General features: G+C 63.5%; 162 protein-coding genes. 90 read left to right on the forward strand and 72 right to left on the reverse strand.

The genetic code is table 11. The features are described from left to right. Positions 1-356: 356 nt before the first annotated feature. Positions 357-821 (reverse strand): hydrogenase maturation protease, encoded by a 465-nt coding sequence (locus HPY44_17730; GenBank protein NSW57846.1) that lies wholly within the window; start codon positions 819-821, stop codon positions 357-359. A gap of 153 nt (positions 822-974) precedes the next feature. On the opposite strand from HPY44_17730, the gene HPY44_17735 reads away from it, so the two are divergent. Next, complete coding sequence (locus HPY44_17735; protein NSW57847.1) at positions 975-5,306, forward strand: hypothetical protein; 4,332 nt, start codon at positions 975-977, stop codon at positions 5,304-5,306. 3 nt (positions 5,307-5,309) lie between these two features. On the opposite strand, the gene HPY44_17740 is transcribed toward HPY44_17735, so the two are convergent. Beyond that, a complete protein-coding gene (locus HPY44_17740; protein NSW57848.1) occupies positions 5,310-6,302 on the reverse strand; it encodes a Gfo/Idh/MocA family oxidoreductase in 993 nt (330 codons plus the stop codon). A 272-nt stretch (positions 6,303-6,574) separates the two neighbouring features. Between HPY44_17740 and HPY44_17745 the strand changes: the two genes are divergently transcribed. From HPY44_17745 to HPY44_17765, 5 genes are read left to right on the forward strand one after another with little or no spacing between them, the layout of a single operon-like run. Next, positions 6,575-7,384 carry a sugar phosphate isomerase/epimerase gene (locus tag HPY44_17745; protein NSW57849.1) on the forward strand — a complete coding sequence of 270 codons (810 nt, stop codon included), beginning with the start codon at positions 6,575-6,577 and terminating at the stop codon, positions 7,382-7,384. Positions 7,385-7,436: 52 nt separating this feature from the next. After that, positions 7,437-10,190, forward strand: a complete 2,754-nt coding sequence (locus HPY44_17750) for a family 10 glycosylhydrolase (GenBank protein NSW57850.1) — start codon at positions 7,437-7,439, stop codon at positions 10,188-10,190. A gap of 18 nt (positions 10,191-10,208) precedes the next feature. Further along, positions 10,209-12,959 (forward strand): beta-galactosidase, encoded by a 2,751-nt coding sequence (locus tag HPY44_17755; GenBank protein ID NSW57851.1) that lies wholly within the window; start codon positions 10,209-10,211, stop codon positions 12,957-12,959. A 59-nt stretch (positions 12,960-13,018) separates the two neighbouring features. Further along, positions 13,019-13,942, forward strand: a complete 924-nt coding sequence (locus tag HPY44_17760; protein ID NSW57852.1) for an endonuclease/exonuclease/phosphatase family protein — start codon at positions 13,019-13,021, stop codon at positions 13,940-13,942. Between the two features lies 1 nt (position 13,943). Then, the gene (locus HPY44_17765; GenBank protein ID NSW57853.1) at positions 13,944-14,948 is read left to right on the forward strand and encodes an endonuclease/exonuclease/phosphatase family protein; all 1,005 of its coding nucleotides are present in this window, start codon (positions 13,944-13,946) and stop codon (positions 14,946-14,948) included. A gap of 6 nt (positions 14,949-14,954) precedes the next feature. Here HPY44_17765 and HPY44_17770 read toward each other — a convergent pair whose 3' ends face one another. The 4 genes from HPY44_17770 to HPY44_17785 all read right to left on the reverse strand — a co-directional run bounded on the left by HPY44_17770 (position 14,955) and on the right by HPY44_17785 (position 18,113). After that, positions 14,955-15,197, reverse strand: coding sequence for a hypothetical protein (locus HPY44_17770; protein ID NSW57854.1), 243 nt, complete (start codon positions 15,195-15,197; stop codon positions 14,955-14,957). A 36-nt stretch (positions 15,198-15,233) separates the two neighbouring features. After that, on the reverse strand, positions 15,234-15,467 hold the full coding sequence (locus HPY44_17775) for a hypothetical protein (GenBank protein ID NSW57855.1): 234 nt from the start codon (positions 15,465-15,467) through the stop codon (positions 15,234-15,236). Positions 15,468-15,486: 19 nt separating this feature from the next. Then, positions 15,487-16,011, reverse strand: a complete 525-nt coding sequence (locus HPY44_17780; protein ID NSW57856.1) for a GNAT family N-acetyltransferase — start codon at positions 16,009-16,011, stop codon at positions 15,487-15,489. A 137-nt stretch (positions 16,012-16,148) separates the two neighbouring features. Beyond that, positions 16,149-18,113, reverse strand: a complete 1,965-nt coding sequence (locus HPY44_17785; GenBank protein ID NSW57857.1) for a hypothetical protein — start codon at positions 18,111-18,113, stop codon at positions 16,149-16,151. A 430-nt stretch (positions 18,114-18,543) separates the two neighbouring features. Between HPY44_17785 and HPY44_17790 the strand changes: the two genes are divergently transcribed. After that, positions 18,544-18,708, forward strand: coding sequence for a hypothetical protein (locus HPY44_17790; GenBank protein NSW57858.1), 165 nt, complete (start codon positions 18,544-18,546; stop codon positions 18,706-18,708). A gap of 12 nt (positions 18,709-18,720) precedes the next feature. Here the strand turns inward: HPY44_17790 and HPY44_17795 are convergent, their stop codons facing one another. The 3 genes from HPY44_17795 to HPY44_17805 all read right to left on the reverse strand — a co-directional run bounded on the left by HPY44_17795 (position 18,721) and on the right by HPY44_17805 (position 23,288). Beyond that, positions 18,721-21,162: a LamG domain-containing protein gene (locus tag HPY44_17795; protein NSW57859.1), complete on the reverse strand. Its 2,442-nt coding sequence runs from the start codon at positions 21,160-21,162 to the stop codon at positions 18,721-18,723. After that, positions 21,153-22,031, reverse strand: a complete 879-nt coding sequence (locus tag HPY44_17800) for a phosphatase PAP2 family protein (GenBank protein NSW57860.1) — start codon at positions 22,029-22,031, stop codon at positions 21,153-21,155. The genes HPY44_17795 and HPY44_17800 overlap by 10 nt, the downstream gene beginning before the upstream one ends. Positions 22,032-22,151: 120 nt before the next feature. Continuing rightward, positions 22,152-23,288, reverse strand: a complete 1,137-nt coding sequence (locus HPY44_17805; GenBank protein NSW57861.1) for a citrate synthase — start codon at positions 23,286-23,288, stop codon at positions 22,152-22,154. 729 nt (positions 23,289-24,017) lie between these two features. On the opposite strand from HPY44_17805, the gene HPY44_17810 reads away from it, so the two are divergent. The 15 genes from HPY44_17810 to HPY44_17880 all read left to right on the forward strand — a co-directional run bounded on the left by HPY44_17810 (position 24,018) and on the right by HPY44_17880 (position 44,914). Beyond that, the gene (locus tag HPY44_17810) at positions 24,018-25,790 is read left to right on the forward strand and encodes an iron hydrogenase small subunit (GenBank protein ID NSW57862.1); all 1,773 of its coding nucleotides are present in this window, start codon (positions 24,018-24,020) and stop codon (positions 25,788-25,790) included. Then, positions 25,790-26,326 carry an NADH-quinone oxidoreductase subunit NuoE gene (gene nuoE / locus HPY44_17815; protein NSW57863.1) on the forward strand — a complete coding sequence of 179 codons (537 nt, stop codon included), beginning with the start codon at positions 25,790-25,792 and terminating at the stop codon, positions 26,324-26,326. Before HPY44_17810 ends, nuoE begins: the two co-directional genes overlap by 1 nt. Positions 26,327-26,444: 118 nt before the next feature. Further along, positions 26,445-26,849, forward strand: coding sequence for a response regulator (locus HPY44_17820; GenBank protein NSW57864.1), 405 nt, complete (start codon positions 26,445-26,447; stop codon positions 26,847-26,849). Positions 26,850-26,859: 10 nt separating this feature from the next. Continuing rightward, a complete protein-coding gene (nuoF, locus tag HPY44_17825; GenBank protein NSW57865.1) occupies positions 26,860-28,758 on the forward strand; it encodes an NADH-quinone oxidoreductase subunit NuoF in 1,899 nt (632 codons plus the stop codon). Positions 28,759-28,806: 48 nt separating this feature from the next. Next, positions 28,807-29,844: a hydroxyacid dehydrogenase gene (locus HPY44_17830; protein ID NSW57866.1), complete on the forward strand. Its 1,038-nt coding sequence runs from the start codon at positions 28,807-28,809 to the stop codon at positions 29,842-29,844. A 113-nt stretch (positions 29,845-29,957) separates the two neighbouring features. Beyond that, the gene (locus tag HPY44_17835) at positions 29,958-31,562 is read left to right on the forward strand and encodes a response regulator (GenBank protein ID NSW57867.1); all 1,605 of its coding nucleotides are present in this window, start codon (positions 29,958-29,960) and stop codon (positions 31,560-31,562) included. A gap of 14 nt (positions 31,563-31,576) precedes the next feature. Next, entirely contained in the window at positions 31,577-32,593 is a 1,017-nt protein-coding gene (gene hydE, locus HPY44_17840; GenBank protein ID NSW57868.1) for a [FeFe] hydrogenase H-cluster radical SAM maturase HydE, read from the forward strand. Positions 32,594-32,682: 89 nt separating this feature from the next. After that, complete coding sequence (locus HPY44_17845) at positions 32,683-33,978, forward strand: Gfo/Idh/MocA family oxidoreductase (GenBank protein ID NSW57869.1); 1,296 nt, start codon at positions 32,683-32,685, stop codon at positions 33,976-33,978. Positions 33,979-34,081: 103 nt separating this feature from the next. After that, positions 34,082-35,461 carry an aspartate ammonia-lyase gene (locus HPY44_17850; GenBank protein NSW57870.1) on the forward strand — a complete coding sequence of 460 codons (1,380 nt, stop codon included), beginning with the start codon at positions 34,082-34,084 and terminating at the stop codon, positions 35,459-35,461. 19 nt (positions 35,462-35,480) lie between these two features. Further along, positions 35,481-36,704: a [FeFe] hydrogenase H-cluster maturation GTPase HydF gene (hydF, locus tag HPY44_17855; GenBank protein ID NSW57871.1), complete on the forward strand. Its 1,224-nt coding sequence runs from the start codon at positions 35,481-35,483 to the stop codon at positions 36,702-36,704. A gap of 107 nt (positions 36,705-36,811) precedes the next feature. Then, positions 36,812-39,574, forward strand: a complete 2,763-nt coding sequence (locus tag HPY44_17860; GenBank protein NSW57872.1) for a DUF4091 domain-containing protein — start codon at positions 36,812-36,814, stop codon at positions 39,572-39,574. Between the two features lie 86 nt (positions 39,575-39,660). Beyond that, entirely contained in the window at positions 39,661-40,533 is an 873-nt protein-coding gene (locus HPY44_17865) for a hypothetical protein (GenBank protein NSW57873.1), read from the forward strand. Continuing rightward, on the forward strand, positions 40,530-41,222 hold the full coding sequence (locus HPY44_17870; protein NSW57874.1) for a ubiquinone/menaquinone biosynthesis methyltransferase: 693 nt from the start codon (positions 40,530-40,532) through the stop codon (positions 41,220-41,222). The genes HPY44_17865 and HPY44_17870 overlap by 4 nt, the downstream gene beginning before the upstream one ends. 82 nt (positions 41,223-41,304) lie before the next feature. Further along, a complete protein-coding gene (locus tag HPY44_17875) occupies positions 41,305-42,267 on the forward strand; it encodes a Gfo/Idh/MocA family oxidoreductase (protein NSW57875.1) in 963 nt (320 codons plus the stop codon). A 13-nt stretch (positions 42,268-42,280) separates the two neighbouring features. Next, complete coding sequence (locus HPY44_17880; protein NSW57876.1) at positions 42,281-44,914, forward strand: alginate lyase family protein; 2,634 nt, start codon at positions 42,281-42,283, stop codon at positions 44,912-44,914. A 61-nt stretch (positions 44,915-44,975) separates the two neighbouring features. On the opposite strand, the gene HPY44_17885 is transcribed toward HPY44_17880, so the two are convergent. Next, positions 44,976-46,277, reverse strand: coding sequence for an alpha-L-fucosidase (locus HPY44_17885; GenBank protein NSW57877.1), 1,302 nt, complete (start codon positions 46,275-46,277; stop codon positions 44,976-44,978). Positions 46,278-46,436: 159 nt separating this feature from the next. On the opposite strand from HPY44_17885, the gene HPY44_17890 reads away from it, so the two are divergent. Then, positions 46,437-47,450 (forward strand): epoxyqueuosine reductase, encoded by a 1,014-nt coding sequence (locus tag HPY44_17890; protein ID NSW57878.1) that lies wholly within the window; start codon positions 46,437-46,439, stop codon positions 47,448-47,450. A 2-nt stretch (positions 47,451-47,452) separates the two neighbouring features. After that, positions 47,453-48,481, forward strand: a complete 1,029-nt coding sequence (locus HPY44_17895; protein NSW57879.1) for a hypothetical protein — start codon at positions 47,453-47,455, stop codon at positions 48,479-48,481. An 8-nt stretch (positions 48,482-48,489) separates the two neighbouring features. On the opposite strand, the gene HPY44_17900 is transcribed toward HPY44_17895, so the two are convergent. Together HPY44_17900 and HPY44_17905 are read right to left on the reverse strand one after the other, a co-directional pair. Then, positions 48,490-49,362, reverse strand: a complete 873-nt coding sequence (locus HPY44_17900) for a hypothetical protein (GenBank protein NSW57880.1) — start codon at positions 49,360-49,362, stop codon at positions 48,490-48,492. 1 nt (position 49,363) lies between these two features. Next, on the reverse strand, positions 49,364-50,407 hold the full coding sequence (locus tag HPY44_17905) for a stage II sporulation protein M (protein ID NSW57881.1): 1,044 nt from the start codon (positions 50,405-50,407) through the stop codon (positions 49,364-49,366). A 51-nt stretch (positions 50,408-50,458) separates the two neighbouring features. On the opposite strand from HPY44_17905, the gene HPY44_17910 reads away from it, so the two are divergent. From HPY44_17910 to HPY44_17925, 4 genes are all read left to right on the forward strand, one after another. Further along, complete coding sequence (locus HPY44_17910; protein NSW57882.1) at positions 50,459-51,265, forward strand: RDD family protein; 807 nt, start codon at positions 50,459-50,461, stop codon at positions 51,263-51,265. A 64-nt stretch (positions 51,266-51,329) separates the two neighbouring features. Further along, positions 51,330-53,669 carry a DUF4962 domain-containing protein gene (locus HPY44_17915; protein ID NSW57883.1) on the forward strand — a complete coding sequence of 780 codons (2,340 nt, stop codon included), beginning with the start codon at positions 51,330-51,332 and terminating at the stop codon, positions 53,667-53,669. Continuing rightward, entirely contained in the window at positions 53,666-56,143 is a 2,478-nt protein-coding gene (locus tag HPY44_17920; GenBank protein NSW57884.1) for a hypothetical protein, read from the forward strand. Before HPY44_17915 ends, HPY44_17920 begins: the two co-directional genes overlap by 4 nt. A gap of 43 nt (positions 56,144-56,186) precedes the next feature. Next, positions 56,187-57,803 (forward strand): polysaccharide deacetylase family protein, encoded by a 1,617-nt coding sequence (locus tag HPY44_17925; protein NSW57885.1) that lies wholly within the window; start codon positions 56,187-56,189, stop codon positions 57,801-57,803. 9 nt (positions 57,804-57,812) lie between these two features. On the opposite strand, the gene HPY44_17930 is transcribed toward HPY44_17925, so the two are convergent. Both HPY44_17930 and HPY44_17935 read right to left on the reverse strand, forming a co-directional pair. Continuing rightward, the gene (locus HPY44_17930) at positions 57,813-60,518 is read right to left on the reverse strand and encodes a VCBS repeat-containing protein (protein NSW57886.1); all 2,706 of its coding nucleotides are present in this window, start codon (positions 60,516-60,518) and stop codon (positions 57,813-57,815) included. 63 nt (positions 60,519-60,581) lie between these two features. After that, the gene (locus HPY44_17935; GenBank protein ID NSW57887.1) at positions 60,582-61,355 is read right to left on the reverse strand and encodes a hypothetical protein; all 774 of its coding nucleotides are present in this window, start codon (positions 61,353-61,355) and stop codon (positions 60,582-60,584) included. A gap of 208 nt (positions 61,356-61,563) precedes the next feature. On the opposite strand from HPY44_17935, the gene HPY44_17940 reads away from it, so the two are divergent. From HPY44_17940 to HPY44_17950, 3 genes are read left to right on the forward strand one after another with little or no spacing between them, the layout of a single operon-like run. Further along, the gene (locus HPY44_17940; GenBank protein ID NSW57888.1) at positions 61,564-63,831 is read left to right on the forward strand and encodes a hypothetical protein; all 2,268 of its coding nucleotides are present in this window, start codon (positions 61,564-61,566) and stop codon (positions 63,829-63,831) included. Positions 63,832-63,869: 38 nt separating this feature from the next. Next, on the forward strand, positions 63,870-66,275 hold the full coding sequence (locus HPY44_17945) for a DUF5060 domain-containing protein (protein ID NSW57889.1): 2,406 nt from the start codon (positions 63,870-63,872) through the stop codon (positions 66,273-66,275). A 40-nt stretch (positions 66,276-66,315) separates the two neighbouring features. Then, positions 66,316-67,107, forward strand: a complete 792-nt coding sequence (locus tag HPY44_17950) for a metallophosphoesterase (GenBank protein ID NSW57890.1) — start codon at positions 66,316-66,318, stop codon at positions 67,105-67,107. 65 nt (positions 67,108-67,172) lie between these two features. On the opposite strand, the gene HPY44_17955 is transcribed toward HPY44_17950, so the two are convergent. Then, positions 67,173-67,952: a sugar phosphate isomerase/epimerase gene (locus tag HPY44_17955; protein ID NSW57891.1), complete on the reverse strand. Its 780-nt coding sequence runs from the start codon at positions 67,950-67,952 to the stop codon at positions 67,173-67,175. 29 nt (positions 67,953-67,981) lie between these two features. Here HPY44_17955 and HPY44_17960 point away from each other — a divergent pair, with 29 nt between their 5' ends. The 12 genes from HPY44_17960 to HPY44_18015 all read left to right on the forward strand — a co-directional run bounded on the left by HPY44_17960 (position 67,982) and on the right by HPY44_18015 (position 87,474). After that, complete coding sequence (locus tag HPY44_17960; protein NSW57892.1) at positions 67,982-68,461, forward strand: hypothetical protein; 480 nt, start codon at positions 67,982-67,984, stop codon at positions 68,459-68,461. 35 nt (positions 68,462-68,496) lie between these two features. After that, positions 68,497-70,209, forward strand: a complete 1,713-nt coding sequence (locus HPY44_17965; protein NSW57893.1) for a beta-galactosidase — start codon at positions 68,497-68,499, stop codon at positions 70,207-70,209. 48 nt (positions 70,210-70,257) lie between these two features. After that, a complete protein-coding gene (locus HPY44_17970) occupies positions 70,258-71,025 on the forward strand; it encodes an NAD(P)-dependent oxidoreductase (protein NSW57894.1) in 768 nt (255 codons plus the stop codon). A gap of 62 nt (positions 71,026-71,087) precedes the next feature. Continuing rightward, positions 71,088-73,031 carry a hypothetical protein gene (locus HPY44_17975; GenBank protein NSW57895.1) on the forward strand — a complete coding sequence of 648 codons (1,944 nt, stop codon included), beginning with the start codon at positions 71,088-71,090 and terminating at the stop codon, positions 73,029-73,031. Positions 73,032-73,130: 99 nt separating this feature from the next. After that, a complete protein-coding gene (locus HPY44_17980) occupies positions 73,131-75,266 on the forward strand; it encodes a hypothetical protein (protein NSW57896.1) in 2,136 nt (711 codons plus the stop codon). Positions 75,267-75,364: 98 nt separating this feature from the next. Continuing rightward, entirely contained in the window at positions 75,365-76,618 is a 1,254-nt protein-coding gene (locus HPY44_17985) for a hypothetical protein (GenBank protein NSW57897.1), read from the forward strand. A 77-nt stretch (positions 76,619-76,695) separates the two neighbouring features. Then, complete coding sequence (locus HPY44_17990; protein NSW57898.1) at positions 76,696-79,293, forward strand: FAD-binding protein; 2,598 nt, start codon at positions 76,696-76,698, stop codon at positions 79,291-79,293. A 23-nt stretch (positions 79,294-79,316) separates the two neighbouring features. Continuing rightward, positions 79,317-80,666, forward strand: a complete 1,350-nt coding sequence (locus HPY44_17995; protein ID NSW57899.1) for a (Fe-S)-binding protein — start codon at positions 79,317-79,319, stop codon at positions 80,664-80,666. 129 nt (positions 80,667-80,795) lie between these two features. Beyond that, complete coding sequence (locus tag HPY44_18000) at positions 80,796-81,236, forward strand: hypothetical protein (protein ID NSW57900.1); 441 nt, start codon at positions 80,796-80,798, stop codon at positions 81,234-81,236. Next, entirely contained in the window at positions 81,194-81,469 is a 276-nt protein-coding gene (locus tag HPY44_18005) for a tetratricopeptide repeat protein (protein ID NSW57901.1), read from the forward strand. The genes HPY44_18000 and HPY44_18005 overlap by 43 nt, the downstream gene beginning before the upstream one ends. A 231-nt stretch (positions 81,470-81,700) precedes the next feature. Next, positions 81,701-86,350: a carbohydrate binding domain-containing protein gene (locus HPY44_18010; protein NSW57902.1), complete on the forward strand. Its 4,650-nt coding sequence runs from the start codon at positions 81,701-81,703 to the stop codon at positions 86,348-86,350. A gap of 89 nt (positions 86,351-86,439) precedes the next feature. Further along, positions 86,440-87,474 carry a Gfo/Idh/MocA family oxidoreductase gene (locus tag HPY44_18015; GenBank protein ID NSW57903.1) on the forward strand — a complete coding sequence of 345 codons (1,035 nt, stop codon included), beginning with the start codon at positions 86,440-86,442 and terminating at the stop codon, positions 87,472-87,474. Positions 87,475-87,570: 96 nt separating this feature from the next. On the opposite strand, the gene HPY44_18020 is transcribed toward HPY44_18015, so the two are convergent. Both HPY44_18020 and HPY44_18025 read right to left on the reverse strand, forming a co-directional pair. Then, positions 87,571-88,413 carry a sugar phosphate isomerase/epimerase gene (locus HPY44_18020; protein NSW57904.1) on the reverse strand — a complete coding sequence of 281 codons (843 nt, stop codon included), beginning with the start codon at positions 88,411-88,413 and terminating at the stop codon, positions 87,571-87,573. A 73-nt stretch (positions 88,414-88,486) separates the two neighbouring features. After that, on the reverse strand, positions 88,487-89,773 hold the full coding sequence (locus HPY44_18025) for a glucose-1-phosphate adenylyltransferase (protein NSW57905.1): 1,287 nt from the start codon (positions 89,771-89,773) through the stop codon (positions 88,487-88,489). A gap of 116 nt (positions 89,774-89,889) precedes the next feature. Between HPY44_18025 and HPY44_18030 the strand changes: the two genes are divergently transcribed. Further along, entirely contained in the window at positions 89,890-90,690 is an 801-nt protein-coding gene (locus HPY44_18030) for an amidohydrolase family protein (protein ID NSW57906.1), read from the forward strand. Position 90,691: 1 nt separating this feature from the next. Beyond that, positions 90,692-91,471, forward strand: a complete 780-nt coding sequence (locus tag HPY44_18035) for an amidohydrolase (GenBank protein ID NSW57907.1) — start codon at positions 90,692-90,694, stop codon at positions 91,469-91,471. A gap of 157 nt (positions 91,472-91,628) precedes the next feature. Here the strand turns inward: HPY44_18035 and HPY44_18040 are convergent, their stop codons facing one another. The 5 genes from HPY44_18040 to HPY44_18060 form a co-directional block, all read right to left on the reverse strand. Next, positions 91,629-93,074, reverse strand: coding sequence for an alpha-N-arabinofuranosidase (locus tag HPY44_18040; protein ID NSW57908.1), 1,446 nt, complete (start codon positions 93,072-93,074; stop codon positions 91,629-91,631). A 77-nt stretch (positions 93,075-93,151) separates the two neighbouring features. Beyond that, positions 93,152-93,847: a DNA/RNA nuclease SfsA gene (sfsA, locus tag HPY44_18045; GenBank protein ID NSW57909.1), complete on the reverse strand. Its 696-nt coding sequence runs from the start codon at positions 93,845-93,847 to the stop codon at positions 93,152-93,154. Between the two features lie 20 nt (positions 93,848-93,867). Continuing rightward, positions 93,868-94,914 carry a carbohydrate kinase gene (locus tag HPY44_18050; protein NSW57910.1) on the reverse strand — a complete coding sequence of 349 codons (1,047 nt, stop codon included), beginning with the start codon at positions 94,912-94,914 and terminating at the stop codon, positions 93,868-93,870. Then, positions 94,911-95,885, reverse strand: coding sequence for a hypothetical protein (locus HPY44_18055; protein NSW57911.1), 975 nt, complete (start codon positions 95,883-95,885; stop codon positions 94,911-94,913). The genes HPY44_18050 and HPY44_18055 overlap by 4 nt, the downstream gene beginning before the upstream one ends. Before the next feature lie 107 nt (positions 95,886-95,992). Continuing rightward, positions 95,993-96,820, reverse strand: a complete 828-nt coding sequence (locus HPY44_18060) for an HAD family hydrolase (GenBank protein NSW57912.1) — start codon at positions 96,818-96,820, stop codon at positions 95,993-95,995. Between the two features lie 318 nt (positions 96,821-97,138). Between HPY44_18060 and HPY44_18065 the strand changes: the two genes are divergently transcribed. Together HPY44_18065 and HPY44_18070 are read left to right on the forward strand one after the other, a co-directional pair. Further along, a complete protein-coding gene (locus HPY44_18065) occupies positions 97,139-98,668 on the forward strand; it encodes an AMP-binding protein (GenBank protein ID NSW57913.1) in 1,530 nt (509 codons plus the stop codon). A gap of 42 nt (positions 98,669-98,710) precedes the next feature. After that, the gene (locus tag HPY44_18070) at positions 98,711-100,957 is read left to right on the forward strand and encodes a heparinase II/III-family protein (GenBank protein NSW57914.1); all 2,247 of its coding nucleotides are present in this window, start codon (positions 98,711-98,713) and stop codon (positions 100,955-100,957) included. Positions 100,958-100,966: 9 nt separating this feature from the next. Here HPY44_18070 and HPY44_18075 read toward each other — a convergent pair whose 3' ends face one another. Continuing rightward, the gene (locus tag HPY44_18075) at positions 100,967-101,401 is read right to left on the reverse strand and encodes a hypothetical protein (protein NSW57915.1); all 435 of its coding nucleotides are present in this window, start codon (positions 101,399-101,401) and stop codon (positions 100,967-100,969) included. A gap of 96 nt (positions 101,402-101,497) precedes the next feature. Next, positions 101,498-104,785, reverse strand: coding sequence for a hypothetical protein (locus HPY44_18080; GenBank protein NSW57916.1), 3,288 nt, complete (start codon positions 104,783-104,785; stop codon positions 101,498-101,500). A 308-nt stretch (positions 104,786-105,093) separates the two neighbouring features. On the opposite strand from HPY44_18080, the gene HPY44_18085 reads away from it, so the two are divergent. Next, positions 105,094-106,032 (forward strand): diguanylate cyclase, encoded by a 939-nt coding sequence (locus tag HPY44_18085; GenBank protein ID NSW57917.1) that lies wholly within the window; start codon positions 105,094-105,096, stop codon positions 106,030-106,032. A gap of 12 nt (positions 106,033-106,044) precedes the next feature. Here HPY44_18085 and HPY44_18090 read toward each other — a convergent pair whose 3' ends face one another. Next, positions 106,045-107,553 (reverse strand): L-fuculokinase, encoded by a 1,509-nt coding sequence (locus HPY44_18090; protein ID NSW57918.1) that lies wholly within the window; start codon positions 107,551-107,553, stop codon positions 106,045-106,047. A 144-nt stretch (positions 107,554-107,697) separates the two neighbouring features. Here HPY44_18090 and HPY44_18095 point away from each other — a divergent pair, with 144 nt between their 5' ends. From HPY44_18095 to HPY44_18110, 4 genes are read left to right on the forward strand one after another with little or no spacing between them, the layout of a single operon-like run. After that, a complete protein-coding gene (locus HPY44_18095; GenBank protein ID NSW57919.1) occupies positions 107,698-108,531 on the forward strand; it encodes an amidohydrolase family protein in 834 nt (277 codons plus the stop codon). 20 nt (positions 108,532-108,551) lie between these two features. Further along, on the forward strand, positions 108,552-109,274 hold the full coding sequence (locus HPY44_18100) for a hypothetical protein (protein ID NSW57920.1): 723 nt from the start codon (positions 108,552-108,554) through the stop codon (positions 109,272-109,274). Next, positions 109,271-111,355 carry a hypothetical protein gene (locus tag HPY44_18105; protein NSW57921.1) on the forward strand — a complete coding sequence of 695 codons (2,085 nt, stop codon included), beginning with the start codon at positions 109,271-109,273 and terminating at the stop codon, positions 111,353-111,355. Before HPY44_18100 ends, HPY44_18105 begins: the two co-directional genes overlap by 4 nt. Before the next feature lie 51 nt (positions 111,356-111,406). Continuing rightward, positions 111,407-112,951 (forward strand): response regulator, encoded by a 1,545-nt coding sequence (locus tag HPY44_18110; protein NSW57922.1) that lies wholly within the window; start codon positions 111,407-111,409, stop codon positions 112,949-112,951. 9 nt (positions 112,952-112,960) lie between these two features. On the opposite strand, the gene HPY44_18115 is transcribed toward HPY44_18110, so the two are convergent. Continuing rightward, positions 112,961-113,602 carry a hypothetical protein gene (locus HPY44_18115; protein ID NSW57923.1) on the reverse strand — a complete coding sequence of 214 codons (642 nt, stop codon included), beginning with the start codon at positions 113,600-113,602 and terminating at the stop codon, positions 112,961-112,963. A gap of 574 nt (positions 113,603-114,176) precedes the next feature. Here HPY44_18115 and HPY44_18120 point away from each other — a divergent pair. The 3 genes from HPY44_18120 (at position 114,177) to HPY44_18130 (ending at position 116,535) form a co-directional block, all read left to right on the forward strand. Then, positions 114,177-114,614: a universal stress protein gene (locus HPY44_18120; GenBank protein ID NSW57924.1), complete on the forward strand. Its 438-nt coding sequence runs from the start codon at positions 114,177-114,179 to the stop codon at positions 114,612-114,614. 22 nt (positions 114,615-114,636) lie between these two features. Continuing rightward, positions 114,637-115,680, forward strand: a complete 1,044-nt coding sequence (locus HPY44_18125) for a phosphotransferase (GenBank protein ID NSW57925.1) — start codon at positions 114,637-114,639, stop codon at positions 115,678-115,680. Between the two features lie 153 nt (positions 115,681-115,833). Further along, positions 115,834-116,535 carry an HAD family hydrolase gene (locus tag HPY44_18130; protein ID NSW57926.1) on the forward strand — a complete coding sequence of 234 codons (702 nt, stop codon included), beginning with the start codon at positions 115,834-115,836 and terminating at the stop codon, positions 116,533-116,535. A 164-nt stretch (positions 116,536-116,699) separates the two neighbouring features. Here HPY44_18130 and HPY44_18135 read toward each other — a convergent pair whose 3' ends face one another. The 3 genes from HPY44_18135 to HPY44_18145 are packed head-to-tail and all read right to left on the reverse strand — an operon-like array spanning position 116,700 to position 120,511. Further along, positions 116,700-117,815, reverse strand: a complete 1,116-nt coding sequence (locus tag HPY44_18135; GenBank protein ID NSW57927.1) for a site-specific DNA-methyltransferase — start codon at positions 117,813-117,815, stop codon at positions 116,700-116,702. Next, positions 117,812-118,516, reverse strand: coding sequence for a hypothetical protein (locus HPY44_18140; protein ID NSW57928.1), 705 nt, complete (start codon positions 118,514-118,516; stop codon positions 117,812-117,814). Before HPY44_18140 ends, HPY44_18135 begins: the two co-directional genes overlap by 4 nt. A 21-nt stretch (positions 118,517-118,537) precedes the next feature. Further along, complete coding sequence (locus HPY44_18145) at positions 118,538-120,511, reverse strand: hypothetical protein (GenBank protein ID NSW57929.1); 1,974 nt, start codon at positions 120,509-120,511, stop codon at positions 118,538-118,540. 233 nt (positions 120,512-120,744) lie between these two features. Between HPY44_18145 and HPY44_18150 the strand changes: the two genes are divergently transcribed. The 5 genes from HPY44_18150 (at position 120,745) to HPY44_18170 (ending at position 126,231) form a co-directional block, all read left to right on the forward strand. Continuing rightward, positions 120,745-121,173: an Hsp20/alpha crystallin family protein gene (locus tag HPY44_18150; GenBank protein NSW57930.1), complete on the forward strand. Its 429-nt coding sequence runs from the start codon at positions 120,745-120,747 to the stop codon at positions 121,171-121,173. A 58-nt stretch (positions 121,174-121,231) separates the two neighbouring features. Further along, positions 121,232-123,571 carry an endopeptidase La gene (gene lon, locus HPY44_18155; GenBank protein NSW57931.1) on the forward strand — a complete coding sequence of 780 codons (2,340 nt, stop codon included), beginning with the start codon at positions 121,232-121,234 and terminating at the stop codon, positions 123,569-123,571. Positions 123,572-123,681: 110 nt separating this feature from the next. Continuing rightward, positions 123,682-124,383 (forward strand): PEP-CTERM sorting domain-containing protein, encoded by a 702-nt coding sequence (locus HPY44_18160; GenBank protein NSW57932.1) that lies wholly within the window; start codon positions 123,682-123,684, stop codon positions 124,381-124,383. A 144-nt stretch (positions 124,384-124,527) separates the two neighbouring features. Further along, the gene (locus HPY44_18165) at positions 124,528-125,001 is read left to right on the forward strand and encodes a hypothetical protein (protein ID NSW57933.1); all 474 of its coding nucleotides are present in this window, start codon (positions 124,528-124,530) and stop codon (positions 124,999-125,001) included. Positions 125,002-125,211: 210 nt separating this feature from the next. Next, positions 125,212-126,231, forward strand: coding sequence for a Gfo/Idh/MocA family oxidoreductase (locus HPY44_18170; protein NSW57934.1), 1,020 nt, complete (start codon positions 125,212-125,214; stop codon positions 126,229-126,231). Between the two features lie 110 nt (positions 126,232-126,341). Here the strand turns inward: HPY44_18170 and HPY44_18175 are convergent, their stop codons facing one another. Both HPY44_18175 and HPY44_18180 read right to left on the reverse strand, forming a co-directional pair. Continuing rightward, positions 126,342-127,577, reverse strand: a complete 1,236-nt coding sequence (locus tag HPY44_18175; GenBank protein NSW57935.1) for a 6-phosphofructokinase — start codon at positions 127,575-127,577, stop codon at positions 126,342-126,344. A gap of 266 nt (positions 127,578-127,843) precedes the next feature. Then, on the reverse strand, positions 127,844-129,004 hold the full coding sequence (locus HPY44_18180; protein ID NSW57936.1) for a M20/M25/M40 family metallo-hydrolase: 1,161 nt from the start codon (positions 129,002-129,004) through the stop codon (positions 127,844-127,846). Positions 129,005-129,112: 108 nt separating this feature from the next. Here HPY44_18180 and HPY44_18185 point away from each other — a divergent pair, with 108 nt between their 5' ends. The 9 genes from HPY44_18185 (at position 129,113) to HPY44_18225 (ending at position 139,629) form a co-directional block, all read left to right on the forward strand. Continuing rightward, positions 129,113-130,891 (forward strand): hypothetical protein, encoded by a 1,779-nt coding sequence (locus HPY44_18185; GenBank protein ID NSW57937.1) that lies wholly within the window; start codon positions 129,113-129,115, stop codon positions 130,889-130,891. A gap of 104 nt (positions 130,892-130,995) precedes the next feature. Beyond that, on the forward strand, positions 130,996-131,715 hold the full coding sequence (locus tag HPY44_18190) for a ThuA domain-containing protein (protein NSW57938.1): 720 nt from the start codon (positions 130,996-130,998) through the stop codon (positions 131,713-131,715). Between the two features lie 48 nt (positions 131,716-131,763). Next, a complete protein-coding gene (locus HPY44_18195) occupies positions 131,764-132,597 on the forward strand; it encodes a hypothetical protein (GenBank protein NSW57939.1) in 834 nt (277 codons plus the stop codon). Positions 132,598-132,799: 202 nt separating this feature from the next. Then, a complete protein-coding gene (locus tag HPY44_18200) occupies positions 132,800-134,575 on the forward strand; it encodes a hypothetical protein (protein NSW57940.1) in 1,776 nt (591 codons plus the stop codon). 54 nt (positions 134,576-134,629) lie between these two features. Next, on the forward strand, positions 134,630-135,844 hold the full coding sequence (locus HPY44_18205) for a hypothetical protein (GenBank protein NSW57941.1): 1,215 nt from the start codon (positions 134,630-134,632) through the stop codon (positions 135,842-135,844). Positions 135,845-135,950: 106 nt separating this feature from the next. Further along, positions 135,951-136,829, forward strand: a complete 879-nt coding sequence (locus HPY44_18210; GenBank protein ID NSW57942.1) for a sugar phosphate isomerase/epimerase — start codon at positions 135,951-135,953, stop codon at positions 136,827-136,829. Between the two features lie 183 nt (positions 136,830-137,012). Beyond that, entirely contained in the window at positions 137,013-138,071 is a 1,059-nt protein-coding gene (locus tag HPY44_18215) for a L,D-transpeptidase family protein (protein ID NSW57943.1), read from the forward strand. 19 nt (positions 138,072-138,090) lie between these two features. Then, positions 138,091-138,492 (forward strand): holo-ACP synthase, encoded by a 402-nt coding sequence (locus HPY44_18220; protein ID NSW57944.1) that lies wholly within the window; start codon positions 138,091-138,093, stop codon positions 138,490-138,492. A 60-nt stretch (positions 138,493-138,552) separates the two neighbouring features. Continuing rightward, positions 138,553-139,629, forward strand: coding sequence for a YjgP/YjgQ family permease (locus HPY44_18225; GenBank protein NSW57945.1), 1,077 nt, complete (start codon positions 138,553-138,555; stop codon positions 139,627-139,629). An 11-nt stretch (positions 139,630-139,640) separates the two neighbouring features. On the opposite strand, the gene HPY44_18230 is transcribed toward HPY44_18225, so the two are convergent. From HPY44_18230 to HPY44_18245, 4 genes are all read right to left on the reverse strand, one after another. After that, positions 139,641-140,564, reverse strand: a complete 924-nt coding sequence (locus tag HPY44_18230) for a carbohydrate kinase family protein (protein ID NSW57946.1) — start codon at positions 140,562-140,564, stop codon at positions 139,641-139,643. A gap of 67 nt (positions 140,565-140,631) precedes the next feature. After that, positions 140,632-142,020 carry a hypothetical protein gene (locus tag HPY44_18235; GenBank protein NSW57947.1) on the reverse strand — a complete coding sequence of 463 codons (1,389 nt, stop codon included), beginning with the start codon at positions 142,018-142,020 and terminating at the stop codon, positions 140,632-140,634. Between the two features lie 84 nt (positions 142,021-142,104). Continuing rightward, on the reverse strand, positions 142,105-142,908 hold the full coding sequence (locus tag HPY44_18240; GenBank protein ID NSW57948.1) for an HAD family phosphatase: 804 nt from the start codon (positions 142,906-142,908) through the stop codon (positions 142,105-142,107). Between the two features lie 147 nt (positions 142,909-143,055). Then, on the reverse strand, positions 143,056-144,084 hold the full coding sequence (locus HPY44_18245) for an MtaA/CmuA family methyltransferase (protein ID NSW57949.1): 1,029 nt from the start codon (positions 144,082-144,084) through the stop codon (positions 143,056-143,058). A 175-nt stretch (positions 144,085-144,259) separates the two neighbouring features. Here HPY44_18245 and HPY44_18250 point away from each other — a divergent pair, with 175 nt between their 5' ends. The 3 genes from HPY44_18250 to HPY44_18260 all read left to right on the forward strand — a co-directional run bounded on the left by HPY44_18250 (position 144,260) and on the right by HPY44_18260 (position 149,750). Continuing rightward, entirely contained in the window at positions 144,260-146,185 is a 1,926-nt protein-coding gene (locus tag HPY44_18250; protein ID NSW57950.1) for a hypothetical protein, read from the forward strand. Between the two features lie 504 nt (positions 146,186-146,689). Further along, positions 146,690-148,819, forward strand: a complete 2,130-nt coding sequence (locus HPY44_18255) for a polysaccharide biosynthesis tyrosine autokinase (protein NSW57951.1) — start codon at positions 146,690-146,692, stop codon at positions 148,817-148,819. Positions 148,820-148,919: 100 nt separating this feature from the next. Further along, a complete protein-coding gene (locus HPY44_18260; GenBank protein ID NSW57952.1) occupies positions 148,920-149,750 on the forward strand; it encodes a hypothetical protein in 831 nt (276 codons plus the stop codon). Between the two features lie 57 nt (positions 149,751-149,807). Here HPY44_18260 and HPY44_18265 read toward each other — a convergent pair whose 3' ends face one another. Then, positions 149,808-151,907 (reverse strand): DUF3160 domain-containing protein, encoded by a 2,100-nt coding sequence (locus HPY44_18265; GenBank protein NSW57953.1) that lies wholly within the window; start codon positions 151,905-151,907, stop codon positions 149,808-149,810. A 202-nt stretch (positions 151,908-152,109) separates the two neighbouring features. Here HPY44_18265 and HPY44_18270 point away from each other — a divergent pair, with 202 nt between their 5' ends. Continuing rightward, positions 152,110-154,320: a hypothetical protein gene (locus HPY44_18270; GenBank protein NSW57954.1), complete on the forward strand. Its 2,211-nt coding sequence runs from the start codon at positions 152,110-152,112 to the stop codon at positions 154,318-154,320. Positions 154,321-154,409: 89 nt separating this feature from the next. On the opposite strand, the gene HPY44_18275 is transcribed toward HPY44_18270, so the two are convergent. After that, positions 154,410-156,797 carry a hypothetical protein gene (locus HPY44_18275; GenBank protein NSW57955.1) on the reverse strand — a complete coding sequence of 796 codons (2,388 nt, stop codon included), beginning with the start codon at positions 156,795-156,797 and terminating at the stop codon, positions 154,410-154,412. Between the two features lie 41 nt (positions 156,798-156,838). Next, entirely contained in the window at positions 156,839-159,115 is a 2,277-nt protein-coding gene (locus tag HPY44_18280) for a HEAT repeat domain-containing protein (GenBank protein ID NSW57956.1), read from the reverse strand. Between the two features lie 238 nt (positions 159,116-159,353). On the opposite strand from HPY44_18280, the gene HPY44_18285 reads away from it, so the two are divergent. Continuing rightward, on the forward strand, positions 159,354-160,166 hold the full coding sequence (locus HPY44_18285; protein ID NSW57957.1) for a hypothetical protein: 813 nt from the start codon (positions 159,354-159,356) through the stop codon (positions 160,164-160,166). 15 nt (positions 160,167-160,181) lie between these two features. Here HPY44_18285 and HPY44_18290 read toward each other — a convergent pair whose 3' ends face one another. After that, entirely contained in the window at positions 160,182-160,928 is a 747-nt protein-coding gene (locus HPY44_18290; GenBank protein ID NSW57958.1) for a protein-L-isoaspartate(D-aspartate) O-methyltransferase, read from the reverse strand. Between the two features lie 861 nt (positions 160,929-161,789). Between HPY44_18290 and HPY44_18295 the strand changes: the two genes are divergently transcribed. Then, entirely contained in the window at positions 161,790-163,034 is a 1,245-nt protein-coding gene (locus HPY44_18295; protein NSW57959.1) for a DegT/DnrJ/EryC1/StrS family aminotransferase, read from the forward strand. Positions 163,035-163,392: 358 nt separating this feature from the next. Here HPY44_18295 and HPY44_18300 read toward each other — a convergent pair whose 3' ends face one another. From HPY44_18300 to HPY44_18320, 5 genes are all read right to left on the reverse strand, one after another. Continuing rightward, positions 163,393-165,579, reverse strand: coding sequence for a hypothetical protein (locus HPY44_18300; protein NSW57960.1), 2,187 nt, complete (start codon positions 165,577-165,579; stop codon positions 163,393-163,395). 158 nt (positions 165,580-165,737) lie between these two features. Next, positions 165,738-167,528 (reverse strand): MBL fold metallo-hydrolase, encoded by a 1,791-nt coding sequence (locus HPY44_18305; GenBank protein ID NSW57961.1) that lies wholly within the window; start codon positions 167,526-167,528, stop codon positions 165,738-165,740. 26 nt (positions 167,529-167,554) lie between these two features. Continuing rightward, positions 167,555-168,826, reverse strand: coding sequence for a DUF5596 domain-containing protein (locus tag HPY44_18310; GenBank protein ID NSW57962.1), 1,272 nt, complete (start codon positions 168,824-168,826; stop codon positions 167,555-167,557). A gap of 93 nt (positions 168,827-168,919) precedes the next feature. Further along, the gene (locus HPY44_18315; protein NSW57963.1) at positions 168,920-169,978 is read right to left on the reverse strand and encodes a hypothetical protein; all 1,059 of its coding nucleotides are present in this window, start codon (positions 169,976-169,978) and stop codon (positions 168,920-168,922) included. A gap of 63 nt (positions 169,979-170,041) precedes the next feature. Continuing rightward, a complete protein-coding gene (locus HPY44_18320) occupies positions 170,042-171,565 on the reverse strand; it encodes a DUF1846 domain-containing protein (GenBank protein ID NSW57964.1) in 1,524 nt (507 codons plus the stop codon). A gap of 230 nt (positions 171,566-171,795) precedes the next feature. On the opposite strand from HPY44_18320, the gene HPY44_18325 reads away from it, so the two are divergent. The 7 genes from HPY44_18325 to ugpC all read left to right on the forward strand — a co-directional run bounded on the left by HPY44_18325 (position 171,796) and on the right by ugpC (position 183,231). Further along, positions 171,796-172,860: a substrate-binding domain-containing protein gene (locus HPY44_18325; GenBank protein NSW57965.1), complete on the forward strand. Its 1,065-nt coding sequence runs from the start codon at positions 171,796-171,798 to the stop codon at positions 172,858-172,860. Continuing rightward, the gene (locus HPY44_18330; GenBank protein ID NSW57966.1) at positions 172,845-174,392 is read left to right on the forward strand and encodes a sugar ABC transporter ATP-binding protein; all 1,548 of its coding nucleotides are present in this window, start codon (positions 172,845-172,847) and stop codon (positions 174,390-174,392) included. Before HPY44_18325 ends, HPY44_18330 begins: the two co-directional genes overlap by 16 nt. A 41-nt stretch (positions 174,393-174,433) precedes the next feature. Beyond that, positions 174,434-175,405, forward strand: coding sequence for an ABC transporter permease (locus HPY44_18335; GenBank protein ID NSW57967.1), 972 nt, complete (start codon positions 174,434-174,436; stop codon positions 175,403-175,405). A gap of 253 nt (positions 175,406-175,658) precedes the next feature. Next, complete coding sequence (locus HPY44_18340) at positions 175,659-177,638, forward strand: family 10 glycosylhydrolase (GenBank protein NSW57968.1); 1,980 nt, start codon at positions 175,659-175,661, stop codon at positions 177,636-177,638. Between the two features lie 33 nt (positions 177,639-177,671). Further along, entirely contained in the window at positions 177,672-180,461 is a 2,790-nt protein-coding gene (locus tag HPY44_18345) for a hypothetical protein (protein NSW57969.1), read from the forward strand. A 96-nt stretch (positions 180,462-180,557) separates the two neighbouring features. Then, complete coding sequence (locus HPY44_18350; protein ID NSW57970.1) at positions 180,558-181,523, forward strand: Gfo/Idh/MocA family oxidoreductase; 966 nt, start codon at positions 180,558-180,560, stop codon at positions 181,521-181,523. A 583-nt stretch (positions 181,524-182,106) separates the two neighbouring features. Then, positions 182,107-183,231, forward strand: coding sequence for a sn-glycerol-3-phosphate ABC transporter ATP-binding protein UgpC (gene ugpC, locus HPY44_18355; protein ID NSW57971.1), 1,125 nt, complete (start codon positions 182,107-182,109; stop codon positions 183,229-183,231). A gap of 94 nt (positions 183,232-183,325) precedes the next feature. On the opposite strand, the gene HPY44_18360 is transcribed toward ugpC, so the two are convergent. From HPY44_18360 to HPY44_18385, 6 genes are all read right to left on the reverse strand, one after another. Then, positions 183,326-185,578: a dynamin family protein gene (locus HPY44_18360; GenBank protein ID NSW57972.1), complete on the reverse strand. Its 2,253-nt coding sequence runs from the start codon at positions 185,576-185,578 to the stop codon at positions 183,326-183,328. Next, positions 185,575-186,525, reverse strand: coding sequence for a twin-arginine translocase subunit TatC (gene tatC, locus HPY44_18365; GenBank protein ID NSW57973.1), 951 nt, complete (start codon positions 186,523-186,525; stop codon positions 185,575-185,577). Before tatC ends, HPY44_18360 begins: the two co-directional genes overlap by 4 nt. Before the next feature lie 9 nt (positions 186,526-186,534). After that, on the reverse strand, positions 186,535-187,518 hold the full coding sequence (locus HPY44_18370; protein ID NSW57974.1) for a GNAT family N-acetyltransferase: 984 nt from the start codon (positions 187,516-187,518) through the stop codon (positions 186,535-186,537). Between the two features lie 95 nt (positions 187,519-187,613). Continuing rightward, the gene (locus HPY44_18375; GenBank protein NSW57975.1) at positions 187,614-187,847 is read right to left on the reverse strand and encodes a TM2 domain-containing protein; all 234 of its coding nucleotides are present in this window, start codon (positions 187,845-187,847) and stop codon (positions 187,614-187,616) included. Between the two features lie 305 nt (positions 187,848-188,152). Further along, entirely contained in the window at positions 188,153-189,193 is a 1,041-nt protein-coding gene (locus HPY44_18380; GenBank protein ID NSW57976.1) for a Gfo/Idh/MocA family oxidoreductase, read from the reverse strand. Positions 189,194-189,229: 36 nt separating this feature from the next. After that, on the reverse strand, positions 189,230-191,125 hold the full coding sequence (locus HPY44_18385) for a DUF2920 family protein (protein ID NSW57977.1): 1,896 nt from the start codon (positions 191,123-191,125) through the stop codon (positions 189,230-189,232). A 115-nt stretch (positions 191,126-191,240) separates the two neighbouring features. On the opposite strand from HPY44_18385, the gene HPY44_18390 reads away from it, so the two are divergent. Both HPY44_18390 and HPY44_18395 read left to right on the forward strand, forming a co-directional pair. Further along, a complete protein-coding gene (locus HPY44_18390; GenBank protein ID NSW57978.1) occupies positions 191,241-192,029 on the forward strand; it encodes a M55 family metallopeptidase in 789 nt (262 codons plus the stop codon). A 124-nt stretch (positions 192,030-192,153) separates the two neighbouring features. After that, entirely contained in the window at positions 192,154-193,665 is a 1,512-nt protein-coding gene (locus HPY44_18395; protein NSW57979.1) for a sulfatase-like hydrolase/transferase, read from the forward strand. Positions 193,666-193,798: 133 nt separating this feature from the next. Here the strand turns inward: HPY44_18395 and HPY44_18400 are convergent, their stop codons facing one another. The 15 genes from HPY44_18400 to HPY44_18470 all read right to left on the reverse strand — a co-directional run bounded on the left by HPY44_18400 (position 193,799) and on the right by HPY44_18470 (position 209,188). Then, a complete protein-coding gene (locus HPY44_18400) occupies positions 193,799-195,136 on the reverse strand; it encodes a sulfatase (GenBank protein ID NSW57980.1) in 1,338 nt (445 codons plus the stop codon). A 93-nt stretch (positions 195,137-195,229) separates the two neighbouring features. Then, entirely contained in the window at positions 195,230-196,123 is an 894-nt protein-coding gene (locus tag HPY44_18405; GenBank protein ID NSW57981.1) for a hypothetical protein, read from the reverse strand. 190 nt (positions 196,124-196,313) lie between these two features. After that, a complete protein-coding gene (locus HPY44_18410) occupies positions 196,314-196,961 on the reverse strand; it encodes a DUF1559 domain-containing protein (protein NSW57982.1) in 648 nt (215 codons plus the stop codon). Between the two features lie 25 nt (positions 196,962-196,986). After that, positions 196,987-197,994: a Gfo/Idh/MocA family oxidoreductase gene (locus HPY44_18415; GenBank protein NSW57983.1), complete on the reverse strand. Its 1,008-nt coding sequence runs from the start codon at positions 197,992-197,994 to the stop codon at positions 196,987-196,989. Between the two features lie 52 nt (positions 197,995-198,046). Continuing rightward, positions 198,047-199,039 carry a Gfo/Idh/MocA family oxidoreductase gene (locus HPY44_18420; protein ID NSW57984.1) on the reverse strand — a complete coding sequence of 331 codons (993 nt, stop codon included), beginning with the start codon at positions 199,037-199,039 and terminating at the stop codon, positions 198,047-198,049. Positions 199,040-199,597: 558 nt separating this feature from the next. Then, complete coding sequence (gene mgtE / locus HPY44_18425) at positions 199,598-200,998, reverse strand: magnesium transporter (protein ID NSW57985.1); 1,401 nt, start codon at positions 200,996-200,998, stop codon at positions 199,598-199,600. A 558-nt stretch (positions 200,999-201,556) separates the two neighbouring features. Continuing rightward, a complete protein-coding gene (locus HPY44_18430; GenBank protein ID NSW57986.1) occupies positions 201,557-202,066 on the reverse strand; it encodes a nitroreductase family protein in 510 nt (169 codons plus the stop codon). Between the two features lie 2 nt (positions 202,067-202,068). Then, positions 202,069-202,776 carry a HEAT repeat domain-containing protein gene (locus HPY44_18435; GenBank protein ID NSW57987.1) on the reverse strand — a complete coding sequence of 236 codons (708 nt, stop codon included), beginning with the start codon at positions 202,774-202,776 and terminating at the stop codon, positions 202,069-202,071. A gap of 20 nt (positions 202,777-202,796) precedes the next feature. Next, complete coding sequence (locus tag HPY44_18440; protein NSW57988.1) at positions 202,797-203,186, reverse strand: VOC family protein; 390 nt, start codon at positions 203,184-203,186, stop codon at positions 202,797-202,799. A gap of 2 nt (positions 203,187-203,188) precedes the next feature. Further along, complete coding sequence (locus HPY44_18445; GenBank protein NSW57989.1) at positions 203,189-203,956, reverse strand: 1-acyl-sn-glycerol-3-phosphate acyltransferase; 768 nt, start codon at positions 203,954-203,956, stop codon at positions 203,189-203,191. Between the two features lie 4 nt (positions 203,957-203,960). Continuing rightward, the gene (locus HPY44_18450) at positions 203,961-204,644 is read right to left on the reverse strand and encodes a (d)CMP kinase (protein NSW57990.1); all 684 of its coding nucleotides are present in this window, start codon (positions 204,642-204,644) and stop codon (positions 203,961-203,963) included. Beyond that, positions 204,641-205,942: a 3-phosphoshikimate 1-carboxyvinyltransferase gene (aroA, locus tag HPY44_18455; GenBank protein ID NSW57991.1), complete on the reverse strand. Its 1,302-nt coding sequence runs from the start codon at positions 205,940-205,942 to the stop codon at positions 204,641-204,643. The genes HPY44_18450 and aroA overlap by 4 nt, the downstream gene beginning before the upstream one ends. A gap of 5 nt (positions 205,943-205,947) precedes the next feature. Continuing rightward, positions 205,948-206,796, reverse strand: coding sequence for a prephenate dehydrogenase (locus HPY44_18460; protein NSW57992.1), 849 nt, complete (start codon positions 206,794-206,796; stop codon positions 205,948-205,950). A gap of 131 nt (positions 206,797-206,927) precedes the next feature. After that, complete coding sequence (aroF, locus tag HPY44_18465) at positions 206,928-207,950, reverse strand: 3-deoxy-7-phosphoheptulonate synthase (protein NSW57993.1); 1,023 nt, start codon at positions 207,948-207,950, stop codon at positions 206,928-206,930. Between the two features lie 128 nt (positions 207,951-208,078). After that, the gene (locus HPY44_18470; protein NSW57994.1) at positions 208,079-209,188 is read right to left on the reverse strand and encodes a histidinol-phosphate transaminase; all 1,110 of its coding nucleotides are present in this window, start codon (positions 209,186-209,188) and stop codon (positions 208,079-208,081) included. A 209-nt stretch (positions 209,189-209,397) separates the two neighbouring features. On the opposite strand from HPY44_18470, the gene HPY44_18475 reads away from it, so the two are divergent. Beyond that, complete coding sequence (locus tag HPY44_18475; protein ID NSW57995.1) at positions 209,398-211,974, forward strand: DEAD/DEAH box helicase; 2,577 nt, start codon at positions 209,398-209,400, stop codon at positions 211,972-211,974. Between the two features lie 26 nt (positions 211,975-212,000). On the opposite strand, the gene HPY44_18480 is transcribed toward HPY44_18475, so the two are convergent. The 3 genes from HPY44_18480 to trpS form a co-directional block, all read right to left on the reverse strand. Further along, positions 212,001-213,479, reverse strand: a complete 1,479-nt coding sequence (locus tag HPY44_18480) for a hypothetical protein (protein ID NSW57996.1) — start codon at positions 213,477-213,479, stop codon at positions 212,001-212,003. A gap of 125 nt (positions 213,480-213,604) precedes the next feature. Beyond that, positions 213,605-214,288 (reverse strand): hypothetical protein, encoded by a 684-nt coding sequence (locus HPY44_18485; GenBank protein NSW57997.1) that lies wholly within the window; start codon positions 214,286-214,288, stop codon positions 213,605-213,607. Between the two features lie 443 nt (positions 214,289-214,731). Then, positions 214,732-215,697 (reverse strand): tryptophan--tRNA ligase, encoded by a 966-nt coding sequence (gene trpS / locus HPY44_18490; protein ID NSW57998.1) that lies wholly within the window; start codon positions 215,695-215,697, stop codon positions 214,732-214,734. 1,004 nt (positions 215,698-216,701) lie between these two features. On the opposite strand from trpS, the gene HPY44_18495 reads away from it, so the two are divergent. The 4 genes from HPY44_18495 to HPY44_18510 are packed head-to-tail and all read left to right on the forward strand — an operon-like array spanning position 216,702 to position 223,341. Further along, positions 216,702-217,850 (forward strand): exo-alpha-sialidase, encoded by a 1,149-nt coding sequence (locus HPY44_18495; protein ID NSW57999.1) that lies wholly within the window; start codon positions 216,702-216,704, stop codon positions 217,848-217,850. Positions 217,851-217,870: 20 nt separating this feature from the next. Continuing rightward, the gene (locus HPY44_18500) at positions 217,871-220,072 is read left to right on the forward strand and encodes a hypothetical protein (protein ID NSW58000.1); all 2,202 of its coding nucleotides are present in this window, start codon (positions 217,871-217,873) and stop codon (positions 220,070-220,072) included. Between the two features lie 18 nt (positions 220,073-220,090). Further along, positions 220,091-221,701, forward strand: coding sequence for a family 10 glycosylhydrolase (locus HPY44_18505; GenBank protein ID NSW58001.1), 1,611 nt, complete (start codon positions 220,091-220,093; stop codon positions 221,699-221,701). 26 nt (positions 221,702-221,727) lie between these two features. Beyond that, entirely contained in the window at positions 221,728-223,341 is a 1,614-nt protein-coding gene (locus tag HPY44_18510) for a family 10 glycosylhydrolase (protein NSW58002.1), read from the forward strand. A 95-nt stretch (positions 223,342-223,436) separates the two neighbouring features. Here HPY44_18510 and HPY44_18515 read toward each other — a convergent pair whose 3' ends face one another. From HPY44_18515 to HPY44_18525, 3 genes are all read right to left on the reverse strand, one after another. Continuing rightward, complete coding sequence (locus HPY44_18515; GenBank protein NSW58003.1) at positions 223,437-223,781, reverse strand: hypothetical protein; 345 nt, start codon at positions 223,779-223,781, stop codon at positions 223,437-223,439. A 56-nt stretch (positions 223,782-223,837) separates the two neighbouring features. Continuing rightward, positions 223,838-226,216 (reverse strand): hypothetical protein, encoded by a 2,379-nt coding sequence (locus HPY44_18520; GenBank protein NSW58004.1) that lies wholly within the window; start codon positions 226,214-226,216, stop codon positions 223,838-223,840. A 191-nt stretch (positions 226,217-226,407) separates the two neighbouring features. Then, positions 226,408-227,214, reverse strand: coding sequence for a polyphosphate kinase 2 family protein (locus tag HPY44_18525; protein NSW58005.1), 807 nt, complete (start codon positions 227,212-227,214; stop codon positions 226,408-226,410). Positions 227,215-227,330: 116 nt separating this feature from the next. Here HPY44_18525 and HPY44_18530 point away from each other — a divergent pair, with 116 nt between their 5' ends. Then, entirely contained in the window at positions 227,331-228,101 is a 771-nt protein-coding gene (locus HPY44_18530) for a TIM barrel protein (GenBank protein ID NSW58006.1), read from the forward strand. Positions 228,102-229,337: 1,236 nt separating this feature from the next. On the opposite strand, the gene HPY44_18535 is transcribed toward HPY44_18530, so the two are convergent. Then, entirely contained in the window at positions 229,338-230,417 is a 1,080-nt protein-coding gene (locus tag HPY44_18535) for a hypothetical protein (protein NSW58007.1), read from the reverse strand. Between the last annotated feature and the right edge of the window lie 269 nt (positions 230,418-230,686).

Here is a 230,686-nt window from a genome sequence, read left to right on the forward strand (position 1 = left end):
GCGAAGGTCGAGCGTCCTGCTCGACAGGCCGTTGGTCGTTCGGCCCCGGGTTGGTGCCCCGGGTTGAAACCCGGGTTGTGCCCCGCGCTGAAGCACGGGGCTAGAGGCCTGCGGCCGGGCGTCCTGAGGGACGCGAAGGTCGAGCGTCCTGCTCGACAGGCCGTTGGTCGTTCGCCGTTGCCGTCCAGCCCCGCAGGGGCGTAAGCCCTTTGCCACCAGCGTGAGCTGGTGGAACCAGGTATCCCCCTTTGATTTTCCAGGAGCCCCCGAAGGGGGTGGCATTGGACTGCCCGGGAACGGCCGGCGCGGTACAAGCTCGCACCCCTGAAACGGCGTAGGGCTGGTGGACGGTCCGCTTACGCGAGACGCGCGATGATCTCGCGGACCCGGGCAGTTGCCTCCCGAACAGCCTGCCCGACCGGCAGAGACAAGCCCGTTCCCGGCAGGTCTTCCGCCGGCTGCACCAGCACAAACCACAGGTCCGGCAGGGGAAATGCCAGGGCACCCACGTCTAGTAGATCGGCGAGGGTCCCCGGCAGGTCCGTTGCGGATGCGGCGGCGTCCTCAAGTTCGGCGGCCTTCAAAACAGTGACCGTGCCGGGCTCCGCGCCAGTAGCCGCCGCGGTGATGATAATCGCCGCATCCAGGCCGCGGAGGTCCGCAAGCAGGCCGATCCCGGCGGACCGTGCTTCGGAAGTCTGGACATGCGGCGGCAGGCCCTCGCCTACCAGCGCGCGTAGGGCCACTAAGCCCACGCCCTGGTCGCGGCGGTATTCATTGCCTACTCCGAAAAGCCCAATTTGCGGTGCACCGTCGGTCAATGTCGTCAACTCCGTCCGTAAGATTTGTGGTCCATACGGTATTCACCGTTTCCGCTCCGTTGGCCTCTGCGCAAAGGACTCCCGTGGAGTTCCGGAGAACCTGAGTGGAACAATATTGTCAGGGGCCATCGCGGCCCGGGATGGTGAACAGGCATGAAATGGATGATTCTCGCGCTCATCGCTGGGTGCGTATTCGCGCAGGAGGGTGAGAAGGTGGGCAAGCGACCTTACGAACTGGACTGGGCAGGGCGGATGGAGGACGACAACCCGCCGCTGGTGGATTTCGAGGACATGACCGGCTGGCGCGTGGAGACGGAGAACGCCGAAGCCACCTTCATCCGCACCCGCGAGGAGCAGATCTGGGGTGACTACGTTGCGAAACTCACGTACCGGGCAACTGGCAATGCCCCGACCGTGCGCATGCTGCCGCCCACGCCGATAGCCATCGCAGAGAGCTTCGATGCGGTGACCATGTGGATCTACGGGAACAACTGGGCGTGGGAGTCCGACACCAGTACCCCAAGGGTGAATGTGTTCGTGGATTTCGAGGACAGTGCCGGGAACCCCATCCGGGTGCACCTCATCACGGTGCGCTGGCGCGAGTGGTTCCTGTGCCACAAGCGCCTGACGCCCGAACAGATTCAGCAGGTGAAGGCCGGGGCGAAGTTCGTAGGCTTCACGGTGACCGGCGGAAGCAACAAGGCGGACCGGTTCATCTACCTGGATAACCTGGCGGTGTTCACCGAGAAGTTCGAGCGCCTGAGCTTCGCGCCGCGTGCGAAGCGGGGAATCGACCTGTTCCCCGGGCAGGATCCGGGTGTGAATACGGGGCCGGGAAAGCTGCCTTTCCCGACCCGCCCCCAGACGATTCTGCCTTCGAACCTGACTGAACAGTTTACGACCAGCGTGCGACGGGACGGCGAGGCCTTTGTGTTCGAGTACGCGGGCGATGACGGCCGGCTCATCTACCGCCTGCAGCCCGAGACCGGGACGTGGAGCGATGTCACCGCGCGGTGGAACGGCGGCGCGGTCATACAGCCCTGCGTTGAAGGCGGCGCGCGCTTGAGCGTCGATGGGAAGGCTGTGCTGCCCGGATCCCGCCAGCACCTGGAAACCCGGCTGGACGGAGATAAGGTGGTGTCCCGCTGGCGCTATACGGAAGGAGATGTCTCGGCGGAGATTGAGTACACCTATCGCCTGTGGAACAAGTCGATGGTGATCGATACTGTTGCGCGCGGGGGGAATGTGGCTGAAGTGCGCTACGGCTACGCGCTGGGCCTGGACAATGCGCGGCTGGTGACCAACCCCTTCTACACCTGCGATGCGGGAAGGCCGGCGGTGGTGGTGTCCGGTACAGTGGATGATCCGCTGTTCGTGACTGGAAACACTGACTGGTATTTGTCCAATGCTTCGACGCCTTTCAGCGAGAACAGCCTGAAGGATGGGAAGGTAGTCTACAACGGAGGAACGCGGTACATCGCGAAGACCAACGGGGAGCGCAATGACTGTTACGAGCGGTTCTTCGTAACCGTTTCGCCGCGTTACGAAGAGATGCTGCCCACGGTGGACAACCCGGTCTCGCCCTGGAAGCATATCACCGGCACCCGGCTCTGGCGCGCCCACGGGGCAGGCAATCGGGACAGCGACAAAGCGTACTGGCGGAGGGTACACCGTTACGGGATGACCGAGGTGGTGGTGACTGACCACGAGACCATGTGGCGCGACGGCGGCGAAAGCTTCACATTCCGCACCAAGGCCGCGCCGGGCAAGGGCGGCGATCAGGGCGCATATGAGTACGCCCGGGTCATGCAGGACGAACTCGGGTTTGTCTACGGGCCTTACAACAACTTCACGGATTTCGCCCCGGTGAACGAGTATTGGAGCACGGACATCGTGGGGCGCACTCCGGACAATCAGCTTCAGCACGCCTGGGCGAGGTGTTACGCACCCAAACCGGCGCGGGCGGTGGAGTACTGCGAACTGCTGTCGCCGATCAATGATGATAAGTACGAGTTCAGCACCGCGTACTGTGACGTGCACACGGCCGTCACTCCCTGGAGCCGCACGGACTACGACTACCGCGTTCCTGGGGCGGGCACCTTCGGCGCGGTCTTCTACAGCTACGGCGAGATCATGTTGCTACAGAAAGCGGCCTGGGACGGCCCCGTCTATTCCGAGGGCAACAACCACTTCCTCTACTGCGGCCTGACCGACGGCAATTATGGACAGGACCAGCGGTATACTCAGACCAACAAGCCTTGGCTGGTGGACTTCGACCTGCGCAAGCTGCACGACCTGTGCTGCAACTTCGGTATGGGTAACCCGGAGATGTTCTATGGGCGCGACGAATCTCCGGGGATCACCAGAGAAGAGCGCGATGCTTGGGTGGACCGGTTCCTTGCGGCAACCGTAGCCTTCGGACACCCGGGGTTCCTCACCTTCGAGGGGGGATATCACAACGCCCTGCGCAGTTATTACATGCTCCAGCAGCTGCACAGCCGCTACTGCCTGGCCAGTGCGGAGGAGATCCGCTATGCGGACGCTGGTGGCAATCTACTGGACACCACCCGCGCCGTGGCGTCGGGCGCTTTCGAGCGTTCGCAGATCGTGACGCGGTACTCGGACGGCACGGTGACGGCGGTCAACGGGAGCCGCACCGAGCGTATGAAGGTGACGGCGTATGGCCGCGATCTAGACCTGCCGCCCGCCGGGTATGTGGGCTGGACGAGTGATGGGCAGATCGAGGTGCGCAGCGAAGACCCACGTGGGCACCGGTGCGACTACGCGGTCACCCCCGCTTACCTGTATGTCGACGGACGGGGGAAGTTCATGCGCTTCGAGAAGGCCGGCGGCAACGGCATCGGCATCTGCCGGGTCCTTGGGGAAGGCAAATACGAGCTGATCCCCTACGAGGGCGCCGAGTGCGGGTTCGCCGTGGATGGGGTGAGAGCCACCGCGCTGGGCTACGAGCGGAATGAGATTGGTCCGGCCGAAGTGCGCAAGTCCCGAGGGCTGACGTACGTCATGCCGGTAGAGGGAGCCTTTAGCTATATCCTCGAAACCGGGGCGGCGGGCGGCGAAGAACTGGTGTGCCGGAGGGACGAGGTGGTGCCCGGCGAGACCGTGACCGTGCAGGGCGTGCAGGCCCACGAGCTGCGAATCCCGGTGGACGCGAAAATCGGTGCCCGCATCTGGCGGGAGTTCGAGGGCAAATGGATTGACTTCACCGTGGTTCCACTGGCTGAGAGTGAACTTGTGCTGGACGGGAACACTCTCAACCTGCGCCTGCGGAGCAATCTGCCGTCGGCGCGGGTGGTGACCGCGACGCTGGGCGAGATTTCCAGGACCGTGGAACTCGCGCCCGGGGAGTGGCAGACGGTTTCGTTCGACCTGGGGGAGCCGGAAGGCGAGAGTGCAGAGATCGTCCAGATTCGCCTGAGTGCGGGCGAGCTTGCCCAGACGATCGAGGCCGGCATGACCGTGGGTCTTGGGACGGTGAAGGTCGCCGACCTCCCTGAACGCTGGCGTGTGGGAATGGCGCTGCGGGGGCAGCCCGAGACCGGGGAGTTCGGCGAGACCCGGGCCAGCGTCAGCTGGGGCACCCGGACGGCAGGGCAGGAGAACCGGGCCGGTCACCTCATGCACCCGCCCTATGTAGGCGGCGTTGGATACGTCTTCGTGGAGTATGAGCCAGTGCAGTTGCCGGTTGCTCCCGCCTCGGCGTTCCGGGCGTATGTCTGCAAGGGTGATGGGAGCGACCCGGGCGACGGGATCCTGTACAAGCTGGCAGTCATCGATGAGGCAGGCGTAGAGACGGTGGCAGCGCAGCAGGTGCACACCCAGCACGCGTGGTTGCCCTTCGAAGCGGACCTCTCCCGTTGGGCCGGGCAGAGGGTGCGCCTGAAGCTCATCGCCGACGTGGGTGATGGCGATGACTCCTCGGGTGACTGGGCCGGATGGGCTGATCCGGTGATCGAGACGCTAAAGCCCCTCCTGACTCGGCGGCTGGAAGCAGACATCGACCTGTATCGGCGCGAGCCCGGTCCGTATCCGGTGTCCGGCCTGACGGTGGAAGACCTGCGGGCAGCCAGGCGCGGGTGGTTGCGGTATGACGGCATGGGCCTTTCGGGCACAGGCGACCAGTACGGGAGCTTCGCGGTGTTGAATGGGGTGGAGCTCGGGAATATGGCACCGGCCGGGGGACAGGAGACCCGGAATATCTGGGCCGAGAACGTGGCGGTACCATTGACTCCCGAGGCCATCGCGACACTGGGGTTCCGCAACAGGTTCGAGCTGCGCAATCCGGGCCGCGATTACTTCAAGGTGCGGCGGTTCTGGATTGAGCTGGAGCTCGCCGACGGCCGAAAGTGTTCCTCGCAAATCTCCACGGCCACCTTCACTCAGCCACCTGGATGGCCGTATGCCGAGGGCATCGGGGTGCCCCACGGTCAGAATATCGCGCAGGACATCTGGTTCGCGCGGTAGGCGTCAACGATCGGCTGCGCACATCTCCAGGAGCGTCTCCTGGACCGCGAGATCGTGTCCCGGCGCGAAATCCGGCTCCTTCCGGCCGCGGATGCAGTCGGCGAATTCGCGCAGGTCCCGGATATGCCTGGGCAGAGGGTTGATTGGTGCGCTCTGCCAGCCCTGTCGATACTGCTCCCAGGGCTGGTCGAGATGCAGCATGACCTCGGGCGGCTCCATGGGCTGGATCACCACCGTCCCCGTGGTGCCGTAGACTTCGAAACTGCGGTTCTGGAGGGCTCCTGACTCCATGGCGCAGGTCTCGATGGTGGCGAAGGCGCGGTCGTATTCCAGGACGGCGAGGGCGTTATCAGTGTATCTGCGAGAGGGGTCATGGTGGCGGCCGAAAAAACCTGTAGCGGTTCCCGGACGGCCCAGGAGCGCCAGGATCAGGTCCAGGTAGTGGCAACCCAGTTCAAACAACATTCCCCCGGGGAGCGTGCCCACCTGGGGCATGTGGTGCTCGTAGCCGGCGCGCTCCCACGAAATGCGGCCACGAATGGACACGATGTCGCCCAGCGCCCCGGCGTCATGAAGGCGGCGGATCAATTCGAAGCCCGCGTTGTAGCGCATGATGTAGCCCATCTGGATGCGCAAGTGGCGCTCGGAGGCCATGCGGTGCAGTTCCACGAAGGGTTCCAGCGCCAGCCCGGCGGGCTTTTCCAGCAGCACGTGCTTGCGGTGCTCGACGGCCGCAAGAGCGAGATTCAGGTTCTCCGGCACCTGCCCGTCCACGATGACGCCGTCTATACGGTCGGCGCTCAGAGCCTCTTCGAGGGAATTGTAGATTACCAGGTTCCGGTGGTAGTCGGCCCATTCGGTGCAACGTCGGCGGGCAAGCTGGCTGTCGGCGTCCCAGACGCCAACGAGTTCGACCTCGTCAACCATCGCCGCGGCTCGTGCGTTGCCGTGGGAATGTGCATGCGACAGGCCCAGCATGATCAGACGTACCGGCATCGAGCAGGTCCCCTTCCGTTTGCCCGACAGGAGGCGGCTACGCTTGCAAGTATGCGCTCTTGGAAGGCGCAATTCCTCCCTCGGCGTCATGACTTGTGGTCAAACTTTCTACCACCTGCGGCGGCGGCAGGCTATAATGACGGGCGCAGACACGCCGGCCCATGGGTAGCCTTCGGGCGAGCTGACCCGCTATCCGTGAGCCCTCCTGCACTTGCTTCGTATCAGTCGCAGAGCGCTGCCGTCACCGGCGCCAACCCGGAGGTCCTCTGCCAATGGATATGTCCCGAGTGTCAACTTGCAGTTACCCACTGCGGGAACGCAGCCTGGATGACGCTATCCGTATTCTCACCGATTGCGGGTTTACAAACATCGATCTGTGGGGCCGGTCTCCCCATTTCTCCATCAACCCGCAGGAAGTGAAGCCCAAAGACATCGAGGCCACGGCGGCAAAGTATGGGGCGAAGATCGCGAATCTGGGCACCTATCCCGGACGGGATTTCGCCAACGCCGACCGACAGGCCCGGCACACCGAGATGATGGGCATGACCCGAACCATCGACCTCGCTGCGCGTTTCGGCGCCCGGTCGATCCGCGTCCTGCCCGGTGAGAGCGATGCGCGGGACCTGGTGAAGCATCTGGTCAGGCCGTTCCGGCAGTCAGCGGTGTACGCGGCGTCCAAGGGCATCTTTCTGGGGATGGAAAACCACGCGGGCAGCATCGCGGGGGACCCCGATCTGTGCAGGCGGCTGTGCGTGGATGTGGACAGCCGCTTCTTCGGCGTCCTGTATGAGCCCTGCAATCTGCTGCACGGCAGAGTGGATTACCGCGAGGCCTTCGAAACGTTCAAGGACCACATCGTCCATGTGCATATCAAGGATGGTCGATGGGTCGGCGACAAGTTCGAGCGCTGCCACCTGGGCGACGGCGATGTGGATGTGGCCTGGATTGTGGAAGCGATGGAGGGCATCGGCTACACCGGCTATTACGCGCTGGAGTACGAACTGACGGATATCGAGCCCATCGAGACGGGCTTGCCGAAGTGGCGGGAGTATTTCCTCAAGGCTACCGCACACATCGGTTGAGTTGTTTCGCACTGCACGAACACACGTCGGCCGGACAAGAGGAGGAGTTCCCATGCGAACCATGGTGCTGGTGGTGGCTGCCGTGACTTGTGCGTCTGGGTTCCCCGCGACCGTATTGACTATTGACGATTTCGAATATGCCGACGTTGCTGCGGCAAGGGCAGCGTGGGTACAGGCGGAACGATCAGAGCCTGTTGAGCTGATGGCCCGCGACACCGAAGATGGCGGCAGGACGGCGCTGAAGATGCCCTGTAACTTCACCCTGCCGCAGTACGCCGAAAGCAGCAACAACCCGCGGGCGGTGTACGACCGCAAGGTCAATCTTGACCTCACCAACTACGGCTCTATCGTGTTCGACTTCTACTGCGAAGACCCGGCACCGATCCGCAACTGCACCCTCTACTTCCACTCGGCCGCAGGCTGGTACGGCCGGGGGTTCACTCCGGCGAAGGGCTGGAGTCGGGTGGTGCTCGGGAAAGCCGAATTCAGCACCGAAGACGAGCCGGGTGGCTGGGCAAGTGTGGACACCATTCGCATCTGCGCCTGGCAGGGGAAAGCCGCAGATACGTTCTGCGCCATCGACAATCTCCATGCGCGGACCGAAGACATCGCGCTTGTGGGAGGCGGTGCGCGAGGCCCCGAGGGAGGGACGGCGCAGCAGTGTGTGGAGGACTGGGGTGCCTGGCTGTCGACAATGGGGGTTCCGTACGGGTCATACACGGAGGAGGATGTGGCTGCGGGAGTGCTGAGCACCCAGAAACTGGCGGTGTTCCCATACAACCCGGGGATGAGCGACGAGACAGTCGAAGCGGTCGAGAAGTACGTGGCGGCGGGTGGGAAAGTGGTCATGGTCTACAGCATCCACCAGCAGTTTGCGGCGCTACTGGGAGTTGGGCCGTTGACCTACATGCGGAGGGAACGCGAAGGCCAGTTCGCGGACATCGTCTTCGATCAGGAAGCGCTGGAGGGAGTCCCGGCCACCGTCGCACAGGACTCGTGGAACGTGAATGTGCCCACGCTCGGACCCGGCGTGAAGACGGTCGGCTGGTGGCAGGACCGGGACGGGGTGAAGGGAGAGCCGGCGGTTGTGGTGGGTGAGAACGGCGCGTACATCGGCCATATTCTCACCAGCGCGGACAACGAGAACAAGCGTCTGCTGGTGCTGGCGCTCGTGGGGCATTTCGTGCCGGATGCCTGGAAGGAGGCTGCAGCGAAGGCCCTCACTATCGCAGGCACTATCGGGCCCTTCAGGGACCGCGGGGCCCTCGAAGAGTACCTGCGCACCATGGCCGACAAGGTGAAGGCTACCGCCGAGATCCGCCGGTTGCTTGGCGTCGCTGACCAGGAGAAGCAGGCGGCTGCCGAGGCACTCGCGGCAGAAGAGTACCCGGAAGTGCTGCACCGGGCGGCGGCCATGAGAACCGCGCTTTCGGCGGCCTATCAGCATGCCCACGTCTCGCGGGATGGTGAGTTCCGGGCGGTGTGGAACCATTCGGGCACCGGCGACTGTGGCAGTTGGGACGAGGCCATGCGCCTGCTGTCCGAGGCAAACTTCAATGCGGTTGTGCCGAACATGTGGTGGGCCGGTCTTGCACATTACGACAGTGAGTACCTGCCACATTCGAAGACCTTCGAGGAGAAGGGCGATCAGATCGCCCAGGCCGTGGAAGCCGGAAAGAAGTATGGAATTGAGGTCCACCCTTGGAAAGTAAACTGGAACCTGTCAAACGCTCCGAAGGAGTTTGTGGACAAGCTGCGGCAGGAAGGGCGCTTGCAGGCTCGTGCCAATGGCGAAGAGCGCGCGTGGCTGTGCCCATCGCACCCGGACAACTTCAAGCTCGAACTGGACACCATGCTGGAAGTGGTACGCAAGTATGATGTGGACGGCGTGCATTTCGACTACATCCGATATCCAGACGGCGATAGCTGCTACTGTGACGGCTGCCGGGAGCGATTCGAGGCGCAGATCGGCCAGAAGGTCGCAGACTGGCCCGCGGACTGCGTGAGCGGGAAGCTCCGCGAGGAATGGCGACAATTCCGCCGCGACCAGATCACCCGGTTGGTGCGCGCCACTGCCGAACAGGCACGGCAGATCAAGCCACATATACAGATCTCGGCTGCGGTCTTCGGCAGCTACCCGGAGATCCGGAACTCCATCGGACAGGACTGGGTGCTGTGGTGCCGCGAGGGCTGGCTCGACTTCGTCTGCCCCATGAACTACACCGAGAGCGACACGTACTTCGAGAATATCGTCAAGCGGCAGGTGGGTTATGTGGGCGGCGTGGTGCCCCTGTACACGGGAATCGGGCACTGGCGCATCCCTGATGACCAGGCCATTGGCCAGATGGCGATGTCGCGTGAACTGGGTGCCGACGGGTTTATCCTCTTCAACATGGGAGAGACCCTGGCGCGAAAAGGGCTGCCTGCCTTCGGGACTGCCATCACCAGCGAGAAGGCCGTGCGTCCCCACAATGCTCCAATCGTCCGTTTCTCATCGCCCGCGGATGATGAATCCCAGATCGTAGAGTTCGGCGGCGACTCAGCGCAGATCACCGCGCGGGTGCAATCGATGGGTCCGCACCGGGTAGCGCCCCAGTCGATGAGCGGCAGGTTCGTGATGGAGACCATGGGCGGCGAAGCGATCAGGGAACTAGGCGACCTGCCGGCAGTGGGCGATCAGGTGACCCTGACCGTGACCCGCATCGATGAGCCGTTCCGTATTGCGGTCAAAGGCGAGTTCACCCTTGCGGACGGGACGAAGCAACCCTTCATTCGCCGCAGCCGGCCGTACCAGTTCGCGCAGTGAGAGCGGCGGAGCCGCCGGATGGGACCGTCAGCCATCGATCACGAGTCGGGGCCCGATGACCCCTCCGGGGGACCACCGGGCACCCATGAGACCAGAGGACTGGACGTCGCCATGACCAAGATGAGCTGGAACGCAATGCTCTCCGTGCTCGGAGTGGTGCTCATGTCCGGGACGATGTCCTTTGGCATGACCGCAGAGGTGAAGGATCATGCGGGTTCGCCGATGATCCACATTGACGGGCAGCCCGTCAGCCCGCTGATGTTCTTCGGCTGGGCGGACGGTTCCGGGCCCCACGTGGAGCGCATCGGCACCGAATGGCGAGAATACCACTACACCTTCATCGCTCCGGAGACCACGAAAGGGGATTCGGGCATCCATTTCCGCGTGGGCGGCGACGGCCCGGGGACGGTCTGGGTCGACAACATCAAGCTGTATCCCGGTGAGAAGGTGGACGAGCCGACCGTGAATCTCGTCCGGCAGGGGGACTGGGAGGGCGCCCGCGAGGAGATCAGCAAAGACTGGACCCTGTTCCAAGCCCAGTATGCCGGTGCAAAGGCCGTGTGGACACTGGACCCGGCCACGAAGGTCAGCGGCGAGCAGAGCCTGCGCATCGACATTGAGCATGCCGGCGAAAACACCATGCACCTGCACTTCTACCAGACCCGGCACAGCGTCCAGGAAGGCCAGAAGTACACGTACTCGCTGTGGATGAAGGCGGACCGTCCACGCACAGTGGACTTTATGGCTCTGCACATTGGGGAGCCGTGGACAATCTACGGCGGCGTGAGCTCTGTCTACCAGAACCAGGTCGCGCTTGCGCGGGAAGCCGGAGTGCGCACGTACTCTTTCGGCATTCCCATGCCCTGGCCCAAGCCGGGCGAGGATTACAATTTCGCCGGGGTGGACCGCGCGATCCAGGCGACCCTCGCGGTTGACCCGGACGGTCTGCTCCTGCCGCGTTTCGGAATGGCGCCTCCGGCCTGGTGGCTGGACGAGCACCCGGACGCGCGAATGCTCTTTGACGACGGGAGGACCGAGGGTTTCTCGGTGGCCTCCCAGGAATGGCTCGCGGATGCGCTGGTGCACCTGCGGGCGCTGGTGAATCACTGCGAAGAGAAGTTCGGAAGGAACATGCTGGGTTACCACCCGTGCGGGCAGCACACGGGGGAGTGGTTCTATGAGCGCTCCTGGGAGCCGCGCCTGAGCGACTTCTCGCCGGCGATGAAGCGGGGGTTCGCTCGGTGGCTGGAGCGCAAGTATGGTGATGTGCAGGCGCTGGCTCAGGCTTGGAACAGGCCTGGCCTCACCTTCGATCACGTGACCGTCCCCACCCCGGAGGAGCAGCTTTCCACCAGTTACGGCCTGCTGCGCGACCCGGTGAAGGAGCGGGCGGTTGTCGACTGGTTCGAGTACAAGCAGGTGGCTATGGCGGAACCGCTCACCGAGATGTCCCGGGTCATCAAGGAAGCCACCGGCCGCAGGAAACTGGTCTGCCTCTTCTACGGGTACATCTTCGACATGCACGGACTGCCGCTGGGGCCGCAGGGCAGTGGGCATCTGGCCATGCGCCGGCTCATCGACTGTCCGGATGTGGACATCCTGTGCTCGCCCATCTCGTACCTGGACCGTGAGCAAGGGGGCGCGGGATGCTTCATGTGCGCGGTGGACAGCGTCCGGATCGGCGGCAAGCTCTGGCTCAACGAGGACGACACTCGCACGTACCTGACGCCGCCTGATTCCGGATTCGGGAGAGTGGATAACGCACCGGGCACGTACTGGGTCCTGGAGCGGAACTTTGGGCAACTGTGGCCGCGCCGGCTGGCTACCTGGTACATGGACCTGGGCAATGCGGGGTGGTTCAATGGTGCGGACATCTGGGATCACATTGCTCCGATGCAGCGCCTGTACCAGGAGCGCATAGACGAGCCCGCACAGTGGGCGCCGGAGATCGCGCTGATCGTGGACGAGGAAAGCCCATGCTACACGAAGTGTGACCGGGCGCTCCACAGCCCGCTGGTGTACCAGATGCGCTCCCAGTTCTACCGGATCGGCGCGCCTTTCGGCGTCTACCTGCTCAGCGATCTGGTTTCCGGGCGCGTTCCGCCGGCAAAGGTTTATTTCTTCGCGAACTGCTTCCAGATGGACGACGCTGAACGGGCCGCAGTGAAGCGCGCGACCACTGGGCGCGGCGCGGTGTACTTCTACGGCGGCGGAGCGATCAACGAGGACGTGTCCGCGGCGAACATGAGCGATCTGACGGGGCTGGGAATGGCTCAGATCGCTCCCACCTCCGGTCGTGTGAAGCCCGCGAATACCCAGTGGCTTGGACTGACCCGAGAGCCGGGCGATTTCGGAACGGAGGCGGTGTTGAGTCCCTGCTGGGTGGTGAATCCAGACGGTGCGGTGACTCTTGGCACCTACGTGAACGGACAAACCGCTGCTGCCGTGAAGGAAGGCCCGGAGGGTCTGCGCGGATACATCGGGGCGGTGCATTGTCCGGCGGCGATTCTGCGCGGTCTGGCGCGAAGGTGCGGCGTGCACATCTACAGTGACCAGGATGACGTGATTCTGACCGATGGGAAGTTTCTGTCCATCACGGCGAGTTCCCCGGGCGCGAAAACCGTGCGGCTGCCTGAGCCGAAGCGGGTTATGTCGGCCTTTGACGGCGCGGAACTCTGGCACGCCGCGGAAGCACTGGACCTCGACCTGCAACTGGGCGAGACCCGCAGTTACATCCTGCTGCCCGTCGGTGAGCAGGGGGCACAATGATCCGGGGACGGGGGCGGTCTGCGCTGCCGGGAGTCCTCTCGTGGGCCTGCGCGGCTGCAATGGCAGCGACCTGGGGGGTGCGCGAGTTTATCGGCGAAAGGCACCCGGCGGGCTGCCTGATTGCGCTTGCGCCCCAGTGGGTGTGGTGCGTTACGCCGCTGGCCCTGTTGGTCTGGACCGGATTCGCGCGACAGTTCGGTCTCCTGGCGCTGAACGCAGGAGTGCTTGTGTTCGCCGCGGTTGTCCTGGGCGGGTTCGCGGTGGCCACCGGCAGTCCACATTCCGACGCACAGCGCTCCTTTCCCCTGCGGGTTGTCACCTGGAATGTCCTGGGGCACCGGACCCACAAGAACCCCGGCGCTATCATCTCGGAGCTCAATGCAGTCTGCCCGGATGTGATCTGCCTGCAGGAGTCGGGTTTCGGCTCATTTCACCGGTACGGTGAAGGCTGGCACCGTGCGGGACGGAACGACTTGAGGGTGATGAGCCGCTTCCCGCTGGCTGAAATCCCACTGGATGGCGGGGAGTGCGAGGGCGTGGCGGCGTACTTGCTTCAGACCCCTGTCGGGCCTTTGGTGCTCATGAACGTGCACTTCCGCGTGACCGCCGCAGGCTCCCAGGAGCTGATCCCGGACGCCGGGGAATTTTCGCGGTACCTTCTCGATTCCAGCCGTTTGCGCGCGGCTCATGTGCGGCATGTGCTTTCCCACCTTCCTTCCGATCTTCCCGTGGTGGTCTGCGGCGACATGAATCTTCCGCCCACTTCGGCAACGTACCGCATGCTGAGCCAGCGCCTGACGGACGCCTTCGCGGCCACACGGTTCGGCTTCGGGCTGACGTATCTCGCGAAGGGCCGAGTGCCTGCGTGGCGGATCGATTACGTCTGGTGCGGCAATGGCGTGCGCCCGGTGTGGGCGCGCACCAGCAGCTCCGGGCCTTCCGACCACCGGCCGGTGGTCGCCGACTTGCTGGTGGGGGGCTGATATGGCTGCTGAAGCCGGTGCCCGTGCAAAGAGGCCGCGAAATGCGTGGCGCCTGGTCTGCGACATTGGATCGGCATTGCCGGGGGCTCTCTGGCTGGTGCATCGGGCATCGCCATCCGGCATAACGGGCACCGCTGTCGCTCTGGCGCCACAATGGCTCTGGATAGCGCTCTTGCTGCTGTTCCTCGCGCTTGCAGCGCGCTCCCGCGATGTCGTGAGCGTTCTGTTGGCAGTCCTCGTGGCATCCCCTGCATCAATGTCCCTCGCTGGGTTCTCATCTGGGGCGGGACGTTTCACCGCCAGCAGGACGGATGATGTGGTGCTCCGGGTGGTTACCTGGAACGTGCACAACCAGTATGAGAGGGTCGCGCAGATCGCCAGGCAGCTGGAGACACTCGATGCCGACGTGATCTGCCTGCAGGAGGCGTCAGACAAGGCCTTCGACGGTCTGTTCCCGGGCATGCGCGAGCTCCACAGCACTTCGCTGAAGCTCTATGTGCGGGGAGTATTGCGGCCGTGGCGGGGGGCCTGCGACGCCGACCCGTTGTTCCAGCGGTGGCTTCCGGTGGTCGTGCATGTGAAAGGCGTGCGCCTGCGACTGCTCCCCGTCCACTTCCATAGTCGTGTGGGCGGGTACCGGCTGATGATGGACCACTCGCGCCTGGGCGAGTACCTCGCGGGGATGCGGTGGACGAATTCGCGGCAGATTGAGACGATCGCCCGGGTCTCCCAGGGGCCTGAGCCGGTGTTGGTCTGCGGCGATCTCAATACGCCGCCTTTGTCGCCCGCGCTGGATGTCCTGAGGGTTGGGCTCACGGATGCCTTCGCACACGCGGGTTTCGGGCTGGGATTGACCTACCTGTTGCAGGGGAAGCTCCCGGCGTGGCGGATCGACTACATCTGGTGCGGCGGGGGAGTGAGACCCCTGCGGTGCTTCACGGGCCGTTCGGGGCCTTCGGATCACCGGCTGGTGATCGCGGACATTGCTGTGACCAGGGCACGTTAGCCACGGTCAGCGCTGCATCCTGCGCAACTGGTCCACGATCCAAAGGAACAGGAAGGCGCCGCCGACCGCCACGGCGACCTGGACCACCAGGCTGTTGCCCAGAGGGTAGCCGAGAATTTGATAGATCATACCGCCCACCGCGGAACCGGACATTCCCAGCAGCAGGTAGTTCACCCATTCCCGCCGGAAATTGCGTTTCTGGATGGCGGCCAGGATATAGCCCGCGATCGCACCTACAACGACCCACATGAGAATCCCCGACACTGCGAACACCCCTTGAGGTACCTACCTGGAGCGGAGCATGTCCAGAAGCCAGGCTGCTCCGATGATAGCCACGGAGAGCACCAGCAGAATCCAGAAGAGCTTCAAGAGTAACCCCAGGAGCACCATGGTGATGATGCCTATGATGACGTAGGTGAAGAATCCGCCTCTGAAATCACGGCCCAGGAATATGCTGACGACCCAACCCACGACAGCCCCGAGAACGATCCAGCCGACGACATTCGCGACGAAATCCATTGTGCTGACCTCCAATGCGTCACGCCGGATCGGCCGGATCCGGGTAACTCTGCACCTGGGCGATCATGACGTACTGACCCACGCCCTGAGACCGGTTGATGACCGTTTCCACGGGTCTGAATCCGTAGCGCCGATACAGCTTCTGTCCGCGCGGGTTGTCGAGATGCACATGCAGGCCGATCCGTTCAATGCCGCGCTCGTGGGCGATGGTCATCAGGCGCGCGAGAAGGCGGCTGCCGATGCGGTGCTCCTGGCGATCAGGCCTGATGCAGATGCCAAACCACCATTCGCCGCCGGGCGGCCTGCGAATATACGCGTATCCATCCATTCGCTCTCCGTCCGGCGTCTCCTCCACAGCCAGCAGGGCGATGAGGTCCGGGCATTCCGCGTCGGCGGCCAGTCTGCAGGCATGCTCATCATCCAGCGGGTGTGGGTAGAAGAACCAGGTGTCCCGGGGCGTGAGGCTGGCGTAGAACTCCTTGATGATCGGGGCATCCGTGAGCTTGAGGGGGCGGATGTTGATACTCGGGATGGGTTCGGGCAAGGTTCTCACACCCTTCTCATGTTTTTGGCGGACGGCGGCGGCAAACGATCGGCGGCCGGCACCACACCACGCCCAGCCTGGTGGGTGGAGGACTGGGCTAGCCTCGCAGGAAACAGCGGCACCCCTGCAGACGCCGCCTATGTCCAAAAGAAATACTGTGGCTTGCGGGTGAACATCGCAAGGAGCGACCAGAAGCCGCCCACCGCGAATTCGCCCAGCGTAAGCCCGAGAAACAGCGGCAGGCCCCGGCGATAGGCCTTGGGGCCGAGATAGCGCATCACCAGCAGCTTGATGCCCCAGCCCAGCAGCAGCGGGAGCCAGATGAGGCCCGTGGTCCAGTCCGCGGCAATCGCGTAGCCGATGGGGTGGAACTGCCACCAGACGAACCGGCAGCGCATGGCCATGAGCAGTGATGCGAAGCCGAACCCCATGGCGATGCCCACCAGTCCCGGCCAGTTGGGGGGAGCCTGGGCACCCATAAACTGTCCCACGAGCTGCCAGCCGCCGGGAGAAAGGCGCTTCACGGGTTCACCCATTTGCTCGACGCCCTCGCGGAAGCACAGGTGAAGCAGGGCCCATACCGCGGCGTAGCAGCCGAGAGTTGTTGCGGCGGCGATAGCCCCGGTGACTCGCTGGGGGCTTGCGCCCAGCATCTCCCCGATTTTCATGCCCTCAAGCTGGTGGGGCATGGGTACGCCGGTGTATGCGCGATTGAAACCGAACAACAGCCCCCAGGCGGACATGGTGCGCACCGGCATGCGGCTGGGGCTGATGAAAGTCATGAGAATGTGGTCCGGCCCGGCGAAATGGAAGCCATGGGTGGGCGCCCCGGCTTCGGCGCGGACTTTGGTAATCGCGGTATTGATCACGAGATATAGCAGCAGATAGACCACGCCGATGTACATGGGCATGCCGATGCTGGAAGCGAACAGCGTGGTCAGCACCAGCCCACCGGCGATGACCGCGAAGGCCATCCGGTACTCCACCACCTGCGCTCCGTCGATCTCGGTGCGCCGATCTCCGGTGATCTGGGGCCCGTGCCAGACCGATCGCCAGACCGCCGCGAGATGTTTGCGTCCAGCCCACAGGCCGAAAGCTACCACCGCGAGATAGCTCCCGATCCCCTGCTCGAGCATGAATGGGATGACGCTGCGGCCCGTGGACTGCCAGGGGTACGGGGACGGGTAGCCTGCTGCCGAGCAGATGAAGCGCTCGAACCGGAACAGCAGGAGAAAGAACCAGGTGGAGAAGGTCAGGTCCGAAGGTAGGAGGTAGGCGATACCGATCACGAAGGGGTAGAAGGCGATGCCCGTGGTGGTGAGGGGGCCGTTCCAGCGGGGTGAGAATTGTAGCCAGTTGACCTTCACCTTCAGCAGCGGGATTACCGGGAAATACATGCTCAGGCCGTTGATGATGTCGATTGCCCCCGAGTTCGCGAACCCCAGCCAGAGCAGATTGTTTCGCCAGATGCTTCGCGGTCCGGGGTTGGTCATCTCCAGTGGCATGATGACAAGGGGGAAACTGAGCTTCTTGTGCTGTGTCCACTGCCTGCGGATGATGACGTTCACACCCAGGCACATGAGCTGCGTCAGGGCAATGAAGGTGGCCCAAAGAAGGCCAGGAGCAAGCCACGGACGGTAGTTCTCGGCAAGATAGAGCGACGAATCGCCCTCGTAGAAGTTGCGCACTGCCACCGGGTCGCCCACCACCGCGTGGGTGGGAAGGTAGGGGATGAGATCGGTGGCCCAGCGGTTGGCATCTGTGGCGTAGCGAAAGGGGTGGGACAGGGATGGAATAAGGATCGCCATGAACTGGTCGCCCACTATGCCGCTGGAGGCGCCGATCATCACGTAGATGATGAGCATCTCCATGCGGCTGAAGCAAAGGCGAGGCGAGACCAGGTGCAGGACTGAGTTGACGGCGATCAGCGCCGCGAGGAGTATTACGGCGTGGAAGAAAACCGATAGATAGGTGGGACGGCCGCCGTATACGTTTTCCATGCCCGCCACCCACAGGCTCACCAGAGGGACGAGAACGAGCCCGAGCACGATTGAGCGGGTGCGGATGTTCTCGGCAGGCTGGGTTGGCGGCGACACGCTCAAGCGACACCTCCGGGCAACACTGGGAGCCAGGGGCACGGAACACGGACGTCCAATCATACCCCGCTGCGGGTGGCTGATGCAACGATCTGTGGCGGCAGGCCAGGACCATCGGTTCCCTGGGAGACGTGCTGGCTGAGACCGAATTCGCGTTCAGCATGCCCTTCGCCCTGAGCCCTTGCCTCGCAGCCCGCTTCGCGGGCTGTGAGCCAAAAGGCCCACCCGTGAGATGCCAACACGCCATCAACTCGCTCGGCCAGCTGAGCCCATACCAGACAGGGAAAATGCCTGACCCCGGCAGGACCGCACACCCTCGAGCCGGCGGGCAGACGGTCAGAGCGGATGAACGCGGCAGGTACCAGCACTTTCAGTCCGGCGGAGGTCATGCCGATCCATACCTGAAGTGCACACGACCCTCATGGGAGCGCGGTCGGTGGAAGAAGTCGAGAAGAATGTGGCGGCGGTAGAATCGGGGCCGCTGCCGGCTGAGATTCACGCACGACGGGGTGAGATCACCGCGACGGTGCCCATCCGGCTCATGGACGAACCCTTCGGGTGGGAATTTGGGGGATTCAGGGGCCCGGGCATCGCGCGGTAGCCCGCCCTCTGGCTATTCGAGTTCGAGCAGCAGGATGCCCCACTGGTCCACTCGCGGGATCACAATGCGCGTTCGCCCGGGGAGTGGATCGACGACCGCAGCCTCCGGTTCATGCCCGGGCGCGTGGAAACTAGCCGAGTGTATCTGTGCGCCTCCCAGGAACGAGTTGCGCAGAGCTACGGACAGGTATCTCAACGGCGCGACCGCGCCCGAGCCGGGCATGCGGTTGCGATTGAGAATGTGGCAGGCAATGCGCCGGTCGGTGCCCCCGGCGGGTGCGCGCAGAAGGCAGTAGATTTCCTGCGGCCCCCAGAGCTCGACGGGTGACACCTGAAGCAGGAGACGGTCCGACACCTGGTGGTCGAGCAAGACCGGGACCGCATTGCGCGCTGCTTCGAGTGCCCTCGTGTCGGCTTCGGGGAGAGCGTCCGGGTCGCAGGCGAGGACGACCAAGTCCACGGTCTGGAGTTCTTCGGGCGTCAGGTGCTGCTCGAAGCACGATCTTCCCGAAGGAAACAGGCGGAAAGGCACCTGAGACGCCAGCAACCGCGAGACAATCCGCTGGGTGCGATGCCTGTCATAGCGGTCTGTGTCGATGACCACGCCCACAGTGGCTACCGTCTCGAAGCCGTCAAGGAGCGCCGCATTCCCCCGCACGAAGCTGTACAGGTCGCCGTAGTCCTCCAGTTTCCCGAAATGCCGATCTTTCCCTGGTCCCATCCAGATGTCCCAGGGCACGAGAGTGAAGTGCCCCAGGGCGTAGGTGGCTGCGATCTCGGCGCGAGTGTCCAGGACGTTGTGGGGAAAGGGCGAGACAACCTGCCATGTCGCGAGGGCATCGGCCGCCCGGGCGCAGATGGCCAAGTCGGGCAGGGCTTCGGACCATGTCTCCCCGATCAGGAAGTCGAATTCATCCGCCAGGAAGTTGGTTTGCTGTGACGGGGTTTGCAGATTGGAGTTCGCCGACAGCGGCACCCGGCGTCCCGCGTGAGCGTCCATCTGCTCTCGCAGCCAGAGGAAAAACGAGCGCACCGATTTCCGCTGGAAGTCCTCGAAGAGCGGTGTCCCGGGCAGTTCACGACGGCGGGCCTTGTAGTCGGCGGCCGTGGAAATGCCCTGCTCGCGCAGGTGGGCGCGATAGTCGTAACCTTCGAGGGACTCGGCGCCGATCTCCCGGCGCTTGTCAATTGGCACCGTCCCCAGGTATTCGCGGAAGGCTTCCATGCAGCGGTCGCACATGCACCCGCCGCCCCAACTGTGGGCGCTGACGATGAGGGCCCAATCGTCGAACTGCATCCAATCAACGCCGGCATCCAGTGTCTTGCGGGCGGCGGCCAGGACGGCCTCCCGGTATGCGGGCTGGTTGTTGCATCCCCATTTCACCGGGTTCTTCGGGTCGAACGTCGTCATCCACGGCGCCACGAGCTTTGTTCCGTCCAGGTCGACGCAGTAGGCCGACAGGTCGTCGGTGCGGGGGATGGAGTTGATCGCTCCCTGCACCGTCCTGCCTTCGGCGCGCAGCTTCTGGACATAGGAGCCATCGTTTGTGTAGACCCAGACGACCCGGTTCGCGCCGAAGGAGCGGATCACATCGGGCGCTTCCGGGCGATTCCAGCGGGTGGAGAAGAACACATCAGAGCGGTGGATGTCGGGCGCTTGCGGGCGGATCTGGCGAATCGCGCAATCGAAGACGGTGCGCGTCCGGGGGCGATCCTGCGCGTGCATGGCAGTCACCTGCTCCGGGGAGAGCGCCGTGTTGAAGATCCGCACATTGTCCATGAGGCCCTTGAAGGGGCGGATGCCGTCGAGGTTACCGATGTCTACTCGCGCCCCCATGGCGTCGGGTTCGGGCGGCGACTCCCAGGTTGCCACTGACATGGGGCTTTCCCCGGGCCGAGCGAGATACATCACTGATTTGCCTGCATCGAAGTCGGTGGAGACCGCGACAAAGGACCACTCATTGGACGGCACGGGAGCGGATTCTGGGGGCATGGGCAGGAAGTAGTCCTTGCCCTCACGCTTGAGCTTGAAAGTGATCCTGCCGCCGCTGAACCACAGGTCCCAGGCTGCCGAGAAGAGCAGCCGGGCGGGGCCTTCGGTTTGAACCGGCAAGAACCACGTGCTGATGGTAAAGTTGCGCAGGGCGGCGAGGTTCGGATGCTCATACACAATAGCGCCGCCTGCCTTGTCGGTTCCGGATCCTCCCGATCGTGAGCTTGCCTCGAAGGAGATCCCCATCCCGCGCACTCCCGGAGCGAACACGGGGCCTTCGCCCGGCACATACTCCTTCAGTTCGCCCTCACCCCCGAGAGCTCCGCTGTTGCGCAGGTCGCCGTTGAGAGCGAACTCCACCAGGGGCGCAGGCACGGCCTGTTCAGCGAGTGTGAACGCGAACACAAGCAACACAGTGGTGAATCCCGCCCTGTGCAGCACTGTTTTCCGTGTCAACCGCATTGCGCATCCCCTTCATTGGGGCGAGGTGGGCTGTCTGCTGTGGCAGGGCGCCATCCCCGTGCGTGTACCCAGGCCAAGATAATCTGCCCCACGAGCAACCCGATGAGCAGACCTCCGGCGACATCACCGGGGAAATGTTTGGCCGCCGCCAGCCGCTGGACCATGGCGATGGCCGGGAACACGAACAGCCAGGAAAGCGACGATGGCCGGCCCAGCATGCCCCACAGAACCAGGACCAGGGCGGCAGTCACCAGCACGTCGCCGGAGGGAAATGAGTGCCACTCGCTCGCGTCCAGCTGAACGGCCAGGGTCGGGCGTGGCTCATCCATGGCGGTGGGCCTGGGTCTGCGGACAGCCGCTTTCAAACCGGTTGTGATGAGAGTGGCGAGGACGAAGGTCAACAGGAGCCAGCGGCACACGGTGAGATATCGTGCGCGGCTGGCTCCGGTAGAGCGGATCAGACTGGCGCAGAGACATGCTATGAGAAAGAAACCGGGCAGGCCGATCAGGGCGATCATTGCATCCTTGCCGTCAGGGGACAGAACCGCCCACACGAGATAGGCGGTAGCGGAGAGGGTTGCGGCGACGATCCCGAGCAGGCGTACGGCCCACCGCGAACAGACGACGCCGCCCAGCAAAGCTGCCAGGAGCACGGGCCCCTGCACCCCTCCAGCCCCGGTGTAGCCCAGGGTCATCTGGAACTGAGGCAAGGGGGGTACCTGTCGGTTCGCCAGGCACCAGCGGCCCACGGGCTCATCAACAAACAGCATGAGCAGCGCCACGGCGGCCGCGCCGAGAAGCCAGGGGGCAAGGGCAGCGATGGTTTGGAGTGCGGACTGTCCGGGATGATTTGGAGGTCTCGGTGTCATGGTGGTGACATTCACCCACAGACGCCGCCCGACCTGCCCATGCCCGCAAGCAAGTCGGGCTGGAGCATCCATGTGCGCCAGCCCGAGCGATTGCGCGATAACGGCTGATGGCCTGTTGCCTCAGCGCTCCTCTATGGGTGTGACCTGCAGGTCCACCGGGCCCGAGTAGTGGCTGAGGGGGCGGATAAGCTTGTTATTGGACCACTGCTCGAGAACGTGGGCCGTCCAGCCGACCATGCGAGCAATGGCGAAGATGCAGGTATACAGGTCGTTGTCGATACCCAGCATATGATAGACGGATGCCGAGTAGAAGTCCACGTTGGGGCAAAGGCCCTTCTCCTCGAACACCACCTGTTCCACGGCTTCGGAGATCTCAGCCCACTGAGGCTGTCCCACGTGGTCACCCAGTTCCCGGCACCAGCGGCGCAGCACGGCGGCTCTCGGGTCCTCCACCTTGTAGACGCGGTGGCCGAAGCCCATGATCCGCTCCTTGCGTTCGAGTTTCCCGAGCACCCATTCGCGAGCGTTCTCCGGCTTCCCGATCTCGCGCAGCATGCTCATAACGCGCATGTTCGCGCCACCGTGCAGAGGACCGCGCAGTGCGCCGATTGCGGCGGTGATTGCCGAGAACATGTCGGACAATGTGGCGGCGGTGACTCGGGCTGCGAATGTTGAGGCGTTGAAGCCATGTTCCGCATGGAGGGTCAGGCAGTTGTCGAAAATGCGGACCTCAAGGTCTTCGGGATACTCTCCGCGAATACCGTGAAGGAAGTTGCCCGCGTGGGACAGGCCCGGGTCCGACGGCACGGGTTCCAGACCTCTGCGGTAGCGTTGGTAGGCCGCCACGATGCTCGGGGCCTTGGCAGTGAGGGTCAGGGCGAGCTCGAAATTGGTCTCGGCGCTATGACTTTCGGCGCGGGGGTCGTACAGGCCGAGCGCGGACACAGCGGTGCGCAGTACGGACATGGGCGCGGCGTGGTGCGGAAAGTGGCCCAGGAGCTCGAGCATGGGAAGGGTGAGCGCACTCTCCGCCACGAGCTTGTCTCGCAGCTCATCCAGCTCAGAGGCTGTGGGCAGAGCGCCATGCCAGAGCAGATGGGCGACCTCCTCGAAGCAGCAGTTTTCGGCAAGATCCTGGACCCGATACCCCCGGTAGATCAGGTTCCCTGCCTGCCCGTCGATATGGCAGATGGCGGAATTGGCCACGACGACGTTCGCAAGCCCCTCGCGGACCTCGGTTCCTCCTTGGTCGGTCATGCTCTCTGACACCCGCTTTCTGGCAGGCGCGCTGGTCGGCGCCCGGATATCCGACAGACTGGTTGCACGCATGATAATCGTGCACTTGACAGCAGAAAAAAGCACACCCTCCCGGCATTTGCACGGGGGGGTGAGACTGTTCGCGCATGTTCATTATACTTTGGCGGCGCCTGGGTGACAAGGTAGGGCGTGGGGTGCGGCAGGAGCAACGGGCCTATGGGATGCGTGCCGGCTCAGGCAGAATTCCCATTCAGCGTGCCCTTCGCCCTGCGCCGTTGCCCCACAGCCCGCGGAGCGAGGGACAGTCTGTAGCCTCAGGCGGAAGCAGCCGGATTGCCGCCGCGCGAGACAGCGGGACAGGTACCGAACAGGGCGCGCGGATGGTCTCGGCAGGTCGAGATGCGCTCGGGACGGCGATAGATGGCGCGCAGGTGGCTGCAGCGATGAAATGCACTTCGTGGGTGCTGTCTGATCTATCGGGGCTCCGCCTGACTTCTGGGGGAATGGGCTGCGCCCGGGCAAGCGGGCCAATGGGAGCGCGGAAAAAAGGGGGCGCAGGCATTGACAGGTGGGAGGGTTTGTGTCAATATTCGGGTGTCCTAACAGCGCAGGTCAGAAGTGACGCGAGCACAGGCTGGCTCGCTGAAAAGCGGCCAGCCATAATCGTGTGCCGGGACCAGATTGCGCAATATTTCACAAAGTCGCTATGCAAATGCAAGGTGAACGCTGATGGCGGATGTCACACTGACGATTGACGGCGTGACGGTGACGGTGCCGGAAGGCGCGACGATCATGGAGGCGGCGGACAAAGCCGGCATCCACATTCCGCGTCTGTGCTACCACCCTGAGCTGTCCATCGCGGGAGCTTGCCGGGTGTGCATCGTGGAAGTCGAGGGTATGCGGAACCTTCCCGCCTCGTGCTCTTACCCGGCTGCCGAGGGTATGGTCGTGCGGTCGCACAGCCCGGAAGTTCTCAGGCTGCGAAGGGATATTGTCGAGCTCCTCGTCGATAACCACCCGATGGACTGCAACACGTGCGAGCGCGACGGCAACTGCGAACTGCAGCGCCTTGCGAACGCGATGGGTATCCGCGAGCGCCTGTTCGCGGGAGATCGCAAACGCTACGCGAAGGACCTGACCGGGCCTTCGATTACCCGCGACCCGGAAAAATGCATCCTGTGTGGACGCTGCGTGCGCATGTGCGGGGAAATCCAGGAAGTCGCCGCCCTCGGGCAGGTCAACCGCGGATTCGATACGGTGGTCATGCCCGCCCACGACGCGCCGGCTGTGGACACGGTCTGCACCGGGTGTGGACAGTGCATCAACGTCTGCCCGACCGCGGCATTCCTTGAAGCGGATGCGACCAGCGAGCTGATGGCTGCCATCGAGGACCCGGATAAGATCGTAGTGGCCCAGATGGCACCCTCGGTGCGCGCGGCGATCGGCGAGTGCTTCGGTCTTGAGCCCGGCAAAGCCTGGGAGGGTGAGTGCTTCGCGGCAATGCGCCGGATGGGCATTGACGTGGTTTTCGACACCCAGTTCGCGGCAGACCTCACGATCATGGAGGAGGCCGCGGAGTTCGTGGAGCGTTTCAAGTCCGGGCACCTGCCGAACATCACCTCGTGCTGTCCGACGTGGGTGAAGTACTGCGAGCAGTTCCACCCGGACATGATGCAGTACCTGTCCTCGGCCAAGTCACCCATGAGCATGCAAGGCGCGGTTACCAAGACCTATTGGGCCGAGAAGATGGGCATCGATCCCCACCGGATCTTCTCGGTGGCCTTCATGTGCTGCACGTGCAAGAAATTCGAGGCAGAGCGTCCCGAGCTGTTCGTGGACGGTATGCCCGCTGTGGACAAGGTCTGTACTACTCGCGAGTTCGGCTGGCTCATGAAGCATATGGGCATTGACTTCCTGAACCTGCAGCCGGAAGAGCCGGATAACCCGATCGGGTCGTCCTCCGGCGCGGGCGTTATTTTCGGTGCCACCGGCGGCGTGACGGAAGCCGCCCTGCGCACAGCTTACTGGATGCTCTTTGATGAAGAATTGCCGGACGACGGCATCGATTTCTACGAGACCCGCGGTATTGACGGCGTACGCGAGGCGTGGCTTGATCTGAAAGGCAACAAGGTTCACATCGCCATCGCCAGCGGGCTTGGCAGCGCGAACAAGCTGCTGGATCGGCTCCGGGCCGGCGAGGAGTTCCATTGGATCGAGATCATGGGTTGCCCGGGCGGTTGCATCGGCGGCGGCGGACAGCCATACGCGGGCGCCAATGCCATCCCGTTGGACAAAGAGTTACTCAAGAAGCGGGCGAGCGCCCTGTACAATCTGGATGCCGAGCGGACCATCCGAAAGTCCCATCTCAATCCGGACATCCAGAAGCTCTATGCGGAATACCTCGGCAAACCGATGAGTGAGAAGGCTCACCATCTGCTTCACACGCATTACCACGCGCGGCTGCCCGTGGGCATCCGGCCGCAGGAGGCGCAGCACGAATAATGCGGTACCAACGCCAGATACTTGACACGCCTCAATGGTGGAAGGAACTGGATGAATACATTGAGGAACAGAAGCGGCGGAATCCGGGTCACGTCCAGAGCGGTCTGATCCAGGTCCTGCACCATGTGCAGAACAAGTTCGGCTACGTTCCCGAGAAGGCGATCAACCACGTTGCCCAGGCTTTGGGCGTCCCTTCGGTGTACGTTGAGGGCGTCGCCAGCTTCTACTCCTACTTCTCCCTGGAGCCCAAAGGCAACTACAGCATCAGCGTGTGTCTGGGGACCGCCTGCTACGTTCAGGGCAGCCAGGCAGTCCTGGACGAGTTCTGCCGGTTGCTCGATGTGAAGCCGGGAGGGACCACCGCGGACGGCTTGTTCACGCTCGCAGAGGCCCGCTGTCTGGGGGCCTGCGGTCAGGCGCCGGTTGTCATGGTGAATGAGCGCGTCCACGCCCGCGTGAAGCCGGAGGACGTTGCCGATATCATCGCGTACTATAACGCCGAGGCGCAGGCAAGCGCCGAGACGGTGGAAGCCTGAAGCCGATGCGAGACCTGTCCGGCTGAGCAGCGAAGATCAGCCAGGCGGCCGGCGGGAGCTCCGACTTCCGTCGCAGGTTACCGGCAAGGGATAGCCCGCTACCCGGAGAGAGAGAACAATGAGCGACCAGGCCAAGAAAATACTGATTGTTGACGACGACGTGGACTTCATCCAGGCCAACAAGGTGGCGCTGGAGTCCATGGGATTCGAGGTCATTACAGCCACGGACTCCAAGCAGGGCGTAGAGCTGGCCGAGCGGGAGAAACCCGACCTGATCACGCTGGACCTTATGATGGAGAAGATGTACTCGGGCTTTTCGGTGCTCGAGACCCTCCAGGCACATGAGGCGATTGCCGGCATCCCCATCATTATGATCTCGGCGGTTACCACCGAGACCGGATTCCGCGTGGATACGGACGGCGAGAAGCCCGAGTGGCTGGATGTGGTGGAGTTCGTACACAAACCGATCGACCCGGTCGATCTCGCCAAGAAAGTCGCAAGCATTCTAGAAGGAAAGAGTTGAGCACAGCGCTATGTCAGTGCTTGAAGGTCTGAACAAGCTGGTTGAGAAAGCCAAGCCTGTGGTCAAGCAGGTCCCTGACAAACCGCAGGTGCTCTTTGGCGTGGCCACGTGCGCTCTCGCCGCAGGCGCTCAGGACACGGAAAACGCAATGCTGGCGGCCCTCGAGGAAGCGGGCTTGACCGGCAAGGTGGACGTCGGCCACGTGGGTTGCGTCGGCGGCTGCTACCTGGAACCGCTGGTTGAGATCCGTGAGCCCGGGAAGGCGCCGCGGATGTACGTCAAAGTCGACGCGAAGATGGCGGCGGAAATCGTCAAGCGTGATCTCGTGGGCGGAGAGCCGATCACAGAGTGGCTCCTTGCCGGCGGCACGGCAGCCGAGCCGGTTGCACAGGACGACACACCTGAGATCATCAATCGGTTCACCCGCGAGTGGAGCCACCTGGACTATTTCCGGCGCCAGTTGCGCATCACGCTGCGCAATGTCGGAAGAGTGGATCCGGAATCTCTGGACGACTACCTCGCCGTGAGCGGGTACCAGGCTCTGGCCAAGGTCCTCGACGGAATGACCCCTGAGGACGTGATCGCGACCCTCAAGACCTCCGGTCTGCGTGGTCGCGGCGGCGCCGGATTTCCAACGGGTATGAAGTGGGATTTGACCCGCAAGGCCAAAGGTGATGAGAAGTTTTTCATCTGCAACGCTGATGAGGGCGACCCCGGCGCTTTCATGGATCGCAGCACCCTCGAGGGCGACCCGCACTCAGTCCTGGAAGCCATGATCATCGGTGGCTACGCAATCGGCGCGAGGCAGGGGTACATCTACGTGCGCGCCGAGTACCCGCTGGCAATCCGACGCCTCGAGATCGCCATCGACGCCGCGCGCAAGGCGGGTCTGCTGGGTGAGAACATCCTGGGTTCCGGCCACAGTTTCGACATTGAGTTGCGCCTTGGCGCCGGAGCGTTCGTGTGCGGTGAGGAGACCGCGCTTATAGCCTCCATCGAGGGCAAGCGCGGTATGCCCCGGCCTCGGCCCCCGTACCCCGCGGAAAGCGGCCTGTGGGGCAAGCCGACCTGCATCAACAATGTGGAGACGCTTGCCAGCATACCGGCGATTATCCTGCTGGGTGGTGAATGGTATGCGTCGGTAGGCACCGAGAAGTCCAAAGGCACCAAGGTCTTCGCACTGGCCGGGAACGTGCAGAACACCGGCCTCGTCGAGGTGCCCATGGGTATCAGCCTCCGCGAGGTCATCTTCGACATCGGCGGCGGGATTCCCGGTGGCCGCGAGTTCAAGGCTGCCCAAACCGGTGGACCGTCCGGCGGCTGTCTGCCGGCGTCCTCGCTGGACACACCTATCGACTACGACTCGTTGCGCGAGGCCGGCTCGATCATGGGTTCCGGTGGTCTCATCGTCATGGATGACAGGAACTGCATGGTGGACATCGCCAAGTTCTTCCTGACCTTCACCCGGGACGAAAGCTGCGGCAAGTGCACCCCGTGTCGCGAGGGCACCAAGCGCATGCTGGATATTCTCGAACGGATCACCAACGGCGAGGGTGAGGAGAGGGACTTCGAGCGCCTGAAGCGCCTGTCCGACGTGTGCAGCCGTGGGGCCCTGTGCGGGCTGGGGCAGACTGCGCCGAACCCGGTGAGCAGCACACTGAGGCACTTCCGCGACGAGTACGAAGCCCACATCAAGGACCGGACCTGTCCGGCTCATGTCTGCCAGGCGCTTGTCCAGTACACGATTGACGTCGAGAAATGCATCGGCTGCGGTCTTTGCCGCCGGGCATGCCCGGTGCAGTGCATCAGTGGTGAGCCGAGGAAGCCGCACTTCATCGACCAGGACCGCTGCATCCGGTGTGGCGCCTGCTTCCAGGCCTGCAAGTTCGATGCTGTCGTGAGGGGATAGAAACGCTGATGGCTGAACTTCGGGAGCCCGGCGAGTGAGGTGGGAGGAATGACCACCAAAGCGAAGGAGCGCGGGCTGGAGGTAGTCTTCTGCGAGAGTGAAGGCCATGAGAGAGGCTATCTGGACGCGTGCGAGACGTGCTCCGGCTGGGACATACGGTACGTCGAGGAGACTGTGAACGAGCTGCCGGATGAAGTGCGCGAGGCGGTGTCGGTCCTGTCGTGCTTCATCCGGTCGCGCGTCGATCGGGAGTTCATTGAGACCTGCCCAAACCTGAAGCTGGTGGCGACACGGTCCGCGGGCTATGACCACATCGACCTGAAGGCCTGCGGCGAACGCGGCATTACAGTCTGTAATGTCCCGCAGTACGGCGAGAACACGGTAGCGGAACACACCCTGGGCCTCATTCTCGCGCTTTCAAGGCATGTCTATGAGGGCGTGGACAGGGTCAAACGGGGAAGCCTGGGGCTGGATGGACTGCTCGGGTTCGACCTTCATGGCAAGACTCTGGGCGTCATCGGCGCAGGTCGTATCGGCCTGCGGGTCGCGCGGTTCGGTGTCGCCCTGAATATGCGCGTGCTTGCGTACGACGTGCGGCCCAATGACCTGTTGGCGGAAGTCGTGGGATTTGAGTACCGGGAGCTGGACGAACTGCTGAGCGAGTCAGACGTGGTCAGCGTGCACGTGCCGCTCATGCCGGCGACGCACCACCTGCTCAACGCCGAGCGTCTGGCACTGATGAAGCCCACCGCGGTGCTTGTGAATACGTCGCGCGGAGGCATCATCGACAGCCGCGCGTTGCTGGACGCACTGAACCAGGAGCGCCTTGCGGCCGCGGCTTTGGACGTCCTCGAGAACGAGGATGTCATCACGGAGGACCGTGTCCTGACCCGAGACCTGTCGTTGGAAAAGCTCCGGCTTGCGGTTGAATCCTACCAGCTCATCCACCACCCACGAGTGTTGGTGACACCGCACATGGCTTTCTACAGCCAGGAGGCGCTGCAGCGGATCTTGACCACCACTGTCGAGAACATCGCCGGGTTCGCCGCGGGCTCACCTGTGAATGTGGTGGCGCCACCTGCCTGAGAGTGTGCGGAACGGCACGGCCGGGCAGAGGCTGTCTGTTGTCGCAGATCGTACCAGCGGTTTGTTATCGAAGCACGGGACCGTTGCCACGCAAACTCTGGAGCAGAGTGACGATGAGAGCGCCGATCGATGGCGCAATTAGCCAAGAGATGCTGAGGGCGCGCTACGGTGCGACTGCATCGGAATCACGCCCTCATGAGCCGGGCTTCCACCACATACTCGTGGTTGACGATGAGGCGGGAATCCGCGACGGCAGCAAGCGCATCCTCACCGCCGAAGGCCACGTGGTCCTGCTTGCAGCGTCGGGCGAAGAGGGACTGAAGATCCTAGAAGCCAACCCGGATACCGATGTGGCCCTGGTTGACCTGAACATGCCCGGCATAGACGGGCTGGAGTTCCTCAGCCGGGCCGCCGAGGTCGCCCCTGAAACAATCTGCGTTGTGGTTGCCGAGTATGCCTCTTTGGATACCGCCATCGAGAGCACGAAGCGCGGTGCCTACGACATCCTCACCAAACCCTTCACCTCTGACCAGCTTGTGCGCGCCGTCAATAAGGCTCTCGCGGGCGCTCACCTGCTCCGCGAGCGCAATCGTGTGCAGGAGCAGAAAGACCTGCGCATGCTTGAGGTGGCCACGGAGCAGTCACGCCTGCGCACGATCATCAACTGCATGAATGACGGGGTGATCGTGTGCAACGCCGAGCGCAAGCTGGTCCTCTATAATCCGGCGGCGCTACGGGTGCTCACGAATGTCGATCCGGGGCAGTGCGTGCTGGAGCTGTCCGACGCTATCCGTCACGAAGAACTGGTGAGCATGATCAACCAGGCGTCGGCTGACCATAACCGCCTGTCACGCGAGATCGAGCTCCAGAACGGCAACTCGAGTCACTGGCTGCTGGCGGACGTTGCCCCCGTCGCGGACGAGCGGTCGGGGCAGTTCATGGGCACCGTGACGGTATTGCGGGACATCACGGAGATCAAGAAGGTCGAGGAACTCAAGGCCCAGTTCGTCAACATGGTGGCGCACGAATTGCGGGCTCCTCTGTCGGCGGTGAGTGGCTACCTGTCGGTCATGCTCGAGGGCATGGTCGCCGATCCGGCCAAGCAGCGCGAGATGCTGAGCCGCTCCAACGAGCGCATCAAAGCCCTTCTTGATCTGGTGACTGACCTGCTGCATGTGTCCCGCATGGAAGCGGGCACGGTGAGCCGGACTATCACCGGCCAACAGATCCCGGAACTGCTGCGCGATGTCGCGGCTCTCATGCAGCCCCTGGCCGATGAGAGGAAGGTAACGATCTCCGTCAGCGCTCCGAAGGAACTGCCGCGGGTTGAGGCCGACCGCGAAGAGCTCATACGCCTGTTCAACAATCTGGTCAGCAACGCGATCAAGTACAACCGCGAGGGCGGTGCCGTTATTCTCCAGGCTGCGCAGGACGGGCCTTACGTTCGGGTCTCGGTTCAGGATACCGGTATCGGCATCAGCAAGGAAGGCCTGGAACGGTTGTTCACCGAGTTCTTCCGCGAGAAGCGGCCGGAGACGGCGTACGTCACCGGCACGGGTCTCGGTCTGAGTATCGTCAAGCGCGTGGTAGACTTCTACCACGGGAAGATCAAAGCGACCTCGGAGCTCGGACAGGGCTCCACCTTTACCGTCTGGCTCCCCTTCAAATTCGAACCGGAGCACGCCTCACTCGACGGGTCAACAGGAGAGGCCCCGTGACCCCTGCTTTGGAAATGCCCGATCTGATGAGTTCTGAGCTGACACCCGCCGACCTCGTCCCTCTGATCAGGGCGCGGGGCGAGCAGGCCGAGGCGCTTCATGACCGCGCTGACCAATTGCGCCGGGAGACAGTGGGCGACGCGGTTCACCTTCGCGGGATCATCGAGTTCTCCAGCTACTGCCGCTGCCACTGCAAGTACTGCGGTCTGCGCGCGGACAATGCAGCCGCAGGGCGCTACCGACTCACCCCCGATGAAGTCCTTGAGGCCTCCCAGGTGGTCTGTGCCATGGGGTTCGGCACGGTTGTGCTCCAATCGGGCGAGGACCCGTGGTGGACCGCGGAGCGTCTCGCAGAGGTGATCGTGCGCATCAAGCGGGACACCGGGCTGGCCATCACGCTTTCCGTGGGCGAACGGGACGAGGAGGACTACCGCATCTGGCGTGAGGCGGGCGCGGACCGCTATCTCCTGCGCCATGAGACCGCAGACCCCGAGCTTTACGCGCGGCTGCATCCAGGCGCAAGCTTCGAAGCCCGGGTGCATTGCATGCATATGCTGCGCGATCTGGGCTACCAGGTGGGCGCGGGAAGCATCGTCGGTCTGCCAGGGCAGAGCTGGGAAGCGCTGGGTCTCGACCTGCTTTTCATGCGAGACATGCAGTTCCACATGGGCAGCGTGGGCCCACTCGTGCCTCATCCCGGCACGCCGTTGGGGGAGGAACCTGTGGGAGACACTCAGACGGTGCTGAACATGATGGCCCTGCTACGGCTGATGATCCCGGACATCATGCTCCCTTCAACGACCTCGCTGGAGACCGCGCTGGAAGGTGGAAGACTGTGGGGCCTGCGCTGCGGGGCGAATGTGATCATGCCCAACCTGACACCACGGTCGGTTGCGGCGAAGTACGAGATCTACCCGGGGAAGAAAGCTCCCTGGATCACGCTGGAAGATGAAGTCGGCCGCGCCATGGCGCTCATCCGCAAGGCCGGCCGTGTTGTGGGAACGGGTCCCGGCCACAGTCCCCGTGCGTAAACTGCGGATGGTGTACTGGCGGAAACAGTCCACAGCCTCCAGCTGAATCGACGCGATACCCCAATCAAGGCCTGGAGAAGACCTGAATCATGAGCAAGCAGCCCGTCACCGCTGTGATCATCGGCGCCGGACACCGGTCGATGCTGTACGCCTCCTATGCCCTGCGCCATCCCGATGAGATGAAAATCGTGGCGGTGGCCGAGCCCGACGAAGTCCGTCGGCGGAAGGCCGCGGAGGCCCACGGAATCCCACCTGAGCGCTGCTTCCTGACCGCGGAGGAACTCGCCGCACAGCCGCGCATGGCCGATGCGGCAATCAATGGCACCATGGACCTGCATCATGTACCGACGACCCTGCCACTGCTGGAGGCGGGCTACCACGTGCTCCTTGAGAAGCCGATCTGCCCGAATGCTGCGGAATTGATGCAGCTTCTGCGCGCCACACAGGAGACCGGCCTGCATCTCATGATCGGGCACGTCCTGCGATACGCGCCCTTCTACGTGCAGCTCAAGCAACGGGTGCTCGAGGGCGCCGTCGGCCGGATCATCAGCATGCAGACCGTGGAGAACGTGAGCTACCATCATATGGCCACTGCCTTCGTGCGTGGGAAGTGGAACCGGCGGGACACCTCCAACCCCATGCTCCTGGCCAAGTGCTGCCACGATCTAGACCTGATCTGCTGGTATATGAGCGGGGTGGATCCGTGTACGGTTGCGAGCCTGGGGGGCCGTAGTTTCTTCCGCGAAGAGTGCGCTCCCGAGGGGGCCACGGACCGGTGCCTCAACGGTTGTCCGCTGGAGGAAAACTGCACTTACTCGGCAGAGACCATGTACCTGGAACAGCGCTTCTGGCCCACCTACGCCTGGGAGGGCATCGAGCACGTGGACAATCCCAGCGACGAGTATAAGGCCGAGTCGCTGAAAACCACGAACCCCTACGGGCGCTGCGTCTGGCGCTGCGACAATGACGTTGTGGACCATCAGGGCGTGCTGATCCAGTTCGGCGACGGCTGTGTCGCATCCCACAGCCTGAACACCGGCACCGCCCGGCCTTGCCGCTCGATACACATCCTGGGAACCGAGGGCGAGCTCCAGGGCGTCATGGAAGAAGGAAAGTTCGTGATCCGCAGGCCAGACACCCGGCCCGGTCACGAGTTTTCTGAGGAGAGTGTGGACCTGGCGGTCTCCGGCGCCATGCACGGTGGGGGCGACCTGCGGCTGGTGAGCGATTTCGTGCGGGTTGTGCAGGGCGAAGAACCGTCGATCTCATGCACGAATGTGATGGACTCTGTGAACGGCCATCTGGTGGCTTTCGCAGCGGACATTTCAATGCTTGAGCAGCGCATGGTCGCGATCCAGGAGTTGCGGGAATCGACCGTTGCATGACAGATAACCGAGCTATATAATCACGTCAACTGAGCGCCGACCGCGAAGGTGGTGAGTTGTCGTGTCGGAGGAGACAAGGACGGAGCGAGATTTGCTGGGCGAGATGGAGATCCCGGCAGACGCTTACTACGGCATTCACGCGGCGCGTGCGCTTGAGAACTTTCCGTTGCTGGGACAGCCGGTGCACCCTGCGCTGATTGAGTGCCTGGCGCTCACCAAGAAGGCCTGCGCTCTTGCTAACATGCGGGCCGGAGTACTGGAAGAGCGAATTGGCCAGGCCATCTGCGCGGCCTGTGATGAGATTGTCGCTGGTAAGTTGCACGACCAGTTCATCGTCGATGCGCTCCAGGGGGGCGCCGGCACATCCAGCAACATGAACGCCAACGAGGTCATCGCGAACCGCGCGATCGAACTGCTCGGCGGCACCAAGGGCGATTACTCCCTCGTTCACCCCAACGACCACGTGAATCTGTCGCAGTCCACGAACGACGTCTTCCCCACGGCTGTGAAGGTCGCGGCGATCAAGCTGCTACGACCGTTGAGCCAGGCGATGAGCGACCTCCAGGGGGCGCTGCAGCAGAAGGAGAGGCAGTTCGCGGCGATTGTAAAGCTGGGCCGCACGGAGATGCAGGATGCGGTGCCTGTGACAGTGGGGCAGGAGTTTGCGGCATGGGCTCAGGCCATCCAGCGAGACTGGTGGCGGCTTTACAAGGTGGAGGAGCGCCTGCGCCAGGTGAACCTGGGGGGGACAGCGATCGGGACCGGGCTGAACGCGCCCCTACGGTATGTTTACTCCGCGGTCGATTATCTGCGCGACTTCACCGGCTTCGGACTTGCGCGGGCCGAGAACCTCATAGACTGCACCCAGAACTGTGACGTATTTGTGGAAGTCTCAGGGCTGCTCAAGGCTGCCGCGGTGGATCTTGCCAAGATCGCGGCAGACCTGCGCCTGCTGTCCTCCGGGCCGAAAGGCGGGTTCGGGGAATTCCGGCTGCCTCCCCGGCAGGCGGGCTCGTCCATCATGCCCGGAAAAATCAACCCGGTGATCACCGAAGCGGTGACGCAGGCCGCTTACCAGGTGGTTGCAAACGACAGCGCAATCACTCTGGCGGCGCAGGCCGGGCAACTGGAACTGAACGCATTCATCCCGCTGATCGCCCACAACCTGTTCCAGTCGCTGGACCTTCTCACTCGTGCGGCGCTGATGCTCAAGGACAAGTGCATTCTGGGCATCGAGGTGGACGAGGAGCATTGCCGTGAGCTGCTGGAGCGCAGCGCGGCGCTGGCCACTGCGATGGCGCCTTACATCGGCTACGACGAGGCCTCGCGTGTCGCGAAGACGGCGTTGGCAGAGAACCTGACCGTGCCGGAGGTCCTTCTGCGCGAGGGCCTTGTCACAGAAGAGAAACTCGCTGACATGCTGCGGCCCGAACAGCTGACAACACCGGGCATCGCCGGAGACAAGAGACGACGGGAAACGTAGGTGACCTGACGTGACCAGTATGAACCAAACGCCCAGCAGCGAGCGGCTGCACATCGCCATCTTCGGGCGGCGGAATGCAGGGAAGTCCAGCCTGATCAACGCGCTGACCCGGCAGGAAGCAGCCATTGTCTCCGCTGTCCCGGGGACTACCACAGACCCGGTGCGAAAGTCCATGGAGATCCTGCCCATCGGGCCGGTTGTCATCGTGGACACCGCGGGGATCGACGATGTGGGAGAACTTGGCGAGAAGCGCATCCGGATGACCATGCGCATTCTCGACCAGACTAATCTGGCGCTGCTGGTGCTGGATCAGGAGCAGTCTATCGACGGCTACGAGGAGGAACTCCTCGAGCATTTCCGAAAACGCGAGACGGACGTGATTGCGGTCGCAAACAAGATCGACTCGAATCCCGACTACTCCCGGGCGAAAGAGTGGGCCAAGTCCCGCGGCGTCCCCTTCGCGGCCGTGAGCGCGATGACAGGTGAAGGCATTGAGGACCTCAAGCGCCTCATGGCCGATGTGGCGCCTGAGAACTTCTTTCAGCCTGCGATCATCGGCGATCTGCTCAATCCGGGCGACATCGCGATCCTGGTTATTCCGGTGGACAAGGCCGCGCCCAAAGGCCGCCTGATCCTGCCGCAGGTCATGACACTGCGCGACGCCATTGACCATGACGCCTACGCCATGGTGGTCAAAGAGCGGGAACTGCGGGATGCTATCGGGAGCCTGAACAAGAAGCCGAAAATCGTGGTGACGGATTCGCAGGCGGTCCTGAAGGCTTCGGCCGACACCCCGCGCGACATCCCCTTCACCACCTTCAGCATCCTGTTCGCGCGCTACAAAGGAGACCTGGAGATGCTCGCGAAGGGTGCGAAAGCGCTGCGCAAGATCAAGCCCGGCGCGAAGGTACTTATCGCCGAGGGCTGCACGCACCATCCGGTGCCCGACGACATTGGGCAGGTGCAGATTCCGCGCTGGCTGCGGCAATATGCGGGTGGCGAGATCCAGTTCGACTATGTTTCCGGGGGCGATTTCCCCGCGAACCTTGCCGAATATGACCTCGTGGTGCATTGCGGGGCGTGCATGCTGAACCGCCAGGAGATGTTGGCGCGCCTGGGACGGGCCGAAGAATTGGGTATCCCGATCATCAACTACGGTGTGTTCCTCTGCTTCGTGCACGGTGTATTGGAACGGGCCCTGGAGCCGTTCCCCCTGGCAAGATTGGCCTTCGAAGAAGACTGACCGAGGCGCCGCGCTATCTCCGATATCCCTCCCTGCCGCCGCGGCATGGAGGGATATCGCCGTTCTGGGTGGAAACTTCCGATGCAGATCACTCACATGAGGTGAGCATGATGCAATGGCTTTGCCTGGCGGCTACACTCGTGGCATCGGTAGCCCTGGCCGCGCTTCAGAACGGGGACTTCGAACAGGGGCTCGCAGGGTGGTCCACCAATCACACCTGGTACGAGCAGCCCAAAGGCGCCGGGATGAGCGCTATTGATGTGGTGGATGGTGAAGGGCGCGGCGGCAGCAAGGCCCTTCGAATCACCGGGAAGGGGAACCGCGGGATCGCCATGCAGGTCTTCCCAGCCCGCCCGGGACGCTACCGGATCGCGGGCTGGATCCGCACCGAGAACCTGGGGGATGCAAGCGCCCAGATTCTCGCAGAGTGGATGGACAAGGAAAACAAGTGGATGAGCGGCTCGCCCGCCGGCGCTGTGACCGGCACCACCGACTGGCAGTGGATCGAGGCCACGGTGGACGCTCCGGCGGGCACACGTTCTGTGCATTTCGACCTCCTGGTGGGTGCCCCGAACTCGGGCACAGCCTGGTTCGATGACGTGGTCTTCGAGCGCGTGAAGTCCGGCTTCCCACCGCCGAACCCGCCGAACATCAAGGCGGATACGCCCGCGGGAGGGGATGGCTGCCTGCGCGTGACGTGGGACCCCGCGACATTGGGGCAGGGCGTGACCACGGTGCACGTTTTCTGCGAGGAAGACGGGTTCGGTGACGCGGGAACGGCAGTCCCCCGGGCTGCGTTTGATGCCGAAGCAGGCGAAGGCCTTATCCACTCTCTCGACAATGGCGTCCGGTACGAACTTGCCGCGACCTGCATGAATGGCGACGGTGACACGTCGCCAATGGGACCGCGTGTCACTGCGACCCCCGCCGATCTTCAGGCTCCCCGCCCGGGTTGGCTCCAGGTGATTGCGACAGTTGCCGGCAGGGCGAGAATCCGCTGGTGGCCGCACACACTTGAGTTCGATCTTGCGCGGCTGCACGTGATGGCCCGCGCGGATGCGACATCGGCGCCTGTGGGCCTGGAGGTGCGGGAGTTGGCGGACGTGCTGGCGCTGGACCGGCCCTTCTACTGCACAGAGCCCTGGGTGGAGCTGGAGGTCGCGTTTCCTGAAGGTGCGCGCGAGGTCGGCGTGTCCTGCGAGGATACCAGCGGCAATCGCGGGGAAGCAGTGTGGGCGGCTCCCTCTGCTCCCGCGAATCTCGCCGCTCAAGCTCCCTGCGCGCTGTGGACTGCGCCGGCCACGGAGCAACTGCCGGTGGATGCGCCGGCGCCTGCCGAGGGTGAGACCGGGTTCGACCTGCTCCTCATGCGCGGCCAGGCCAAGGGTTTCCAGGTGATGCTCAGACCTGAGCAGGCGCTCGAGGGCGTTCGGGTGGAGTTTGAGCCGCTCATGCAGGTGGGCGGCGACGGTGCGATCGATCCGCGCTGGCTGGCATGGCATTTCGTGGACTATGTGAAGATCGACATCAACTCCCGCGCGACGCCGCGCGAAGAATTGGTCTGGCCCGGTCCCGCTGAATACCCCGACGAGCTCGCCGATGACCTGGTCCGCGACTTGCAGCCGGGACGGCTGCAGCCGATCTATGTCCGGGTGACCGCGCCGCGGGGCGCCGCTCCGGGACAGTACCGGGGCAGGGGTTACGTGCGATCGGTACAGGGCAGCCGCGAGTTCGAGATCAGGATTGAAGTGTCGCCGGTTGAGCTTGCGGACAAGCCCAGACTTCAGTTCGTATACTGGGATTCATGGGACGATCCCTGCCGACAGTTCGGTGTCGAGCCGTATGCGGCGGACGGCTGGCGGGTGCTGGCCCGCCACGCTCAGCTCATGAAGGCACATCACCAGAATGTTTTCGTGGCCGCCTGGAGCCGGGTCCAGTCTTACCGCCTTGCAGACGGCCGGCTGGTGCATGACTTCCGGCTGTTCGATCGTTACCTGCGGACCCTCATGGAGAATGGCGTCGACCGGCGCATCTGCCTGAGCCACATGGGAAGCCGCACAACGGGCGAGTGGCAATGCCCGACCATGGGCTCCCATGGCCACGTGGTCACGGACCTGGCCAAAGGCGAGCAATTCCAGATGGACGTCATCGACCTGCTCCCGGCGCTCGAAAAGCACATCGAGGAAATCGGGCTCCTGGACCGGTTCACGGTTCACGTGGCCGACGAGCCTATCCCGGTGAACCTGGACAGCTACCGCGAGCTGTCGGCGCGAGTGAAGGCGGCGGCTCCCAGGCTGCCGCGGATAGATGCGGTGCATGTGCCGAACCTGGAAGGAGCGCTGGAGGTCTGGGTGCCGCAGCTCAACTACTTCGAGCAGTGGCTGGACCAGTACAAGGCGGCCCAGGCGGCGGGGAATGAGGTCTGGTTCTACGTGGCTTGGGTACCGCAGGGCAAACACCCCAACCGGATGATCGACAGTCATGCCATCAAGTCGCGGGTGCTTCACTGGCTCAATGCCATGTATGACACCGACGGCTACCTGCATTGGGCGCTGAACCGCTGGTCGATACCGCTGTCGTCGCTGGAGTCGCCCGGCGATCAATACATCTGCTGGCCGAGTCGCCTGTTCGTCTCGGATAGCTCCCTGCGTTATGAGGCAGAGCGCGAGGGCCTTGAGGACTGCGAGTTGATGTTCATGCTGATCGATGAACTGATGAAAGGCGGTCTCACCCGCGAGCAGGCGCTGGCGCAGGTGGTCGAGCTGGCAAGCCCCGGGGTGCGCGGGTTCCAGGACTACTCCCGCCAATGGGCGGACCTTGAGATGGCGCGCAAGGCGATGCTGGATCGTCTGGCCGGGGCTGGTCAGTGAAAAGTGGCCGGGACGCGTGGACGGATGGCGGCCGGATTTCAGCGACGAGAGCAGCAGCGGTTCTTGTGCTACCGCTGGTGGTGGCGATGAGCCTGCTGTCCGGATGCCAACCGCGCGGGACACCCCCGGCACCCGGGCTCGACCGGGTGCTTGACCCCGTGCCCGCGCGGGCTGTGCCTGACAGCGCCATGCGCTGGCTGGATGTCGCGGGCGCGCCCTATGGGGAAGCCTTCCGAACTCCGCGATTTTATGAGCCCACAGACCGCAGGTATGTGCGGGTGGAATGGGCTTCGCAGGCGGACACGTTCCGGGGCAGGATCGTCATGCGCGGTCTGAAGCCCAACTTCGCATACCAACTCAAGCTCATGGGACGGGCAGGCGTCATGCCCGGAGACCCGACGCCCGAGGCCCTTGCGAGCAGACGGCTCGGGGAACTGGGACGATGGTGGTCAGCCGTCGACGACTCGAATGTGGCCGACTGCAAACTGGAAGCGCGCCTGAGAGCCGGAGCAGATGTCCGCGGGTACCTTCTCTTCGATTTCCTGGTGACCGATCGCAACGGCGACTGTGTCCGCGAATTTGCTCTGGATAGCAGCTACCACGTGCTGTGGCGGTCGGATCAGCGGACGCGAGGTCGCACTGATTCGCCCTACCACGAGGTGCGGGTGGACCGGGGGCACTACGGGTACGCTTCGAGTGACACGCCTGCCCCGGAAACCGTCCGAGTGTTCGCTGAGAGGGAAGGGCAGCGCCCCAGGCCCGGCAACATCATCCTGCCACCCGGGGAGTACCCTGTGCTCATCAACATCACCGAAGAGAGCTTCCACGCGAACCAGAAGGTGCGGGTGCAGGACGGTGGTTTCTGGGCCCAGGTGCTGGAGGGCCCGGTGGATTTTGTCATCTCGCGCGCTGTACGGGAGCCGCAGACTTCAGCCGGTCGGAAGCCGAGTGCACCATGAGTAAGGCCGTGCAGCGGATGTTCGGGCAGATCCCGGCAACTTACGAGCTGACCAATACCGCGATGACGCTGGGGTTGGACCGAACCTGGCGCCGGGCAGCGGCGCGAATAGCGGTGGCCCACGGTGGAAGCAGCTGGCTGGACGTGTGCTGCGGAACCGGAGACATGACTTTGGAGCTGCGGCGCCAGGGCGGAAACGGCCCGGTCATCATCGGCGCAGATTTCGCGCTGCCCATGCTCCAACGGGGTAGACAACGTGCCGCCGGTCCAGGAACGGCGTTCGTCGCCGCAGACGCCACGCGCCTGCCCTTTGCGAAGGACCAATTCGACCTCGTGACGGTCTCCTTCGCGTCACGGAACCTGAACACCGGGCGGGAAGCGTTCAGGGCCGCCTGGAGTGAGATGGCCCGCGTGCTAAAGCCCGGCGGGGCGCTGGTGATTGTGGAGACCAGCCAGCCACCGAACCGGTTTGTGCGATGGGCCTATCACACCTTCGTGCGTCTCACAGTTCCCGCTCTCGGTCGGCTTATTTCCGGTTCGCGTGAGGCGTATGCGTATCTCGCCCACACGATTCCCCGGTTTCTCGGCGCCGATGAGTTCGCTGCAGTGCTGGGGGATTGCGGATTCTCAGACGTCACTTTCCACCGTATGACCTTTGGTGCGGTGGCCGTCCTCGTTGCGGTCAAGTAAGCCCCGGGCCACTGGGCGGAACCTCAGGAGTTGATGGCGCGTGTCGGACCAGACTGGACGTGTGGACAAAGTTCGCGTCGTGATGGTCGGTGCCGGGAGCATGGCCAATGCGGTGCACTACCCGTCACTGTCATCCTTCGAGGACGTTGAGATTGCCGCTGTATGCGACCTGAACCCGGAGCGGCTGGAGCAGACGGCGGAGAAGTGGGGCATCGCCGGGCGCTACCAGGACTATCGGAAGATGGTAGAGGAAGTCGCTCCTGACGCTGTTTACGCCATCGGACAGCCCGAGTACATGTTCGAAGTGTGGACGTGGTGCCTGCGGCAGGGGCTGAACCTGTACATCGAAAAGCCCATGGGGATCACGATCCACCAGGCGCGGGCCCTGGCGACGCTGGCCGAGCAGAATGGCTGCATCACCCAGGTGAGCTTCCAGCGCCGGACCTGCCCCATGGTAGTGCAGCTGCGCGACGAGTGCCTGAAGCGCGGCCCCATCACCCACGCGGTCTGCGAGTTCTACAAATGCGCGCCGGACCCGTATCTTGCGGCGAGGGATCACATGATGGATGACGGCGTCCATGCGATCGACACGCTGCGCTGGATGTGCGGCGGTGAGGTGACCGGCGTCCAGTCCGTCACCCGCCGGGTACTCACCCCGGACATCAACTTCATCGTCGCCACGCTCCGGTTTGACAATGGTGCGACCGGTGTGATGATCAACAGCTGGACCAGCGGCCGACGGATTTTCCGCGTCCAGATGCATGCCCCGGGCATCTGCGCTGAGGCGGAGCATGAGGGCAAGGGGTTCTTGTATGCGGACGGTGACACCACCGGCGTCACCTACGATACCCGCGAGGTATCGGGGAGCGATGAGTTGTTTGTCTATGGAGGCTTCCAGGCGAAGAACCGGGAGTTCATTGACTGCCTCAAAGAAAAACGCCAGCCGGGTTCGCACTTCGCCGATGCCGTGAAGACCATGGAAGTGGCCGAGATGATCCTGGCGCAAACGCTGACTGCCGAGTGGGACGAATCCCGGCGTGCCTGAGAGGGGACTGGATATGCTTAGGGCGGTCTGGATGCTGCTGTTGACCGCTGCCTGCGGGGCCTTCGCTCAAGACACCGCAAGTCTCACCATCGCGGACATGGATGCTACACCCGGCCAGTGGCGGAGCAAGTTCACCGGCCACAAAATGGTGGAGGTGGAGCGCGATGGCGCGGAGACGGGGGCATTGCAGCTGGACTTCGACCTGACTGCCGCCCCCCACTACGACTGGGTGCGCGCCGTGGTCTCACCCGGTGTCAAGCTGGAGCCGTACACCCACCTGAGCGTGCGGGTGTGGTCCGATGGCTGCGGGGCCCACGTTGCCCCGATGCTGATTCGCTCGGTGCCCGCGTCCGAGGGGAACCGGTCGGGAGAGGACGTCTACCCGGCGCAGAATCGGGCCATTGTGCTGGCACACCAGGGCTGGAAGCAGTTCAGCATCCCCCTGGGGGCGTTCACGACTGATGGCAAGCTGCCGGACGAGGTGCACCAGTTCAACTTCGCACTGTCGGGCGCCCGAACGCAGGTGAAGGGGCGACTCATGCTTGACGACTTGAGGCTGACGATGCAGCCGGAGGGAGAGATGCTTGAGGAATCGGTGGACTATCCGCCGGCGGATATTGCGATCAAAGATGAGGCGGAGTTTTTTGGGTTGATGGACCTCGACCGGCCGGGACTCGAAGCCGTGCGCGATGCCGTTGCGCGGCAGGATTGGGCGGCTGCGAAGGAGGCATGGGCCGCGCACCTTCAAACACGGACGACGCCGGTCTGGACGTGGTCGCGCAAAGACAAGGCGCGGATTCTGGAGGCATACGAGGCCCGGTTCGGTGGGACGGCGCAGTTCGCTCCCCGCGCCGATCGCGTGCTGGCGCGAGATTTCGACTGGCTCGGGGTCCGCAAGCAGCTTGAGAAGGATGTGGAATGGCTGCAGGGGCCGACGGAATGGACCCACGTGCTCAGCCGACACGGCTACTGGAAGGATCTGGGGTGCGCATACTGGGCAACGGGGGACGAGAAGTACGCGGAAGACTGGGTGTACATGCTCAAGGACTGGATCGCCGACAACCCCGTCCCGCGGATCCTCACCAATTCGCGGGGGACGCGGGGGACCGTGTGGCGCACGCTGGAGACCGGAATCCGCGGGGACTGCTGGTTTGACATGATGGAGCTGTTCATGGATGCGCCGGCCTTCGACGCGGAAGCCCGGTACCTGATGACGCGCTCTCTCGTGGAACATGCCCGGCATCTGCACCGGTACACGGTGGCTCTGCGGATGGGCAACTGGCAGGTGGTGGAGTGCACCGGGCTGGCTGCAATCGGGATCATGCTCCCAGAGTTCCGGGAAGCAGACGGATGGCGCCGGCGTGCCTTTGAGTATCTGGCGTTGCATATGGAGAAGGACGTCTATCCCGACGGAGCACACTCCGAGCTGACGCCGGGATACCATGGCTGGGTGTTAGAACGGTTCCTGAAGGCCGCGCTGCTATGCGAGGCCAACGGGTACGAAGTGCCCGGGTTGCTGGAGCGCCACGAGCGGATGTTCGAGTTCCTCATGCACGTCAGCCGGCCGGACCGCCGCTACTGGGCGCTGGGAGACGCGGGGTCAGGCGGGGGGATCGAGAACATGATGGGCCTTGGTGCACTCCTGTACGGACGCCAGGACATGCGGTTCTTGGGCAGCAAGGATATCCAGGCGGGCTGGCTGTGGCTTTTCCCGCAGGAGCAGCTGGACCAGTATGCGACCATCGAAGCACGGGAGCCCGAGTTCACCTCGGCCATGCTTCCGTATGCGAAGTACTGCGTCATGCGCACTGGTTGGGAGCGCGAAGACCGCGCGCTGTTGTTCGACTGTGCGCCCTGGGGCGGGGGACACAGCCACCAGGACCGGCTCCAGGTCCTCTTGTATGCAGGACGCGACCTGCTCATCGACCCCGGCATCTACAGCTACGATCAGCCCCTGTCGGGCAGTTACTTCCGCAAGGGAGTGGCGCACAACATCCTTACCATTGACGGAAAAGAGCAGATACAGGCGGATCCGGAGTTGCTGTCCTGGCAAGTGACGCACGAATTCGACCTCGCGGCCGGCAGGATTGAGCGGGACGGTCTGTCGCACCAGCGGACGGTGGTGTTCGTGAAGCCCGACTTCTGGCTTGTAGTCGATCACGTCGGTGGTGAGGGCGCACATGACCTGGTCCGCCAGTTCCACCTGCCGAAGGGCGATGTTGAGACATCTGAGCGCGGGTTCCGCACGAGCTTCCCGGACCATAATGTGTGGGTCGCCAGTAACAGCGGCGCGCTTGAGATGACCGAGGGATGGATCCCTAATTCGGGTTCCACCGCCGAGACGGCTCCGGTGGCCGTTTTCCGAGATCAAGCCACGCTCCCGGCCACCCTCGGCACGGTGATCGTGCCCTTCACCGAGGCATCCGAGCTGCCGAAAGTGGAGTGGGTGCGACTGGAAGAGGGAGCCCTCGCGGTTACGCTCGCCTGGCCGGACGGGCAGAAGGACACGGTCGCAGTGGCGCAGGATCCGGGCGAGATGCACATCGGGGAACACAGCGGGCAGGGCCGGGCCATTTGCGTGCGGACTGGACCACGAAGCACGGCGGCAGCGGTGCTGGACGGGCTGAACGTGGCTGGACCCAGATGACGAAAACACGCCGGCGCGGATTGTCGCCTGCCCGCGCCGGCGTGATGATCAGGAACTCGCGCTACTTCAGGAACAGCTCGACCACGGGGATGGTCACTGGCGGCTTGGTGATGGGCAGGTCCAGTGTCAGGGTGTCGCCCGCGCCGCCCTCGATGCTTGCCTGGTGCTCGTGGGGCGTGTGGAAGAACACCTCGGACGCGTCGTTCAACAGTTGCGCGTAGGCCACACGCTCCCTGTATGCGCCGTCCAGGTGAAGCTGCTTGATGGGCCAGTTGAGGATGTGGACGTACAGCCGGTTGGTCTGCGGGTTGTAGGTGAGGCGGCAGTCGTTGGGCGTCTTGAACTCGGCGGGCGCCTGGGTGCAGCCGTAGATCGCCCGGCCGTGACGCTTCATCCACTCTCCCATTCCGGCCAGTCTGTCCAGCGCGCGGTAGTCGAACTCGCCGCGACCGGTAGGCCCCACGTTGAGCAGCAGGTTGCCGCCCTTGCTCACCGTGTCGATGAGCATGGTGAGAAGCTGCTCCACGCTCTTCCAAGTGGCTTCGTCTCGGTGGTAGCCCCAGGAACCTGAGAACGTCTGGCAGGTCTCCCAGATTACCTTCTGTCCGTTGACGCGAACCCAGTCGCGGACCAGAAACTGCTCAGGGGTCTTGTAGTCCCAGCCGCCCTCGACGTCGTGCAGGTCGAGGCGGTCATTGACCAGAATCTTCGGCTGCAGTTCGCGCACCATTGCCAGAAGCTTCTCGCTCTGCCAGTCATCGCGGCCCTTGCCCACGCGGGTTTCGTTGGACGGGTAGCTGAAGTCAAAGAACAGCAAGTCCACTTGCCCGAACCGAGTGAGTAGTTCGCGAGTCTGGGCATGCAGGTACTCGGCATACTTCCTCTGGTCCCGGGTCTCGTTGAGCTTCTGGCGATCCGGGTGGTTGCGCATGGAGTGCAGGTCGTCGATGACAAAATGCGGGTGGTGCCAGTCGATGACCGAGTGGTAGAAACCGACCCTCAGACCGGCCCCACGGTAGGCCTCAACCATGGGCGCGATCAGGTCCTTGCCGTAGGGTGTGTTGGTGACCTTGTAGTCGGTCTGGTCGGTATCCCAGAGGCAGAAACCGTCGTGGTGTTTGGTGGTGACCACGAAGTACTTCATCCCTGCGTTGCTCGTGACCTTGGCCCAGAGTTCGGGGTCGTACAGGTCCGGGTCGAACCGCTCGAAGTATTTCTGATATGCTTCGTCGGGAATCTGCTCACGCTGCTTGACCCATTCATGGCGGGCCGGCAATGCGTACAGGCCCCAGTGGATGAATAGACCGAAACGGTCGTGAGTGAACCAGCTGCTGTCACCGACAGCCGGGCGTACGTCTGACATGGGAGTCCTCCCTGTTTGGCGATGCCTCCAACGGAGTTGGCCTCGGCTATGACCGGGCACACTGGATGTGTTTCGCCGGAGGGGGACGGGTGCCCTCCAGCGAATAGACTTCACAATCGCCCACCGGCCGCTGCCGGAACGGAAGGAGACGAGACGCCCTTGTCATCGATCACAGCTGCTGAAGTCAAGGCCTACGCCCGGGAGTTGGGCGCTGATGTGGTCGGCATCGCGTCTGCCGAACGCTGGGAAGGCGCGCCGATTCAGATGGACCCGCGGCAGATCATGCCTGAAGCGAAGTCGGTCATCGCCATGGCCTTCCGGGTCATGCGCGGGAGCCTGCGCGGGATTGAGGAAGGCACATTTTTCAGCAACTACTCGTCCATGGGATATGGCGGGCTGACCTACCTGTACATGCCCCTGGTGGTCATCAATCTCGCAAAGGCCATTGAAGACCACGGCTACGAGGCCATACCCTACGGCCACCAGAGCGACTGGCGGGCTGTGGATGGCAACGGCTTTCTGCGCGAGGGCTACAGCCGCGCCGTGGAGCCAGGTCGTGCGGAGCCCGATGTCATGGTCCACCTGCGTATCGCCGCCTATCTGGCGGGTCTGGGCGAGATTGGTTACAGCAAGGTGTTCCTGACCCCCGAGTTCGGCCCGCGCCAGCGCATCGGTATTGTTGTCACCGAGGCCGAACTGGAGCCAGACCCGATCTACGACGGGCCGCCGCTGTGCAACCGATGCATGGCGTGCGTGCGGGACTGTCCGGGGCAGGCGATCAGCGCCACGGAGACTGTGAAGGTGAATCTCGCCGGGCACGAGGTGGAGTGGGCGAAGCTGGACTGTGAGGCCTGTGACATCGCCTTCCGCGGGGGCAAGGTGGTGGATGAGGAAGGCATGGAAGGCGACTACACCGAGCCGATGTACGGCAAGCAGATCACCCGCAGTCAGTACACGCCTTTCTACCGCAAGCCGCGGAACCTGTACAACACAGGTCAGGCAATCTGCGGTGGCAGGGGCTGTATGCGCGCCTGCATGATCAGCCTGGAGTCCCGCGATGTGCTGAAGAACAAGTTCGAGAAGCCCTTCCGGCGGCGCAAGCCCTGGACGGTGGACTGGTCCCAGGAGCCGGTGCGCGGGGAGACCGGCCCTTCACACAAGGAAGCCGACTGAACGTGCGTTTCGCCATTGGATACCAACTGAGTGAAGAAGATGAAGAGCCGTTTCTTGACCTGGTCCGCGACTACCGGGAGCACATTGCGGAAGTCTACTTCCCCTGGGCGGACATGCCCTCGGGAAGAGCCCCTCTGACCACCCGACGGGGCTACACGGACTGGACCGCGCAGGGCCGGCTTGAGGACGACCTGCGGGCTCTGCGCGAGTTGGGCTTGAAGCTGGACATCCTCTTCAATGCAAATTGCTACGGACGCCACGCCGCCAGCACTTACCTGGAGAACCAGGTGGGATCGGTGCTCCAGCATCTCGAAGACATCGTGGGCGGGGTGGATACCGTCACCACGACATCGCTCACAGTGGCGCGAACGGTGAAGCAGTACTTTCCCCGGGTGGATGTTCGCGCGTCCGTGAACATGCGAATCGGCACGATCAAGGGGATGCAGTATCTCGCGGACCTGTTCGATAGCTTCCAGGTTCAGCGGGACTACAACCGGGACCTCGAGTACTTGCGGGAACTCAAGGACTGGGCTGATTCAGTGGGAAAGCGGCTGCACCTGCTGGCCAACAGCGGCTGCATGGCCTTCTGCTCAGGCCAGGTTTTCCACGACAACATGGTGGCGCATGAGGCAGAGATCGATGAGACCCGCAATATCGAGGGCTGGAACCCCCATGCCTGCTGGAACTACCTGCGGATCCGCGAACACTGGGTATCGATCCTGCAGAACACCTGGATTCGCCCTGAGGACCTGCACCACTACGAGGGCCTGTTCGACCAAGTGAAGCTGGCCACAAGAATGCACTCGCGACCGCGAATGGTGGTTCGCGCGTATGCGACCCGGAGGTTCCGGGGCAACCTGCTGGACCTGTTCGAACCGGGTTTCGCCCCGGCGCTTGCGCCGTATATCATCGACAATGAACGGTTCCCGGACGACTGGTTTGAGAGGACTTCCACCTGCTCGCGGCAGTGCCACAAGTGCGGGTACTGTGAGTCTGTTCTGGAACAAGTGCTGGTGAAGATGGAGGCCTGACCAGGCCGTCAGGCCTCGTAGCACGTCTGCACCCAGTCCCGCAATGTCCCCGGAAAGCGTGCGTGAGCAAGGCGCTCCTCGCCTTGCTGGTTCCCCCAGGAGTAGTAGATCACCGTCTCCCCCCGCCATTCCACGAAGTCGATGTCCGAGTTATTTATGTCCTCGCCCGGATCAGCGCGCAGGATGGGATTGGCCGGACAGTCCTGCCAGTGAAGCAGGTCCTGGGAGCGCGTGAGCCACGTCTCAAACCACCAGTCAGCCGTCGGCCGCTCCAGGTACCACATGTAGTAGAAACCGTCGATCCAGCGGATGCTCGGGCACGCTGTGTACCTGTCGGTTCCGTAGACTGCCCGGTCCACGGGGAGTTTGGTCCAGGTGCGCAGGTCGGCGGATGTGGCGAATTTGATGGTGAATGCGGGCCAGTGAGGGTCGTTGGTCTCGTAGGCCATCACGTATCGGTCAGCATCACGACAGACGGAGCAGTTGAAAAGAAGTTCGCCCTCGCCACGGATCGCGACCGACCGGCGCCAGGTCTTCAGGTCCGAGGACTCGAACAGGTGTATGTCGTCCTGCACCAGGCCGTCCTTCTCACCCAGGGTTGCATAGACGAAGACTCGGTCGTCAGCCACTAGGGGCACGCCGAAGGTGAACCCTTCGCCGAACTCGGCGAGGACTTCTCCGGTCTGGAACTCGGCGGCATCCTGGACATCCCGGGTTCCGTCGGCCAGCCGGCGGATGCGCAGGTAGTGGAGTCCTCCGCGGCTGTTGTCCGGAGTGCGCGGACGCACAGACTCGAAGATCAGCAGCTCACCCTTGTACTCAAAGGGCGAGACTTCGACCAGATGCATCTGCACCGTCCCCAGCTTTTCGATGCTTGGCATCTCATGCGGCCTCCGTAACAGTGCGGCCGTCGGCCTTGCCTGCCGGTTCCTTGCCCCACAGGCGGTCTCCAAAGAGCAGGTAGATCCAAAAACACGTGCCCACCAGGAGCCCGAAGGCGATTCTCGGCGAGTCGCTTGCGAAAAGCCCGGCATTCTGAGGGCTGATCATACCCTCGATGATGCCCGCGACCAGGAACATGGGCACGGTCCCAATGATCAGCCGGACCGCATCCTGGGCGGCGATCCGCAAAGCATCCCGTCGCGGGCGATCGCCCGGGTCCACCAGCGCGTGGCCGATAAGCAGACCGGCGGCGCCCGCGATAAGAATGGCGGACAACTCGGCTACGCCGTGAGGCGCGATCACTGAGACAAACAGCAGCAACTGATCCTCGTTGGCCGCTACACCCAGGAGAGCGCCTACCATGAAGCCGTTGGCGATGAGCACATAGAGGGTCCCCAGTCCGAAAAGCATCCCGAAGGCGAAGGCTTTCAGAGCCACCTGGATGTTGTTGCTGAACAATAGGCCGGAGAACTCAGCCCCGCCAAGCTGTGCCGCTGTGTCGGCGAAGTAGCTTCCGGCGGGTTCTCCTTTTTCCGCAAACTGCTGCCACGTGTGAACGGCGCCTTCGCTCACGAATGCCGGCGCCCAGGATGGGTCGGCCAGCACGGCGATGCATGCGATGAGCGCCGCTCCCACGGTGATAGCACCCGAAGCCAGCAGATAGGCGCCGCGCCGGCGGAAGGTGCGGGGTATCTCGGCCGCGAATAGTCTCCCGATGCCCAGTTGCCGACGACTGCGGCCCGTGTAGATCCGTGCGTACGCCCGCGCGCAGAGCTGGTTCAGATACTGGACACGCTCCGGGTCCGCCTCTGTAGCTCTTGCCTCGGAAAGTTGGGCGGCAAGCCGGCGATACAGCAGGCCGAGTTCGCGCAATTGCGAGTCCTCTAAGGACGACAGGCCACGGTGGTCTGCCTGCTCAAGCAGAGCGGCCAGCCGGCGTTGATCGGCGCGGTCGCGATCCTGGGTGCTGTCCGCGGGCAGCATGAGAGAAGAACCATACTCCAGGCAGGTGCGGGGCCAAGCCCCGGAAGCGATATGCAGTCTGACCAGGTGACGCTGGAGACGCCGGAACGGGTGGAGCTTGAGTTCGAACTGGCCGGCATCGGATCCAGATTCCTCGCGGCCGTCATCGATTCCTTGCTCCAGTTTCTGATACTCGTCGCCCTCGCACTGGCTCTTGGTGCGTCGCGGTGGGTTTTCACCGGCAACCTGGACAGTATCGGGCTATCGGCGCTGCTGGTCTTCATGTCCTCGATGTTGGTGGTCGTGATCTACTACGTGGCCTTCGAAATGGCCTGGGCCGGCCAGTCTCCCGGCAAGCGTCTTGCGGGCCTGGTGGTCGTGACCGATCAAGGCGGGCCACTGAGCTTCACTCAGTCCCTGGTGCGCAATATCCTGCGCCTGGTGGACATACTCCCGATTCTGTATATGACGGGTTTCTTTTCGATCCTGGTCACACGCCAGTGCAAACGTCTTGGCGATATGGCGGCGGGCACGCTGGTCATCAAAGTGCGCACCTTCGAACCGGCTGGCGACGAGAGCGCTGATGAGCCTGCCCCAGATGCGCCCCGGTACTCCCACCCGGTGGGCCTCGTAGCCCGGGCAATGCCCGGAGTGGCCTCGCTCAGCCCCCGCGAGCGCGAGACAGTGGTGCGTTTCACGCAGCGGCGTTTTGAGCTGGATGAAGCGAGTCGTCGCGATGTGGCCGAGCGGATCGCGGAGGGCCTGCGCCAGAAGTTCCCGGCGCTCTCGATACAGGAAGTGCCGGACGCGGAAGTGTTCATCCAGATCGTGTATGATGCGTGGATGGCCTCGCAGCGAGCCGCCGGGCCGCCCCAGTGACAGACACCGGAACGGTGAAAACGCCCGCACGGCCCCCCTCACGAAGAACCCGGAGGACAGCTCGATGAAGCAGCACCGCGATGCCCACCCGCATCTTGACCCGCGGCAGCCCAGGGATGGGAGCCGTCCGCTTACCAATCCGCCGGTGTTCGCCTGGAAGCCCGTCGAGGGGGTTGCTTCTTACGGTCTCGTCGTGGCCCGGGATGCGGGTCTGAGCGACGTCGTGCTGGAGACAACCGGGCTCCGCAACCCCATGTACCTGCCCTTCCGGGCTTTCGAGCCGGGAATGCATTACTGGACCTGGACGGCGGAGGGCCTGGAGCCGGAGGTCTTCAGCTTCGAGATGCCGCAGGATGCCGCCACCGTCGTCGTTCCGCCGGCGGAGACCTGGCTCGGCCGCCTGGGAGACGACCATCCGAGACTCTATGTGTCCCGGCAAGAACTGGCCGACCTCCGCGAGTCCCGCAATGGCGTGAGGGCGAAGGCCTGGGCGGAGCTTCAGTCTGCTGCCGACCGGTTACTGTCGGAGCCCCACGAGATAGAGGAACCGCCCTACCTGCCGGACCGAACCCGCGATTACCAGGCGTTCTTCCGTGCCTGGGCCCCGGTCATGTGGAATTCGCGGCGGTTCGTGAAAGGCGCGGAGTTACTGGCCTTCGCGTGGTTGGCCAGTGGGGATGAGCGCTATGGTCGGGCCGCCTGCGAGCGAATGGCCTCGATCTCGCGATGGGATCCGGATGGCTCCAGCCACATCAGCCACAACGATGAGGCGCACATGTCGGTAATCTGGAATGGCACGAAGGCCTGCGACTGGGCCTGGGAACTGTTCACGGCGGAGGAGCGCGCTGTGGTCGTCGAGCAGTTCCGCAGGCGCGGCGAGATCACCTACGAGCACATGCACGGCCGGGGCTGCTACGGCGTCACGCGATTCGATTCCCACGCAGGCCGTGAGATCGTGTTCCTGGCGCTCCTGGGGATGGTCTTTCATGAACATATCCCGCAGGCCGTGGAATGGCTCGACTGGCTCCGGCCGGTACTCTGCGGAATCTGGCCCGTCTGGGCTGGAGATGACGGTGCGTGGGCAGAGGGGCCGTCCTATGGGCTTGCGTATGTTTCCATCATGACCATGTTCGCCACCGCACTGAAGCAGGGCGTCGGTGTGGACCTGTACCAGCGCCCCTTCTGGAAAGGCCATGCGCGGTGGCGCGAGTGGTGCTGGCCGCCGTACGCGGAGTGGATCGGCTTCGGCGATCACACCGAACGCTGGCGGGGCAACTGGCTGTCCAACGCCCGGCTGGTAAACCTCATCCAGCTGCAGACAGGCACGTCTGAGTTCGGCCATTACGTGGAAAGCCTGCGAGCCACGGCGGAGAAACTTGAGACGCCCGATGACCGAAAGACGCCGGAGATATCAGCACAGGAGTATCTCCTGGGCGGACTTTTGGCGCCGGATTCGGCCACCACTCAGGACCGGATGCTCCGGGTCTTCCCCGGCGCCGGCTGGGCGGCGATCCGCACCGATCTACGCGACCCCGAGCGCGATGTCGCATTCATCTTCCGCTCTTCGCCCTTCGGTGCGATCAGTCACTCCCATGCCGCGAACAATGACTTCATCCTGCACGCGGGCGGCAAGGTGCTCGCGATGCCCAGCGGGTACTACGACGGCTACGGGTCCAACCACCACGCCCACTGGGTTTGGCACACAAAATCCCACAATTGCGTTACCCTGTCGGACGCCGGGCAGATCATGCGGTCCCACCGTTCCCGCGGCACGATTGCCAACGCCTTTGAGGATGACAGACTGGCGTACCTCGCAGGCATTGCCGATGAAAGCTACGCTGACCGAGCCACTTGCTGCCGGCGTCACGTGGTCTTCCTGAAGGAAGCGCTGGCGTTCGTGATGATCGACGAGTTCGTGGCCGTGCCCGGGATCGTCTCGGCGCTGCAGTGGAACATCCACTCATGGGCGCGGTTCGACGTGGATGAGAACACTCGTCGCTTCAGGCTGGAGCGCGAAGGAAGCAGCCTAGAAGGGACGTTCATGGTCCACCGCAACAGTTTCTTCTCGCTCATGGAGGGCTGGGATCCGCCACCAACTCGAGACAAGCCCAGCGACCAGTGGCTGCCACAGCATCACCTGCGCTTCACGCTTTCCGGCCCTTACGAGCGCGCGGTGCTGGGGACCGTACTGTGTGCGGGGTTGCCGGACCGCGATCCGAGTCCGGTGGAGACCGCGTTGGAGGATGGAGTGGAGACAGCGGAGGTTTCCGGCGCGCGCATCGAGTTGTGCGGCAGGAGCGGGAAGGAACCTGCAGATGAGCAAGCCCCCGTTGTGGCGCGAGTCACGCTGGCGGGTCTGTGTTACTCGGTCACTGAAAGCGGGATCTTGGTGAACCCCGCATGATCTCAGGTTCGCCGCCGGGTGCCTGGAGCCGTGCTGGTACGGGCTCACGCCGCCTTTGGTTCGCGGCGGTCTGCCTGTTCTTCGCAGCCTACGGTCTGTCGCTGTTCGGGCCGGTCGTGCTGGGAAACCGTGCCCTCTTCTGGCACGATGTGAGCATCGCTTACCTTCCGCTGCGCACTTCGGCGGCCGAGGCCATCGCTGCAGGTCACCTGCCGCTGTGGGAATCCCGTCTGGGCAATGGTTTTCCTGTGCTCGCGGAGGGTCAGGCCGGCGTGTTCTACCCACCGCATCTCCTGGGGTACACGGGTCTGCCGCAATATCAGGTCTATGCGATACTGGTCTGGCTGCACTGTGTCCTGGGCGCGGCTCTCATGGCGCTCTTCTGCCGCGAACTGGGCATGCGGCTCATGCCATGCCTGCTCGCGGGGCTCACCTACGGCTGGTCAGGCTTCTTCATCACCCACGTCATGCACATTACCATGCTGGAAGCCGCGGCGTGGATCCCTGCCATGCTGCTTTGCCTGGAGAAGTGGCTGAGCAATCCCCGAACGCACGGTTGGCTGGTCGGAGCCGCGGCGGCCCTCGCGCTCCAGGAACTGGCCGCGATGCCGCAGATCTTCTTCTACTCGCTCCTCAGCGCCATGCTGTATCTGCTGGTTGGCGCTGCAGGCAGAGCGCCGGCGGATGAGGACATTCGGCGCCCCGCATGGGTTGGGCGTGTTACCATGGCGGCCGTCGCGGTGGCACTGGGGGCGGTGCTCCTTGCCGCTGTGCAAGTGGTGCCGACCAAGTCGCTCGTGGGCGCATCTGACCGCGAAACAGTGACTGCGGAAAAGCTGCGGGAACTGGCCCTCCTGCCGCGCAACCTGGCCTATTTCGTACACCCCTATCTCCTGGGTTCGTATGCGGAGGGCAACTACTTCGGCCGTGACCACCACTACGAGGTCTGCGGTTTCACGGGAACGGCGGCCCTTCTGTTCGCCATCCTTGGCGGGGTGGTGGGCAGAGGCCGCGCGCGGGTATTCGCACTGTGCATCATCCCCCTGTCTTTGTTTCTCGCGCTGGCGAAACAGAACCCTCTGTACGAGTTCCTGGTAAATGTGCCCGGCTTCAACTGGTTCCGCGGAGCCGGGCGGTATGTCCTCTTGACGGGCGTCGGGGTGTCGCTGCTTGCTGCCTACGGCGTACAGGCGCTGGGGACAGTCCGGCGCGCACCGGCTCTTTTGGCATGGATTGGCCTGCTGGGGCTGTGCCTGTGGGCAGTGAGCTGGGCAGGGCTGCGCCTGGGCGGAAGTCTCATCTTGCCGCGCATGGAGAGGGTCGTGGGCGGCCAGGACACGACGCCTCTGGAGGCCCGAGAGGAAGCGCGGGAGAAGTATGAGTTCCTCATCGAGCGTGTTTCTCCCGCTGACCCAATCATGCTGCTGGTGCTGTTGTTACTGGGGCTGCCTGCCGCCCTGTGCGTTGCCCACCGGCTTCGGCCTTTTGACATACGGACGGTCGGGGAAGCCGCGGTTGCGCTTGCACTGGTTCAGCTTTTCATCTTCGCCCGGGACTACAATCCGTCCATTGAGCCCAGTTACTACACGCGGGCGCCGAGTCTGTCCGGGCAGATTGACAGGCAGGCGGGCCACTGCCTGTTCATTCACGATCAGAATCGCATCACCAACTCGGTAACACCGAAAACCAACCAGGGCTGGGCAGGGGGGGATCTGAGCAGATACTGGAACGAGCGCGAGTTCTTGCGCCCCAATCGCCAGGTGCTCTACGACCAGCGGTCTGCCAATGTGTTCTATGCACTCGTGCCCGCCCGATACTGGGACATCGACCGCCTGCTCAATGCCACGCTGGACGGACGAATTGATAGGGCCAGCGGACTGAAGGTGGCGCGGCCTACCGAAGTCCTGCGCGCGATGGGTGTCTCCGTGGTCTGCACAGCGGACCCCGATGCGCTCTCCAATCTGCCCGTGATCAGGCGGTACCCAACGTGGGTTGCCCGCCGTAATCCCGGCGCGATGCCGCTGGCCTGGTTCGCCGATCGACCGGTTATCTGCCCCGACAGGGAGTCCGCATTGCGGTACATGGCGTCCGCGGATTTCGGAGTTTGCGCACCTGCGGTTGAGATGGAGTCGGGCGCGGTCCTGCCACTCGATCAGGCCGTGCACAGGGGGAAGGTCATCTCGGCCACCAATGATTTCGGGAATGTGCGGGTGTGGTGCCAGACTCGCGAACCGTCCTTCCTTGTGGTGCGGGAGATGTGGGACAGCCATTTTCAGTGCCTGATCGACGGCCAGGAGACGCCGATCCTGCGCGCGAACTATCTATACAGGGGCGTGGTAGTGCCGCCGGGAGAGCACGAGGTGGAGTTCAGGTATGTGGCCGGAGATCTGCAAATCGGAGCAGCGATCAGCGGCATCGCGGCCGCCCTCGCAGTGTTCCTGCTGCTCGTGTCGGGCAGACGCAAAAGGCAGTGAACAGTTGACGACATTCGTATAGTCTGGTTATATAGGGGTACCGATGAACGGTCCCGTGCTCGTCGCAGACAGCCAGGAGACACAGCCGTTAGCCGGTCGCGGATCTGCACCGGCTCGTGTCGCGGCATGGGTACTCGTGATTGCTGCCTGCAGTGTCCTTGCACTGTACCTGCAGCCGGGCACGGCCTCAGTGAACGGCCTGCGCGTTCCGGTGGGCAGGGACTGGACGGCAGCGGACTGCGCACGTTTCGCAAACCTGCGCACCGACTGTGGTGCGCTCCTCGATGTTACGGGGCGGCTCATCTCTCCCGAGGGTGGCTACCGCATCCGTGTCTGGCGTGGTGACAGGGAGATCGCGCTCACGTCGCACATCAGGCCGGGGGAGAAGCTTCGCATCGAGCCTGCCCGCGATCTTGTCGAGCCCGTCGCGGATAGGATCGAGTACATTCCCGCCACTTGCATCCTGGCGGACGGGTCAACTGTCGACGGTTCCGTTGCTGCCAGCCCTGTCAGCGCTATCCGGCGCGAGCGCCGGGGAGCGCTGAGTGGGAAGCTGGTAAGCCGCGAACAGGCCGCCAAATGGGCAGTCATGGAGATCGGCAGCCGGCGCCCGCCGCACCGCACTCTGGCACTGACCTTCGATGACGGCCCCGATGACGCCTGGACGCTGAAAATCATGGATGCCCTTGAGGAGCGTGGTGCCCGGGGCACCTTCTTCTGCATGGGCCACGCGGTCAAGGTCTATCCGGAAGTGCACCGCCAGACCGTGGCGCGAGGGCACGAGACGGGCACCCACAGCTGGCTGCATGCGGATTACAACAAGCTCTCCGACGCGGCGATTCGCGCAGATATCCGTAAGTGCCTGGAGACGATGAAGGCGGCCGGCGCGAAAAGCGTGCGATGGTGCCGGCCTCCGTACGGCAACCACTCGCCGCGGGTGGACAAGGTGATCGCGGAATTCGGCCTGCGCATTGCGATGTGGGACGTGGACACCAACGACTGGCAACTGCCGGGCGCAGACAAGATCGTGTCCCGCATACTCAGGGGCGCGAAAGACGGCGGCATCATCTTGATGCATGATGGGCCCCGCAACAGGGAGCAGACGCTGGCGGCTGTGAAGCGCGTGGTGCCCCTGCTGCAGGCGCAGGGGTATCGTCTGGTGACTCTTTCCGAAGCCAAAGGACTTGTGCCGGTGTTTACGGGCGAGGTGCGAATGCGCATCGGTGACCGGGAGTTCGTGCTGAAGCCGCTGCCCGCCGACACCATCCTTGAAGTGGGCGCCGAGCGGCTGTCGTTGGCATGCGTACCATTGCGGGTCGGTGACGATTACCTGGTCCCGGCGCGGGAAGTGGGGACTGCCCTGGGCGCACAGGTGGCCTACGACAAGAAAAGCGAGACGGTTACCCTCCAAGTATTCGGCCGGTCCGGCGAGTTCAGGCTCGATTCCCTGCATGCCGAGATCGACGGTGCGCCCATTGAGTTGGACGTGCCCGCCGTTCTCTATGAAGGCCGGGCGATGGTTCCGGTCGGCGTGCTGAAGCGTTTCATCCCCATCGGCTGCAAGTACGACGAGAGCAGGCACGTGCTGAGTATCGCGATCCTGCAGAGTGCGGCTAATGAACTGATACAGGCCGTCGCTGCGCCCGTCGTTGCCGGCTAAGCATGCGTATCAGCGGAAGCGGACCCGGACTTCCCGAACGCGCGGCGTCGCCACCGAGTTGGTAGCGCCCAGCGCTAGCCGGTACTGGATCCATCGAGCCGCCCCGGGCAGATCTATGCCGTCCCCGTTGTCGAGATACCCGTCTGTTCCCCCAGCCCCAACCCAGCGCGCGCTCGGTAAGGCCTCGAGAGAACCCGCGCACCGGAGCTGTGCACGCACCCAGGTCTTCAGCGGGATATCGGCATCCCATTCGATGGTGACACGCCGCGTTTCGTCGTCCAGTTCCCTGGGCTCGGAGATGTAGTGTTCCTCCGGGCCGCGGTCGGAGATGCTGCCCACCGGGAGACGGACCATGCCGTGCGGACCGTTGCTTGGCACCTGGGTGACCCGGTCCGGCCTGAAGCCTTCCGGGCCGTTCCACCAGATCGCCGAGTGCCCGACGTGGTCATTGTTCACCTTGTGGTAAGCCACTGCCAAGTCGATTCGGCCATCTTCGTCGAAGTCCGCCGCGACGCAACCGGATGCCGAATGCATGAAAATGCGCTTGCGGTCTTCGGCGTCGAAATGCCCGCCCGGTTGCCCCCAGTAGATGAAGGAGTCTACGTCTCGGGTGCGGCCCTCGTGGTAGTTGGAGACGAACAGATCGAGAATGCCGTCCCCATTGAAGTCTGCCAGTTGCAGGGCGTTGACTCCGTACGCCGGAAGTTCAGTGCGGTTCTCCTCGCGGATGCCCTGGGGACCGTTCCAGTAGACGTACACGAATGAGTCATGGGGCCCGGTCGGGCTCGGTGCGTGCCCCCCGACTACCAGGTCCAGCCAGCCGTTACCGGTAAGATCCGCCGCCTGGGCACAAGACGCGTGACGGGCGCAAATCATCTGGCGGCGCGATATGTCGAAGCCCTCGGGACCGCCCCAGAGGATGAAGCTCCGGTCGGCGTTGATGTGAGGCACGAACAAATCCAGCCAGCCATCATTGTTGAGGTCGGCCAGCAGGATCCACCGGGTCTCGCTGTACGTTACCCCGTCGATCCTCATCTCCAACCGCTGCGGGTTGTGGACGTCGAAGCCATCGGGGCCGCCGTAGTAAACCAGGAGTTCGGGGTTCTGGAATCCGCCGAAGACCAGGTCCAGATACCCGTCGCGGTTGATGTCTCCGCAGACTACACCGTGCGCGCGCACCGTCGGGAAAACCACGTCGGGCTCGTACCGGTAACCTTCCGCGCGCCCCTTGAAGAGGAAGGAGCCCGGGTCCAGGTGCACGGCGTTCTCCGAGCAGTTCGCAGTGACGATGTCCACCAGGTTCCTGTCGAAAATGTCCACGCAAAGGGCGTCCACGCAGTCTCGCCCCTTGAGATGGATGCGCCGCTCAGGCGCGAAACCCTCGGGGCCACCGGTGTAGATGACCGGGTCGATGTCACCCCCACTGCGTCTGGCGCGGTGGTTGACGAAGACCAGCTCGGGCCGGTCCGCGCCCCGGAAGTGGCCGATGAGCGCCCGACGGACGTTGTGACTCAGCAGGCGGACGGGCGCCGGATCGATCCCCTCGGGCGTGCCCCTGAAAACCAGCGAGGGAACAGAGAATGTAACTTCGTCGCGCTCGGTTGCGATGACTACCGCGGCGCAAGGACTGTCATCCAGATGCCCCACCGCGACGTCGCAGGCCATTGATGTGGCCAGCGGCGTGCGCCTGTCCTCCGAGAACCCCTCGGCACTCCCCCAGTAGCACCACGAGCACTCCGTTCCTGAACAGTCGTCCCGGGCGGCGAGCACCAGGTCCGGGTAGCCATCGCTGTTCACGTCGCCAATCGCTGCGCTGAGGCAGGACCGGCATAGCAGCACGATTGGCTCTCCGAACCCTCGGCCCCGGACCGGGACCAGGAGTACGCGGTCGGCGAGGGGGACGAACAGGTGTGGCAGTCCGTCCAGTTCGAGAATGCTCGGGACGGCCTGCGTGGCAGTGACGTGGTCCTCCGGTTCCGACGGGGTCTCGGACGCCGCTTCCTGCGCAGCCCTGTCGGCAACAGGCACTGTTGAGATTGCATCGGGGCGGAGACCCTCGGGCCCACCCCAGGCTACCCTCGGCGGCCCGATCGATGAGAAAAGATAGAGGTCGCAGTAGCCGTCGTCATCCAGGTCGGCGGCGCAGATTTGGTCAGCCTTGATGTCCAGGTCGGTGTGCACTTCGCGCTCGAACCCAAAATGGCCCTGGTTGAAGACCCGCAGGCGCCCCGTTGTGATAATCGCCAGGTCCATGCGCCCGTCGCCATTGAAGTCTCCGGCTGCGATGGACGAGGCGGTCGGTGCGGGCAGACTGACACATCGTTGCCGGCTGAGACCGTCCGGGCCCCCGTAGTAGATTAGAGCGTTCAGGTCGGTGCGCGTGCCGTTATAGCGCATCGCCAGGGCGAGGTCATCATAGCCGTCGCCGTTGAGATCGGCGACCACCCCCGAAATCGCCCCGTCCGATGGAAGCTCAGTGAGTTCAGGCCGGCCAAAGGGGTCAGAGTAGATGTAGATCGGCGGGCGCTCCCAGTGGTTCTGGCTATTGCAGACTAGAACATCGGCGAAGCCATTTCGGTTGAGGTCGAACTGGTGGATGCGCTGGAGAACACCGGCCCGCGAAACATACAGGTTCTGCCCGGCGTTCCCCATCCGTCCGCGCGAGAAGCCCTCGAAGCCCCGGGTGATCCACAGGTGGTTCCGGTCATCCGGCATGTGGCTGTTCCTCCGACATGCAATCGGTGAGAGATACACAATCCAGCCCCGAGCGTCGCGTTATCAGCCTGTGACCGCCGATGGCTGCAGGAGAAGCTCGGCCCAATCAGACGGCGCGTATCCCGCCTGCTCAAGAAGAAGGTGATGGTAGGTGAAATCCCCAAACTCATGGGCCCGGTGGGTATCGGTGGCGATGGAGACCGTCACTCCGGCCTCCCGGCAGAGACGCAGCATAACCCGGTCGCAGTCTTGCACCTGGTAGTGGCAGTTGAGTTCCAGGGCGATGCCGTGCTCGTGCGCTGTGCAAACAAGCCACTCGATCAAGGAGTGGGGCACCTCGCGTTTCTTCTGCGCCCACTCCCGGAAGGGGTGGGCAAGGGAGTGGACACCAATTCCGCAGAGCGCAAGGGTCCGGACCATGAACTCTTCCGCCACTTTGCTGTCGGACAGGTCGCCGCTGAGCGCCCGGATACCGTGGACCGCGCCAACGATGATATCGAGGCGCGGCAGGAGGTCAGGATCGAACACCACGGTGCCGTCCGCAAACACGTCAAGCTCCACACCAATGAGCATGTTCCCGCGACGCCCGGTTTCGAGCCACTCCACATATGCCGCGCACTGGTCCAGTCCCTGCCGGTAATGGGCGTCGAAGATCTCCCGGGCGTCGTCGCCCCAGAAAGCCCATGCCTTACCGGGCGGGTAGAAAATGTGGGCGCTGTGATCTGTGATGGCGAAACAGACGTCGGAGGTTGTCGCGATTTCCTGGTACATTCGAAGGCTGACGTCTTCGGCACATGCGGATAGCTCGGTGTGGCAGTGCGTGTCGAACAGCTGCATCGGCGAGTCCTCTTCAGGGCGCTTTTCCCGGCGGGTGCGGGTGCTTCGGTCTGCCCGGACCACAGTTTACACCATAGAAACTTGGGGTCAACTGCGGGCCTCTCGCGACCGCATGGGCAAAGCCCCCGACAGACTGGACCGCCGGGAGGCAATGCGAGCCCTCGTAGCGAAATGATTGCGAATACGATTTGAGAGAGGACGGACTCACATGCGGGCCTTCTGCGCAATTTGCGTGCTCATCACCGGAATCGCCGCCGCCCAGGGAGAGCGGCTGCTCCCCTGGCAGTCTTGGATTGAGCAGGCTAAGGTGGCCGAAACCAGGGAGCTCGACACGCTTTTCGATCTGCCCTGGCGAAGCTCCGGAGGCAAGGAGGGGGTCCTGTCGCTCTCGGACGAGAAGGGGCCCTGGGGCGGTCCGTGCTGGCGGTTCGATGTGACGATCGACCACAAGAACGCCGGCCAGTATCCCATGGGCTGGCCATCCTTCGAAACAATACCCTCGCCGCCACTGGACTTCTCGGGGTATGACGCCCTCCAATACTGGATCCGCTGTGACACCAGTCCGGACCGCAGAGGAAGCATCCGCTTCATCCTCTGGACCGATGGGGCCCTGCGAATTAACACACCGCTTCCACCGCTCAAGCCGGGGAACTGGACGCTGGTGACCCACCGCATCCGCGACCTGCCGAGCATCAATGCCGTGGATCGACTGCATTTCTTCCTGTGCGAGGACGAGTACAAGCATGGGGAACAGCTGTCCTTCACGGTCGGCGGATTCCGATTGTGCAATCTGGAGAAAGAACGGAGCCGGCTGGCAGATGGTGAGGCCGCGATGGGCCTTTGGCTGGGGGAGCGCGCCGACACCGGGGAGCAGGCGGTGATCCAGGACCGAGGCGCTGAGGCGGTACCGGCCCTGTTGGTCTTCGAGACCGGCGACGCTGCATCTCTCAAGCCGGATGACGAACTGGCGATCCGGTTCCACGAGGTGTTCAGCGGCCAAGAGACGGAGCAGCGGATGCCGCTAGGTGACAGCGTCCCCCCGGGTCAGGTCTCGAGATTCACGCGTGCCCTCCCCACAGCCGATCTCGCGCCCGGGTACTATCTGGTGGTCGCCGATGTCAGGCGCGGGGGGAATTCGCTGCTGGGTGGACGAGTGGGTTCGGATGACCTGTATATCCGCAAGCCCGATGAGAGTATGACTTACACCGTCCTGTCCATTCGTTCGGGAATGGTGCAGTGGGTGCGCGACCTGCTGCATGGGGACATCATGTGCAGGACACGGATTGCGCTGCCGCATGTCTATGACCCGCTCAACCCCGACACCTACCCGGAGTTCATCCAGCTTTTCGCGCACTCCACGGGCAAGCATACCGAGGGCAATGAGGCCGGAGATACGGGGCTGGTGCTCGCGGCGGAAGCTTTCCGGAAGTCCGGCGACATGGTGCGCTGCCGGTATGTCGAGGGGCTGCTTGAGGACAGCTTCCGCAGCATGATCGACAACATGCAGGCGCCTGGCGGCGGGACGATCACCTGGGTCAACCAACTTGCCGATGACGGGATCGGCAAAGGCGGTCGCAGTAACGCCTTTGGGGCGTACGATTCGAACCAGATCGGCGAGTGGCTTCGCCCCCTGGCGTACGGGATCATCTATTACAGCCGCATCCCGGGTCGCGAGGAATACGCGCGGGAATTGAGCCGCGCTTGCCGCAAGGCCGCCGACTTCCTCATCGCCCACTCGCTACAGGATTCCGACGGGATTCCTCACGTCATGCGCCATTTACATCTGCAGGAAGCCGCGGACGGCACTGTCCGGCAGGTTGTCTATCACCAGGAGGGGCGGCAGTGCGACGTTTACCTCGGTCGCGCGCTGGCCGGACTCTCGTACTACGCCTACGCCATGCAGCTTCTAGGGGAGAGGGTGCCGGACAAGTGGTGGGAGGTCATGGACAACACCGTCCGCTGGTGCGACAGGAAGATGAAGCCCAACGGTTGGTTCGACTGGCAGTGCGAGGACGTGGTCGAAGGCGGCTGTCACACTTTTCTTGGCAATATCTACGTCGGGGAGGGCATGTTCGGCTGTTATCTCGCTACCCGGTACGCCGGAAGAAACGAGGAAGCGGACAGGGCTGCCGCGGCTACGAAGAAAGCCTACCGGTATGTTACGGACGACTGCTGGATCCGGGGACGCAAATTCGCGTACCCGCTGGAGTTCTGGGTCGGGCCCTATGTGTACTGGCTGTTCACGGAATACCTGGACACAGTGGGGCCCGACGAGCGTTTCCAGGACTGGCTCTCCGAACTTGACCGCCGCTGGTCCGTCGATAGAGGCTGGCGCGATTTTCTCGACCGCGCACCAGAAGGCGGATGCGGCCGTACCACAACCAACGGCATGCTGGAAGTGTCAATTCTCGGGTATCTCGGGATCAAGCAGATGGATGAGACCGGCGAGCCGCTGCATTGGGTGGTTGAGCCTTGAGTCTGCTCGCCTTACTCCCGAGACCAGGAGGTCGTTCAATGGGTTTCCCGCGCATCCTTGCGCTCTGCACCCTGCTGTTCGTCACCACCGCGACAGTGGCACTTACCGGACCTGAGCCGGTGGTCTTCGGCTTTGAGGACGAGAGCTCGCCCCTCAATGAGAAGTGGCTGCCCAGCGTGCTGGACCCGGCGACGAAGTCAGTCAGCTTCTCGGCCGAGATGGCGCGCGGCGGTACTCAGAGCCTGCGTGTCGAGGGTAAACTGCCGGAGGGCTTCGGCGTCTCATACACGCCCTGGCGCGACTGGACAGGGTACACGAAGCTGTCCTTTGACCTGTGGATACCCCCCAGCGTTCCTGCCGGGGAAGAGGCCTTCGACTGCTGGGCGTACCTGAAGGACGCCAGCTACTACTGGTATCAGACCCCGATCTATGCGGATGCGGCGAGCCTCAAGCGCGTGCGGCAGCCGGCCCGCGGACAGTGGGCCCACTACGAACTGGACATTTCGCAGACATCCTCGATCTGGAAGCCGGGCGGGCATAAGCGATCCTGGCGTCACGCGACTCGTAACCCCCGGGAGTTCGGCCTGCGCTTCTTTGGCAAGAGTTCGTGGGAAGGCGCCGTGTTCATCGACAACGTGACGCTCAGCGGAGAAGACCGGATTCTTGGCCCCATAAAAGAGCGAGCGGGGGCGAAACGCGGCTGGATCGAGCCCGTCGCCAACGCGAAGTCGGTGCCGAAGTATGAGAAGTTCGAGTTGACTTTTGATGTGGCGGAAACCTACGAGAATCCCTTCGACCCCGATATTGTGGATGTGGAGGGGCATTTCATCTCGCCCTCAGGCAACACGGTCAGGGTTCCGGGCTTCTACTACCAGCACTACGAGCGCGCCCGCACGGACGAGGGCTTTGAGCGGTTGACGCCCGTTGGCGATTCTTGCTGGAAGGTCCGATTTGCGCCCAAGGAGATCGGCGAGTATACCTACTGGGTCACCGTCACCGATGCCGAGGGCGTCCTGGCTTCGCGTCCCAGCACCTTCTTAGCTACTGCTCCTTTGCATCCGGAAGGGTACGTCCGGGTGAGTCGCAGCGACCCGAAGTACTTTGAGTTCGAGAACGGCGACTGGTTCTGGCCCGTCGGCATCAACATGCGTGATGGGGGAGACGATGCCTCCAACCAGGCGGGGACGTACGACTTCGACCGGTACTTCAAGCGCTTCCACGAAGAGGGCCTGAATTTCGTTCGAACATGGATGTGCGCGTGGTGGGGAGGCATCGAGTGGGGCGACGAATACCACTCGCGTTTCGGTGACGTGGGCTGGTACAACCTTTACAATGCCTGGCGCCTCGATTACTGCGTGGACCTCGCCAGCCAGTATGACCTGTTCCTGGAGATCACCTTTAACAGCCACGGGCAGGTGCGCCGCGACAAGTTCGATCAGGAGTGGCTTTACAGCCCCTGGAATGTGCGCAATGGTGGCAGCGTCGCCAGCCCCGCTATGTTCTTCACCGATGAGCGAGTGAAACGCGCCTTCCGCAATCGATACCGGTACATCGTGGCCCGGTGGGGATACAGCCGGAACATCATGGCCTGGGACCTGTGGAATGAAGTTGATCTCGTGGAGAACTACGACCCGGAGACTGTCTCCAGATGGCATCAGGAGATGGCCGGATATCTTAAGGCCATTGACCCATGGAAACACATTGTGGTCACTCACATCTGCCTTTTCTGGGCTTATGGGAACGAAATGTGGCGCCTGCCGCAGATCGAGTTCGTCCAGTCCGACGCCTACTGGGACCAGAAAAAGGACGGCCGCATGGACAGCGGCATGTTCGCGTCATATTCCGGTAAGGTTGATGCCAAGCAAGACAATGCACCGCTTTTCAACAAACCCTTCGTGTTCATCGAGTATGGCCCGCAGACCACTTCGGTGGTCGCGGGGCAGGTCAGCCCGCAACTGTGGCGCCACCGTTTCAGGGTGGGCATGTGGACGTCGGCAGTCCTGCCAACGGCCGCTTCGCCCATGTTCTGGTATCACAAGGAGTGGGATGAATACGGGCTGCACCAGTTCCAGCAGCCGCTGAGGAAGCTGTTTGCGGACATGGATCGCAGGGGCCGCGACTTCCGCATGAAGCCCGTTCTCATCGACCGGGGAGACCGCCTGCGCGGGATCGGGATGAGCGATGACCGCGAGGGGTTTTTCTATGTCCACGACCCGGAACGCGTCGGTATTGAAGACCGAGCGTCGATCACGGAAAAATCGGAAGGCGCGACGTTGATGGTGTTCGGAGTCTCGCCGGGGACGTACAAGGTCGAGTTCCTGGATTCCTTGAGCGCCGAGGTGGTGGGCAATACGCAAGTCGTTGTGGAGGAGGATCGCAAGCGCCTGCAGTGCGACCTGCCCCCGATTGCCGACGACTTGCTGGTGAAGTTGACGAAGCAGTGATGCGCCAGCTCAACCATTCATGAAGGCGGGAGACCACCCTGTGGCGCGAGAGTTTGACCTGAGCAGCGTTGAGCCCCCACCCGATGCGGACCTGTGCTTCGCCCATATCTGCGACACGCACGTGACCGATGAGGCTTCTGCACGGATACTGGCCGAAACAACCGAAGCCATCAGCACACTGGGGCCGGATTTCGTGGTTTTCGGTGGGGACCTGGCCAACCATGGGGATGCCAATTCTTACCGGCATCTGCGCGCCGCCATCGGTCACCTGCAGTGCCCGGCGTACCACGTGATCGGCAACCACGATTTCCTTGGCTCCAAGGCGCTTTTCGCCGGGTGTCTGGGCCCGCTGAATACGGCCTTCGACCACGCAGGCTACCACGCGATCATCCTGGACAGCACCGGTCCGTCGACACTCACCTGGGAAGGGCTTTTCACCGGAGATGCGGTGATGTGGCTCGAAGAGCACCTCGCGGGTGTGCCCCTGTCGCGGCCACTCCTGCTGTTTACCCACCACGGGATCTGGTCGCCGGGCGAACATGCACCCCGGCGAAACTTGCTGTGGGATGTACTCAACTGGAAGCCGGTTCATCGGGCGCTTGAGGGGCGCAACCTGGTCCTGGCCTGCGCGGGACACGCCCACGAGAACCACGAGGCGCGCAGGGGCGACACGACGTTCCTGTGGACCGCCGCACTGAGCACCAATCGCGCAAACCACGGGGACGAGCCCCCGGGATTTCGCATGGTCTGGCTGCGGGAACGACAGGTCCACTCGTGCTGGGTCCCGTGGTTGGAAACTAACGGGACGGGCCGCTGTGGCCCGTCCCTGTAAGAAGTCGGGTTTTGGCAGCCTCACACCAGCCCATGACTCTCGCTGATGTCCGGCTGAGGCTCCGGTTACAGTCCGATGGACTTGAGGTACTCGAAGCTGATGCGGCACGCCTCTGCCGGCGCAAGTTCGCTCCGGTCCTGCTCGTAAGTGATCCATGCCGGATCGTACTTGAGCGCGGCGGCCAGGGCGGCCTTGAGGTCCACCGTGCCGCGCCCGAGTTCCGTGAATTGGTAGGGCCCAGGGGCAACCGTGCCGCCGGGGGTGTAGGGGCCATCCTTGAAGTGGTAGTAGCCGACGCGGTCTGAATATCGGTCGATGAAATCCTCGGGGCGCTCGCCGCCAACTGTGACCCAATAGACGTCCACATTGAGCTTGACAACGGCCGGGTCGGTGAGTTCGCACAGGCGATGAATACCCTTGACGCCGCCGTGGGGCTCGAACTCCCAGGCGTGATTGTGGTAGCAGAAGACCAGCCCATTATCCCTGCAGCGCGCACCCCAGGCGTTGAACACGTCCGCCGACTTCTCGTACGGTTCGATGCCCTCGCCCGGGGCAACACCGGAGCAGATGGTGTACTTCACTCCGACTGCCTGCAGGAAGTCGATGGCCTTGGACTGCCAGTCCGGATCCGCAACCGATGCGTAGCCTGAATGCACGCCAGAGCAGGCGATCCCGTTGTCGGCAAAGGCCTGCTTGACCGCGTCCCAGTCCGCGTCGATGAAGTTGGAGCCGATCTCGGCGCCGGCGTATCCGATGGCGGCGAGCTCGCTGAGAACCCCGCCGAGGTCCTCATTCTGGCGGCCACCATAGACGATGAGTTGTGCTGAGATCCCGGGCAATGCCATTTCCGAAAGCCTCCTGGAGCGCCCGTCAAATGAAGGCGCATGATGGTTGGCAGACCCTTCGACGTGCGCAGGCAGAGACCTCCTTCTCGCGCGACGTGGAGGTCAATGTGCACGCGGCAGAGAACAATCACACACGCCAGACCAACGGTCTTCATGAGGTGATGTCACCCGTGCCAACCCGCCCCGAAGATTGCGTGAATTACGCGCTCAATATTCAGATGTGCCCGTGCACCAATGACTCCTGCGCAAACCGCGGCATCTGCTGCGAGTGCATTCAGGCCCACGTGAGCAGCGGCTCTGCGCCCAACTGCATGCGCGGGACGAAGCGCGACCCGGCCACCATGGGCCTGCGCGCACAGGCCGCGCAGACCTGTGCAAGCAACCAGGCCCGGAACCTCGAGTTCTGCGTCTGCTCCTGGGAGCCGTGCCAGCGCAAGGGTGTCTGCTGCAACTGCATCCGCAATCACTTTACCACCGACGGTAGCGGCCGGGTGGCCTGCGTGAAGTAGCGGGCGCCCCGGACCTCCTCAGAGATGGTCGAGAAATGATCCGATTGGTGATTCTCGCGTGGGCACTGCTCGCAAGCTGCGTGCACGCTCAGGCCCGGTCCGGCGTGGCTCCACTGCAGGCAGGTGTGGTCTACTTCCTGCCCGAGACGCCGGATGAGAGCATCGCCCAGCTCGAAGCCATCCAGGCGGACGGCTTCAACATGATCAAGATCGCCTCGTGGGTCTGGACGGTCCCGCAGGGTGGAACGCCCCTGCGCGCGGTTGTTGACAGGACCCTGGACTGGTGCGATGCCCACGGCATGGCGGTCTGGCTGCTGCACAATATCCAGTGGGGATCGCCGGGTGAAGGCGGCGATGTGGAGAAAGCGCTCACCGATCCGGTCGCGGACAGCCGCCGGTCACTGGAGCCCTGGCTCGCGGCCCTCAAGGGGCATCGCTGCGTCTGCGGTGTGCTGCTGGGTAACGAGGTCTCGCCTGGCGGTCCCGAGCTGTTCGACAAGCACCCCGCCTACCTGGCTGCCTTCCAGGAATGGCTGAAAAACCAGCACGGCAATGTGCACGCCCTGAACCGGCGCTGGGGTACGGACTTCGCCGACTTCGGTGATGTGCGCGTTCCGGGGGACATTGGCCGGGGAGAGATCGATGTCATTCGCTTCAATCGCCGGCAGTTCGCCCGCTTCTACGACGCCATCGCCCGGGAGCTGGTGCGTCCCGCGCTGCCCGATGCGCTCTGCGGTTCCAAGGGTGGGGCCTCTCCCTACATTCTCTCACAGATGCCTTCGTACACCGTTGCGAGTTGGGACGACCTTCTCGCCAACTGGCCGCTGTGGAAGACAAAGCTCATCGTGGACACCTGCAAGTTGCCGGTGTTCAACAGCGAGCTGCACCTCTACCACGATTCTTACGGCTTCGGGCCCAGCGTGGCGCTGTCGCGTTACCGGTACCTGACCAGCGCGATCCTGGGTGAGTGGATGACCGCCAGTTTCGCCTGGGGCGCGTGGAGCAAGCCCGAGATCCGCGCAGTCCACGAGGCGACACCGGGGATCCTTGCCGACCTGCGCGCCCTGGAGGATTTCATCCGTCCCTTCAATCTGCAGCCGCCTGCGTTCCACGTGCTGGTGACGGAGCAGAACGAGGATGGGGTGGGGGGAACTCCGCCGCTGGAACTGGCCTATGCCCACTCGGCGGCGACCGGGCTACCGTGGCGATTCGTGGCCGACATCGGCCTGCGAGGGCTCGATTCGCCGGCTCTCGTGATCGGCAGCGAGTGGCTGACACAGCGCACGGCGCACGAGTTGGCTGAAATGAGCGCCGCGACGCGCCTGGTTTTCGTCGGGGACATCCCCGCGACCGACGAGTACGGGGAGCCGCTGCCCGGGGACTGCCTGGCCCATCTGCGGCGTGCGGGCGCGATTGTCCCGGATTGGTCGCGTCTTCGCGACGTCCTGAACTGCCCGGAGTTGCCAGAAGAGTACCGCGAGATCGTGGATGTGCCCTACCTGTGGTGGTCGCCCGAGCGCGGTCACCATCAGCTGCCAATCCGTTACCCCAAGCTTGAGGCGCGGCGCGTAGAGACGGCGGACGGCGCGCGGATAGTGGTGATCAACCACACGCGTGAGGCGGTTACGGCCCTGGTGCCTTTCATTGAGGCCGGGCAATCGGTTGCAGATGCTCTGACCCATGCTCCTGTGCCCGAGGGTCCGCTGGAATGGCCGGCGCTTGCCGTGCGGTTCCTGCATGTGCGTTGAAGGCCAGAGGCGGAAAGCGTCGCGCAATCGTTGCGCGTTCATGAGGGAGTGGCTCTCCTGAAGATCTTGTTGCTCGGGGCGTCCGGGTATCTTGGCGGCATTGTGGCAGATAGGCTATCATCCACCCACGACCTGACGCTTGCGGACTTGGTCCCTCCGCAACGCCGGGACGCAGGTCCATTCGTGGACCTGGACATCACCCATCTTGACCAGCTGAGGTCCGCCTGCGCAGGGCAGGACGCGGTCATCAACATGGTCGCGCTGGTGCGTGGCAGGCAGGAGCGGCCGCTGGCGGATTTCGCCGACGTCATGGTCAAGGGAACGTGGAACGTGGCAGAAGCCTGTGCGCTGGAGGGCGTGCGCAGGCTTGTGAACATTTCGAGCATCGCCGCGCAGGGCTCTGTGCCCACCATGGACAGGCCCTCGCGAGAAAGCGATGCCCCGCATTTCCGCCCGGGCGACCTCTTCTACTGCCTGTCCAAGCATCTTGGGGAACAGATTGGTCTCGCCTACCATCAGGCCTGCGGCTTGTCGGTAATCCACCTGCGGCCGGGAGTCATCGCCGGCGACGGGAACAATCCGGGCCCGAATCCAGCCGATGCAGGTCCCAGGCCCTGGTTCGTCTATGTGGACCCGCGCGACGTTGCTCAGGCGGTGGACCTGTCTCTTTCCGCTGACGTCGCGTTCGGGACCTACAACATCGTTGCGGGCAGAAGCGACGCGCTCTTTGACTGGTCGACGGCTGCCCGTGAACTCGGCTATCGCCCGGAGCACAACTGGCCGGAGATCCCCGAGATCTGGGCTCCTGCTCCCTGACCGCAATGCCCGCGGCCTTCATCGGCACGGGCGCATCGAACTCCACTCGATGGGAACTGTCCATGACGAAGCGCGCCGTCATTCTTGGTCTGGTGATCTCCGCGGCAATCGCCGTGGTAACCCCGTACAGCGACCTGGTCATGCAGGGAACCTGGGTGGGCCTGACCGCCTTCCCGATTAGCTCCTTCTTCTTCCTGCTCATTCTCGTACTCGGTTTGAACGTGCTGCTGCGTGCCCTGAAGGTCGGTCTCACGCAAGCGGAGCTTCTGGTGGTCTATGCCATGGCGCTGGTTGCGGCCGGCATCCCGTCCTTCGGGCTGATCGGCCTGCTGATCCCGTACATGGCAGGGCCCTTCTATTTCGCCAGCCCCGAGAACAAGTGGGAAGAGCGTCTCTGGCCCCATTTGCCTGACTGGCTGCATCCGGAACCGGGCGTGGCCGTGACCGGGCTGTACGAGGGGCTGCGGCCTGGCGTTCCGATCCCCTGGCAGCAGTGGCTGGTTCCGCTGGCATCGTGGGCGGTGCTGGTCCTTGCGGTCTACGCGGTTTTTTTCTGCCTGTCGGCGTTGCTCCGGCAGCGCTGGGTGGATGATGAAAAACTGGTGTTCCCGCTCATCCAGCTTCCGGTGGAGATGTGTCGGTATGAGCCACAGGACAAACTGGTGCCAGGGTTCTTCCGAAGCCCAATCATGTGGTGGTTCTTCGCGATTCCCTTTGTGATCCACGCCATCAATGGCCTGCACCACTACTACCCCACCATGCCGGGGATCAACGTCCATCGCATCGCCCTTGACGTCTACCTGAAGGACCGGCCGTGGAGCGCTATGTCGCCCCTGTGGCTAAGGTTCCTGTTCAGCATCATCGGGCTGGCGTATCTCCTCCCGGCCGAGCTGTCCTTCAGCCTGTGGTTCTTCATGCTCTTCTTCCTGATCCAGCAGGTGATCGGCTCGGCACTGGGAGCGCCGATGCCTTCGGTGCAGGCTTACCCGGTGCGCCAGTTTGTTGCACACCAGATGGCCGGCGGGATACTCACTTCCTTCGTGCTGGGAGCAGTTGCGGCGCGGCCCCGGATCGAGGAGATCTGGTCGGCGGTGATCGGGCGGACTCCGCGTCAGCAGCATGGGCAGGCAGATGGCCGGGCCGAAGCGCTGCCATACCCGGTGGCCTTCTGGGGAGCAGTGGGCGGGCTCGCGGTGATCTGCCTTTGGGGGTCGGTTGCAGGGGCCGGTGTGCCGAAGACCCTGGTGATGTTCGTCCTGTTCCTGATGATGCACATCGTCGCGGTGCGCCTGGTGTGCGAAGGCGGAATGCTCTATGTACAGCATCCCCTGCGGCCGCTGAACATTATGCTGGCAGCAGTCGGCACTCGCGGGCTCGGCGCTGGTCCGATCGCCATTCTGTCTCTATTCGACCACCTGTTCATGCTGGATAATCGCAGCCCGCTCATGCCGGGAATCATGCAGGGCCTTCGCATTGCCGACGATGGCGGCATCCGGCGCCGGTCGCTCTTTGGAGCGATGGCCAGCGCCGTGCTGGTGGCGATGGTGATCTCCTGCGTGGTGTACCTGAGCCTGATGTACGTGCATGGAGGCACGAAGCTCAACACCTGGTTCACTACCTATTACACGAAGAATCTGTACTCCACGTGGACGACGCATCTCATCGCGGACGGGGAGCCCTCGACCCCCATCGCTTTCCTGACCATGGCTGCCGGGGCGGCGAGCATGGGGTTCATCTCTTTCATGCACCGCACCTATCTCTGGTGGCCGCTACATCCAATCGGCTACCTCATGGGCGCCTCGTGGCCGATGATCAACTTCTGGTTCCCGGTGCTTCTCGGCTGGCTTATCAAGTGCACCGTCCTGCGTTTCGGCGGCCACAAGGTTTACAAACGCATGCTGCCGGGGTTCCTCGGTCTGATTTTCGGGGAGTTCGCAAGCGCCGGCGTGTGGCTGGTGATCGACCTGATCACCGGCGTGCGCGGGCACCAGATATTCTCGTTCTGACGAAGTGCTTCCCATTGCCGCTTGGCACAGTCAGGGTATAATCTGGTCGCATACTTGTCCGTTCCCTGATTGCAGTAGGGGAGAAAGCAGGGCTGAGCAATGGTGGATGCCAACGAGGCCGCGGTCAGCCGGAACCAGATGGTGGCTGCGCTCAACGATATGGGCGAGTATATCGCGGCCGGTTACATGAAAAGCCAAGGCGCGCCGCCTGTCATTCGATTCGCGGAGGCGGTGGCCAATCACCTTGCGCATGTTCCTCTGCCCGAATACGGGGGCGAGAGTTTCTATCCGTGCTCCGCAAGTATCTGGACGGCCGGGAACGCCGTCGACTGGCACTACTCCTCCTGCCTGTGCTACAACGACGCGCGTCTCGAAGAACGCTTGCATGCTACCGATGATCCCGATGCCCGGGCAGCACTCAATGCTGTCAGGCAAGAGTTGCAGGACTATCCACGTGTGGGGGGCTACACCCACAGCATCCCCAACTACCGACGGATCCTGTTGGAAGGACTCGCGTCCTACTCCGATCGCATCCAGCGCAGCCTGGACATCGGGCTCGCGCGCGGCGAACAGGAGCGCATCGACTTCTGCCGGGCCATGCAGATCGTCTGGGAAGGTATCCGCACCTTTCACGCGAGAGTGCTGGCGCACCTGGAGCAGTCCGACTGCGCAGATGGTGCGGGTGCGGCCGCCCGCGACCGTCTCATCGCTGCGCTGCGCAATGTGCCGATGCAGCCCGCCCGCAGCTTCTACGAAGGGCTTGTGAGCGTCAATTTCATCCTGCATATCGACGGCCCGGATGATCTCGGCCGTTTCGACCAGGACCTCGCCCCTCTGTTCGAGGCCGACCGGGACGCCGGGCTCGTCAGTGATGAGGAAGCAGTGGAGTGGATCCGCCGCATCTGGCGGAACATCGATGACACCGGGGCCTGGAACGTGGCCCTGGGCGGCCTGCTTGAGGACGGGACCTCAGGGATCAGCCACCTGACGCACCTCTGCGTACGGGCAGCCGTGGGTATGCGCAGGCCTAACCTGGCACTGCGACTGCACAGGGGTGCTCCGCAGTCCATTTGGGACGAAGCGCTGGACTGCATTCGCGGCGGCAGCGGCATCCCGGCGCTGTACAACGAGGAAGCGTACATAAAGGCCATCCGGGAAGCGCGGCTGGGGGTCAGCGAGGCGGATCTGCCCGACTTCGCTTTCGGAGGCTGCACGGAACTGATGGTCCACGGCAAGAGCAACGTGGGGTCGCTGGAGGGCGACATCAACCTGCCACTGCTGCTGGTGGACACGCTGCGCTCCAGCCTGTGCGGCTGCTCAAGCTTCGAGGAGTTCATGGGAGCCTGGGAGCGAGACGTCGTCGCCCATATCCGCTGGGCCACGACTCACTGGAATCTCAACCAGGAGACCAAGGCCCGCTGGCAGCCTCAGGTCATGCGCAGCCTGCTCATCGACGACTGCATCGACAATGGGCGGGAGTACAACGAAGGTGGGGCGCGCTACAACTGGGCCGTCGTGAACGTCATGGGCCTGGCGAACCTTGTGGATTCTCTCGCAGCTGTCCGGCAGGTTGTTTTTGGCGAATCCGCGGTGACGGCAGAGGAGCTGCTCGAAGCTCTGGAAGCAGACTTCAGGGGACACGAGGCACTGCGCGCTCGTCTGCAGGCCTGCCCCAAGTTCGGGAACGGCGATCCCTCGGTGAACGATCTTGCTGAGCGCGTGTCCGAGTTCGTCTTCCGGGAACTGCGGCGTCAGGCCCCCTGGCGTGGAGGACGGTTCGTCCCTGCGTGCCTGATGTTCACCACCTATGCGTATTTCGGCAAACCGGTGGCAGCAACGCCGGATGGCAGGCTGGCCGGTGAGCCGATCGCTGATTCCGCCGGCGCTTACCAGGGCCGCGACAGATCGGGCCCGACCTGTCTGCTCAGTTCCGTCTCCCGCGTCCGCCACGACCTCGCGCCAGGCACGCTGGTTGTGAATGCCAGATTCTCGCGTCGATACTTCGACAATCCTGACCAGCGGCGCAAGCTTCAGGAACTGATCCAGACCTATTTCGAACTGGGCGGAATGCAGTTGCAGGTCAATGTGGTTGACCAGGCCGTCCTGCAGGATGCCTACGCGCACCCCGAACGCCACGGCGATCTCATCATCCGCGTCGGAGGCTACTCGGAGTACTGGACCAGACTGGACGACGACCTGCGCCGTGCGATCCTGGAGCGCATTGAACATGAGTAGGGTTGCATCGTCGGCGGGCAGCCACTCGTGCCAAGAACCTCGGCGACGTGCTATAATGGTGGAGCTCGACTGAACCGCAGGAATCCGGAGGGATCCAGGTGCGACAGCTCGCCGCGGTAGCCCTCGTGTCCGTCGCTGCTCTTTGTGCGCTGCCGGTTTGGGCGCAACTCAGTCCAAAAGTACCCGTGGTCGTCTGTCCTCGCGTGGAACAGGCGCCCGTGCTGGACGGCCGGCTTGAGCCCGCCGAATGGGCGGCCGCCGGGTGTCTGTCTGACTTCATGGTTCTCGGGGCCACGTCGCTGCCGCGACTGCCCACCCGCGTTTTTGTCATGCACACCAGCGGATCGCTCTACGTGGGGGCTCAATTGTACGACGATGCGCCCGGCTCTCTGGTGGCCAATGTCACCGAGCGTGACGGCCAAGTCTATGAGGATGACTGCCTCGAGGTGTATGTGGACACCGAGGGCACCCGAACGAACTACGCCCAGCTTGCCGTGAACTCCCTGGGGACCCGGTTCGACGCGTTCAACCGCGACGCTGCTGAGAACTTTGAGTGGAGTGTGTTTGCGGCGGTCAACAATGACGGCTGGACGGTGGAGATCGAGCTTCCCTTCGACCAGGGAATCCCCCCATTGGAGGGTGAGCGCTGGAATCTCGGGGTCTGCCGCAACTCCGCGAGGACCGGGGAACTGAGCACCTGGGGGCGGCACCAGCGGGGTTTCCACGAGCCCGACGCCTTCGGCGAAATGATCTTTGTCTCGCCTTTGCTCACCGCACGAGTGGATGATCTGGGCGACCGGGCCTGGGGCGACAACCTGGCGCTGGCCACCATTGAGAATATCGCCGACCGTCAGGTGGACGCCAAACTCCACGTGGTGGTCATGGGCACCGATCGGCGAAGCCATTACGCCGGCGTCATCAAGAAGACGCTCCCGCCGCGTGGGCGCGAGCAGGTGTATGTACCCTACAAGATCCAGCGTTGTGGCCCCGCCTGGATGGCGCTGTCGTTGACCGACGACCGCGGCAAGACAGCGTGGCGCACGGGAGCGCTCCCGATTGAGCTGCCGGACCTGAGCGACGCGCTGGATGCCGCGGCTCATCACATCGCTCAGGCCTGGAAGTCCTGGGCGCTCCTGGCGCCCTCCGAGACCCGCGAAGCGATGCGCGAGAAGATCGGCAATCTTCAGAATCAGTGGCAGTACCTGGATGGTCAGGCAACAACGGCATCGCAGCCTGACGACCCACGCCTTCATGCTATGGCCATGGAGGCTCAGCGCCTGCGCGATCAGGCTTCTGAGCTAAGTGAACAGGTGCGCGCTCTCGCGCTGGTGGCTTCGCGCCCGGGGAACTGATCCGGCTTCATCGTGTGCACTGTATGGGCGATTCCCACCCCGGGCGGGGTGGGAATCGCTTTGTCGGGTGACAGGCAATGGCAGCAAGAGCGGCAATCACAACAGGTCCAGTCCGTCGCCTGCGCCGGAGTCTGGAGCGCGCCCTGGGGCGCGACGCGGTGCTCTGGCGCGAGGCGGATCTGTGTCTGTACTCGTATGATTCCACGCTCGCCCGGGGACAGCCGGACCTCGTTGCGCTTCCCGAGGATACCCGGCAGCTGTCCGATGCGGTGAAGGCCGCCGCCGATTTGGGCATCCCCATTGTCGCCCGTGGAGCAGGCACCTGTCTGTCTGGTGGGCCGGTGCCCACCCACGGCGGACTGGTTCTCGCGCTCAATCGGATGGACAGACTTCTCGACCTGGACGTCCGCGGTCGAATGGCGCGGGTACAGGCCGGCATGGTGAACGCCGAGCTTCAGCGTCTCATCGCCCCGCACGGCCTCTTCTTCGCTCCCGATCCGGCGAGCCAGTTGGCTTCCACAATCGGCGGCAATGTGGCAGAGAATGCGGGAGGTCCCCACTGTCTGAAGTACGGGGTCACCGCGAACCATGTATCCGCTGCGACCGTTGTGCTTGCGGACGGGGAAATCGTGGAGATGGGTGGGCGCGCGGCCGCAGGCGACAAGTATGACCTGCTGGGAGTGCTGTTGGGCAGCGAAGGCACCCTGGGAATTGTGGCCGAGGTCAGCTGTCGCCTCAGCGTCCAACCCCAGGCGCTGACCACAATGCTGGCGGCATTTGGTGCTGTTCAGCCTGCGATCCAGACAGTGACCGACATCGTCGCAGCCGGCCTGCTCCCGGCGACCCTCGAGATGATGGACCGGCCGCTGATCGAATCCGTCCAGGCGGCATTTGACGCAGGTTACCCAGGGGGCGCCGCCGCAGTCTTGATCATCGAAGTCGACGGTCTGGCAGTCTCGATGGACAGGCAGGCCCGCGCAGTGGAGGAAATCTGCCGCAGCCACGGGGCGCTCTCCTTTGAGCGGGCCCAGTCCGAGGCCGATCGTCAGCGCCTGTGGAAGGGTCGCAAGGGCGCCATGGCGTCCCTGGTCAACATCCGCCCCAACACGATCTGCACCGACGTCGTCGTTCCCCGGTCGGCTCTGCCCGACATGCTGGAGGCCGTCGTCGCTCTCGGCGAGGCCCGGGGCATGACCATCGGGAGCCTTTTTCATGCCGGCGACGGCAACTTGCACCCCCAGGTGTTGTTCGACGCCCGGGATCCGGCGCAGGTTGAGGCGGCCCACGAGGTGGATGCGGAGATCGTTGCCCTGGCCATCGAGCGCGGAGGAGTGTTGTCTGGGGAACATGGGATTGGCTGCTGCAAGCGCCCCTGGATGGAAATGATGTTCTCGGAGACTGACCTGCGGGTGCAGTGGGTCATCAAGGACGCCTTCGACCCTGCCGGTCTGCTCAACCCGGGCAAAGTCCTTCCCGATCGCCTGATCGTGTGCGACGCCGTTCACGCAGGTTCACGGGGCCCGCAGGTGCGCGAACATTGCCCGGCGGACGCGAGCGAAGCGCTGGCGCCCCGCGACCCCGAAGAAGCCGCGGAAGTGTTGGGGGAGCTGGGACGTTTTGGGAGCGCTGCCTGGATTTGCGGAAGCGGCCGGCTCCAATGCCCTGTCCAGGGCGCGACGGCCGTCAGCACCCGTATGCTCAACAAGATCACGCTCTTCGACCAGGAGAACCTCACCGTCACCGTGCAGGCAGGAATGCGCTGGGATGACCTGCAGAGACATCTGTCAGAGACGGGGCAGTTCGTCCCCCTCAGGCCGGCCTGCCCAGAGCGTACTGTGGGAGGCGTCGTGGCGCGTGATGCGTACAGCGCCCAGCGGTTCGTCTACGGGTCGGTGCCCGATGTGCTTCTCGGCGCCAGTGTTGCACTTCCCACCGGCGATCTCGTGAAAGCCGGCAGCCGATGTGTGAAGAACGTTTCCGGCTATGCTGTGCATCGGCTTCTCGTGGGGTCATGGGGGACGCTGGGTCTCATCACCGACGTGACTCTTCGCACGCGCCCCGTGCCAGAAGTGGTCCGGTGCCTGATGTTCGGTGGGGGAGGGGCGCAGCTGGGCCGAATCGCGGGCGAGCTACTGCATAGTCTCCTCACTGAACGGCTGCAGCCGGCCTCGATGCATGTAGCCCCGGGAAACGTCCTCGGACCAAACTGGCAGGACACCGACGGTGTGATTCTTCTGGGGCTTGAGGGGCTGTCGGAGGAAGTTGCCTTTCTTGAGAGCGAGGCTGTGAGACACGCAGGCAGGCTGGGGCTGAAGCACACAGACACCGTCTGCGAGGATGCTGCGCTGGATCTCTATGCCAGGCTGTCTGCGGCCGCCGAGACTGGCTTCTCGGTTACCGGCGCACCGCAGAGCCTGTACTCATTCCGGGACTCGGCCGATGCCGACTGTGCGATTGTGCTCGACGTTGCCGCAGGCGCGCTGTCCATGAACCCCTCAGGGAATCCTGCGGAACTGCGCCCGGTTCTGGAAGCTCAGTGCGCCAGCGAGGGGCTCACTGTGACACAACAGCCGCCGTTCTTCCGCAGTCCGGGAGCCGAAGGTGCATTGGCAACCATATGCCGTCGCATCAAGACGGCTGTAGATCCCGGCGGCGTCCTGCCAACACTCATATGACCTTCGATCGGTGCGATCGACCCATGTCCGACCTGGACCGCCAATTCATCGCCGACGAACTGCTTCGCTGCAGCCGCTGCGGGTACTGCATGTCCGTGTGCCCGACTTTCGCGGTGAAGCGGGATGAGCGTGCGGTCGCCCGGGGCCGAAACGAACTGGTGCGCCGGGCACTCGCCGGCGGGGCACGGGAACTCGCCGAACTGCGCGGTCCTCTCAACGATTGCTTGCTGTGCGGGGCCTGCAGGACTGCGTGTTTCGGCTGCGTGGAGACCGCTGATGTGATGGCGCGCGCGCGGTCGATTTGGCAGGACGAGCGCGGTCTGCCGCTGGCGCAGCGTGTGGTCTTTCGCAATGTGCTGGCTGATCCGCCGCTGATGCGGCACCTGATGCGCCTGGTATCTCTCGGCTACGGGGTGGGGCTGCGGGAACTGGCGTCGCACCTGCCCGGCCTGCACTCAATACTGCCCAGTCTCGACAACGCCTGCCAGATGGTGCCCGAGATGCCTCGGCGGTTCCTCCGGGACTGCCTGCCCGAACTTGGTTTCGTCCCCGGAAGCGGCCCGCTGGGTGATGTGTGGACGCTGGCTGGAGCCTGGGACGATGGTCCGAAGATTCTGTACTTTCTGGGGTGCGGGGCCGACTACCAACTGCCCCGCCAGGGGGAGGCCGCGATACGCCTGCTCCAAAGGTTTTCGTCCTGTGTCCTCGTGGCCGCCAATCGCTGCTGTGGCCTGCCGCCCTACGCGTACGGTGATTTCGATGGCTCGGCGCAACTTGCACAGGCGAACGTCCGGACGATCTCGGCCGCCGGAGCTGATCTCGTGGTGTCCGAGTGCGCCAGTTGCAGCGGCTTCATGCGCAAGTGGCCCGATCTCCTGGCGGGAACGGATGCGGAACAGACATCACACCAGCTTCTTTCAGTCACCTGCGACCTGACCCGCTTCCTCGCGGAACAGGACTGGGGCGAGATGGAGAGCTTGCTGGAAGGCGGTTCGGTGACTTTCCACGACCCGTGTCACCTTTCGCGTGGGCAGGGCGTGGTTGAGGAGCCTCGGATCCTCCTGCGCGAGGTGGCCCGCATGGACTTCCGCGAACTGCCCGAAGCGGACTGGTGTTGCGGCGGCGCGGGTACCTATGCGGTAACCCATCCGCAGACGTCAGACCGGATACTCGACCGCAAGGTGCGCAACATTCAGTCAACTGGGGCGGGTCTGGTCTGTACTGCCTGCCCGGCCTGCGTTGCGCAACTCAGACGCGGGGTGTCACGTGACCGGTCCGGACCCAGGGTGCAGCACATTGCAGAGACGCTGTGTGATGCGCTGAACATCCCTTTGACCTCTTGGCAGAAACAGAAGGAAAAGCCTGACGGGTAGCGAAATGCGCACAGAGACGTCCGCTTCGGACGCGCCGCGCGACATTGGGAGGTAGCTCGATGAGCACGCGTACGCTTCTTGTTTGTCTGTCGATCCTTGCGATTGTGCTGGTCATGTCGGTGGCGGGGTGTGGGAAGAAGGGCGGCGGAGAGGCGGCCGGCGGAGCCGGTGGGCCGGAAGCCGCAGGCGGTCCCGCCGGACCTGGCGGCCCCGCCGGTCCCGGAGCTGGTGGTCCACCCGCTGGTGGCCCCGCTGGTCCCGGTGCTGGTGGTCCACCCGCTGGCGGCCCCGCCGGTCCCGGAGCTGGTGGTCCTCCTGCTGGCGGCCCCGCCGGTCCCGGAGCTGGTGGTCCACCCGCTGGCGGCCCCGCTGGTCCCGGCGCTGGTGGTCCACCTGGAGGCGGCCCTGGCGGTCCTGGCGGCCCTCCCGGAGGCGGTCCCAGCGCAGGTGGCCCGGGTGGACCTGACGCGGGTGGACCCGATGCAGGTTCGGCCGGAAAGGAGCCCAAGGAGGTCGAGAAACCCAAGATGGATCCCGCCGAAGTATCCGCCAAACTCGCGGAAGCGATGAAGGCGAAGAAGGCTGGAGACATTGACGGCGCGCTGAAGCTCACCACAGAAGTCCTTCGCGCACATCCTGAGAACGTGGAAGCGAACTGGATCACCGCCTGGCTGCTCGCAGACAAAGACGATACGGCTCTTGCCATCGGTCAGTTCGAGCGCGTGATGAAACTCGGGCTCGACGGGGAGAAGGCCAAGCAGGCCGCCGCAGCGCTCAAGCGGCTCAAAGCACGCCAGGGCTAAGCGTCACAGACCATTCCCGGACGGGCGTCCACCCACAGCGGGCGCCCGTCCCATGCTGCCTGGATGCGCGCCGGCATGCCAGATCGGGCACCCCGCCTACGGACGCCTTCAGCCCCCGCCTTTCATGAACCTCGGGAGCTGGGATTGCCGAGCTCGGCGCGAACCGCTCCCGGAGGTGCATAGGGCTCTTGAGCGGAAGCTCTCCCTACACCACAGTCTCGGAGGATTGCCATGCGCGCCGTGACGCTCTGCCTGTTTGCAGCGCTATTCGTGATCGCAGGAGCAGCCGCTCAAGAGTTGCTCGCCAATCCCGGCTTCGAATCCGGTCCTGCGGACGGCCTGCCAGAGGGGTGGGTCCGGTATGGCGGGACCGTGCCGGAGAGCCGGGTGGAAGTGAGCTCCGAAGCCCGGTCCGGCCAGCGATGCGTGCGGATCATCGATACGGGGCCCAACGAGCGAGATGGCCGGTGGGCGGCCGGTGTAAGCCAGACCGTACCGGTTGAGCAGGGGAAGGCCTACCGGGCGTCGGTCTGGGCGCGCTGTCTCGCGCGGAATCACCCGGAAGCGATGACCCTTCAGCTTACCTTCATGCCCAGCCGGACGGTATTCTACATCCGGTTGGTCCCCGAAGTCGGCGGAGATTGGGTGCGCTTCACCACCATTGGCGAACCCGCTGCTGGGGATACCCATGTCACACTGTACCTGTACTCCATGCACTTCTGGACCTGCGACTATCTCGTGGATGATGTCTCGCTGACAGTGCTGGATGCAGAACAGGTCGGTCAGCGCTATCCCCTGGCGAAGCATGGGGGCTACGGGATCGAGGCGGTGCGGGATCTGAACCTGCGCACGCCGCTTGTTTCGGGCGGCAAAGCGGCAGCCATCATCTGCATCCCGCCGGGCGAAGACTGGGCAGCAGTGGGTGCGCGTCTCGTGGACGGGATCGAGCGCAGGACCGGCGCGCGTCTGCCCCTGACAACCGATGGAAGGGCGCTTCTGGACAGTGACCAGACGATCATCGCCATCGGCGATATGAACACCAACTTCGTCACCGAGCGCCTTCACTGGAACCGCTATCTGGTCGCCGACAGGCGTTCTCTCGCTGCGGGGCAGTGGGTTGTGCGGACGGTGCACGAGCCGTTCAACTTTCGCAAAGGCGTGAACGTTGTCACCGTCGAAGCGTGCGACATCGAGGGTGCCCGTCTTGGGGTGGACGCTCTCCTGTCGCTGATCCCCGAGGGGCCACAGTGCGCCCTCGATTCCCCTGTGCTCGTGAACACGGCCTATGGACCGTCCTCCCAAGAGGCCCGGCAGAAGCTCCTCGAGACACCACTGGCCCAGGACGGCTGGATGCAGTTCTGCACAATGGTTGAGATGTACCGTGATCGCGGGGACCCGGTGTACGCGGAGAAGGCCATTCAGCTTCTCATGCTTCTGTGGGAACGGTACCAGCGGCAACCGGACTATTCCGTCACCTGGCCCGAGGAGACCGGCAGCCAGCGCATCGGCGTGGCCTGGGACGTGCTGGAAGAGTGCCCGCTGATGACCGAAGATCAGCGTCTCAAGGGTTCCCTGGCAGTGCTCACGGTCTGCTATGAGCTCACGCGGCATGTCTCGGGTTGGGGACGGCAGTCCACCAATGACACGATCACCTGGAACCATACCACTTTCCCGATCCTCGGCATCTACTTCGCCGCTCGACATTTCCAGCGCTGGTACGGCAATGTGGACGGGAAGATCGACTTCATGATGGCCGAGGTGCACGGCTGCTTCCGGGGCCAGAAAAACTGCTGGAAGCCGCAGTGTGACGCCGACAGCTACCTGACCATCGTGCCGCGACACCTGATGGACTATATGCTCGCCGAGAACGACTACCAGTGGTTCGCGGACGGTCACTGCCGTGAGTTCGCCGAGTACCTCACGGCGGTGAGCGACAATCGCGGCATCCAGGCGGGCTTCGGGGATTCCAGCTACACCGATACTCCCGGCTTTGAGCTGGCCGGGTTGCCCATGGCCCTGTGGTATTACAAGGATGGCCGGTACCTGTGGCGACTGCAGCAGATCACGAATGGCGCCTGGGTCAGCCCGTACGACCCGTCAGTGAAGCCGCGCACCTGGTACTCCATGGCCGGTCTCACGGTGACCCCTCTGCCTGATGATGTGTACGAGTTCACGCGCACGCGCTCGTACTACGGTGAACCAGTCACGCCGCCAAACGTGCCACTGGAACAGGCCTTCGACAAGATCACTTTTCGCGAAAACCTGGACCCAACCGGAGAGTTCCTTCTCCTGGACGGCTACTCCCGTGGCAAGCACCTGCATTACGACGGCAACTCGATCATCAAGTTCAGCGCTGACGGGGAGGATTGGCTGATCGATGGCGACTACCTGGTGCGTAACACCACCGAGCACAATATGGTCAGCGTGGTCCGCGACGGCCGATGCGCTGAGTTGATCCCTCCTTGCGCAGGGAAGGACCGCGCCGTCAGTCTCGGGACGGCCGCCTTCACGAGCACTTTCGTCCGCGGTTACAACGGCTGCGACTGGAAGCGCGACATCTTCTGGGCCAGGGGCGAGTTCTTCCTGGTAGTGGACCACTGCAAAGCTCTGGTTGACGGCGACTTCGGCTTCGAGACGGTCTGGAAGACCCTGGACCGCGGCGAACAGACGCTTGAGGAGGGCCGGGTCTTCGCAACGGTCATCCCGAACATGGGCGGAGTTGGCACTCGCGGCCTGGTGCGTGTGCCGGGCGAGTCAGGACAGCCTGGAAGCGCGGTGCGCTTTGCCGACAGGCAGTCACGGTTGGATTTCGCCGTAGACCTGCCGGCCGATAGATACAGAGTGGAACTGGTGGCGCGAGGCCTGGACACGGGCACCGACAGCCTCTGGGTCAAGGCGGACGCCGGTGAGCAGGTCGCGTTCCACACCCCGATCGACGACTTCGGGCCCTGCAGTTCCGGCCCGAGCAAGGAAGGCGACCTGCCCTCCATCGATCTCACCGGCGACGGGCCCCACATGATCAGTATTACCTTGCGCGAGAACGCCGGTGTCCTGATGGACCGCATGGTGTTCCGGGACGAAGACGGCAACATCGTAGCGAACGTGGAGGCCGAGTCTCCGCCGCCAGTCCCGGAGGGTCTGCAAGAAAGGCTGCCCGACTCGCGCTTCTTCATCAAGGGCGACGGGGAAGCGAAGGCGGCGGTGACCACTCGCGTAAGCAATGTCGGGCTGATGATCCGAAAGCTCCACCAGAAATTCGGCGGGCAGCTTGGCGCCGGCGAAGGTCGCAGCAGCATCAGCCTCTTCTACAATGACACAACGAAAGCGCCGAAACAGTATGACCTGCGGCGCATCGGGCAACGCAGCGCTCTCATCACACGAGAAGGCAAGCCGCTGGGGGTCTTCAGCGCGGCCCCGGATGAGCTTGCACTGCCGTGGCTGGTCACGGACGCAGCATGCATCGCGGTCCTGGGGTCGGAACTGTACGTTGTCGATGCGACGCACCTGGCGATGATGGACGTGCGGACCGACAGTCCTGTATCGTTCCGGCTCAACCTCGACCAGGGGTTCGGCCTCGTTCACGCAGACCGAGACACCACGGTGCGTCTGCCCATGGGCGAAGAGTACCAGCTTCCGCGCGGCGATGTGGACTTCGATGTCACTCAGCTTGGCGACGCCGGCGCTCTGCGTGCATTGAAAGAGATTCCCGCGGCAGTGGCGGCACGGGTTGCCCCTCAGCCGGCGCCCGTGTCCACTGCGCTCCAGATACCTGCCCTGGCTCAGCCCTGGAAAGTGGGGCCGCTAGAGCAGGATGGCGCTCCCGCGCCTGTGATGAAGCTGCGCGCGGCGGACCTCGACGCGGACGGGAACGATGAGCTTCTGGCCCTCATCGGCAGATCGGTCTTCTGCCTGGATCGGTCCGGTGCGACCCGCTGGAGCTTCGAGACTGGAGGGACCCTCCGGGCTATTGCGGCGGCCAACATTGCTGGAGATGCGCGGCCCGAGGTGCTCGTTGGGGGAGACGATGAGACGCTGTATGTCCTCGACACAGAGGGCGCCGAGTTGGCCCGGAAGGCGATCACATCTCCCCTCCGCGTTGGGACCAGCAGCGTGCGGCAGCCCCAGGTGGCAAGCATCTGCGCGGGCGACGTGGACGAGGACGGCCAAATGGACGTATTCGTCGGCACCCGCAACGGGAATATACTGCGCCTGACGGATGACCTGCAGGACGTCTGGGCCTTCAACCAGGTAGAGCACGGGACCCGAGAGATGATCCTGCTGGATATTGATCCAGCGCCGGGAACCGAGGTGCTCGCGGAGAACAAGTACGGCGCGGTAGAAATCCTCACCGCCGCCGGTAAGCCCCTCGCGGGCGTGTACTCGGAGCTCGGCGACGTGGAGATGGCAGTGGGCGATCTTGACGGCGACGGCAAACTGGAGATCGCCAATGGATCTTCGACCGGCGCGTTCACGTGCAGCACCCACGCCGGCTCCACTCTCTTTGAGTTCCCGAACTACGGCTACGGGGCCATGGACGTGCTGATTACCCCACTGGGCGAGGACCCGTCGCCCCGGGTGGTAATCGCCAGCGAAACCGGGTATGTCTACGCCCTGGACCGGTCCGGTTCAGTGATTTGCCAGGTGAATCTCGGCGCGCCGGTGTTGTGCGTTTCCAGGACGGACGCCGTACCGGGAGCCCAGCTCATCGCCGGGTGCAAGGATGGTTCTGTCCACGCGCTTGACGGCAACCTGCGCGTGGTGGCATGCGGCAATCTCGGCGCACCTGTGGAGCACATAGCAACGCTTGATGGTCAGGCGGATAGGGCCCTGGTCGTCATCGGTGGCGGCGCAACTGTGGCGGCCATTGCCGGCGCCGAGTGACATCCAACAACGCAGGAAAAGGGCGCAAGCCGTGATCAAGGCGCGCCTGAAACGAGGGCAGGCGCACATATGACAGCACGGAGGACGGGATGGGTAGCTACGGTTTCGGAGTCATCGGGTGCGGTGTTATCTGCGACACCCACATCAAGGCGATCAAGGAACTCGACAATGCCCACCTTGTGGCGGTTTGCGACACAAGGCAAGACGCGGCGCAGGCCAAGGCCAGGAAATGGGGATGCGCGTGGTACACGGACCTCGACCAGCTGCTGGCGCGGGATGACATCCATGTGGTGAACGTGGTTGTCCCGAGCGGGCTGCACGCGCGTCTGGGCATTCAGGCAGCGGAGGCCGGCAAGCACGTTATCTGCACCAAACCGATCGACATCACTCTCGAGGCCATCGACGCGCTCATCGCCGCAGGGGAGCGCAATGGCGTGCTGATCGGCGCGACCCACCAGTGCCGGGACTACCGCATCTACCGGCGCGTCAAGCAGGCGGTTGACGACGGGCTTCTCGGGCGGCTTCTCTATGGGAACGTCCGGGTGCCATGGTACCGCAGCGATGAGTACTACTCGGACGGCTGGCACGGAACGCGGGCTCTGGACGGCGGCGGCGCACTGATGAACCAATCGATCCACTACATCGACCTGCTTCTGTGGATGATGGGCGAGGTCGAGGCGGTCTGCGGGTTCGCGGGAACGCTGGACCATCAGATCGAGGTCGAAGACTGCGCAACTGCGGCGCTGCTCTTCCGCGGCGGTAGCCAGGGGATGGTTCAGGGCACCACCTGCACCTACCGTGGATATGAGGCACGTCTCGGGCTCCACGGCACCCGGGGCAACGTGGTGATCGTCGGAGATGAACTTCAGTTGTGGGATGTGGAGGGCGACGAAATCGTCCACAATCCCTCGGCCGGCCACACAGGGGGAGCGGCGGACCCTAAGATGGGCATGGTGGGGGAGTCAGTCGCGGCCCATGCCAGGCAGATCGGCGATCTGCTGCGCGCCATTGAGGAGGGCAGGCAACCCGAACTGAACGCGCGCGAGGCCAGACGAGCGGTTGAGGTCATTCTCGCGATCTACAAAGCCAGTGAGAGCCGCAGCTACGTGACACTGCCGCTGTAGCCCGCAGGGCGTCACGGTTGCACAGCAGCCACGCAGAAACGGGGCCACCCGTCTCCAGGTGGCCCCGCACTATGGTTCAGCCTCCGACCGCGGTGCTCAGCTCCAGATGCACTTCAGCAGCAGATCGCGCCCGGCCAGAATGTCCTTCTCGCGTTCGTCGCCGGCCTCACGCTCGATAACGATCGGGCCCTTGAAGCGCATGTCCTTGAGCGCCTGGACGAACTCGGGAATGTTCACCTGTCCCTGTCCGAGCGGGACCTCGCAGCCCAGCTGGCCCTCCTGAGTGGGCCAGACGCCATCTTTAGCATGGCAGGATATCACGTGGTTGCCGATGCGCCGGAAGGCCTCCACGGGCTTGTCCTTACCGTAGAGAATCAGGTTGGCGGGGTCGAAGTTGATGTAGACATTGTTGCGGCCCAGGGATTCCAGGAACGCGGCCAAAAGGTCAGCCTGCTCCTGGCCCGTCTCGAGGCCAATGAACATGCGCTTCTCAGCGCACCAGTCCGCGCATTGTGCTATCGCATCGTACATCTGCTTGTAGATCGGGTCCGTGGTGTCATGGGGAAGGAACCCCATGTGCACAAGGACCCCCGGTTGCCTGCACTTGGACGCGAACTCGATGGACGCGCGCATGATTTCCATGCGTTCGGCCAGCTTCTCGGGGAAGACGAAGCCGACGGTCGCCGCGACGTCGTCCATGCTCGCATAGCTTTCTCCGGGGAAGCCCACGAAGAATCCCACCGACTCGACCCCGGTCTCGCACATGCCGGCCAGGATTTTCTCGGCGTTCTCATCGGTGTAGAAGTCCGGCGGGACGACCCCCATCTGTGTGCAACGGAACCCCCATTCGCCAATCTTCTTGAGCGACTCGAACGGGTCTTCGATACCCGTGGAGTGGATGAACACACCGATCTCCAGCGGCCTGATCATCAGTCTCACGTCCCTTCCCATTGTTCAGAATGTCACGCATATTTCGACGCGGTGCGGCTCGGTCCCTCTTGCGGAACTGAGGTCAGATCACAGTGCCGGGCTGCATTACGCCCGAACGCGGGATGATTACGATGCCTTCGCGCACGCAGTAGTCGTCGCCGTCTCGCTCCCAGACACCCGCACGGTTGAGTATCTCGCAACCATCGCCGATACGCGCGTTCTTGTCGATGATGGCGTTACGTACCTTGACGTTCCTCCCCAGGCCTATAGGTGGCAGGCCCTGCGCCTTGTGGCGTCCGTAATGCTCCGGGGTCTCGTAGAAGTCCGCTCCCATCATCACGACATTATCCAGCTCGCAGCCTTCCCGCACGATGCTCCGCAGACCAATGACGCAGCGCCTCAAACGGGACTGCTCGATCACCGTTCCGTCGCCGATGATGACCCTCGTCGCATCGCACCGGTTCAGTTTGCAGGGCGGCAGGTACCGCGGGTGCGTCCAGATTGGCCGGTCTTCGTCGAACATGTCGAAGGGCGGGACCGGATCCGTGAGCGCGAGATTCGCCTTGAAGAAGGCGGGAATCGTCCCAATGTCTTCCCAGTACCCGTCGAAGGGGAAGGCAAAGACACGGGATCCCTCGCGTTGGATTGCGTCGGGGATGATCTGCTTGCCGAAATCGTCCGCATCGCTCTCTTCCAGCGCCCGCAGGAGAACCTCGGCGTTGAACACGTAGATTCCCATGGAGGCCAGATGGGTCCGCGCGCCGGCCTCCAGGCCGACGGCGTGGAAGTCCTCAGGCGAAATGGCCATAGTGTCCAGGGCTTCATCCGTATCCGGTTTCTCGAAAAAGCTCACGATGCGGTAATCGGGGCCGACCTTGAGGACACCCAGCGCGCCGGCGTCCTCGCGGAGTACCGGGATTGTGGCGATCGTGATCTCTGCGCAGCAGTCGCGGTGATGCGCGATCATGCGCATGAGGTCCATCCGGTAAAGCTGATCGCCCGACAGGATCACGCAGAGTTCTGCGCCTTCGAGATTGAGGTGGCGCAGATTCTGTCTCACGGCATCGGCGGTGCCCTGGTACCAGTCCGGGTTCTCGGCCGTCTGCTCGGCCGCGAGTATTTCCACGAACCCGCCGCCGAAGTCGTCGAACTTATAGGTGTGCATAATATGCCGGTGCAGGGACGCGGTGTTGAACTGGGTCAGAACGTGCACGCGGTTCAGGCCGGAGTTGAGGCAATTGCTGACGGGGATGTCAATCAGGCGGTACTTGCCCGCCAGAGGGACTGCTGGTTTGGCGCGGTCGCGGGTTAGCGGGTGCAGCCGGGTACCGCGCCCGCCGCCGAGAATGATGCAGTTGATCTGTCCCATCTGCGGCCTCCCTTCGTATCCGGCCCGATCATCTTCCACATCGCGATACCGCACACCTGCCGCGTGCAGGTAACCCCGGCGTGTTGGCGAAACCTCCACCGTGTGGTACGAGGTATATGCAACTTCCAGCGACAGGTGACACAATGCGTATCGATGCCCACGCACACATCGAACCGCCCGGCAGGAGCGAGCTAAACGGTGACCCCTGGGGGCGCGACAGGCTTCTGATCGACGCTGCTGATGCCCTGGAGATTGACTGGCTCTGCTGCTCGTGCCTTGCCCCGCGGCGGCCATCTTCGCCCGAGGATTTCATCGCTTGCAATACCCATCTACAGCACGCGATCGAGGCCTTCCCCGGGCGCATTCTCGGCTACGCCTACGTCAACCCCGGCTACCAACGCGAGGCGGTGGCGGAGATCGAGCGTTGTGTCCGGGAGTTCGGGTTCATCGGGGCCAAGCTCTACAACGAATACAAGTTCACCGACCCGGTGGTCAGGCCGGTCATCGAAAAATGCATTGAGCTGGATGTCTTGATCCTGCACCATGCCGGACACACCTGGTGGCCCCTGCCCGGGCAGCCCAACATCTCGGACGCCGGGGACTTTGCCCGAGTGGTGGCTGAGTACCCGGAACTCAAGCTGATCTGCGGCCATATCGCCGGCGGGGGGGACTGGGAGTGGACGATCAAAGCACTGCGCGAAGAGCCGCGGCTGTTCGCAGACACCAGCGGCAGTGTGGTTGATGAAGGCATGATCGAGAAGGCAGTGGCCCTCCTGGGCGCGGATCGGCTGCTGTTCGCGTGCGACATGAGCATGACGGCCGGCGTGGGGAAGATCCTCGGCGCGGACATCACCGAGGAGCAACGAGACGCCATCTTCAGCGGGAATATGCGCCGCCTACTGGGTGGGAAGATCTGAGATGCTCTTTGATATCAACGCCTATTTGGGAACCTTCGCGCTCCGCGAACTGCGACACAATGACGTCCCCGGGCTCTCTGCTCTCATGCAACGCAAAGGAATTCACAGGGCGCTGGTCAGTGCTGCCGAAGCGATTACATGGAAGGATTGCCATTCCGCGAACCGCCTGCTGTCTGAACGGCTGACGGGAACGGACGGCAACATCCTGCCCTGCGCGGTGATCAATCCCGCCTACGCGGGCTGGCGCCGAGACCTGGAGGAAGCAGCCAGCGGGATGGGGATGCGGGCAGTCAAGCTCTATCCCCACTGGCACGGCTACTCGCTCGGGGACCAGTGCGCAGACGAAATGGTTCGCGCCGCGACTGACCTTGGTCTGCCTGTGCTCATCCCGGTGAGGGCCGTGGACCGCCGCCAGTTGGGATGGCTCTTTGACGTTCCCGACATCCCGCTGACCGATATCGCGACGCTTGCAGCCAGGCATCCTGATGCGCGGTTCGTGGTCCTCAATGGCCTGGGATTCACCGGCTCTCCGCTGGCGTCGCGCGAAGGTGAGCGCCCGGACAATTGCTGGATCGAAATCTCGCGGCTCCCGCTGTTCATCTCGCGCGAACTGCCCGTATTGCTGGAGACCCTTGGGGCCGGCCGGCTCCTGTTCGGAACGGGAATGCCCTTCAAGTATCCTGACCCTGTCTTGCTGAAGATGGAAAAGCTCGGCGCCTCCCAGAGCGAAACGCGCGCGATCTGCGGAGAGAACGCCGCAGCACTTCTTGGCCTGACATAGTGGAGACTCCCGGGGCACCAGTGAAGGGGAGCAAAACAGCCGGATGCAACGAGCAGGCCAGGGCCCGGGGGGATAGGCCTGGCCTGCCGTGCTTCCATGCGCGGGATAGGGGCCCGGCATGGGATTGATTGAATGGTAAGCCACTCAGCCGGACCTGTCAACCCAACGCGAACTCGATTATCGTCTGTGACTTCGGAGGGAAGGTGAAACCCAGCGGATTGGTCGCCTCGCGGCGCTCCGATACCAGCGCCACCTCGTTGGGCGCGTTGAAGTCATTGTGGGCGTCGGCGCTGTCGGCGCTGAGGGTGCGCACAATCACCTCATTGCCCATCTGTGGCCCAATCAGCGCGATTCCCGTGCCGATCTCCGCAGTGGGGTGCATGTTCACCACGCTCAGAATCGCCCTGTTCGTGGTCGGGTCCAGGGTCGCCACGGCGTCCAGATAGGGGATGGTCTGGCCTGGGACCCGGTCCCAGGTGAATCCCTCCACTTCGGTCCAGCAGTCGATCAGCACTGACCCGGCAACATTGGACGCCACCCAGAGCGGCCAGTAGATGCTCTGCAGGAACATGCCCTCGGGCCCCGCTTCAATAGCCGGGATGACGTTGACGGTCTGCGCCAGATTCGCCATTTTCACCGTGCCGCAGTGCCGCTGCATCATGTGGATGAACACCGCATCGGCCAGGGCGTCGCGCAGTGTGTAACGCATGGTATGGCTGCCGGTGTGGTAGTTCACGTTCCACTCGTCGATACTCACCCAGATGGGTCGCTGCATGTTGCGGTCACGGCGGACGGCGTCGATGCAGCCCTCCACGTACTTGAGGTACCGCTCGAATTCATACGCGCCGGCGAGGGTGGTCAGGTATGGCTCGCTTTCGTGCGGTCCCCAGTAGTAGTGAAGGGCGGTGTAGTCGATGAACTCCGCAGTGCGCTCCAGCACTTCCAGGTCCCAGCGCATCGCGGGCGCATTGCCCGTGCCCCCGCAGGCCACCAGCCGGATGTCTGAGTCCATCCGCTTGATGACCTTCGCCCAGTCGCGCGCCTGCCACGCGTAGTCCTCGGCGGTCTTGTGGCCGATCTGAAAGTCTCCCCACAGTTCATTGCCCAGGCCCCAGTACTTTACACTGTGTGGCGCCTCCGCACCATTGGCCCGGCGCATGTCCGAGTACTGCGTCCCCTGCTCCACGTTGCAGTACTCGACCCAGGCGATGGCCTCGTCCATAGTGCCGTTGCCCATGTTCAGGCAGATGTAAGGCTCGCAGTTGACGGCACGGCAGTAGCGGATGAACTCGTCGGTGCCGAACGTGTTGGGCTCAATCGTGTTCCAGGCCAGCTCGGGTCGGGCATTGCGATGCGGGCCGACGCCATCTTGCCAATGGTAGCCGGAAGCAAAGTTCCCGCCCGGCCAGCGCAGGATGCCCGGCTTGAGTTCTCGGATCGCTTCCATCACATCGCGCCGGAACCCGTTTTCATCGGCCAGACGCGAGCCCGGGTCGTAGATGCCTCCATAGATGCAGCGGCCAAGATGCTCGATGAATTGCCCATAGATGTGGGGGTGAATCTCGCCCAGCCTGCGGTCGACGTTGATGACGATGCGGGCCATATTGACCTCCGGGTCTGTCCGGATGCGTGTATAGATGAGATTGCGCTGGGGGAGATGAAAGGACCTTCCTGCCAGGGCTACAGATCGAGATCAACCGGCACGCGCTGTACTGGCTCGACCGTCTCAGGAGTGACGAGGCACCGGATCGCCAGCACCTGGACACCCGCTTTGGCTGCGGCACGGAGCATCGCGGCGAATTCCGGATCAGTATCGCGGTTCGGCGCGAAGACCCGCGTGTCTTCGCGCTGGATCATGAAGGCCACGGCGGTAGAGTACCCGGCCCGCTGGGCGACCACCAGCTCTTCGAGATGCCGTGCACCGCGTTTCGTGGGAGCGTCGGGAAACCGGGCCACATCGCCGATCCGCAAGGTGCAGGACTTGGTCTCCACCAGCCAGGCTCCTGTATCGCAGGCAAGTTCGAGGTCCAGGCGGCTTGCTCCCACGGTGACTTCCCGCCTGACGTGGGAGCACGCCCCGAGTTCGGGGGCAAGGCCGGCCACGAGCGCCTCCATGAACAGGTCGGGTGGAAGTCGGCTATCGAGGCAGACCAGGCTTTCACCGTGGCGTACAAGCACGACATCGTGGGTGGTGACCCGGCCCTGTCCTTCAGATGGGCGGACCCAGAGTTCCGCACCCTCATGCAGCAGCTCCTGCATGCGCCCAGGGTTGGGCATGTGGCAGTAGACGCGGGTCCCCTCGAGTTCCGCCCAGGTGGCGAAGCGGTTCGGACGGGTTATGAACCGGGCGGCAAGCAGAGGCTGGCGAAGGAGCATTGTGGACCACCGAGACGGGATCAGATGCCCTCGAACAGTCGCGCGTGATCCTGAAACCGACGCAGAACTTCAGATCGCGTGGTGGTCCCGGTGGTGCCAATCTGCTGTACCGTGAGTGATGCCACGCAGTTCCCCACAATTGCGGCTTCGCGCGGGGAGGCGCCCGCGCACATCGCAAGCACGATGCCGGATGTGCAACTGTCACCAGCGCCCACGATGTCGACAGGCGGTGGGGAGACGATTCCAGGCACGTGCGTCACACCGTCTCCGTCGAAGACTACAATGCCCTCGGGCCCCGCGGTCACAAAGACGGGGCGGTGGTTGCGTGCGGCCAGTTCGGTCCCATATCTGCGCGCGTCTTCGGCACTCAGTTCGGCTTCGGTCCCGGTGAACCCGCAGGATCTCGCCGCCTCGATCTTGTTTGGCTTGATCATCACATCGCGGAAGAGTCCGATATTGGCGCGCGAATCCGCCAGGAAATGCACCTGCGGGTTGTCGCGTGCGATCTGGGCAATCGCTTCCCGGACGCGATCAGTGACGACGCCGAGGTCGCGCTGCTCCACTTGGTCGGCGATGATCACGGCCTGCACCCGGGGGAGCAGGGACCGGAGACATTCCAGGATGGCATCTTCTAGGTCAGGGGGAGTGGGCCGGCGGTTCTTGACGTCCAGCCGGTTCAATTCGCGCTCCATCCCGGACTTGTCTCGCAGCATCGGCTTGGTGTAGGTCGGAGTGAATTGGTCGGGGCGACGCAGAAGGGCGGTCATGTTCACTCCGGTGCGCGCCAGTCCCTGGCGCAGGTCGAAGCCTTCACCGTCGTCTCCCGTGAAGCCGACCGCGAAAACCTCTCCCGCTTCCAGGGCGGTGAGGTTGTTGGTGACGGTACCCGCCGCGCCGGGGCTGAGCCTGCGGGCAACCACCTGGTAGGCGTCGAGACCGGTCTCCACGGAGACCTCGGTCAGGGAGTCGTCAAGTACGAGGTACTTGTCCAGGAAGAAATCGCCGAGGACAGCGATGGACGCACCAGGAAACCCGGCCAGAAGCTCTTCCATCCGCTGCGAAGTCAACCTTGACCCTCCAGGCGCGCCACCACCCGCCGGTACAGACTCGGGAACGTGACGCGGTGGTCGCCCCTGAAATAGAAGCTCTCGCCGCCGTCCTGCACGGTGCGCACGAGAATTGTCTTCCAGGGACGGTAGTAGTAGTGCGGGTTGGACTTCTCGGGAGCCGCGCCGGGGTTCTCACCGAGGTCTAACAGGTCGAAGACGGCGGTAGTGAAGTGCGCGATCTCGCGCCCCTCCTGGAAGGCCACATTTCGCGCCATGCTCAGGGCCTTCAGGTACACTTCGGGGCCCATGACCGCGGTGCCGAAGTTGAGCATCACGCCGCCCTCGAGACGCGTGATGGTGTCCGTCACAGTGAGGAAATCCCGGTAGCTCGCCAGCCCCGTCAGTGCACCGTTGAAGTTCGGGTGCTCGTGGATGATGTCGCTGCCAATGCCGACGTGCACGGTGACCGGGACACCAAGCTCATACGCGGCGGCGAAGATGCTCACATCCCGGTGGGGGAAGTCGCGCTCCACGATCATCTTGCCCACGGCTTCGCCGAAACCCAGCCCCGCCTGGGCACCTTGGTTCACCGCATCGTTGATCCACCCTGTTTCCTGCCAGAGGCCGAACTCCCCGGTGCGGATGTACCGGGCAACGCTCTCGGTGGTCGCCCCGATGAGTGCGAACTCAAAATCGTGGATCGCGCACGCGCCATTGACGCCGATGTGGGTGATGATGCCCCGACGCAGCAGGTCGATGATGAACCGCGAGTTTCCCTGCCGGATCACGTGCGCCCCCATCATCAGGAGGATTTCGCCGTTGCGCTGCCGGGCATCGACAATGCGCTGCGCGAGACTGTCCAGTTGTGGGTGGGCATAGTCGGGCAGGTCCGCATCCAGTTCCATGATGGCGGACAGGTCCAGATCATGCTCACGCTCGGCAAGCGGTTTGACGATGAGGCGGCTGCGATCGAACTGGGCATACGGCATGTGCGGGTGATCGCCTTTCCGTTGGGGCCCATCGGGGGTCTTGACATGCCCCGCATGGCGTGCTTTCCCAATGTCTCGCTTCGGTCTGTGGCGCAGGGAACCCGATCTTATTCCTCGGCGAATAGGTAGGCAAACAACCGCTTGTATTCCCGGAAGTCGGGCACGATGATATCCGCGCCGTACTCAATGAGCCGGTTACGCTTCCATTCATCAATGCCGGCACGGTTCTTTTCATCCACTGCCAGACCCACGGCAATGCCGCCCACCTTCTTGGTCTCCTCGATCTCCACAAAGCCGTCGCCGAAGCCCGCGAATTCGCTGCCCTTGAGATTGTGATCGGTGATGATCTTCTCGATGATCATGGCCTTGGAGTAATTCTTGTAATCATCAATGGCGCCGTAGATGTTTTCGCCGAAGTACGGGTGGAGGCCGAGGGATTGCGACTCATCCAGCACATACGGCCGGTCGGTCCCACTGGCGAGATACAAGGTGACGCCTCGTCCGTGCAGGTATTCCACCATCTCAAGCGCCCCAGCCACCGCCATCTCCTCCCGGGTGTAGCGCCCCTCCTTGAGGCCTTCGACCCGGTCCTTGATGCGTTCCCAGAGAAGCTGGAGGTAGTCCCACTTGTACTCCAACGGATCCTTGGCCTGACCACCGCGCTTCGTGACATGCTCGGCAAACTCCATCATCTGGTAGATGGTCTGCTTGCCCGTGAGGCGCGTAACAAACTCGTGGACGATCTCATGCAACTGCTCGCGGGTCTCGCCGGTGTCGAGATCGGCCAGGATGTCGACCATCATGGGGATCATTACTTCCTGCCAGCCCTCGCGGATCAGAGAGATGGTCCCATCGAAGTCGAAGAGCGCAAAGCGGATCTGGCCGCGCTCGATGTCCTCATTGATGATCTCGATGTACTCGGCGCCCTCGAGCATCCGTCCACGCGGGAACTGCCTGTACTCCATTCTGTTGCTCCTTTTCGTGCGTCAACGTAGTCTCCAGCCAGGACAGCCGAGCTCTCCGGCCGGGAATCGTAAGCCATTATACACGAAAGCTAAGACACGGACAGCGCGCGAAAGTTTGGGCGAGTGCGTTCCTCGAAAACCGGTGAGTTCGGTCGAGCCGGGGCAGTGACAGATGATGCGCAGATGTCTGCAAGACTGAAACGCACCCAGTCTGGGCACGAAGGGATTGATGGACCATCGCTGGAACTGTTCAACTCTACAGTCTGAACTTTCCTGGCGGGTGATTGCATGTACGAGTCCCCCCTGCGCAGCATCGCCGACTACTGGAGCAACTCGGTATGCAAGTTCCCCTCTGCCCCGGCGGCGATTTCGGAAGGCGAGACCCTCAGCTATGCCGAGATGGATGATCGCATCGCCCGTGTTGCCGGGTTTATGCGCGACGAACTTGGGGTCTCCAAAGGCGACCGGATCGCCATTGCGCTGCCGAACTGCCTGGAGTGCCTCATCGCCTACTGGGGGGCACTGAGGCTCGGGGCCATCGCCGCGCCGGTGAACATCCGCCTGCGGGACGAAGAGATCGCCTTCGTGATCCGAAACCTGGAGCCCCGGGTGGCAATTGTCCACGAGGACACTCCGACACCGGTCTTCGAGGCGATCGGGGCGTGCGGAGCCGTGCAGGCGACCGTTGGCGTGGGCGACTGCACTTGCGACGTGCCCTTCGTCGACATGATGTCGCGGGGCACCCCGACTGCGGCCAGCGTCGACATCGAGCCATCGGACATCGCTGTGGTCCTGCATACATCGGGCACCACCGGCGAGCCCAAGGGCGCGATCATGACCCACGAGACGCTTCACTTCAATGTGAAGAACGCCATCTTCGCCCACTCCTTCCGGCATGAGGACGTGCACCTTCTGGTGATCCCTTTCTTCGCGCCCACGGCCTCGTACAGTCTGCTGGCCAGCGCCGCATACCTGGGAAGCGCCATCTGCATCGCGCCCCGGCCGGACGTCGGCGACATCGTGCAACTGATCGAGACCCATCGCTGCACCACCTTCATCGGTGTGCCCACCCTGTTTCACCTGTTCGTCAATGACCCGCGCGCAGCTCGGGCCAACCTGGATTCCCTGCGGCTCATCGCCTATTCCGGCTCCCCCATGCCGGTGCGCACCATTGGCCAGCTGCGCAACCGCTTCCCGGGCATTGCGCTCCACAACTTCTTCGGCCTGACCGAGACGATCTCAATCACCCATGTATTGCCCAGCATCAACGCCGCCGACCGCCCCGATTCCATCGGCAAGCCGCTGCCCGAGATTGATGCGCGGATCATCGACGAAGCCGGGAACGACGTGCCGCGCGGGGAGATCGGCGAGCTGTGCTTCCGGCGCGGGAATATCATCCCGGGCTACTGGAACCGTCCCGGCCTGCTGGAGGAGGCCGTGGTGGACGGCTGGTTCCGCACCGGTGATTTCGCGCGCGTGGACGAAGACGGGTTCTTTTATGTGCACGGCCGGAAGAAAGACATGATCATTGTCGCCGGTCAGAACGTCTACGCCCTTGAGGTGGAAAAGATCATCTACACCCACCCGGGGGTGCGCGACGCGGCGGTCATCGGCATTCCCGCAACCGGAGTGCGCGCGGCTCTTGGCGAACTGGTGAAGGCGGTCGTGGTTCCACAACCGGGGGAGCAGTTGACCGAGCTTGATATCAAACGCCACTGCGCCCAGCATCTGGCGAGTTACAAGGTCCCGCAGGTCGTTGAGTTCCGGGACGAGTTGCCCCGGAATGCCGCGGGAAAAGTGCTCAAGCGGGACCTGTAGCGCCGGATCTTCCGGACAAGACCCCATCGGTGGATGTCATCCATGTGTGTCGCCCGTTGCACCGCGATCCTCGTAATGCTCTGCGCCGGAGCCGCCCTTGGAGCGGGTTCGGTGCCTGGCGTGAGTGTGCGCTTCCTGGACGGCAAGCTGTACGAGATACCCACCGGTAAAGCCGAAACGCTTGTGCAGGATGACCTGTACCCGGATTATCCATTCCACACTCCTCTCCCCGCCGTGCCACTCGACCAGCTGCGCAGTTTCCTTGGTGCCGGCGGTCCAAGGCTTGCCCTGTCCGCCGCCCAGCTATCGGAGATACACGCCAGGGCTGCGAATGATAAGGCTGTGAAGGCATCGCTCGATGCCCTGGTCGCACAGGCCGAGAAGTTTCTGGACGGCGCGGTTCCACGCTACCACCCTTCGCCTTTCCACTGGATTCAGGCACCCCCGGAGGAGTCACGTCAGGCCGAGGAGCAGGCAGCGCGGCTCTCGATGATGCGCCGCTCCTGCGCCCTCGCATTCGCGCTCACAGGCGAGGAACGATTCGCGAGACGGGCGTGGGAAGCGTTTCAGGCCAATGTCGAGCATTTCTACACCTACGGCGTGTTCCGCATGCCTTTCTCCTGGCAGTCGCCGTGGGACTCGGGCTATGAACTCTATGACGCTGCTGCTGCCTATGACCTGATCGCGCACTGGGAAGCGCTCACTCCGCTGGACCATGCGCTGGTGTTCACGTACCTGCGCCGCCTGGGAATGCGGGTGGCGTACGCGGTGGAGCTGTCGCCTGTCATCGGCAGCCAGCAGGCGATGTGGACCTGCAATCTCGGCTGCCTCGCATATTACGCGCCGGGTATTCCGGAATCGGCATCCTGGCGGGAACTCGTGGACGAGCGCATCGAGTCGGTGATGGCGGATTTCATGACCGATGGAGGCCACATCGAGTGCGATCCGTCGGCCCATTCCCTGGCGCTTGAGCACTTGCTGCGCTATGCGCGTGTGCGGGCGGCCAGCGGCGACCCCGACTTCATCTCCCGGCCCTGGGGGGCAGGTCAAGTCACACTCGAGCGCTGCGTGGACTGGCTCGCCAAAATCGCCACTCCGCTTGGCGAAACCCCCGCGGTTGGAGACTCGCCCTGTCGGCCACTGTCGCTGGCGCACGGATACCTGGACGGCATTCGCATGTTCCGCCGAGCAGACTGGCTCACGGCAGGTCGCATCAGCACGACGGATGCCGCCGTTCCGGAGCTGCTCCCCAACGACCTTGCTCCGGCGAAGCCGCAGTTCACCTCGCTTTGCCTACCCGATACAGGCTTCGCAGTCCTGCGCGACGGCTGGGGCACTGACGATGGCTATCTGCTGCTGGACTACGGGCGTCACGGCGGTCCTTTCGGGCATTTCGACAGGTTGGGGTTCACCCTGTACGCGAATGGTCAGCCCTGGGTGCTGGACGCCGGTCCCGCGCCCCACCCGTCCGTTCACGCCGAGCTGCACCAGTCCTGGCATCGTCAGACCCGGGCGCATAACACGGTGATGATTGACGACGCCAGCCAGTCAGCAGCGGACGGCAAGTTCGTTGTCTGGCAGACCCACCCGGCCTTCGACCTTGTGGCCGCAGAGCACGAGGGCTACCCGGACGCGATCCACCGCCGCACTGTCTTCCACCCACGGAACGGGTATTTTCTGGTTTTCGATGAAATCGTCAATTGTGGGGACAGCCGGCGTGAACTCCAGTGGTTGGCGCATGTCAACGGTACGCGGGAGTCAGGTACGGTAGGGCGGATCGTGTTCTGGCGGGACGACCGGCAGGGGCTGGCGCTTGTCCCTCCGCGCGAAGGCGGGCTGCGCGGCGTGAAGATCGATCAAGGCCTTTGCACTGGTTGCGATGGCGTGCTGGCCAATATCCAGCCCGGCGCGGACAGCGGCAGCTGGACGCCCGGATCGCCAGGCTGGGGATACATCCCCTTCATCGGGCTGCGCAAGAGCGTAGCACCGCGCTCAGTTCAGACTTTCTGCGTGGCCCTGGTGCCTTTCACGGGCAAGGAGCCCGATGTCACGGTGGAGTCTTTCGAGGGCAAACTGGCCTACGGTGTGCGGGTGATCATTGGCGATACCGTGGATTTGCTGGTGATCCGCAAGCGTGGCATCGAGCCGGGCACCATGTCCCGCGATCTGCCGGTGGCAACCAACGCCCGTTATGCGTTCGTGCGGGAGCAGGCAGGAAAGACCACGGTCATGGAGTGGGTAGACGGTGACAGTCTGTGGATCGAGTCCGACCTGCGAACCGGGCGGTGACCACGCCCTTCACTCGTTGTAGAACGCCCAGCCCCTTTCACTCCAGACTTTCGAGCCCCCATAGCCGCTCTCCGGGTAGACGCGATCAGACCGGTACACCAGAGTGCAGAAGAAGCTGTACCCGTGGGGGTAGAGATCTCCCGGCAGCTTGAGTCTCAGCTCGAAGTCCTTACCGCCGGCTTCCGGTGTGTAAACCCAGTCCTGCGTGGCGACTTCGGGTTTCGGCGGCAGATCCTCGATGAAGCCCGGCTGCAATTCCTCGAGCTTGTCCGGGTATCTGCCCCGCTCCGCCTGGTACTTCTCCAGCGCTTCGACAATCGGCGCAGCGGCATCCACCAGGCGGTGCAGTGTCGTCTGGCTTCTTTCCCATGCGCCCGTGAGGGCGTGGGTGCGCCATACAATTGCGCCCACGATGATGGTGTCGACGATCAGGATGATCGCCACGATGATGTAAAGCGGCCGGCGATCCAGTTTCGGTCGCCGCGGATTGTCTGCTGAGGCGATGTCGGTACTCCTCCCCTTGTGGGCAGTTGCTCGTGTTTACTCCTCGACGTATTCCACCCAGGCGCGCACCCCGAGTTCGCGCGTCTGCTGGGCGCCGCTGGGCTGCTCCACACGAATCTCCGCGGTTCCCGCGGCTGGTGTGCCCAGGGCGCCCGATACGGTCACCGGCGTGGCGCTCTCCGACGTCTTCAGTGTCGCCTGACCACTGGCCGGAATCAGCAGCCACTCGGCCTCGGCGAGGCTGGCGTCTGCCTGCAATGTCGTCTCAACCATGCGAAACACCGGCGCAGGTGTGCGCGTGTCAGTGATCCTGCGCAACGCCTTGAGGCCGTCTATCAACACCGTGCAGGTCTTACCGCCTGGGATCGCATTGAAGTAGAAGGTGAGCGACGACACGGTGTCGTACTGGATGGGTTCGGGGCTTGGCACTTCCGGCCGTTCGAGCAACACGAACCGCCAGCCGGTGAAGTTGATGTCGATGTAGTAATCCTGCGCCCAGTGGCCCGTGCCCCCGCGCGGCTGGATCTTGAGTTTGGCGCCCGATGAATCCCCGTGAATCCACACGCCGAGGGCCACGTGCTCGCGCAGGTCCAAGGGTGGGTCGAAACGCTTGCCCACCGCCGACCAGCCGCCATCATCCGTGCGCGTGCTGGTGGCGGTATACCGGGCGCAGTGCTGGCCAACTCGGGCCCCCTCGGAGACCAGTTCCAGCTGCTGCGTCACGCCGGAGCTTGTGTTGCCCGCGAGATTCGTGCCCGCCGTGTGCTGGGCAAGGCCTCCCGCGCCTTTGGCGAGATAGGCCGTGATGTCCTCGAAGTCCTCGAGCATCCAGGCGTTCTCGTCCGCGTACTCGGGCCCGGGGGCGACCTGCCTCCCCGCCCGGACCTCCAGGCCGAGAACAGGCTTGCCCAGCGTTGGGTCCACCTGCACCGTTACCGTCTGCTCCGGCGAACCTGGCAGAATCACGACTTCCTTGCCGTAGTTGACCCGGCGGAAAGTGGGGTTGGTCGCGTCGCCCGTCAGGCGGTACTCTTTGCCGGGGATCTTGAAATCCTCCCGCAATGCCGGGTGCAGCGTGCCCTTGATTCGCAAGTCCTCATAGGCCCGAATGATCCGGATGTACTCGTCCATCCGGGGATTGTCGCGGATCGTCTGCGGATTAGTCTGGATGCTGAAGGAGCAGTTGAAGCCCAGCGCTTTCTGGCAGACATACTCGATCTGGTCCGGAGTCACCTGTTGGCCGTAGATGTAGTACCATCCGAGGTCCAACGGGAGATAGTTGTTCGAATACCATTCGAAGCGGGGGAGGCGTTCGTCGAGATACCACTTCAGGTCTCCGTGGCCGTCGGCCGATGCGTACCGGGCAAGCATGTGCCATGACCACGGCGACACGCTGCTGGCCTGCAGAAGCATGTCATCGCGGCCCAGGGCATCCCAGTACGCCTTGTGCAGCAGTGCATTGTAGCGCCAGTGCGGTCCCTTGAGGCGCTCGGAGCCGTCAAAGTAGAGCATGTCCGCGCCGCAACCATTCGCCACCGCCGCCAGGTTCCGCGCTACCTCCTGAGTGAGCCCCTTATCGGGATCATGCAGGAAGTACCCGTACCCACGCATCATGTGGGAGATGCGGCTGCCCTTCGCGTGCGCGGCGGCGGTAGTCCCGTACATCCCCCGTCGGCAGTCCTTGAAGCCGTAAGGCTCCTCGAGAGAGGTCGAGCCGTAGAAGATCAACTCATCACCAATGCGCACCACCGCCGAATCGCCCAGGTATCCGCCTTCGATGGCCGGGAACTTCGTTGGTGGTGTTGGGGTGGGGATGAAGGTCGCCTTCTCATCGACCGCTTCAGCGAGAGCCGTGAACTCGTCCATCACCAGGCGGTCGTCGGGCACTGGGGTAAGATAAGGGTCGTTATTCGAGATCGCGGCGGCCAGGAAGTGCAGACCGCAGCGGAAACCCGCAGCGTGGAAGCGGTCCACCGCATCCCTCAGGTCGTCCAGCCCCCTCGGGAAGCGCTTGCGGTTGATCGGGTAGTGCCCCAGGCTCTCGGACCAGCTCTCCTGCCCGATGAGGATGGTGCTGAACCCGCACTTGCGCGCGAAATCGATCACCATGTCCACGTCGTCGAGCCCCATCGAAGTGATGAACAGGTACGAGCGGTTGATGTCGTCGGATTCTTTGTTCCACACACCGCCGAAATGAGGGCTGGGCAGACCGGCGGCGAGTTCCACTTCCACCAGACCCCTCGCCAGTTCGTCCGATGGGCAGACCATCAACGCGACACCGGCGTCCTCAGTGCCGTATTCGGCCACGCAGTCGGCGGAAAGCACCGTGGCCGGGAGCGAGAAATACTGCTCCAGCGGGTCGTCCATGCTCGCGAGAACCCTGTCGTCGCCGTGGGGTTCGGGCTGGCCGTCCAGTTCAGCCAAGGCGCGGATGTCATCCACGAGGCACTCGACCTCGCTCTGGCGGGGGAGACCGTTGAAGTAGATATTGCACTGGGTGATGTGGGTATAGTCGATAGGCTCGCCTTCGGGGCGCGGCAGTTCCACGTATTTCCAGCCGGTGAAGTCGATGGTCACGTAGTAGTCGCGCCAGTGTTTGCCGTCGGTAAGCTGGATCTTCAGCGCCTGCCCCTTGCCGTCGCCCTTGATCCATGCTCCGATGCCCGCGTGTCCACTGATGTCGAGGGGGCTCGGGAAGGTCTTGTACCAGCACGTCCAGCCGATCTGATCGGTAGGGTTGCGGCCGACAAACCTGCCGGCGCCGGGGCCGACCTTCGCCTCAGTGACATACTCCGACTGGGCGCTGGCGCCCGGGGAAGCCGATCCGCCACGCCGCATGCTGGGGTCGGCGGCGATGCCGGCGCGAACCGACGGACTCGTAGGTATGACGCCGATGGTCGTCCGCTCGCCGCGCAGCGCGTTGAGCGTATGGGCGACGGTGCCTTCCCTGGGCACAAACAAGCGGCACAGGACGATGGCCTTCATCGGCGCCGCTGTCTGCAGGTCCGCCAGTTTCAGCAGCACGTGACCGCGACCGCGCGAGACCCGGAATGTGCATGAGCCGCCGTCACGTGCAAAGCGGACGTGAAGCATGTCACCGTCAAGCCTGATGCTCTCGGGAGGGAACACGGTGTTGCCTGCGGTCAGCTCGAATGCGGGGAGTGTCGACTTGCAGAGGTCCTCTCCCGTGGCATGGGCAACAAGCGATTCCGTCCGCCCATCAGCGCTAAGTCTCCAGGTGAACGCTTCGGTCTCGAAAGTCACCTGAGCCATGCAAGGCGCCAGGACCAGAAGAAGACAAACTGCGATCATGCGAGCAGCCATGTTGGCCTCCCGGAACATCCGATTGTCCTGCCCACTGGGGCGGACGGTCCGCACGGAAAGGCGATTTCGCCGGCTTGGCGCGCGTAACCTGCCGTCCGGCACTGCCGCCGACGCTTGGCACAGATCGGTGGTCCAGACGGGCCTCAAGATGACGGGCGCATGGTCGAAGTAGTAGATGCTGCACCCGTCGGCGGTCCCTGCCCATCCCCACCATGCTCTCGGGTGGGACGGCGGCCTCGCGGGCATTGTGGGCACGATGCTTGACGCTCTGGGCCCCGCGCGGGATCTATCACACTCCTGGAGCCCCAATGAGAATACTTGTCGCAGAGCAGGATCCGCTGGCTCTGGGCGCGATGCAGAGATGCCTGCACAGTTGCGGGCACGAACCGGTCGCCTTCGCGGACGGCAAGGCGGCCCTTGCCTGCTTGCGGGGAGACGATGCCCCCCGCATCGCGCTTCTGGGCTGGCAACTGCCGGGGCTCACGGGTCCGGAGGTTTGCCGGCGCCTGCGTGCGGATGCGGATGCCGGTTACGTTTACGTGATCCTTTTGACGGAGCGGGGAAGCAAGGAACAGCTTGTGCGAGGGCTTCAGGCAGGGGCCGACGACTATCTGAGCAAGCCCTTCGACCCTTCGGAACTTGAGGCGCGAATCCAGGCCGGGGCGCGCATCGTCGAGCTTGAGGCCCGGCACATCCAGGCCCAGAGCCTCCTGCGCCTTCAGGCCACGCGCGACGGGCTGACCGGTCTGTGGAACCGCAACAGTATTCTGGGGATACTTGATTGCGAGGTCGTCCAACGCACCGACGATGGCACCGATCTCTGCGCGATCATGTGCGACATCGATCACTTCAAGCGCGTCAATGACACCCTGGGACACATGGCGGGGGATGACGTCCTGCGCCATGTGGCTGCGCGGATTGCCTCGTCGTTGCGCAGTTGCGACAGTGTCGGGCGTTTCGGAGGCGAGGAGTTCCTTTGCGTCTTGCCGGGATGCGGCCGTGACCACGGGATAGCGGTTGCCGAGCGCATGCGCCGGCACGTGGCTGCTTGCCCCATCGTTCTGGAACGCTCCGCCATCGAGGTCACCCTGAGCTGCGGGCTTGCAGACTTGCGTGGCCTCGGGCTCCAGGATCCACGCGCCCTGCTTGCCGCGGCAGACGATGCCCTCTACCGGGCGAAAAGCGACGGCCGAGACCGCGTGGTCGCCGCGGTCCCGGCCTGGATGGAACTGCGCAGGACGGGTTAGGCTCGTGTTGCGCTAGCCTGAATAGAACCCCTGGAGTGCCGGCGGAACCGAGCGGTACGTCGCGTAAAGGTCCTGGTATGCGGGAGAGTCCGGACCGGGCTCAACGGTGCGCTCGCCCACGTCCATGGCAGCCTGAGCTTCCGCGGCGTTTGCGAACACTCCCGCACCCACGAAGGCGAACATGGCGGCCCCCAGTGCTGTGGCTTCCTGCTGCTCAGTGGTGATTACCGGCAAACCGGTCACATCGGCGCGGATCTGATTCCACAGTGCGTTCTTCGAACCACCCCCGACCACTCGTACGGACGCGGGCTGGAAGCCTGTTGCTTCGGCAAGGGTCTCCAGCGCATGGCGCATCTGGAAGGAGAGCCCCTCCAGGGCAGCTCGGTACACGTGGCCACGGCGGGTGTCAAGCTCAAGCCCCAGAACAGTGCCCCGAGTGCCGAACTTGCGCGTGGGGCCGGTGCTGGGAACGAAGCTCGGAACAAGCGTGACGCCCCCCGCTCCCGGAGAAAGCTGCTGCGCCTCGCCGATCATCACTCCGTAGGCGTCGGAACGCTGGGCAACGTCCCCGTAGAGCAGGTCCCGGAGCCATTCAAGCACTCCCGAACCCATCATGAGAAGTTGGGGGTTCCACAGGCCGGGCTCGGCATCGCATTCGTAGATGAGACCCTCTTCAAAGCCAAACCGCGTGGGCTCGAAGCGGTTGTGGCGCAGCATCAGGATCTCCCAGGTTCCGCTGCTGAGGATCGCCTCGCCGGGCTTGCCGCCGCAGCCTACTGCAGCGAACTGGGTGTCATGCCCCGCAGCAACAACCGGTGTGCCCACGGGAAGCCCACTGGCGGCTGAGCCCGCGGCGTGCACGGCTCCGATGACTTCGCCGGGCTCGACCCAGCGCGGGAAGAACCCTGCGTCCAGACCGGCCAACGCGAGCATCTTCGCGGACCAGTCACGCTTGGCCATGTCCATGCACATCATGGTCCCCGCTGCGGTGGGGTCTATGGACTTCTCTCCGCAGAGCAGGTGGCTGAGCAGGCCCGCGAACATCATGAAGCAGTCCGCGGTTTCCAGAGCATCGGGCTGGTTTTCACGCAACCAGATGAGCCGCAAGAGACTGTCGAAGGGGATCACCTGGTAGCCGGTTTCCGCAAATGCCTCCCACGGCGACATCCGGTCTCCGAAGGTCTCCGCAAGGGGCTCGGTGCGGGAGTCCTGCCAGCAAATGACCGGATATGTGAGAGAGCCGTCTGCTCGCACCGGAGCGCCGTCGGCGCCGCAGGTGTCCAGCGTCACCGCCACGATCTCATCGCTCGGAATCTGGGCCACGACCTCCTTGCAGGCGTCGCACAGGCGCGCGAAGACCGCCTCCAGGTCCCAGATAATCCAACCTTCGGGACAGCCAGGCTGGGGCGTAGATGAACTCGGGCGGCTTGCGGATGCGACGATCCTGCCCTCCGGGTCCACCGCGATGACCGTGGCATTTGTGGAACCGCAGTCCATGACGATGGCGACCTGTCTTGCCATTCGGGAAATCCCCCTTGCGTGCGAATGAGGTTTTGTGTCACAAGCGCCGCCGGCCAGAGGGCGGCGAGGATGACGCTGAGTTGTGGCAGGCATTCTCCGCAGCTGCGACGAACTCCTTCCATCAAATGCGCCACGGAGGCTGCTATGGGATACATCGACGCCCACTCGCACATCTGGGACCAGGACTTCGACCGGTACCCGATTCTGCCCGACTACGACCCCGCTGCAATTCGCCCGATCACCTTCACCCCCCAGGAGTTGTTCGCCCACTGCAAGCCGTGCGGGGTCGATCGCGTGGTGCTCATCCAGATGAGCTACTACGGATTCGATAATTCCTACATGCTGGACGCTATCGCCCGCTGGCCCGAGACCTTCCGGGGAGTGGCGGTGATCGATCACAGTCAGGCCGATGTGGCCGAGGAGATGGCGCGTCTGCGCGAAGGCGGCGTGCGGGGTTTCCGGGTGCAGCCCGGCGGTGCGGACCCTGCCGACTGGCTCGAGGATGGCGAGTGGCGGCGATTCCTGGGCATCGCCGGAGAACTGGATATGGCAGTATGCCCGCTCATCGATCCCGAGTACCTGCCCGCGGTGGGCAGGGCCGCCCACGCCTTCCCGGATACGACTTTCGTTATCGATCACCTGGGGCGGGTGGGATGCGGGCGCCCCATCGAGCCCCGGGACGTCGCCGCCCTGTGCGATCTGGGCTATTGCCCTAACTGCAATGTCAAGGTCTCTGCGTTCTACGCCCTGGGAAAAGGCGAGCCGCCATATGCCGACCTGGTGCCATTGATACGTCAGGTCTACGACGCTTTTGGTGCAGCGCGGCTCATGTGGGCCACGGACTGCCCGTACCAGGTGATGAGGTCCTCCTATGAGGACAGCCTGGCGCTGGTGCGGGATGGTCTCGATTTTCTGAGCGACGAGGACCGGGCGATGATACTCGAGGGCACAGCCGCCCGAGTGTTCTTCGGCATCTGACCACCGGTTGGAGGTGGATCATGTTACGCACTGTGTTGTGTGCCCTGCTGATCGCAGGCATCGGTGTCTGCGTCGCCGACGACTCGCTGCTGCGCCTGCGGCATTCGTGCTATCTGGTGCTGGTCCCTGATGAAACCGCGACTCTGCGCGCCGACTTCAACTGCATCCCCCATGGGACCTATCCCGACTGGTTGGAGTACACGCTCTATGACCGGTCGGGAGATGAAGTCGCGTGGGGGCAGGTCCCCCCTGGCGCGCAGGCAGTGCTGGATGTGAGGGTGAAGACCCCGGGACTGCATGTGCTGGAGCTTACGTCGGGCTGGAATCTGGCCACCTGCGCGCTCTCGGGCCCCCCGTGGGCTTTCGTGGTCTCAAGCCGCCTGCCCCTGCAAACGGTGGGCGAGGTGCCCCGGCTGTACTTCCACGTACCCGCAGGGCTCCGGTCCTTTGGACTGTTCGCCCAATCGTCTGTGACCCGCGAGGGCATTCGGGTCGAGGTCCTCGCCCCCGACGGTCGGGTGACGAAAGTCCTGGACGGCGACGCGGACCGGCTGGAGAAGCTGGATGTGGATGTCCCTGCTGGGCAGGATGGGGCGGAATGGTCGGTGCGCGTCACCGCCCCGCAGACGCCCGGCATGAACCTGGACGACTGTCTCCTGTATCTGGGAGACAGCTTGCCTCCGTTCCTGGCCCCAACTGCCGAGGCGGTCCGGTCGGTGGCCTTGAGGGGTGACTGGCAATGAGCATATCCGGTACCGGCTTCGGGATTGTGTTACTGGTGTCGATCTGCTGCGTCACCGGCTTCGCCCAGGATGAGTGGTCTAGCGAGCCGCCCATCACCTATGTGCTCGACTATGGGAATGCCCACCTGGGCAACGCGCAATGGATGGAGGATGTGAGGAACGCGCCGCCGACGCTCCTGCACCTGGGCAAGGATGTGCCGATGACCCACAACTGGGGACCGATTGCGGCACTGGGTGGTGAGAATCAGGCATACGGCAAGGGTGAGAGCATCCGCCGCCTCTCTCCGGATGAGGTGGCCGCACGCATCGCCGACCTCACCCGGATGGTTGCCGATCTGCACGATGCCGGGGTCTCGCTGGTGATGCCGTACGTCTGCTCAAACACCGTCGCTGGTCACCCCGATACCAGGGCAGGACTTTGGGAGTTCTACGATCACTGGGATGAGTATGCATCTTTCGGGCTCGGGCCCCGGCCGGAGCGGGATGTAGCCGACTGGCTGCAGCGCGACCCGCAGGGCAACCCGGTGCGCTTCTATGCCTACACGGGAGACTTCTACCCCCCATACGAGCCCAACCATCGCGAAGCGGCTTGTGTGAACAACCCAGCCTGGCAGGCGTGGCTGTCGGCAGTGGTGCGGCTTGTTGCGAGGTGCGGTTACGACGGCTGCTTTGTGGACAACAGCGGCTCGCAGCGATGCTACTGCGCCTTCTGCCAGGAAGGCTTCCGAGAGTTCCTTAGCGCGCGTTACCGGCCTGAGGAGCTTGAGCGCCTGTTCGGGTTCAAGGGCGCCGACGAGATCCATCTTTCGGTAGAGCGCCAGGGGCTGCTCTGGGCCGAAACCCATCGTTTCTGGCTGGAGAGCCTGCGCAGACATCAGGTGCGCATCAGACAGGCTGGAGACAGTGTCAAGCCAGGGTTCAGAACCTTCCCCAATGGAGGACACCAGCGTCCGGAAGCAGTGAAGCTGGCGTTTCGCGATAGCGACTACGTCATGTTTGAGAAGTCCCTGGGGGACTACGGGACACATCCGGGACGGGCGCGATTCAAGATCGTCGGTGACATTGCCGTAAACAAGTACAACGACAACATTTACGAGTATTGCCTTACCCGTGCGGTACGCACGCGGGTAAAGCCGATCATCCTCACACGGGCCGGTTACCCGCGACGGGACCCGGAGCTGGAGCTGAATGACGCGACGGCCCGCCTGGGGATGGCAGAAGCGGCTGCGTTCGGTTCGGGCGGCGGGTTCCTGATACGGCCGGACTACAAGCTCTTCGGACCCGCGCTCAATGAGTACCGAGCCTTTTTCGAGACGCATGGGGACCTTTACACGGGCCTCAGGCCCATCGCGGACGTGGGGATCGCGCTCCTGCCGGAACAGGCGCTGTACCTGAACAAGACTAACGCAGCTCTCGTGGAGAGGCTGACGCGCTCGCTTGTGGACGATCATGTCTTGTTTGAGTACCTGCTTGAGGAGGACCTGGCCACCCCGCGGCTGTCCCGGTACCGGGCGGTCATCCTGCCTGGGGCCCAGGTGCTGTCCATCCCGCAGCTTGAAGCCCTGGAGCAGTATGTCCGGTCGGGTGGGCACCTGCTGGTCTTCGATCCGCTGCCCCGCTGGGACACGCAGTTTGGCGAGCTGGACAGGTCTTACCGCGAACTGCCCGCCAGAGCATTGCTGCCCCTGGGATCTGGCGGAATACTCCGGTCCCCGGACGTGCCCCGGCGCGACGTAGCCGGCCTGCTGCGCGCATTGACAGGCGAAGACTTCGGGGTCCTTTCACTTGCGGGACAGAACGCCCCGGCATGGGTGCGGGTAGCGGCCTGGGAGAGGCCCGCCGAGAATCGACAACGGGTCTATCATGTGCTGAACTACTCGGCGCCGCTTGGTGAGAAGGCTGGGCCGCCCCTGGAGGTCGCTGAACTGGAACTCGAAGTGCCGGCGCACCAGGAGATCACGGCGGAAGTCTGGACGCCCGGACGTCCTGAGTGCCAACGAGTGACGGCGCAGGCCGTGGATGGCGCGGCAACAATCAAACTGCCACCTCTGGGCATCTACCAGGTGGTGGTGCTTCGATAGAAGCAGGAAGACGCGTGGGCGGTCCTTCAGAGACCGTCAGGAGGCATCCGCGTGCTCGAACCGCAATCGCAGCGGACAGTCACTCTGGCACCGGCGCAGGCTCCAGATGGTTGGGCGGTGCTGGAAACGCTGCCGCTTCCTGTTATCCTGATCGGACCTGACAGCCTCATCGTAAGGACAAATCGCGCGGCGGCAGGGCTGGTCGGGGGAGATGACACGCCTTTCCTGGGTATGCCTGCCTCGGCTTTTTTCGCGGCCACCGGAGCCGAGATCGATGCGGATACGCTCCTGAGGCAGGCTGCTGGTGTCGAGATACCCCTCACGATCCACACCCGCAGGCAAATTGGCGTCTCGCAGCATCAGGTCTTGCGCTGGACGATCCGCCGCCTGAGCGACGTGGGCGCCGGGGCAGGGCACGTCGTTGCCTGTGCTGAGGACGTCAGTGTGCGTCTGCAGCTTGAAAAACAACTGGAGCACCAGGAGCGCATTCGCTGCATCGGGCAGGCGGTGGCCGGGGTCGCTCACGAACTGGGTAACCCGCTGGGTGCGATCCTGGGCGCCGGTGAACTTCTGGAACCCCACGTGTTTACGAACGCCGGACGCGGTTATCTGCAGCGCCTCGTGGACCAGACCCTCCGCGCCCGCGAACTAATCCGCAACCTGCTCAGCTTCGTGCGCGGCGAAGACCCGGTGCCGGTACCTGTTTCGGCGTCCGCTCTTGTCTCGGAAGCGGCCCGATTCCTCGCCTTCGAGTTCTCGGAGAGGGGAATTCACATCCAGATCAGGCATGAGGAGAAGACGCCGCCGGTCAACGTGGCACCGGCGGAATTGCAGCAGGTCCTGATCAACCTGCTGGTAAACGCTCAGCAGGCGCTGGAAGGGTGCCCGGAGCCATGTGTTAGTGTGGAGACCGGGGCGCGAGACGGGCGGGTGCGCATCGCGGTGCGCGACAATGGCCCCGGCATCCCGTTGCCCGTGCTTCCCCATCTGTTCGAGCCGTTCTTCACAACAAAGGCGCCGGGAGTCGGTACGGGGTTAGGACTGAGCATCGCCCAGGGGATCGTGCACCGGTACGGGGGAGAGTTGCTGGCACGCAACCACGAGGACGGAGGCGCAGTCTTCGAGGTGCTGCTGCCTGCCGCCGAGAGATGCGACCAACCGGTGCCCGAACCAGGCGAAGAAATGACCCCGCGCACGCACCACGAGCCGGCACGTGTCTTGATTGTCGATGACGACGAGGCGGTTCGCCAGGTGATCTCTCAGGCCCTGTCAAATGCCGGGCACCAGGTGGATGAGGCGTCGAGCGCCGAAGTGGCGCTTACGCGTGCCCAGTCCAGGGACTACCACCTGATCCTGTGCGACCTGACTCTTCCGGGCATGAACGGGCGCGAGTTCCATCGTCGTCTTTCCACGCTGCGGCCCGAGCTTGCCGGTCGCGTGGTGTTCGCTTCGGGCGGGGAACCGACGCCGGACTTGGACGCCTTCCTGCAGCAGGTCGGGGCCTCTTACCTGCGCAAGCCTTTTTCGGTGCGTCGGGTTCTCCAACTGGCCTCGGCCGCGGGATCTGAGGCCTCGAGTGGGCAATCCGGCGATTGAGACAGGGGGCTACTGAGCCGCGCCGCCCAACTGCACGCCTGCCACAATCTGCTCCGCGATTGGCTTGAACTTGTCCCAGTGTTTCTCTGGCGCTTCTGCGACTACATGGTAGCTGTAGTCGCCCTGGAAGCTGGCCCACCGCATCCCCTTCATCTTCACCGGCAGAAGTCCGGCTCGCTTGGTATAGCTGTACTCCACGAAGGCTGCGCGGGTCTTGGCGAAACGGTAATCGAATGTCGGGCTGCCTTCCTGGTACCCCGGATGCTCTTTGAGCCATTTCTCATTCTTGAAGTGCTGGAGCATTGCGCCATCGGCGGTCAACTCCAGCGGAAGTTGCTCTCCGGGACCAAGGTTGGAGGCGGCAACCCGCTCCTTTGCTGCCGCCGCGTCCCCGACCGCTCCCGCCCCGGATGCGCCCCGGACCGAGACCCGCGCGAGCCGCGTGCCTTTCCACGTGACGAGAACGAAAGTTCCGCCGGAACCCGCGTTGTCCGGCTCTCCCCAGCCCGTCGGATAGTATGCGGAGAAGCTCTTGTCCTTCGAGGTGAAGCTGGCCCATTCACCGGGCTCAGGGGGCGGGCCTGAGGCCGCGACCCCCACCATCAACAGGGCAATGGCGAGTATGGAAATGCCGCCGCCAACGATGATCACCGGAAGTAGCCACGGGGGGCGCGATGGCGGTTCGGGTTCGGGCTCGGGGGGCCTGCGGCGCGATGGGGCGGGAGCACCCGAAGCCGTGGGAGCACCGTGCGCGGCCGGCCTTGGAGGGCCGGTTGCGCTCGGCGCCGTGGATGCAGGCTGTCCCGGGCGCGGTGGCGGTGCAACGCGGCCCGGCTGTGGCCCGGCCGAGGCCTGTTGACCGGCTGCCGGTTGCTTCTTCTGGGGAGGGCGCAGGTCGGCGTTACACCAGGTGCACAGGTCGTCGCGATCGCTGGTCATTCCGCACTTCGGGCATTTCTTGCCCATGGCAGACCTCCCGACTTGCCTTTATCTAGGCGTTCAATTCCCGGCCCGAGGCCGGCGCGCGACAGACATCCAATCCCATTCTTTGCCGGCCATGCGAAGACTCCTTCAACAATGCACATGATTTCTCATCCGAGCAGCCCGCTGGCGTCGCAAACTGGCCGGGATTGCCGGCAGGATTTGCCGGCCGGGGAGGAATCTCGATGCAGCCGGCGAAAGGTCACTCACCAGAGCACCGCGTGCACTCAAGGAGTTGCCGACCATGTACCAGCACATCCTGGTCACCCTGGACGAGTCGGAACTGGCCGAGCAGGCTCTGCCCCACGCTGTGGCGCTGGCCAGAGCCTTCGGCAGCACGCTGCACCTGGTCTCTGTTGTGCCCGTCGCTTCGCCCGAAGCTCTCCAGAGCGCCACCATGGCCACCGACCACGAGGCCCAGCTCGACAGCGTGCGCGCCTACATGCGGGGGATCCGCAAGCGCGCCATGGAAAATGGCGTGGAGACGGAATGGGATGTCTGCCAGGGGGATGTTGCCGACGAGATTCTTCGCTACCGGGAGCAACAGGATTGTGACCTGATCGTGATGTCCACCCACGGACGGTCGGGCATGGGCCGCTGGGTTTATGGTAGCGTCGCCGACAGGATACTCAGACACAGCCCGGTCCCGGTGCTGCTGGTGCGGGCCGCCGAGAGCGCATGACGAACGCGGGCGAAACCAGACGATGAGTGCTCAGGGCCCGATCACATCCCGCGATGCCCGCAACGTGCTGCGTGCATACGATGCAGGGGACCTTCTGTTCACTCGTCCCGGAGCGGGGACTGCGAATGCGGCCGTGATCGTGGTTACACCGCGGGGTCAGTTCTTCCTGAAGCGCCGCAATCCACGGTACTGCGACCCTGGTCAGCTTGCCTTCGACCATAGTGTCATACGCCACCTGGCCCGCGAGGGTCTGCCGGTGGTGGCCGCGATGCGCACCCGCGCGGGCAGCCGCTGGTTCGAGTATGAGGACGACATTTACGAACTGTACCCGCTGGTGGAGGGCCGGCCGCACCAGGCCGGGAATATCACTCAGGTGCGCAGTGCGGGTCAGTTGCTGGGCCGGCTTCACCATACGACCCGCGATCTTGAGCCGGACGGGCGCAAGAGGGTCGGGCGACTGCACGATCCCGCGGCATCACTCGCCGGGCTGAACTGGGCGCGAGAGCATCTCCTGCAACCGGGCGACGACGAATCGGCGAGGCTGCTGGACGAACTCATCAGGGCGGCGCGTCAGACAGGGGAAAGGCTTCCCGACAGTGTATGGCGCAATCTGCCGGCGTGCATCATCCATGGCGACTATCATCCCGCGAATCTGAGGTTCAGGGGTGACGAGGTCTGCGGGCTGTTTGACTTCGACTGGGTGGCCCGGGCGCCGCGGGCAGTGGATGTAGCCGATGGAATCATCTTCTTCTGCAGCCGCCGCGAAGGGCCTATGGTGGCCGGCGATATCGTCTCACTCACCCAGTCCTTCACTCTCGACCCCGAACTATTGGGGGCTTTCGGCAGTGGCTACGGCGAGACGGTGCAACTGACACGGGATGAACTGCGCGCGATGCCCAACTTGTTGCGGGCGCGCTGGCTCTTCTGCCGGGTGGACGCCATGCAGCGGAAGGTGCCCGGTAAGCACAAGCTGGCGTACTTGCTGAACGGTGTGCTTGGCCCCTTGTCCGAGGTCGATGCAAACCAGGATCTCCTTACCGGGGGTGATTGGCTGACACCGTCGTGAGTATCATCCAACAGGCTGACATCCGAGGAAGCGCCGGCTCGGGTCGGCCGGGAGTGATACAGAACATCGGGGGGCGAGACACGAGGGGCGGTCGTCCTTGGCCTTCGTGCCCGGACAGGCCGCAGAGGAATGCTGAGGGGTGAACTCGCGCCGATGCCCGAACACGTGGTGCTGTGGGATTTTGATGGTACCCTGGGATATCGCAAGGGCTTGTGGTCATCCGCGCTGATTCGTGCGCTGGACATCCACGAGCCCGGGCACATGATCAGCGTCGATGACGTCCGGCCTCTCCTCGCACACGGATTCCCCTGGCACGAACCTGAACGGCCACACCCGGAACTGCGCGACCCTCCGGCGTGGTGGGATCACATCGAGGCGGTTATCGCCGGGATCTTCGCGAAGCTGGGGTATGAGCCCGAGCGCTGCAAACTCCTGGCGCGCGCGGCCCACGAGGCGGTCATTGACCCGTCCGCGCACCGGCTTTTCAGCGATGCCCGTCCGGCCCTGGACTTGCTGTCCCATCTCGGCTGGCAGCATGTAATCGTCTCCAATCACGTGCCCGAGCTGGAGAGCATCGTCTGTGCGCTGGGCGTGCGCCACATGTTCCACAGTGTGCTGTCATCCGCATGCACTGGGTACGAGAAGCCGAACCCGGGCGCTTTCAGGCATGCCCTCGAGGTGGTGGCGTATCCGGAGCGTGTGTGGATGGTGGGGGACAACCCGGTGGCCGACGTCCAAGGGGCCGAGAGTCTGGGGATCCCGGCGATCCTGGTGAGGCGGAAAGGAAGCGCACGCAGGAGAGCCGCCGATCTGCTGGATGCGGCGGCCATGATCATCCGATTATCGGGCTCGTAGAAAAACTGTTTGTGGGTATGAGCTGTCGCTGAGCCCTTTGGTCATCCGAGGAGGGCACAGGGGCCTGGGGGGGACCCACCGGCTTTCCCGGGCTCAGCGACCGTTGGCATCAACCAGCGCGACTGGTCTACTGCCTGCGCTATATATACCCAGGTTATGTTTCTCTATTCAAGGGAATCGGTTTGGTCGTCCGCGCCCGAGCTCTCACGAACCCGCTGCCTGAGTTCATCGATGAAGCGCAGTTCTCCGGACTCCGGGTCGGTGTACTGCCAACTGGTCCAGCCGTTGCACGCCGGCGTGCCCTGGAGTATGGCGCCCAGGCGGTGGATGGAGCCCTGCTTGCGTCCTGACGTGAGCGTCCCGTCCTCATTCACCTGTGCCCGGTCCCCGGTCCTCGCCAACACCAGCGTGTCTCCGGGCTTGAGCAGCCCCAACTCCAGTAGGCGCTCGAAGGCGATGCGCTGGGGCTTCACGGCATCGGGCGGCTGCAGCGCAGCAAGCTCTTCGGGCGAGGGCTCCTGCACTGCATCCAGCCGTGCCCGCGCGACTTTGATATAGCTCTCCTCACGCTCAATCCCGATCCACTTCCTGCCAAGGCGCTTTGCCACCGCGCCCGTGGTGCCGGTGCCGAAGAACGGATCAAGGACCACATCCCCCGGCACGCTGGAGGCCACGATCACCCGCTCGAGCAGCGCCTCGGGTTTCTGGGTGCTGTGGGCCTTCTCGCCGTTGACCTTCAGCCGCTCGGGGCCCAGGCAGATGGGCAGTTCCCAGTCGCTGCGCATTTGCTTCCCGTCGTTGTAGACCTTCATGGCATGGTGGTTGAAAGTGTACTTCGCCTTCTCGGACTTCTTGGCCCAGATGAGTGTCTCGTGGGCGTTGGTGAACCGCACTCCTCGGAAGTTCGGCATGGGGTTGGTCTTGACCCAGATGATGTCATTGAGGATCCAGAAGCCCAGGTCCATGAGTATCGCGCCCACGCGGAAGATATTGTGGTACGCGCCGATGACCCAGATCGTCCCGTCATCCTTGAGCACTCGCCGGCAGCCGCTGAGCCACTGGCGGGTGAACTCATCATACTGCCGAAGGCTGCTGAACTGGTCCCAGTGGTCATCCACCGCGTCCACCCGCGTCAGGTTGGGGCGCCAGAGCTCCTTGCGCAACTGCAGGTTGTACGGCGGATCGGCGAAGATCAGGTCCACCGACTTCTCGGGCAAGGCGGCCATGACCTCGACGCAGTCCCCCTCGATGATCTGATTCACGGGCAGTCCGTCCCTCATGTGTGGTCCTCAAACAGTCTGCCGGTCCAGCGGTCCCGCAGATTGCGCTCGAGCCGCGCGCGCACCTTGGGGATTGCCAGGAGTTCCTGCAGAAAATAGTCCAGATTATCTTCCGCGTCAAAATGCCGGCGCAGGCGGATGGCATCATAGTCCAAGCGGAGCAATTCGCATAGCTCCGGCCCGGTCATCAGGTGGGCGCGATCGAATCGCATCTTGAGGCCGCGCAGGATCACGTCCTTGTCCGACTGGTTGAAGCAGCAGAATGCGTAGTTGGACTGGTATTGCAGCCGCTCTTCCAGCAGTCGGGCCACTCGCAGCAGGCTGCCCAACTCCCCATCCGCTTTCTTCGTGTCGAAGCTGTCGCCGTCTTTGATTTCCACCACCAGCGCGGTCCGCTCCGTGTTGTCGAGCACCACCACATCTACCTGCGTGGGTCTGGCGCCGTCTTCCGTGGGGAGGCTCTCCTGGAAGTACGCCTCGACGCGGCGAGACAGGCCCAGGACCGGCTGGCTGAGTCGCTCCTGCAGCCCGGTCGATCGGATCGGACAGCCGGACCGCAGTATGGTCTCGAGCTCATTCCCATTGCGGATCGCCGTGGCATGGACCCGGCTGATGAGAGACCCCAGTCCCTCGTCGCCGAACACCCTGGCGTAACCTGAATCGCCATCAGCCCGTCCCACCGTCTCGCGTATGCGTGCCAATGCCGGCCCCCTGTCTTCGTGTCACCAGGTCTCAAGCAACTCCGGCAGTTGCTCCCGCGCGCTCTGGGCATCCACGACCCGCGCCCACGGCAGTGAGTCGCCTGGGGGTATCTCAACACTGGTCGCGCCGTCGATATCCGCCGGGACAATGCCTGTGAGCAGGGGCCAGCGTTCGATTCCGCCGGTCATTTCGCGGGAGCCCTCGGGCAGGTCCTGAGCGGCCTCGCGCACCCCGGCGATCATGGCCTCCAGTGCTCGCCGCTGCTCGGTTGTCGCAGGCCAGTAGGGGCGCACGCGCACGGCATCAATGAGCCTGCGCAGGGCTGCGCCGGCGTCATTGTGGCTGCCTGATGGCGCCTCGTACCGCAGCGAGGCAACCATCCAGCAATCGGCGCCCAGCACCTTCGGCGCGGGAGCGAGTGCGCACAGACAGGACGCATCAATGCCTTGGCCGGATGCCCGCGCGAAGCTTCCCTGGGCTCCTTCCAGCATGCGCGCGGCATTGGGCGCCTCACCCGAGACCTGGACGTTCAGGCCTGAGCCGCCCTTGGCGCGGTTTGCGCAAGCTTCGACCACGTCGGTTCGTTTCCACAGCAGCAACGGTTCGGTGCCCTGGTCAGGTGGAAAATCCGAGCCCTCGCGCCAGCCCGCGGCGGCCAGAGCGGGGGACAGATCGCGGTACATGGGAATTTCCGGCTGTCTCCATGAGAACCGGGCGCCGGTCCGCGGCTGCAGGCCCATGATATCGATCGCGGGCAGCCCATTGTAGATCCGCACGCCGCCGCTCACCAACCACCCGGGCAGGCCGTCGGATTCCAGCGCACCGTCGGTGGCGACCCACCGTTCGTCGCCCTGCGCGCCGGTTCCCAGTGTATGGACCGGATCTGCACGGAAACTCGCCGGAATCGCGCACAACGCGACCCGTTGCGCTTCTGTGGCACCAGGCGTGAAATACACGACGTAGAGTGTATCGAAGGCATCGTGGGGAACGACGACGGCCAGCGCCAGGACCGGTTGGCCATCTACACGCAGGCTGCCTTGGCACACCGCGCACGGGACCCCGGCGGAATCGAGCCGAGTCCTCACATTGCGCCAGCGCGCACCCATCAATTGCGCCCAGTCCCGACAGACGCTGACAGCGCGGCGTTCGAGGGGGGCACTTTCCGACTTCACAACTGGCCAGACGCAGGCACCCCAGGGGCGTGGCCTTTCGGACGGCTCGACGAAGATGCAGCCCCTGTCCTCGCGTACGAGCCACCCTTCCGGAGCTTTGATCCGGATTGGGGCCATCGGTCGAGTGTCGGCAAGCGGCGGAATGGAGCGGTTGGTCACGGAGACGGGCGGCGCTGCCGGGTCAGTGGCGGGCAACGCCGGGTCCTCAACCACCGGGCCGGCAGGCGGGACCGGTCCCGCCGATCCCGCCGGCTGGACCAACTCCTCGGGCTGCGACGGGATGCTGGTCCCGATAAGACTGAAAGAGCGCGCTGCCGCGTCGAACAGGCGTGTGCGGACATCGGAGACGCGTGCGGGCTGGACGAAGGTCCCCAATACGTAGTAGCGGCCGTCCAGCAGATAGGCTGCGAAGAGAGCGGTCCATTCGCCGTCTGTGCCCGTGTCAAGGCTTCCCCGGACCAACAGCGCTGAACCACCCGGGGCGCTGATGATCTCCTCATCGATCCGCTGATATGTTCCCCCAGCTGCCAGGACCTGCTCGTGCGCCCGCGCCGCGGCGTGAGCGGACAGCTCGTCTGCGACGGGTGTCCAGGCAATTATCTCCAGCACCGGGTCGTCGCTTCCGGGCCTGACCAGGCTGACGCCCCTGTCATCCACCTCCCGGGCAATCACCCAGCCTCCGGGCAGCACCAGCTGCACGCCCAGAGCGGCGACCTCCACTAAGCTGTCTGGTTGTGCCAGAGCAGGGAGCACAGGGCCGCACAGGGCTGCGAAAAGGGGCAGGATGGGGAATGGAAGGTGGCTCTTCGGGCCGCGAGACATGGCATCGAACCGGCGCGTATGATCAAAATGATTGCAGGAACATGATACCAGAGCACAGTGCCGTTGGCGAGAGGGTATTGTGTGACAGATTGGTGTCGGTGCAGCCGCTCGGGGCGCGGCTGGGCCTGTGTGCGAAATGGGACGATTCTCTTGCATTTATGCGCGCGCCGCAGTATACTTGAGCCACTTAGACTAAAGGTAAATGCCTGTAATCGGCTAATATGGAGGCCCATATGCCCTCCCGCTTTATCATCAGGTACCCCCTGCCCCAGCGCTCGCAGAGCGAGTTCGGTGGGCCCGTTTCAGGCCAATCGGCGCAGCATGCCTTTGCGCCCCCCACCGATGTGTTCGAGACACCCGAAAGTTACCGGGTCCGCATGGAGATTGCGGGCGTGGACCCCAAGGATGTGGAGATCATGGTCGCAGAAGATCATCGCACGGTGACGATCCAGGGTGACCGCCCGCCCGCGCAGCATGATGGTCCGGGCCGGTATCTGAACATCGAGGTCCAGTATGGGCCCTTCGCACGGACTATCGTTCTTCCGGACGCGGTGAGTGGGGAGGAGGCGCGGGCATCTTACGCTCAGGGGTATCTGTCGATCACCCTCCCGCGGCTGCGGCCCCAGTCCTCCCGGCGATCAGTTCCGATACAGACGAAGTAACCTATCTTGTCCCTTCGCGGCCTCCGGTGGGCCGCTTCGAACGGAGTGAGACAGCAGCATGGTGGAAGTTCAGGAGAAGCATAATCGCAAGTCTGAGCAGTTCCCGGAAATCGTGCCCGTCCTGCCGCTGAACGGGATGGTAGTGTTCCCGCTCATGCTCACCCCGATGTCCGTCAACGATCCACGGGAACTCCAAGCTATTGACGCGGCGGTTGCTGCGGACCGCTACCTGCTCCTCGTTGCTCTCAAGGAGGGCGAGGAGACGCCGGGCCCGGACACTCTCCACGAGATAGGATCGATTGCAGCCATTCACAAAATGATGCAGTTGCCTGACGAGACCCGGCATCTCGTGCTGCGCAGTTATGCCCGGGTGCGGATCGTGGAGTTTGTCGAGACGGCGCCGGTGCTCATGGCCCGAATCGAGCCGGTGGAGGAGACAGGAGAGGATTCTCCTGAGACTCGGGCGCTGTTCCACACGGTTTTGAAGTCTTTCGAGCGCCTGGTTGAGCTCTCCCCATATCTGCCGAAGGAAGCCTATGTTCAGGCGCTCAACGTCCACTCGGCGTCGAGTCTGGCCGATCTCGTTGCTTCCGCCCTGCCCATCCGCGGGGACGAACAGCAACGCCTTCTCGCGACGCTTGATGTGACCGAGCGACTGCGCATGGTCCACCGCATGGCTCAGGAGGCGCTGACCACGCTGGAGATTGCCGACCGCGTCGGCTCGACGGCGCGGGAGGAGATAGAGAAGAACCAGCGCGAGTATGTGCTGCGCGAGCAGTTGAAGGCGATCCAGCGGGAGCTCGGACAGGAGACCGAGGGTGAGGAATTGGAGGACCTCCGGACGCGCCTCCAGGAGGCAAACCTGCCGGAGGAAGCGCGCAAGGCTGCGGACCGAGAGGTCGCCCGGCTGGAGCGAATGAATCCGGCGGCGGCGGAGTACAGCGTGGTCCGGACGTATCTTGAGTGGATGGCCGAACTTCCCTGGAGCAAGTCCAGCGAGGAGATCATTGACGTGGAGGCCGCCCAGCGGGTGCTGGATGAAGACCACTACGACCTCGAGGAAGTGAAGGATCGCATCATCGAGTACCTTGCGGTGCGCAAGATCAAGCAGGATATGAAGGGCCCGATCCTGTGCTTCGTGGGTCCGCCGGGAGTGGGGAAAACGTCGCTGGGCAAGAGCATTGCCCGGGCAACGGGGCGCGAGTTCGTGCGCATGAGTCTGGGCGGCGTGCGGGATGAGGCGGAGATTCGTGGCCACCGAAGGACATATGTGGGCGCTCTGCCCGGCCGCATCATTCGCGCGGTCCGGGATGCGGGAACGAACAATCCGGTGATCATGCTGGACGAGGTGGACAAACTCGGGGCAGACTTCCGGGGCGACCCCTCGTCAGCATTGCTGGAAGTCCTCGACCCGGCCCAGAACAGCACTTTCAGCGACCATTACCTGGAGGTGCCCTTCGACCTTTCCCAGGTGATGTTCATCTGCACCGCCAACGTGCTGCAGACTATTCCCGCGCCGCTCCTTGACCGCATGGAAGTGATACAACTCGCGGGATACACGGAAGAGGAGAAGGTGCATATCGCGAAGCGCTACCTGGTTCCGCGCCAGCGCGAGGAGCACGGGCTGACCGCGAAACAGCTTCGCATCACCGATGCAGCGCTGCGGGGTATCATCGGCAAGTACACCCGCGAATCGGGCGTCCGCAATCTGGAGCGGCAGATCGGCACGGTCTGCCGCAAGATCGCGCGCAGAGTGGCCGCGGGCGAAACCGAACTGCCCACTGTGACCAGCGACAACCTGGAGAGTTTCCTTGGGCGTCAGAAGATCTTCCCGGAAGCGTGCGACCGGGTGACGGTGCCGGGAGTTGTGACCGGGCTTGCATGGACCCAGACCGGCGGAGAGATCCTTTTCATCGAGGCCACGCGCATGCCCGGCAAGAAGGGCTTCAAGCTTACGGGCCAGTTGGGCGATGTCATGCAGGAGTCAGCGGACGCCGCACTCAGCTACGTGCGCAGCAATGCAGAGAAACTCGGAATTGAGCCTGATTTCTTCGACAGCAGCGACATCCACATCCACGTTCCCAGCGGCGCTGTGCCCAAGGACGGACCCTCCGCGGGAGTCGCCATGGTGACCGCGTTGGTATCCTTGCTCACCGGCAAGCGCGTCAAGTGCAATGTGGGGATGACCGGAGAGATCACGCTACGAGGCAAGGTGCTTCCCATTGGCGGCGTCAAGGAAAAGAGTCTCGCGGCACGGCGCGCCGGCTTGGACACCGTCATCTTGCCCCTGCAGAACCAGGGAGATGTGCGGGAACTGAGCGAGGAACTGAGGGGTGATCTGAAGTTCATCTTCGCCGAGACCATCGGAGATGTGCTATCAGCCGCCCTCGAGGGTTGACTTCCACGCAGAACTTGATGTAATCTACAGATTATGAACAGTGGGGGCACTGTTGATGTCACCCTCAGCGGTCGGCATGCTCAGTTAGCGCTACAAAGGGGGCAGTGATCTTGCGGGGCAGTGTGGCAGCTCTTCTACTCGTGTTGTCCCTGACATGCGCTCATGCCATCACGTACCACGGTGGGCTTACCACGGCTGGTTCCCACTCAGACCCGGATTTCGTCGCCGACGGCCTCGACGGGACCGGATTCTGGATTGATCCCGGCGACACGTCCCTGGAATGGTGGGTCAGTCAGGATAGCCCCACCGATCCGTGGCACTATAAGTACGTTCTTTCTACACCGGGGCCGGGTGGCGCTCCCAGCCACTTCATCATCGAGACCACGAATCCGTTGACCGAGGGCGAGCCCGACTACTTCGACGCCACGGGCGACTTCGAGCAGGATACGATCAGTCTTCATATTGGTCCGAGCGCAGGCAACCCCTCGATGCCCGACGACGTCTACGGCATCAAGTTTGACGAGCTGAGCGGAGAGATCGTGGTCACGTTCGAGTTCTACAGCTATCGGAACCCGGTCTGGGGTGACTTCTACTCCAAGTGTGGCAACACCGGCGGCATACAGAACACGGCGTGGAACAAGGGCCTCACGGACAACGACACCGACCCGAACCTCGCACCCAGCAACGGCTCGCTGAACTACCACGTCCTGCGGCCCAACGGCCAGACCCAGGACATCCCGGAACCCGGCACAATGGCGCTGTTTGGGCTTGGGCTGGTTGCGGCGGCCTTCATGCGACTTCGAAAGCGCTGAGACGCGGATTCAACTCTCGACCTTTGGAGCCCGGCACCCCGCGAAGCGGATGCCGGGCTCTATTCTTTATCCCGGGACGTTTCGCATACCGGCTGTCTCAGCGGGTAAAATGAATTGAGGAGAAGCAGTCAGGAGGTGGCTCAGATGTTGATGACAAGACCTTTTCCGACGATTGTCCTGGTGATCGTGTTTTCCCTGACTGCGCTGATTCTGACCCAGCGCGCGGTGGCCCAGGTGTACTTGCCCTATGGCGGTCAGGGGTACTACGGCTATGACGGTCAGCGCTACGGATACGGCGGGTACTACGGGTACGATGATTATGACTACGACTATCCCCGCCGCCACCACTACTACTACTGGCCCCAGCGAGACCTGCTGCCTCACTGGTATGACGGGCCCGACCCGGGCATCTACTGGAACGAGAAATCCTGGCAGGGCCAGTACGGCTATTCGAGGCCACGGGTGCGTGACCGTCGCTCGTTCAGGTCCGGTTACGATGGTCCTGTCCGCACCTATCCGGGCGGCCCGGTGATTGGCCGCGACGACGATCCGCCCGAGAGGAAGGGGCACAGTCTGCGCGGGCAGCCTGGCGGACGGGGAAAGTTGCGAACCGGATAGGCTGAAGAGGATCCGGCATTCAGCGACTGCACGTCTGTTCACAGGGATAGCGCTGGTTCAGTGGACGGTAGCCGGCCGGGACTCACATGTCGCGGCCCTTTTCAGCACTAGGTTCCGGGGCTGATGAAGGCCCGGGCGGGGGCCATGGCGAAACAAGGCTTCATGCACAATGATCCCCGACCGACTTAGGGCGCGATTCAGGGTGATAGAATGTCCGACAACTTGAGAGTGCTGGTCCTCGGATGCGGCTCCATCGGCGAGCGGCACATTTGCTGTCTTACGCAGATGGGCGGTGTGGAGGTAATCGCCTGTGACACGCGGGCCGAGAGGCTGGCCGCGATGAGCGAGCAGTACGGCGTGTCCGAGACGGTCTCCAGCTATGACGAGGTGGATCTATCGGATGTCCTGGCGGTGATGATCTGTACACCTTCCGACCAGCACATCGGCCCTGCGACGCGTGCGGCAGAAGCCGGCTGCCATCTGTTCGTCGAGCCCCCCCTCGCATTCTCCATGGACGGGGTCGATGCGCTGATCAATCTGTGCCGGCAGCGCGAACTGGTCTTCCAGGTGGGCTATTTCATGCGGCATCACCCGAACCTCAAGGAGATCAAAGCGCTGATCGAGATCGGAAAGATCGGCAAGGTGAACACGGTCCAACTGAAAACCAGCCACTTCATCGGCAAATGCTGGTCGGGATCTCCGGAGGTCTTCTGGGCCGACGCAGCCACCGGCGGCGGTGTTATCCGGGACGCCTCTCAGGGTCTCGACCTGATCCAGTGGCTCGTGGGAGCGGTTAGTCAGGTCGCGGCAATGCGCGCCCGCTTCATGCCGGACGTTGACCCCGATGTGGAAGATGCCGCCGCGCTCATCCTGCGCTTTGCGAATGGGGCGTTAGGCACAGCCATTCTTAGTCGCTGGCGACAGAACTTCAAGAGCGGCCTGGAGCTCGACGGCACTCTGGGGAGCATCGAGTGGGCATACGAGTCCGGTGAGGTGCGGCTGTATACCGAGGAGGACAAGTCCTGGCGCACCCACCAGGTGGAGGTTGAGCAAGACGACCTCTTCATTGCGCAGGCCCGAAACTTCGTAGCAGCGTGCAGGGGCGAGCAGACGCCGGCGGCGACAGGAATGGATGGCAAGCGGGCTCTCATGGCTGCGCTGGCGGCGCAGGAAGCGGCAGAATCGGGTGGCCTCGTGGAGATCCCCTGCTGCTGCATGTGTGGCGATTAGCGGCCGGCGGCGGGTAGTCTGTCGGGAACGCGAACCGGGGACCGGCTCATCCTCTCGTGCAGAGAAGATCAGCGCCGGTCCCCGGTTGTTTGTGACGGGATGCATCCTGCTTACTTGGCGCGAACGTAGGGCTCCAGTTTCTTGGTCACGAACTGCTTGCGCAGCCGCGGATAGACAGGCAGGTCACCGAACTGCGGCTCATCGAGACCCCTCATGAGAGGCTTGACGTAGTCGATGAACTCCTGGGTGACCCCGTTCTTGCGCTCGTTGATCCACTCGGCCGGCACCAAGCGTGTCTGGTCGGCGACGCTCATCAGCGAAGTGGTTTCGGTCTCGAACACAAAGGGATCACTGCTCTTGCGCTGGATGGTGATCATGACGTCGGTCTCGCCATTGCAGGCGCGTTCGACGGCATTGGCGCCCACGGCGTAGGCCTCGTCGATATCCACCTGGGACGCGCACCAGGCGAAGCAGCGTTGCAGGTTGCCCAGCGTGTCATGGCGTGCGCGTACTCCGATCTCTTCCTCGATCATGTTGCCGAGGGCCTGGGCCACACCGCCGAGACGTGCATGACCGAACTCGTCAACCTTCGCGGAGGTGGTTGCGAGATCGGTCTCCGCGAAACTGAAGCCCTCAGACACTGCGACCACGAGGTAGCCATGCTTGTCGTAAATCTCCTTGCAGTCAGCAAGGAACTCGTCAGGATTGACCTTGACCTCGGGCAGATAGACGAGATGCGGAGCCATGTAGTCATCCAGGCGGCCTGCCTGGGTGGCGCCGGTCAGCCAGCCCGCGTTCCGGCCCATGACCTCGACAACCTCCACGTTTCCGAATGCTTCTGCGTCCTTGGACGCAAACTGCACGCAGGCAGCGGCGTAGCGCGCTGCGGAGCCGAACCCGGGGCAGTTATCGGTAACGACCAGGTCGTTGTCGATGGTCTTGGGGATGCCGATGACCCGCATTTCCCAGTCGCTGGTCTTGGCAAGCTCCGAGATCATGTGGCAGGTGAGCTGTGAATCATTGCCGCCATTGTAGAAGAAGTAGCGGATGTTGTGGGCTTTGAACACTTCCATGCAGCGCTCGAGGTCCTGGGGCTTTGGTTTCAGCCGGCAGGAGCCCAGAGCGGCCGAGGGCGTGTACTTGAGTTGCGAGATGACATCCGGCGTCTCACGGAAGAGGTCGAACATGTCCTCGTTGAGCACGCCGGTGAGGCCGTGGACCGCACCGTAGAACTCCTCGATTTCGTCGCGCTTCTCCGCAGCCTGGACTGCACCCACGAGACTGGCGTTGATAACGATGGTTGGCCCACCGGACTGGCCGATGAGCGCGTTGCCCTTGAGTGGCATTCTGCCTGTACCTCCTGGTATATGAACGCGTGCTGGTTAGGGCCAAAGATTATACTCAATATAATTGCGCGCCGAGTCACAAGTCAAGGCAGGACGCGGCCGGCCTGGGAGCATCGGCTTGGTGGGAAGTGTGCCGGCTTCGTGTGTGGCCAGGCGTCGGGTGGCCGCGGTGTTGAGGCCCGGCCGTGTGCGGTCAGGCTCCGGGGGGGAATAGCCACCGGTGGAAGCCGGGAATTCCGTTCTCAGGCATGGGCCATAGGCCCCGGTTACAGACGGTTGCCCGCTCCGCGGCCTTTGGGGCAGGAAGGGCCCGCCAGCGACATTCCAACACGCTCCAGGCCGGCGGAACGCATGCTCATCGGCCTCAGGGGCGAGCGGCTTCTTCGCGATCCCAAGAACCGCGCACTGTCAATAGAGCATGACACTGCGCAAGGGCTTACAGCGTATTGGTCCAGAAAGCTGAGGCAGAGCCGAGCGGCGGCGCTGAGAGCACTGCCCTGGATGAATCTCGACATATCACGGTCGGAGTGCCAGTGTGGATCATCCCCGAACTGGGTCAGACACACCGATGGAACACCCGCAAGCTCAAAGGCTTCGTGGTCGCCGTAAGGGAAGCAGTCTTTCAGGGACAAGGAGATGCGGGCCTGATCGGCGGCGCATGAGAGCTTCCGGCGCGCCTCGTCCGTGCCCAGGCCGATGCGGCACGCATGCAAAGGCGCGCCGAGCCCCACCATATCCACGTTCAGCATCGCCCGGATTCCAGCCAGGTCCGCATCCCTGGCCCTGCGTACGTAGTAGTTGGAGCCCACATGGTGCACCGGCGGGTCCCCGCAGAATTCCTCGGCACCGAAGAATACCAGGCGCACCTCGCAGGGCAGGTCGGCTGTCCGCAGAACGCGGGCGAGCTCGAGAAGGACGGCGACGCCGGATGCATTGTCGTTGGCGCCGGGGGATGTCTCCCTGCCAACCACGGAGTCATAATGCGCGCCCAGGAGCAGGGCTCCTTCTCCCGCTCCCGGCAGAACCGTCTCGATGTTGCGCGTACTCGTTCCCGTGAGCCCGATTGCGATCCGGTCCTGAACCCGTGCTTCGACCCCGATCTCACCCAGTCTATCCAGGATGTAGTCCCCGGCCTGCCGCTCCGCACCACTACCGCCCCTGCGAGGGCCGATTCGGTCCGCAAGCGCCCGCACGTGGCCCAGCATGTTGGCTTCGCTGTGGGCGTCCAGGCGATCGGCGAGGCACGCACCAGGCGCGTCGCGGCCCCGCAGCTCCCGGCTTTCGGCGCATGCAACTTGTTCGCTGACTGGGGTATTGCCGCATGACTGGAGCAGCACCGCCCGTGCGAGCAGGAGTGCACATGGGATCGCCAGCGCAATCCCCCGCAGGCCCGACCGGCCTGTCCCTCGTGATCTGCTTCGCCGCATGTTCGCGCGCCACTGCAATCCTCGTGCCCAATGTGGTCCGAGACAGAGGAGGAGATCAGGACCCACCGCGGAAGAGTCTCGCACCAATGGGTGAGGAGAGTGGACGCCATGCGAAGAGCTGCACGTATCGGGCTGTCGATCCTGTTTGCGGTTTCAGCATTCACCGGCCTGCAGGCCCAACCGGCCGAGAAGAAACTGATCGAATATGGCTGGGACGTCCCGCCTCCGAGTTTCGTGGCCGACAACATCCGCGCGATGGAAGAACGCCCCTTCGACGGGCTGATCATGAGGGTCCAGCCGATTGGGAGCATCTTCACCAACCGGAAGTACGAGGAAAGCCAGGTGGCAGGGGAGTTCGAGGCTCTCGGACGCATCGAATGGCAGCGCTTCACAGACAACTTCATCATCATGTACGCAGCCTCGACCATGGACTGGTTCAGCGATGCTGACTGGGATTGCGTGCTTCACAATGTACGTCTCTGCGCAAAGGGGGCGAGAATCGGGCGCTGCAAAGGGCTCTGCTTCGACGCTGAGCCATACGGCAAGAACCCGTGGATCTACCCCCAGCAGGCACAAGCGGGCACGAGGAGTTTCGCCGAGTACCAGGCCATGGTGCGCAAGCGTGGGGCGCAGTTCATGGATGCCATTGAGGCCGAGATGAAGAACCCGGTCCTCCACACCTTCTTCCTTCTTAGCTACTTCGGGGATCTGGTGTCGGAGACCGACCCTGCGAAGCGAGAGGCCGGCCTGATCAACCGCCATTACGGTCTGCTGCCCGCGTTCATCGAAGGCTTGCTGGATGCCGCTGACCCGGGGACTGTGATCACCGACGGTAACGAATCCTCTTACTATTACACCAAGGCGGAGCAGTTCGAGAAATCGCGCGACCTGATGCGAGACCAGGCGTGGAAGATGCTGTCGCCTGAGAACCAGGCGCGCTACCCGAAGCACGTCCAGGTGAGCCAGGCGCTCTACGTGGACCATCTCTTCGATTTGCGTGTGCGCAAAAACATCAGCGAGTTCATGACCCCTGAAGAGCGCGCGCTGTGGTTCGAGCATAACGTTTACCATGCGCTATCCACGGCGGACCGCTACGTCTGGCTGTACAGCGAGCGCATGAACTGGTGGCTTGATCGCGACGTTCCCGCGCTGCTTCCGGTGGCCATCAAGCGCGCGCGGGCGAAACTGGCGGCCGGCGAGCCGCTGGGATTCGACCTGAGCGCGGTGATCGAGGATGCAACCGAGCGGCGTTCCGCGATGCTCGCGGCCACTTTGGTTCGTCGATCTGCGGATGTGGCCCCGGTTCCGCAAGGGCAAAAGCCGGTCATCGACGGCGTGCTCGATGACCCGCTCTGGCGTTCGGTGAGCGCAATGGAAGCGTTTGTGCCGTACATCGGGATCAAACCCGATCCAAAGCTCGCGGCAACTCTGGCTTGGGCAGCTTATGACAAGGACAATTTGTACATCGCCTTCTACTGCTCCGAGCCAAACCCGGCCGGCGTCAAGGTCATCGGTTCGGCGCGGGACCATGACGTCTGGAACGGCGACAGTGTCGACATATTCCTGTCTGCCGGACAAGACCGAAAACCTTACTACCACCTGATTGTGAACCCCGACGGGGTGCTTTGGGACGCTGCCTGCGACGGGTCAGACGACCTCAGTTGGAGCCCTGACCTGGGCGTGGCGACGCACCGCGATGCGGGGTACTGGTCGGTGGAACTGGCACTTCCCTGGAGGGCGCTGAACAGGGAAGCTCCCGTGGCGGGACAGAGCCTGTACGCGAACCTGTGCAGGCAGCGAATTACTGGCGGCGAGCAAACCTGCTGGTCTCAGTGCGTTGGCGGGTTCGTCGAGCCGGACAACTTCGGACAGTGGGTTTTCCGGTAGCCGGTTTCGGCCATCTGAGGGCAGGTGCGGTGGGGCATTGCAGAGAAGAACACGTTGAAACAACGGAGGGCGCCGTTCCTGCCCGTCGAACCGAGGGATGTCGTATGGCGCTGAGCGTGACGCTCTGGAACGAGTTCAGGCATGAAAAGCAGCTCGATGCCTGCCGCGAAATCTACCCTGATGGAATGCATGCTGCGATTGCGGATTACCTCGCGCGCAACACTGATTTCAGGCTGCGGCTGGCCTGTCTTGATGAGCCTGAACATGGCTTGACAGAGCAGGTGCTGGAGGACACGGACGTTCTCATCTGGTGGAGTCACGTGGCGCAAGACGAGGTGAGCGATGAGGTCGCGGATCGCGTCTGCACTCGCGTGTTGGCAGGGATGGGACTGATCGTGCTCCACTCGGCTCTCAAGAGCAAGGTTTTCATGCGGCTGATGGGCACCACCTGCGACATCAAGTGGCGCGAGTCGGGGGAAAAGGAGCGGCTCTGGGTCGTGGCCCCTGGGCACCCGATTGCCGCCGGACTCGGCGAGTATATCGAGATACAGAACACCGAGATGTACGGGGAGCATTTCGATATCCCGGTTCCTGACGAGCTTGTGTTCATCAGTTGGTTCCCTGGTGGCGAGGTGTTCCGCAGTGGCTGCTGTTTCAACCGGGGAAACGGACGCATATTCTATTTCCGTCCGGGCCATGAGACTCATCCCGTGTACCACAACGAGGAAGTGCTCAAAGTCATTCTGAACGCGATCAAATGGGCAGCCCCCAGTGGCGGCCCACAGTTCCGGCGGGGCAATGTGCCGCCGCTGGAACAGATCTGAGGTCCGCCAGTGACCCTTCCTGTGGGACATCGCGGATATGCGCAGGCAGTGAAGCCGACATTCCTGGCGGCTTTGGTCTGCCTGGCTTTCATCCTGCAGACAACGCAAGCGAACGGGCATCATCCCCCCGGGGTTGAGTACAAGATATTCTGCTTTCCGGATGATGCGCTGCCCGTGATCGACGGGGATGGGGGCGACTGGGAGCGTGTACCGGCGGCGTACACTCTGGACGGCAGCTATCTACGGGACACGGTGATGGGGAAAGAGGACCGGATGTCGCCAGATGACCTGCGCGTCGAGGTCACTGTGGGATGGAGCCCGGCCACTAACCGGTTGTACTTTCTTTACCGCGTCTGGGATGATCTACATAACTTCCGGGAGGACTGGGGCGATATTTTCGAGGTCGTGCTTGACGCCGATCATTCGGGAGGCCAGTACCACAGCTACCCGGACGTGACGCCCGAAGTTGAGGAAAAGCTCAAGAGTACACACTGTCAAAACTACCACATCTTCACCCCACCAGGGCCGGGCAGGCCGTGGGCCTGGGTCTGGGGGTCACAGCAGTGGCTGGTGGAGAAACCGTGGAGTGAGCATGCGTACAAATATGACTTTGGGCCGGGCGAGGCGGGCCCGCTGTGCCTGGAGTTCAGCATCAGTCCGTTCAACTACGCGAGTTATCTTGGCCCGGAATACAGTGCCATCCACAGGCTGATAGCCGGCGAGATTGTTGGGCTTTCATGGTCCGTACTCGACTACGATGAGGACGATCAGCGCTACGAGGGTTTCTGGAACCTGTCGCACAACACACGGATGGACCGTACTGCGGACCTGTTGCCCAACTTCAGGCTGATGCCGCCTGAGCCCGATGATGGCCCCAAGTAGACGATTCGCATCAACGGGCACATGGCGTTTGCGTGTCGCCGTTCTTTTGTGCTAAAATGGGTTTGGCGTAGGGTGAGCCCGCTTTGACCCGGGCCCAGACGCTTCGGATGCATTGGGCAGGCCGTTAGTCTGTCGGCCTTTTTTCATGTCCGGCTGTTTCCGGAGTCCCGTGGCCCCGGTCCAGTCCCGGGAGGATCCCAGCATGCGCAATCGGGCGCGAGCATTGCTACCAGCGATCGTACTCTGCATCGCAGCACTGGTCTTCATCGCCTTGTCTGGCACGGGTTGCGGCAAGAAGGGTGAGGATGCCGCAGGCGGGGCCCCGGCTGGAGGGCCCGAACAGATGATGGCGGGCGCTCCGGGTGGAGCACCGATGGGCATGCCCGAAGGTGGTGGGACGCCCGGTGGTCCCGCTGGTCCTCCTGGAGGTCCGGGCGCGCCTGGTGGCGCACCACCGGCAGCCGGCCCGGGTGGCCCTGGCGGCCCCCCTGAGGGTGCTGGCGGTCCCGGCGGCCCCGGTGGCCCCGGTGGTCCGGGAGGACCCCCTTCCAAAGATGGCGGCGGCGGGGGAGCTGACGGAGGTCCCCCAGCTCAGCCGGCAAAGGTGGAGAAGGCTGCTCCCGCAACTGCCGAGCAGGTCGAGGCGGTTGAGGAAGCTCTCGGCATACTGCGAACCTTCCTGACTCGCGAAGCTCCGGCCCCCACTGCCACTGACAAGAAGAGCGAGGATGAGGCTGACTCCAAGGCCCCGACGGCAAAGGCCTCCTCGGGCGGCATGAAGTTCGCCCAGGCCGGTGGACCGGGTGGACCGGGTGGACCGGGTGGACCGGGTGGACCGGGTGGACCGGGTGCCGGCGGTCCTGGTGGACCGGGGGGAGAAGGTCCGGCAGCGGGAGCGGCTTCCGCTGCAGACGGCGTTCCCCCGCTGGCCCTTGCAATCGCTGTCAAGCGCGTCTGTCAGAAGACCCGCGGCATACAGATGAACCAGCAGAAGTGGTTCCACGAATACTGGTTCTTCATGGCCCGCTCACTGCTCGAAGAGGTCCAGACCAAGTACGGCGATTTTCCGCTGGCGCAACTTGCCCACGCCGCCCAGACGAAGAGCGACTGGGAAGGCTACCTGTGGCATTGGGCGATGCGTACGATGCTGGCGCAGACTGATTACTCCGACCTGCTGGACTGCGCTGATGCCATCGCCAAAGCGCGCGTGGGGCTGGCCGCAATCCACGCGATTTGCCGCTATGGTCTTCTGATGGAGGACGTGGACGCAACCAAGGTCGGCCGCATCATCTCCCCAACCATCTCCCACACCATCAACACAATCCGCGTCAGCTTCGGGAACGCGAACTACGACCCGGCAACGATCGTCCGCGATGAAACCAAGCGCAGTCGCCTGATGGTCGAAGTGTTCGACAACTACCTGAAGTGGGGACACAACTGGCACTGGGAGCGGTCGCGCAACTGGGCTTACCTGTCCCGTGTCTCTGCGAACGTTCCTGCTTACACTTGTGATTCCTGCGGTCGGAAGCTCACACGAGACGGGCAGATGTGGCGCTGTCCGCGCTGTGGCAAGGCAACCCGCCCTGCCATCCCCGGAACTTTCGAGGTTGTCGAACCCCACGGATGTCTGGATTGTGGCTATCGCGACCAGTACCGGGTATCCGCTGTCCAGTGTCCATCCTGCTACGCGAGTCCCGATGGGCGTTACCGTCTCACCCGCTCTTGGAATTCGCCGACGTTCGCAAGGCGCCAGCAGGGGATGAAGAACGCGCAGAAGGCCCACAAGACGGCCGAGGCCGTATTTGCGAGCAGTTCAGTGCTTCCGACCAAGGCCGACCGGCAGGCGTATGAAGCCTGGGTTGCGGTATCTCCGGCTCCCGAACGCGTGCCGTCGCTGCACCAGATGGAGCTTGAGGCGCACGAGGTTCGCCTGCGAGCCGCAGCTATACCGAGTGATCGTCAGCCGCAACGCAACTAAACGGGCAAGGTCGGGCATGGTCACCTGCCCGGCCCCCAGTCCGGAGGGCGCTGGATGAGACACCGCCTGATCATTGCAGCCATCTTGCTGACTATTCCGGTGCTGCTCGTTGGGTGCAAAGAGGAGCCCGAGGCGGAGGCTTCCGCGCCACCACCTCCGGACCCGGGTTGGCCCAGCTACTCGCCGATGGCTGCCGCCATCGAGTTCGAGTTGCAGGAGGCCCATTATCATATCCGCAAGGGCCGGTACATGGCGCCGGACAGCTATGGCAGCGAGGCAGAAATGCCCGCTGCGATGGGCTACACCCAGTGGGCTTTCGCCAATGCCACGCGCCTGTACGAATCTCCCCAGTCTGCCGCTGACGACAAGCAGAAACTTGAGATCGAGACCAAGCGCAACAGTCTTTTCGCAGGTGCGACTGACGCCGCAGATCATCTCATCCTCGAACATGGCGGCCGCTTCTCAGTGCCCCACGGTTATGTACCGCGGTGCAAATGGTGTGGGCTTCCCATGCCCAAGAGCCTCATGCGCTGGCCGATGGAGGATGGGGAGAAGCGAGTCGAGTGTCCGCGCTGCGGCGCCCGCGACTCATTCCCCACTGGCCTGATCTACCGTTGCCCGAACTGCCACGACGTGGTTGCCGGAACACAACTCGGGCCGCGCTGCCCGACGTGCAGCCGCAAGTGGGCAGGGGCTGAGAAGCATTGCTCTCGTTGTGGTTACGCGACGAGCGTCCTCAGCCGACAGGGCCAACGCTGCCCCAACTGCAAGGCCAAGTGGAACTTCGACATACCCTTCGGCAACTGGCCATCTCGTGCGCCGATCCCGGTGGACTTCACCGGCTCAGGCGAAGGCGACCGGTGCACCGCCTACACTGCAGTTACGGGGAGACGCTGTCCGAACAAACTGCCCTCGCACTCGAAAGACAAGGCCGATCTGGCCTGCTGGTACCATCGTGGCCAGAAACAGCGTGACGAGGTTGCCGCCTCGGGTGGCGGCGCACCGGCGGGCGCTGGTGGCGCCGGCGCGGCCGGTGGGATGGGCGGCGGCATGGGTGGTCCCGGCGGACCGCCTGGAATGGGCGGACCTGGTGGGCCTCCCGGCATGGGTGGTCCCGGCGGACCGCCTGGAATGGGCGGGCCCGGTGGACCTCCCGGAATGGGCGGACCGGGCGGGCCTCCGGCCGGCATGGCGCCTGGTGGTGCGGGCGGGCCTCCCGGCGGCGCTGCGGCCGGGCCTCCTCCGGGTGACATGGGTGGCGCAGAGTAGCGCCACGCAGCCCGGGCGGTTCGGCGCGCGTTGCCGCATAACTCAAGCCTAACAGCGTACCAGGCCGCGCACATCCTGCGCGGCCCTTACTTTCAGGGTGATAGGCATGTTCAAACTCAGCGTCATCAGCGACGAAATCTCCCAGGACTTCCAGCGAGTCGTCGATGTCTGCAAGGAGTATGGGGTCGCTATGGTGGAGCCGCGGTCGGTGTGGGACACTCCGCCGCACAAGCTGTCTGACGACCAGCTCGCCCAGATGAAGTCGATCATGGATGCGAGCGGGTTCAGCGTTCCCTGTATTGCATCTCCTTTTCTGAAGTGCGATCTGGGAGACGCAGACCAGTACAAGGAGCATCTGGCTATCTTGCGCCGCTGCATCGAGATTGCGCACCGCTTCGACTGCAAGATCATCCGCGGGTTCACTTTCTGGAAGACCGGGCCGGCCCAGGGAGTCTGGCAGCAACTTCTCGACGCCTATGCCGAGCCGATCCGCATCTGCGAGCAAGAGGATGTGTACATCGGAATCGAAAACGAAGCATCTACCCATATCGCTACCGCTGCCGAAGCGGAGGCAATGTACAAGGACCTCGCCAGTGACCGCGTCCGCGCTATCTGGGACCCGGCAAACGAGGTATATGCCACCGATGGTGAACTACCTTTCCCGAACGCCTTTGAGCGGATGAAGCCCTACATGATCCACATGCACATCAAAGATGCTGTCCGCGACCCGCAGGCTGAGGGAGGCGCCCGTTGCGTCCCGGTGGGTGATGGCGGTTACATTGACTACCCTGCGCAGTTCCAGGCGCTCGTGGATATGGGATACGAGGGGGCCTGCAGCCTGGAGACCCACTGGCGGCCCGGGTCTCAGCTGGATGAGGAGACTATGAACAAGCCAGGAGGCGCGGCCTTCTCCGCCGGCGGCGAGCAGGCCAGCCGCATCTGTTTCGAGAAGATACTCGAGATGATCGCGAACCTGAAGGCTTAGGCTCTCCACCGAACGCTATCGGATGCACCGCCCGGGACCGTCATCCCGGGCGGTTCGGTAACTGCCGTAATGTTGCTATGCCGGCCTGCGTGGCATCTTTACGCGTGTGTCAGCGGGCTGTATACTCATGTCCGTAATGGGTCGGCCCGGCAGACACTCCCCACCAGAGCGTCCGGCAACCGCATGCCAAGGCACAACTCAGGCCGGCAATGTCTGAGCAATGGAATCCCCCTCGCTGCGACAGCTGGGATACTCTTTGTACTCATCTGGGGTGTGGACCTGCGGCTGTCACTGATGCCCTCTCTGTTCGTCGGAGACTGGCCGACTGAACATCCGACCGCCAAGGTGAAACCCAGGCTCTGGGCTTATGTCGACACCGCCGCCCTGGTTCCCGACGCAGGTATCGTGGCGCCTGCGAGCACGTCCCTGTATGACGACGTACCGGCGTATGAGACGCTGGGGAGGAATGATCTGGTCGCCCGGATCGCGCGTATCCGGGGCGGTCTCGGCCCCCTGTTGACAGCCAAGGTCCACGAAGGGATGGCAGCCGTCAGCCTTCGTGACCTCTGCGCGAGACTGGGCAATCAATTCACCTGGGACGGTGCTGGCGTCGCCTTGGTGTCCGGCGATGAGGGTGTCACCGAGTTCGCGCCAGGTTCGCGCACGGCGCGGCGCAATCTGAACAGTATAGGTCTTCCAGCCCCGCCGTTCGTGGACGGCAACGACCTGTACGTTCCGGTCCGCAGTGCGGCAGCAGCACTCGGTCTTGAGTTGACCCAGGAACGGGGCGGCTCCATAGTGTGTCTGAGCCGCGGCACCAGCACGGTTCGGGCCCTCATCCCGGCGCAGGCCTTCAGCATCGAAATCGACCGTTCAGACCGTTGGCTCCGGGTCTTCTATGCCGGGGAGTTGGCCAAGCATTACCGTGCGTGTACGGGTGCGGGCCAGAACACACCTGTGGGGCGGTTCTATATCCAGAGCAAATGTGTGTGGCCCGGTTGGCGCGCGTACTGGGGCGAATTCATCCCTGGGGGCAGCAGCCGCAATCCTCTCGGCGCCAGGTTCATAGGCACGTCGGCCAGGGGACGCGTCACCGGCTGGACCATCGGGATACATGGGACGAACCAGCCTTCATCCATCGGGCGCAGGATATCGGGTGGCTGCGTCCGTCTGCTGAACCCCGACATCATCGAACTGTACGAGGTCATACCGATCGGCACTCGGGTTACGATCCACGAGTGAATGCGCAAGGGTGAACCTGATGATCCTCGGTGTTGGCACGGACATCTGCTCGGTCAAGCGAATGCAGTACATGACCGAGAAGTATGGCGCTCGATTCCTCGACCGCGTCTTCACACCTGAGGAGCAGGAACGTGCCCGGCGCAAAGCGGGGTGGGCCGAGAGGTTGGCCGCGCGCTTCGCGGCCAAGGAAGCTACCATGAAGGCACTGGGAACGGGCTGGGCGTGTGGCGTGCGCTTCCTCGACATCCACGTGACCAATGAGTTTGGGGGACGCCCTGTTGTGCGCCTCGTGGGAACCGCCGCGACCTGGGCGGAGTCCATCGGTGTAACGCGCATCCATGTATCGCTTTCTCACGAACGCGAGCAAGCCGTTGCATTTGTGGTTCTCGAGGCGGCCGACGGCCGACCCTGGACCGACTGACGTGGGTCGCGCGCCCGGTTTCTGCACATTGCCGGTCCACCCCACCAAATGGGTCCCGCCATGCGTCTGATCGATAGATATGTCCTGCGACTGATGGTCATGCCGACGCTCATCGGCGTCGCAGTCTTCATGGTCATCATGCTGTCCGAGACGGCAATCAAACTCGGCGATACGGTTATCGGCCTTAGGGTTCCCCCCGCTCTCATCGGTCAGTACTTCCTCTTCAGGCTCCCGCGTGTGTTCGCCTGGTCTCTTCCCGTCGGCATTCTCGTTGGCGCCGCCATGGTGACGACGCAGATGGCGAGAGCCGGAGAGGCGACTGCCATGCGGGCCGGCGGAGCGAGCTTGCGGCGCATCTGGATCTCGATCATCGTTCTCGGGATGGCGGCAACCGTGGTTTCGTTCGCAGTCGAAGAGTTCCTGGTACCCGGCGCAAATGCCCGTGGCACCAAGGTCTTCAACACCATGACCCGCACCCAGCCCGTCATGGAATCACGAAGCGACCAGGTTTTCCGCGACGAAAAGGGACGCATCATCTACGTCGGGCACATGGATGTGGTCAGCAACGAGCTTCAGAATGTCCTGGTTGTTGACCAGAGAGACGACGGCAGCCCCGGCGTCATCACTGCGGCCCGACGCGCCGAACGTCAGGGCAAAGAATGGATGCTGCGTGAGGGTATCCGGCTGCGGGTGGGGACTCATGGGGGGGAGCTTGGGCCGTGGGAGCCGTTCGAAGCAGAGGCAATCAGCCTGTGGAGCGCCCTGGACGAGTACTACAGCGACCAGCGAACGGATTACGAGATGAGCGCCCGTGAGATTCGCGAGCGCGTGGACCTGCTGCGTTCATCGGGCCAGGACCCGCAAAGGTGGGAAGTGCGGCTCCAGTTCCGCTACTCCATGCCCGTCGCGTGTCTGGTCTTCGCCATGGTCGCGGCACCCCTGGGCATGCGGTTCGCTCATCTGGGCAGCTTCGTGGGGATCGTTATTTCGATCCTGGTGGTCTTCCTGTATAACGGCGTGCGATCGTGGGGTCTCGCATTCGGCCTCGTGGGCGACCTGAACCCGATCGCGGCCGCCTGGGCGCAGAACATCATCTTTGGGTCATTGGGCCTTTGGCTGGTGCTGAGGGCGCGGTAGTGCCTCGACGGCTAACTGGACAGGAGCTCTTCCATGGCAAGCCGGTTTAGCCTGTGGGCCGATGTGCCCTGACCGCCCGCCACGATTGCCCCCACAGCGTTTCCCCATCGCAGGGCATCGGTCCCGCCGAGCCCCGCCAGAATCGCCGCCAGAAAGCCCGCGTTGAAAGCATCGCCGCAGCACGTGGTATCGACAACCTCGACACAGAAGCCTTCGGAGCGGAACTCGCCCGACGCACCGACCAGGAAGGACCCGGCCGCCCCCAGCTTGAGGGCAACCGTGGTTCCCTCTCGGGCAAGGCAGCGTGCGGCCTCGAGCGGGTCATCGATGCCCGAGATGGCGGTGGCCTCCACCTCGTTCGGGAGGAAGTAGTCGACTGCGCGGATCGCTTCGCGCACCCTGGAGTCCCATTTCTGAGATGGATCGAACCCGGTATCCAGAGAGCTCGTGATGCCCAGTTCGCGCGCTCGGAGACAGATGTCGGCGACAGCGGGCCGCAGCTTGCTCTGCAGGAAGTAGCTCCCGATATGAATGTGCCGGGCCTTGAGAAGGAGATCATCTCCAACATCGGCGCCAGACAGCGAATCGATAGTGCCCAGGTAGGTCACAAAAGCCCGGTCGTGGGGACCGGATATTGAGACGGTCAGTCCGGTGCGCAGCGACCCATCACGGATGATGTGCGCGGTGGAAACGCCATTGGCGGTTAGACCCTCGAGCACGAATGTTCCGAAGTCGTCCTCACCGACCCTGGCCCGCAAAGCCGATCGCAGGCCGAGCCGCGCCGCGAAAGTGGCAACGTTCGCCGTGCAGCCACCAAGATGCATCCCCATCGCCTCAGCCAGGACTTCCTCGCCGAAGGCGGGCAGGCGAGTGACCCCGGCCAGAATCAGATCGACGTTGACGTCGCCGATGCAGAGAATGTCGTGATCTTTCACTTGGCACTCCCTCGTTACCGGTGGGCACTGGAGATGCGCCGGGGCCTTGGGTGCTGCTGAGCATTGTTCAGGGGCCGTCTGCGCCGGGAGCGCCCCCCAGAGGCGCACGCCGGACCTGGACGCCCACGAGTTCCCCGGCCCATTGCGTGCCCTGAACCCATGCAAACAGCCCGGGAAGCGGTTCGAGTTCGGCTCGCAGAGCAGTTCGCGCGGCATCAGGTCCCGGCTTGGAGATGCGGCTGAGTACCCGCGCCTGCGTCCCGATACTGACCGCCTCGGCGATCGCTCCCTCGGCGCCAGGCAGTATCCTGCGCACGACGAACTGCCCCTTGAGGGTCTTCCAGACGGGCTCTTTGACGCGTCCGGATGAATCGAAGTGCAGCTTACTCGCGACCCACACCTGCTGGCCCGGTTGCGGGCGCGCATCCTTCGGGTAGCGCACGCGAATGGTGACCTCCTCCAGCCCGACCTGCACCCGCCGGACTTGCCCGGTCTGGCCTGCAGCCCGCCAGTAGAGGATCTCGCTCCCATCTGGCGCCCAGCTCATGCCCAGAGGCGCAGATGAGCTTGGGCCGCCGCTGTCCAGGGCAGTACCCACGATTTGGCGACGCTCCTGAGTGGGTGGCCATGCACACCACAGCCCGGCGTTCGTTGCGTATGCGAGAAGGCTTCCGTCCGGGGACCAGCATGCCGCCCCTACGCTCTGAGCCAGTCGGATGGGCGCCAGGGACGACAGGCCTCCCAGCCAGAGCGACGCATCTGCATCGAAGAAGCAATAGAGCGCGGAGTCAGGGGACGGCCTCTCATCGTCGAAGTCCGCGCTGACTTCCTCTGGTCTGCCTGTCAGTGACAATCGGAAGCACCGTTTCTCATTGCCGGCCCAGACTGCCACGGGGTCCCATCCCAGCCACTGTCGGAGCCGCACCCACTGGCCGCCACGAATCTGTACCATCGGCCGTCGCGCACCTGTGGCGGTGTTGATCGCGACCGCGGTGCAGTCCTCACCATCCTGCATCAGAGCGACCAGAGTGTACTGCGAAGGCCACGCGAGATGCATGGCGGGGCCCGCTTTGACGGGGTCTCCCACGTACCGTCTTGCGCCGCCTGCGACTGCGGTGAGCGCGAGCTGGCTCCAGCCATTGCCGGTCGCCACCCAGTAGGCGATCATTTGCCCGTCCGGTGACAGGGCAAAATGAGGCGTGGCGGCATTCTCCAGGCGCAGTTGGGCTCCGCGTTCCGTGCAGATCATGATCGCCGGCACGTGAGGCCAGCGCTCCCAGCCACCGATGACCACACCCTTCCCTGCAGGCAGCCAGGCAGCGCTCTCACCAAGGGTTTCCGCCACAAGCTGGTCATCCAGCGCAACCAGCTGCCGGAACTGGGTGACGTCAAGCCCGGAAACGGCAGGCTGCGCCAACGCGATGCAGGCGAGGAAGAGCAGTATGTACCGGGACATCGGCAAATCCTCTCCAGTGGAGCTTCGGTTGCATCAAAACAGTAGAATGTAACTGCCCCTGCTGTCGTGCGTCACAGCGGCGGGTCAGGCGAGCACGAACTTCTCAATGGCTTCGGCGACGCCTTCCGGACCACTGTCGGGAACGTAATCTGCGGCAGCCTTGACGGGCTCCTGGGCATGTGGCATCGCCACCCCGAAGCCCGCCATCTCAACAAGCTGCAGATCGTTGAGCATATCCCCCATGCCCATTGTCTGCGACATCGGGATCCCGAGATGCGAAGCAAGCCAGCGCAGAGCATTGCCCTTACCCGCGTCTCGGCTCAGAAACTCGATGTACTCCGGCATGGACCGGGTGACCATCACACGGTCGCCGAAGTTCGCGCTTGCTTCGCTGAGCACATCCATGGCGTCGTCCGGGGGGACGCAGATCAGGAGTTTGATGGGGCTTTCGCCGTCAAACCGTCGCATATCCCCCGCGGGCACGGGCGCCAGTCCGGTGCGACGGTAGTAGAGCAACGCCCAGTGGGACACGCGAGTGACATACATCGTGTCGCCGAGATAGTAATGCAGGTGGTAGCGGCGATCAATGCAATAGCGCACCACCTCGCGGGCGAGGTCAGCCGGAACCGGCTCCTGGTAGAGTGGCACGGGGTCCCCCGGAACACGGATGACGGCTCCGTTGAAGGAGATGATCGGCACACCGTGCAGACCGAGCCGCTCCACGAAGGTCTCCGCAGATACGTGAGGGCGGCCTGTGGCGATTGCCACCGTCACTCCCCGGGCCGTTGCCGCCTTGATTGCGCGGATATTGCGTTCCGACACCTCGTGAGCACCCACCACGAGGGTCCCATCTAGATCGATCCCTATGAGGCGTATTTCAGGCTGCATGCGTCAGTCTCCCAGACGCCAACAGACCCGGCGGAATGCACCACCGGACCCGGCGCGATGCACAGGCTATCCTGTCTGACAGCCCCCAGAATACCACATTCGGCCCACCGGGCTGAAGGGCGACGGAGATTGATCCCGACTGCCACGTCAGGCGCTCCGCGCCTGCTCGACCGAAGACACAATTGCCTGCAGGTTGACCGTGGGTGTGGTCAGCGGCACTGCACATTCGGGGCCGATGATTTCAATGCCTTGCGCAAGGCATTCACGCACTTCGCGCGCCACATCATCCGGTGTACCCCGAAGCAACGTGTCCGGGTTGTTGATGTTGCCCATGAGCGCGATGCGGCGCGATCCATCGTCCGTCCGACCCTCGGCGTCCACGATCTCACGGGCTCTCCGCGCGGGGACTTTGGAGTCGAAGTGAAAACAGGCGAAGCCCGTGTGCGCGATCGCTGCCAGCCTGTCTGCCGTGTTGCCGCAGATGTGGAGTATGACCGGTCCCGGAATGGCAGCGGCCAGTTCGCAGTGAATTGGCCAAAGCATTTCACGATACGTCGCTCCGGATACAAGGTCGCCGGTGGCGTGATCAGCCAGCGTGATCGCGTCTGCACCCGCCTCGAGCTGCGCCTTTGCGAACAAGACGGCGACCGGCTGCAGCCGGCGGAGAATGTCGCCGACCTGGGCCGGATCGTCGATGGTCATCATCAGGAAGTCCTGGACGCCGAAAAGATGGTAGGCAAGTGTCCAGGGGCCGAAAACCTTGCCGATCAGGGCCACGTCCGGGTACTGTTTGCGCAGAATCCGCAGGGCATCGAGGACGACCCGGCAGGCAGGATGGCTGAGAAGGTCCGAGGGTATCCGGATGTCGTCGACCGTGCGACACAGTTTGCCGACGACGTCGGGCATAAGGTCCCGGCGGCCCCAGTCCACTTCACAGCCCAAAGCCGCTGCCTCCTGCTGCACGGAGAAAACGGGCGCGATCGTGTCATAGCCGAGAATGTGGTGGCCCGCCGCAGCCAGACCGGCCATGATCTCGGCATCCAGATGGGCCTCCGGGAACCAGCACCCGGTCTGTTCCATGAGTTCCACGGTCGCGACCGACACCGCATTTCCGACAGATGTGCGGTCCGCGGGCTGTTGCGCGAGACAGGCCATGAATCGCTGGCGATGGGTCATCTGGTCCTCCGTCTGCCCAATCCGCTCGCACCGACCTTTGGCGAGCACGCGGGTCTCTGGTGGAGGGGCCTTTCCCCGGCGGGAGCGCGAAATCCTGCCGCTGAGTTCCACGCTTGACCACTGCAATGGTGGCCTTTAGAATGAGCCGTATTTTGCGCCCACTGGGAGGGTCGATTTGCAGTCGCCCCGCGGCCGTGGCGTCACGCTCAGATCGGTTCTGATCGGTCTGATCCTGATGGCTGTGAACGTCTACTGGGTGACCATCGTCGAGGTGCGATGGTACTCGCTGGACGGCTCGTGCCTGCCCCTCTTTATCACCCCGGTCTTCCTGCTCTTCTGTCTCGCGGTGCTCAACCTCATTCTGATGCGTTTCTGGCCGCGACTGGCCTTCAATCAGTCCGAACTGCTCGTGACGTATTTGATGGTGGTCATCTCCGAGACGTTGGCCGGCCACGATTTTGTGCAGAATCTGTTCGGAGTGATCGGGCATCCGTTCCGCTTCGCAACGCCCGAGAACAAGTGGGAGGACCTGTTCCTGCAGTATGTGCCCGACTGGCTGACGGTCTCCGACGAGGTGGCGCTCCGGGGTCTGTATGAGGGCGACGAAAGCTGGCTCAGCCCGGCGATGTACAGGCCGTTCCTGCCTGCCCTCATTGCCTGGGGCGGCTTCCTGCTTGTGCTGATCTTCGTAATGCTGTGCATCAACGTCCTGGTGCGCAAACCGTGGACGGAGCACGAAAAGCTGTCCTACCCGCTGATCGTCCTGCCCCTGGAGTTGACTCGTGGACAGGAGACCGCCCGGTTCTTCCGCAACCGTCTTATGTGGGCCGGGCTTGGCGTCGCTTTCGTGATCGACCTGGTGAACGGCTGTTCAGCCATCTGGCCGCAGATCCCGGAGATCAAGTACATCAAGCTATACGAACTGTCCCAGCACTGGCCGTTCCGTCCGTGGAATGCGACGGGCTCCACTCGCCTGGGCATGTACCCCTTCGCTATCGGCCTGGCCTTCTTCCTGCCATCCGACCTGAGTTTTTCCTGCTGGTTCTTCTATGTCATCTCCAAGCTGGAACGGGTCCTCGGCGCGACGATGGGCTGGGAGCTGGTGAAGGGCTTTCCGTATTTGAACGAGCAGGCAGCAGGGGCCTGGGTCGGCCTGGGCCTCATCGCGATAATCGCTACGAAGTCCCACCTTTTCGAGGTCTGGCGGCATGTGATGGGCCACAAGACCACCTTGAATGACGCGGATGAGCCCATGAGCTACCGGACGGCCCTGGTCGGAATTGCCGTGGGGATTTCCGCTCTGGGGGTCTTCTGTAGCTATGCGGGCATGTCCCTGGGCACGATCATCGGCTTCTTCGCTATCTTCTACCTGCTTTCAGTGGCGATTACTCGGGTGCGCGCGGAACTGGGCACACCTCATGAGATCTACTTCGTGAATCCCCACCGAGTGATGGTCCAGGTGGCAGGCGTGGGCGCCTTCACCATTCGCGATCTGACGGCGTTGTCCGCGACCTACTGGTTCAATCGCGGCTATCGCTGCCACCCCATGCCGTGCCAACTTGAGGCCTTCAAGATGAGCGAGTTCGTGGACCTGGACCGCAAGTGGCTGGCTCGGGCCATCATGATCGCCACCATCGCGGCCATCGTGCTCAGCTACTGGGCTAACCTGCATATCACCATGCGCGAGGGCGCTTCGGCACGGTGTCAGGGCTTCAAGTCGTGGGTGGGCTGGGAGACTTACAACCGACTTGCGGGCTGGCTGCAGACGCCGGAGCCCACCAACTACCAGGCCATTGCGTTCATGGTTATCGGCGGGGCGATCGTGTTCGCACTCAAGTCGCTCAGGTATCGCTACACTGGGCTTCCTCTCCACCCGGCGGGATACGCGCTGGCCATTTCCTTCGCGATGGACTACTTCTGGTTTGCGTTCTTCGTAAGCTGGCTGGTGAAGACTGTCATCCTGCGTTACGGAGGGCAGAAAGCTCATCGGAACGGGATCTGGTTTTTCCTGGGGCTCCTTCTGGGCGACTACGTTTTCGGCTCGATCTGGGCCATTATCGGGCCGGCCTTTGGCATCCGCAACTACAAGATATTCATCTGACACCTCCCTCCGACAGCACCTCACACCTGTGCTTTCGCTTGAGATTGCATTGAGAAAGCGCACGGGCCAGATGGGAGAGCACCCAAGACGTGGTTTCGCGGACATGCCGTCGCCAATGGGCGCGCTCCGCTGCGCGGGTATGCCGTTCTTCCAGGGGCCGTTGGGCGGTCTTCGGGCGCAGATGTCCAAGTGTTGCGGCCCACTTCGCGGGCCTTACCCCCGGGCTCATGGTGTCTGGCCCGCTTCGCGAGCTGTGAGGTTACGGCAGTGCCCCTTTTTGATGCCGGATGGAGCCGAAGAAGGGGACGAAGCCCCGGCGCGACCGAATCCAGCTGCTTTCGGGGGACGCATCCGGAACCTTCCGTGGTTTGACAGGTGACCTGTGCGATGCTATAGTACCCATGCCCGGGGTGTGCGCGCTGCTGTTTGTTCAATAACCGGCGTGCGGCCGTTTTACTGGATACCTGTCCGCAGGTTCGAACCACCGACGGGGAAGCCCACAGCATGCAAAGCAATACGCCCCGTTTTGACGTACGGGACTACTTCCGCATCATACAGAAGCGGAAGTGGTTCATCATCCTCGTTGGTCTGGCCGCCATGCTCATCGGCGGCCTGTACGCTATCAGCTACCCCAAGAGTTACCGTGCCACTGCCCTGATTCTCGTGCAGCAGCGCCAGGCCGGCGTTGTCTGGCTGACCCCGTCCGATGGCAGGGGACGCGGTGGCGGCGACGAGGGCACTATCGCGCTCGAGACCCAGGCCAGCATGATCATGGGAAACCAGCTGGCGGAGAGAGTCGCGGCCGCGCTCAAGGAAAAGCGCTCCGGCGAGCGGGTTCTCACCGACGCTCAGGAAGTGCAGTCGTCGCTCACGGCCTCCACCATGCAGCCTGACCGCATCCGCATCGAGGCGGAGGCGCCCATCGAGCGCAATGCCATCGCTTTCGCGCGGGAAGCTGCGGACCAGTTCGTCATCATGAACACCGAGTTCAAGCGCGCCCAGGACAGGAAGGCCCGCGAATACCTGGAGGAGCAGCTCGAACGAACCCAGGAAGGCCTCGCGCAGATCTCGGAACAAATCATGGAGTTCCAGAACCGGACCGGCGTCTACACGGACGACGCCGGCGCGGCATCGGCCGTGGAGGCGATGAACCGTTATCAGGCGGCGCGCGCTGATGCATTGGCTGAACTCGCCGCGGTGGAGGCTCAGCTGCAGCTTGCTGAGAACATGTTGTCCCAGGCGAAATCTGGACAGAACAAGACCCAGACAGTCCCGAACCCGACAATGAGTGTGCTGCAGAACCAGCTGATCACCGCGGAGGTGACGCTGGCGGAACTCAAGACGCGCTACACTGATTCCCACCCTGCGATTAGTGAAGCAAAGGCTCGCGTCACGGCTCTTCGGGATCAGATCAAGACCACTCCGCCAACCATTGAGGTCCCATATGGCATGATGGGGACCGAGTCCGCGACGCTGGCGGAGCGTCGCGACAGTCTCCTTGCCCAGCGCGTGGAACTCCAGGCGCGTATCCGGGCCATTGAGAACGTGGAGCGGCAGGTGAACGCGCAGGCAGCGGGGATCCCGGCAAAGCAGGCGGCGCTCAATCAGCTCCGGGCGCGCAGCGATCTATTGCGGCAGACCCACGAGCGAATACTGGAGGAGTTGGAGAACCGGCGCCTGTCGGAAGAGGCCAAAAGTGGGACGGCGATGGTCTTCGACAGCCCGACCCGCGCGGTCAGCACCAGCCCGTCTGTAAGTCGCGGCCTCCTGTTCGCCGGTGTCCTTGGCCTAGTCGCAGGCATCGCTCTTGCCCTGGTGCTGGAGGCCCTGGACGATACAATTCACACCCCCGAGGATATCACGCGCGACATCGACATCAACTTCCTGGGCATGGTTCCCCTGCTGGACACGGGAGTCAACGAGCTGATCACCATCTCGGCACCGAAAAGCCCACCAGCCGAAGCATACCGGACCCTGCGCTCCAACATCAACTTCAGCCTGCTTGAGGACCCGGCGAGCATGTTCCTGGTCACCAGCGCGGGCAGCGGAGAAGGCAAGACCGTCACGGCGTCGAATATTGCGGTAGTGTTCGCCCAGGCGGGCCAGAGTGTGATCGTGGTGGATACCGACCTGCGCCGGCCCACCTTGCACCGACTGCTACACGGGGATTCCTCGCGCGGTCTGACCAACATTCTCGTGGGCGAGGCGAGCATTGAGGACGTGCTTCAGGATACGCATGTTGAGGGCCTGAAGCTCATCTCCAGCGGTCCCCTTCCACCCAACCCCGCGGAGATGCTGGACTCCGATCCAATGCGGCGGTTGATCCAGGACCTCAAGGAGTACGCCGACATTGTCATCTTCGACTCACCGCCTGCGATCGTTCTCACGGACGCGGTGGTGCTGTCTTCCAAGGTGGAGAGGACGATTCTGGTCGCGGAGGCCGGACAGGTCACCAAGGAAGCCTTCGGGGAGGCCGTGCGGCTCATCCGGAATGCTCGCGGCAACTTGCTCGGCGTGGTGTTGAATAAGCTGCGACTGAGCGCCAGCGACTACTACTATTACTACTACTATTACGATTACAGCCACGAGAGTCCGCGGGTGATCGCTCCTCCGGGGGCGGATACCGAGGTGTGATCTCGTGGCCCGGCAGCCACGGTGCTGCGTAGAGACCAACCAACTGCGACCGGCTCTTGAAGGGAGCCGGTCGCAGTTCGCGTACCTGACGGCCGTCCAGATGCCCCGCTCATTGGCGAAGCCCCTGACCGTCGCGGCACTCATTGTCTGCGCTTGCGGCCTTCACGCCTCCGAACGTGAGTCGGCAGTGACCCTTGATCCGTCCGGCCAGTCCTGGCGAGTGGTCATCACCGGCGGCGAGTACGACGCTGCCGGGTGTCTGCGGAATGCCGGTGTTTCCGTGTGCAGCATGTGCGGCGAGAGTGTCTGGTCTGAGTTTCCCCTGTCTCTGCACCCCTGGATGGTGCGTTCGGGGCGGTTCGCCGGACAGCGGGTCGTCCTGATCGGGGTGCGCAAGCCCGCGGTTTTCGACCCTGTGGAGCGTGTGCGGCCCTTCCTCTATTCGGTGGAGCCTGGGGGGCAAGGACTGCGTAAGGTCTGGCTGGGGACCAGTCTGTCGCGGCCCTTTGAGGATGCCGACTTCGGAGATCTGGATGGGCAGGGTGAGGACGAACTGGTGGCAGTCGAACGCACTCTTGTCGGTGGCTGGGAATTGGGGGCCTATCGTTGGCGCAGTTTCGGGGTCGAGGGCATTGCGCGCTCACATGGAATTGCGCGACCGGAGGCTCTTCGCTGCTCGGACGTTTGGCCAGGAGCCGGGGAAGAGGTCGTGGTCCTGTCTCGGAGCGGCCCGCGATGGCGCTTCGAAGCCTTCGCGCTGGTCGCAGGGGGCCTGGTTCCGGTCTCCTCAGTGGCGGCAACGGTCACACGGGACGACGTCAGTTGGGAACTCCTCACCGGCGACGGCGAGAGGCCGGGAGCGGTGCGCCTCTCAAGGCCGGGACTCAGTCGGGACCTGTCGTTCCGTCCGATCTCCAACAACCAGAACTGAAGGACGCCCCGCGGGTGTTGCCGGGGCGTCGCGTCTGTGCGAGGGTGTTACGCGAGACTACGGGACGATGAAACTCCCGGTCCATTCCGGCATGGGCGGCGCGGTTCCCTCGCGCAGCATCTTCAGCCACTTCTCATCGGTGAGACGGTCGCTGACGGGCCATTTGAACTCGTGGTAGCTCATGACACCACCTTTGGCTACCTGCAGCCCTCCAGCGGGGTGCGGGGTAATCACGTAGATGCGGTAAGCCCACCCCGGCCCGACCTCGAGGCACTGGCCAAAGCTGGTGTGGATATCGGCGATGGTGGCGATGTTCCGGTCGGCCTCGCTGGTGATCTCGAACCACCGCATGTACGGGTTGTCGGCTGCCACCTGGACCGTGAGCCGCTCGAGCTCCCCTCCGAAGTATTGAATACGCCAGTAGTCGTCCTTGCTGAGGGGGATGTTCCGCAAGTGCCTTTCGGCGCACTCCTTCAGGAACATGAGCATCCCGCCGAACTCATCGCAGTTGGCTTCGATGCGCTCCGTGAGCAGGCCGTGCTCTTTGAGACCGTCCCGGAGCAGGCGCGCGAGGTAGCCCAGTCTCCCGAAGGTCAGCGGATACGGCTCGACGTATCCCTGCACCGCCTTCGGCTCGTCCCCACCCATCTCTGCGCCTGACGGCTTCCCATAAAGGATGGTGTCATGCCGCAACTGCGCCCAGCTTCCCAGGCTGGTAACGAGTTCTTTGTCCAGCCAGGCGACGCTGCGCATGAAGGTCGGATAGCCCTCGCCGGTGGGGGCAAGAAGTGGTTTGAGCGCGTGGAGCCATCCGTAGTAGGTGTTCTGCCACCAGTCGGTTTCTGGGAGCGCGGCGAACTCGTTGCAGACTTTGGTGAGCTGGTCGGTGTATCCCTCGAAGCGCCCCTGTTTGAGCTGGCCCAGGAGCAGGTCTTCGGCCCGTGTGGACCCGAGCACTGCCATGACATCGAGACCCATCGGGAAATAGCGCTGATTGCCCTCATCGTCGCCTCCGACCAGCGGGTATACCAGTTGCTGCAGCGCATAGGAATCCGGAATGAACCGCTGGCCCATGAACCGGAACTGGCGGCCCTGTGGCGGCGGGTGCAGTACCGTTTCCAGGTTTCCCTGTTCGTCGGCCTGCTGGAAGGCCGGTGCGATGCGCGGAGCGGGAAGTACCGCTCTGGCGCGGCGGATGAACTCGTCCAGGAGCACCGGGTCGCCGAGGTTGTCCAGCTTCGGGCCGAAAACATCCACGGCGATGGGCTCGTAGTCGCGCCAGGTCAGGTCATCGGCAGTGCCCACGAGATACGCGGTCGGCTCATAGATGCGCTCCCAGAGGCTGCGGGCCCAGTCGTTGCTCCGCAGAATCCGGGTTATCAGCAGGGCCTGGGCGCAGTGCCGGCGGATCAGGTCCGGGTTGTCCTTCGGCTGATCCAGCTCCAACGCGGTCAGCCCGTACCACATCATGGCCATGAAGTACTTGGTGAGCTCAGGACTGCGGGTGTAGTGGCCGCGGGGGATAAACTGGTCATAGTGAACCGTGCGCTCGAACAAGGGGGACATGGAGCGTCCGCCGGCGCTCTTGATCAAAGCCAGCTCCTGCTCGGCCATGCCCGTTGCCGGCGGGAAGGGCTGGTTGCCCACGGTGGGCTCCTTCCCGGTGAGCAAGTTGCGGGCGACCATGAAATAGGCGAGATTTCGCAGCGCGGCGTCCCGTATGATGCCGTCCGTGTTGGCGAGATTGCTCAGGCTCTGCCCCGTGCAGAACTGGGTTAGCTCAGTGCAGAGGGTCAGCAGCTTCTCCTGCTCGATGGTCCGCAGGGCGAAGTCAAACAGGACGTGATAGGCCTGAAGCACGGAGTCGACTGTGATGAAGTTAGGGATCGGGCCGAGTTCGGAGTCTTCGCCATATTCCTCGTACAGGAGGAACATCTGCTCCGCGTCGTCAGGGACGACCACGAAGCCCTTCCTGGCCAGCGCCGCCAGTTGGGCGTCGCTGAGACCGGTGATCTTCTCCATGTGGCGTACGCCGGACAGGTCTGCCGGTATCTGGTAGGCATCGACTGACGGCTGCACGTTGGACTCGTACTGGGCAGGGATGGCGAAGGCCAGCCGGACGGTGGTTGCCAGCAGCAGTGCAATGCAGATTCGCACGGGAAACGCCCCCTGTGTGGATGTGCGGCGATGTCTGCGGTGTGTGGCTCCTTATTCGCCGTCGCGGTTCGGGTTTCCTGCGCGCATTGTGCGGGCCCTGCCGGCCACCACGGCCGGCCTGCGCTTGACGCTGGAGTCGCTTCGTGGCTAATATGGGTTACGGCACAGCAGCAGATCACCGCACCCACACCGGAGGCCGCGCATGCGTCTGCGCGCACTGTTGCACCTGTCACCGCTTCTTGTGGCCCTTCTGCTCACTTCCGCGTGGGCCGCGGTGGCGCAGACTCAGGTCCGTCCGGCCGCAGAACCGGGTGGCACGATCCCCCCGATCATTTACAAGCGTGGTGAGCGGCCCCCGGACTCGCAGTACCTCAAACTCACCCTTCCGGGCACCGGCTTCGGTGTGGATGAGCGCGGGCTGGTGGACCCGGGCGGCGCGAGCCACCTGAACATCCCTCTCGGGTACACGCTGGCATCGGGTCAGTTCGTGGGCAGTCTATGGGGCCTGGATACCGGTGACGAGTGGTCGGGGGTCGGAAGCGCGACAATCGGCCTCAGCAGCCCCGAACGCGGCATATCCCTGACCCTCTCGGGTTCGGATCGCGGCGGATCGGACGCCTTCAGCGGCCACGTGCAGGCCCAGCTCTGGCCGGAGACCCGGCACATCCCTGCGGTCTCGGCGGGCGTTTTCGACGCCTTCGACCACTACGAACGCAGCTACTACCTTGCGGCCACAAAGCGCCTGGGAAGAGTGCACCCCAAGCGAGTGACTTTCGGCGCCACGTCGCCTTCGTGGCCACCGGGCCCGTCTGCTCCGAAGGTGGAGGACCCGCGGACCTGGGGTGCTCTTGCGTTCCTGGCACAGGGCGCTGGGTCGGCGGAGAGCGGCGACGCGCCCGATCGGATTGACGTCCCTTTCAGCGAGTATCCCGCTATTCTTGATGGCATGATTGGTCGCGAATGGGAGGACGCCGCGCTGGTGCGGCTGGCCCTGCCCAACTCCGAGTTCCTGATCGTCGGTCTGAAGCGCGACGCTGCAGCGCTTTATTGCGTACTGGCGGTTCCGTCGACAAGGGGTATTCCCGACGGTTCGCGGGCCGAGATATGTTTTGAGATCCCGCGCGCGGGTGCGGATACGCTCGGGGAGACACATCGACAGTTCGCGCTTGTCTGGAATGCGCGCAAGCAGACTGCGCGGCAGCTGTTCGGCGGCCTGAAGCGCGGCCAGTGGACGGAGTGGGACTGTCCGCCTCCCGCAGAGGGTCAGCCGCGGTCGTATGAAGGTGCGGTATCCAACGCCGGTGACGGCGCCTGGCGTTTCCCGGTGTTTGAGTTTTCGATTCCCCTGGATCAGCTGGGCCCGGATGCCGACGCGGCGCCGCTGGGTTTCTGCGCGCTGGTGAATCTGCCCGGAACACAAGCGCCCGGCGTGCTCCAATCCGGGCCGGAATACCGCGTCCAGTGGCCATTTGGGCGTGGGTCATACCAGCAGAATGCGTCCGAGCAGGTGTTCGCGCGCCGCCCGGATCTCTGGGGACAGGTGCTGTTCGATAATCGGAGGGTTCGAGGCGATCGCCTACACGCGGTCGCCACCGATACGCCGCCGACTGAAGATGGGTTGTTGGCGGACGGCGAATGGGCGAGTGCCGACAGAGTTGAACGCGAGGTGGCACCCGGTGTCACCCAGACGGTCTACCTGCAGCGCAGCCGGGACTTCCTGCACCTGGCTTCGGCGTGGCAGGTGTCCGCGGGTGAGTGGCAGGATCAGGTTGTGGACATCATGGTTGATCCACTCGGGGACCAGGGCATCTGGCCACGAAGTGACGACCGCCTGCTGCGGGTAAGCCTGACGAAGGACGGCCGGGCACTGGAGAGCCTTTTCTGGCATCCACGGCGGAAAGCATGGGTGCCGGCGGACCAGTTGCCACCGCTGCCGTATGGAATGGAGCACGCCGCCGTCAAACCGGTGCCCTTCGAGGCTCAGGGCGCGGTTCACGCCGGCACTGACGGGGTTCGGAGCGTGGTGGAAGCCCGGATACCCCTGGCGGCATTGGGCATCGATGTTGACAGCGCCCCCAACCAGATCGTCGGGCTTGCCGTGGAGACCCGCGTGACGGCAATCCCGGCCAATCTTATCAGCCCGGGGAGCCTGGTGGAGAAAGACAGCGGCAAGAGCACCTTCGTCACCGCCGGCTGGGGTTCAGGCGCTTTCGACGATCACCTGTTCTACGGCGTGTCGCACCCCATCGGCAGCTATCGGGGCATCGCGGAATACGACGGTGATGCGGTGAACGTGGGCTTCACGGGAGCTCTTGACCGGGACAACAAGCTGCGCTTCACCCTGGGCTGGAGCGAGCCGGATGATGTGGAGGGTACGCCAATTCTAGGGGCGAGCTGGAACACGGACTTCTGATCCTTGTTGACACTTGACCTGCTTGAGTACAGGCGCCCGGTTCTGGTGACCGGGCGCTTTTCCTTGCTGGGGGCCACTGGGTTCTGCGGCTACTCTTCCTCTTCGCCGCGCCAGGACCCCTGGGTCTGGCAGGCCTTGAGACAGCCCTCGAGAATGCACGTGAAATGCTTCTGGATCGGGTCCTTCTGTGCGAGCCCCTCCATGATGTGCTCGACGGTCACCTTCCCCACCGGGGGACGGACATCGGTGCTCTGGCCTCCCCACTTGGGGCCCTCATCACCAACGAGCGCATACCGCTTGGCGAACTCGCACCGCAGGCGATCCCACCGGGCGATGGCTCCCTCGTACTGCCCGCAGCCCACCACAACCGTCTCGTCGTCGTTCAGCGCCATGACCGGGCAAGCTTCGATACAGGGCGCCTCACACTGTGCGCAGGGCCAGTCGTCGGCATCCAGCGGTTTGTCGGTGGGAAGTGGAGCGTCGGTGACCACGGCGATAAAGCGCTGGGTAACGCCATATTCCGGTGTGATCGGGGCGCCGTGCAGGCCGATGGTCGCCAGACCTGCGGCGGTTGCGGCGAAGCGGTTGCCCAGGGCGTCCGGCTGAAGCCCGCGGGGATTTGCGACGAGGCTGCCGGAGCCTGACAGGTCGGTGGTGATGGCGGCCTTGTAACCCATCTCCTCCAGTCGCCGGGCCGCTTTCACCGCCATGTACCGCAGCCAGCGATTCACCTGGTATGTGGCGTAGGAGTACGGGCCGACTGCCTGCGCCGGGGGTTCAGCGGCGCGCTCCAGGTTACCGAAGGGGAAATGGTAGCCGATGACCAGGACGCTCTTGGCGCCCTTGAGGTGATCGCGCACCCGCATGAGTCGGGCGCTCTCATTGGGACGGCTCTCGGGCTTCGCGGGACCGTGCATGGGTCCGGCGTCTACGACGTTGACCTTGAGTTCGGCCTCATCGATGAAGGACGCATACTGGTCGATGAGCCGGTCCACGCATGCGGGGTCAGCCACCCCCACCATGTCCGCGCCTTCATCCAGAAGAATCGCCTCCAGACTCAGCCGCGCTTCCTCCATATCCGACGGGCGCTCCGGCTTGACCGGGTGTACGCGCTTTCCCGGTTGCAGATAGGCACCGGTGGCGAGGCATGCCCATTGTACGCGGGTCCCGAATGCTTCGGTCTCGGCGCGATTCTTGTCGTTCATGCGCAGCGCCAGCCCCGATGCCATAACCGCCTTGCCCAGGTCGATATCATGCCCCGGAACCGCCGAGTAGCCCACGCTCTCCAGATAGCGGCAGGCATCCAGCTGCATGAATCCCAGCCAGTCCGACAGCGTGGAGGCCACGAGGCCCACCGGGGTCGCGCTGTCTGCGGTCGACCCGGGACTCTGCAGTGACGCGGGGAAGCGGCATGCGAATACCACCAGAGAATTGGCGTCGGGCAGGTGCCGGCGCACAGCGAGACCGAGCTTGTCCCACTCATGGGGCCCGCAGACCGCCGCCATATCCGCTTCGTGGTCGAACAGGATGCGGTAGACGTTTTCGGTGGCATGTCTGTCGGGGCATGCAGGGCGCCTCGCGGTCTGCCAGTCGGGGTCAATCCCGACTCTCCTGCGCCGGAACGGGCGGCAGAAGTCGGGGTCTTCTAGCCGCAGGTGTGGGGGCAGGCAAAAGCGCAGACACGAGCCTTCGGTGCCTCCACGGCGGCCGTGGATCGCGAGGTGCTCCAGGATGGTCTCCTCGGTAACTGCTTCGGGTGTCTCCAGGTCGATGCTCAGGCCGAAATGCTCGGCCCACGCGCAGCGCCACTTGTTCTTGTTAGCGTAGCGGAAGGTCTTGCCGCCAATCTCAACCTCGACCTCGGGCCCCAACTCCTGATCAAGCGCACCCATCGGGCACCACTTGACGCACTGCATGCACCGGTCGCAGAGTGGGTCACCGTCATACATGGGGGATGGTTCGAGGTCGGCGTCGGTGACGAGGCAGCACAGGCGCTGGCGCGGCCCGTATTCCGGCGACAAGAACAGCCCGCTGTAGCCGATCTGTCCAAGCCCGGCGGCGGTGGCAGCGTGGATGTCAGAAAGGTCCGGCGCGAAGCTTGCTTCCACCTCCTGGTAAGGGCGAAAGCGCCATACATTGGTGGCGGGTATCGCTACCACATTGTACCCCTGCTCCTCGATGAACCGCGCCACCTGGAAGGAGATGCATTCCAGCTTGGTGTTCATGGTGCCCTGGATGTTGTATGGCCCACCGTGATGGGGCTGGTTCTCCCCATTCTCTTCGCCACCCAGTTCCACCGCGGCGTCCGGGTGGTGGATGCCGATGACGAACACGCACCGCGCCCCCGGTAGGTGCCCCTCGGGTGACATCATCAATGGCGCGTTCTTGTAGCGCGCTGACGGAGCAACGCCGACCAGATCAGCGCCCAGTTCCAAGGCCATCGCCTTCACGGCATCGGTGAGGGCAACATCGGGCATATCGGTTCACCTCGTGGTGTGTGGGGCAGTTGCGAGTATCATCATCGGTGTGGGTGCGCAAAGTCCTGCGGGTGTTGGCCGGCCAACGAGCGTCCGAGGGCTGTGAGAGCGATGACGATGAAGACAACGCCCTCGGTAGGCAGCACGGCGAGGTTACCCGCGTCCAGGTATCGGCAGATGGCCAGCGCCGCGTGGCGGCTGACTGGCGGGCAAGTCTCGCAGGTGAGGATGGCGTCGGCGATCTCCCGGGCGGCGGTCGCGAAGCGCCCGGTTTCGTCATTTGCAAGGGCTTCGGCAGCGGATCTTGCCGCACGGGCGATTGCCGGTCTGAGCTCCGCCGGGCACCGCCTGGGAGAGCGCAAGAGCCGGACGATGCGCTGCATCATGGTTTCCCCCAGGGCCGCGCGCTGCAGGTCATCAGCGTTGGCGAGCCGGTAAAAGTGGTTCTTCTCGCCCAGCACCCGGCCTACGCCGTTGAGCACCTGCATGCGGACCACCGGCTGGTGCAGACGGGGAAGTCCCGCGAGGATGGGCTCCACCAGCTCCAGTTCCTCGCGGTGGGTCGCGGCTTCCACGAGAGTGGGGAAGAGGTCGCGGTCGAAGGGGCCCTGAAGCGCTTCAAGGAGTGTGCGGGATGCCTCGGGATCGCTGATCTCTCCCAGGGCCATGGCCGCGCTGGTCCGGACGCGCAGGTCGGGGTCCTGAAGTGCGCGCAGCAGCTTGGCTGAAGCGGACACGTCTCCAATCTTTCCCAGCGCCTCGGCGGCCTGTGAGCGGATGTCGGATTCCTCGTCTTCCAGGGCTTCGAGCAGGGGGTCCACCGCCTCCCGGAAATGCCCTTCGCCCAGACCTCGCGCGGCTTCCGCACGGACCTCGGGGCTCATATGGCCCAGGGCTTTCACCAGAGGTGTCACGGCGAGTGGCGTCCCGGACCGCCCGAGATCCCGAATCGCCCGCGCTCGTCGGCTGTCTTCCTTGCTTACGCTGTACAGCGCGAAATTGTAGGCGAAGCTCAGCAGGTTGCCCCGGAATTGTCCGAGGAGATAAAGAGGCGAGGTAGCTTCGGACTCCACGAGCAGCGCGGAAATGATAATGGGCAAAATGAAGACGCATCCGGCGAGACCGAAGATGATCTGGATTGACGTGAACTCCAGTCCGGCAATCTCCATCGTTGCGGGAAGGTGATTGCGCAGGTAGCCGCCCACGAAGGGTCCCGCAGCAGACGCAAGAGCGGACATGCCTGTCCAGTTCGCCCAGTAGGGACTATTGTCCTGGCCCTGGGGGACGATCTTGTACAGCAGGCTGCTGATCGCCACCGACAGGCCGGAGATGGACAGGCCATTGAGGACGCAGGCGATGGGAACGACCCAGCTGCAGTTCTCGGCGGTGGTGAAGACCCACAAGAGCGGTACCGCCATGCCCGGTACAATGAGCAGCTGCGCGAGGGGCTTGGAGCCGTAGCGCTGTGCCAGCGGGCCAAAGGACAGGTATCCCGCGACCATGCAGAAGAGGGTGATATTGGTGTAGATGGCGATCCGGCTGTACGTCATGTCCAGGTAATTGAGCATGTAGATGGCGTAGAAGGCGCCGGCCAGAGACATGCCAACGGTCCAGGACGATGCGAAAATCGCGAGCCGGGTGAAGCCGGGAGTACGCCATGGCTCGGCGAAGCTGCGCAGAAAGCTGCCGCCCTCTTCCACTTCCATGCGCGGCATGGGGGTCACGAGCAGCAGCCAGTAACCCGCGAGGCCGGCGATCCAGCCCACGATGAAAACGAGTGAGAAGCCGCGGAGGCCCGGCACGCGGTCTACCCATTGGCTAGCCGCGTACAGGTAGATCATGGAAGTCACCGTCAGGATGAACATGCGGCGCCCGGTGTACGTGGCCCGCACGGCTTCGGGCAGCACATTGCTCAGCCATGAGCTGAACATGGGGCTGACTGTGTGGCCGATGAGATAAGCGGTGACCAGAAGGGCGCTGACCCCGATGAACCGCAGTTCGGGCGGCGCCAGGGCGAGAAGCACCACGCAACTGGCCGCAGTTATCTCCAGGTGCCCCATGGTGACCATGAACAACCGGCGATTGCGAATGCGGCGGGTCACGTAGAAGCTGAGCATCTGCGAAACGCCAGCGAGCGAGGAGAGGCTCACGAGGAACGCGATCTGCGCTTCCTGAAGGCCGATCTCGGATGCGAACCCCGTGAACAGCGACCCGGCCACCGTAGCGTTCGGTCCGTAGATGGACCAGAGCGCACCGCAGAGCACGAAATGCCGCAGAGCGTGAGCAATCTTCTGTTGCGACAGCTTCTGGCTTTCCATTGTCCTCGTCGCGTTGTGCATGTCAGTGTCGCAGGTTCGTCAGCAACGAAAACGAAAGCCACCTCGGGATTTCGAAGTGGCGTCGGTTGGCGGGCTGCGGGGATTGCGCCCGACGGGTGGAACAGTAGCCCCTGCCCCGCCCTGTGTCAATATGCACCATTGGGCTAATCGGGAGGGAGGACTCCGGCTGTAAGCTGTCTAACTACCGTGACACGATACATCCAGAGGGGAGCAGGCAATGACCGGTCACTGGCTGAGGCTGAACAAGCTGTTTTCCGAAGGCAAGCGTGCCGTGGTGGTTGCGGTTGATCATGGCGAGTTTTTCGGGCCCACGCCCGGAATCATCGACCTTCCCCGGGTGATCTCTGCCGTCGAGGCAGCCGACAGCATCCTGCTGTCACCCGGCATGATGGCCCACTGCGGCAGCGTTTTCAGCCGGCGCGGGGCGCCCCTGGCCATGGTGAGGCTCAACTGGAGCACGGTCTTCTGTGAGCAATGGGACTACGACCGCGCACGCACCGCTCCGGTGGTCACTCCACTGGAAGCTCTTGCCATGGGCGCGGATATCTGCCTGGCATCACTCACGCTCACCACTGTTGACGAGACCCAGGACGCCCGAAATGTCGAGATATTCGCGCAGATCGCATCGCAGAAACGGGACTGCGGGATTCCCCTTGTGGGGGAGTACTATCCGGCGGCGGTGGGAAGGCTCTCGCCGGATGAACTCCATCAGCGGGTCTATGTGGCCTGTCGGGTGCTGGCGGAACTCGGCGCTGACGCGATCAAGACCTTCTACACGGGGGAGCGGTTCGCGGAAGTGGTTGAGTCTGTGCCGATCCCCGTCCTGGCGCTCGGGGCCGAGAAGTTGCCCACAGCAGCGGATGCGTTGAAGCTCGCGCACAATGCGGTGATCGCCGGCGCCCGCGGAGTAGTCTTCGGGCGCAATGTCATCCAGGCGTCAGATCCGGCCCTGTTCCTCCAGGGCCTGAAGATGGTGGTCAAAGAGGGTGCGACACCCACCGAAGCGGTGACAGGCCTTGGGCTCGATTGAGCCGCGTCGGTTTGCTCATTCCGTCTGTTGCTGCACCTCACCGGTCATTGGAACGAACATTACCGGGAATACGCCCCTGCTCTCGAGCTTGCCGTTGCGTTTGGTGAGCAGGCGCAGCTCCTGGCCCCAGTCGGTGCCTACCGGGATCACCATCCGCCCACCTTCCCTGAGTTGTTCCACCAGCGGCTTCGGCACCTTTTCCGGGGCGCAGGTCACCATGATCCCGTCGAAAGGCGCGTGTTCGGGCCAACCTCGGTAACCATCCCCGATACGCACTTCGACCCTCTCCACGCCCAGACGCTTCAGGGTTTCGCGGGCTCTGTTGCCCAAATCGGGCACGATTTCAATGGTGTACACCCGCTTGCACAGGGTCGCCAGCACCGCAGCCTGGTACCCGGAACCGGTGCCGATCTCAAGAACCACGCTGTCCGGGCGAGGCTCGATCAGTTCGGTCATCACCGCAACGATCGAGGGCGCGGAGATGGTCTGATCGTGGCCAATGGGCAGCGGGTGGTCGGCGTAGGCGTAACCCCACAGTTCCCGGGGGACATACTCGTGACGGGGCACCGTGCGCATCGCCTCGATGATGCGCTCTGTCTTCAGGAACCCCTGAGCGATCAGGTCATCCACCATGCGTTCACGCGCGGCCTCGAGGGAGGCCGGGTCCGTGGGCGCTGGAGCATCATGCTCGAGCTGGGCACGGGCGCAACCGGCCGCCGAGAGGGCAAGCCAGACCAACGCCAAGGCTCCCGAAATACCCATGTGGTTGGAACAGGCCCGGCGCATGGCCATCACCTCCTGAGCACTCTCCGTGTCCATGCGCTTACTATCTTCTTCGCGATCTTCACTCCGACTCCTGCCAAGACTTCTGCGACGTGGCGGAGAGTTAGGAAGGTTTGGGAGCGTGGGGCGTTGAAACTATCGTGGCATTGACCGGATCGGCAAGGCCGCCTGGGTGTGCAAAGCAAACCCGGTACCGTCGGTCTCCTGGAGATGCATGTCAACCGCGTGTGTGGCCGGCGTTCGGTGCCCGCGGTGTTGGCGCCGGGCCGTGTGCTGTGGGCCGCAGGATTGGGCCACAAGCCCCGCGAGGGCGGCTGGACCCGGTGCGTGGAGAACGGCCTGCCGCCCCCATTCGCGGACACAATGTGCATCGCGGGGCGGCAATCCGGGGGGCTTCCGCACCCGGCTACAGGCTGTCGCTTGCTCGACGGGCTGTAAGCCAACGCGATATGCGCAAGGAGACCAGCGCTGATGATCGGGCCCCCTCCGCGGGCTGTGGAGAAGGGGCTTAGGGCGAAGGGCATGCTGAACGCGAAGTCGGCTTCAGCCGGCACGCATCCTGCAAGAATGTTGCTCCTGGACGCGCAGCAGGCTACCTTGGGGAGCGTGCGGATTGCACTCTACTGAGTCATCTCGCACCAGCGGTCGCAAAGGGGTATTGGCGGCGTTTGCGTCCACGAGCTATGAATATTGTGGGTCTGAATCTGTGGCCGGACATCGCTGATGGGCTGACTGGATGGAAAGGCGAGACGGGTCGGGTAGCGGCCGTACAATGCAGACAAGGATAGATCTGCGCCCGGCGGATGGACCGGGCATCCATAATACCAGGGAGTGAAGCCGATGTCGTCGGAGCTCGCGATCAACGGGGGACCCAAGACCCGGGAAAAACCGTGGCCGACCACGGGCAACGCCTCGGGCCGTCTGTTCGGACAGGAAGAGATAGAACTGCTGACCGAGGTGATCCAGTCGGGCAACCTGTTCCGCTACGGCGGGAAGATGGTAGACCAGTTCGAGCAGGAGTACGCCGCGACTGTCGGCATCAAGCACTGCGTTGCGGTGACCTCGGGCAGCGCGGCAATCCATTCCGCAGTGGCGGCGCTGCAGCTTGAGGTCGGCGACGAGATTATCACCACCACGGTCACTGACATCGGATCGGTCATGGGCATATTGTGGTGCAACCAGATCCCGATCTTCGCCGACGTGGACCGGCGGACCATGATCATGCGCCCGGACGCAATCGAGGCGCAGATTACCGACCGGACCCGGGCGATCATCGTGGTCCACCTGTTCGGACAGCCCGCGCCCATGGACGAGATCATGGCAATCGCCGAGAAACACAACCTCTACGTGATCGAAGACTGCGCCCAGGCTCACGGCGCGGAGTTCGACGGCAAGCCAGTCAGCACCATGGGGCACCTGGGCTGTTTCTCGCTCCAGCAGAGCAAGCAGATGACCACCGGTGACGGCGGTATGGTCGTCGGGAATGATGACGAACTGATGAACCGCGTCCGGATGTTCCACGACAAGTACTATGAGCGCGGCGGCGAAATGCGCGGCTACACGCGGTTGGGCATCTGTTACCGGATGAACGAGCTCACCGGCGCTGTTGCCCTCGCGCAGACCCGGAAGCTGCCGGAGATCCTGCGGCGCCGCAGGACTTCGGCAAATGCGTTGCTGGAGAAGATCAGCACGATCCCGGGGATCAAGCCGCCGTGGATTCACCCTCTCGCAAACCACGCATGGTGGATGTTCTCCTTCCAGATTGATGAGGATGTGCTCAAGTGTGACCTGCCCACCTTCCGGTCGGCGATCCAGGCTGAAGGGCTTCCCTTCAGCACCGGCTATGCGGGCGGCATCCCGATCTGCATGTACCCGGTCTTCCAGGAACACAGCGCTTACGGCAGCGGCAGCTTCCCCTGGGAGCCGCCGTACGGCCGCAAGGTAGAGTACAAACCCGAGGACTACCCGGACACCTACTGGGCCCAGGCGAACACCTTCATCACCAGCTGGAATGAGGGCTTCACCGAGGAGGACGTGGACGATATCTATCGCGGCCTGAAGAAGGTTGCGGAAGCCTACAGCTGACCCCAGTAACTAGCGCAAAGCGGATGGACGAAGGCGGACGGCCGATGCGCGATTACCGTCGGCCTTCCTTCGCGTGGGGCGGGCGTCTCGCCCGCCGGCCGTTCGCCTTCGGTCGTCTGTGCCCTATGCCGTCAGCGGGACAGGCGATCCTGCCTGTCGCCGTTTGCCCGTCCCAGCCCGCGCTGAAGCACGGGGCTATGGGCCTTCGGCCGTGGGTCCTCCCGGATGAACAGGGCGTTCGTACCCAATGCGCTGTTACTCAATGTGTGACCTGCGAACCGGGTACAGGCACCCATCTCTCAGACTGCGGCGAGACGGGATGCCAGTCCCCGGTTCGCCGCACAACAAATGGCGGCGCCTACCGCAGTATCAGCGGGAGATTGGCGTTCACCAGTTTCGCTCGTTCCGCGAAGTCGGTCCACACCTCGTCGCGCACATTCACCCACCCAATGTTGTGGCATTCGCCGCCGTCCTTGCCGCCATCGAAACGCCCCGTGGCCGGCTCGTCGATGTATTCGAACCAGTGTGCACCGATGAAGTTGGGAAGCGCGAAGCCATCTGCAAGATAGTCCTGGTAGGCATCACCGCGTTCAGCCTGGGTGGCGAAAATGCCCTCCACTTGCCGGAAGGGAAGGCCCGCATCCTCCGCCTGGAAGTGGAACTCCCCGGCGATCCAGGGCTTGTCCGTGTCGACTGCCCCGTTCATCACGGGCCTGCGAGGGCTCAGGCCGTAGATGGTGGCGCTCACCACGTCATTGTAGCGGCTCTCAGCTCGGATGACCTCCGCCGGGGCGCCCTGGGAGTGGCGCGCGCCCAGAAGCAGGTGGTTGGGGTCGTTTCGGCGGATCGCTTCGGATGTGAGGCGAAAGTACCGGTCGGCGAAGAGATCAAGAAACGCAGATGCGTCCTTGCGCGCTCCGGGCTTGTTGGGCAGCTTCTCGCCGTTTTCGCGGATGGCGCCGAAGCCGGCCCAATCGGTGCCCCAGGCGGCGTTGAGGGCCTCGATATTCCCATACCGGGCCGCCAGGAAGTCCACCCAGGCCGCCTTTGCCGCAAGGCCTTCTGGCGCGGCGTGAATGCAGCTCACGAGGTTCATCCCATTCTGCCAGTCGCCATACCAGCCCATTTCGTTCGCCGTGAACCAACCGATGAGAAACGGGTCATCCTTCGCCTTCGAGGCGCCGCGTGAGTTGGCCTCCACAGCGCGTTCGAAAGCAGGGGCGAACACATCCGGCACGTTGAGGTACCCATCGCGGGTCGGGATCTTCGGCGTGTCGCCCCATCCTGCCGCGAAGTTCACATACGCAATGCCCATACTGCCCGACCAGGCAGCCGCGGTGTTGATCCGCCAGTCCGCGAGGCGCCGACGGGTCTCGGCTTCCCAGTGTTTGCGCCAGTCCGCGCCGAACTTGAGGATCAGGCCGCGCACATAGGGGCTAAAGACCAGCCCGGTTCCCGGTTCGAGCCCGTAAGCCTCATAGCCGTAGGGCGGATCCCAGGCATCCCTGAAGCGTGGGTCGTCCTTCTCCGCGATGACATCCGCGAACAGATGCTCGCGTTTCGATACCCGCGTGTATGAGTCCCCAAGGCTGATGACGCAGATGCCGACGGACAGCATCGGGTGACCGTCCGGCGTGACCAACACCTGTCGGTCTCCGAGCCTGTCCAGCCTGAAGAAACCGGTCGCGGGAAGTTGGATGTCCATCCGGCCCCCGTAGCGGTCGAGAGACGGCAAGGCCGCCGAAGCATCAGTGTCACTCTCTGCGCGCACGGCGCGGGACTTGCGCCCGCCCCGGAGCAGTTCATCTACTGCGACGACGCAGTAGACGTACTGCGTCCCCGGCTGCGCGGAAATGTCCACGAAGCGGTTCACCGGGAAGCGCGCGATGCGCCGTTCGGTTTCGCCACGGGCGCGGCGGAAGATGTCGTAGCACCGGGCGCCAGGCACTTCGGTCCAGTGGAGCGCTACCCCGTCCGATACTCCGCGGGCCGAGAGTTCCGGAGCGGCCAGGCGCGGGAGACTGACCAGGCGGATACTCGAGAACCGCACTGGCAGCGGCTCGTTGGGGCTATAGGCCAGAAACCAGAAACGCTCCACCCGGGTCACGTCGATGGCCGTCCCACACCAGGCGCCCTCGTCTTTCCCATGGATCATGTTGAGAATGGGGATGCGTATCTCCGTCCACACTCCCGGCGGAATCCTGCGTGCCGGTTTGTGGGCCTTGCCGTGGGAGTCTTCTATGCCCACCTCGATCGTTGCCGCGTGCGGGCCATCATTGCGCAGGCCCACCACCAGGAAGGCTGCGCGAGACCAGTCTTGCACTTCGGGCAACTCGTACCGCGCGCTGGGCCAGTCGCTCACGGGCTTGAAAAGCAGGCGCAACGCCTTGTCGCCCGGGGCGGGCCCGTCGCCGATGCTGACCTCACTGTCACCCGAGGTGAAAGCGGTGATGACCGTCTCATCCGAAAGATCACAGACGGGAGTGTCCGCGTAGCCCAGGGACATGAAGGATGTGGCGAGCACGACTGCTGTCAGCAAAGACATGAAAGGGCCTCCAGTTCTCTCTGCGGGTCACTGAGCGGCAGCAGGCGCGGGCAATCCATTGCTCTCCGCAACCATGGGCGACTATCGCTGTGCACACTCAATCGGCCGCGCTTGGACCGCGGGGGCTACCGGGAATCTCGCGGGCGCAGACGCAGGGGCTATCCGCTCACGACCGCTTCCAGCATACCCTCGCAGTACTCCCCGAGATCCTCGCCGTCGAAGATGACCCGCAGTGTCCAGATCGCCCGCGAGGGGGGATCAAGGCCCGCTTCGGGGCTGATCGTCAGCGGCACCCGCGCGCGTTCCTTCGGGCCCAGTTCGATCTCGAGCATCGCCGGACGCGCGTGGAAGCCTTCCGGCAGGCAAGGCTGGGCGCGGACGACGACGAACTCATCCAGCGGGTTCACCACCCGCACTTCCAGGTGGATGCGCTCCTGTACCTGGGCGCGATACGGGTACACCGAGATCAGGAAGGGGTTGATGCCCAGGGACGGGTGCTTTCGGCCAACGAGCGCGCGCAGGGAGTTGTGGAAGTCGGCGGCATGGGGCTCGAACCCGTCGCAGGCGGCCCGGGTTATGGGCCACGGGTGAACGTGGGCCGCTGCCAGAAGTCGGGGCTGGTACTTGCGCAGGAGTCTTGCGCCCACAAGGTAGCCGCCGTCCACGTCAAACCAGTTGCGCCAGTCCGGGTCGGTGGGACGGATGGTCGTGTGGTCCGCCTCCCAGTACAGGGCATCTCCCGAAAACAGCACCATCTGTTCGTCTATTTCGCAGAAGTACACCGCATGGTACTCGGTCTGGCTGGGGAAGAAATGGGGGAAGATGTCGAAGCCGCGCCAGCGCATGGGCATGCCCTCGCGCATGACCATATCCACCCTGTAGGGGCGGTCATGCAGGCAGTTGAGGCTGTAGCCGTGGGGCCGCTCGAGTACATCTACCATGCACTCGTGGGTCGCCAGTTTCGTGCCGTACTTTTCCACCAGCCAGTCGTAGCCCATGAGGTGGTCATCATGGTGGTGGGTGATGATGCACCACTCCACGTCGCGGATGCCCTTGTCCGCGAGCACCTGCTCGAAGTTCTCGGGATAGCTCACTCCGGCGTCGAAAAACACTGCCGCACCGTCATCATCCACGATGGCATACTGGATCCGATTGGTGGCGCCGCGCAGGTGCGGCGTGATCGGGTCGAAATCGCAGACATGTCCCTGGGGTTGGTCGGGCCAGATCAGCCGCCAGCGGCTCCAGAAGTCGCCGATGCGATCCAGGGCGGCCTTGGCGGCGCTCATCACGTTTTCGCGGCCAATCACGGGATCGCCATGGGCCGGGAGCAGGACGTCGATATCGCCGCTCGCAAGCCACCCGACCCCACGTCTCAGGGCGTGTAGGCCCTCCATGAAGTTGTAACTGCGCTGCAGTTCATAGATGGAATGCAGCGTCCCGTCATGCTGCAGGATATCGCCCGAGACCAGCATGCGCGTGTCACCGTCGATGATAAGGTACCCCATGCCGCCCGGAGTATGGGCGCCGATGTGTTGCGCGTAGACATAGGGCTTGCGCCACGGCCGCGGCAGCTCTCCATCGGCAAGACGCATCGTTACGGGGATGTTCAGGCGCGGGCACAGGAAGCGTTCGTAGCCGGCGTAGCCATGGGCCACCTGCAGTTCCTGCCAAATGCCCTCGGCATTCTCCAGGTACGGCGCGTCGTGCTCTCCGATGGCAACCGGCAGCCCCGGGTATGCGTGGTGCCCGAACACCCGGTCACGCCGGTAGTCAGTGTGCAGCACCAGCGACGGGGCCCTCATGCCTGCGGTCTCCATGGCCCCGAGCACCGCACCGGAGCCCAGGTCGAAAAGCCCGGTCTCCCCGTCATCCCACTGGATTACATACACGTTCACCGCATCGCGGTAGAGGCTGATCTTCGGCAGGACTGGAATGAGCGACTGGCTCATGGTGCTCTCCTGAGACGGGTTTGAGTTCAGCCGAGGTCCGACGGCGGGAAATGGGACAGGTAGAACTGGGTCCCGAACTTGTCCATATCATCGGCCAGGAAGAACATGCCCTCGACGATGAACCGTCCCCCGGCTTCGAGGTGTCTCAGCACGGCTCTCTGCAGGCTGGTCTCCCTGGGTGCTGTGGACAGGTCCGGGTCCTCGTCGTAAAAGATAAAGTACAGTCCGGATCGTCGGCTCGTGGGGATAGGGAAGAGGTACAGCTCCTTCTGCCAGAGGACCATGTTCGAGTCCGGTCGATAGAAGTCGGCGATCTCCGGGTTGAGAATCCATGATCCGCAGGCAAACCCGACGAAGGGCCGCTCGGGGAAGTACTCCCGGAAGAACGCAATCGCCCGCTCCATGGTGTCCCGGCAGGCTTCCGGGGTCATGTTCCCGCCGCCGGGGATATGGACGTCCAGCACCGGATCGCCGGCGGTCAACACCTGCTTCCATTTCGACAGGTCCAGCGTCACCGGCTCGCGCAAGCCCACCCCAGCAGGGGAGATGGGACAACCGCGCACCGTGCTCTCGCCGGCCTCAATGTGCGCCACCCAGCCTTCGGGGTCCGGGTCTTCGGCAGGGCGCATGTCCAGCATGCCATCGGCAGCGAAACGGGTGCCGTCGGATGCAAGCGCAATCACCTCGCCTGTGTCGCGGTGCCGGTACGCCGTGAGGCCGCCGCGGAAGGGCCGAACCATGTATTCCATCCTGCCCACGCGGAACAGATCGCCATTCGCGTAGAAGCGCAGCCAGTAGATGGTCCGGGTGTATGCGCCCAGATTGCCGTTATTGTGGAAGGCGTAGTACTCGGTGAGGGCTTCAAATCGCCCGCAGCTGTCGCGCGAGATGGCTTCGGGTACCCCACGCTCCCGGTGGAAAGCCGTGGCCAGCGGAACCACGCCCAGCGCAACCAGCAGGTACAGGACGCCGCAGCGCTCTTCCCCGAGAATGTGCGCCAGCGAGGGCCACTGTCGGATTTTCTCGGCCGGGTACTCCTGGTGCCGGAAAAGGCATTCGTGGCAATGCCATGCGTAGAGCTTGAGCGCGGGACACTGACGGATCTGCTCCGCGGTCTGCAGGATCAGCGGCTCATGCTCCGGCGCGACGCTCACCCAGTCACGGGATATGCGGATAGTGTCCGGGTCCAGCAGGCTCGGGTTCTCCGGCAGGCTCGCGACGTCTTCCTCCCAGTGGGGCTCGAAGACGTCGCGGTAGTCCTCAATGCCAAGCGTCGACAGGAACTGGTCAAGCTGCATGTGATCCGCTCGCTTTCTACGGAATCGGGAGACTGGCAGCCGGTCCGGGCCTCGTCCTAAACCGGTGCCTGTATCCGGGGGCGCCTTTGGCCCCTACGCGTAACTGCCCTCTTCCCGCGCGATATCCAGCGCCAGGCGGTAGTTCTCCAGCGGCACCGTGGGCGGGATTGAGTGGTCGGAGTGGAAGATGTAGCGCCCGCCTTCCGCGGCGCAAGAGACCTTTGGACGCACTTCAGCCTCCACCTCCTCCAGGGTTCCGCCGAGTCTTTCCACACTGATGTTGCCGAAGAGCGTGATCTGATCGCCGTACAGCGCCTTCAGCGCGCAGACGTCGCTGCCCGCGCGGGATTCCAGGGGCTGCGCGCAGGCATACCCGGCCTCGATCAGCAGGGGGACGAAATCGGTGACATTGCCGCAGCAGTGGTACATCGGAACGATGCCCCGCTCCCAGCAGGCGTCGGTGATACGCCGCAGGCTGGGCAGCACTATCTCCCGGAAGAGCCTGGGCGAAAAGAGCATTCCGTTGCGGTAACACAGGTCCGCGAAATGCCACAGGGCGTCGGGTTTGGCGATTTCGCAGGCCGCATCGATGAGGTCCAGGTTCAGGCGCGTCTGGTACTCCACCATCTCGGCCACTACATCCGGGTGATCCATCATCATCTGTAGCGCGCGCTCGAAACCCATGGCCATAAGCGCCCACCAGATGGGCTCCGAGGGGACCATGGCGAACCAGTGGCCGGCCGCATTGTACTGGGCCACGAGTTCGCCATAGTTCGCGGGAATGCGGCCCGGCGAGAACCGCAGGCGCTCTCGGTAAGTCCGCCAGTCGTCGGGAGTGTTGATGAGATACTCGACTTTGTGCGGCGTGGCGGTCTTCGACTTCCACCGCCATTCGGTGACGCCATCTGCATTCCGCACCAGCGATCGGTCTTCGTAGTCCTCCAGAGTCTCTTCAGGCAGTGTGAGCGACCCATCGAACCAGCTCGTCCCGATGGGGTCCATGTCCAGCCACACCAGGGGGTCAACATCGTCCGGCATGCCCTCGCTCCGCCAGCGCTCCAGGGTCTCGGGCCAGATGCAGATCTCGCAGAGCGGGATTCTGTCGGGCAGTTCGCCGGTGAGGGCCCGGCGCATCCGTTCGCGACTGGTCATGTGTGGCTCCTCGGGGAAGGAATTGGGGCGACGCCTTGGCCGAGATCACGCCTCCGCTGCTCCTCACCTCAGGAAATACCCCTGCGAGGTGGGGTTGGCGTCGGTGGTCATGCTGATTCCCAGTTTGCGCAGGCCGTATTCGTCGCCCGCGCCCGGTTCGTGGGTGAGATGCATCTGAGTCCCGCGCAGTTCGGGCAGTTTCTCGATGCCCGCTTTCGCCGCAGGGTTGGTGGCCGCGCTGATGCCCAATGCCACCAGGACCTCCTGCACGTTGAGGCTGGGTGACGTGGCGCCCAGGTAATTGGCCTTCAGGTCGGTGAGGCTCTGAATCACGGAGCTCGGGAGCAGGTGCATGCTGTCAGGGATGCCAGCGAGGTGCTTGATCGCATTGATGATTGCCGCGGATGCCGAGTGGAACAGGGGCGAGTTCTTCCCCGTGACGATGGCCCCGTCCGCGGTCTGGAGCGCCGCGCCGCAGTAGAATCCGTCCTTCCCGCCGCCGGCTTGCTCAGCCCGGGCGGCGGTCTGCCGGGCAGGGAGAACCACCGGGCGGTCGGTGGGGCCCACTTCGAGGCGCACCATGAGGCTCTCGGCGCGCTCCAGGACCTTGTGGCTGCACAGGCCCCGGCGCTGCTCCCAGAAATGCCGGAAGTACCTGCGGATGACCTCCTGAACCGAGGCCTCGCGCACCACGGCGTCGTCGATAATGCCCGCTCCGGCGCGGTTCACACCCATGTCCGTGGGCGACTGGTACACCGGCGTGCCCGGCGCGGTCCCGGCAATGCGGTCGATAATGCGTTTGAGGATCGGGAAGCTCTCAACGTCGCGGTTATAATTCACAGCCACCTTCCCGTAGGCCTTGAGGTGGTGCGGGTCCACGAGCACAATGTCACCCAGGTCCACCGTTGCGGCCTCGTACGCGAGGTTCACGGGGTGGTCCACCGGCAGGTCCCAGATGGGGAATGTCTCGAACTTCGCGTAGCCCGAAGTCCGGCCCTGCTGGTGGTCGTGGTACAGCTGAGAGAGGCAGGTTGCCAGCTTGCCGCTTCCAGGGCCGGTGCCGGTGACCACAACCAGAGGCGCCTCGGTCTCGATGAAGGGATTGCGGCCGAATCCGTCCGCCGACACGATGAAGTCCACATCGCTGGGATAGTTGGGGATCTCGAAGTGCGTGTAGACGGCGATGCCCTGTCCCTGCAGCTGCTGAGTGAGCCGGTCGCAGCCACGGCCAGGCGTGTATCGCGTGATGACCACCGCTTTCGTGGGTATTCCCCAGTCCCGCAGGTCGTCGATGGCCTTGAGGGTCGCGAGATCATAAGTGATGCCGAAGTCCCCACGAATGCGCCCGTGCTCGATGTCCTCGGAACAGACGCAGAAGATCACCTCGATCCGGTCTCGCAGGTCTTGCAGGAGACGCATCTTCACGTTGGGGTCATATCCAGGAAGGACGCGCATGGCGTGGAAATCGAAGGTGAGCTTGCCCCCGAACTCAAGATAGAGCTTACCTTGGAACTGTTCCACCCGTTGGAGAATTGCGTCTGTCTGTTCCCGAAGATACTTTGCATTGTCGAAGCCCTGTCTGGCCATGAAACGCTCCTGACGCGCGCCCGCCCTGCCGCCGGGTCCCTCGCTCCCAGCGGATCGGCGCTGGATGTTCCTGCTGCCCGCTGGCGGGGATGTTCCACAGGCGGCGGGTGCGAACCTGCCGGGTGACCAATGAAGGACTCGCAGGGCCCGAGAGAGAATTGTGAGCTACTTCTCTCTGCATCAGCGGGCCCGGAGTGGCCCGTCATTCCCGTCTTCGCGAGGTGTCCACGATGAAACGCCTTCTGCTCGCCGCGCTGGCGGTCGCCTGCGTCGCGTACCTGGCGTCCTGCGCACCGAAACCGACGACCTCCGGGCAGACCCCGGAGGAGATGGCGGCTGGAACGTCGCAGGCCCCCAAGCCCGAGGACGCGGCCGCCGGTGAGAAGAAGAAAATCGCGGTGATCCCCAAGGGCACCACCCACGAGTTCTGGAAGTCCATCCACGCCGGGGCGATGAAGGCGGCAGACGAGCTCGGCGTGGAGATCATCTGGAAGGGACCGCTCAAGGAAGACAACCGTGACGACCAGATCAAGATCGTCGAGGACATGACCAACCTCGGTGTGGATGGGATCGTTTTGGCTCCGCTGGATGACACGGCACTGCGCCTTCCGGTTGAAGAAGCCACCCGCAAGGGCATCCCGGTGGTCATCATCGACTCCGGCCTGAAGAGCGAGGACTATGTGAGTTTCGTGGCCACCGACAACCACCACGGCGGGGAGCTTGCGGGTGAGCATCTTGCGAAGCTCCTGAACGGCAAGGGCAAGGTGGTCATGTTGCGGTACGCCGAGGGGTCGGCGAGCACCAATGAGCGGGAACAGGGCTTCGTGGACGCCATCAAGAAGTCGCCGGGCATTGAGCTTGTGAGCAGCAACCAGTACGGCGGCGCTACCACGGAATCTGCACAGAAGGCCAGCGAGAATTTGCTCGCGCCGTACAAGTCCGCCGACGGCAAACTCAGCATCGATGGCATCTTCTGCCCCAATGAGTCCACCACATTCGGGATGCTGCGCGCCCTGCAGGACGCCCGTCTCGCCGGCAGCGTGAAGTTCGTGGGCTTCGACAGCTCTGAGAAACTGGTGGACGCCCTCGCGGCCAAGGAGCTGCACGGGCTGGTCTTGCAGGACCCGATGAACATGGGCTACCTTGGGGTGAAGACCATGGTGGCGCACCTCAACGGAGAGACGGTGGAAAAGCGCATCTCTACCGGCGAGACCCTGGCCACACCCGAGAACATGAACGAGCCTGAGATACAGGCTCTGCTGAAGCCGGACTACCAGAAATGGCTGAAAGAGTAGAGGACGTGGCGCAGCCGCGACTGCGCATGAACGGCATAAGCAAGCGATTCGGGGTCACGGTGGCCCTGGATGGAGTGGACCTCTCCGTGCGTGAAGGGGAGGTCCATGCGCTTGTGGGCGAGAACGGGGCGGGTAAGAGCACTCTCATGAAGGTGCTGTCCGGTGCGATCCAGCCCGACGCCGGAAGCATCACCCTGGATGGCAGGCCCTTCCGTCCCCGCGGGCCCCTGGAGGCGCGCCGGGCAGGGGTAGCCATGATCTACCAGGAACTGTCCCTGGCGCCGCACCTGACGGTTGAAGACAACATCATGCTCGGGGCCGAGCCCACGCGGCTTGGGTTCGTGCGGCGGTCGGTGGTTCGTGCCGAAGTCTCTCGTGCCATGGAGCAGTTCACCCATGCCGGCATCTCGCCCACCGCGAAAGTCGGTTCTCTGTCGCCCGCAGAGCAGCAACTGGTGGAGATCGCCCGGGCGATTGCGGTGGGCTGCAGGGTTCTCGTGCTGGACGAGCCTACCAGCAGTCTAACTTCCCGCGATGTGGAGCGCCTGTTCGATCTGATCGCACGGCTGCGCGCAACCGGGCATTCCATCGTCTACATCTCCCACTTCATTGAGGAAGTCAAGCGTGTCGCGGACCGGGTCACGGTGCTGCGCGACGGATCGGTCGCGGGTTCCGGCGACGTGGGCGACCTGTCCATCGCTGACATCGTGAGTCTCATGGTGGGGCGCGAAATCGCCGATCTGTATCCGAGATCGCCCCGCGAGCCCGGCGAGACGGTGCTGGAAGTGGAGGACCTCGCGGGTATCCGGCTGCCTGTTGGCGCGGGCCTGAATCTGCGCCGGGGCGAAGTCCTCGGGATTGCGGGCCTGGTGGGAGCCGGAAGAACCGAGCTTATCCGCGCCATTTTCGGCCTGGACCCGGTGCGCTCCGGGCGGGTAAGGATCGGGCAGTACTCCGGCCCCGCTTCGCCGATGCAACGTTGGCGGCAGGGCGTGGGAATGCTCAGTGAAGACCGTAAGAACGAGGGCCTCGCGGTGGGCCTGAGCATCACGGACAATGTGACCGCGTCGCGGCTCGAGGGCTTCGGGCCCGCCGGTCTCGTGCTTCCCAGGTTCCAGGATCAGGCCACGCGGCGCTGGGTAGAGGCTCTGGGCATCCGCTGCACCAGTCCGCGGCAGCGAGTGAACAGCCTCTCCGGCGGCAATCAGCAGAAGGTGGCCCTGGCGCGTCTCTTGCAGCACGATGTGGATGTGCTGCTGCTCGACGAACCCACGCGGGGCATCGACGTGGCCAGCAAGGCGCAGATATACCAGCTCATTGATCGCCTCGCATGTGGGCAGTCGGCGGACGGAACCTCATCGGGGCGGCCGCGCGCAGTGCTGATGGTGAGCAGCTACCTGCCGGAACTGCTGGGCGTCTGCGACCGCATCGCCGTGATGTGCCGGGGCAGACTGGGCCCCGCGAGACCCGTGTCCCAATTGAACGAGAGGCAGATCATGCTCGAAGCAACCGGTCAGGAGCTACCGTTGTGAGCGCACCCCGCCGCCCGACTGAGGCCGAAAGCACCAGCCCGATGAGTCGCGTGGCGATCTTCGCTGCGACCTGGGTGAATGTCCTCGGGCCGCTGGTGGGGCTCGCGGTAATCTTCACCCTGTTCGCGGCGATCGGCCCGCCGGGTTTCTCCAGCGCGGCGAACCTGGAGACCATCGCGCGGCAGACCGCGATCGTCGGCGTCGCAGCCTTGGGCATGACACTGATCATGATCCTGGGCGGCATCGACCTGTCCGTGGGGTCCGTGGTGGCCCTGACTACCGTGGTCATCGCCTGGCTGCTTCAGGAGGCGCAGACATCGGCTTTGCTGGCCGCACTGGGCGGGATCGCTGCCGGGGTGCTGTGTGGCCTTGTGAGCGGGACGCTGATCACGCGCCTGAACGTGGTGCCATTCATCGTGACCCTGGGTATGATGCTGGTGGTCCGAGGCATCGCCAAGGCCCTGGCGAATGAGCAGAAGATCGACGCACCGCTCACGTGGCTCAAGGAACTGCTGGCGTCGTTGCCCCCCGAACGCCGGGCGATGCTCCTGCCGCCCGGGGTATGGCTTGTCATCGTGCTGGCGCTGGTGGTGGCGGGACTGCTGCGGTACACGCGGCTGGGCCGGCACATTTTCGCCATCGGCTCCAACGAGCAAACCGCACGGCTGTGCGGAGTTCCGGTGCAGCGGGTGAAAGTGGTCACATATACCCTCGGCGGGCTGTTCTTCGGGCTTGCAGGGCTGATGCTCTTCTCGCGACTGACGGTGGGCGATCCGACGGCGGCGGTTGGGCTTGAGCTGGACGTCATCGCTGCCGTAGTCATTGGAGGCGGCAGTCTTGCAGGCGGCGAGGGGTCGGTCCTGGGCTCCCTTGTGGGCGCGCTGATTATGAGCGTGATTCGATCGGGCTGCTCGCAGATGGGCTTGAGCAACTGGGTCCAGGAACTGGTGACTGGAGCAGTGATTGTGGTCGCGGTGGCCCTGGATCGCCTGCGACACAGAAGACTGACCTGAGCTAAGCCGGGTGCCATATCACGCCCCGTTTCAGGGGACTGGCATCCGATTCCGAGTATCATCCGGAGGCGGTGCCTGTACCCAATGCGCTGTTTGCTTCACACTCTGCCGCCCCTTCGGGGCTAATGCGGCTATCAGGCTGCCGGTAACCCCGAGCTCACGCTGGTGGCAGATTGCTGCCGCCCCTTCGCGGCTGCTAAGTGGTGCACGTCACGCTCTGCAACGTACACACGAACTCCCCATGGAGACGCCCATGCGATTACTCGTCCTCCCGCTCCTGATCACCAGCTTCCTCCCGGTCACCGCGGATGAGTTCGACGTGGCCCTCCTGCGACCAACGCGGTACCTCGCCGAAAACCCCGCGGGCGCCGATGATGTCCACACTTACCTGCAGAATGTCCGCAATATCCTGGATCTGGCCGGCTTGCGGCACCACACGATTGATGAGGCAGAGGTCCTCGCCGGGAGCCTGTCCACCGCCGAATTCTTGATCTGCCCATACAACCCGTACATGACTGCCGAAGTCGCCAAAGCCATCCAGTCCTTCCTCGATGCCGGAGGGCATGCCCTGTTCTGTTACTTCTGTGAGGATTCCCTGCGCCGCCGCCTGGGCCTGGGAGAACTGCTCTATACTTCGGGAGGCGATGAGGGGCTTTTCCGCAATCTCGCCGCCACCGAATTTGCCCCGCGCGGAATGCCCCAGACGGTTCGGCAGGGCAGTTGGAATGCGTACCTCCTGGCCTCGCTGGATGACAGCATATCCAGGCCGGTGCTGGAGTGGATCGCCGAGGACGGGCAGACCAACTCGGGCCCGGCGATGACCGTCTCATCCGAGGCCGCGTGGTTCGGGCACGTCATGGTCGGCGGGAATCTGCCCGAAAAAGCCCGGATGCTTCTGTCGGTGATCGGCAACTGGAACCCGAAGGTCTGGGATCGCGCCGTCCAGCACGCCCTGCGTCCAGACCTGGGATTCCGGTTCGCCGAGGACATCGCGGCGCTGCAGTCCATGGCCGAAGGTCGCCCCGAGGCTTCGGCGGCCGCGGGGCGACTCGCGACGGAGCACGAGCAGCTCCGGCGAGAGGCGGGAAAGGTCGAACCCTGGGTGACGATTCAGGCAGCACAGGCCTGGCGGCAGGGCTTGCGAGACGTGTATCTCACCTGCCTGCCCTCGGCACCCGACGGTATGCGCGGCGCATGGGTAGTCATGCCCGGCGGGTGCGGCGACTGGGGCTGGGAGAGGACCGCGCAGGTTGCCGCCGAGAACGGGCTGACGGATCTGTTCGTTCGCATCGAGTGGGGCGGCCGCGCCAGCTACCCCAGTGAGGTCATCCCGTCGCGCCTGGAGCCGGGTGAAACCGACCCCGTGGCCGAGGGCATTGCAGCCTGCCACCGGCACGGGCTGCGTTACCACGCCTGGTTCATCAGCCTCAACTGGCGCATGCCCCCGCAGGACCTTGTGCAGGCGATCTCCGCGCAAGGCCTGTGGCAATATTCGCCCGAAGGGCTTGAAACGGTGCGCGAAGGTGGGGGCCGGTCGCACTGGCTCAACCCCTCAGAGCCCGGGGTCATCGACCTTCAGGCGCGGATGATGGCGGAAGTGGCGGCGAAGTATCCTGTGGATGGCGTGCACTACGATTACATTCGCTATGAGAACTACAACGGTTCATACGGTGAGCGGGACAGGGCGCGCTTCGAGGTCTGGGCCAATGTGAAGGTCCGTGATTGGCCCGCCGATGTGCTCCCTGCGTCCGGGGGCAAGCCTGCGGGACCGCTGCACGAAAAGTTCCTGGAATGGCGCTGCGAGCAGGTGAGCAACGTTGTCTTCGCTTCTTCCGCAGCCGTGCGAGCCGCTAACCCGAAATGCAGAATCTCGGCGGCAGTCTACCCGAGTTGGCCCTCGCACCGACTTACCGTGGGGCAGGACTGGGCCCGTTGGCTGCGCGAAGGTTGGCTGGATTTCGTGTGCCCCATGGTCTACGATGCCCCGAGCTACTACGACCGCCACGTGGACCGGGTGGGCCGCCTGCGTGAAGCGGCCGGCGACCGTCCGCTCATGGTGGGCATCGGCTCGTGGCTCCACACGGACCCTTTGACCGTTGCTGAACAGGTTGTCGCGGATCGCGAACTGGGCGCTGACGGCTTCGTGCTCTTTTCGTACACGCCGGAACTGGGTGAGAGCTTCCTGCCGGCCCTGAAGCGAGGGGTGTTTGCCGTTCCCGCGAAACCCAGGTAGGCCGGCGATAGAGAATGGACGAGGTGACCGGCGATGCGCCGCGTGTTCCCACTGCTCTGCCTGCTCGTGGTTCCCGGGCTGTATGCCGACACCGTGCGCCTGCCGGTGATTGCGGACACTTCGCTCCAGGCGCATCAGTCCGAGGTCTCCTTCAACAGCGGCGCCAGTTCTAACATCCGCATCAAGGGCAATGAGCACTTCATGCTGGTCAAGTTCGACCTCGCGCCCATCAGGGGCTGGGATGTCGAGAGCGCCCGGCTCTTCCTGCATCCCTCGCACCCCCACATGCTGCGTACCGTGGGCATCTCGACCATTGCCACAGACTGGGAGGAGGGCACTGGCACCGGCGGTCCTGCGGAGAACGGATGCACGTTCCTGCGGGCAAATCACCCCGACGGCTTTTGGGCAGGGCCGGGTAGCGACTTCACGCATGTCTCCCTCACCAACGGCAACACGCGCAGCTTCTACACCGATGTCAAGGGCGTTGCCGACGGCTGGCTGAGCATCGACATCGACCCGTGGCTGATCTACGCCATGACCTCGGGCGCTTCCTACGGTCTGTGCATTTCCGATGAGAAAGGCCAGACGCGTGCCAACAACGACGTCCATTCCAGGGAGCAGAACGGTTACCAGCCCTATCTGCTGGTTACTGGCGCACCGAGTCAGGCCGATCCTGACCGCCCTGAGATAGCCCTGATGCAGGCGCAACCCGAGTCCCGCGCAGCCGGCTACCAGACCGGCGCGCTACGCGTATCGTTGCGTACAGAGGGGGCTTTCACGATCCGGGGGACGTATGCGAGGGAGGGCGAGGTTGGCTCCATGCCCATCCCCAGGCGACTCATCGGGCTGGCCGAAGATGGGTCTGCAACCCTCGTCATTCCGGGTCTCACTCCTGGCGCTTCGTACTCCATCAACGTGTGCGGAGTGGACCGGTATGGAAACCCGGGGCCGATGATCAGCACGTTGGTGCGCGCGTCAGCTGCCCGGCCGATGCCGAATGCCCTGCCTGTGGCCGAGCGCGCGGAACCGCGCCCCAAGGACCCCCCGAAGGCCGGCAGCCTGTGCGCCTGGGCCTGCCCGGCAGAGTGCAAAGTGAACCCAGTGTCCGGCGCAGTGTTGGAGGACCGTGGTGCACAGGGCTACTCGGCGGACTCCGCGAGCGACTGGCGCCGCGCAAACCCAGTGTGGGATGACGGGACCGTACGCCTCGCTGCCGCCCGGGGGGAAGTCCTCGCTTCGCAGGTGGTGGTGGAGAATCTGTCGGACCAGCCCCAACAGGCGAACCTGGAGTACGACCCTGCGGGCTTTTCGGCACAGTGCAGGGTATTCCGCAACTGGTACGTCAAGGACGGTGATTGGTTCGCCGAATACATGATTCCCATGGGCGATACCCCCGCGCAGATCCCGGCGCCCGACAATGCAGTCCCTGGCCAACGCAACCAGTCCTTCACGCTGATCTGGTGGATTCCGCCGGACACGACCCCGGGACTGCACCGGGTATCGCTGAAGGTGGGGGAGAGCCTCAGCCTACCCATCGAGATCGAAGTCCACGGTTTCACGCTCCCTGCCGAGACCAGTTTTGAGGTGGACCTGAACTGCTACGGACCGGTGTACTCCGACCGCGACTTCGACGAGTACCTGGAGCGGGAACGAGAGTACTACCGGGCGGCTCACGCGCTGCGCTCGACGTTGAACCCGCTGCCGTATTCCCAGTCTGGCCAGACGTACCGGGGATTCGTGCCGACGCTGGAAGGCGCAGGGGCCGAGATGAAAGTGGTGGACTGGTCCGAGTATGACCGCCATTACGGGCCGTATCTTGACGGCAGCGCCTTCGGCGGAATCCGGGCGGGAGTGCCCATCACCCACATGTATCTGCCTTTCCACGAGAACTGGCCTTCACCCATCGCGGAACACTATTCGGCGGGCAATGACATCCGCAAGTACCCGGACAACATCGTCGCACACGCCCTGACTGCGCCTCCGGTGGAGGAGGCCTTCGACCGGGACTTCCAAGAGGCTTTCGTGGCGGTGACCCGGCAGTTCGTGGAGCACTGCAGGGAGCGCGGCTGGGACAAGACGGACATGCAGTGCTATCAGAACAACAAGTACTATTTCAAGGACGAGAAGACCAACTTCCGGGGCACTTCCTGGTGGTTGCTGGATGAGCCCATGCACCGCGACGACTGGCTGGCCCTGCGGTTCTTCGCGCGAATGTTTCGTGAGGGCGCGGGGAGCAACGAAAGATTCGTGTACCGGGGCGACATCTCGCGTCCGCAGTGGCAGCGCGACTGGCTCGACGATCTGGCGGACGTGATCTGCGTGAGTTCAGCGCTGTTCACCGACACCTGGCACTGCCGGCGCATGGCCGACCAGTGGGGTGCGGAGTTCTGGCACTACGGAACAGCCAACGACGTTCGCGCCGGCAATCTCAATGGTGTCGCGTGGGCGCTGCGGGCATGGATCGGTGGAGCGGACGGCATCCTGCCCTGGAACACCATCGGTGGTGAAGGCGCCCTCATCAACCCCACCGCAACAGCGCTGCTCATTCCCGGGAGCAGGTTCGGTATCCGAGGGCCCCTGGTGAGCCTGCGCCTGCTCGCTCTGTGTCGCGGGCAGCAGGATGTGGAGTACCTCAACCTCCTGGCCGAGAAGCGCCGGGCGAGTCGAGATGAGATGCGGAGGCTGGTTGGAGAGCACTTGACTCTTCAGGGGGAACACCGGCAGGCGTGGGCTGATGATGCCGGGACAATGGACTTTGGCGCCCTGCGCTGGGAGGACTTCGACGGCCTGCGCAGGACAGTGGCGGCGGAGCTTTCGAGGTAGGCGCAATTCCGGAAGGTCATCTGCATTTCGGTGTTGAACAATCCACCGCCCGGGTCTACCGGGCGCACACCAAAGCTGCCGCAGGAGGATGTACCTATGAGCGACAAGATCAGGCTCGCCCTCGTCGGCGCCGGGGGCATGGCGAATGGGGTCCATTACCCCTCGCTCGCCGTTTTCGATGACGTCGAGATGGTCGGTCTGTGCGACCTGGTGCCGGAGAAGCTGCAGGCCACAGCAGAGAAGTTCAAGATCGAGAAGACATACACCGACTACAAGAAGATGATAGAGGAAACCGCGCCCGATGGCGTGTACGTCCTCATGCCGCCCCACCATCTGTTCGACATCTGCATCCACGTGCTCAACAGCAAGCTGGCGCTGTTCATCGAGAAGCCGCCGGGGGTTACCGCCGAGCAGACCCGGCAGATGGCCAACTGCGCCGAGAAGAACGGGGTCGTGAGCCTGGTGGGGTTCAATCGTCGCTACAGCCCACTCATGCGCCAGTGCAAGAACATGGTGCTCGACCACGGCGGCCCCGTGATCCAGGCAATGAGCAGCTTCTACAAGTGGCACACCGCCGGCCCGTACTACAATGGCGCAATCGATATCCTGAGCTGCGACGCGGTTCATGCGGTGGACGCGCTGCGTTTCATCGGCGGCGATGTGAAGAAGGTTGTTGGTGAAGTCAGTAACCAGGGCATGTCCTTCGACACCCGCTTCAATGCGCTGGTCGAGTTTGAGAGCGGCGGCGCGGGGGTCCTCATGACGAACTGGCGCGTGGGTGGACGCATCCACCAGTTCGAGATGCACGGCGAGGGAATCTCCGTATACGTGAATCCCGACTTCCATGCGGATATCTACGTAGATGGCGCGACCAAGGCGAAGCGTATCACTACGCAGAAGGCTGCGGGCGGCAGCAAGGAGCCCCGCGTCTACTACGGATTCGAGGGAGAAAACCGGGCCTTCGTGGACGCAATCAAGACAGGCCAGCAGCCCGAGACGTGCCTGGCCGACGCCGTGAAGACCATGGAGCTTGTGGATCGCATCTATCACAGCCCCCTGTAAGATGGTTCAAGAATCGGTGGAGGAATCTGGTTGAACATTGGCGAATAGTGTCTGCGTAAAATGCCGGAGCGGCGGTCGTGAGGAGTGGGTGCGGAGACACGATCCGTCGGAGAGTACACCATCACTGCGCTGGGAGGGAAACCATGCGCCAACAGCAGGCCAGCCCACTGGCGATCGTCATCGCTATTGTGGTGCTACTCGTGGTCCTGTACGTCATCTTCAAACTCACCGTCGCACCGAAGCCGGCGCCTCCGAATGACGCTGGGATGCAGGGGCCTCCACCCGAATCGATGCCCGCCGGTTCAGGTGCGCCAGGCACGCCGGGACAACAGACTGCGCCTCCTCAAGGCGCCAGTCCGCCAGCCTCGGGTGGTTAGCAGCAGAGGCGAGCAAACACTGGTATAATCGAGCGTTCCGCCGAAGGCCCCCGGGTAAGGAGTCTGAGGTGCGGACGCTGCGTCGTTGACTTCGCCATTCGGCTCCACTATAATTCCCATGCCCGGCGAGTCTCACGCGACCGGGTGTTTTTGTGTTGAGCAGTCGAATCGCCCGCAGCAGTTGAGTCACAGGAGGATCAGCGACGATGGCCGGTGTAACACTCAAGGGCCTGACCAAGCGTTTCGGCGATGTTATCGCCGTCAATAACGTGGACCTCGAAATCCGGGATGGCGAGTTCCTCGTGCTCGTAGGCCCGTCCGGCTGCGGGAAAACCACGTGTCTTCGCATGATCGCCGGCCTCGAAGAAGCCACCGATGGCGAGATCCGCATCGGCGACCGCCTCGTCAACAATGTTGCCCCGAAAGACCGGGACATCGCCATGGTCTTCCAGAATTACGCGCTCTACCCCCATATGAGCGTCTATGAGAACATGGCTTTCGGACTCAAGCTGCGGAAGGTACCGCGGGACGAGATAGCTCGCCGCGTCGAAGAAGCCGCCGAGATGCTGGGCATCCAACAACTTCTGAAGCGCCGCCCCAAGGAGCTATCCGGCGGACAGCGCCAGCGCGTCGCTGTCGGCCGGGCTATCGTGCGCGAGCCCGCGGTGTTCCTGATGGACGAGCCGCTGTCGAACCTGGATGCCAAGCTCCGGGTCCAGACCCGTGCGGAACTCATCAAGCTTCACCGCCGCCTGGGCATCACCACCATCTACGTCACCCACGACCAGGTCGAGGCCATGACCATGGGCGACCGCATCGCGGTCATGCTCGACGGCGTGGTTCAGCAGGTAGATTCCCCCCTCAACCTGTTCAACCACCCGGTGAACGTGTTCGTCGCGGGATTCATCGGCAGCCCGGCCATGAACTTCGTGGATGGAGAGCTTGTCTCCCAGAATGGCGAACTGTGGATAGACGCGGGAACCTTCAAAGTACAGCTTCCCGCCCACCGCATTGCGGCCTATGAGGAACATGTGGGCAAACCGATCATTCTGGGCATCCGACCAAGCGACATATACGACAAGACCATTTCACCGGTCGCAGAGCCCACGCCCGGGAACACTATCGACCTGGTTGTTGAGGTCATCGAGCCGATGGGGGCTGAGTCAGTGCTCTATCTGTCGACGGGGACGGAAAGCCTGATTGCCAGCGTTGACAGTAACACCATCGCGAAGGAGAACGAGAAGCTTGCGGTGGTCCTGGACATGAACAAGGCTCACATCTTCGACAAGCAGACGGAACTCGCTCTCGGGGAAGAGACTGTGGGTCGCTGAACTCCACTTGCCGCATCCGAATCGCTGTTCAGGGCTCCGGAATGATCCGGAGCCCTGCGTATATTGCATACTGATTCGGGATAGCTCCTGCTCGTTAGTCCTCGGGCGCGATCGGCAAATGCCCGTGAGCGTCCTCCCAAATGCCCAGGAGCTCGCCGCGCAGCTGGGCCAGTGTTGCCGCCATTTCCTCGAGTTCCCGCGCCTCTTCAGGGTCATTCGCTGCGCCTTCGGCGTCTACCCGCTCCAGGGTGAGGTCGGCTGCGATCTGCTTCAGCCGGTCCATCAAGGTGCGCGCCCAGACCAGGGTGTTGAGCGGCGGCTGGGGGCTCTCAAGCTGCTCGAGCTCACGCGACGCCTGCTCACTGACGAACTCCCTCAGTCGCTTGAGGAACCTGCGGGTGCGGATTGCCACGGCCTTTGAACGCTCGATATCCAGCGGCGTCAGGGGCGAAGCGATCCCCACCGGCGGTCGGCTGTAAAGGAGCACGTCTTCCAGCTGCTTCTCGGTTTCGAGCGCTGCGGCGTAGATCGCGACCAGCCGCTCGCGTCTGCGCCGCGCGGGACTGCCTTCGCTGAGGATATCGTCGAGCGCCTCGAGCTGCGCCTCCAGGAACTCCGCGCGTGCTGTAAGGTCTGCAAGCTCCTGGTCGCGGCGGTGGGCGGCGGCCTTGCGCTGCTCCACAAGCTGATCCAGTACGATGTCGATGTCGCCCAGGGCCTGTTCGAGGGTGGCCACGAGGGTGTCCATGTAGTCCTCGGCGCCCTGACGCAAGCGGCTCTCGAAGTCATACCGCAGTCGTCCGCAGGCTTGGTCGAACTGCTGCAACAGAACCTTCTCGCCTTCTCTCAGCATTGCCGCTTTCTTGCGCTCTTCACCCATCAGCGCCCAATGCCACTTGAACCCGGTGCCGAGTTGCACTTTCCAGGAGCGTTCGCGCCATTCAAATTTCGACTGGGTCGGCAGGACGAGAGCGTCAGCGATGCGAGGCTCGGGAAGGTCGAAATGCTTCCGGGCGGCGGCGTAAACCTGTGCAAGTTTCTCCTGGATGCGGTCGCCGAAACGTTTCAGCGCGTCCTCCAGGTCCGCTGCGAGTTTGCCCTGTTCCTCCTCGTCCTTCCAGGCCGCGATCGCCTTGCGCAGGTTCACTTCCAGGAATTCGTTCAGCTCAGCGTGGAGTTCCTCAAAACTCGAGAAGCGCGGTTCGTCAGCCCATTCGGTGTAGCGCGCCTTGAGCTCTTTCATCCCCGCGGCGCGCGCCATTTCGAAGTCTTCCTGCAGGCGGGTGCGCACCACCCGATCGACATTGGTGCGAACCAGAACCTTGCTGTCGTTCACCTCGTGCATGATCAGGTCTCGTTCGGAGCGAAACAGCTTCACACTTCGCTGTAGTTCCTCGACGCTCAGCTCCAGGCTTCGGCGGTACAGGTCCACGGAGAGCTTGAGTTCCTCAGCCACCGCACCGGCGCGGCGCGCGATGGACTTCTGCAAGGTGGGCAGCAAGTCGTCTTCGGCGAAACGCTGCAGGCGGGCGGAGAGCCTGGCGATTCCTGATGCCTCCCATGCGCTGCGCTGGTCGGTACGGTTCGCCTCAACACCGCGGCGCGCGGACACCGGGAGGATCTCGAGGGCATCCTCCGGAAGAACCGTCGCGAGGACCTGGCGGGTGAAGTCCAGGGCCTCTTCACGTTCGGTGGGGGAGAGCTGGTCCACCTTGTTCAGGACCACGAAGATGCGTGATGTCCGGCCGAGAATATCCCGCACGAAGCTGAGCTCACTCTGACTGATGGGTGGGTCCGCTGCGAGCACAAGCAGGGCTCCGTCCACCTGGTCGAGGAAACTCTGGGTAACCTCGGTGTTGTGCTGGTAGATGGAGCCCACGCCCGGGGTGTCCACCAGGAACAAGCCGGATGCCAGCAGCGGCGAAGGTACACGCACCTCCACAATCGCGACCTGCTTCACATTCTCGGGGTTGCCTGACTCGCTCACGTAGGCCGAGAGATCGCGCACCTGGATCTGCTCGCGCCGCCCGTCCTGAAAGGTGACACGGCACTCGACCTCGTTGCCGTACCGCACCACCGTGATGATGCTGGTCAGTGGGACCACGGCAGAGGGCAGGATGTCGTGGCCGATGAGAGCGTTGATCATCGTGCTCTTCCCGCGCTTGAACTCGCCGAAGACCACGAGATTGAAGGCGCGGGCTGCCAGTTGCTCCTGGAGGCCTACCAGATTGCGCCAGTGACGGTCCGGACCGTGCTTAGCGGTGTAGTTGACCAGGCCGCGCACGACTTCCGTCAGGTCGACGGAGGCCCGCTCGCATGCCTGGATCAGCTCATGGGGTGTACTCACGTATTTGCTCCCTCGTCCTCATTGGTCGCTTCGGGCTCTTGCTCGCCGCGGCTCGCTGTGTCCTGCGGTAGGGGGATTGCGTGGTCCTCAGCGTCGCCTTCCCAGTATTCGGCATAGATGCTTTCGCCGGGAACGGAACCAGGCCCATCGTCCCCACCAGTCTCGTCATCGGGCGGGGTCTCATCTTCGCCCTCAGGCGAAGGCCTGCGCTGCACTATCCCAACAAGCGCCACGCTCAGCAGATACAACAGGATCATGGGGCCGGCGAGGATAGCCATGTTCACGGGGTCTACGGTGGGTGTGACAATGGCCGCGAAGACAAAGATGATCACGATCGCCTGCCGCCACCACCCCATCAGCTGCCGGCTGTTGACGATCCCCAGAAAACCCAGGAACATGAGCACTAGCGGCAGCTCGAATGCCAGCCCGAAGGCCAGCAGGAGGCGCATCGTGAACCAGAGATAGGGCTTGAGAGTGCGCTCAATCTCCACTCCAAGGCTCTGGTCCATGCGAAAAAGAAAGGCATAGGCGTTGGGCGAGACATAGTAGCAGAAGACAACGCCGCCAACAAAGAGCACGACTGCGAAGGGCCAAATGAGAATCAGGTACTTGCGCTCATTGTCTTCAAGGGCGGGTTCGATGAAACACCATATTTCGATGAGGATCAGCGGAAGGGCCAGTATAAGTCCCGCGAGCAGGGCGGTCTGGATTGCGATGGTGAACCCTGCGGCGGGTTCGAAAACGCGGAAGGGAAGGTTCTCCACACCCACCCTGCGCGCACCCTCCTCCGCAGGATAGCGCAACACAGCCAGAATATCGTCACGGTACGCCCAGCTGACAGCCGCACCCACACAAACGTAGACGAAGGATCGGATGATGCGCATCCGAAGTTCTTCAAGGTGATCGAAAAAGCTCAGTTCTCGGCGGTCGCGTTGGCGTGCTGCCATACGGGGCCCTCAGACTCCCACCACAGACTCGATCATCACATACCACGGGGCAGGTTCAGATTTCATTGCTTGCCGCGCTCGGTCGCTGAAAGGCATAGCAAGCGCCGCCTCGCGAACGGCTTGCTGGAAGCCCAGAGCGCAAAGCCGTCGGTAGAGAGGCGCCTGGGCGTCGACAATGGTCAGGATGCGCTCCGTTGGCGCCGATGCCAAGAGTGCCTGCAGGTACGGCTCCGGTGGCTCGGGGCAAACGAGGTCACTTACTACCGTTGCGCGGGCGGTTTCACCGCCAACCAAGACCTCGACGGTCGCGAAGGCGCAACTCGCAATAGCAGCCCCGACAGCATCACGGATCACCATCAACTGGTCCGGGAGGCTCGCCGGACGGTTCAGGCGGTGCCAGGCCCACAGTTCGTCGCTGAGCGGTGCGTAACCGTCGAAGCCCTCGTATTCGCGGTCTGTCATAGCCCGGATGTCGGAATGGTCGGCTTCAGTGGCGGGCTCGGCCTTCAGGTCAGGCGAGGGGTCAGGCCGGTTGCCCTCCAGTGCCGCGCCGATTGCCCTTGGCTCGTATCCCAGGCGCTGGTAGAACGTGTACGGGTGGCCGTCCGGGTTGGTGTACAGGACTGCGGCTTCCGCGCCGGCATCCCGCATGATCCGGTGCGCATCTTCCATGAGCCGGTGCGCCAGACCCTTCCTGCGGTGTTCGGGCAGTGTGGCCACGGTGTCGATGATGCCGCAGGGCATCACGATTCCGCCCAGTCGCACGTCTTGGATGCAGACCAGCACGTTGCAGACCAGTTCGCCGTCCCACAATGCGGCGGTGCAGTACTCGGGCCTGCAGCCCGGGCGCTGGAGATACCACTGGATGAAAGCCTCATCCACCGGCATCGCGCCCTCGTATTCGGCGAAGGCGATGTTACTCAGACGCGCCAACTGGGCCGGAAGGTTCGGTACTTCCGCGTGGGTTGTGAAGCGGTATTCCGCACCGGGCATGGATAAGGCACCCCCGGATGTCGACACGCCGCCACCCGGAGGCGGCGGCGAAGACTGGACGTCGACGGCAATTGCCCATGCGGGCTACAGACAGCTCAGACGGAACCTTTTGAAGATGTGCAGAACCAGTTCCTGTAGTTCGCCTGGAACTCTGCATCGGACTTGACCAGGTACATTATGCCGTCCACGAGCCCGAGCACCGGCGGGATTCCGGTCCAGCAGAGCAGCAGGTAGATCAGGCCCTTCTCCACATTGCCCAGGTAGAAATGGTGAATGCCCAGTCCGCCCAGCAGAATCGCGAGAACCCCCGCCAGGATCCGGTCTTTCATCGTGACCCCCTCGCAACGCAGTGTATTGGCGCTATTCTGAGGCGCAAGGCTCGGCCGACTTGACAAAGCATAGCACAAGCAGGGGACGCGAACAAGGACGGGCGCCAGGCGGTCCAGCAATCTGTCGCCCCTGTTCGCGGGCTCACTCGACACGAATTCGCCCAATCCACGGGTTCCGTTTGGCTTCGCTTCACTCCACCCGTTGCTATAGGCTGCCGCCCCCTTCGGGGGCTGTGAGACCAGAAGCTCATCCGGAAGGTCAGCACCGCCCGGCCCGGCGCCCGCGATAGCGATGAGCCGCCGGTTCAGTCCTCGATAGTCACGGCCCCGGCGCCGTGAGAGCTTTCATAGATCGCCTCTCCGATCTGCAACGAGCGGTAGCTGTCCCACAGGTCCGGGCCGCCGTCGACCTGACCCAGGCAACGCAGGGCGAAATGCCGCACCTCTCCCAGGTATCCGAAAGTAGCACGCGAATTGGAGATACCGGTCCAGGCGGGCTCGAAAACGTGCCGGTAGCGCCCGGCCTGGGGAACGACGGTAGTGAAGTCGTCTCTGGACTGCCAGGAGACATGGAGCATGTCGCGGACCTCGACGCAGGTCTCCAGGCCGGTGAGATGAAGGATCTCTTCGATGTCCCGGAACCCGGTGCGATGCTCGAGGCCGTTCAGGTCGAGCTGCCCGATGGCACCGGACTTGAACTGCAGGTTCACGAGATACGCGAACTGCGTTGGTGTAGCCTCGTAGTACATCGCCTGCACGGTCTGTACGTCGCCGGCGAAGAACCGGATCAGGTCGAAGATGTGGCAGAGCTGGCCGATGAGCATGGATCGCTTGGCCGAGTCGATGCCCCAGATCTGTGGGTACGGGCCCTGGGCGAACTTGCAGTAGAGTTTCCGCAGAGGGCCGAACTCCTCGCGGTGGATGATGTCCTGGGCCATGAGGTACACGTGGGCGAAACGTTTCATGAAACCGCACTGCCCCCAGGTGCCGTGGGCTTCGGCGATTTCCGCAAGCTCCTTCGCCTCGCTGCTCTTGTTTGCAGAGGGTTTCTCGACATACACCGGGATGCCCCGGCGCAAGACGTGTGGAGCAAGTTCGTAGTGCTGGGGAGCCGGGCCAATGACAAAGACCCCGTCCAGCTCCTCCTTGTCCAGCATCTCTTCCATGTCGGTGTAGACCCTGCGCGCGCCGAAGTTGCGGGCATTGCGCTCGGCTTTGGCGCGGTCGAGGTCACACACCGCCACCAGATCGATCTCGGGTACCTGGTGCAGGTTGGGGAAGATGGATGCGGTGGCGAACCCGCCGCACCCGATGAACGCCAGCTTTGCCTGTCTCTGCTCGGACACGAGTGTCACCTCTCCTGATTGATACGGCTTTCGGCCCTACTCGGCTTCGGCTTTCTCGAAACGGATTTCCGGCACGCCACTGTAGTCCACCACGAATCGGCCGCCGGAGGTTGGGAAGACCACTTGCCCGGCCAGCTCGAAGTCGGTGGGGCCCGGTACTTGCAGCGCCTTTGCGCCATCCGGCTTCATGTACTCGTCTGCGAAACGAATGACCACTTTCTCGCGGTCACCCACGGCATGTCCAGTAGAAGTCACCGCTTCCCCATCAACATGCCACTGGGTGAGGAAGTGCCCATCCGGGCGGAACCCGGCGTCCACCATATTCCGGAAGATAGTGATCTTGTGCACAACGGGACAGGACAGGTCGTCTTGACCGTGGACGATGACCACCTTGTTGGTCGGGTTCGCCGCGAAGGCTATCTTCAGGTGCTCAGGGTGGCCGGGGTCGCGGATTTCCTGCATGTCTTTCGTCAGATACGCCGGGCTCTGTGGGTCCTTCGAGTACCCGGCGTTCAAGTGGCTGCCATACTCTCCGGTGCCGAACGCAATGCCGTCGGTAAGGCCCGGCATGCCGCAGATATCCACCACGCAGGCGAAGGTATGCGGGGCCAGCTTGTTGACCATGAGCGTCACATTGCCGCCGCCACTGCCGCCCATGGAGTAACACCGGCGCGGGTTGATGGTCACGCCGGCTTCTTTGAGTTGCTGCTGGATATGGTACAGCGCGCGCAGGCAGTCCATGGCCTGCAGGTAGCCATGGTCGTAGGGCTTCTCACCCAAGACCCCGGGCTCCGTGTCACCGCTCTGCAGGTAGTTGACGCTGACGGCGATCACATTGAAGCGTTCGGCGAAGGTGCGGCACCACTTCAGATATACATCCTGATTGTAGATTCCGCCCCAGTTGTGGAGGCAGAGCATGAGGCCGGTGTTCTCGCTGATGCCCTGCGGCGGCTCCTCCACGTGCATTTTCACGAAGCGTTCGCCCGGTTGAAACGGCCATTCCTGACCCGCGAACTGCTGCTCCGGTTCGAGCACTTGCTTGCGTCCCTCCTTGATAGCGAGTGTGGGCGCCTCCCGGGTGGCCAGTTTCGCGCTCAGGTCTTCCAGCGCCAGAAGCACTAACCCCGCGGCAAAATCGGGGAATTCTGTGCGCTGGTCAGGGGACTCATACACGAAGATAGAATACGGGAGTTTCCGGCCACCACTGGGATCCTGGATTGTGAAGTCGGCGCCGGTGTCGGTCATTCGGGTCTTCACGGCAGCCGGGAGCTTCTCGATGTCGGTGTCGCTGATGCCCACCATCACCGCGTCCAGTGCGTCTCCCGGGAGCACGATGTCGCGCGCGGTGCAGCTCTGCTGGGGCACCTTCTTCCCGTGGATGATACCGGCGGGCACGTCAACCATCACCCACCGGCCAACGCGATCATGCCAGGGGATGGCCTTCTCGCCCGGGGTGTACGTCTTGGCCTCAGACGCCGGCGCCTCCTCGTTGGCTTGGTCCGCAGCCTCCCCTGGCCACGAGAGCAGCATCACGCCCGCCGTTGCGCCGGGGAATTCGGTGACCGGCGGCGGGTTGCGATACAGTAGGATGTCATAGGTGATCAGGACCTTCTTGCCGGCGGGGTCCATGAGATCCACGGTGTCGCCGGTGAATTCCAGGTTGAGCGAATCCGCGAACTGCTTCGACTGGCTGCTGGCGATGGCGATGAAGACGTGATCCACCTTCTCATCCGGCAGCACCACCTTTCGCGGCTCATTGCACGACTGCCACGGTACGGGCTTTTCGGATGCGTACTTTTCGGGCAGGTTCCCGATAACGTAGCGCCCGACCCGGTCATGCCAGGGGCACTCACCGTTCTTGACGATCCACGTCTTGTCCGCCGCAGCCAGCACCGCGATGCACAAAGAAAGCGTGAACAGAAGACGGAGCATTCTGCGACCCCCTGCAAAGTCGTTCGGCCCATATTCCGTTTCGTGAGGAGGCATTCCTGCCCGCGCGAGGAAACCCTTCCGGCGTCCCATCCAGCCGACACGAGGAGGCACGAACATGCGGATCGTCGTTTGCACCGACCTTGAGGGAATCAGCGGGGTCACCTGTTGGGAGCAGACCCGGGACATGACCAATGCCTTATACCAGGAGGCACGAGCGCTGCTCACCGCCGAGATCAACGCGTGTGTCGAAGGGTGTCTCGAAGGCGGTGCGACTGAGATTCTGGTGCTGGACGGTCACGGCGGCGGGTTCAATATTATCCCCGAGGAGCTTCACCCTGATGCCCAGTGCATCACCGGCCCCGGCAGGCCCCATGCAGGCTGCGGGTTCGACGAAAACTTCGCCGGTCTGATTCTGCTGGGCTACCATGCAATGAACGGCGTGGAGGATGGAGTGCTGCACCACACCCAGAGTTCGATGGGCGAGAACCGATACTGGTACAACGGCGTGGAGTCGGGCGAGATCGCCCAGAGCGCACTGGTGGCGGGTTCATTCGGCATCCCGCCGATAATGTGTACCGGCGATGTTCGGGCTTGTGAGGAGGCCGTGCGCTTCCTGGGTGACAGCATCGTTACCGTCGCGGTCAAGGAGGGCTTCAGCCGTACAAGTTGCCGGATGATCGCGCCGAAGAAGGCGCGAGAGATGATCCGCGAGGGCGCCCGGCGCGCGATGAGCGTGATTCCGAACTGCAAGCCCTATACCGTCGACCTGCCCATCACCGCACGCCTGTGGCTGAAGGACATCGACGCCGTGACGCAGATGGCCCGCGCCGGGCTGTCCAGACGCATTGATGATCACACGCTGGAGCGCATCATCGACGATCCGCGGGACATATACCGGTTTTGATGCTTACCGGTTCTGGTCGTCTGTGAGGACGGGAATTCGTGGTCGCCGACCGAGACGGTCGGCCTACGCGAGATCCTGCTGCCAGACGCGGCATCGCATAGCACCCGGATAGATGGAGCCACCCATGACTATCGATCGCCCTAATATTCTGCTCATCACCAGCGACCAGCAACACTGGAACACCCTCGGCTGCCTGAACCCCGAAGTCCAGACGCCGTTTCTCGACCGAATGGCTGCCGAAGGCACCTTGTTCAACCGCGCCTATACGGTGAACCCCACATGCACGCCCACCCGGGCGTCCATGATCACCGGACGCTTCCCCAGCCAGCATGGGGCGTATTCTCTGGGTACGAAGCTGTCCGAGGAGGAGCCCACGGTCGGGCCGATTTTCGGGTCAGCGGGGTACCGGACCGCGCTGGTTGGCAAGGCGCATTTTCAGCCTCTGCGTGGCACCGACGAGTACCCGTCGCTCGAGGCCTACCCGGTACTCCAGGACCTGGACTTCTGGCGGCGCTTCACAGGACCTTTCTATGGGTTCGAGCGCGTAGAACTGGCGCGGAATCATACTGACGAAGCGCATGTGGGACAGCACTACGCCATCTGGATGGAAGAGCGCGGCTTGACCAACTGGCGCGACTATTTTCGTCCCCCCACCGGGAACAACGACCGCCAGCGCCGGAAGTGGCTGATCCCCGAGGAGTACCATTACAGCGCGTGGATTGCCGAACGCACCAACGCACTCATGGAACAGTATGCGAGCGCGGGCGAGAACTTCCTGCTCTGGGCCAGTTTCTTCGACCCTCACCCGGCGTACCTCGCGCCAGAGCCCTGGGACACCATGTATGATCCGTCGGCCCTGACAGTGCCGAGCCTCGTGCCGGGTGAGCACGATTGCAACCCACCCCATTTCCAGCTCACACAACAGGAGAAACCGGATTTCTCACCCTGGCAGACCACCCACAAGGGCCTGCATGGGTTCCACTCCCACTTGCATGACCGGGACGAACTGGCGAAAAACATCGCCGTCTACTACGGGATGATTTCGCTCATGGACAAGTACATCGGCGCAATCCTGGATCGGCTGGACAGCCTGGGGCTTGCCGAGAACACTCTTGTCCTTTTCAGCACCGATCACGGTCACCTGTTCGGGCACCACGGGCTTATCGCCAAGGGTGCGTTTCACTATGAGGATCTGCTGCGAGTGCCCATGATCGCCCGCATGCCCGGCACTGTCCCCGCAGGCAGGCGCACCGATGCGCTTTGGTCCCATGTAGACCTCGCGCCCACGTGCCTGGGGATGGCGGGCCTGGAAATCCCGTGGTGGATGACCGGCGTCGATCAGACCGGGGTGCTCAGAGGGGAACAGGAGCAGGCGCGAGACCATGTGTTGGTCGAGAACCGTCACGAGGTGGACACGATCCACGTGAAAACCTACGTGGATGACCGCTACAAGATCACGGCATACTACCGGCAAAGATACGGGGAGTTGTTCGACCTGGCCAAAGACCCACACGAGGTTCACAATCTGTGGGATAGCCCGGAGCACCAGGACCTGAAGCGAGACCTGCTCCTGAAGCTTCTGTGGGCGGAGATGGGCAACGAGCCGGTGTGGATGCCGCGTGTCGCCGGGGCGTGACGGGCGTCCCGCAAGTGCAAGAGCGGCCTGCGTACGGGGACGACGGCGGGCAAGACGCCCGCCCCACGCGACTGAAGGGCGCTGACCGCGCCGATCGTCCCCGGTCTCATTCGCTCTATCCGACGGGCCCCGCTCAGTCCTTCTCCAGGATCTGGTCCTTCGGCACCGCGATGTTCACGTTACCGACATGGGTCAGCGTAATATTCTGGTAGCTCTGCGGGTCGGGCTTGCCGGTCTCAGCAGTACGTTTCGCCACGTACGCATCCAGGTCGGCCTTGAATGCATCCCGCACCTCAGGCAGCGCGTCCGCGAGGTTGTTCTGCTCCATGGGGTCCACCGTCAGGTCATACAGCTCGAAAGGCGGACGCTTATGAAGCTCATCATATAGAGATTCGAAGAACTTCCACTTCTTCGTGCGGAAGCCCCGCTTCTTCATCCACGCATTCTCCAGAATGAACACCCGGTCAGTGGTGCCTGCATGGTTGCGCTGGTCGATGAGCGGCAACATGCTGATGCCTTCCATGGCCTCCTCTTCAGCGGCGTCCGGCAGGCCTAGCATATCAAGGATTGTCACCGTCAGGTCCTGATGGCGGGTGAGACCGCCCAGGCGCAGTCCTGCCGGGATGCGTTCCGGGTGAACCATGATCAGCGGCACGTGCAGGTTCGTCTCATACAGGCCGTGGTGGTCGAACCACATCTGGTGCTCGTGAAGCTCCTCGCCGTGGTCCGAAGTGATGACGATCAAGGTATCCCCGGCGTCCTGCATGCGATAGAAGCGGTCGAACAGTCTGGCCATCACGGAATCGCAGTAGGCGATCTCGGCCTCATATTGGGCGATGGGGAACTCCACGTCGCGACAGCCGGGCATCCATTCATTGAAGTAGTACATGAACGCCGGATAGTTGGTCATCATCTCAACCGCGCTGGTGTGGCGCTCGGCGGTCTCGTCGTCATGGTAGAACATGCGGTTGAAGGGCGGTGGGGGCAGGTACGGGGTGTGGGGGTCCCAGTAGTGGACGAAGGCGAACCAGGGCTTGTCCTGGCTCTCGCACTTGTCCAGCACCCGCATAGCAGTCTCGTTCACGGCCTCCGCTTTGCGCCAGGCGCCGTTCGGGTCGTGGTTCCATTGGTAGCCCTCATACACGTCATATCCCCGGCGGAACCAGCGGCCGAGATTGTCGGCGGCAGCCGTGAAGTACCCGCGATCCTGAAGTACCTGGGGCAGCGTCTTGATGCTTTCCTCCAGTTCCAGCTTCCCGCCCTGGGTGACGATCTGGTGGGTGAAGGTGTCCTTCCCGGTGAACATCGTGGTATAGCCGGGATGGGTGGGGATGTGCGGCGCCAGGAACTCTTCGAACACCACGCCAGTCGCGGCGAGGCGGTCGATGTGCGGGCTGGTGTGCCTGTGGTGGCCGTAGCAGCTCAGGTAATCGGCGCGCAGTGTATCGATGGCGATGAACAGTACGTTCATGAGACCCTCCGCTGGGTTCCTTCGGATGCATGGCAAAGCCGCGGGAATCGTCTCCCGCGGACCTTGACGCCTGTGGGACGGATGTCGCTGGTACTACTCGACCGGAGTAATGGTTATCCTGTACTTCCGACCTGTCTCCGGGCAGACCCAGATGAACTCGCTCTGGGTGACCGGGGGCATGTCCATTACCGGCGCAGTCACCGATGCCCCTGCCGGTGCCGCAGCCGGAGCAGCAGGCGCAGGTGTCGGCGCCACCGGAGCCGCAGACGCTCGTTCCTTGAGGGCGTCCGGGAGTTTGATCTCGAGCACATCCGCAATGGTCAGCCCGGTTGCAGCGGCTGAGGGTAGCGAGACTTCCAGGCGCGTGGGCTGGGTGGGATCGGGCCAGGCCCAGAGCGCCAGGTTGTCGGTGACGATTACCGCGTGGCCCGAGCTGGCCTCCTCGCCGTCATTGATGGACAGCCACAGGTCCAGCACCGGCCGGGTGACGTCGTCGTCTTCGAAGGCCGGGACTTTCATCATGAACACGCCGGTGGCGTCGGTCTTTGTGGACGCCCAGTGGTCCTGCAGAGGCTTGTCACCCCGGCCGGCGTGGACCGGGATGTCACCCAGCCCACGGGCGGTGTCGCGGTCGGTTACGATGCCGATGATCGTGGCCCAGCGCGGCATGACTTTGATCGCGATCTCGGTATTTGGCTCCACAGCGCCCTGTGCGGGGAGATAGCCGGTGGTCGACCCGGTGTGGATGGTGAGAGGGTCTCCGGGTTTCACATTGAACTCAAGCGTGAACTTGCCCAGGCGGTCCGTGAGGGTCCGCGCCAGTGTCTCGCGGCCCTGCTGGAGACTCACAGGATGGACCGTCACTGCCACCCCGCTTCGGGCGTCGAGGACAGATCCTACGATCTTCGCGCGGTCGCCGAAAGCCGGAAGCGATACGGCGCAGAGAGACATGGCCACTACGATGAGCAATGCGGTGAGACGATTCACGACTCAGTCCTCCATGGTGTGCAGGCCGTCAATGATACGGCAGGCTGACGACGTGAGCGGATGATCCCGCCCCCTGCCTTTGGATACCCGCCGCGCCCATAAGTTTCGGTGAATCGGCTTCCCTGGGCCGGTCGAAGTGAAAACGGCCCGGACAGGGCGTCCGGGCCGTCTGGACTGGCCAAAGGCAGCCTTACTCGGTGGTTGCCGTCCAGTAGCGGTTGCGGCCTGCGGTGGTGTCCCCGTACTTGTCGTTGTCCGGTTTGATCGCCTTTACGTGGCCGTCGCAGAAGCCAATGTTGGCGGTCTCGTTGTGGATGGGCCACAGGTGGCCCCGGCAGCTGTTCCAGCTGCCATTGGCGGCGGTGTCCAGATAGGGACTGTAAACCATGCAGGTCCGGCTTCCCCAGACGCCGCTGGGGTTGTCTCCGCCCGCGTCCGCGACCAGGTATTTCTCGGCCGGGATCTTGATGAACGCCGAGTTCATACCGTAATACTCGGTGGCGGTATTCTGCGATGTCGTGTAGCGGTTGGGTGCCAGGTACAGCAGGGAGCTGGGGCAGATGTAGACCTGGCGATTCTTGATATAGGGCTGGATGACATCATACCAGGCGTAGCGAGTGCCGGTTGTGGAACCCGTCAGGAACCCGGGGAACCACTCATCGTAGTCCTGGGCGTACATGAGGTAGCCGAGCGTAACCTGCTTCAGGTTGGACTGGCAACTTGCCTGCCTTGCTTTCTCGCGCGCCCTTGCGAAAACAGGAAAGAGGATCGCCGCAAGGATCGCAATGATCGCGATGACCACCAGCAACTCAATCAGTGTGAAACCACGTCTTGCCATCGATGTCCTCCTTGGTCTTGAGCGCTCATGCGCCCGGTGATGGGGACGGGACCTGCTCGACTTGCCCGCTCTCGTGGCTTCGGATCGCGGCTTCGATAGTCTCCTGAGCAAGGAGCCCATCGCGGCCCGAGCCTTCCACGCAGTCGGGCGAGACGCCCTCGGCAACCTGCTGGCAGAACCTGTGAATCCGCACCCGGAAAGTGTCATCAAAGCTCTTGATGCCCCCGAAAATGGGGTTGTGAATATGGATGACCTCGTCCGAGTCGTGGGGATAGAACCAGAGGTCTTCGAACACATTCTCGAAGACCAGCCGGCCTTTCGTACCCGCGATCTCCGTGCGTTCCATGGGGTGACGGGTGGTCATATCGTAGCTGCCCGTGAGATGCCCCACGACGCCGCTCTCGAACTTGAGATTGATGGAGGCGTTCGACCAACATGTCCGGCCTTCGGAGCGCTTGAGGAAGGCATGGACGAACCGCACGTCTCCGCAGAGTGTGCGCAGGACGTCGATGCTGTGGGGATGCAGGGCGCGCAGGTGGAACCATTCGTCGTCCCGTGCATTGGCGATCCACAGGCACTTGTTGACGAAATTGACCTCGCCCAGCCGGCCCTCGTCGATCCACTTTTTCGCCCGCACGCAAGCCGGGGCGAAACGATAGTTCAGGTTGATTCCGAAGCACAGGCCGCGTTCGGCAGCTTTCGCAACCATCCGGCGCGCGTACTCGATGTTGTTGCTGATGGGCTTTTCACACAGCACGTGGCAGCCGGCTTCGAGCCCCGCCATCACGGGAGCGTAGTGATCGCCTCCGTTCTCTTTGCCGCCAGTAGACACGTCAACGATGTCCAGGTCCTCATTATCCAGCATCTGATGCATGTTGTAGTATGAGCGCACGCCCAGGCGCTGCGCCGCATGGTCCGCGCGCTCCGGGATGATGTCACAGACCGCGACCACTCGGGCATGGGGGCTGGATTGGTAACAGTCGGCGTGCAGGTTGCCGATCTGACGAACGCCGATGATTCCAACTTTGAGCATGGCGCGGGCTCCGTTGCTGGGAAGTCAGTTACGGTCATGCCGGAGGCGCCCGCTATTCGGGCACGTCCACGGCCTGTCCGGTCTGGTGGCTCTTGATGGCCGCCTCAATCACCTCCTGCGCCTGCAGACCATCATACCCCGAGGCCTCAATGGCGTCCGGAGAGTCGCCATTGGCGACCTGCTCCATGAACCGATGAATGCGCGCGGTGAAGGTGTCGTTGAAGTCTTTCACGCCGCCGAAGATTGAATTGTGGATGTGGATGACTTCGTCTGAATCATGAGGGTAGAGCCACAGGTCCACGTAGACGTTCTCCAGCACTAACCGGCCTTTGGTACCTGCGAGCTCCGTGCGCTCGATGGGGTGCTGGTAACACATATCATAGGAGCCGGTCAGGTTGCCGATGACGCCATTGCGGAACTTCATGCCCACCTGGCAGTTGGACCAGCACTGGCGGTCGCCGGACTTCTTGAAGTACGCGTGAACCTGGGCCACATTCCCGCACAGGAAGCGCATGACGTCCACGGAGTGGGGATGCAGGGCGCGCATGTGGATGAACTCGGTGGCATCCGGGCCGCCGATCCAGAGCGCTTTGTTGATGAAGTTCAGCTCGCCCAGCCGGCCCTCGTCCACCCACTGCTTCGCTTTTCGAGCCAAAGGGGTGAAGCGGTAGTTCAGGTTGATGCCGAAGGGCACCTTCGCCTCTCTGGCCGCCGCCACCATCTCCCGCGCCTGGCCAATGTCGTTGCTGATCGGCTTCTCGCACAAGACCGCTTTGCCGGCGGCGATTGCGGCCATGACTGGACCATAGTGAGCGCTGCCCTTCTCGTGTCCGCCCGTGCAGACATCCACTACGTCCAATTCCTCTTCCGCGAGCATGGCGTCCAGGTCATAGTAGGCCTTCACGCCATACTTTGATGCGCCCGCGTCTGCAAGGTCCTTATCCATGTCACAGACGGCCACCAGTTGTGCATTGGGGCAGGTGAGGTGGCAGTCGGCATGCTGGTTGCCGATGGGCTTCATCCCGACGATTGCGGTCTTGAGCATAGGCTGGTCAACTCCCGGGGAAGGCACGGTCGCCGGGCATGCCCTGGGTTACCCGGGACCGAAACCATGCCTGGATGGGCCCGCCGGGCCCCCAGGTTGTGCACGGCTGGCAGGATACATGTTTGGGCTTCTGGATGCAAGGGAGAGCAACCGCATGGGGTGCGTTCCCGATAAGAGGTGAGTTCGCTCGAGGCGGGGCCTTATCTCTTCCCTCGGATATGCCCGGGAACGAAGACAGACGCCGCCCCTGCCTCAAAGCCCGCGATACGGGCCGCAGCCCCCGGACACCGGTGCCCAGGAATTATCCCATAGCCCCTGGAAGGGCAGCACAAGCGCCCCGCGCTCTCGTCCTTCCTGCCGCCCCCGTTGGGGGCTCAAGCGATCTGATGCGCACCGATTCCGCGCAAACATTCGGTGAGATTGGACCGTCGCTCTCAGAGCACAGGCTCCGTGACGCCGCTGAACACCACTGTGGGGCCCCGTGTCTCCGACAACGGACAGATTCCACGATTGGGGGAGAGAACATCCCGGTGACTATCGAAGCATGCTCCCCGGTGACTACGCCTGGGGCAGTACCGACATGAGGGTGGTGGCGACGGTGAAATAGATCAGGAGGGCGAAGGAGTCATTGAGGGTGGTGACCAGCGGACCGGATGCGAGAGCCGGATCAACGCCGATGCGCTGGAATGCGAATGGGATGAGTGTGCCAATCAGAGTAGCCCACAGGATGGCCAGCGCCAGGGCGATCGCCACGACCATGCCCAGCCACCATTGGCCCATGACGAGAACACCAAAGAGCCCCGCGATGAAACCGCAAGTGCCCCCCAGTAGGCTTGCAGTCAGAATCTCGCGCAGGATGAGCCTGCGGAGGGCCTTGCGGTCCACCAGGCCGAGGGCGATTCTGCGAACAACGATGGTGGCCGACTGCAGGCCGCTGTTGCCGCTCATGGCCGCGATGACAGGGATGAAAACCGCCAGACCGATGACATTCTCCAGCGAGAATGAGAAGTGCTTGATGACTAGCGCGGAGACGAAAGTGCCCAGCAGACAGACGGTGAGCCAGGGCAGGCGAAGCTTGGCGACCTTCACGCTTGATTCAGTGAGGAGTGTCTCCGAACTGGTTCCCGCGAACTGGGAGATGTCCTCACTGTGCTCCGCCTGAATGGCGTCGATGACGTCGTCCACGGTGACCACGCCGAGCAGGCGGTGGTCGTCATCAACGACAGGCACGCCCATGAGGTCGTACTTGTCGACGATCTGGACGACCTCTTCTCGGTCCGCGTCGGGATGTACAGAGACCACGTCCGTGACCATGATGTCGTGCAGAGGTGCCTCGGGCGGAGCCGTGAGAAGCTCCGGTGTGCTGATGACGCCGATGAGGCGGCGGTCATCCTCGATGATGTAGACGTAGTTGAGCGTGTCCATGGAAATCCGCTGGGTGCGCAGGTGCTGGATAACGTCCTGCGCGGTCAGGTCCGCGGGGGCCATGAGCACCTCGGAGTTCATGAGGCCGCCGGCAGTGTCCTTCTCGAACCGCATGAGCTCTTTGAGCTCATTGGCCTCCTCATCGGGAATGCGCTCCAGGACCCGATGGCGGCGTTCGTCGTCCAGCAGATTGACCACATTGGAGCCCACGTCGGGGGGCATGGCGTCGATGATCTCGGCCAGTTCCTCATCCGGGATGGCTTCGGCCAGGTCCGCGCCGATCTCTTCGTCCACTTCCTCCAGAACGATCCCCGCATCATCGGCATCCAGGAGAGCGAAGACCGCTTCACGCTCGTCGGCATCAAGCTCTCGCATGGCAAAAGCGATATCCATGGGGTGATACCGGCTGATGAGCCCTTCCAACGCGCCCCGCACATTGGAGCTGGTGGCAGCCCGAATCGCCGCCGCCACTTGTTCGGGGCTGCGGGCTTTCATCTGATCGTAGGCGTCGCGGAGATTGCTCGCGTCTCTCATTGGAGCAGGGCCGTTCCTGGTGCGGGATCGGAAGCAGCGAAGGGCCGACGGTGTTGTCCGGCCCGGGCGTGGCGGACACGAAAGGGGTAGACGTGACAGCATTAACCGATTGGCGGGCCCGTGTCAAGAGCAGATTAGCGCCGGGCGTGCATTCCCCGGGTGTAGGTGGGTTCGGTGGAGCCGAGGCCTCGTCTCCTGCCTCGGTTCAGATCCGCAGCGGGAAAAGTCCGCCGCCGTTGTCCTCCAGCCCGACAAGCGCGCGGCAAGACCCCGCCCAGCGGTTCAGTATTCTGTCGCCCCCTCCAAGGGCTCAAGCGATCTGAGGCGCACCGACTCCACGGGTTCCATTCCGCTCCACCCGTGGCTATAGGCTGCCGCCCGCTTCGCGGGCTGTGGGGCAACAGGCCCACCAGCGATATTTCCACACGCTCCAGGCCGGCAGAGATCATGCCCGACAGGGAGACCGCCCGATTTCTGCGGGTCCGGAGACACTCCGTGACGGCGATAGATCAGGCGCAGATGCCTGCAAAACCGAAACGCAATCTGGCGCCGGGGAAATCACCAGCGCTCGCGGTGGACGGCGGACATCGGCCCGGGGCCCTTGGGTGATGGCTGATCTGCCGGGTAGCCCAGACTCACGAGAGCAAGGACGCGGATGGAATCGGGGATCCCCAAGACGTCGCGCACCAGGTCCTCGCGTTGCATCCCGGTGGCTTCGCTGCCGCGAATACCGATCCAGCATGTGCCGAGCCCGTGGCTCACAGCCTCGATCATGGCGTTCTCAACCGCCGCGCAGCAGTCCTCGATCCACCAGTGTTCAGATTTTGCAGGGTCGCCGCAGAAGGCGAGGACTACCGGGGATTCGGCGCAGAAGCCGGCCCACTGGTGGACCTCGCTAAGCTTCCGGCGCGTTTCGGCGTCCGTCACAACCACGATATGCCATGGGCGCACGTTGTTCGCGGTCGGCGCATGCATCGCGGCGCGCAGGATCTCCTCCAGGGCATCTTCGGGCACCGGATCCGGCTTGTAGCGGCGTACGCTGGCGCGTTCCCAGATCTCCTTCAGCACAGTCAGTCCCTCCCAGTCAGCGTCTCCAGTCTCTGGATGGCGGCAGCGGCGCTATTGCCGCCTATGGCCTTGAGGTCCGAAACAACATCCTGCACGAATTGCTTGAGCTTGTCGGTGGGGATTCGTGCGATCACCTTGCCGAGGTCGATCGTCCGCGCCTGGAGCGCCAGCTGCCCGGCCAGCGCACGCAGTTCCTGGGGCCCCGCGGCAGGGATGCGTTCCCGTAGCAGCGGGAGCAGTGCGCCGGGCTTGAGCACGCGCGCCAACGAACCGACCAGCATCCGGCGGACGCGGTCGCTTTTCTCGCTCTTCCACAGGTTCATCAGGGGCTGGGTGATACGCGGGTCCCTGATCTGTCCGAGCACGCGGACCAGGCGGGTCCGGAACTCCTCGTCGCTGCTCCCCAGGCGCTCGATAATCGCCGGCACGGCCGCGGAACCGATCTTCACCAGAGCTTTCTCAGCATTGCTCTTCCCCTGCTCGGTGGCTACGGGTGCGCCCGGTGCCTGACCGGAGATGAAGCAGACCAGGGGCACCGCACCCATTTTGCCAAGGCTCACGAACCCGTCGATGCCCTGCTTGACCACATCCTGGTCGTCGCTCATCATCATCTTCATCAGGTCGCAGGGCTTCATTGGCTGCGCGTTGGCAACCGAACAGGCGAGGGCCAGCCCGACAAAGGCGATAGACAGAGGGTTCAGTTTCTGCATTCTGTGCTCTCCAGTGGCGCTCAGGCCAAGGGCTGCCACAGTTCCAGCGGCAGGCCGTCCGGGTCTTCGAAAAAGAAGATCCGGGAGTCCAGCGCCGTATCAAAGGGTTCCATGCGGATGGTTACGCCAGCCGCTTTCAGACGCTCATACGCGCTGTTGGCGTCGTCGGTCTGCAGGCAAAGGTGTTTGTAGCCTGCCTGCTTCGCCGGCGGCTCCACATAAGGTTCGACGCCCTCGTCCTGCAATAGTTCAATGCATACCCCATCGAGCTCCACGAAAACGATGGTCCGGCCGCGGTCCGGGAAATGGAACTCGCCGGTCTTCTTGAAACCCAGCAGGTCGCAGTAGAAACGTTCGGAACGTGCTGCGTCGGAAACTTCGACGGCGATGTGGTGGAAATGTTTGGGCACGGTCAGTCTCCTTGAATCTCGAGCATGGCCTCTTCGATCTCCGCGGCGTACTTGTCGCGCCATCGGGCTTTGGCGGCCTCGGCGCGCTCGAGCCAATACCGGGGGACCAAGGACCTGGCACGCTCTCTGAGTCTGGCGATTTCCGCCATGAGTTGGTCAGTGTGTTCGCGTAGTTGCTCCTTGCCAACACGGCCGCCTTCGGGGGCGAGGGGTGCGGGGATTGGCTCGCCAATGCACACGTAGATGGGGCAGCGGTGAATCCCGCCGCTGAAGCGGGGCATGACGATGTCCGTTCCCCACAGGCCCACCGGGATAATGGGCGCCCCGGTGCGCGACGAGATGAGCGACGGTCCCGGCTTGCCCGGCAGCATTTCGCCGGTGGGACTACGCGTGCCTTCGGGAAAGATAACCACGAGTTCTCCCGCTTCGAGGAGTCGGGTGGCGATACGGATCGCCTGCCTGCCGCCTTCGTCGCGGTCAACCGGGTACGCGTAAGATGCCGCGATGAATGGCCCCAGCAGAGGGATCTTGAACAGCGAACGTTTGGCCATGAAGCAGCAGCGGCGTCCGATGACAGGTCCCATCAGCGGCGGGTCCAGGTATGACAGATGGTTTGGGCAGATGAGCGCCGGCCCGGTGGTGGGCACATTCCGGCGGCCGGTTACCCAGACTCCGCCTGTAATGCCCAGGATCTCGGGGAGCAGATGGTCGGCGATGAACCGGTAGTGGGGCCGGTCCTTGGCCCCCGGCAGGCGGATATCCTGCTCCATGGGCTCAGATGGCCTCCTCGGCAGCCCGGACGATGCGGACCAGTTCGGCGATGACCTGATCCTTGGTCATATTGTCACTCACGATCTCGACGGCATCGTCGGCCTTTTTCAAGGGCGCAATTGCGCGGGTGCTGTCCCGGTGGTCGCGCTCCCGGATATCGGCGAGGATCTGGTCGAAGGGCTGCGCGATACCCATTTCGAGAAGCTGGTGCTCCCTGCGCCGGGCTCGCTCTTCGTCAGTCGCGGTGAGGAAGATTTTCACCTGTGCACCCGGCAGGACGACGGTGCCGATGTCCCGGCCTTCCATCACTGTACCGCCCGAGCCGGCCATGCGGCGCTGAGCGGCCACGAGATGCTCCCGTACTGCCGGAATTGCGGAGACCGGCGACGACAGCTTGCCCATCTCCGGCGTGCGGATGATCTCGGATACATCCTCCCCGTCCACGAACAGATGCTGCTCGCCATCAAGGTCTCGGAACTCAAACTCCATCATCCCCGCGAGATCGCCGATGGGCCCCGCATCCCGCTGGACATCCAACCCCGCCTGGGAAGCTTTGTAAGCCACCGCGCGGTACATGGCGCCGGTGTCGATGTACGTATAGCCCAAGGCTGCTGCAAGCCCACGGGCTACGCTGCTCTTTCCAGCGCCGGCCGGTCCGTCGATGGCGACCTGCACCCGCCTGCTCACGTCTTGACCTCCTCCAGCCTGGCGCCCAGATCGTTCATGAGTTGCGCGAACCCCGGAAACGAGGTGGCGATGAACTCGGCGCCCGTGATCTCCACCGGCCCGGATGCCACCAGTCCCAGCACGGCTGCGCTCATGGCGATGCGGTGATCGTGCCGCGGGTCGATGTCGGCCTCCGAGGGCACGATTGGGCCGGTGATGTCCAGACCGTCGGGTAACTCCTGGACCCGCGCTCCCATGGACGTGAGCACCTGGGCCATGACTGCCAGACGGTCGGATTCCTTCACCCGCAACTCCCCTGCACCGCGGATCCGGGTGGTGCCGCGAGCGCGGGTGGCAACTGCTGCCAGAAGCGGAATTTCGTCGATCATCGCCGGAATCTCGTCCCCGGTCACGTCAGTTGCCTGCAGTTCGCTGGTCTCGGCGGTGATGTCGCCCACGGTCTCGCCGGCCTGGTCGCGCTCGCTGGAGATTGTCAGTCTAGCACCCATCCTGCGCAGGACCGTGAGTAGCCCCGTGCGGGTTGGGTTCAGCAGGACGCCTCGTGCAGTGATGCGGCTGTCCGGGCAGATCAATGCGGCGCACAGTGGGAATGCAGCGGATGAGACGTCCGCTGGGACGGCGACCTCACGCCCGGTAAGCTCTCTGCTTCCCTCCAGAGCGACCTGCAGGCCGTCAACCCGCAGGTCTGCGCCGAAAGCCGCCAGCATTCGCTCGGTGTGGTCGCGGGAGCGAGTCGGCTCGGTGATGGTTGTGATCCCGTCCGCATACAGGCCCGCCAGGAGCACAGCGGACTTCACCTGGGCGCTTGCCACAGGACTACTGTAATCAACCGGCGCCGGCTTGCCTCCGAAAACCGTGACCGGCGGCAGGCAGCGTTCCGTCCGGCCTTTGACGCGAACGCCCATGAGCCCAAGGGGTGTGGCGATGCGGTCCATCGGCCGGCGCGACAACGATTCGTCCCCGGTGAGGGTCGCCGCGAAGCGCTGTCCCGCGAGGATGCCCATGAGCAGACGCATCCCGGTGCCGGAATTCCCGAGGTCGAGATCAGACGCGGGGGCTGTCAAGCCGCGCAGGCCCACGCCACGCACCAGCAGTTCGCCGGCGCCGCCGCGCTCCACGACAACCCCCATCTGCTCAAGGGCGCGGACAGTGTTCAGCGTGTCCTCGGCTTGCAGGAAGCCGCAGATCGGAGTGTCACCTTGGGCAATCGCCCCGAACATCGCCGCGCGGTGGGAGATGGACTTGTCACCCGGAGGCGTGAATTCTCCAGTAAGAGGGCCACCGGGCGTCACCTTCAGAAGTGTCACGAGTCGTCGAGGCCTTTCCGGAATGCCGCGCCACTCTCAAGAAGCTGGGTCAATAGCTCTGCATTGCTCGTCTCAAGAGCCTGCACATAGACTTCCAGGTGCCGCTGGAACGGCTCCAGCGCCGCCAGCACGTTGCCCGCGTTCTCCAGGAGAATGTCCCGCCACAGTTCGGGTGAGCCGGCGGCGACGCGGGTCGTGTCGCGCAAGCCGGAGCCCGAGAAGCGCTTCAGATCGCCACACCGCGGCGCGATGCCGGACAGGCACACTGCAAGAGCCGAGGCGACGAGATGCGGCAGGTGACTGGTGACGGCGAGCAGGCGGTCATGCTGGTCGGCGTCGCACAGGACCACGCGTGCGCCCAATCCCGTCACGAACTGTTCCAGCCGCCCCAATTCGTCCGCCGGCGTATCCGGCAGGGAAGTGAGGACATACGTGCGGTCCTCGAAGAGCCCCTCACGTGCTGCATCCACACCGGATTGTTCGGAGCCGGCGATGGGGTGCCCACCGATGAACACGCAGCGACCGGCCAGGATTTCACGGGCCGACTGCATGACGCGGGTCTTCGTGCTGCCCGCGTCGGTCACCACGGCGTCTGGACGGAGCGCGGGAGCGATCTCGCGTAGCACCGCGTCCGTGTCACCCACCGGGACCGAGATGTAGACCAGGTCGGCACTTGCAGCCGCCTCGGAGCGGTCGTGGGTGAACTCGTCCACGATGCCCCTTTCCAGGGCGATGCGCCGTGTCTGGTCGGAGCGCGATGCCCCGACCACGTGGCCCACCAGACCGCGGGCCTTCGCATCAAGGGCCACCGACCCCCCGATGAGCCCGACGCCAATGACGGCCATTCGCTGGTAAATCATAGGAAATGCGGCAGAGCGCTCGACTTTCTCAGGTGGTGCGGACGTCTGCCATCATGTCGGCAAGGCACTGCCTCCCGAGCTTTCCGGGCAGCAGGCGATGAGGCCGGGTCGTTACATCAGACCTGGCGACCCACGGCCCGGGCGACATTGCGGATGTCCCCCATAAGACGCACGAATTTCCTGGGAGTGAGCGATTGCGCGCCGTCGGACATGGCCTGGTCCGGGTGCGGATGAACCTCGATCATCAGGCCGTCCGCACCGGCCGCCACGGCGGCGAGAGCCATCTGGGGCACCAGCTGGTGCTTCCCCGTGGCATGGCTGGGGTCGACGATCACGGGCAAGTGGGTCTCCAGCTTGGCCCATGCCATTCCCGCGAGATCCAGAGTGTAGCGAGTGTCCGTCTCGAAGGTGCGGATGCCGCGCTCGCAAAGGATAATGTTCAGGTTCCCGCTTGCAGCTACGTACTCCGCCGCGCGAAGCCATTCCTGGACGGTTGCTGCGAACCCGCGCTTGAGAATGACGGGTTTGCTGACCTTGCCGACTTCCTTGAGCAGGTCGAAATTAGCCATATTGCGAGTGCCGATCTGCAGGCCGTCGGCTTTCTCCGCAACCAGGGCCACCTGGCGCACGTCCATGACCTCGGTCACGAAGGGCAGGCCGGTCTCCTCCCGGGCTTGCACCATGAACTCAACGGCCTGTTCACCCAACCCCTGGAAATCGTAGGGCGATGTGCGGGGTTTGAAGGCACCGCCGCGGAAGACCCTGGCTCCGCCCTCTTGCACTGCCCGGGCGGCCTCGAGGGTCTGTTCCTGGCTCTCGATGGAGCACGGGCCGGCGATGACGCTCACATGCCCCGCCCCAAACAAGGCGTCCCCGATGCCCACCGGGATCGGTTCGTGCTCAAGCTCGCGACTCACCAGCTTGTACGGGCGCAGAATCGGGACGACGCGCTCCACGCCGGCCAGGACCTGAAGCTGGCTGGCGACCGCTTCCTTCTCGCTCTCATGAGCGCCGATGGCCCCAATCAGCGTACGTTCCACGCCGCGGGAGACGTGGTGGCCGTACCCGCGCTCCTCGAGACGTTTGATCACATTCTTTATCTGCTCTTCGGTGGCGCTGGGCGCCATGACGATGATCATTCCGAAATGCCTCCGCGAGATCGGCCTGACGCTCAGACCCGCCGGCGCTCTCCCACGCGGCGTGTGCCCGTTTCTCTTATGATTGCTGGCGCGCCGCAAAGGCGCGGTTGCTGCCGCGATCCTGCATTCTATCGTCCCAGAACGTCGGCCAGGGCGTCGATGAACCGCTGGTTCTGGTCGGCGGTTCCGATGGTGACCCGGATCCAGGTGGGAAAGCCGAATATCTCCCCGGTGCGCACGGTGACGCCGCGACGCATGAGCAGGTCGAAGCATTCCCGGGAATCGATGCCGGTGTCCAGGAAAATGAAGTTAGCCTCGGTGGGCTGGTACTCGATGCCCATCTGCTCGAAAGCGGCGTAGAGTTGCCTCTTGCCGGCGCTGTTCATCGCCACGCTGCGCCGCACCTGCTCGGGGTCCCGGATGCTGGCGATTGCCGCGACCTGTGAAATGCCGCTGACGTTGAAAGGCTCGCAGGTGAGCTTGATCGCCACGGCCACATCAGGATGAGCAATGCCGTAGCCGATGCGCAGGCCCGCGAGGGCATAGGCCTTGCTGAAAGTCCTCAAGGTGATGCAAAGCCGCCCCTGCCGGGCATACTCCAGCGTGTCCGGGTAGTCAGGATTTTCCACATACTCCGCGTACGCTTCGTCGAAGACCACCATGACGTGATCCGGCACTGCCTGCATGAAAGCATCGATCTGAGCGGCCGTGAGTATGGTGCCGGTGGGATTGCACGGGTTGCCGATGAAAACCAGCTTGGTCTTGTCGGTCATCGCCGCGAGCATCGCGTCGAGGTCGTGGTCCATGCCGCGCGGGCCGGTACTGGGGATCTGCACATGCTTGCAGTTCATCACCGTCGCGGTGAAGGGATACAGGGCGAAGGGTGGCATGGAGTAAATGACCTCCTCGCCCGGGTTCAGCAATGACGTGCCCAGCATGTGGATGATCTCATCGGAACCGCGGCCGATGATGATGCCCTCGGGGTCCACGGAGTAGAACTCGCCCAAGACGGCGCGCAACTCGGTCCAGTTGGGGTCGGGGTAGATGTAGACGTCCTGGAGCGCTGCGCTCATGGCCTCGATGGCCTTGGGTGACGGCCCCAGCGGGTTCTCATTTGAGGCCAGCTTGGTGACTTCGGTGATCCCCAGTTCCTCCATGACTTCACGGGAGGATTTCCCCGGGGAGTATGGGGTGATTGTCTTGACGTTCTCGCGAACCAGATCCCAAATACCGGCCAATTCAGTCACTCTTTCGGTTTGGTGGCTTTTCCGCCTTCTGTAGCTTCGCGGCGCTTATATGTGTAGCACAAAAAGGACATACTGGCAATTCGCCGGTAGCTTCGACTGAAAAGAATATCTGTTCGATAAAACACTTGACTCTGAATCGGAAATGTTTAGAATGAGCGTTCGATAAATCAGAGCGCCTTTGGGGGGCGTCGGAAATGCAGATGGCATCACTCGAAGCCTGCGGGGCACATCCAGACTTGCTGAAGACCTGGTCGATGCAGTACGGAGACGAGCTCCTGCCGATCCAGGAGAAGGCTGTGCTCGACGGGCAAGTCCTGGCCGGCAAGAGCATCGTGGGCTGCGGCCCCACCGGTTGTGGCAAGACCTTCATCGGTGAGATGGCCGCAACCCATGCCGCGACCCATGCACGCCGCACTGTCTACCTGGTTCCGACAAAGGCTCTTGCTGAAGCGAAGTACCACCAGTTCTCCCAGGCTTACCGCTCGCTGGGTCTGCGGGTGGACATTTCCACCGCTGAACGGCGGGGCGCAGACAGCAGGCTGTCTCGGGGCGACTTCGACGTCCTCGTGACGGTACCCGAGAAGCTCTGGGCGCTGGTGCTGGACTCGCCGGGGCTCGTGGGGACCGTGGGTACGGTGGTAGCCGACGAACTTCAGGTGGTGGGCGACCCCGACCGCGGCCCATGTCTGGAGTTGATCCTGGCGAGATTCCGGCAGGTCCCGTCCATCCAGATTGTTGGGCTGTCTGCAGTGCTGAGTAACGGGCCGGAGCTGGCCGACTGGCTCGGGGCGCGGCTCATCCAGGAGCGTCGCAGGCCCGTGGAGCTTCGCAAGGGCATCTGGAGTGACGGCGTGTTCCGGTACCTGGAGCACAATTCTGGTCTTGCGTCGTGGGAGGAGTTGCCGGCGTCTGTACACGAGGACATGTCCCCGCTCGAGGCCGCGGCGTGTCTCGCAGGCCGGTTGGCACAGCAGGGCGAGTCGACCCTGCTTTTCGTGCCGGACCGCCTCAGCACCGTGCGCGGGGCACAGATGATCGCCGATGAACTGGGCTCCGGAGGTGCGCAGGCGGCCCTGGACGCCCTGGGAGAGCTAACGCCGACGCGGGCGGTGGTTGAACTGCGCGAACTGCTCCAGTGTGGCGTCGCGTTCCACAATGCGGATCTACACTTCGCGGAGAGACAGGTGATCGAGCAAGCCTTTGCAGCAGGCGAGATTCGCTGCCTGGTCTGCACCACCACGCTTGCGGTCGGCGTCAATCTGCCCGCACGGAATGTGATCGTGGACCCCCGGAAATGGTGTGCCGTGGGAAGTGGACGTCCCACCCTGGCCCCCATGGGTCGCGCGGAGTTCGAGAACATGGCTGGGCGGGCCGGCCGGCTGGGGTTCGTTGATCAATTCGGCCGCGCGATTCTCCTGGGCGAAGCCGGGTTCGCTTCCGACTGTCTCCTGAAACGGTACATCGAGGCAGAAGCGGAACCGGTGGTTGGTCAGGTTTTCCAGTTGCCCCCGCTGCGCCGTCTGGTGCTCTTGAAAGCCCTGGAGCATGCCGGTGACCCCCTGCCGGGCAGCCTGCGACTGCTCTCCGTGAGTGAAGACCGGGTAGAGACGCCTGAGGAGACATGGGCGACGGAGACGGCGGTGAAGTGGGGACTGGCTGAGGAAGGGGCCTTCGGTGATGGCCTCCTGCTCACCGGAGCAGGGCGTGCCGCCGCAGCTTCGGGGCTCGCGGTGGAAAGCGTGGGACGCTTCCTGGTCTGGCTCCGTGAATCCGGTCGCGCTCCGAGCAACACGGAAGCCCTGATCCTGGCTTCGCAGAGTCGGGAGGCGAGAGAGGTCCCGCTGCCACAGGCACGCCCGGATCAGCCCTGGCGTGGGGCTCTCGAGCACCACTTGCGACGCGGGGGCGCCTGGTCGGAAAGTCTGGGCGAATTGGTGTCCCACGGCCTGTCACGGGCGGACGACTGCGAGCACGCCGCACGCGTAGCTCTGATCGTCGCGCACTGGATCGGTCACGGCGCAAGCGGTGAACTGGAAGAGCAGACCGGCGTGCCGGCCGGTCGAGCAGCGGCCCTCTGCGCCGCGGTTGGTTGGGCGATCCAGTGCATCGCGCGTCTGGCCAAGGAGTACCGCGCTGATCCACTGGATGTCCAGCGTCTGGAGCGCTTCGGGGAAGCCGTGAGTGCCTCTTTGCCGGAAGAGTGCCTCGAACTGCACCGTCTTCGGATACCAGCGTTGCAGAGGGACCATGCACTGGTTCTGATGGGTCACGGAATCAGCAACAAAGCGGCCATCGCCGCCGCCACCGATGAACAACTCCGAGCGGTCCTTCCGGATAGTCTCGTGGCTGTGCTGCGCCGAGTCGCCGGCTGTCCCACTTCGCCCGAAGCGCTATCTGAGACTGCGGGCGAAGCCTCCAATGAATCCGGCGCGCGGGAGCAGGACACGGAGGGAGTCCCTTTGCTCGCGCTGGACCCCGACAGGCCGGACGTTGCGCTGGTGAATGGCAGCGAGGTGCGCCTGCGGCCCATGGAGTACCAGTTACTCACGCTGCTTGCGGCCAAGCCGCGCCGCTGCGTGAGCTTCGATCTTCTGTATGACGCCCTCTGGGGAGCGCGCGATGCGGTGGAGCCCCAGCAGATCTACTGGCACCGCCACAATCTGTCGCGGAAACTGGAGGAGGCTCTTCCCGGGAGACACGAGCCGGTGGTCAGGACCATCCCACGCAGAGGACTGATGCTGGATCTTCCGCGCGAGCGGGTGTTAGCGGCGAGTTGACGAGTCCCGCTCGTGGCAGCTCGGTCTCACTCGCCGCTTCGCAGGATTGGCGGGACCCATCCCTGACGTCGGCGCTCACAGGGGTCATACTCGACAGTGACAAGAAACAGGTCCTGATTGGCGGACAGCGCTGGGGGGATGTTGGTTTGCACGTAGACGTACCCACGAGCGCGCCAGGAGATGAAGCCATCGGTGGGGGATGGAGCCAGTTCGTGCCCATTCAGACGTACGTCCAAGACCCGTGCGCGGCTATAGGGGATGCGCAGGCGTAATGCGAGACCGTGGCGGATCGGTTCCGGGGCATCGCTGGGGCGCTCGCCGCCGGTCAGGTACAGGTGAGGCTCTGGGCCCCATTGCCCGCCGCCGGATGGGTGCCGGTCGAGCAGCGCCAGGATCGGCGCTGCGTCAACGTGGGGGCATCCCGGCAGGCGCTCGCGGATCGCCTTGAGCGAACGGTCGCCCAGCCACCTGTCGGCTGCGGCCGGATTGGTAGCGCAAGCATACACCATGCAGCCGTCCATCTGCGGATTGTACGGGCCGTGCAGGATGCTGCCCTGGCGTTCCCATAGTTCGATCCGACTACGGCGCCGACTGGCGACTGTGTCCCCGTACGCAGCGATCTGATGGAGCACATTGGACATGATGACCCGTGTTGGATAACCCGGGTAGTACTCGCCGGACCAGGTGGTATTGCCGGTCTTGAGCAATGCTCGATGGCGCAACAGTCCGCTCTCCTCCCACATGCACTCCGATGCCAGCGTCAGTGTGTGATAGCGGTTGTAGCAGTAGGTCGCGGCGTAGTGCCTGGGCCGACCCCACCAGAGTTTGTGGGATATCGCGTCGAGTTCCGGCCCCCACAGCATCCGCTCTCCGTCCTGTTCGAGACGGTCTGAAGGGTAGCCCCCTGCGAGCGCTGCAGCGTCCATTCGCCTCACCAGGTCGTACTGGTACGGCCTGAGCGAAGAGTTGGAGTACGAAAATCCCGAGTTCTCCAGGCTCATGTAGCCTTCGAAACTCTCGTCGATGCCGTGCACATCCGCCAGGAGTTCGGGCTGCCAGCGGTCCATGAGAGTCTGGACAGCCACGCTCTCCGGCATGGCCTCGGGTTCCAGCGGGCCATCAAGATTCCAGTAGGTATAGGGGTCCTTGCCGTGCGTGTTCGTGTGGGTCCCGGCCGCGTAGCCATCGGGGTTCACCACCGGCATGCACACAACTACCTGCCGGCGGAGGATCTCACGCGCCGTCGGCTCCGGCGACAGAAGCCACTCCATCGTGGCCAGGACCGACCCGGAACCTGATCGTTCCACCCCCGAATGCATTGCGGTGAGAAGCACATGCTGCTTCTCCTCGGGATCGGTATCTGCCGCGGTGAGGACGGCAGCGAGCAGTGGACGGCCCAATGCAGTCCTTCCGAGGGTCTCCAGGGCCATCCAATTCGGGTGCTCTTGCGCCCATTGCTGCAACTGGCGACAGATGATCTCGTAGTCCGGCCACATCCGCGACATCGACCGACCTCCAGAGTTCACGACCGGAACCGGCCGGTGGGCGCAAAGCGCCCTGCCCGACGCGACGAAAAGGGCGACCCCCGGTTGGTCCCGGACGGCCGCCCACAGCCCCCCGATCACGTGCGCTACTTCTGAGGCATCCCCGATTTCGCGCCTTTGACCCTGATCTGGATCGTCGTCCAGAGCTGATTCCCTTTGGCGTAGCTGCCCGTTCCGGCGACGGTTCCCGTTACAGTCAACGGCGCCGTGCAACTCATGTACTGCTGGGCGGCCACCTTGTCGGACAGGTCGAGAACCACCTGGTCAGACTGCTGTCCCTGGGGAGTGAGCGCCTGAGCCACGCGCACGTCCTGTTTCTTCGTGATTACGATGTACTGCCGCACCGCCTGGTCGCCCTGGTACGCGAAGGTGACGTCCGCACCGATGGGCACCTGGATCTGGGCCCCGTAGAATGCGCCACCGGGTGAGTATTTCGCGATGCTCAAGGGGAGCACCGGAGAGGCACGTACGATGATGCTCAGAATCACGTAGATGCCGATGATGATGATCCAGACGATCTGGATGACCTCGGTCGTGGTCAGCCACCAGCCGGCGATCGCGAGGACGCCGACAATCAGCACGTCAACTGTGAACTCAAGGCCCAGTTTGAACCGCAGGTTCGTCTCGGAAGTCTGCAGCCCGTACTTCTCCGCATTGGCGCCAATGTTTCCGGCAGCGGAATACTCCGGCGCGAAGTCCATGAGAGATATGACCAGATGAATGGCAGCGAACAATAGCAGAAGATATCCTGCGAGCCTGGTCAGGTTCATGCTGTCTGCCTCCCGGTTGTGTCATGCAGTGCGAGCGGGCCCCGCACGGAATGGCTGCGATGACCGGGAGGTGAGCCTGGCCACGAGCAGGGCGCCGCATGGTGGTCCTGTCGCCTTGCACCTGCATCGGTCGCCACTGTACTCACCTCCGTGATTGGGCGGGCGTCCCCGCCCCGCGAAACCACCGGCTCGTCAGCCGGCACCTTGCCGCGCCTGCGACGGATCAGGCGGCCAATTCGCAGCGGTGCTGGAGAGCCCTGATCCCGCGATAACTCGCGGGCTGGAGAGGGACACCGCAACGAAGCGGCCGGTTATCCGCCGCAAACGCAGCCGGAACTTCCGTGGATCACTGGACCCCAGCGGAAGCTCCAAGCTGTGAAGGGAGCCAGGTTCTCTTGGAACTTTCGACATGGCCTCCCGCAATCCTTCTGCATCTGCGCGAATCAGAACCCCGCGGCGCTTCTACATCGGTCGAGCACCTCGCTCGCCTTGGCCCGGGCTCTGGCTGCGCCGGCGCGCGCGATTTCCTCCACCATCCTCGGGTCCTTGAGAAGCTCGCGCTTCCGGGCCCGCGCCTCGGCGAAGTAGTCGAAGAAGAGGGTCACCAGTCTCTTCTTCACCTCCCCGTATCCAACGCCGCCCGCCCGGTAGCGTTCCGCCATTTCCGCGGTCTCGTCGGGCGAGGCAAAGAGCTTGAACAGGGCGAACACGTTGCATCTATCGGGGTCTTTCGGGTCCTCAACCGGCGTCGAATCCGTCACGATCGACATAATCCGTTTCTTGATCACATTGTCTTCGGCGAAAACGGGGATCGTGTTGTCGTAGCTCTTCGACATCTTCCGTCCATCTACGCCGGGCACGACCGCCACGTTCTCGAGAATGTATGGCTCGGGCACAACCAGCGTTTCGCCATAGATCTGGTTGAACTTGATGGCCAGGTCCCGTGTGACCTCGACATGCTGCTTCTGATCCTGTCCCACGGGCACGAGGTTGGAGTCGTAGATCAGGATGTCAGACGCCATCAGCACCGGGTAGGCGAAAAGCCCGTGGTCGGCCGGGATGCCCTGCGAGACCTTATCCTTGTAGGCATGGCAGCGTTCGAGTAGGCCCATGGGGGTGATGCAGGTGAGAATCCAGGTCAGTTCAGTGACCTCGGGTACGTCCGACTGCCGGAAGAGCACGCTGCGGTCGGGGTCGATGCCGAAGGCCAGGAAGTTCAGCAGGACGTCCTGGGTGAGGGAACGCAACAGTTCGGGTTCGCGGATTGTGGTGAGCGCATGGTAATTCGCGATGAAGTAGTAGCAGTCATTGTCGGCCTGCTTCTGCAGGTCCACATACTGCCGCATAGCTCCGAAATAATTGCCCACGTGGAACTCTCCGGTGGGCTGGATACCTGATAGGACGCGCATTATCGATTCTCCTGTGATCGCCGGGACGTCGCTCCGGCCGCGAGCGGGCACAAAAAAGCCGCGGGCAGGTGCGAACCCGCCCACGGCGTTGACTTGCTTCGGATGCCTGACCTGCAGGCACGGGAACGGGCGGTTCGCTACGAGTGCGAACGCCGCCAAGACCAGGTTCGATGGTTCCTTTTCCGCCGGCTCATAGTGTGTATCTCCCGCGAGGCCAAGTGTAGAAGACGGGGCCGGGAGAGTCAAGACCGTGACAGGCCGGGTCATCGGTTTTGTTGGATGCGTGCCTGCCTCGTGTGTGGCAGGGTCCGCTGCCTGCGGTGTCGTGGCCGTCCGACTGTAGCCCCCGAAAGCCGGGGATTCCAGCCCCAAGAATGGGCCACAAGCCCCGGAGGGGGGCCGTCACCAGTGCTCGGGGAATGGCCTGTCGCCCCCGTAGGGGGCTCACGGTACATGGCGAGGCGGCAATCCGGGGGCTTCCACCGCCGACTACAGGCTGCCGCGCGCCTCGCGGGGTGTGGGGCAAGAAGGTTACGAACGAGACGCCAGGCACTCTGGAGACAGCGGAACTCATTCCAGATAGGGAGAGCCAGTCATTTCGGCAGGGCCAGACACCCTCCGGCCAGCGGAGCTCATGCCAAGCACAGAGAGAGCGCGATTTCGTTAGGTCCGGGCACCCTCGGGCCAGCGAGAGATGACGCGCAGGTGCCTGGAAGGCTGAAGCGCACTCCTGTGGGCATCCCTGTTCGATGCGCCGGGTTCGAGGTGGTGTTCCCATCTCGCTCCCCGACGGCTGAGGCTTCGCAGCCGACCTTCACGCCGTCAGGTCTTCGCACCGTGTCCTTCCCGACCGGTCGGACCGATTCGCTCATCAGTTGTGACTGCCGTGGGGCGAAATGCAATGCAGTTGGAAGGATTCCGGGTGCGCCGAGGCGTATTTCAGTCGTGACGTGCGCAGATGACAGGGCAGATCTGAACAATGCAGGCGTGGCTGGAGGCCAGTGATGCCGGAGCACTCGGTCGCCTATCATCACCCCGACGCAAACTTCCACGCAGATTTTCCCGACATGACGCGGGCACCCTCGGGCGATCTGGTCATGGTGCTGCGTAAGTGTGGCCCATGGGCGCACCGCGCCACGTTCGGATTTGATCGCCCGCTGACCTTCTTCGAGACCGATGCTGAGCTTCTGGTGTTGCGGTCCACCGACGGCGGCGCTTCTTTCGCTCCAGTCACCAGCCTGTTCCGCGGCCTCGCTTACGACCCGATGATCTGCACCCTCAAGGACGGGCGCCTGATGGCGGGGGCGGTCGTTGGTGAGGCAGGGACCAGACAACACCGGGCAAGCATGCGCGGTGTCCTGCACCGTCATCTGCCCCAACTCGACACGGTAATTACCCTTCACGGGATAGGCTTGTGGTTCTCCGAGGATGACGGCGTCACCTGGGAGCCGGGCCGCGAACCGATATGCGTTCCTGGCTGGGAGAACGCCTACAACCTGCGCAAGGCATTCCAGCTTGCTGACGGCACGCTCATCCTGCCAGTGACCATCGGCTATCCATGGCGGACCCGTTACGTTGGCCTGCTGAGATCCTGGGACCTGGGCTCTACGTGGGGTGATCCATCGTACGTGGCCGAAGACCCGGCCGGCCGTGCCCATTACGCGGCGGGGGTGGGGTACTGGGAGCCGGCGATGGCAGTGACCCCACGCGGCGAGATGGTCTGCGTGTGCGTTGAGGACAACCGCACTAGCGCCCCCGCGCGCCTTGGTGCGCCCCGATCTTTCGAGGCCACGGAAGACCTTCCCCGGTTGATGGTTACCCACAGCGTTGACTCGGGCTTCACGTGGAGTGGGCCGCAGGACACCAGCCTGCGCGGGGACTTCCCGAGCATGGCGCTCCTCGGAGACGGCCGCCTGCTGCTCACGTACACAAGACGGAGGCCCGGAGACGCGGCGGTGGTCTGCAGGCTCAGCGAAGACGGTGGCGTCACGTGGTCGGATGAGCGCGTGATCGCGCACTCACCTGACGGGGCCTTCTACTACCCCAACAGTGTGCTTCTCAGCGACGGCCGGATTGCCACCTGTGTGATGGCAGGCGCCCCGAATCTGGTGCGCAGCGTTGAGCTTGTGCGATGGTCTCCGGCCGATACCTGATGCGAGAAGGAGCGCCCACCATGATCTGCACGCACGAACTGGCCGCAGTCGCGCTTACTGCCACCGTGGCGCTATGTGCAACCGCAAGGGCCGGCACGCCGGGCCCCCGTGTCTCGGTGGTGGTCCCGGAAGGCTGCGGCGACCTGGAGCGTTTCGCCGCCGAAGAGCTCTGTGGCTACCTGGACAAGCTGTTCGGCATCGCCGAATGTCCTGTCGCCGACGCCCCTGCGGGTGCCGATGCAGTCCTGATCGTCGGTTCGCGAGACACACTGCCGGAGGGCCTTGTCGCGCAGGTGCCCGCGGGCCTGAGCGAGCAGGGGATCGTCCTGCGGCGCACCGAGTACAACGGCGTGCCCGCGTTGCTGATCTCCGGCGGCAGCCCACGGGCAACGCTCTGGGCCGTGTATGAGCTGGCCCACAGGTGGGGTGTGCGCAGTCTGCTCCACGGGGATGTCCTGCCACCGAAAGCGAGGTTCGCGTTGCCGAATCTCGACGTGACCCTGGAGCCTTCCCTGTCGGTGCGGCAGTGGCGGGTGGTCAACGACTTCGCTATGGGCCCGGAGTCGTGGGGCATCGCCGACTACCGTCCGGTTCTGGATCAGCTCGCGAAAATGAAGTTCAACCGCATTTTCGTCAGTCTCTACACCTACCAGCCCTTCCTGGACATCGAGGCCGGCGGCATCAGGCGCACGAGGGCGAGCCTGTGGTATGACTTTCGGTACCCGATCACCGACGACATGCCCGGGCGCTTTCTTTTCGGCGACGAGACGGAGTTCTGGAACCCCGATCTGCCCCGCGGCGCGGACTACGAGGCGTTCGCCGAGGCCGGACAGCGCCACGTTCGGGCGATCATGGACTACGCGCGGAGCCGCGGGATGGACGTGGTGGTGTCCGCCACCCTCACCGAGTTCCCGCCTGAATTCGAGCCGCTGTTACCCGGAGCAGAGAAGGTGCACCAACTTGCCGAGATGGGCATTGTGCCCGGTAAGGACACAAGCATCGACGATCCGGGGCTGGAAACTCTGGCGAAAGCAGTGCTGCGATCAACGGTTACCACGTATCCGCAGGCGGACTTCATCGCCCTGGGTACGCCGGAGTTCCGGCAATGGACCGAGCACCATGAAGCGGCTTGGGATGCACTGGACGAGAAGTATGGGATTGAGCGGGTGATCTCGTTGCCGGAAGTGCTCGCGCGGGCCAGGCAGAGGACTGGCTACCCTGGCGGTGCCGACCGCGCGCTTGCGGAAGTGCAGGGGGATATCGTGATCCTGTACTTCTACGACCGGCTGCTGTCCGACCCCGCGACCTTTGCCGGCACCGGACGCGAGGGCGTGAAGGTCGTGCTGAACAGCATCTCCGAGGAACTCCTGCCCATCCTTCCGCTAGTGTTGCCGCCGGGCTCGGAGATATTGAACTTCATCGACTACACCCCCTCGCGCATCGTGAAGCGACGGGATGTCTTGAGCAATATGCCCGTGGGCGACATGCCGGTGAGCCTGATCTACACCCTGCACGATGACAATGTGGGGGTGCTGCCGCAGTTGATGACCCGGCCGCTGCACGAACTCACCTGCGACCTGCGCGACAACCACTGGTCGGGCTTCTCCACACGGTACTGGATGATCGGGGACCATGATCCATGCCTGGCGTATCTCTCGCGGGCTGCATGGGATCGGTCCGCAACACCCGACGAAGTTTACCGAGATCAGATCGCCGCCATCTGCGGGGAAGCGGCTGTTGGGGACATGCTGGTCGCGTTCTCGGAGTTGGAAGCAGCCACGGAGGTGCTCGAATGGGAGGCCCTGGGCCTCGCCTTCCCGATCCCGGGCATGATGATGAAACACTGGCAGCCCGGAGAAGCGCCCGAGTATCTCCACCGGGTGAGAGACGGGTATGCCCGGGCGCGTGATGCAGCGCAGAGAGCAATGGCTGCGGTTCCGGGGGAACGCAGGGATTACGCGCGGTACTGGGCAGGCCGCCTGGACTTCGGGGTGGCGTACATTGACGCTATCCTGGCGATCCGCTCTGCCGCGACGGCCGAGGCGGAAGGCGACAGGGCGCGCGCTCTCGCTCTGGCGGAGAATGCGCTCGCATCTGCGGTCAGCGGCCTGGAGCAGTTCGCGGCGGTAGCAAGAGACAGGTCCGATCTGGGCGCCATCGCGACGATGGGGGAGTACGTGTACCGACCCTTGAAGGACAAGGTCGCGCAGCTCCGAGACTGAGGGAAGGCGGCAAGCACCATGCAGATATCACGTCGCAGGTTCATCGCCGGTACTGCTTGCAGCATCGCGGCGACGGCTATCGCGTCAACCGCTCGGGCCGAGGACACCCTGGTCGCCGAACGCCGGCGTGCGGCCCACCGGACGCGCAGGATCATCTTCAATAACGATGGAGACGACGCCTGGTACGCCACTGCTCCAACCGCTGAGGCATTTCTGGCCACACGGCTCGCGCCCTGCGTCAATACGCAGGTCGACACGGTAACCTACTGCACCACCGCAGACACCGGGCTGTACACACACCGGAGCAATGTCGCGGAGCTGTTCACCCGACCTCACCCGGGGGTGCCCATTTCGAGCGAAGTGCGGCTCGTAGAGCGACTAGCCGAACAGGGCACCGATGTGCTGGAGATTGCCGTGGACTTTCTGCACCGTAATGGCAAGGAAGTCTGGTGGTCACACCGGATGAATGGAATGGAGGACATGGTTGCGGGCTTCCTGCTCGGCAGCTACAAAGCCGAGCACCCGGAATGGTGGCTGGGCGCCGAGGGCGACGACAGGAAATACCCGCCGGGAGATCACCGGCACTGGTACCGGGTTCTGGATTACGGTGTGCCGCAGGTGCGTGAGCACGTCCTGTCGATCATCGGCGAGGTCATTGAGAACTACGATATCGACGGCGTTGAACTGGACTACCTGCGGGACCCGTGGCTGTTCAGGGAGACATTCAGCGATCCAATCAAGGCGGTGACTGAGGAGCACTGCCATGTGATGGTCGACTTCCACCGGCAAGTAAGGAGCATGCTTGATGCCAAGGCCAAGAGGATCGGCCGTCCGTTGCTTCAGATCCTCCGCGTCCCCAAGTGGCCGGAGCTTTCGCGGTTTGTCGGTCTGGACATCGAGGCCAACCTGCGCAGCGGCGCGGTCGATGTGCTGGTGGGAAGCGGCGGCTACACACCCTTCGCGATGCCGCCGGTTCCCTTCATCGAGTTGGCCCATCGCTACCACGTCCCCGCATACGTGTGCATCAGCCGGTCGGGTATGAAATCGCGCGGGGCAAACAGCCTCCGCGACGCTCTTCCCGCCTGGCGCGGTGCTGCGATGAACCTGTGGGATGCCGGCGCGGATGGACAGTACATCTTCAATACCATGCCCAATGAAGGGGACCTGCCGTTGCAGGTCATGCGTGAGATCGGTGACCCCGGTACGCTCGACGGCAGGGAGATGCTCTTCTGCCTGGATAGCCGCGAGCATCTGGCCGGGGCCGGCTGGACAGCGCCGGTCATCAAGCTCGATGAGCTCCTCCCGATCGCCCTCAAGGACGGCGCGACCACAGCCTGCGAGTTCTACGTCGGCACCGATGTGACCACGTTCCGCAGCCCGAAAATCAACCTGCGGCTGTTCTGTCGAGGCACAAGTGTCGGCGACAGCGTGACGGTCTTGCTGAATGGCGCGGAACTGGCGACCATTTCAGGGCTCGCGACCGCAGGCGACTTCATCGACGTTCCCGTGGGCGTGGAACAGGTCCGGTATCGGACAAACCAGCTTGGCCTGAGACTTCGGCGAGTCGGGAACCCACAGGAAGAAGCGCAACTGGTGCATTTTGAGCTTACAGTCAGCCCGCAGGGATAGCCTGGCACGTGAAGGGAGACTGGTTCATGAGACTGGTGCTGGACAGGCGAGCGTTCATCAGGGCGTCGGCGGGAATTGCGGGAGCCGGACTGGTGTTCTCGGGCAGCGCCGGGGCTGCCGGCCCGCAGGACGAACCGGCCGAGCATGCCCGGCTCCGAGAGGCCGCGCGAAGGCGCAGACGCAGGATCATCTACAACAACGATGGCTGCGACATCATGTTCGCAGGCGCCGGGACCCGCGAAGGGTTCCTGAATCAGCGCTTCAACCACGCGCTGAATACCCAGGTGGACAGCATCTTCTATTGCACCGGTGAGACCACCTGTTTCTCCCACCTGGCGCAGGTGGGAGAAACGTACGGTGAATACTGCACCGAATCCTCCGGGGAGATGGCCCTGAACACCAGGGGCAACATCGCATCCCTGAAGGACGCGGGGCTGGATGTGCTCCAGATCGCGGTGGAGTTCTGCCACGCCAACGGCATCGAGATCTTTTTCAGCCACCGGATCAACGACATTCACGACACTTACGTTGACTGGTTGCTGGGCCGGTGGAAGCGCGAGCACCCCGAGTACCTGATGGGCACTCGCGAGGAGGCTGCAAGAGCAGGTGGAGGCGATTCGCCGCGGCACTGGTGGTCAGCGCTGGACTTCGAGAAGCCCGAAGTGCTTGATTACCTGGTAGCGATCGAGGAGGACGTTTGCCGCCGCTATGACATCGACGGGGTTGAGATCGACTACTTCCGCTCCCCCATGTTCTTCCGGCCGAATCTCGACTTCCAGCCCGCCACCGAAACGCAGGTGGGGATCCTTACGGGCTTCCAGCGTCGCCTGCGGGAGCTGACCGTCCGCCTCGGGACACAACGGGGCCGCCCTATACTCATGGCAACCCGAGTGCCTGCCACAGTGCAAAGATGCCGCCACGTGGGCATCGACGTGGAGAGCTGGTTGCGCGAGGGACTGACAGACCTGCTTCCCATCGGTGGCGGCTATGTACCCTTCACCGAACCCATCGACGAGATGATCGCGCTGGGCCACGCCCATGGTGTGCCGGTCTACCCGACCATCAGCGCCTCAGGGATGCGGGGCCGGGAGCAGAGGTACGGCTCGATCGAGGCGTGGCGTGGGGCTGCGTCCAATGCGTGGCACAGAGGCGCCGACGGTATCTACATCTTCAATCTCTTCCCCGCCGGGCCGGATCCGCGGTTCCGGGAGCTAGGTTCGCCGGAGACCCTCGCGGGACTGGACAAGCTCTTCGTCATCGACAACATGCGGGTTCTCGAAGGGGACCTGGTCCAGGGCATTGAGCAGAGCCAGGCCCTGCCACGTCCGATCCCGCGGGATGGTTCGCCGCTGCGCGCGATCCTGCCGGTGGGCGACGACTTCAGCCGTCAAGCGCCCAGGGGTATCACAATGCGGCTGCAGGTCCAGCCCGCCGATCTCGTCGCCGATCTGAGAGTCGCGCTGAACGGGTTGACTATCGCGCCAACGGCCAGGGACAGCGCGAGTGGCTGGCTGACCTTCGCGCCGGAAGCCGCGGCGTTCAAGGCTGGCGATAACGCCGTAGATTTGTCTCTTCCTGCCATGCAAAGCGAGGTGGACGGCGCCCAGCTGCTCGCGGTGGAGCTGGCTGTGCGGTACTGAGAGCCAGACCCCGTCTGTCTGACGCCGTGGGTGCTGACCTGCCGGTCCGCACGTTGTTTTCTTGCATGTGCTCGGCCACCGGGGCCGAGGGCTCGTTACGCCATAGGTGGCGCGATTTCGGCGAGGAGAGCCTGCGCCGGTTCCGCGTCGATGACCAGCACCGCGATGACGCCGGAGTACTTGATGAAGCAGCGCAAAGCGTGGGGGCGCTCCGCGGTTCCGGTCGCCATGACCACCGTGCCCAGGGTCTGCTTCGTCTTCTCCTCGTCCGTGCGGGACTTATTGGCCACGCGGATGAAGTCACCGAGGGTTGGGGTCAGAAACCGCGCCTTGGCGGTGCTGATCGGTTCGAGGGCCTCGTGCTGCCTCATTCGCGTGGGGTCGTAGTACAGCCGCCCGGCGATGTCCTCTGCTGCCCCCGCCTGCGTCAGGGATGCCATCCTCGCGAGTCTGGGCGAACCCCGTACCGGATGGCTGCGGAACACGTGCTCAGGACCTACTGCTCCATCTCGTGGTGGGCTTTCAGCTTCGCAATGAAGTCCGGCTGCAACTCGATGCCCGATGCACGGCAGTGATCGAGGATGTCGTTTGACAATGCAGTGTTCAGGTGAGAGTGTTTCACCGCCCCGTTGATCGCCAGGAACCCGGTTCGGTCAACAAGGTCGGGCTTCGCCTCGCCGCCAACAAACGGGGCATGCACGGTGCAGTTGGTGAAGCGCGTCCCCAGAGTGCTGTCCAGGGCATAGATATCGCCTTCCAGGTTCTGCAACTCGGGCTGGAACCGGCAGGCGGTAAATGCCAGTTCCCCTCTCAGGTCAGGCGCATGTGCAGCGTTGATTGAGCATCGCTCGAAGAACGCGCTGGCCACGCAGTTGCTCAGGTTGATGCCGACCCCCTCGCAGTCGCCGAAGCGTATCTTCGGGTACAGGGCTCGTTCATCGGTGTAGTCTTTCGCGTCCCCACCGATGAGCAGGTGCACACTGCTAGCATCTGCCGGTCCCTCTGGGACCAGTCGTTCCAGTTGTACGTTTTCCACCGTGATCTCGCAGTTGTGCCGCAGACGGTCGCCGTCATAGCCGCCGGGATACCGCAAGTCGTAGTCCTGTGGGCTGGGGATGCGCATGAGGCGCACGCCCTGCTCCCGTCCGATGACGCGGACATTCCTCAATGTCACCTGAGTTGGGAAGAACAGGCGGCCTCCGTGCTGGGCCCTGGAGAAAGGTACCACGTTCATCAACCAGCATTGCGCTGTGGAGTCGGGCGCGGCGGAGTAGTCCACGATCAGGTCATCGATGGTAATACTGCGCCCGTAGCCGACAGGGTACTGGTAATCGAAGTCGGCCATGCGGTAGTCCAGCACGGTTACGCCGCCGGATCCAGGCGGCCTGAGCGTACAGCCGCGCAGACGAATGCGCCCGTCCCACGTCGAGCCGTAATCCCGGCGGAAGCTCACGAAGCTGCTGCCGACTCGGGTGGTGTTGTCGATGAACAGATCGCCGCCGCCGGTGACGGAAATCCCCTTGAGACCGATGGCGCAGTCCTTGATGTACAGGTTCCATCCGTGGAAATGCACATCAATGCGGTTCAGATTGCACCGCTCGAAATGGATGTTCTTGATGAGATTGGTGCCCAGCACACCCCAGGCCACCCAGCCCGCTTCGGCGGTGATGTTCCGGAATGTGCAGTTGAGCATACGCGAGCCGCCAATGCCGTAGGTGCCGTGGGCCACCGGGGTCTCGGGTGCCTGCCGGTTCTTCTCCCAGGGCATGGCGCGAATGTTTTCAAGGGTCACATCGAAAACCCGGCTGAGAGTGTAGAAGCCGTTGCGCGGTTCGCTGGACAGGTCCCGCTTCCCCGGCTCCAGCCCCATCCATTGCCCACGGATGATGGTGCGGCTGCGCTGGATCGAGAATCCGTTGTGGTGGTAGCCCTTGGTCCCGGCGACCGGCGAGTCTCCGGAAACGTAGAAGCCGCCGCCCTCGATGACGAGATAGGTACTGCTGCAAGGGGTCACCGTCACAGAGGTGAAATCTTTGAACTGCCAGGCGATGTCACCGATGACGTACCCTTCCTCTTCGACGTAGAAGAACTCTTCTCGGGCCCAGCCGCGGTTGCCCTCGTAGCCCGCACGAATGCCGATGCGGTCGTTGTTATCCTGGACGATGACCAGGTGGCCTGCATATTCGGCCAGCTCGGGGATGAGCTGCACTCCGGGCCGGATCCTGTCCAGAAGCGCCTGCTTGAGCTCGTCATTCAACTCGAGGGTCGTGGTGGGTTTATCATTGAGCACTACGAAGCGGGGGTTGCGCAGGTCATTGAAGCGCTCATCAATGTGGAAGACGGTGTTGCCCCAGTTGGTGTTTGTCTGGATTGGGATACTGTGGGTTTCCTTGATCCAGAACTCGCCGGACAGGTTGATGACGGGGACCCGATGTTTGCAGGCATACTGGTGCGCCAGCTTGATCTGCACCCCGTCGTCATGCTCTCCATCTCCGTGGGCGCCGAACATCCGGTAGTTGACGGCTCTCTGCTCCAGCAGGACCGCTACCCTTCCATCCTGGAGCGCAATGATGTCGGCATCATTGGGCACGACGCTCTCAAGGGGGGTCTCTATTCGGTATAGAGCTCCGCCGCCGTCCCCCGGAGAATGGAAGCCTGTCGTCCGGACCAGGACGCCGGTGGAAGCGTCCGTCCAGTTCTTCAGGGATTGCACGGTGGCCAGCTGGACGACAGTATCCGCTGCGGGCGTGGCAGGATTCATCGCGGCCTCCTGAGCAAGAGGCGCTGTTCCGCATTGGCAGAAGAGCGTCCCAACGATTACGAGGGCAGCCACATGCAGGCACACCCGCGGTGTGTGAGCTATGAGACTGGTCATGTTGACCTCCCGACTGCGTCTGTCCGCGGGGATGCCCAGGTGGCTGACAGAGTGGCGCCAGTTACCGCGGAGTCGCTGCCAAGGGTGAGTCTTGGGGCAGCGATCGCGTCGCGACTGGCGCGGCACCCTGAGATGCCTTCACCGCCTCGGCCAACTCCCAGCCCCGAGGCGCCGATGCTTCGGCGCGGTCCTCAGTCGATCCTGATCGTGCTCACGTCGAAATTCGGCTTGGGCCACTGTGGGTCCATTTCTCGCAACGCGTCCGCGATGATCTCTGCCACCACCATGTTCCGGTACCACTTGCGGTTCGCCGGTATCACGTACCACGGCGCGATATGCGTACTGCAGCGCTCCAGCACCTCCTCGTACGCCCGCATGTAGTGATCCCAAAGCGCGCGCTCCGCGGAATCGTTGGGGTTCAACTTCCAGTGTTTGGCTGGGTCCTTGATGCGGTCCTCGAGGCGCTCTTTCTGTTCGTCTTTGGAAATGTGCAGGAAGAACTTGATGATCCGCGTCCCCGAGTCTGTCAGGAGTTCCTCGAAGTTGTTGATGTGCGCATATCGTCTGCGCCAGACGCTCTCGGGCACCAGTTTGTGAACACGCACGACCAGCACATCCTCGTAATGCGAGCGGTTGAACACCATAATGTGTCCGGCGCGGGGCGCCCACTGGTGGACGCGCCACAGGAAGTCATGGCGCAGTTCCAACGGCGTCGGGACCTTGAAGCTCTGAACATGGCACGCCTGGGGGTTGAGACCGCTCATCACATGCTCGATGGTCCCATCCTTGCCGCCTGCGTCCATGGCCTGAAGGATGATGAGGAGGGATCGGCAGCCCTCAGCGTACATACGCTCCTGGTACTCATGCATGAAATCCAGTGCGGCCAGGGTGCGCTCGGAGACCTGGTTGTCGTCCTTGTCCAGCCCGCCGTGTTCGTCGGGGTCAAAGTCGGCGAGTTTCACACTGGCTCCGGGCGTGATACGGTACCTTTCGTGCATGGCATTGACCTCCAGGTACGGCCGTCGTGCTTAGCAGCACCTTTTCGGCGTGCGGGAAGGCATTCCTTCGTCGCCGTCGAAACTGCCGCAAATCTTGTACCTGGAGGGTACACGCAATGACACCGATCAAGCAGTCCGCATGCTGGGGATGCCTGATGAAGGGCGACGTCAAGCCCGAGGACGGCATCAAGGCCGCCGCCGAGATAGGCTTCGCATCCATTGAGATGGGCCCGCAGGAGTATTTCGGAGCGATCAAGGATGCGGGATTGGACATCGCGATTTTCGTGGGGCACAAGTCTCTCGCGGACGGGCTGAACAAGCGCGAGAATCACGAGCGTATCTACGACGAACTCATGGCCAGCCTGGAGATTGCGGTTGAGTACAACGTGCCCAGCCTCCTTTGCCTGAGTGGGAACCGTTACGACGGGGTATCCGACCTGCAGGGAGCGGAGATTTGCGCGGAGATACTGGCGCGAGTTGCCCCGGCAGCCGAGGAGAAAGGTGTCACCCTGTGCACCGAGCTTCTCAACAGTAAGGTCAACCACCCTGGTTACATGTGCGATAGCACCGAGTGGGGTGTGCACCTGTGCAAGATGGTGAACTCACCGCGGGTGAAGCTCCTCTATGACATCTACCACATGCAGATCATGGAAGGCGACCTGATCCGCACCATTCGCGACAATATCCAGTGGTTCGGGCACTTCCACACCGCGGGCAATCCGGGCCGCAATGACATGGACGAAACCCAGGAGATCTACTACCCGGCGGTGGCGCGGTGCATTGCGGAATTGGACTACCAGGGGTACGTGGGCCACGAGTTCCTGACCAAACGTGAGAACGGGATCATTGGCATGCGTGAGGCCTTCGCGGTCTGGAACGTGGGTTAGGGGCTAACCGCCAGTGAAACTCTGGGCCCGGGCGTCCTGGCGGACGCTGATTGGATTGGGTTGGTTGGCCGAAGGCATGTAGGGCCCGCGCTGAAGCACGGGCCTGAGGGGCCGGCGCTCCGTATCCGGAGCGTTTCGGCCCGGGCGTCCTGGCGGACGCTGATTGGATTGGGTTGGTTGGCCGAAGGCATATATGGCCCGCGCTGAAGCACGGGCCTGAGGGGCTGGCGCTCCGTATCCGGAGCGCTTCGACCCGGGCGTCCTGGCGGACGCTGATTGGATTGGGTTGGTTGGCCGAAGGCATATAGGGCCCGCGCTGAAGCACGGGCCTGTAGTGCCGGCGCTCCGTATCCGGAGCGCTTCGACCCGGGCGTCGTGGCGGACGCTGATTGGATTGGGTTGGTTGGCCGAAGGCATATAGGGCCCGCGCTGAAGCACGGGCCTGTGTGGCCGACGCTCCGTATCCGGAGCGCTTCGACCCGGGCGTCCTTGCGGACGCTGATTGGATTGGGTTGGTTGGCCCAAGGCATATAGGGCCCGCGCTGAAGCACGGGCCTGTAGTGCCGGCGCTCCGTATCCGGAGCGCTTCGACCCGGGCGTCCTGGCGGACGCTGATTGGATTGGGTTGGTTGGCCGAAGGCATGTAGGGCCCGCGCTGAAGCACGGGCCTGTGTGGCCGACGCTCCGTATCCGGAGCGCTTCGGCCCGGGCGTCCTGGCGGACGCTGACGGGATTGGGTTGGTTGGCCGAAGGCATATAGGGCCCGCGCTGAAGCACGGGCCTGTGGGGCCGGCGCTCCGTATCCGGAACGCTTCGGCCCGGGCGTCCTTGCGGATGCTGACGGCAGGGCATTTCGTCCGCAGGACGATTGGCCCAAGGCCCGTAGCCCCGTGCTTCAGCGCGGGGCCACTCGGGCAACGTTAGCGAGAACATTTCGTCCGCAGGACGATTGGCCCGAGGCCCGTAGCCCCGTGCTTCAGCGCGGGGCCACTCGGGCAACGTTAGCGAGAACATTTCGTCCGCAGGACGATTAGCCCGAGGCCCGTAGCCCCGTGCTTCAGCGCGGGGCCAGTCGGGGGACGTTAGTGAGAACATTTCGTCCGCAGGACGATTGGCCCAAGGCCTATAGCCCCGTGCTTCAGCGCGGGGCCAGTCGGGGGACGTTAGTGAGAGCATTTCGTCCGCAGGACGATTGGCCCAAGGCCCGTAGCCCCGTGCTTCAGCGCGGGGCGCAACTTACCCCCAATATTCTCTCGTCCACTTCTCCAGCTTCTCCAGCACCTGCTCAGCCTGGGCCATGTTGTCTACCTGTCCGCAGTATAGGAACGTGAGGTCGGGGCGAAACTCCCGCACCGCCTGCTCCAAGTCATCGACCCCGCAGTAAAGGAAGATCGCCTTGCCCCTCTCCTGCGCACGCTTGAAGATATGCAACCAGTGTTGGAAGCCACCCGGCTGCCCCGCGCCGGGGACCCACTGCAGCATGCTCAGGTGCGGCAGGTCGAGTATCCGCTCGAGATGCTTCACTGCGTCCGGGCCGTCCAGGTGGTAGATAGCCCGGCCGGTGTGGGCGGTGATGCGCTCGAGTTCAGGGATTATGAAGCGCTCGAACATGGCGGGGGAGAGGGTGCAGGAAATGTCGGACTGCACCGTCACCAGCGGGTCGGGGCTCCAGACAGGATAATGATGGTGGGTGCCCTCGAAAGCTGTGGCGCACATGGCCGATATTTCGTCGAACATCCCTATGAACGCAGTGGTCATGGTCTCCAGTGAGTGGCTAACCTCGTCCGGGTAGTCGCTCAGAGCCAGAAGAAACCGGCACGGGTCGCAGAGCACTGAGAGCAGGTCGTTGGGCGTGAGCATGGGCGGGATGCCCACGAAGAAGCGGTCCCGGCCGGCTTCGATGAGCCGCGCCATGATAGCCTTCAGCCTCCGCCAACCCTCATCGTCCCAGGCGGTGGACCAGTCGGGCAGGTTCGTCCAGTCATGGACGATCTCTCCGAACCAGACGGTTGCATCGTCCGCGTACAAAGGCGCGCCGAATGATGGAAGCCACCCGGCCATCATCGCGTGGGTCACCGTTGGCAGAGCCTCGGCCACGCAGATGCTGTTTGTGAAACGGGCCTCGGACGCGGCGATAAGGAATTCCGGGTCGAAGTACTTCTGCTCAGGCGATTCGGGCACGGGAACCGGAATGCGCTGGTTTTCGGGAGCTGCGACCGTGAGATAGATCGGCGGGCGAGTGATAGGATCGCGGTTCCAGAAGCGACTCATCTGTCGAGCTGCGGCGGGCCAGTCAGCGTGGAAGGACAGGTTCATTGGGCCTCCTGGGCGGTCTGGGCATCGGTTTCGCGAGAACGGAAAATTCCGCGCATCGGGTGCCGAAACCTTCGAGGCCCGGGCGTCCTTGCGGACGCTGACGGCCGAGGGTTGGTTGGCCCAAGGCATATAGGGCCCGCGCTGAAGCACGGGCCTGAGGGGCCGGCGCTCCGTATCCGGAGCGCTTCGGCCCGGGCGTCCTGGCGGACGCTAACGGCCGAGGGTTGGTTGGCCGAAGGCATGTAGGGCCCGCGCTGAAGCACGGGCCT

Source organism: Armatimonadota bacterium, from assembly GCA_013314775.1.
Lineage (GTDB): Bacteria > Armatimonadota > Zipacnadia > Zipacnadales > JABUFB01 > JABUFB01.

Excerpts from the sequence above, each read along its gene's own strand:
- HPY44_17735 (NSW57847.1), top strand. The coding sequence starts at position 975 with ATGAAATGGATGATTCTCGCGCTCATCGCTGGGTGCGTATTCGCGCAG.
- HPY44_17740 (NSW57848.1), bottom strand. The coding sequence starts at position 6,302 with ATGCCGGTACGTCTGATCATGCTGGGCCTGTCGCATGCACATTCCCAC.
- HPY44_17745 (NSW57849.1), top strand. The coding sequence starts at position 6,575 with ATGGATATGTCCCGAGTGTCAACTTGCAGTTACCCACTGCGGGAACGC.
- HPY44_17750 (NSW57850.1), top strand. The coding sequence starts at position 7,437 with ATGCGAACCATGGTGCTGGTGGTGGCTGCCGTGACTTGTGCGTCTGGG.
- HPY44_17755 (NSW57851.1), top strand. The coding sequence starts at position 10,209 with ATGGGACCGTCAGCCATCGATCACGAGTCGGGGCCCGATGACCCCTCC.
- HPY44_17760 (NSW57852.1), top strand. The coding sequence starts at position 13,019 with ATGGCAGCGACCTGGGGGGTGCGCGAGTTTATCGGCGAAAGGCACCCG.
- HPY44_17765 (NSW57853.1), top strand. The coding sequence starts at position 13,944 with ATGGCTGCTGAAGCCGGTGCCCGTGCAAAGAGGCCGCGAAATGCGTGG.
- HPY44_17770 (NSW57854.1), bottom strand. The coding sequence starts at position 15,197 with ATGTGGGTCGTTGTAGGTGCGATCGCGGGCTATATCCTGGCCGCCATC.
- HPY44_17775 (NSW57855.1), bottom strand. The coding sequence starts at position 15,467 with ATGGATTTCGTCGCGAATGTCGTCGGCTGGATCGTTCTCGGGGCTGTC.
- HPY44_17795 (NSW57859.1), bottom strand. The coding sequence starts at position 21,162 with ATGCGGTTGACACGGAAAACAGTGCTGCACAGGGCGGGATTCACCACT.
- HPY44_17800 (NSW57860.1), bottom strand. The coding sequence starts at position 22,031 with ATGACACCGAGACCTCCAAATCATCCCGGACAGTCCGCACTCCAAACC.
- HPY44_17805 (NSW57861.1), bottom strand. The coding sequence starts at position 23,288 with ATGACCGACCAAGGAGGAACCGAGGTCCGCGAGGGGCTTGCGAACGTC.
- HPY44_17810 (NSW57862.1), top strand. The coding sequence starts at position 24,018 with ATGGCGGATGTCACACTGACGATTGACGGCGTGACGGTGACGGTGCCG.
- nuoE (NSW57863.1), top strand. The coding sequence starts at position 25,790 with ATGCGGTACCAACGCCAGATACTTGACACGCCTCAATGGTGGAAGGAA.
- HPY44_17820 (NSW57864.1), top strand. The coding sequence starts at position 26,445 with ATGAGCGACCAGGCCAAGAAAATACTGATTGTTGACGACGACGTGGAC.
- nuoF (NSW57865.1), top strand. The coding sequence starts at position 26,860 with ATGTCAGTGCTTGAAGGTCTGAACAAGCTGGTTGAGAAAGCCAAGCCT.
- HPY44_17830 (NSW57866.1), top strand. The coding sequence starts at position 28,807 with ATGACCACCAAAGCGAAGGAGCGCGGGCTGGAGGTAGTCTTCTGCGAG.
- HPY44_17835 (NSW57867.1), top strand. The coding sequence starts at position 29,958 with ATGAGAGCGCCGATCGATGGCGCAATTAGCCAAGAGATGCTGAGGGCG.
- hydE (NSW57868.1), top strand. The coding sequence starts at position 31,577 with ATGCCCGATCTGATGAGTTCTGAGCTGACACCCGCCGACCTCGTCCCT.
- HPY44_17845 (NSW57869.1), top strand. The coding sequence starts at position 32,683 with ATGAGCAAGCAGCCCGTCACCGCTGTGATCATCGGCGCCGGACACCGG.
- HPY44_17850 (NSW57870.1), top strand. The coding sequence starts at position 34,082 with ATGGAGATCCCGGCAGACGCTTACTACGGCATTCACGCGGCGCGTGCG.
- hydF (NSW57871.1), top strand. The coding sequence starts at position 35,481 with ATGAACCAAACGCCCAGCAGCGAGCGGCTGCACATCGCCATCTTCGGG.
- HPY44_17860 (NSW57872.1), top strand. The coding sequence starts at position 36,812 with ATGATGCAATGGCTTTGCCTGGCGGCTACACTCGTGGCATCGGTAGCC.
- HPY44_17865 (NSW57873.1), top strand. The coding sequence starts at position 39,661 with ATGAGCCTGCTGTCCGGATGCCAACCGCGCGGGACACCCCCGGCACCC.
- HPY44_17870 (NSW57874.1), top strand. The coding sequence starts at position 40,530 with ATGAGTAAGGCCGTGCAGCGGATGTTCGGGCAGATCCCGGCAACTTAC.
- HPY44_17875 (NSW57875.1), top strand. The coding sequence starts at position 41,305 with ATGGTCGGTGCCGGGAGCATGGCCAATGCGGTGCACTACCCGTCACTG.
- HPY44_17880 (NSW57876.1), top strand. The coding sequence starts at position 42,281 with ATGCTTAGGGCGGTCTGGATGCTGCTGTTGACCGCTGCCTGCGGGGCC.
- HPY44_17885 (NSW57877.1), bottom strand. The coding sequence starts at position 46,277 with ATGTCAGACGTACGCCCGGCTGTCGGTGACAGCAGCTGGTTCACTCAC.
- HPY44_17900 (NSW57880.1), bottom strand. The coding sequence starts at position 49,362 with ATGCCAAGCATCGAAAAGCTGGGGACGGTGCAGATGCATCTGGTCGAA.
- HPY44_17905 (NSW57881.1), bottom strand. The coding sequence starts at position 50,407 with ATGCTGCCCGCGGACAGCACCCAGGATCGCGACCGCGCCGATCAACGC.
- HPY44_17910 (NSW57882.1), top strand. The coding sequence starts at position 50,459 with ATGCAGTCTGACCAGGTGACGCTGGAGACGCCGGAACGGGTGGAGCTT.
- HPY44_17915 (NSW57883.1), top strand. The coding sequence starts at position 51,330 with ATGAAGCAGCACCGCGATGCCCACCCGCATCTTGACCCGCGGCAGCCC.
- HPY44_17920 (NSW57884.1), top strand. The coding sequence starts at position 53,666 with ATGATCTCAGGTTCGCCGCCGGGTGCCTGGAGCCGTGCTGGTACGGGC.
- HPY44_17925 (NSW57885.1), top strand. The coding sequence starts at position 56,187 with ATGAACGGTCCCGTGCTCGTCGCAGACAGCCAGGAGACACAGCCGTTA.
- HPY44_17930 (NSW57886.1), bottom strand. The coding sequence starts at position 60,518 with ATGCCGGATGACCGGAACCACCTGTGGATCACCCGGGGCTTCGAGGGC.
- HPY44_17935 (NSW57887.1), bottom strand. The coding sequence starts at position 61,355 with ATGCAGCTGTTCGACACGCACTGCCACACCGAGCTATCCGCATGTGCC.
- HPY44_17940 (NSW57888.1), top strand. The coding sequence starts at position 61,564 with ATGCGGGCCTTCTGCGCAATTTGCGTGCTCATCACCGGAATCGCCGCC.
- HPY44_17945 (NSW57889.1), top strand. The coding sequence starts at position 63,870 with ATGGGTTTCCCGCGCATCCTTGCGCTCTGCACCCTGCTGTTCGTCACC.
- HPY44_17955 (NSW57891.1), bottom strand. The coding sequence starts at position 67,952 with ATGGCATTGCCCGGGATCTCAGCACAACTCATCGTCTATGGTGGCCGC.
- HPY44_17960 (NSW57892.1), top strand. The coding sequence starts at position 67,982 with ATGAAGGCGCATGATGGTTGGCAGACCCTTCGACGTGCGCAGGCAGAG.
- HPY44_17965 (NSW57893.1), top strand. The coding sequence starts at position 68,497 with ATGATCCGATTGGTGATTCTCGCGTGGGCACTGCTCGCAAGCTGCGTG.
- HPY44_17975 (NSW57895.1), top strand. The coding sequence starts at position 71,088 with ATGACGAAGCGCGCCGTCATTCTTGGTCTGGTGATCTCCGCGGCAATC.
- HPY44_17980 (NSW57896.1), top strand. The coding sequence starts at position 73,131 with ATGGTGGATGCCAACGAGGCCGCGGTCAGCCGGAACCAGATGGTGGCT.
- HPY44_17990 (NSW57898.1), top strand. The coding sequence starts at position 76,696 with ATGGCAGCAAGAGCGGCAATCACAACAGGTCCAGTCCGTCGCCTGCGC.
- HPY44_17995 (NSW57899.1), top strand. The coding sequence starts at position 79,317 with ATGTCCGACCTGGACCGCCAATTCATCGCCGACGAACTGCTTCGCTGC.
- HPY44_18005 (NSW57901.1), top strand. The coding sequence starts at position 81,194 with ATGGATCCCGCCGAAGTATCCGCCAAACTCGCGGAAGCGATGAAGGCG.
- HPY44_18010 (NSW57902.1), top strand. The coding sequence starts at position 81,701 with ATGCGCGCCGTGACGCTCTGCCTGTTTGCAGCGCTATTCGTGATCGCA.
- HPY44_18015 (NSW57903.1), top strand. The coding sequence starts at position 86,440 with ATGGGTAGCTACGGTTTCGGAGTCATCGGGTGCGGTGTTATCTGCGAC.
- HPY44_18025 (NSW57905.1), bottom strand. The coding sequence starts at position 89,773 with ATGGGACAGATCAACTGCATCATTCTCGGCGGCGGGCGCGGTACCCGG.
- HPY44_18030 (NSW57906.1), top strand. The coding sequence starts at position 89,890 with ATGCAACTTCCAGCGACAGGTGACACAATGCGTATCGATGCCCACGCA.
- HPY44_18035 (NSW57907.1), top strand. The coding sequence starts at position 90,692 with ATGCTCTTTGATATCAACGCCTATTTGGGAACCTTCGCGCTCCGCGAA.
- HPY44_18040 (NSW57908.1), bottom strand. The coding sequence starts at position 93,074 with ATGGCCCGCATCGTCATCAACGTCGACCGCAGGCTGGGCGAGATTCAC.
- sfsA (NSW57909.1), bottom strand. The coding sequence starts at position 93,847 with ATGCTCCTTCGCCAGCCTCTGCTTGCCGCCCGGTTCATAACCCGTCCG.
- HPY44_18055 (NSW57911.1), bottom strand. The coding sequence starts at position 95,885 with ATGCCGTATGCCCAGTTCGATCGCAGCCGCCTCATCGTCAAACCGCTT.
- HPY44_18060 (NSW57912.1), bottom strand. The coding sequence starts at position 96,820 with ATGCTCGAGGGCGCCGAGTACATCGAGATCATCAATGAGGACATCGAG.
- HPY44_18065 (NSW57913.1), top strand. The coding sequence starts at position 97,139 with ATGTACGAGTCCCCCCTGCGCAGCATCGCCGACTACTGGAGCAACTCG.
- HPY44_18070 (NSW57914.1), top strand. The coding sequence starts at position 98,711 with ATGTGTGTCGCCCGTTGCACCGCGATCCTCGTAATGCTCTGCGCCGGA.
- HPY44_18080 (NSW57916.1), bottom strand. The coding sequence starts at position 104,785 with ATGGCTGCTCGCATGATCGCAGTTTGTCTTCTTCTGGTCCTGGCGCCT.
- HPY44_18085 (NSW57917.1), top strand. The coding sequence starts at position 105,094 with ATGAGAATACTTGTCGCAGAGCAGGATCCGCTGGCTCTGGGCGCGATG.
- HPY44_18090 (NSW57918.1), bottom strand. The coding sequence starts at position 107,553 with ATGGCAAGACAGGTCGCCATCGTCATGGACTGCGGTTCCACAAATGCC.
- HPY44_18095 (NSW57919.1), top strand. The coding sequence starts at position 107,698 with ATGGGATACATCGACGCCCACTCGCACATCTGGGACCAGGACTTCGAC.
- HPY44_18100 (NSW57920.1), top strand. The coding sequence starts at position 108,552 with ATGTTACGCACTGTGTTGTGTGCCCTGCTGATCGCAGGCATCGGTGTC.
- HPY44_18105 (NSW57921.1), top strand. The coding sequence starts at position 109,271 with ATGAGCATATCCGGTACCGGCTTCGGGATTGTGTTACTGGTGTCGATC.
- HPY44_18120 (NSW57924.1), top strand. The coding sequence starts at position 114,177 with ATGTACCAGCACATCCTGGTCACCCTGGACGAGTCGGAACTGGCCGAG.
- HPY44_18125 (NSW57925.1), top strand. The coding sequence starts at position 114,637 with ATGAGTGCTCAGGGCCCGATCACATCCCGCGATGCCCGCAACGTGCTG.
- HPY44_18130 (NSW57926.1), top strand. The coding sequence starts at position 115,834 with ATGCCCGAACACGTGGTGCTGTGGGATTTTGATGGTACCCTGGGATAT.
- HPY44_18135 (NSW57927.1), bottom strand. The coding sequence starts at position 117,815 with ATGAGGGACGGACTGCCCGTGAATCAGATCATCGAGGGGGACTGCGTC.
- HPY44_18145 (NSW57929.1), bottom strand. The coding sequence starts at position 120,511 with ATGTCTCGCGGCCCGAAGAGCCACCTTCCATTCCCCATCCTGCCCCTT.
- HPY44_18150 (NSW57930.1), top strand. The coding sequence starts at position 120,745 with ATGCCCTCCCGCTTTATCATCAGGTACCCCCTGCCCCAGCGCTCGCAG.
- lon (NSW57931.1), top strand. The coding sequence starts at position 121,232 with ATGGTGGAAGTTCAGGAGAAGCATAATCGCAAGTCTGAGCAGTTCCCG.
- HPY44_18165 (NSW57933.1), top strand. The coding sequence starts at position 124,528 with ATGTTGATGACAAGACCTTTTCCGACGATTGTCCTGGTGATCGTGTTT.
- HPY44_18170 (NSW57934.1), top strand. The coding sequence starts at position 125,212 with ATGTCCGACAACTTGAGAGTGCTGGTCCTCGGATGCGGCTCCATCGGC.
- HPY44_18175 (NSW57935.1), bottom strand. The coding sequence starts at position 127,577 with ATGCCACTCAAGGGCAACGCGCTCATCGGCCAGTCCGGTGGGCCAACC.
- HPY44_18180 (NSW57936.1), bottom strand. The coding sequence starts at position 129,004 with ATGCGGCGAAGCAGATCACGAGGGACAGGCCGGTCGGGCCTGCGGGGG.
- HPY44_18185 (NSW57937.1), top strand. The coding sequence starts at position 129,113 with ATGCGAAGAGCTGCACGTATCGGGCTGTCGATCCTGTTTGCGGTTTCA.
- HPY44_18190 (NSW57938.1), top strand. The coding sequence starts at position 130,996 with ATGGCGCTGAGCGTGACGCTCTGGAACGAGTTCAGGCATGAAAAGCAG.
- HPY44_18200 (NSW57940.1), top strand. The coding sequence starts at position 132,800 with ATGCGCAATCGGGCGCGAGCATTGCTACCAGCGATCGTACTCTGCATC.
- HPY44_18205 (NSW57941.1), top strand. The coding sequence starts at position 134,630 with ATGAGACACCGCCTGATCATTGCAGCCATCTTGCTGACTATTCCGGTG.
- HPY44_18210 (NSW57942.1), top strand. The coding sequence starts at position 135,951 with ATGTTCAAACTCAGCGTCATCAGCGACGAAATCTCCCAGGACTTCCAG.
- HPY44_18215 (NSW57943.1), top strand. The coding sequence starts at position 137,013 with ATGCCAAGGCACAACTCAGGCCGGCAATGTCTGAGCAATGGAATCCCC.
- HPY44_18220 (NSW57944.1), top strand. The coding sequence starts at position 138,091 with ATGATCCTCGGTGTTGGCACGGACATCTGCTCGGTCAAGCGAATGCAG.
- HPY44_18225 (NSW57945.1), top strand. The coding sequence starts at position 138,553 with ATGCGTCTGATCGATAGATATGTCCTGCGACTGATGGTCATGCCGACG.
- HPY44_18235 (NSW57947.1), bottom strand. The coding sequence starts at position 142,020 with ATGTCCCGGTACATACTGCTCTTCCTCGCCTGCATCGCGTTGGCGCAG.
- HPY44_18240 (NSW57948.1), bottom strand. The coding sequence starts at position 142,908 with ATGCAGCCTGAAATACGCCTCATAGGGATCGATCTAGATGGGACCCTC.
- HPY44_18245 (NSW57949.1), bottom strand. The coding sequence starts at position 144,084 with ATGACCCATCGCCAGCGATTCATGGCCTGTCTCGCGCAACAGCCCGCG.
- HPY44_18255 (NSW57951.1), top strand. The coding sequence starts at position 146,690 with ATGCAAAGCAATACGCCCCGTTTTGACGTACGGGACTACTTCCGCATC.
- HPY44_18260 (NSW57952.1), top strand. The coding sequence starts at position 148,920 with ATGCCCCGCTCATTGGCGAAGCCCCTGACCGTCGCGGCACTCATTGTC.
- HPY44_18270 (NSW57954.1), top strand. The coding sequence starts at position 152,110 with ATGCGTCTGCGCGCACTGTTGCACCTGTCACCGCTTCTTGTGGCCCTT.
- HPY44_18275 (NSW57955.1), bottom strand. The coding sequence starts at position 156,797 with ATGCCCGATGTTGCCCTCACCGATGCCGTGAAGGCGATGGCCTTGGAA.
- HPY44_18280 (NSW57956.1), bottom strand. The coding sequence starts at position 159,115 with ATGGAAAGCCAGAAGCTGTCGCAACAGAAGATTGCTCACGCTCTGCGG.
- HPY44_18285 (NSW57957.1), top strand. The coding sequence starts at position 159,354 with ATGACCGGTCACTGGCTGAGGCTGAACAAGCTGTTTTCCGAAGGCAAG.
- HPY44_18290 (NSW57958.1), bottom strand. The coding sequence starts at position 160,928 with ATGGGTATTTCGGGAGCCTTGGCGTTGGTCTGGCTTGCCCTCTCGGCG.
- HPY44_18295 (NSW57959.1), top strand. The coding sequence starts at position 161,790 with ATGTCGTCGGAGCTCGCGATCAACGGGGGACCCAAGACCCGGGAAAAA.
- HPY44_18300 (NSW57960.1), bottom strand. The coding sequence starts at position 165,579 with ATGTCTTTGCTGACAGCAGTCGTGCTCGCCACATCCTTCATGTCCCTG.
- HPY44_18305 (NSW57961.1), bottom strand. The coding sequence starts at position 167,528 with ATGAGCCAGTCGCTCATTCCAGTCCTGCCGAAGATCAGCCTCTACCGC.
- HPY44_18310 (NSW57962.1), bottom strand. The coding sequence starts at position 168,826 with ATGCAGCTTGACCAGTTCCTGTCGACGCTTGGCATTGAGGACTACCGC.
- HPY44_18315 (NSW57963.1), bottom strand. The coding sequence starts at position 169,978 with ATGACCAGTCGCGAACGGATGCGCCGGGCCCTCACCGGCGAACTGCCC.
- HPY44_18320 (NSW57964.1), bottom strand. The coding sequence starts at position 171,565 with ATGGCCAGACAGGGCTTCGACAATGCAAAGTATCTTCGGGAACAGACA.
- HPY44_18325 (NSW57965.1), top strand. The coding sequence starts at position 171,796 with ATGAAACGCCTTCTGCTCGCCGCGCTGGCGGTCGCCTGCGTCGCGTAC.
- HPY44_18330 (NSW57966.1), top strand. The coding sequence starts at position 172,845 with ATGGCTGAAAGAGTAGAGGACGTGGCGCAGCCGCGACTGCGCATGAAC.
- HPY44_18335 (NSW57967.1), top strand. The coding sequence starts at position 174,434 with ATGAGTCGCGTGGCGATCTTCGCTGCGACCTGGGTGAATGTCCTCGGG.
- HPY44_18340 (NSW57968.1), top strand. The coding sequence starts at position 175,659 with ATGCGATTACTCGTCCTCCCGCTCCTGATCACCAGCTTCCTCCCGGTC.
- HPY44_18345 (NSW57969.1), top strand. The coding sequence starts at position 177,672 with ATGCGCCGCGTGTTCCCACTGCTCTGCCTGCTCGTGGTTCCCGGGCTG.
- HPY44_18350 (NSW57970.1), top strand. The coding sequence starts at position 180,558 with ATGAGCGACAAGATCAGGCTCGCCCTCGTCGGCGCCGGGGGCATGGCG.
- ugpC (NSW57971.1), top strand. The coding sequence starts at position 182,107 with ATGGCCGGTGTAACACTCAAGGGCCTGACCAAGCGTTTCGGCGATGTT.
- tatC (NSW57973.1), bottom strand. The coding sequence starts at position 186,525 with ATGGCAGCACGCCAACGCGACCGCCGAGAACTGAGCTTTTTCGATCAC.
- HPY44_18370 (NSW57974.1), bottom strand. The coding sequence starts at position 187,518 with ATGCCCGGTGCGGAATACCGCTTCACAACCCACGCGGAAGTACCGAAC.
- HPY44_18375 (NSW57975.1), bottom strand. The coding sequence starts at position 187,847 with ATGAAAGACCGGATCCTGGCGGGGGTTCTCGCGATTCTGCTGGGCGGA.
- HPY44_18385 (NSW57977.1), bottom strand. The coding sequence starts at position 191,125 with ATGCTCCGTCTTCTGTTCACGCTTTCTTTGTGCATCGCGGTGCTGGCT.
- HPY44_18390 (NSW57978.1), top strand. The coding sequence starts at position 191,241 with ATGCGGATCGTCGTTTGCACCGACCTTGAGGGAATCAGCGGGGTCACC.
- HPY44_18395 (NSW57979.1), top strand. The coding sequence starts at position 192,154 with ATGACTATCGATCGCCCTAATATTCTGCTCATCACCAGCGACCAGCAA.
- HPY44_18400 (NSW57980.1), bottom strand. The coding sequence starts at position 195,136 with ATGAACGTACTGTTCATCGCCATCGATACACTGCGCGCCGATTACCTG.
- HPY44_18410 (NSW57982.1), bottom strand. The coding sequence starts at position 196,961 with ATGGCAAGACGTGGTTTCACACTGATTGAGTTGCTGGTGGTCATCGCG.
- HPY44_18415 (NSW57983.1), bottom strand. The coding sequence starts at position 197,994 with ATGCTCAAAGTTGGAATCATCGGCGTTCGTCAGATCGGCAACCTGCAC.
- HPY44_18420 (NSW57984.1), bottom strand. The coding sequence starts at position 199,039 with ATGCTCAAGACCGCAATCGTCGGGATGAAGCCCATCGGCAACCAGCAT.
- mgtE (NSW57985.1), bottom strand. The coding sequence starts at position 200,998 with ATGAGAGACGCGAGCAATCTCCGCGACGCCTACGATCAGATGAAAGCC.
- HPY44_18435 (NSW57987.1), bottom strand. The coding sequence starts at position 202,776 with ATGCAGAAACTGAACCCTCTGTCTATCGCCTTTGTCGGGCTGGCCCTC.
- HPY44_18445 (NSW57989.1), bottom strand. The coding sequence starts at position 203,956 with ATGGAGCAGGATATCCGCCTGCCGGGGGCCAAGGACCGGCCCCACTAC.
- HPY44_18460 (NSW57992.1), bottom strand. The coding sequence starts at position 206,796 with ATGGCCGTCATTGGCGTCGGGCTCATCGGGGGGTCGGTGGCCCTTGAT.
- aroF (NSW57993.1), bottom strand. The coding sequence starts at position 207,950 with ATGATCATCGTCATGGCGCCCAGCGCCACCGAAGAGCAGATAAAGAAT.
- HPY44_18475 (NSW57995.1), top strand. The coding sequence starts at position 209,398 with ATGGCATCACTCGAAGCCTGCGGGGCACATCCAGACTTGCTGAAGACC.
- HPY44_18480 (NSW57996.1), bottom strand. The coding sequence starts at position 213,479 with ATGTCGCGGATGTGGCCGGACTACGAGATCATCTGTCGCCAGTTGCAG.
- HPY44_18485 (NSW57997.1), bottom strand. The coding sequence starts at position 214,288 with ATGAACCTGACCAGGCTCGCAGGATATCTTCTGCTATTGTTCGCTGCC.
- trpS (NSW57998.1), bottom strand. The coding sequence starts at position 215,697 with ATGCGCGTCCTATCAGGTATCCAGCCCACCGGAGAGTTCCACGTGGGC.
- HPY44_18495 (NSW57999.1), top strand. The coding sequence starts at position 216,702 with ATGCCGGAGCACTCGGTCGCCTATCATCACCCCGACGCAAACTTCCAC.
- HPY44_18500 (NSW58000.1), top strand. The coding sequence starts at position 217,871 with ATGATCTGCACGCACGAACTGGCCGCAGTCGCGCTTACTGCCACCGTG.
- HPY44_18505 (NSW58001.1), top strand. The coding sequence starts at position 220,091 with ATGCAGATATCACGTCGCAGGTTCATCGCCGGTACTGCTTGCAGCATC.
- HPY44_18510 (NSW58002.1), top strand. The coding sequence starts at position 221,728 with ATGAGACTGGTGCTGGACAGGCGAGCGTTCATCAGGGCGTCGGCGGGA.
- HPY44_18515 (NSW58003.1), bottom strand. The coding sequence starts at position 223,781 with ATGGCATCCCTGACGCAGGCGGGGGCAGCAGAGGACATCGCCGGGCGG.
- HPY44_18520 (NSW58004.1), bottom strand. The coding sequence starts at position 226,216 with ATGACCAGTCTCATAGCTCACACACCGCGGGTGTGCCTGCATGTGGCT.
- HPY44_18525 (NSW58005.1), bottom strand. The coding sequence starts at position 227,214 with ATGCACGAAAGGTACCGTATCACGCCCGGAGCCAGTGTGAAACTCGCC.
- HPY44_18530 (NSW58006.1), top strand. The coding sequence starts at position 227,331 with ATGACACCGATCAAGCAGTCCGCATGCTGGGGATGCCTGATGAAGGGC.
- HPY44_18535 (NSW58007.1), bottom strand. The coding sequence starts at position 230,417 with ATGAACCTGTCCTTCCACGCTGACTGGCCCGCCGCAGCTCGACAGATG.